This is a genomic window from Nocardia sp. 852002-51101_SCH5132738 (assembly GCF_001665695.1).
In the GTDB taxonomy this organism is placed as follows: Bacteria; Actinomycetota; Actinomycetes; order Mycobacteriales; family Mycobacteriaceae; genus Nocardia; species Nocardia nova.
Genome location: NZ_LZML01000105.1, coordinates 1 through 218,361, shown reverse-complemented (window position 1 = coordinate 218,361; position 218,361 = coordinate 1). Strand labels below are relative to the sequence as shown.

At 68.6% G+C, this 218,361-nt stretch carries 194 protein-coding genes, 1 tRNA gene and 7 pseudogenes; 89 read left to right on the top strand and 113 right to left on the bottom strand.

Going from position 1 to position 218,361, the window contains the following annotated elements; genetic code table 11:
* A pseudogene (locus A5789_RS15885) lies at positions 1-473 on the top strand (FtsW/RodA/SpoVE family cell cycle protein); the annotation flags it as partial.
* A gap of 597 nt (positions 474-1,070) precedes the next feature.
* Here the strand turns inward: A5789_RS15885 and A5789_RS15880 are convergent.
* The 6 genes from A5789_RS15880 to A5789_RS15855 form a co-directional block, all read right to left on the bottom strand.
* Positions 1,071-1,994, bottom strand: a complete 924-nt coding sequence (locus tag A5789_RS15880; protein WP_064907013.1) for an SDR family oxidoreductase — start codon at positions 1,992-1,994, stop codon at positions 1,071-1,073.
* A gap of 265 nt (positions 1,995-2,259) precedes the next feature.
* Positions 2,260-3,588 (bottom strand): pyridoxal-phosphate dependent enzyme, encoded by a 1,329-nt coding sequence (locus A5789_RS15875; protein ID WP_064907014.1) that lies wholly within the window; start codon positions 3,586-3,588, stop codon positions 2,260-2,262.
* Positions 3,588-5,036 (bottom strand): decarboxylase, encoded by a 1,449-nt coding sequence (locus A5789_RS15870; RefSeq protein WP_064907015.1) that lies wholly within the window; start codon positions 5,034-5,036, stop codon positions 3,588-3,590. Before A5789_RS15870 ends, A5789_RS15875 begins: the two co-directional genes overlap by 1 nt.
* Entirely contained in the window at positions 5,033-6,334 is a 1,302-nt protein-coding gene (locus A5789_RS15865) for a heavy-metal-associated domain-containing protein (RefSeq protein WP_227462931.1), read from the bottom strand. The genes A5789_RS15870 and A5789_RS15865 overlap by 4 nt, the downstream gene beginning before the upstream one ends.
* Positions 6,331-7,710 (bottom strand): aminotransferase class V-fold PLP-dependent enzyme, encoded by a 1,380-nt coding sequence (locus A5789_RS15860; RefSeq protein ID WP_227462930.1) that lies wholly within the window; start codon positions 7,708-7,710, stop codon positions 6,331-6,333. The genes A5789_RS15865 and A5789_RS15860 overlap by 4 nt, the downstream gene beginning before the upstream one ends.
* A 147-nt stretch (positions 7,711-7,857) precedes the next feature.
* On the bottom strand, positions 7,858-8,313 hold the full coding sequence (locus A5789_RS15855) for a DUF2599 domain-containing protein (RefSeq protein ID WP_227462929.1): 456 nt from the start codon (positions 8,311-8,313) through the stop codon (positions 7,858-7,860).
* A gap of 206 nt (positions 8,314-8,519) precedes the next feature.
* On the opposite strand from A5789_RS15855, the gene A5789_RS15850 reads away from it, so the two are divergent.
* Positions 8,520-9,608, top strand: coding sequence for a TerD family protein (locus A5789_RS15850; RefSeq protein ID WP_082940743.1), 1,089 nt, complete (start codon positions 8,520-8,522; stop codon positions 9,606-9,608).
* 197 nt (positions 9,609-9,805) lie between these two features.
* Positions 9,806-10,285, top strand: a complete 480-nt coding sequence (locus A5789_RS15845; protein ID WP_030514463.1) for an HAD-IIIC family phosphatase — start codon at positions 9,806-9,808, stop codon at positions 10,283-10,285.
* A 55-nt stretch (positions 10,286-10,340) separates the two neighbouring features.
* Here A5789_RS15845 and A5789_RS15840 read toward each other — a convergent pair whose 3' ends face one another.
* Positions 10,341-12,056, bottom strand: coding sequence for a GMC oxidoreductase (locus A5789_RS15840; protein WP_063028139.1), 1,716 nt, complete (start codon positions 12,054-12,056; stop codon positions 10,341-10,343).
* A 449-nt stretch (positions 12,057-12,505) separates the two neighbouring features.
* Here A5789_RS15840 and A5789_RS15830 point away from each other — a divergent pair, with 449 nt between their 5' ends.
* The 4 genes from A5789_RS15830 (at position 12,506) to A5789_RS15815 (ending at position 17,209) form a co-directional block, all read left to right on the top strand.
* Positions 12,506-13,213 (top strand): TetR/AcrR family transcriptional regulator, encoded by a 708-nt coding sequence (locus A5789_RS15830; protein WP_064907017.1) that lies wholly within the window; start codon positions 12,506-12,508, stop codon positions 13,211-13,213.
* 264 nt (positions 13,214-13,477) lie between these two features.
* Positions 13,478-15,310, top strand: a complete 1,833-nt coding sequence (locus A5789_RS15825) for an LCP family protein (protein ID WP_082940747.1) — start codon at positions 13,478-13,480, stop codon at positions 15,308-15,310.
* Between the two features lie 33 nt (positions 15,311-15,343).
* Positions 15,344-16,000 carry a transcriptional repressor LexA gene (gene lexA, locus A5789_RS15820; RefSeq protein WP_064907018.1) on the top strand — a complete coding sequence of 219 codons (657 nt, stop codon included), beginning with the start codon at positions 15,344-15,346 and terminating at the stop codon, positions 15,998-16,000.
* Between the two features lie 216 nt (positions 16,001-16,216).
* Positions 16,217-17,209, top strand: a complete 993-nt coding sequence (locus tag A5789_RS15815; RefSeq protein WP_064907064.1) for an alpha/beta hydrolase family protein — start codon at positions 16,217-16,219, stop codon at positions 17,207-17,209.
* Between the two features lie 34 nt (positions 17,210-17,243).
* Here A5789_RS15815 and A5789_RS15810 read toward each other — a convergent pair whose 3' ends face one another.
* Positions 17,244-18,071 carry an SDR family NAD(P)-dependent oxidoreductase gene (locus A5789_RS15810; protein WP_227462849.1) on the bottom strand — a complete coding sequence of 276 codons (828 nt, stop codon included), beginning with the start codon at positions 18,069-18,071 and terminating at the stop codon, positions 17,244-17,246.
* Between the two features lie 197 nt (positions 18,072-18,268).
* Here A5789_RS15810 and A5789_RS15805 point away from each other — a divergent pair, with 197 nt between their 5' ends.
* Positions 18,269-19,129 carry a helix-turn-helix transcriptional regulator gene (locus tag A5789_RS15805; RefSeq protein ID WP_063018158.1) on the top strand — a complete coding sequence of 287 codons (861 nt, stop codon included), beginning with the start codon at positions 18,269-18,271 and terminating at the stop codon, positions 19,127-19,129.
* Between the two features lie 95 nt (positions 19,130-19,224).
* On the opposite strand, the gene A5789_RS15800 is transcribed toward A5789_RS15805, so the two are convergent.
* The 3 genes and pseudogenes from A5789_RS15800 to A5789_RS15790 all read right to left on the bottom strand — a co-directional run bounded on the left by A5789_RS15800 (position 19,225) and on the right by A5789_RS15790 (position 24,003).
* Complete coding sequence (locus tag A5789_RS15800) at positions 19,225-20,583, bottom strand: family 1 glycosylhydrolase (RefSeq protein WP_064907020.1); 1,359 nt, start codon at positions 20,581-20,583, stop codon at positions 19,225-19,227.
* An 83-nt stretch (positions 20,584-20,666) separates the two neighbouring features.
* On the bottom strand, positions 20,667-22,703 hold the full coding sequence (locus A5789_RS15795; RefSeq protein ID WP_064907021.1) for a glycosyltransferase family 39 protein: 2,037 nt from the start codon (positions 22,701-22,703) through the stop codon (positions 20,667-20,669).
* Between the two features lie 104 nt (positions 22,704-22,807).
* Positions 22,808-24,003: pseudogene (locus A5789_RS15790) on the bottom strand (KasA/KasB family beta-ketoacyl-ACP synthase).
* 413 nt (positions 24,004-24,416) lie between these two features.
* Between A5789_RS15790 and A5789_RS36600 the strand changes: the two are divergent.
* Both A5789_RS36600 and A5789_RS15780 read left to right on the top strand, forming a co-directional pair.
* Positions 24,417-24,611 (top strand): hypothetical protein, encoded by a 195-nt coding sequence (locus A5789_RS36600; RefSeq protein WP_064910036.1) that lies wholly within the window; start codon positions 24,417-24,419, stop codon positions 24,609-24,611.
* Positions 24,612-24,719: 108 nt separating this feature from the next.
* Complete coding sequence (locus tag A5789_RS15780; protein ID WP_063018129.1) at positions 24,720-26,219, top strand: NAD(P)/FAD-dependent oxidoreductase; 1,500 nt, start codon at positions 24,720-24,722, stop codon at positions 26,217-26,219.
* A 65-nt stretch (positions 26,220-26,284) separates the two neighbouring features.
* On the opposite strand, the gene A5789_RS15775 is transcribed toward A5789_RS15780, so the two are convergent.
* Both A5789_RS15775 and A5789_RS15770 read right to left on the bottom strand, forming a co-directional pair.
* Positions 26,285-27,979 (bottom strand): hydrogenase maturation protein, encoded by a 1,695-nt coding sequence (locus A5789_RS15775; RefSeq protein ID WP_063018131.1) that lies wholly within the window; start codon positions 27,977-27,979, stop codon positions 26,285-26,287.
* A 106-nt stretch (positions 27,980-28,085) separates the two neighbouring features.
* Positions 28,086-29,420, bottom strand: a pseudogene (locus A5789_RS15770) (family 1 glycosylhydrolase).
* A 165-nt stretch (positions 29,421-29,585) separates the two neighbouring features.
* Here A5789_RS15770 and A5789_RS15765 point away from each other — a divergent pair.
* A complete protein-coding gene (locus A5789_RS15765; protein ID WP_064907023.1) occupies positions 29,586-31,892 on the top strand; it encodes a molybdopterin-dependent oxidoreductase in 2,307 nt (768 codons plus the stop codon).
* 61 nt (positions 31,893-31,953) lie between these two features.
* Here the strand turns inward: A5789_RS15765 and A5789_RS15760 are convergent, their stop codons facing one another.
* The 5 genes from A5789_RS15760 to A5789_RS15740 form a co-directional block, all read right to left on the bottom strand.
* Complete coding sequence (locus A5789_RS15760; RefSeq protein WP_064907024.1) at positions 31,954-32,598, bottom strand: LysE family translocator; 645 nt, start codon at positions 32,596-32,598, stop codon at positions 31,954-31,956.
* A 9-nt stretch (positions 32,599-32,607) separates the two neighbouring features.
* Positions 32,608-33,243 (bottom strand): metallophosphoesterase, encoded by a 636-nt coding sequence (locus tag A5789_RS15755; RefSeq protein ID WP_063910917.1) that lies wholly within the window; start codon positions 33,241-33,243, stop codon positions 32,608-32,610.
* Positions 33,243-33,917, bottom strand: a complete 675-nt coding sequence (locus A5789_RS15750) for a DNA polymerase beta superfamily protein (RefSeq protein ID WP_197516617.1) — start codon at positions 33,915-33,917, stop codon at positions 33,243-33,245. The genes A5789_RS15755 and A5789_RS15750 overlap by 1 nt, the downstream gene beginning before the upstream one ends.
* 285 nt (positions 33,918-34,202) lie before the next feature.
* Positions 34,203-35,651, bottom strand: coding sequence for an amidase (locus A5789_RS15745; protein ID WP_064907026.1), 1,449 nt, complete (start codon positions 35,649-35,651; stop codon positions 34,203-34,205).
* Between the two features lie 241 nt (positions 35,652-35,892).
* Entirely contained in the window at positions 35,893-37,107 is a 1,215-nt protein-coding gene (locus tag A5789_RS15740; RefSeq protein WP_064907027.1) for a site-specific integrase, read from the bottom strand.
* A 65-nt stretch (positions 37,108-37,172) separates the two neighbouring features.
* On the opposite strand from A5789_RS15740, the gene A5789_RS15735 reads away from it, so the two are divergent.
* Positions 37,173-37,637, top strand: coding sequence for a GNAT family N-acetyltransferase (locus A5789_RS15735; RefSeq protein ID WP_197516616.1), 465 nt, complete (start codon positions 37,173-37,175; stop codon positions 37,635-37,637).
* A 211-nt stretch (positions 37,638-37,848) separates the two neighbouring features.
* Positions 37,849-39,267, top strand: a complete 1,419-nt coding sequence (gene rox, locus A5789_RS15730; protein ID WP_064907069.1) for a rifampin monooxygenase — start codon at positions 37,849-37,851, stop codon at positions 39,265-39,267.
* Positions 39,268-39,280: 13 nt separating this feature from the next.
* Here the strand turns inward: rox and A5789_RS15725 are convergent, their stop codons facing one another.
* Positions 39,281-40,063 (bottom strand): PaaI family thioesterase, encoded by a 783-nt coding sequence (locus tag A5789_RS15725; protein ID WP_064907028.1) that lies wholly within the window; start codon positions 40,061-40,063, stop codon positions 39,281-39,283.
* An 85-nt stretch (positions 40,064-40,148) separates the two neighbouring features.
* The gene (locus A5789_RS15720; protein WP_064907029.1) at positions 40,149-40,910 is read right to left on the bottom strand and encodes an enoyl-CoA hydratase; all 762 of its coding nucleotides are present in this window, start codon (positions 40,908-40,910) and stop codon (positions 40,149-40,151) included.
* A gap of 75 nt (positions 40,911-40,985) precedes the next feature.
* On the opposite strand from A5789_RS15720, the gene A5789_RS15715 reads away from it, so the two are divergent.
* Positions 40,986-41,459: a flavodoxin family protein gene (locus A5789_RS15715; RefSeq protein WP_064907030.1), complete on the top strand. Its 474-nt coding sequence runs from the start codon at positions 40,986-40,988 to the stop codon at positions 41,457-41,459.
* Positions 41,460-41,523: 64 nt separating this feature from the next.
* Here the strand turns inward: A5789_RS15715 and A5789_RS15710 are convergent, their stop codons facing one another.
* From A5789_RS15710 to A5789_RS15700, 3 genes are read right to left on the bottom strand one after another with little or no spacing between them, the layout of a single operon-like run.
* A complete protein-coding gene (locus tag A5789_RS15710; protein ID WP_063018152.1) occupies positions 41,524-42,102 on the bottom strand; it encodes a DinB family protein in 579 nt (192 codons plus the stop codon).
* Between the two features lie 50 nt (positions 42,103-42,152).
* Positions 42,153-42,905, bottom strand: a complete 753-nt coding sequence (locus A5789_RS15705) for a DUF2071 domain-containing protein (RefSeq protein ID WP_227462850.1) — start codon at positions 42,903-42,905, stop codon at positions 42,153-42,155.
* 14 nt (positions 42,906-42,919) lie between these two features.
* A complete protein-coding gene (locus A5789_RS15700; RefSeq protein WP_064907031.1) occupies positions 42,920-43,255 on the bottom strand; it encodes a metalloregulator ArsR/SmtB family transcription factor in 336 nt (111 codons plus the stop codon).
* 558 nt (positions 43,256-43,813) lie between these two features.
* On the opposite strand from A5789_RS15700, the gene A5789_RS15695 reads away from it, so the two are divergent.
* Both A5789_RS15695 and A5789_RS15690 read left to right on the top strand, forming a co-directional pair.
* Positions 43,814-44,788, top strand: a complete 975-nt coding sequence (locus A5789_RS15695; RefSeq protein ID WP_064907032.1) for a hypothetical protein — start codon at positions 43,814-43,816, stop codon at positions 44,786-44,788.
* 151 nt (positions 44,789-44,939) lie between these two features.
* Positions 44,940-45,752 carry an SAM-dependent methyltransferase gene (locus A5789_RS15690; RefSeq protein WP_197516615.1) on the top strand — a complete coding sequence of 271 codons (813 nt, stop codon included), beginning with the start codon at positions 44,940-44,942 and terminating at the stop codon, positions 45,750-45,752.
* 26 nt (positions 45,753-45,778) lie between these two features.
* Here A5789_RS15690 and A5789_RS15685 read toward each other — a convergent pair whose 3' ends face one another.
* Positions 45,779-48,952 carry a carboxyl transferase domain-containing protein gene (locus tag A5789_RS15685; protein ID WP_064907033.1) on the bottom strand — a complete coding sequence of 1,058 codons (3,174 nt, stop codon included), beginning with the start codon at positions 48,950-48,952 and terminating at the stop codon, positions 45,779-45,781.
* A 48-nt stretch (positions 48,953-49,000) separates the two neighbouring features.
* Between A5789_RS15685 and A5789_RS15680 the strand changes: the two genes are divergently transcribed.
* Positions 49,001-49,630 (top strand): TetR/AcrR family transcriptional regulator, encoded by a 630-nt coding sequence (locus A5789_RS15680; protein WP_063910942.1) that lies wholly within the window; start codon positions 49,001-49,003, stop codon positions 49,628-49,630.
* 74 nt (positions 49,631-49,704) lie between these two features.
* Positions 49,705-50,463 (top strand): MerR family transcriptional regulator, encoded by a 759-nt coding sequence (locus A5789_RS15675; RefSeq protein WP_064907074.1) that lies wholly within the window; start codon positions 49,705-49,707, stop codon positions 50,461-50,463.
* On the opposite strand, the gene A5789_RS15670 is transcribed toward A5789_RS15675, so the two are convergent.
* Genes A5789_RS15670 through A5789_RS37865 form a run of 3 tightly spaced genes read right to left on the bottom strand, consistent with a single transcriptional unit; the run spans position 50,453 to position 52,116 of the window.
* The gene (locus tag A5789_RS15670; protein WP_063019002.1) at positions 50,453-51,406 is read right to left on the bottom strand and encodes a DMT family transporter; all 954 of its coding nucleotides are present in this window, start codon (positions 51,404-51,406) and stop codon (positions 50,453-50,455) included. The two genes, A5789_RS15675 and A5789_RS15670, sit on opposite strands and share 11 nt — an antisense overlap.
* Before the next feature lie 33 nt (positions 51,407-51,439).
* Positions 51,440-51,973: an NAD(P)H-binding protein gene (locus A5789_RS15665; protein ID WP_227462851.1), complete on the bottom strand. Its 534-nt coding sequence runs from the start codon at positions 51,971-51,973 to the stop codon at positions 51,440-51,442.
* Positions 51,970-52,116 carry an SDR family oxidoreductase gene (locus A5789_RS37865; protein ID WP_227462852.1) on the bottom strand — a complete coding sequence of 49 codons (147 nt, stop codon included), beginning with the start codon at positions 52,114-52,116 and terminating at the stop codon, positions 51,970-51,972. The genes A5789_RS15665 and A5789_RS37865 overlap by 4 nt, the downstream gene beginning before the upstream one ends.
* 248 nt (positions 52,117-52,364) lie before the next feature.
* On the opposite strand from A5789_RS37865, the gene A5789_RS15660 reads away from it, so the two are divergent.
* Genes A5789_RS15660 through narI form a run of 4 tightly spaced genes read left to right on the top strand, consistent with a single transcriptional unit; the run spans position 52,365 to position 59,078 of the window.
* A complete protein-coding gene (locus tag A5789_RS15660) occupies positions 52,365-56,060 on the top strand; it encodes a nitrate reductase subunit alpha (RefSeq protein ID WP_193615507.1) in 3,696 nt (1,231 codons plus the stop codon).
* Positions 56,057-57,715 (top strand): nitrate reductase subunit beta, encoded by a 1,659-nt coding sequence (narH, locus tag A5789_RS15655; RefSeq protein ID WP_064907034.1) that lies wholly within the window; start codon positions 56,057-56,059, stop codon positions 57,713-57,715. Before A5789_RS15660 ends, narH begins: the two co-directional genes overlap by 4 nt.
* Positions 57,712-58,347, top strand: a complete 636-nt coding sequence (gene narJ / locus A5789_RS15650) for a nitrate reductase molybdenum cofactor assembly chaperone (RefSeq protein ID WP_064907035.1) — start codon at positions 57,712-57,714, stop codon at positions 58,345-58,347. Before narH ends, narJ begins: the two co-directional genes overlap by 4 nt.
* Positions 58,344-59,078 carry a respiratory nitrate reductase subunit gamma gene (gene narI, locus A5789_RS15645; RefSeq protein ID WP_064907036.1) on the top strand — a complete coding sequence of 245 codons (735 nt, stop codon included), beginning with the start codon at positions 58,344-58,346 and terminating at the stop codon, positions 59,076-59,078. The genes narJ and narI overlap by 4 nt, the downstream gene beginning before the upstream one ends.
* A gap of 47 nt (positions 59,079-59,125) precedes the next feature.
* On the opposite strand, the gene A5789_RS15640 is transcribed toward narI, so the two are convergent.
* On the bottom strand, positions 59,126-60,439 hold the full coding sequence (locus A5789_RS15640; protein ID WP_064907037.1) for a cytochrome P450: 1,314 nt from the start codon (positions 60,437-60,439) through the stop codon (positions 59,126-59,128).
* A gap of 183 nt (positions 60,440-60,622) precedes the next feature.
* Between A5789_RS15640 and A5789_RS15635 the strand changes: the two genes are divergently transcribed.
* The 3 genes from A5789_RS15635 (at position 60,623) to A5789_RS37860 (ending at position 62,119) form a co-directional block, all read left to right on the top strand.
* The gene (locus A5789_RS15635; protein ID WP_063019012.1) at positions 60,623-61,249 is read left to right on the top strand and encodes a DUF308 domain-containing protein; all 627 of its coding nucleotides are present in this window, start codon (positions 60,623-60,625) and stop codon (positions 61,247-61,249) included.
* Between the two features lie 74 nt (positions 61,250-61,323).
* Positions 61,324-61,479: a hypothetical protein gene (locus A5789_RS37335; protein ID WP_197516614.1), complete on the top strand. Its 156-nt coding sequence runs from the start codon at positions 61,324-61,326 to the stop codon at positions 61,477-61,479.
* A 31-nt stretch (positions 61,480-61,510) separates the two neighbouring features.
* On the top strand, positions 61,511-62,119 hold the full coding sequence (locus A5789_RS37860; protein WP_227462853.1) for a DUF4232 domain-containing protein: 609 nt from the start codon (positions 61,511-61,513) through the stop codon (positions 62,117-62,119).
* Between the two features lie 29 nt (positions 62,120-62,148).
* Here the strand turns inward: A5789_RS37860 and A5789_RS15625 are convergent, their stop codons facing one another.
* The 16 genes from A5789_RS15625 to A5789_RS15550 all read right to left on the bottom strand — a co-directional run bounded on the left by A5789_RS15625 (position 62,149) and on the right by A5789_RS15550 (position 80,654).
* A complete protein-coding gene (locus tag A5789_RS15625) occupies positions 62,149-62,973 on the bottom strand; it encodes a cyclase family protein (RefSeq protein ID WP_064907038.1) in 825 nt (274 codons plus the stop codon).
* 37 nt (positions 62,974-63,010) lie between these two features.
* A complete protein-coding gene (locus tag A5789_RS15620; RefSeq protein ID WP_063014732.1) occupies positions 63,011-63,832 on the bottom strand; it encodes an SAM-dependent methyltransferase in 822 nt (273 codons plus the stop codon).
* Between the two features lie 111 nt (positions 63,833-63,943).
* A complete protein-coding gene (gene nuoN / locus A5789_RS15615; RefSeq protein ID WP_064907039.1) occupies positions 63,944-65,569 on the bottom strand; it encodes an NADH-quinone oxidoreductase subunit NuoN in 1,626 nt (541 codons plus the stop codon).
* Entirely contained in the window at positions 65,566-67,215 is a 1,650-nt protein-coding gene (locus A5789_RS15610; RefSeq protein WP_063014736.1) for an NADH-quinone oxidoreductase subunit M, read from the bottom strand. Before A5789_RS15610 ends, nuoN begins: the two co-directional genes overlap by 4 nt.
* Positions 67,212-69,116: an NADH-quinone oxidoreductase subunit L gene (gene nuoL / locus A5789_RS15605; protein ID WP_064907040.1), complete on the bottom strand. Its 1,905-nt coding sequence runs from the start codon at positions 69,114-69,116 to the stop codon at positions 67,212-67,214. Before nuoL ends, A5789_RS15610 begins: the two co-directional genes overlap by 4 nt.
* 1 nt (position 69,117) lies before the next feature.
* Positions 69,118-69,417, bottom strand: coding sequence for an NADH-quinone oxidoreductase subunit NuoK (gene nuoK / locus A5789_RS15600; protein WP_025350204.1), 300 nt, complete (start codon positions 69,415-69,417; stop codon positions 69,118-69,120).
* Entirely contained in the window at positions 69,414-70,313 is a 900-nt protein-coding gene (locus A5789_RS15595) for an NADH-quinone oxidoreductase subunit J (protein ID WP_082940741.1), read from the bottom strand. Before A5789_RS15595 ends, nuoK begins: the two co-directional genes overlap by 4 nt.
* The gene (nuoH, locus tag A5789_RS15590) at positions 70,310-72,163 is read right to left on the bottom strand and encodes an NADH-quinone oxidoreductase subunit NuoH (protein WP_064907041.1); all 1,854 of its coding nucleotides are present in this window, start codon (positions 72,161-72,163) and stop codon (positions 70,310-70,312) included. Before nuoH ends, A5789_RS15595 begins: the two co-directional genes overlap by 4 nt.
* Position 72,164: 1 nt before the next feature.
* Positions 72,165-74,633, bottom strand: a complete 2,469-nt coding sequence (locus tag A5789_RS15585; protein WP_064907078.1) for an NADH-quinone oxidoreductase subunit G — start codon at positions 74,631-74,633, stop codon at positions 72,165-72,167.
* On the bottom strand, positions 74,630-75,979 hold the full coding sequence (nuoF, locus tag A5789_RS15580) for an NADH-quinone oxidoreductase subunit NuoF (RefSeq protein WP_064907042.1): 1,350 nt from the start codon (positions 75,977-75,979) through the stop codon (positions 74,630-74,632). The genes A5789_RS15585 and nuoF overlap by 4 nt, the downstream gene beginning before the upstream one ends.
* Positions 75,979-76,740, bottom strand: a complete 762-nt coding sequence (gene nuoE, locus A5789_RS15575; protein ID WP_063014743.1) for an NADH-quinone oxidoreductase subunit NuoE — start codon at positions 76,738-76,740, stop codon at positions 75,979-75,981. The genes nuoF and nuoE overlap by 1 nt, the downstream gene beginning before the upstream one ends.
* Positions 76,737-78,068: an NADH dehydrogenase (quinone) subunit D gene (gene nuoD, locus A5789_RS15570; protein ID WP_030514410.1), complete on the bottom strand. Its 1,332-nt coding sequence runs from the start codon at positions 78,066-78,068 to the stop codon at positions 76,737-76,739. The genes nuoE and nuoD overlap by 4 nt, the downstream gene beginning before the upstream one ends.
* Positions 78,068-78,694, bottom strand: a complete 627-nt coding sequence (locus tag A5789_RS15565) for an NADH-quinone oxidoreductase subunit C (RefSeq protein ID WP_064907080.1) — start codon at positions 78,692-78,694, stop codon at positions 78,068-78,070. The genes nuoD and A5789_RS15565 overlap by 1 nt, the downstream gene beginning before the upstream one ends.
* Positions 78,695-78,864: 170 nt before the next feature.
* Positions 78,865-79,419 (bottom strand): NADH-quinone oxidoreductase subunit B family protein, encoded by a 555-nt coding sequence (locus tag A5789_RS15560; RefSeq protein WP_063014745.1) that lies wholly within the window; start codon positions 79,417-79,419, stop codon positions 78,865-78,867.
* Between the two features lie 102 nt (positions 79,420-79,521).
* Complete coding sequence (locus A5789_RS15555) at positions 79,522-79,902, bottom strand: NADH-quinone oxidoreductase subunit A (protein ID WP_030514407.1); 381 nt, start codon at positions 79,900-79,902, stop codon at positions 79,522-79,524.
* A 344-nt stretch (positions 79,903-80,246) separates the two neighbouring features.
* Positions 80,247-80,654: a response regulator transcription factor gene (locus A5789_RS15550; protein ID WP_193615508.1), complete on the bottom strand. Its 408-nt coding sequence runs from the start codon at positions 80,652-80,654 to the stop codon at positions 80,247-80,249.
* Between the two features lie 230 nt (positions 80,655-80,884).
* Between A5789_RS15550 and A5789_RS15545 the strand changes: the two genes are divergently transcribed.
* Complete coding sequence (locus tag A5789_RS15545) at positions 80,885-81,313, top strand: CBS domain-containing protein (protein WP_063014747.1); 429 nt, start codon at positions 80,885-80,887, stop codon at positions 81,311-81,313.
* Between the two features lie 90 nt (positions 81,314-81,403).
* Here the strand turns inward: A5789_RS15545 and A5789_RS38275 are convergent, their stop codons facing one another.
* Positions 81,404-81,535 carry a hypothetical protein gene (locus A5789_RS38275; protein WP_255401990.1) on the bottom strand — a complete coding sequence of 44 codons (132 nt, stop codon included), beginning with the start codon at positions 81,533-81,535 and terminating at the stop codon, positions 81,404-81,406.
* A gap of 317 nt (positions 81,536-81,852) precedes the next feature.
* On the opposite strand from A5789_RS38275, the gene A5789_RS15540 reads away from it, so the two are divergent.
* Complete coding sequence (locus A5789_RS15540; protein ID WP_030514403.1) at positions 81,853-82,245, top strand: PASTA domain-containing protein; 393 nt, start codon at positions 81,853-81,855, stop codon at positions 82,243-82,245.
* 3 nt (positions 82,246-82,248) lie between these two features.
* Here the strand turns inward: A5789_RS15540 and A5789_RS15535 are convergent, their stop codons facing one another.
* Complete coding sequence (locus A5789_RS15535; protein WP_063014749.1) at positions 82,249-83,232, bottom strand: aldo/keto reductase; 984 nt, start codon at positions 83,230-83,232, stop codon at positions 82,249-82,251.
* Between the two features lie 98 nt (positions 83,233-83,330).
* Positions 83,331-83,789, bottom strand: coding sequence for a MarR family winged helix-turn-helix transcriptional regulator (locus A5789_RS15530; protein WP_030514401.1), 459 nt, complete (start codon positions 83,787-83,789; stop codon positions 83,331-83,333).
* Positions 83,790-84,710: 921 nt separating this feature from the next.
* Between A5789_RS15530 and A5789_RS15525 the strand changes: the two genes are divergently transcribed.
* Positions 84,711-86,768, top strand: coding sequence for a TcpD family membrane protein (locus A5789_RS15525; protein ID WP_155525676.1), 2,058 nt, complete (start codon positions 84,711-84,713; stop codon positions 86,766-86,768).
* Between the two features lie 2 nt (positions 86,769-86,770).
* Here A5789_RS15525 and A5789_RS15520 read toward each other — a convergent pair whose 3' ends face one another.
* The gene (locus A5789_RS15520) at positions 86,771-87,766 is read right to left on the bottom strand and encodes a LysR family transcriptional regulator (RefSeq protein WP_228793406.1); all 996 of its coding nucleotides are present in this window, start codon (positions 87,764-87,766) and stop codon (positions 86,771-86,773) included.
* Between the two features lie 192 nt (positions 87,767-87,958).
* On the opposite strand from A5789_RS15520, the gene A5789_RS15515 reads away from it, so the two are divergent.
* The 6 genes from A5789_RS15515 (at position 87,959) to A5789_RS15490 (ending at position 93,796) form a co-directional block, all read left to right on the top strand.
* Positions 87,959-89,401: a form I ribulose bisphosphate carboxylase large subunit gene (locus A5789_RS15515; protein ID WP_062964442.1), complete on the top strand. Its 1,443-nt coding sequence runs from the start codon at positions 87,959-87,961 to the stop codon at positions 89,399-89,401.
* Positions 89,402-89,442: 41 nt separating this feature from the next.
* Positions 89,443-89,865 carry a ribulose bisphosphate carboxylase small subunit gene (locus A5789_RS15510; protein WP_063014759.1) on the top strand — a complete coding sequence of 141 codons (423 nt, stop codon included), beginning with the start codon at positions 89,443-89,445 and terminating at the stop codon, positions 89,863-89,865.
* Between the two features lie 25 nt (positions 89,866-89,890).
* Positions 89,891-90,919 (top strand): AAA family ATPase, encoded by a 1,029-nt coding sequence (locus A5789_RS15505; protein WP_082857043.1) that lies wholly within the window; start codon positions 89,891-89,893, stop codon positions 90,917-90,919.
* Entirely contained in the window at positions 90,904-91,980 is a 1,077-nt protein-coding gene (locus tag A5789_RS15500; protein WP_063014761.1) for a class 1 fructose-bisphosphatase, read from the top strand. Before A5789_RS15505 ends, A5789_RS15500 begins: the two co-directional genes overlap by 16 nt.
* Positions 91,981-92,006: 26 nt before the next feature.
* On the top strand, positions 92,007-92,885 hold the full coding sequence (locus tag A5789_RS15495) for a phosphoribulokinase (RefSeq protein ID WP_064907045.1): 879 nt from the start codon (positions 92,007-92,009) through the stop codon (positions 92,883-92,885).
* Between the two features lie 74 nt (positions 92,886-92,959).
* Positions 92,960-93,796 carry a hypothetical protein gene (locus tag A5789_RS15490; protein ID WP_156773012.1) on the top strand — a complete coding sequence of 279 codons (837 nt, stop codon included), beginning with the start codon at positions 92,960-92,962 and terminating at the stop codon, positions 93,794-93,796.
* Positions 93,797-93,799: 3 nt separating this feature from the next.
* Here A5789_RS15490 and A5789_RS15485 read toward each other — a convergent pair whose 3' ends face one another.
* From A5789_RS15485 to A5789_RS15470, 4 genes are all read right to left on the bottom strand, one after another.
* Positions 93,800-94,333 carry an OmpA family protein gene (locus A5789_RS15485; protein WP_063910788.1) on the bottom strand — a complete coding sequence of 178 codons (534 nt, stop codon included), beginning with the start codon at positions 94,331-94,333 and terminating at the stop codon, positions 93,800-93,802.
* A 38-nt stretch (positions 94,334-94,371) separates the two neighbouring features.
* Complete coding sequence (locus A5789_RS15480; protein ID WP_063014769.1) at positions 94,372-94,638, bottom strand: SHOCT domain-containing protein; 267 nt, start codon at positions 94,636-94,638, stop codon at positions 94,372-94,374.
* A gap of 11 nt (positions 94,639-94,649) precedes the next feature.
* Positions 94,650-95,114 (bottom strand): DUF6325 family protein, encoded by a 465-nt coding sequence (locus A5789_RS15475; protein WP_063014771.1) that lies wholly within the window; start codon positions 95,112-95,114, stop codon positions 94,650-94,652.
* A gap of 177 nt (positions 95,115-95,291) precedes the next feature.
* A complete protein-coding gene (locus tag A5789_RS15470; protein WP_082857036.1) occupies positions 95,292-96,002 on the bottom strand; it encodes a YoaK family protein in 711 nt (236 codons plus the stop codon).
* A 138-nt stretch (positions 96,003-96,140) separates the two neighbouring features.
* Between A5789_RS15470 and A5789_RS15465 the strand changes: the two genes are divergently transcribed.
* Entirely contained in the window at positions 96,141-97,244 is a 1,104-nt protein-coding gene (locus tag A5789_RS15465) for a winged helix DNA-binding domain-containing protein (protein WP_064907084.1), read from the top strand.
* 660 nt (positions 97,245-97,904) lie between these two features.
* Here A5789_RS15465 and A5789_RS15460 read toward each other — a convergent pair.
* A complete protein-coding gene (locus A5789_RS15460; protein ID WP_064907047.1) occupies positions 97,905-98,309 on the bottom strand; it encodes a VOC family protein in 405 nt (134 codons plus the stop codon).
* Positions 98,309-99,070: an ArsR family transcriptional regulator gene (locus tag A5789_RS15455; protein WP_064907048.1), complete on the bottom strand. Its 762-nt coding sequence runs from the start codon at positions 99,068-99,070 to the stop codon at positions 98,309-98,311. Before A5789_RS15455 ends, A5789_RS15460 begins: the two co-directional genes overlap by 1 nt.
* Positions 99,071-99,138: 68 nt before the next feature.
* On the opposite strand from A5789_RS15455, the gene A5789_RS15450 reads away from it, so the two are divergent.
* Positions 99,139-100,410 carry an APC family permease gene (locus tag A5789_RS15450; protein ID WP_195063800.1) on the top strand — a complete coding sequence of 424 codons (1,272 nt, stop codon included), beginning with the start codon at positions 99,139-99,141 and terminating at the stop codon, positions 100,408-100,410.
* Here the strand turns inward: A5789_RS15450 and A5789_RS15445 are convergent.
* Both A5789_RS15445 and A5789_RS15440 read right to left on the bottom strand, forming a co-directional pair.
* A pseudogene (locus A5789_RS15445) lies at positions 100,394-100,841 on the bottom strand (DUF4158 domain-containing protein); the annotation flags it as partial. The gene A5789_RS15450 and the pseudogene A5789_RS15445 sit on opposite strands and share 17 nt — an antisense overlap.
* 245 nt (positions 100,842-101,086) lie before the next feature.
* Positions 101,087-102,046, bottom strand: a complete 960-nt coding sequence (locus A5789_RS15440) for a patatin family protein (protein WP_064907053.1) — start codon at positions 102,044-102,046, stop codon at positions 101,087-101,089.
* 105 nt (positions 102,047-102,151) lie between these two features.
* On the opposite strand from A5789_RS15440, the gene A5789_RS15435 reads away from it, so the two are divergent.
* Positions 102,152-102,571 carry an NUDIX domain-containing protein gene (locus tag A5789_RS15435; protein ID WP_030514386.1) on the top strand — a complete coding sequence of 140 codons (420 nt, stop codon included), beginning with the start codon at positions 102,152-102,154 and terminating at the stop codon, positions 102,569-102,571.
* Between the two features lie 16 nt (positions 102,572-102,587).
* Here A5789_RS15435 and dinB read toward each other — a convergent pair whose 3' ends face one another.
* A complete protein-coding gene (gene dinB, locus A5789_RS15430; protein ID WP_063014777.1) occupies positions 102,588-103,814 on the bottom strand; it encodes a DNA polymerase IV in 1,227 nt (408 codons plus the stop codon).
* Between the two features lie 230 nt (positions 103,815-104,044).
* On the opposite strand from dinB, the gene A5789_RS15425 reads away from it, so the two are divergent.
* The 3 genes and pseudogenes from A5789_RS15425 to A5789_RS15415 all read left to right on the top strand — a co-directional run bounded on the left by A5789_RS15425 (position 104,045) and on the right by A5789_RS15415 (position 106,080).
* The gene (locus tag A5789_RS15425; RefSeq protein WP_063014779.1) at positions 104,045-104,542 is read left to right on the top strand and encodes a pyridoxamine 5'-phosphate oxidase family protein; all 498 of its coding nucleotides are present in this window, start codon (positions 104,045-104,047) and stop codon (positions 104,540-104,542) included.
* Between the two features lie 43 nt (positions 104,543-104,585).
* Positions 104,586-104,804: pseudogene (locus A5789_RS35640) on the top strand (hypothetical protein); the annotation flags it as partial.
* A gap of 235 nt (positions 104,805-105,039) precedes the next feature.
* Positions 105,040-106,080 carry a fused (3R)-hydroxyacyl-ACP dehydratase subunits HadA/HadB gene (locus tag A5789_RS15415; RefSeq protein ID WP_063014784.1) on the top strand — a complete coding sequence of 347 codons (1,041 nt, stop codon included), beginning with the start codon at positions 105,040-105,042 and terminating at the stop codon, positions 106,078-106,080.
* Positions 106,081-106,087: 7 nt separating this feature from the next.
* On the opposite strand, the gene A5789_RS15410 is transcribed toward A5789_RS15415, so the two are convergent.
* Both A5789_RS15410 and A5789_RS15405 read right to left on the bottom strand, forming a co-directional pair.
* Positions 106,088-106,549, bottom strand: coding sequence for a hypothetical protein (locus tag A5789_RS15410; protein ID WP_030514381.1), 462 nt, complete (start codon positions 106,547-106,549; stop codon positions 106,088-106,090).
* A 71-nt stretch (positions 106,550-106,620) separates the two neighbouring features.
* Positions 106,621-107,235, bottom strand: a complete 615-nt coding sequence (locus tag A5789_RS15405) for a bifunctional 2-polyprenyl-6-hydroxyphenol methylase/3-demethylubiquinol 3-O-methyltransferase UbiG (protein ID WP_064903492.1) — start codon at positions 107,233-107,235, stop codon at positions 106,621-106,623.
* A gap of 91 nt (positions 107,236-107,326) precedes the next feature.
* On the opposite strand from A5789_RS15405, the gene A5789_RS15400 reads away from it, so the two are divergent.
* The 4 genes and pseudogenes from A5789_RS15400 (at position 107,327) to A5789_RS38560 (ending at position 111,112) form a co-directional block, all read left to right on the top strand.
* The gene (locus A5789_RS15400; protein WP_104363867.1) at positions 107,327-108,004 is read left to right on the top strand and encodes a HEAT repeat domain-containing protein; all 678 of its coding nucleotides are present in this window, start codon (positions 107,327-107,329) and stop codon (positions 108,002-108,004) included.
* Positions 107,998-109,041 carry a MerR family transcriptional regulator gene (locus tag A5789_RS15395; RefSeq protein ID WP_064903495.1) on the top strand — a complete coding sequence of 348 codons (1,044 nt, stop codon included), beginning with the start codon at positions 107,998-108,000 and terminating at the stop codon, positions 109,039-109,041. Before A5789_RS15400 ends, A5789_RS15395 begins: the two co-directional genes overlap by 7 nt.
* The gene (locus A5789_RS38565; protein ID WP_064903497.1) at positions 109,038-109,259 is read left to right on the top strand and encodes a hypothetical protein; all 222 of its coding nucleotides are present in this window, start codon (positions 109,038-109,040) and stop codon (positions 109,257-109,259) included. The genes A5789_RS15395 and A5789_RS38565 overlap by 4 nt, the downstream gene beginning before the upstream one ends.
* A gap of 111 nt (positions 109,260-109,370) precedes the next feature.
* A pseudogene (locus tag A5789_RS38560) lies at positions 109,371-111,112 on the top strand (aldehyde dehydrogenase family protein).
* Positions 111,113-111,146: 34 nt separating this feature from the next.
* Here the strand turns inward: A5789_RS38560 and A5789_RS15380 are convergent.
* A complete protein-coding gene (locus tag A5789_RS15380) occupies positions 111,147-111,596 on the bottom strand; it encodes an SRPBCC domain-containing protein (RefSeq protein WP_036523855.1) in 450 nt (149 codons plus the stop codon).
* A gap of 336 nt (positions 111,597-111,932) precedes the next feature.
* On the opposite strand from A5789_RS15380, the gene A5789_RS15375 reads away from it, so the two are divergent.
* The 3 genes from A5789_RS15375 to A5789_RS15365 all read left to right on the top strand — a co-directional run bounded on the left by A5789_RS15375 (position 111,933) and on the right by A5789_RS15365 (position 114,382).
* The gene (locus A5789_RS15375) at positions 111,933-113,051 is read left to right on the top strand and encodes a nitronate monooxygenase family protein (protein ID WP_030514376.1); all 1,119 of its coding nucleotides are present in this window, start codon (positions 111,933-111,935) and stop codon (positions 113,049-113,051) included.
* 315 nt (positions 113,052-113,366) lie between these two features.
* The gene (locus tag A5789_RS15370) at positions 113,367-114,122 is read left to right on the top strand and encodes an HNH endonuclease family protein (RefSeq protein WP_064903500.1); all 756 of its coding nucleotides are present in this window, start codon (positions 113,367-113,369) and stop codon (positions 114,120-114,122) included.
* Between the two features lie 35 nt (positions 114,123-114,157).
* Positions 114,158-114,382, top strand: a complete 225-nt coding sequence (locus A5789_RS15365; protein ID WP_082857040.1) for a hypothetical protein — start codon at positions 114,158-114,160, stop codon at positions 114,380-114,382.
* Positions 114,383-114,431: 49 nt separating this feature from the next.
* Here A5789_RS15365 and A5789_RS15360 read toward each other — a convergent pair whose 3' ends face one another.
* Positions 114,432-114,872, bottom strand: a complete 441-nt coding sequence (locus A5789_RS15360; RefSeq protein ID WP_030514373.1) for an SRPBCC domain-containing protein — start codon at positions 114,870-114,872, stop codon at positions 114,432-114,434.
* 49 nt (positions 114,873-114,921) lie between these two features.
* Positions 114,922-115,506, bottom strand: a complete 585-nt coding sequence (locus A5789_RS15355) for a TetR/AcrR family transcriptional regulator (protein ID WP_063014853.1) — start codon at positions 115,504-115,506, stop codon at positions 114,922-114,924.
* Positions 115,507-115,545: 39 nt separating this feature from the next.
* Between A5789_RS15355 and A5789_RS15350 the strand changes: the two genes are divergently transcribed.
* The 4 genes from A5789_RS15350 (at position 115,546) to mtnC (ending at position 120,434) form a co-directional block, all read left to right on the top strand.
* Positions 115,546-116,790 carry a KasA/KasB family beta-ketoacyl-ACP synthase gene (locus A5789_RS15350; protein WP_064903502.1) on the top strand — a complete coding sequence of 415 codons (1,245 nt, stop codon included), beginning with the start codon at positions 115,546-115,548 and terminating at the stop codon, positions 116,788-116,790.
* 634 nt (positions 116,791-117,424) lie between these two features.
* The gene (locus A5789_RS15345; RefSeq protein WP_064903504.1) at positions 117,425-119,137 is read left to right on the top strand and encodes a bifunctional S-methyl-5-thioribose-1-phosphate isomerase/methylthioribulose 1-phosphate dehydratase; all 1,713 of its coding nucleotides are present in this window, start codon (positions 117,425-117,427) and stop codon (positions 119,135-119,137) included.
* The gene (locus A5789_RS15340) at positions 119,134-119,706 is read left to right on the top strand and encodes an acireductone dioxygenase (RefSeq protein ID WP_063014800.1); all 573 of its coding nucleotides are present in this window, start codon (positions 119,134-119,136) and stop codon (positions 119,704-119,706) included. Before A5789_RS15345 ends, A5789_RS15340 begins: the two co-directional genes overlap by 4 nt.
* The gene (gene mtnC, locus A5789_RS15335; protein ID WP_064903505.1) at positions 119,703-120,434 is read left to right on the top strand and encodes an acireductone synthase; all 732 of its coding nucleotides are present in this window, start codon (positions 119,703-119,705) and stop codon (positions 120,432-120,434) included. The genes A5789_RS15340 and mtnC overlap by 4 nt, the downstream gene beginning before the upstream one ends.
* Positions 120,435-120,464: 30 nt before the next feature.
* Here mtnC and A5789_RS15330 read toward each other — a convergent pair whose 3' ends face one another.
* The 5 genes from A5789_RS15330 to A5789_RS15310 all read right to left on the bottom strand — a co-directional run bounded on the left by A5789_RS15330 (position 120,465) and on the right by A5789_RS15310 (position 125,722).
* Positions 120,465-121,046 (bottom strand): ATP/GTP-binding protein, encoded by a 582-nt coding sequence (locus A5789_RS15330; protein ID WP_030514367.1) that lies wholly within the window; start codon positions 121,044-121,046, stop codon positions 120,465-120,467.
* A 6-nt stretch (positions 121,047-121,052) separates the two neighbouring features.
* Complete coding sequence (locus A5789_RS15325) at positions 121,053-121,436, bottom strand: DUF742 domain-containing protein (protein ID WP_030514366.1); 384 nt, start codon at positions 121,434-121,436, stop codon at positions 121,053-121,055.
* Entirely contained in the window at positions 121,433-121,858 is a 426-nt protein-coding gene (locus tag A5789_RS15320) for a roadblock/LC7 domain-containing protein (RefSeq protein ID WP_030514365.1), read from the bottom strand. The genes A5789_RS15325 and A5789_RS15320 overlap by 4 nt, the downstream gene beginning before the upstream one ends.
* Positions 121,836-124,280, bottom strand: coding sequence for a sensor histidine kinase (locus tag A5789_RS15315; RefSeq protein WP_064903507.1), 2,445 nt, complete (start codon positions 124,278-124,280; stop codon positions 121,836-121,838). Before A5789_RS15315 ends, A5789_RS15320 begins: the two co-directional genes overlap by 23 nt.
* 215 nt (positions 124,281-124,495) lie before the next feature.
* Positions 124,496-125,722 carry an MFS transporter gene (locus A5789_RS15310; protein ID WP_064903509.1) on the bottom strand — a complete coding sequence of 409 codons (1,227 nt, stop codon included), beginning with the start codon at positions 125,720-125,722 and terminating at the stop codon, positions 124,496-124,498.
* 243 nt (positions 125,723-125,965) lie between these two features.
* Here A5789_RS15310 and A5789_RS15305 point away from each other — a divergent pair, with 243 nt between their 5' ends.
* A complete protein-coding gene (locus A5789_RS15305) occupies positions 125,966-127,519 on the top strand; it encodes a succinic semialdehyde dehydrogenase (RefSeq protein WP_064903510.1) in 1,554 nt (517 codons plus the stop codon).
* A gap of 50 nt (positions 127,520-127,569) precedes the next feature.
* Here the strand turns inward: A5789_RS15305 and A5789_RS15300 are convergent, their stop codons facing one another.
* Positions 127,570-127,905: a hypothetical protein gene (locus A5789_RS15300; protein ID WP_051755615.1), complete on the bottom strand. Its 336-nt coding sequence runs from the start codon at positions 127,903-127,905 to the stop codon at positions 127,570-127,572.
* Positions 127,906-128,028: 123 nt separating this feature from the next.
* On the opposite strand from A5789_RS15300, the gene A5789_RS15295 reads away from it, so the two are divergent.
* Positions 128,029-128,757 (top strand): M50 family metallopeptidase, encoded by a 729-nt coding sequence (locus A5789_RS15295; protein ID WP_197516613.1) that lies wholly within the window; start codon positions 128,029-128,031, stop codon positions 128,755-128,757.
* Here the strand turns inward: A5789_RS15295 and A5789_RS15290 are convergent.
* From A5789_RS15290 to A5789_RS15275, 4 genes are all read right to left on the bottom strand, one after another.
* A complete protein-coding gene (locus A5789_RS15290; RefSeq protein WP_064903512.1) occupies positions 128,745-129,536 on the bottom strand; it encodes a tetratricopeptide repeat protein in 792 nt (263 codons plus the stop codon). The two genes, A5789_RS15295 and A5789_RS15290, sit on opposite strands and share 13 nt — an antisense overlap.
* 94 nt (positions 129,537-129,630) lie before the next feature.
* Positions 129,631-129,837, bottom strand: a complete 207-nt coding sequence (locus A5789_RS15285; protein ID WP_227463150.1) for a hypothetical protein — start codon at positions 129,835-129,837, stop codon at positions 129,631-129,633.
* A 25-nt stretch (positions 129,838-129,862) separates the two neighbouring features.
* Positions 129,863-130,780: a DAPG hydrolase family protein gene (locus A5789_RS15280; protein ID WP_227463151.1), complete on the bottom strand. Its 918-nt coding sequence runs from the start codon at positions 130,778-130,780 to the stop codon at positions 129,863-129,865.
* A gap of 209 nt (positions 130,781-130,989) precedes the next feature.
* Complete coding sequence (locus A5789_RS15275) at positions 130,990-131,532, bottom strand: hypothetical protein (RefSeq protein ID WP_063014862.1); 543 nt, start codon at positions 131,530-131,532, stop codon at positions 130,990-130,992.
* Between the two features lie 449 nt (positions 131,533-131,981).
* On the opposite strand from A5789_RS15275, the gene A5789_RS15270 reads away from it, so the two are divergent.
* Both A5789_RS15270 and A5789_RS15265 read left to right on the top strand, forming a co-directional pair.
* Entirely contained in the window at positions 131,982-133,145 is a 1,164-nt protein-coding gene (locus tag A5789_RS15270; RefSeq protein WP_155525907.1) for a CdaR family transcriptional regulator, read from the top strand.
* Positions 133,146-133,292: 147 nt separating this feature from the next.
* Positions 133,293-134,273: a hypothetical protein gene (locus A5789_RS15265; protein WP_064903516.1), complete on the top strand. Its 981-nt coding sequence runs from the start codon at positions 133,293-133,295 to the stop codon at positions 134,271-134,273.
* Between the two features lie 11 nt (positions 134,274-134,284).
* Here the strand turns inward: A5789_RS15265 and A5789_RS15260 are convergent, their stop codons facing one another.
* From A5789_RS15260 to A5789_RS15240, 5 genes are all read right to left on the bottom strand, one after another.
* Entirely contained in the window at positions 134,285-135,325 is a 1,041-nt protein-coding gene (locus tag A5789_RS15260; RefSeq protein ID WP_064903517.1) for a phosphotransferase family protein, read from the bottom strand.
* Positions 135,322-136,092, bottom strand: coding sequence for an SDR family oxidoreductase (locus tag A5789_RS15255; protein ID WP_064903519.1), 771 nt, complete (start codon positions 136,090-136,092; stop codon positions 135,322-135,324). Before A5789_RS15255 ends, A5789_RS15260 begins: the two co-directional genes overlap by 4 nt.
* A gap of 1 nt (position 136,093) precedes the next feature.
* Complete coding sequence (locus A5789_RS15250) at positions 136,094-137,317, bottom strand: acyl-CoA dehydrogenase family protein (RefSeq protein ID WP_063014823.1); 1,224 nt, start codon at positions 137,315-137,317, stop codon at positions 136,094-136,096.
* A gap of 37 nt (positions 137,318-137,354) precedes the next feature.
* Positions 137,355-138,173, bottom strand: a complete 819-nt coding sequence (locus tag A5789_RS15245; RefSeq protein ID WP_064903521.1) for an SDR family oxidoreductase — start codon at positions 138,171-138,173, stop codon at positions 137,355-137,357.
* 137 nt (positions 138,174-138,310) lie between these two features.
* A complete protein-coding gene (locus A5789_RS15240) occupies positions 138,311-138,997 on the bottom strand; it encodes a TetR/AcrR family transcriptional regulator (protein WP_051755614.1) in 687 nt (228 codons plus the stop codon).
* Positions 138,998-139,072: 75 nt separating this feature from the next.
* On the opposite strand from A5789_RS15240, the gene A5789_RS15235 reads away from it, so the two are divergent.
* Positions 139,073-140,986: a VWA domain-containing protein gene (locus tag A5789_RS15235; protein ID WP_227463152.1), complete on the top strand. Its 1,914-nt coding sequence runs from the start codon at positions 139,073-139,075 to the stop codon at positions 140,984-140,986.
* Between the two features lie 72 nt (positions 140,987-141,058).
* Here A5789_RS15235 and A5789_RS15230 read toward each other — a convergent pair whose 3' ends face one another.
* From A5789_RS15230 to A5789_RS15200, 7 genes are all read right to left on the bottom strand, one after another.
* Positions 141,059-142,192, bottom strand: a complete 1,134-nt coding sequence (locus tag A5789_RS15230) for a polyprenyl synthetase family protein (protein ID WP_082940738.1) — start codon at positions 142,190-142,192, stop codon at positions 141,059-141,061.
* A 149-nt stretch (positions 142,193-142,341) separates the two neighbouring features.
* Positions 142,342-143,322: a terpene synthase family protein gene (locus A5789_RS15225; RefSeq protein ID WP_146098559.1), complete on the bottom strand. Its 981-nt coding sequence runs from the start codon at positions 143,320-143,322 to the stop codon at positions 142,342-142,344.
* A gap of 580 nt (positions 143,323-143,902) precedes the next feature.
* Positions 143,903-144,505, bottom strand: a complete 603-nt coding sequence (locus A5789_RS15220; protein ID WP_064903523.1) for a TetR/AcrR family transcriptional regulator — start codon at positions 144,503-144,505, stop codon at positions 143,903-143,905.
* A gap of 9 nt (positions 144,506-144,514) precedes the next feature.
* Complete coding sequence (locus tag A5789_RS15215; protein WP_064903525.1) at positions 144,515-145,378, bottom strand: alpha/beta fold hydrolase; 864 nt, start codon at positions 145,376-145,378, stop codon at positions 144,515-144,517.
* 93 nt (positions 145,379-145,471) lie between these two features.
* Complete coding sequence (locus tag A5789_RS15210) at positions 145,472-146,605, bottom strand: LLM class flavin-dependent oxidoreductase (protein WP_064903526.1); 1,134 nt, start codon at positions 146,603-146,605, stop codon at positions 145,472-145,474.
* Entirely contained in the window at positions 146,602-147,966 is a 1,365-nt protein-coding gene (locus tag A5789_RS15205) for an NtaA/DmoA family FMN-dependent monooxygenase (RefSeq protein ID WP_064903528.1), read from the bottom strand. The genes A5789_RS15210 and A5789_RS15205 overlap by 4 nt, the downstream gene beginning before the upstream one ends.
* Positions 147,967-147,968: 2 nt before the next feature.
* Entirely contained in the window at positions 147,969-149,051 is a 1,083-nt protein-coding gene (locus tag A5789_RS15200; protein ID WP_155525908.1) for an LLM class flavin-dependent oxidoreductase, read from the bottom strand.
* Between the two features lie 256 nt (positions 149,052-149,307).
* On the opposite strand from A5789_RS15200, the gene A5789_RS15195 reads away from it, so the two are divergent.
* A complete protein-coding gene (locus A5789_RS15195; protein ID WP_064903530.1) occupies positions 149,308-150,387 on the top strand; it encodes a hypothetical protein in 1,080 nt (359 codons plus the stop codon).
* A gap of 8 nt (positions 150,388-150,395) precedes the next feature.
* On the opposite strand, the gene A5789_RS15190 is transcribed toward A5789_RS15195, so the two are convergent.
* The 5 genes from A5789_RS15190 to A5789_RS15170 all read right to left on the bottom strand — a co-directional run bounded on the left by A5789_RS15190 (position 150,396) and on the right by A5789_RS15170 (position 156,428).
* Positions 150,396-152,000 carry an ABC transporter ATP-binding protein gene (locus A5789_RS15190; RefSeq protein WP_064903531.1) on the bottom strand — a complete coding sequence of 535 codons (1,605 nt, stop codon included), beginning with the start codon at positions 151,998-152,000 and terminating at the stop codon, positions 150,396-150,398.
* 68 nt (positions 152,001-152,068) lie between these two features.
* On the bottom strand, positions 152,069-152,944 hold the full coding sequence (locus tag A5789_RS15185) for an ABC transporter permease (RefSeq protein ID WP_082940737.1): 876 nt from the start codon (positions 152,942-152,944) through the stop codon (positions 152,069-152,071).
* Positions 152,937-153,893 carry an ABC transporter permease gene (locus A5789_RS15180; RefSeq protein ID WP_064903586.1) on the bottom strand — a complete coding sequence of 319 codons (957 nt, stop codon included), beginning with the start codon at positions 153,891-153,893 and terminating at the stop codon, positions 152,937-152,939. The genes A5789_RS15185 and A5789_RS15180 overlap by 8 nt, the downstream gene beginning before the upstream one ends.
* Positions 153,894-153,898: 5 nt before the next feature.
* Positions 153,899-155,506 (bottom strand): ABC transporter substrate-binding protein, encoded by a 1,608-nt coding sequence (locus A5789_RS15175; protein ID WP_064903533.1) that lies wholly within the window; start codon positions 155,504-155,506, stop codon positions 153,899-153,901.
* A gap of 235 nt (positions 155,507-155,741) precedes the next feature.
* On the bottom strand, positions 155,742-156,428 hold the full coding sequence (locus A5789_RS15170; protein ID WP_030514341.1) for a rhomboid-like protein: 687 nt from the start codon (positions 156,426-156,428) through the stop codon (positions 155,742-155,744).
* Between the two features lie 275 nt (positions 156,429-156,703).
* On the opposite strand from A5789_RS15170, the gene A5789_RS15165 reads away from it, so the two are divergent.
* The 4 genes from A5789_RS15165 (at position 156,704) to A5789_RS15150 (ending at position 159,597) form a co-directional block, all read left to right on the top strand.
* Entirely contained in the window at positions 156,704-157,900 is a 1,197-nt protein-coding gene (locus A5789_RS15165; RefSeq protein ID WP_063017725.1) for an Ig-like domain-containing protein, read from the top strand.
* Positions 157,901-157,930: 30 nt separating this feature from the next.
* Positions 157,931-158,368 carry an META domain-containing protein gene (locus tag A5789_RS15160; protein ID WP_063017727.1) on the top strand — a complete coding sequence of 146 codons (438 nt, stop codon included), beginning with the start codon at positions 157,931-157,933 and terminating at the stop codon, positions 158,366-158,368.
* Between the two features lie 231 nt (positions 158,369-158,599).
* Entirely contained in the window at positions 158,600-159,106 is a 507-nt protein-coding gene (locus tag A5789_RS15155) for a hypothetical protein (protein ID WP_063017729.1), read from the top strand.
* Positions 159,107-159,183: 77 nt separating this feature from the next.
* The gene (locus A5789_RS15150; protein WP_064903535.1) at positions 159,184-159,597 is read left to right on the top strand and encodes a VOC family protein; all 414 of its coding nucleotides are present in this window, start codon (positions 159,184-159,186) and stop codon (positions 159,595-159,597) included.
* 123 nt (positions 159,598-159,720) lie between these two features.
* Here A5789_RS15150 and A5789_RS15145 read toward each other — a convergent pair whose 3' ends face one another.
* Positions 159,721-160,488, bottom strand: coding sequence for a dienelactone hydrolase family protein (locus A5789_RS15145; RefSeq protein ID WP_193615607.1), 768 nt, complete (start codon positions 160,486-160,488; stop codon positions 159,721-159,723).
* Positions 160,489-160,811: 323 nt separating this feature from the next.
* On the opposite strand from A5789_RS15145, the gene A5789_RS15140 reads away from it, so the two are divergent.
* The 4 genes from A5789_RS15140 to hrpB all read left to right on the top strand — a co-directional run bounded on the left by A5789_RS15140 (position 160,812) and on the right by hrpB (position 167,385).
* On the top strand, positions 160,812-162,236 hold the full coding sequence (locus A5789_RS15140; RefSeq protein WP_064903537.1) for an amidase: 1,425 nt from the start codon (positions 160,812-160,814) through the stop codon (positions 162,234-162,236).
* Between the two features lie 81 nt (positions 162,237-162,317).
* Positions 162,318-163,244, top strand: coding sequence for a cyclase family protein (locus A5789_RS15135; protein ID WP_064903539.1), 927 nt, complete (start codon positions 162,318-162,320; stop codon positions 163,242-163,244).
* Positions 163,245-163,321: 77 nt separating this feature from the next.
* A complete protein-coding gene (locus A5789_RS15130) occupies positions 163,322-164,947 on the top strand; it encodes a class I adenylate-forming enzyme family protein (RefSeq protein WP_064903589.1) in 1,626 nt (541 codons plus the stop codon).
* Positions 164,944-167,385, top strand: coding sequence for an ATP-dependent helicase HrpB (hrpB, locus tag A5789_RS15125; RefSeq protein WP_155525909.1), 2,442 nt, complete (start codon positions 164,944-164,946; stop codon positions 167,383-167,385). Before A5789_RS15130 ends, hrpB begins: the two co-directional genes overlap by 4 nt.
* Here the strand turns inward: hrpB and A5789_RS15120 are convergent.
* Complete coding sequence (locus tag A5789_RS15120; protein ID WP_064903540.1) at positions 167,382-167,861, bottom strand: nuclear transport factor 2 family protein; 480 nt, start codon at positions 167,859-167,861, stop codon at positions 167,382-167,384. The two genes, hrpB and A5789_RS15120, sit on opposite strands and share 4 nt — an antisense overlap.
* A gap of 149 nt (positions 167,862-168,010) precedes the next feature.
* Here A5789_RS15120 and A5789_RS15115 point away from each other — a divergent pair, with 149 nt between their 5' ends.
* The 8 genes and pseudogenes from A5789_RS15115 (at position 168,011) to A5789_RS15085 (ending at position 174,823) form a co-directional block, all read left to right on the top strand.
* Positions 168,011-168,676: a PaaI family thioesterase gene (locus tag A5789_RS15115; protein WP_064903592.1), complete on the top strand. Its 666-nt coding sequence runs from the start codon at positions 168,011-168,013 to the stop codon at positions 168,674-168,676.
* Positions 168,677-168,735: 59 nt separating this feature from the next.
* Positions 168,736-169,647 (top strand): NAD(P)-dependent oxidoreductase, encoded by a 912-nt coding sequence (locus tag A5789_RS15110; protein WP_064903542.1) that lies wholly within the window; start codon positions 168,736-168,738, stop codon positions 169,645-169,647.
* Positions 169,648-169,712: 65 nt separating this feature from the next.
* Positions 169,713-171,017, top strand: coding sequence for a S8 family serine peptidase (locus A5789_RS15105; RefSeq protein ID WP_064903544.1), 1,305 nt, complete (start codon positions 169,713-169,715; stop codon positions 171,015-171,017).
* A gap of 9 nt (positions 171,018-171,026) precedes the next feature.
* Complete coding sequence (locus A5789_RS15100; protein ID WP_063910908.1) at positions 171,027-171,311, top strand: hypothetical protein; 285 nt, start codon at positions 171,027-171,029, stop codon at positions 171,309-171,311.
* Between the two features lie 85 nt (positions 171,312-171,396).
* A complete protein-coding gene (locus A5789_RS15095) occupies positions 171,397-172,209 on the top strand; it encodes an SAM-dependent methyltransferase (protein WP_227463153.1) in 813 nt (270 codons plus the stop codon).
* Between the two features lie 126 nt (positions 172,210-172,335).
* Positions 172,336-173,818 (top strand): annotated as a pseudogene (locus A5789_RS15090) (SulP family inorganic anion transporter).
* A 103-nt stretch (positions 173,819-173,921) separates the two neighbouring features.
* On the top strand, positions 173,922-174,176 hold the full coding sequence (locus A5789_RS36595; RefSeq protein ID WP_146098560.1) for a hypothetical protein: 255 nt from the start codon (positions 173,922-173,924) through the stop codon (positions 174,174-174,176).
* Positions 174,173-174,823: a hypothetical protein gene (locus A5789_RS15085; protein WP_146098561.1), complete on the top strand. Its 651-nt coding sequence runs from the start codon at positions 174,173-174,175 to the stop codon at positions 174,821-174,823. The genes A5789_RS36595 and A5789_RS15085 overlap by 4 nt, the downstream gene beginning before the upstream one ends.
* Positions 174,824-175,174: 351 nt before the next feature.
* On the opposite strand, the gene A5789_RS15080 is transcribed toward A5789_RS15085, so the two are convergent.
* From A5789_RS15080 to A5789_RS15065, 4 genes are all read right to left on the bottom strand, one after another.
* Positions 175,175-175,260 (bottom strand) — tRNA-Leu (locus A5789_RS15080).
* Positions 175,261-175,367: 107 nt separating this feature from the next.
* Positions 175,368-175,682, bottom strand: a complete 315-nt coding sequence (gene mihF / locus A5789_RS15075; RefSeq protein WP_030516894.1) for an integration host factor, actinobacterial type — start codon at positions 175,680-175,682, stop codon at positions 175,368-175,370.
* 186 nt (positions 175,683-175,868) lie between these two features.
* On the bottom strand, positions 175,869-176,525 hold the full coding sequence (locus A5789_RS15070) for a response regulator transcription factor (RefSeq protein WP_082857365.1): 657 nt from the start codon (positions 176,523-176,525) through the stop codon (positions 175,869-175,871).
* A complete protein-coding gene (locus A5789_RS15065) occupies positions 176,522-177,982 on the bottom strand; it encodes a sensor histidine kinase (protein ID WP_227463154.1) in 1,461 nt (486 codons plus the stop codon). Before A5789_RS15065 ends, A5789_RS15070 begins: the two co-directional genes overlap by 4 nt.
* A 176-nt stretch (positions 177,983-178,158) precedes the next feature.
* On the opposite strand from A5789_RS15065, the gene A5789_RS15060 reads away from it, so the two are divergent.
* Positions 178,159-179,064 carry a sterol desaturase family protein gene (locus A5789_RS15060; RefSeq protein ID WP_063017754.1) on the top strand — a complete coding sequence of 302 codons (906 nt, stop codon included), beginning with the start codon at positions 178,159-178,161 and terminating at the stop codon, positions 179,062-179,064.
* Between the two features lie 30 nt (positions 179,065-179,094).
* On the opposite strand, the gene A5789_RS15055 is transcribed toward A5789_RS15060, so the two are convergent.
* Both A5789_RS15055 and A5789_RS15050 read right to left on the bottom strand, forming a co-directional pair.
* Positions 179,095-179,463, bottom strand: a complete 369-nt coding sequence (locus A5789_RS15055) for a hypothetical protein (protein ID WP_064903549.1) — start codon at positions 179,461-179,463, stop codon at positions 179,095-179,097.
* A 3-nt stretch (positions 179,464-179,466) separates the two neighbouring features.
* The gene (locus A5789_RS15050; RefSeq protein ID WP_155525910.1) at positions 179,467-180,120 is read right to left on the bottom strand and encodes a hypothetical protein; all 654 of its coding nucleotides are present in this window, start codon (positions 180,118-180,120) and stop codon (positions 179,467-179,469) included.
* Positions 180,121-180,396: 276 nt separating this feature from the next.
* Here A5789_RS15050 and A5789_RS15045 point away from each other — a divergent pair, with 276 nt between their 5' ends.
* A complete protein-coding gene (locus tag A5789_RS15045) occupies positions 180,397-181,746 on the top strand; it encodes a M20/M25/M40 family metallo-hydrolase (RefSeq protein ID WP_064903553.1) in 1,350 nt (449 codons plus the stop codon).
* Positions 181,747-181,779: 33 nt separating this feature from the next.
* A complete protein-coding gene (locus A5789_RS15040) occupies positions 181,780-182,331 on the top strand; it encodes a YbhB/YbcL family Raf kinase inhibitor-like protein (protein WP_063017762.1) in 552 nt (183 codons plus the stop codon).
* 79 nt (positions 182,332-182,410) lie between these two features.
* Here the strand turns inward: A5789_RS15040 and A5789_RS15035 are convergent, their stop codons facing one another.
* The 4 genes from A5789_RS15035 to A5789_RS15020 all read right to left on the bottom strand — a co-directional run bounded on the left by A5789_RS15035 (position 182,411) and on the right by A5789_RS15020 (position 186,827).
* Entirely contained in the window at positions 182,411-184,243 is a 1,833-nt protein-coding gene (locus A5789_RS15035; protein ID WP_063017777.1) for a long-chain fatty acid--CoA ligase, read from the bottom strand.
* Between the two features lie 173 nt (positions 184,244-184,416).
* Positions 184,417-185,511 carry a quinone-dependent dihydroorotate dehydrogenase gene (locus A5789_RS15030; protein ID WP_064903555.1) on the bottom strand — a complete coding sequence of 365 codons (1,095 nt, stop codon included), beginning with the start codon at positions 185,509-185,511 and terminating at the stop codon, positions 184,417-184,419.
* 3 nt (positions 185,512-185,514) lie between these two features.
* Positions 185,515-185,805 (bottom strand): DUF5703 family protein, encoded by a 291-nt coding sequence (locus A5789_RS15025; RefSeq protein WP_051024622.1) that lies wholly within the window; start codon positions 185,803-185,805, stop codon positions 185,515-185,517.
* A complete protein-coding gene (locus tag A5789_RS15020; protein ID WP_064903556.1) occupies positions 185,805-186,827 on the bottom strand; it encodes a YncE family protein in 1,023 nt (340 codons plus the stop codon). The genes A5789_RS15025 and A5789_RS15020 overlap by 1 nt, the downstream gene beginning before the upstream one ends.
* A gap of 259 nt (positions 186,828-187,086) precedes the next feature.
* On the opposite strand from A5789_RS15020, the gene A5789_RS15015 reads away from it, so the two are divergent.
* The 3 genes from A5789_RS15015 to A5789_RS15005 are packed head-to-tail and all read left to right on the top strand — an operon-like array spanning position 187,087 to position 190,024.
* Positions 187,087-187,332 (top strand): hypothetical protein, encoded by a 246-nt coding sequence (locus tag A5789_RS15015; protein WP_227463155.1) that lies wholly within the window; start codon positions 187,087-187,089, stop codon positions 187,330-187,332.
* A 56-nt stretch (positions 187,333-187,388) separates the two neighbouring features.
* Positions 187,389-187,922 carry a hypothetical protein gene (locus A5789_RS15010; RefSeq protein WP_030516907.1) on the top strand — a complete coding sequence of 178 codons (534 nt, stop codon included), beginning with the start codon at positions 187,389-187,391 and terminating at the stop codon, positions 187,920-187,922.
* The gene (locus A5789_RS15005) at positions 187,874-190,024 is read left to right on the top strand and encodes an MMPL family transporter (protein ID WP_227463156.1); all 2,151 of its coding nucleotides are present in this window, start codon (positions 187,874-187,876) and stop codon (positions 190,022-190,024) included. The genes A5789_RS15010 and A5789_RS15005 overlap by 49 nt, the downstream gene beginning before the upstream one ends.
* A gap of 41 nt (positions 190,025-190,065) precedes the next feature.
* Here A5789_RS15005 and A5789_RS15000 read toward each other — a convergent pair whose 3' ends face one another.
* Positions 190,066-190,503 carry a MarR family winged helix-turn-helix transcriptional regulator gene (locus A5789_RS15000; protein WP_063016793.1) on the bottom strand — a complete coding sequence of 146 codons (438 nt, stop codon included), beginning with the start codon at positions 190,501-190,503 and terminating at the stop codon, positions 190,066-190,068.
* A gap of 85 nt (positions 190,504-190,588) precedes the next feature.
* Between A5789_RS15000 and A5789_RS14995 the strand changes: the two genes are divergently transcribed.
* The 3 genes from A5789_RS14995 to A5789_RS14985 all read left to right on the top strand — a co-directional run bounded on the left by A5789_RS14995 (position 190,589) and on the right by A5789_RS14985 (position 194,011).
* On the top strand, positions 190,589-191,830 hold the full coding sequence (locus A5789_RS14995) for an epoxide hydrolase family protein (protein ID WP_064903558.1): 1,242 nt from the start codon (positions 190,589-190,591) through the stop codon (positions 191,828-191,830).
* A 175-nt stretch (positions 191,831-192,005) separates the two neighbouring features.
* Positions 192,006-192,998 carry a zinc-binding dehydrogenase gene (locus tag A5789_RS14990; RefSeq protein WP_064903560.1) on the top strand — a complete coding sequence of 331 codons (993 nt, stop codon included), beginning with the start codon at positions 192,006-192,008 and terminating at the stop codon, positions 192,996-192,998.
* Positions 192,999-193,021: 23 nt separating this feature from the next.
* Positions 193,022-194,011, top strand: a complete 990-nt coding sequence (locus A5789_RS14985) for an RNA polymerase subunit sigma-70 (RefSeq protein ID WP_064903561.1) — start codon at positions 193,022-193,024, stop codon at positions 194,009-194,011.
* An 8-nt stretch (positions 194,012-194,019) separates the two neighbouring features.
* On the opposite strand, the gene A5789_RS14980 is transcribed toward A5789_RS14985, so the two are convergent.
* From A5789_RS14980 to A5789_RS14965, 4 genes are all read right to left on the bottom strand, one after another.
* Entirely contained in the window at positions 194,020-194,877 is an 858-nt protein-coding gene (locus tag A5789_RS14980; protein ID WP_064903563.1) for a heme ABC transporter ATP-binding protein, read from the bottom strand.
* Entirely contained in the window at positions 194,874-195,878 is a 1,005-nt protein-coding gene (locus tag A5789_RS14975) for an iron ABC transporter permease (protein ID WP_082857269.1), read from the bottom strand. Before A5789_RS14975 ends, A5789_RS14980 begins: the two co-directional genes overlap by 4 nt.
* Positions 195,879-196,255: 377 nt before the next feature.
* Positions 196,256-197,416: a hemin ABC transporter substrate-binding protein gene (locus tag A5789_RS14970; protein ID WP_082940734.1), complete on the bottom strand. Its 1,161-nt coding sequence runs from the start codon at positions 197,414-197,416 to the stop codon at positions 196,256-196,258.
* A 73-nt stretch (positions 197,417-197,489) separates the two neighbouring features.
* Entirely contained in the window at positions 197,490-198,452 is a 963-nt protein-coding gene (locus A5789_RS14965; RefSeq protein WP_063016805.1) for an aldo/keto reductase, read from the bottom strand.
* A 269-nt stretch (positions 198,453-198,721) separates the two neighbouring features.
* On the opposite strand from A5789_RS14965, the gene A5789_RS14960 reads away from it, so the two are divergent.
* The 4 genes from A5789_RS14960 to mshC all read left to right on the top strand — a co-directional run bounded on the left by A5789_RS14960 (position 198,722) and on the right by mshC (position 202,354).
* Positions 198,722-199,471 carry a histidine phosphatase family protein gene (locus A5789_RS14960; RefSeq protein WP_063016787.1) on the top strand — a complete coding sequence of 250 codons (750 nt, stop codon included), beginning with the start codon at positions 198,722-198,724 and terminating at the stop codon, positions 199,469-199,471.
* 24 nt (positions 199,472-199,495) lie between these two features.
* The gene (locus tag A5789_RS14955) at positions 199,496-200,080 is read left to right on the top strand and encodes a DUF3090 domain-containing protein (protein WP_062964358.1); all 585 of its coding nucleotides are present in this window, start codon (positions 199,496-199,498) and stop codon (positions 200,078-200,080) included.
* A gap of 6 nt (positions 200,081-200,086) precedes the next feature.
* Positions 200,087-200,926 carry an SCO1664 family protein gene (locus tag A5789_RS14950; RefSeq protein WP_063016777.1) on the top strand — a complete coding sequence of 280 codons (840 nt, stop codon included), beginning with the start codon at positions 200,087-200,089 and terminating at the stop codon, positions 200,924-200,926.
* Positions 200,927-201,115: 189 nt separating this feature from the next.
* A complete protein-coding gene (gene mshC / locus A5789_RS14945) occupies positions 201,116-202,354 on the top strand; it encodes a cysteine--1-D-myo-inosityl 2-amino-2-deoxy-alpha-D-glucopyranoside ligase (protein ID WP_063016775.1) in 1,239 nt (412 codons plus the stop codon).
* A gap of 180 nt (positions 202,355-202,534) precedes the next feature.
* On the opposite strand, the gene A5789_RS14940 is transcribed toward mshC, so the two are convergent.
* The gene (locus A5789_RS14940) at positions 202,535-203,020 is read right to left on the bottom strand and encodes an SRPBCC family protein (protein WP_064903565.1); all 486 of its coding nucleotides are present in this window, start codon (positions 203,018-203,020) and stop codon (positions 202,535-202,537) included.
* Entirely contained in the window at positions 203,017-203,379 is a 363-nt protein-coding gene (locus tag A5789_RS14935; RefSeq protein WP_051756663.1) for a helix-turn-helix transcriptional regulator, read from the bottom strand. The genes A5789_RS14940 and A5789_RS14935 overlap by 4 nt, the downstream gene beginning before the upstream one ends.
* A gap of 99 nt (positions 203,380-203,478) precedes the next feature.
* Between A5789_RS14935 and A5789_RS14930 the strand changes: the two genes are divergently transcribed.
* The gene (locus A5789_RS14930) at positions 203,479-206,454 is read left to right on the top strand and encodes a crotonase/enoyl-CoA hydratase family protein (RefSeq protein ID WP_064903566.1); all 2,976 of its coding nucleotides are present in this window, start codon (positions 203,479-203,481) and stop codon (positions 206,452-206,454) included.
* 9 nt (positions 206,455-206,463) lie between these two features.
* Here the strand turns inward: A5789_RS14930 and A5789_RS14925 are convergent, their stop codons facing one another.
* Positions 206,464-207,117: an enoyl-CoA hydratase-related protein gene (locus A5789_RS14925; protein ID WP_064903568.1), complete on the bottom strand. Its 654-nt coding sequence runs from the start codon at positions 207,115-207,117 to the stop codon at positions 206,464-206,466.
* Between the two features lie 47 nt (positions 207,118-207,164).
* The gene (locus A5789_RS14920) at positions 207,165-207,785 is read right to left on the bottom strand and encodes a helix-turn-helix domain-containing protein (RefSeq protein ID WP_064903569.1); all 621 of its coding nucleotides are present in this window, start codon (positions 207,783-207,785) and stop codon (positions 207,165-207,167) included.
* A gap of 153 nt (positions 207,786-207,938) precedes the next feature.
* Between A5789_RS14920 and A5789_RS14915 the strand changes: the two genes are divergently transcribed.
* Complete coding sequence (locus A5789_RS14915) at positions 207,939-208,778, top strand: patatin-like phospholipase family protein (RefSeq protein ID WP_063016765.1); 840 nt, start codon at positions 207,939-207,941, stop codon at positions 208,776-208,778.
* A gap of 1 nt (position 208,779) precedes the next feature.
* Here A5789_RS14915 and A5789_RS14910 read toward each other — a convergent pair whose 3' ends face one another.
* From A5789_RS14910 to A5789_RS14900, 3 genes are all read right to left on the bottom strand, one after another.
* The gene (locus A5789_RS14910; RefSeq protein ID WP_064903571.1) at positions 208,780-210,138 is read right to left on the bottom strand and encodes a M1 family metallopeptidase; all 1,359 of its coding nucleotides are present in this window, start codon (positions 210,136-210,138) and stop codon (positions 208,780-208,782) included.
* 13 nt (positions 210,139-210,151) lie between these two features.
* A complete protein-coding gene (locus tag A5789_RS14905; RefSeq protein WP_082940731.1) occupies positions 210,152-214,228 on the bottom strand; it encodes a Pls/PosA family non-ribosomal peptide synthetase in 4,077 nt (1,358 codons plus the stop codon).
* Between the two features lie 405 nt (positions 214,229-214,633).
* Positions 214,634-216,505, bottom strand: a complete 1,872-nt coding sequence (locus A5789_RS14900) for an amino acid transporter (RefSeq protein ID WP_227463157.1) — start codon at positions 216,503-216,505, stop codon at positions 214,634-214,636.
* 520 nt (positions 216,506-217,025) lie between these two features.
* On the opposite strand from A5789_RS14900, the gene A5789_RS14895 reads away from it, so the two are divergent.
* Complete coding sequence (locus tag A5789_RS14895) at positions 217,026-218,288, top strand: MFS transporter (protein WP_063016801.1); 1,263 nt, start codon at positions 217,026-217,028, stop codon at positions 218,286-218,288.
* Positions 218,289-218,361: the final 73 nt, after the last annotated feature.

The following is a 218,361-nucleotide window of genomic DNA, read 5'->3' as shown; positions in this document are numbered from 1 at the left end:
CTGTTCGGGCTCGCGACCGGCGGCCTGGCCGGGACCGGGCTCGGGGCGGGCCGGCCGCGGAGGTGCCGTTCGCCAAAACCGACTTCATCATCTCCACCATCGGTGAGGAGTTGGGGTTGTTCGGGCTGACGGCGGTGATTCTGCTGTTCGGGGTGATCACCGTGCGCGGCTTCGCGGCGGCTCTGGCCACGCGGGACGCGTTCGGGAAACTGCTGGGCGGCGGGCTCGCGTTCTCGGTGGGCTGGCAGTTGTTCGTCGTCGTGGGCGGTGTGACGAAGCTGATTCCACTGACCGGACTGACCACGCCGTTCATGTCCTACGGCGGATCGTCGCTGCTGGCCAATTACGTGATCGTGGCACTGCTGATCCGCATATCCCACGACGGGCGCACCCAGGCCGCACCGGCCGCGCCCCCACCGGCGCCGATCGCCGAGGCCATGACCGAACACATCCGCCGACCGCGCTCACGCTGACAACCGTTGCGCCGCAACGACTCGCGGCGCACGCTCACCGTGCTCGGCGGACGAGATTGTCCGGAAGCCGGCCGGTGAGGAACCGCTCGATCTGGGTGGCGGCCACCGCGTAGGCGCGGATCGTGCTGTGGCTGCCGGTGCCCGCGACATGCGGCGGTTGTTGCCGCGCATGCTGGCCGGCCGCAAGAGCGGTCCGCTGTTCCTCACCGACCGAAAGGCCCGTCCCTCGGTGGCCACCAACGACATCGACACGGTGACCGGGCGGGCGAGGCTGTCCTACCGTCGGTGCGAAGCCTCGCGAAGTACGCCAGGGTGTCCGACGAGGGGCTGCGCCGGTATCAAGCCGACAGCGACCCGGCCGCGCGTCGGCGGCCGGGTCGCTGATCAACCTCCGACGAGGTCGGGGCCCGCTACTCCAGGGAATCTGCCGCAATGTCGGCCACCTCGCCATAACGGCGAGGTGCGTTCACATCGAAGGGGTGCGACCCGAATACGCCAGATAGGGGCAATGGCCGTATAGGGTCGTGACCTGGGAACAAACCGGTGCAGCTCTGACCAGGGGCATTCGCGTTCCCGTTAAGCGGGAAATCTTCGCATCTAACGGGAACCCATCACCGGATCGTGGTGTTGGGCGTGGGAGTAGGCGCCGGTGTCGAGGTCGTGCAGCAGGGTAGGGCCGGTGGGTGTCCAGCCGAGGAGCTCCTGAGTGCGGGCGCTGGAAGCGGGGAGGTCCATACCGAAGAAGCCGCCGAGCCAGCCGAAGTGAGCGGGCACGTCCTGGGCTGCGACCGACGTGACGGGGACGTCGAGGGCCCGGCCGATCGCCTCGGCGATCTGTCGTGTGGGGACACCTTCCTCTCCGACGGCGTGCAGGATCGCGCCCGCCGACGCCTTCTCCAGTCCGAGACGGACGAGTCGTGCGGCGTCGGAGCGGTACACCGCCGGCCAGCGGTTCGTCCCCTCGCCCACGTAACCCGCGACGCCTTTCTCGCGGGCGATCGCGACGAGTCTGCTCATGAGCCCGTTGTCACCGACGCCGTGCGTGGTCGGGGCGAACCGCACCGCGACCACGTGCACATCGCGGCTGAGATAGCCCAGCGCAAGGTTCTCGCCACCGCCGCGGGGTGTATCGACACCGTGGAACGGTGAGGCGTCGTCCTCTGTGAGAGTGCGGCCGCCGATGGGCATGATGCCGGAAGCGAACAGGAACGGTCGGCCCGAATCGGCGAGCGTCTCTCCGATCGCCTCGATCGCGGCTCGCTCGGCGCGGTTGGACACCGCGGGGTTGTCGAAGTCATGTTTGTTCGCCAGATGGATCACCGCCTCAGCATCTGCGGCACCTGCGCGGATACCGGTGAGGTCGTCGAGGTCACCGCGCCGGACCTGGGCGCCCTTGGCCGCGAGCGCGGCGGCGGTGGCGTCGGAGCGGGCGAGGCCGGTCACTTCGTGACCAGCGGCGAGTAGTTCGTCGACCGTGGGGGAGCCGATCCAGCCGGATGCTCCGGTAACGAAGACGCGCACGAGCAGTCTCTTTCTCGATGGGAGATGTGGCGGATGACGGTCATCGAAACGGTTCGGTGATGTCAGCTACTGCCATCAGCCTAACGCGCTATGACAGTGACTGTCGTCGTATGCTGTCGAACATGGGCACGGGCGAAGACCGGGAAGTCGCGGCACAGCGTGATCAACGCTCCCAGAACCCATTCGGCCACCCCGGCGTCGTGCGCGCCGCGCGCATACGACAGCAGCACCCCCTCGGGCAATGCGCCCGCCCAGCCGTCGGCGCTCAGATCGCCGGTGGCGCTGCCCTTTCCAGCTCGAACCCGGCATCGCGCCAGGCGACGATGCCGCCCGCGAGGCTTGCCGCCTCGTAGCCCGCACGAGCGGCCGTGGCGGCGAAGCGGCGCGACAGATCACCCACCGGGCAGACGAAAACCACCGGGCGCGAACGGGAGAACGGCACCCCGTGGGCGAACATGTCGTCGAGCTGGTCGTCGCGAATATTGATCGCGCCCGGGATGTGCCCGATCCGGTAGGCCATCGCGCCGCGGGTGTCGACGATCGTCGGGCGGCTGGTGGCGTCGAGTTCGCGCAACTGGTCCGCCGACAGTTCGCGGACGGTGTGCAGTTCCGCGTCGGTGGGCGCCGCCACAGCCGAACCCGTGCGGCCGAACAGGTCCGGGCGGCGTTTCTTGATGTAGGACAGATACGGTTCGATGCGGTCGCACACGATCAGCACCGCCACGATCGGCGTCGGCCGCGGCGGCAGCTCGCGCAACACCTCCAGCGCGGCGGCGTATCCGGCGCCGCTGGTGGGGCCGGCGAGAATGCCGTAGCCGGTGGCCAATTCGAGGGTGGCCTCGATCGCCCGGGTTGCGTCGATCGTCACGATCCGGTCGTAGAACTCCGGCTGGAACAGCCCCACATCCCACATCTCGGTTTCCGACCGGATGCCGGGAATGAAGTCACCGCGCTGCGACACGACCGCGATCGTGCGCAGGTCCGGATGGTGTTTGCGCAGATAGGTGGCGGTGCCGCGGGTGGAACCGGTGGTGCCGAGTCCGCCGATGAGATAGTCGGCGCCCAGTCCGGCGGCCGCCAGGTCCTCGTGGATCTCGCGCCCGGTGCCGTGATAGTGGGCGTCGATGTTCTTCTCGTTGGTGTACTGCGACGGATGATGGTAGGCGCCGGGACTTTTCGCCATCGTCGTCTCGATCACCGAATACACGTCGTTGGGTGTGGTCGGATCCGGGCATTCCGACAGTCCCGGCAGCTCCTCGATCCGCGTGCCGAACAGCTGCAGCAGATCGCGCACCTCGCCGACCTTGATCCGGTTGGTCACCGCGTGCAGGCCCACACCGCGGCGGGCACCCAGCAGCCGCAACGCCTTGGCGGTGTTGCCGCTGGAGGCCTCGATGAGTGTCTGCCCGCGCCCGGTGATCTCGTCGAGCTCGTCGCGGATCATGCCCCAGGCGACGCGGTCCTTCACCGAACCGAACGGGTTGTAGAACTCGAGTTTGGCATACAGTTGCACCCCGGGCAGCCGGTGCACGGCCGGGTCCAGGCGCAGCAGGGGCGTGTCACCGATCAGATCGGTGATGTCGTCGTAGCGCATCACGGCCTCCCGGGGCGGTATTCGGCGTCGGGCACCACGTGGAAGCCGTCGTCGCGGTAGTCGACGGCCAATTTCGGCGGCAGGGGATGCATCGATGTGCGCGCTGCCGACAAATCCATGTGATAGGCGCCGGTATTCGGGAAGACCAGCAGATCACCGGGCTGCGGCAGCCGCGGCAACCACACCTTGTGATTGCTGATCAGATCGCGTTCCAGGCACAGATGCCCGCCGATGTACACCCCGACCGGCCCGCCGGGATCCTTGACAGGGCGGTCGCCGGATTCGGGTCCGGGCAGCAGCAGCGGATCCACCATCACCTCCTGGTCGGCGGGCGTGATCGTGTCACGCCCGATATCGACGGTCACCACCGTGCTGCCGTTGGCCGTGCGCTTGACGAATTCCACTCCCGCCACCGTGATCCCGGCATGATCGGCCAGCGCCTTCCCCGGTTCGCACCACAGTTCCAGCAGGTTGTCGGCGAGTACCCGGGCCAGCGGTTGCCCGCCGTGGGCGGCCAGAGGCGCGCCGAGCAGGTCGTCGAGCATCCGTGGCCCCGGCATCGTGTTGGCATATTTGTGGAAGATCGGGATGCCGTGCGCGCCGGTGTCGTCGATCGTGTATCCGAAGGTGTTGCCGGCCCAGCTCATCGGCTCCCCGCGCCCGACGAGCGAATCCCGCAGCGCCAGCGCGTAGCGGTCGAACCGGTCGGCGTCGGCGGTGAACACCTGCCGGAACCCGCCGCCGATATCGAGCACCGTGGGGGCCAGGCCGTGGGCATAGGCGCGTTCGATCCAGTCCAGGCACGCCTCCACCGCCCGCACCCGTTCACCGATATCTCCGGAATCGAGGTGAAAGGCGAAGCCGCGCAACGTGATCCGGTCTCGGCTCGCGGCCAGTAACGCCAGTTGTTCGGCCACCTCGTCGGGGCCGATGCCGAATCGGCTCACCGCCGGCTGTCCGCCGGGGGCGGGGAAGCCGCTCAGCCGCAACAGCACCGGGATCGGCGCGGACGAGGTGGCCAGGCCGGCCAGCTCGCGCAATTCCCACGGATTGTCCACGTTCACCGTCACACCGGAACCGGCGAGTGCGGTGAGCAATCGCCTGCCCTTCGGTCCGGTCACCTCGATATCGTCGGGCGCGAAGCCCACCTCGCGGGCCGCGGCGAGTTCCTGCGCCGAGGCGACGTCGACGCCGATACCGGCTCGGTGCGCGGTCGCCAGTAACGCTCTCGAATGATTCACCTTGTGCGCGTAGCAGATCCGATGCCGTAGCCGATGCCGCACCGGTACGGCCCGCAGTCGTCGCAGATTGTCGAGATAGACCTGCGGGAACAGCAGATGCGCGGGTGTGCCGAACCGGGCGACGGCCGCGGTGAGGGCGTGCGGGCAGTCGAGGTAGGCGCGGACCAGGGGATGCAGCAGCGCCGGTAACGCGGGCGGTGCGCTCATCCTGCCGGGTCCGGGGCCGCGAGGGTCGGATTGTAACCGCTGTCGCGCAACGCTTCGAAGGCTCGGTGCCGGTTGCGGGCGCTGCGGAATTCGGCGCGCACCCGCTTGCTGATCAGATCGATCTCGTGCACCGCGATCTGCATCGATTCCAGCACGCCGCCGATGGTGCGCACACAATGTTTGCAGTTCATATCCGGCACATAGAACAGATGCTCGGCCGTTCCCGCGAGATCGCCTGTGGCATCGGCTGTTTCGACGATGTCGAGTCCGGCCACGGTGTGGGTGAACAGGTCCACGAACCGATCGACCACCTCGGGCAGCAGACTGTAGTGTTCGCCGTCGATGCGATGCGGCATCGCCGCCAGGCACGACGGGCGCACGCCCGCCGGCAGCAGTGCGTATTGGCGTGAGATGAGGTCGAGTTCGTCGTGATACCTGCCGATGGCCGCCTCCACCGACAGGTTTTCCTCGGTCGTGGCGCGCCGCATCACGATGTGCGCGTCGTGGATGGTGGCGTCCTTCATCGCGCGCAGGGTGGCGATGGTGTCGGCGGTGTAGCGGACGGTGCCGTCGGGCTGGGTGTCGAAGGCGGCCGCGATCATGCCGCGCCGATAGGTGGAGGCCTGCTGCTCCCAGTACCAGCGGGTGGCGACCGCGGCGAAAATGCCGGAATCGCGCAGCCCGCGGGCGAATTCGGTAGCGGTCCGGTACGGAGTCGCGGCGGCGAGCAGCGCGTGCTGTGCCAGTGCCCGGCCGGTGGCTTCGATACCGACGCGGAAGATGTCGATCGGATCCTGATCGGTGGTGGTCGCGCCCAGCACCGCGCGATCGTGCGGGGTGAGCGCGGCGATCCGTTCGGCCAGTGCGGTATCGGCCTCGAGGCTGTGCCACAGGGCCAGCACGGTTTCGCGGACCGCGACCGGCACGATCGGCCCGAGACCACCGGCGCGAACGTGGCCGGTATTGGGTATGCCGTCGCTGTCGGTCCACACCACCCGATGGGTGGCGCTGGTGACCTGATCGGCACGGCACGGGCGCATGAACGATTCCAGATACATCCGCTGCGACAGCGTCAGGTGGCTGCCCGGCTCGGGTCGCACCGGCGTGCGGGTCACCGCGATGGTGCGCGCCGCCGTGGGTGCGGCGGTGGTGAACAGGCCGGGACGGGCCAGTTCGGCGAGAATCCGGGACGCGCTGCGGCGGTCGTAATCCGCTGCGTTGTTTTCGGGTGCGCTGCCGGCGTCGGACCCGGGGCCGGCGGTGGAGACGGCTGCGGCGGTTTCGCGGCGTGTGGTCATCGGACCTCCGTGGCGATGGTGGTGAGGCAACCGAGGAAACGGTCGATCTCCTCGGCCGTGGTGTAGACGTGAGTACTCACACGCACCGAATCAGTCTCGGCCGCAACCATTTCGGCGTCGTCGCTCGCGGTGCCGGTGGGGACGCAGTGCGCGCCGGTGCGCACCAGGAAACCCAGTTCCGCGAGCACGAAGCCGAGATCGGTGGCGGTGATCCCGTCGAGGGTGAACGACACGATGCCGTACCCGGTGTCGCAGGGGGCGTGGCCGGGGCCGGGCAGCAGGCGCAGCCCGGGTAGTGCGCGCATGCCGTCGAGGAGGCGGCGGGTCAGCATCCGGTTGTGCCGTTCGACGGTGTCGATGCCGATCGAGTCGAGTACCCGCAGGGCGGCGCCGAGAGCGAGGATGCCCGGGATGTTGTGGGTTCCGCCTTCGAGTCGATGCGGCATCCGAGCCGGCAGCAGCGCCGAATCGCGCACGCTGACACCGGAGTTGCCGCCCGGCAGGAACGGGCTCAGCTGGTCGTGGATGCGGCGGTGGCAGAACAGCACCCCCGTGCCGGGCGCGGCGAACATCTTGTGCGCCGACAGCACCGCGAAATCCGCGCCCAGCTCACGCACATCGATCGGGATGTGCCCGGCGCTCTGGCTGCAGTCGAAACACACGGCCACCCGTGGGTCGATGCGGCCGCGCAGCTCCTCGAGAGTGGTGCGCGCGCCGTAGACGTGGTGCAGATGGCTGAGGGTCAGCAGCCGGGTGCGCGGCCCGAGTTTGGCGGCGATGTCGTCGATATCGGCCTCGCCCAGTGCGGTGGTCCGATAGGGGACCAGCCGCACCCGGCGGCCGAAGTGGGCGAGTGTGGCCCGCAGCTGCAGCCACGGATACACGTTGGAGGCGTGATCGCGTGGGCTGTATAGGATTTCGTCGCCGTCGGCGAGGGTGGTCAGCCCCCAGGCGAGGGCGACCGCGTTGAGGCCGGCCGTGGCGCCCGCGGTGAACACCACCTCGTCCGGCTCGGCGTGCAGGAAGCGGGCGGTATCGGCGCGGACCTGTTCGATCGCGCGCGTCAGCGTCGTCGCCCACGGGTAGGTGCCACGGCCGGAATTGGCGGTGTGGCGGCGGTGATAGCCCTCGATCGCCTCGATCACCGGCAGCGGTTTCTGCGTGGTCGCGGCGCTGTCCAGATAGACCGGTCCGTCGCCGGTGAGCGCGGGGAAGAGAGGGCGGACGGCCGCCGGGGCGGTGGCCTCGCCGACCGGGCGGCAAGGCGAACACGCAGGGGGTGAGGAGATCCGGGCGATGGAGTGCGCGGGAGTGGGTGCGGAGGCCGGGGCGCTCGCCGGGTGGGCGTGCGCGGGCCGAGGGATCGGCGACCGCAACGTGACGCTCCCTTCGGCTCGTACGCTGGCGACCACATCCACGATACCTATCGCCGCGGTCTCCTTCGAAGCCGGTCGCGGACAACGCTTTTCACCGGTCGATCGTCCAGAACCGCGAATCGTGGCCGGAGCAGGCCGGTTTCGCGATCAGTTGCCGGCCGGGTCGGGACCGCCGGGATTGCACATCGCCTGGACGGTGGCCTGGTAGCCGACGGCCGGGCGCCACGGTTCCAGATTCCAGCTCGGCTTGTTCGGTGCGACCATTCGCGCCCACACCCAATGGCATTGGAACTGGTCGTACATGCCGGGCGAATCGGCGTCGGGGGAGTCGGCGAGCACCTCCGACCAGGCGCGGTCCAGGGCGGTGGGGAATTGGTCGGCGCGACCGGCGGCGGTCGGATAGACGTGCAGGCGGCGGCCGTCGGGGTCGTCGGTCCATTCGGTGTGATCGATCAACGGGCTGCCGGCGAACGGATCGGTGGTGGGTTCGGCGGGCGGCGCGCTCGTCGGTGCCTCGGAGGTGCGCACGGCAGTGGTCGTGGTTGCGGGCGCGGGGGATTCGGTGCTCGCCGAGTCGTCACCGCATCCGGCGACCGCGAACACGGCCGACACCACCAACGCTGCCGCCGCGGCCCCTCGCGGCCCGCGACCGGGTGCTCGTCGTGCCCCCGACCTCATCCGCGTCCCTTTCGACGTCGCGATCCACCGTCGCCGCTCACGCTACCCGCCACGCCCGGGTGCACCGGAACCGGCGGGGCCGCCCGCCCGTGTTGCCCGAATACCGCCGGGAGTCGACGTAGAGTGGGAGGGTGGCCGCTCAGTTGACCAAGGGACAGGTGGATCGTCTGACCCACGACGAGGTCGTCGTATCCGTCCGGCACAGCGAACCCGTCGATGTCTCGGCGCTGCTGCTGAATTCGGCCGGCAGGGTCCGTGACGAGACCGATCTGATCTTCTACAACCAGCCCGCAGCGCACGGGGTGCGCCTGGCCTCCGGCCGCCCGGAGTTGTCGATCGGATTGCGTTCGCTCCCACCGGAAATCGAGCATGTGCGCATCGTGGCCTCGCTCGAGGATCAGCAGGATCGCTTCGGCGATTACGCGCCGCCGCAGCTGATCGTGGCCGATACGAGCGGAAATGCGATGTACGAGTACACCGTCGACGGCCTGGGTGAGGAACCGGCGGTGATCGTCGCCGATCTGGACCGTGTCGGCAGCACCTGGCAGGTGCGCCCGCTCGGGCACGGATTCCCGGCCGGGTTCGCGGCGCTGGTGACCGCGCACGGTGTCGCGGTGGGCGGCGGGGCCGACGAGTTGCCTTATCGCGGACCGGCGGTGCTGGCGCCCGGTCAGGAGGTGGCGCTCAGCCAGATCCGCAAGGGTGAGCTGTCGATGGTGAAGATGGGTGTCGGATGGGATCCGATGAAGGTGCACGGCCCGCGCGGGCTGCGCGCCCTCGAGATCGACCTGGACGCCTCGGCGCTGCTGTTCGTCGGGCAGACACTCGTGGATGTGGCGTTCTACCAGCAGCTTTCCTCCCGTGACGGTGCGGTGCGCCACTCCGGGGACAACCTGACCGGCGACGGTAAGGGCGACGACGAGGTCATCACCGTGGACCTGGCCCGGCTGCCGGCGCAGGTGACGTCGGTGGTCTTCGTGGTCACCTCCTATGCGGGGCATACCTTCGAACGCATCCGAAACGGCTACTGGCGTATGATCGACGGCTCCTCGACCGCCGAGCTGGCGCGGGGCAATCTGCGCGGCGGCGGGCCGCACACCGGCATGGTGGTGGCGAAGGTGTATCGCGACGGCGGCGTGTGGCGGGTGGCCTCGATCGGCGCCCCCATCCAGGCCGGGCATCCGGTGGAGGCCGTCCCGCTGGTGACACCGACGCTGTGAGCCGTGCCGCGAGCCAGTGATTTGCCAGGGCTGGTGTGCGCGGCCCCGCATCCCTACTATGACCTCTCGCGGGACCGGCCCAGGAAAGATGGGGCTTGTCCGGCACAATCGGTACCTGGATGGTGGCGGTACCCATCGGCTGTGCCCCGCGGGTGTGGCCGATGTGGGTGTTGAGGAGAGTGGACCGTAGGGGCGAGATGACAGCACCGGCAGTGAAATGTCTTGTCTGGGAACTGGACAACACCATGTGGGACGGTGTGGTCTGCGATTCGACCAGTGGTGCACTGCGCCCGGACGCGGTGCGGGCGCTGCATACGCTGACCGGCCGGGGCGTGATGCACGCCGTGGCCAGCCGCGGCGAATGGTCCTGGACGACCGACAAATTGGAGCGTCACGGCCTGCACGGGCTGTTCGCCGCCGTCGAGGTCGGGTGGGGTCGCAAATCGGCGGCGATCACGCGGATCGCGGCACAGTTGCGGATCGAACTCGACGCGATCGGCTACATCGACGCCGAGGCCATGGAACGCAGCGAGGTCGCCCACGCGCTACCGCAGGTGCGCTGCTATGCCGGACGTCACGTCGATGTGCTCACCGCGCTGCAGGAATTCCGGGCGCCGCTGACCTCGGCGCCGCCGCCGACCTCGCCGATGGGCTTCGCCCACATCTCCGCGAACTGAACCGGCCGCCGCGGCGAGAGATCGCCACGGCGGCCGGATCGCGGGTGCGGGTGAATCAGGCGCTGTCGCGCTTGATTTCGACGATCGGCAGCACCAGCGCCGCCGGCGCCGAGGCCGGAACCACCGGCTGCCGCGGCGCGACCGGGGAAATGCGCTGGTAGGGGCTGTCCTGCGGCGGGCGGGTGTCCTGTTCGCCCTTGTTCGGCCACAGTGCGGCCGCCCGTTCGGCCTGCGCGGTGATCGTCAGCGACGGGTTCACACCGAGGTTCGCCGACACCGCCGCGCCGTCGACCACACTCAGCGTCGGATAGCCGTAGACGCGGTGGTAGGGGTCGATGACACCGTGATCGGCGTCGGCGCCGATCACCGCGCCGCCCAGGAAGTGGGCGGTCAGCGGGATGTTGAACACCTCGCCCCAGGTGCCGCCCGCGGTGCCGCCGATCTTCTCCGCCACGCGGCGGGTCACATCGTTGCCGGCCGGGATCCAGGTCGGATTCGGTTCGCCGTGGCCCTGTTTGGAGGTCAGCTTGCGGCCGAACACACCGCGCTTGGTGTAGGTGGTGATGGAGTTGTCCAGATGCTGCATCACCAGCGAGATGACCGTGCGCTCGCTCCAGTTGCGCACGCTGAGCATCCGCAGCAGGGTCAGCGGATGACGCAGCACTTCCAGCAGGAACCGCAGCCAGCGCGGGATCCGGCCGCCGCCGTCGACCATCAGCGTCTGCAGCAGCCCCATCGAATTGGATCCCTTGCCGTAGCGGACCGGTTCGATGTGGGTGTCGGGGGTGGGGTGGATGGAGGAGGTGATGGCCACACCGCGGGTGAAGTCGCGCTCGGGGTCCACCGTCGGGGTCGCCGCGCCCAGAATGGATTCGGAGTTGGTACGGGTCAGCTCGCCCAGCCGCGGCGACAGCTGCGGCAGAATTCCCTTGTCGCGCATGTCGAACAGCAGCTTCTGGGTGCCGCGGGTGCCGGCGGCCAGGACGACGTGTCCGGCCGTGTAGGAGGCCGGTGATCTGCGGATCTTCGCGCCGGTGCGGCGGGTGTCCACCTGCCAGCTGCCGTCGGGCAGCGGCCGCACCGCGGTGACCGTGGTCAGCGGCAGCACCTGCGCACCGGCCTGCTCGGCCAGATACAGGTAGTTCTTCACCAGCGTGTTCTTGGCGCCGTGGCGGCAGCCGGTCATACATTCGCCGCATTCCAGGCAGCCGGTGCGCTGCGGGCCGACACCGCCGAAATACGGGTCGTCCACGGTTTTTCCGGGCTCGCCGAAGAACACGCCCACCGGGGTCTGCACGAAGGTGTCACCGACGCCCATGTCGTCGGCGACCTGCTTGAACACCTCGTCGGCGGGGGTGATGTGCGGATTGCGCACCACGCCCAGCATCTTGGTGGCCTGCTCGTAGTAGGGCGTCAGTTCGGCGCGCCAATCGGTGATGTCGCGCCACTGGTTGTCCTGGAAGAACGGTTCCGGCGGCACATAGAGGGTGTTGGCGTAGTTGAGCGAGCCGCCACCGACGCCCGCGCCGCCGAGGATCAGCACATCGCGCAGCAGGTGGATGCGCTGGATGCCGTAGCAGCCCAGGGCGGGAGCCCACAGGAATTTGCGGAGGTCCCAGCTGGTTTCGGGCAGTTCGTCGTCGGCGAAGCGGCGACCGGCCTCGAGAATGCCGACCCGGTAACCCTTCTCGACCAGCCGCAGCGCGGTGACGCTGCCGCCGAATCCGGAGCCGACGATCAGGACGTCGAAATCGGTGTCGCGCGCGGTCATGGCCGCTCCTGCCGGGTGCGGGCAACCCGCAACCGGTCGGCCCCGTGAACGGGCTGCGCATGGTGTCTCATCGGGCCTCCGTGAGTGTGTGTCGCCGGTGACGAATATCAACGCTACTACCGAGTAGTTTAGGTGTGTCCCTCGGTATCCCTAAACAATGTCGCGCCTGCTCATGGCGCGGATCAAGGGAAAATTGCGCGTGACCGCAGGGCCGGCGCGGCAGGTCGGGCCGAGTTGCGGTGCGGGTCGGCGGCGACGGCGGGGCGAGCGGCGATCTCGAATCGATCAGGTGTCGATCTCCTCGCTTTTGTTCGCCGGTCGGTGGCCGGGCATGCTCATTACCGGCGGGTAACAGTAATCTGCGTCACGATTTGTGACAAGTACGACTCGCATCGCCAGATCGCCGATCACTCTGGTAAGCACCGCTCTCTGTATGGCAGGGTGGGGGTATGAGCACTCCCCGATCCCGCGCCCGCGCCCGCACGATGGACGAGATCGTGCGCATCGGCCGTGACCATCTGGCGGTACACGGCGCCGCGGCGCTGTCGCTGCGCGCTGTCGCCCGCGACCTCGGCGTGGTCTCCTCGGCGGTGTACCGCTACGTGCGCAGCCGTGACGAACTGCTGACCATGCTCGTCGTCGACGGCTACACCGAACTGGCCGACGCCGTCGACGCCGCCCTGGCCGGCGCACCCGCCGACGGCGCCGCCCGGCTGCGGGTGCTGGCCCACGCCGTGCGCGACTGGGCGCTGGCCGAACCGGCCCGCTACGGCCTGCTGTTCGGGACCCCCGTCCCCGGCTACGACGCACCCGCCCAGGAGACGACCGCCCCCGGCACCCGGGTGATCGGATCACTGCTCGCCATCGTCGAAAACGCCTGTCGCGCAGGAGAGCTCACGACGCCGGACCCCCTCCCGGCGACCCCGGCCGAACTGGCCGCCGACATCGAGCGCATCCGGGCCGAATTCGGGCTGGAGCTGCCGGACTGGGCGATGGTGCGCACGCTGACGGTGTGGACCGGCCTGTTCGGCGCGGTGAGCTTCGACGTGTTCGACATGTACGGCGCGCAGACCTTCACCGACCGCACCCAGGTTTTCGACGTCCACCTGGACAATCTGTGCGCGATCCTCGGATTCCGCGCTGCCCCAGCGGACTAGCCTGCGCGGCGGGTATGCATTCGTGACTGCCATCGTGCAGGATGTCACAACCCGATAAAGCTCATTCTCAGCTTTCCCATATCCGGGAATGAAAGACTGAACGGCGAAATGAACGACGAAACCGAACCGATCCCGGTGGTGGATCCCCGCGGCGGCAGCGGCCGATCGCGGCACGCGCGACCCGACGACGAGTCGCCGCAAGATCGGTCCGGTCGACATAGCCCCCGCACGGTCCGGGCGGCCACCCCGCCCTGGAGTCGCGGGATGGCCGCACCCGCCGACCAGCGTGACAGCGAACGCACGCGCCGAGCAGCCCCGCCGCCACATCGTCCGGGACGACGGGAACAACCCGACGCCGCCGCCGAACCGAGCCCCCGGCGTCGTCCCGCACCCGCGCAGGCCCTCGCACCCGAACGCGGCGACACCGAACCGCGGCGCCGAGCCACCCGCGCCGCACCGACCGCTGCCGGCGCCGCGACAGAGACCGTGGCCGCCGCCGAAGGCACCGCGCCGCCGCCGAATCGGCGGGCCCGCCGCGCCCGCACCGCACCGCCGCCGCGCCCGAATCGCGGGGGTAAGGCCGTGCGGGTCGGTGGTCGTGTGCTGGCCGCGGTCACGGCCGTGGTCGTGGTCAGCGGCACCGGCCTGGCCTACTACACCGAACGCAGCGTCGATCAGGGTTTCACCCGGTCCAATGCGATCAGCGAGGCCGATGCCGCCGCCCTCGACGGCGATCTGAACATCCTGTTGATCGGCCTGGACACCCGCAAGGACCAGAACGGCAACGACCTGCCCAAGAACATCCTCGACCAATTGCACGCCGGTGACGGCAGCGAAGGCGGCTACAACGCGAATTCGCTGATCCTGGTGCACATTCCGAAGGATCTGAAGAAGGTCACCGCCTTCTCCATCCCGCGCGACGACTACGTCGCGGTCTCGGGCATCCCCGGCTACGACCACGCCAAGATCAAGGAGGCCTACGGGCTGAAAAAGGCCTCGGTGGAACAGAAGCTGGAGAATCAGGGCGTCAAGGACAAGGTCGAACTCGAACGCCAGGGCCGCGAGGCCGGGCGCGAATCGATCGTGCAGACGGTCAAACAGCTCACCGGAGTGCCTATCAACCGGTTCGCCGAGATCTCGCTGGTCGGCTTCTACGATCTGGCCAATATCCTCGGCGGCGTCGACGTATGTCTCAACCACGCCGTCGACGACGAGTACTACTCGGGCGCGGTGTTTCCCGCGGGCCGCCAGCATCTCGACGCCGCCAACGCGCTGTCGTTCGTGCGTCAGCGGCACGGCCTCGACAACGGCGACCTCGACCGCACCCACCGCCAGCAGGCATTCCTGACCTCGGTCGCCAAACAGCTCAAGGATTCGGGCACGCTCACCAATATCGGCAAACTGCAGGACCTGATCAGCGCGGCGCAGAACGACATCGTGCTGTCGCAGGGCTGGAACCTGCTCGACTTCGCCCAGACCCTCGGCCGCGCCGGATCCATCCCGATCGAATTCCAGACCCTGCCGGTGAAGGCGTACGACACCGTCGACGGCCAGGACGTCAACATCGTCGACCCGGCCGCGATCAAGAAGACCGTGCGCACCGCCTTCGGCGTGGCCGAAACACAATCGAGCGCCCCGACCACCACCCCCACCAGCACCATCGACGTCGTCAACGCCGGCGGCGCGAGCGGCATGGCGGCCAAGGTGTCCACCGCGCTGGTGGACAAGGGCTTCCGCAAGGGCAATGTCGGGAACGCCACCTACAGCGACGGATCCAGTTCGGTCGTGTACTTCGGCTCCGGCGCCGACACCGACGCCACCCAGGCCGCCGACATGCTGGGCGGATTGCCCACGGCCGCATCGAAATCCCTCGATCCGGGGACGGTGAAGATCGTGATCGGCAGCGACTTCAGCATGCCCGACAGCCTCACCGCGTCCTCGGCGTCCTCAGTGACGACCACCGACCCCACCACCGGGCTCACCACGACCACCAGCGGCGGCAGTTCGGCGTCGACCACCGCCACCACCGACGATCGTCCCGACTCCGGTAAACCGGTCACCACCAGCATCGGATCCGACATACCCTGCGTGAACTGAGGCGCCGCGGCGGCGGCCGTCTACGATTCCCCGGTGACCGGATACGACGACGCATACGACCATCTCGACACCTCCCGGCTGCCCGAGCGGCAGCGCCGCATCCTCGGCGTGATCCGGGATGCGGTGCAGCGCAACGGGTATGCGCCGTCGTCTCGGGAGATCGCGGCCGCCGTCGGACTGAAATCGGGCTCGTCGGTGTCGAAACACCTGAAGGATCTCGAGGACAAGGGATTCCTGCGCCGCAGTGCCAGTGTCTCCCGGCCCATCGACGTGCGCCTGTTCCTCGCCCCCGCCGAAAGCCGTGGCGGCGAACAGGATTCGGTGATCGTGCCGGTGGTCGGCGATATCGCCGCCGGCGCCCCGATCCTCGCCGAGGAACACGCCGACGACCAGCTCACCCTGTCGCGGCAACTGGTCGGGCGCGGAACCGTATTCGGGCTGCGAGTGCGCGGTGATTCGATGATCGACGCCGCGATCTGCGACGGCGACATCGTGGTCGTGCGCCGCCAGCACGAAGCGCATTCCGGGGACATCGTGGCCGCGATGATCGACGACGAGGCCACCGTGAAGGTCTATCGCCGGCGCAACGGCCATGTCTACCTCGAACCCCGCAACCCCGCCTACGACGTCATCGACGGCGACCGTGCGGTCGTGCTCGGCAAAGTCGTGTCCGTGATGCGACGAATGTGACGACCTGCTCGACGCGCCCGCCGAACCGATCGCCAAACGGTTGCCGCTGAATTAGTCTGCCCAAGCAGGGGAACGCGCAAGACCGAACGGGATTCGGAGGTGCACGTGGCGAGCAGTACTCGGGCAGGCAGATCGGCGGTGCGAGAGCGGGTACGCGGGGGCACCCGGATCGCGACGGTCGCGGCCGCGGCGGTGCTGGCCGCGGTATCGGCGACCATGGCGGCGGGACCCGCCGCCGCGGGCGATCGGGTCGTCGATTCCGGTGCCCCGCTGGCACATCCGGTATCCGCCGACGGATCCAAGATCGTCGACTTCTCGGTCGTCGACGGCCGCAACGTCACCTTCAAGGTGTACTCCGCGGCCATGGACAAACCGATCACGATCAACGTGCAGCGGCCCGCCGACGCCTCCACACCGCGCCCGGTGCTGTATCTGCTCAACGGCGCCGGCGGTGGTGAGGACAGCGCCACCTGGGACAACAAGGCCCCCGACGCGCTGAAGTTCCTCGCCGACAAGGACGTCAACGTAGTCCAGCCCGTCGGCGGCGCCTGGAGCTACTACACCGATTGGCGCGCACCGGATCCGAAGCTGGGCGTCAACAAGTGGCGGACGTTCTTCACCGAGGAACTGCCGCCCATCATCGACGGCGCCCTGGGCACCAACGGCCTCAACGCCATCGCCGGGCTGTCCACCTCCGGCACCTCGGTGCTGCAGTTGCCGATCGCCAAACCCGGCCTGTACAAATCCGTTGCCGCCTACAGCGGTTGCGCCCAGATCAGCGACCCCGTGGGCTACACCGCGGTCAATCTCGCGGTCAACGTGTGGGGCGGCGGCAACACCGTGAACATGTACGGGCCGCAGAACGATCCGATGTGGGCCGCCAACGATCCCTACGTGCACGCCGACCAGCTGCGCGGGCTCAACCTGTTCATCTCCAGTGGATCCGGACTGCCCGGGCAGTGGGACACGCTCAACGGGCCCTACACGCTGCCCGGGCCGGGCGGCCTGGCCAATCAAGTGATCATCGGCGGCGTGATCGAGGCCGCGGTCAACTACTGCAGCCACAACCTGCAGGCCAAGCTCAACGGTCTCGGCATTCCGGCGACCTACGACTTCACTCCGACCGGAACCCATTCCTGGGGTTACTGGCACGACGCGCTGATCCAGTCGTGGCCGGTCCTCGCGGCCGGGCTGCAACTTCCCGCCTGAGCGGCGAACGCCTGGTTCGGGGCTGCCCGACAGCTCATCGATCCACTGCCGCGAGAAGTTCGGCGGTCGCGTTCCACAGCCGTGCGGCCAGCTCCTCGTCGAGACCGGCCTTGCCTTGCCGGCCGACCGCCGGATAGCCACGCAGGCCTCCCGGCCCGTCCGGCCCGACGTACGCATTGCCGGGAACGTCCTGAGTCGCGGCGTACAGCACCGAGAGCGCACCACGCTCAGGCGAATTGGTCAGGAATGTGAACCGGTTGACGAGGTTCGCCCGGGAGTGCGCGGCCAGACCGGTACGAGCGATACCCGGACTGGCGAGCACCGAGCGGACCCGGCTGCCGTCAGCGGTCAGCCGGCGTTGCAGTTCCAGCGAGAACAACACGACACCGAGCTTCGATGCCCGGTAGGCCGCCATCGCGTCGTATTTGCGCGTGCGCCAGTCCACATCGGCCAGGTCGATCTTGCCCTGCCGGTGCAGCTGACTGGTCACATGCACCACACGATCGGTGATGTGGTCGAGCAACATGGTGGTCAGCAGGAAGGGACCGATGTAGTTGGTGGCGGTCTGCTGGTCGAGGCCGTCCCGGGTACGCGCGGCGGGGATGTCCATCGCACCCGCATTGTTGATCAGGATGTCGAGGTCGCCGGACCACGCCTCGGCGAAGGCGCGCACCGAGCCGAGTTCCGCGACATCGAGCGGTCGGACGTCGAAGATGCCGGGGAGGTCCGCGACGGCGCGGCGGGCCCGCTGCGGGTCACGCACACCCAGCACGACGTGTGCTCCGGCACCGGCGAGTTCCCGCGCGGTGATCAGGCCCAGCCCGCGGCCGGCGCCGGTGATCACCACCGTCCGTCCTGTCATGTCGGGAAGTTCGTTTCTGCTCCATGTGGCCATACGTCCGCCCTCCGTTGTTCGCTGTTCGAATGCCGTGCTCGTCGGAAGCGACCGGTGATCGCTGTGACCAGTGAATGCGCCGCCGTCCGGCCGCGGAAGGACACACACAACCACTGAACGAGAGGTCGCGGCTGAGCGGCGCCGGACGGATCAGAATGCACATCATGGATCGTGGGTTCGACCGCTCATCGCTGGGCGCGTTCTTGCGGGCTCGGCGAGCGTCTCTGCAACCGGAAGACGTCGGGCTGCGCCGGGGGCCGCGGCGGCGCGCACCCGGGCTGCGACGCGAAGAGGTGGCCGAGCTGTGCGCCATGTCCGCGGACTACTTCGCACGGCTGGAACGCGGCGACGGGCCGCAACCATCACAGAGCATGCTCGCGGCCATCGCGCGCGGTCTGCGGCTCACCCCGGACGAACGCGATCACCTGTTCCTGCTCACGGGGTACCGCACAGTTCGCCGCGACCTGCAGGTTCAGCATGTGAGTCCCGGATTGATGCGCGTGATGGACGGCCTCCGCGACATGCCGGCGCAGGTGATGGGCCCGTTGGGGGAAACGTTGCTGCAGACCCCGTCCGCGGTGGCCCTGCTGGGCACACAGACGGGGTACACCGGCCGCGCGCGTAGCGCGGCGTTCCGCTGGTTCACCGATCCGGCCGCGCGTGCGCGCTACCACCCCGACGATCACGACATGACCAGCCGGGCCAACGTGGCGCAGCTCCGCGCGGCGCTCACCCGGGACGGGCCCGGCTCGCCGGCGGCAGATCTCGTCGAATTTCTGCGTGAGACCAACAACGAGTTCGCCCGATTGTGGGACCGTCACGAGGTGGGCCTGCGTTCCAGCGACACCAAGCGATTCGTCCACCCCGAGATCGGGCGGCTGGACCTTTACTGCCAGCTTCTGCTCGAGCCGGATCAGGGACAGGCGCTTCTCATTTTCACCGCTACCCCAGGTACCGAGGACCAGCAGAAGCTCGCCTTGCTGAAGGTGCTGGGCGTCGAAAAATTCACGGTCTCCCTCGAGTGAGAGGGCAGGGTCCCGCAGACCGGTAAGCCGCCCGCCCTGGCCGCGGTATCTCCGTATGCGGAATCGATCGTGTGGCGCATCCCCGAGGCGGGTGGTTACGGGCTCGCTGTGGCGGCCGGATCCGCGCCCGGCAACATCACCGGCTCGTCGCAACTGGCCGGCGGATCGACCTGGGAACAGGCGACGGGGGCGCGGGTGGGCCGGTAATCGGCGGGCACCCCGCCCGCGCGCACGAGCGAGGCGAACACCTCCACCGCGTCGGTGGGCCGGCGCACCAGATCCGGATCGGAGATGACATCGACGGTGAAGAGGCCGAAACGGGGTGTGTAGCTGCCCCATTCGTAGTTGTCGGTGAGGCTCCAATAGTTGTAGCCGCGCACATCGATACCGTCGGCCTTGGCGCGCTGGATCCAGTACACGGTGTCGCGCAACTGGTCGGCGCGAGTGTAGCCGTCCGGGCGGGGTTTACCGTTCTCGGTCGGCATCCCGTTCTCCACCACGTACAGCGGTTTGCCGGGGAACTGGCGGGCATAGCGGCGCAGCGCGTAGTAGACGCCCTCGGTCTGCAGCGGCAACTCCCACATAGCGGGCGCACCGGCCGAGGTCGCCGACGAGCCGTCCGCGGCCGGGGTGGGGCCGAAGTAGTAGTCGACGCCGACGAAGTCGAGTTTGTCGCGCACCTTGTCGATATACGGCTGATTCACCTCGGTGTCGGCGCCGGGCACATAGCCGATGTTGCTGGTGACCATCGCCTTCGGATAGGCGGCGTGAATGTCGTCGTAGATTTGACTGTGGGCCTGCGCCAGCCGGTCCATCGCCGCCGGCCACTCCTCGTGCGAGAGGGCGCCGATGCGGATCTCGGTGCCGAGATAGGCGGCCGGTTCGTTGATCGTGACCCAGATCGGATCGTGAGAACCGTAGCGCTGCACCACTTTCCGCGCATTGGCCAGCCAGTCGTCGACCATGCCCTGGTTGCGCCAGCCGCCGCGGTCGGCGGCCCAGCCCGGATACACCCAGTGGTCCAGGGTCAGCATCGGGGTCATACCCGCGGCGTAGACGGCGTCGACGATCCGGTCGTAGCGGGCGAATGCCTGCTCGTCCCATTCGTCGGGATGGGGCTGCACCCGGGCCCATTCGATACTCATGCGGAAGCTCTTGGCGCCCAGCTGCGCGGCGCGCTCGATATCGTCGGCGTAGGTGTCGAGGAAGCGCACCGAATCCCGATACGGTTCGGCCGCCCCGGTCGCGATGTAGCGGGTCCAGTTGCTGTCGGGGGCGTGGCCTTCGGTCTGGAATCCGGATGTGGCCACCCCCCACACGAATTCGGGGCCCAGGGGAGCGAGAGCCGACGCCGCCCGGCGGACGGGGTCGGCGCCCGCGCGGACCGGCAGCAGCAGCGCGGCGGCTGCGGCCAGTCCGGTGGCCAGCACCTGGCGGCGGTTCGGCTCTCGCATCCAGCAATCGTAGCTGTGGGATTGCTGAATTCCGGTGTGCGCAAGGGCGTGTCGAGCGGGCGATCGGCCGCTCGACGCCGGGGTCAGTGCGGCGGTGCGGTGAGGTCGAAGACCTCGAGACCGCCGAGGTGTTGCGGCGTGTAGTGCGCCGACACCCAGGCGTAGATGTCGGTGTTGCCGACCGGATGCCACATCTGCGGCTCCGCGTCGGTGGCCGGCGGGTTCGGTGCGGTCGCCGGAGTGTGCGCGCCGCCGGGGGATGGGTGCTGGGCATGCGTTCGCCACGAGTCCGGCAGCTTCATCTCGGGCGCCAGATAGTAGGTGATCCGGTGGTCGCGGACCAGGTCCTGCAATCCCGCCACGGTGGGGACCGGATCTTCGGAAGTGAATCCGCCGATGGCGATCACCGGTGTCCGGCTGGCCAGTTCGAGTCCGGCCGCCGGTCCCGAGCGGTCGATGGCCGCCGACCACGTCGTCTGCGTTGCCCGCAACATCTCCACCAGCTTCGGATCGGTGTCGGTGCCGCCCATCAGCATGCCGATCTGGCGGCGGAACGGATTCAGCGCCTGCGGCAGGTCCGGATGCGCCGGCCCGACGACCGGGCTGCCGCCGGTATGCGACTGCGGCAGCGTCGCCACCGCATACGCGCTCGACCCGGCCGTCGCGGCCAGCACACCGGCGCCCACGGCGACAGCGACCGCGCGGGCGGGCACACGTCGCGACAGCACCGGCAGCGCCGTCAGCACGAGAGCGGCGGCGGACACGACGGTCACCGCGAGAATCGTCCACCGCAGCCACGGCTGCCAGTCCGCATTGCGATCGAGCAGGACGAAGCCCCACACGCCGCCGGCCACAACGAGTCCCGCCGCCCCGGCCCGGCCCCACATCCGATCCCGGCAACGCCACACCTCGGCCAGGCCGAGGACGAAACTGCCGACCACCGCGGGCGCGATGGCCAGGGTGTAGTAGGCGTGCATGCCGCCCTTCATCGCCGAGAACGCCACCCCGTCGATCAGCAGCCACAGCCCGAAAACCAATGCCGCCCCGCGCACGAGGTCGGTGCGCGGATACTTCCGGCGCGTGATCAGCACGACGACGAACCCCAGCACGGCCGCCGGCAGCAGCCACGAGATCTCGAATCCGATCTCGCCGGTGAACAACCGCTGCGGGCCGGACCCGAAACCGTTGAAGCCGCCGCCGCCACCCATATGCGGCAACTCGTATCCCGGCGGCAGTTCGAAGGGTTTGCGCCCGGCGTGGTTGTGTCCGAGGTAGCGGGCGAAACCGTTGTAACCCAGCACCAGATCCATGAACGTGTTGTCCTTGGAACCGGCCAGATAGGGGCGCGAATCGGCGGGCCACAGAATCGTCAGCAGCACATACCACCCCGACGAGACCACCAGCGCCACCGCCGCGGCCAGCAGATGCGCGATCCGTTTACCGAAACCCGCCGGCGCCGCCACCAGGTACGCCACACCGAGTGCGGGCAGCACCATCAGGCCCTCGAGCATTTTCGCCAGGAACGCGAAACCCAATGCGACACCGGCCGATACGAGCCAGCGCGGGCTCGCGTGGCGCAACGCGCGCACGGTGCAGTAGGCGGCGGCTGTCATCAGCAGCACCATCACCGCATCCGGATTGTTGAACCGGAACATCAACGCCACCACCGGTGTCAGCGCCAGCAGCAGACCGGCCAGCAGACCCGCGCCGCGGCTGCCGGTGGCGCGGGTGATCGCGCCGTACATCAGCGCGACCGCCGCCACCGCCATCAACGCCTGCGGAACCAGCATGGAGGCACTGGAGAAACCGAACAACTGCCCGGACAACCCCATCACCCACTGCGAGACCGGCGGCTTGTCGACGGTGATGAAGTTGGCCGGATCCAGCGACCCGAACAGCAGCGCCTTCCAGTCCCGCGACCCCGACCACGCCGCCGCCGCGTAGAACCCGTTGCCCATCCCGTTGACGGTGATGTTCCACAGATACGCGGCCGCGGTGGCGGCCAGCAGTGCTACCAGCGCGAGCCGGTCCCGGCGCCGCGGCGGTGGCAGATCCGGATCCGGCGGACGCGCCGATTCGGGCGATACGGGCACGGCGGTGTCGGCAGTCGTCACTGTCACCGCGGGAGCGTCTCAGCCCATCCGGTGACCACCCTGTCCGAACCCTTGGAGATTGCTGTGAGTTCGGCGCCATCCGGCCAATCGGGCGCCGAAATCCAGGGCGGTCAGTAGCGGCCGAACAGTACCGCCGCGTTGTGGCCGCCGAATCCGAAGGAGTTGTTCATCGCGAACTCGACGTCGGTGTGCCGCGGTTTGTCGTGCACGATGTCGAGCTCGATCTCCGGGTCCTGATTGTCGAGGTTGAGCGTCGGCGGGATGACCTGATCACGCAGTGTCAGCACCGAGATCGCGGCCTCGAGCGCGCCGACCGCGCCCACCGAATGCCCGAGTGCCGACTTCGGCGCGTAGACCGCCGGATGGGTGCCGATGGCGGCGGCGATGCCCTTGGCCTCGGCCAGATCGCCGATCGTGGTGCCGGTGGTGTGAGCGTTGACGTGATCGACATCGGCGGCGCTCACCCCCGCGGTCTCGATGGCCCGGCGCATCGCCCGGGCACAGCCGAGGCCCTCCGGATCGGGGGCGACCATGTGGTACCCGTCCGCGGTCAATCCGGCGCCGAGCAGCCGGGCCAGCGGTGTCGCCCCGCGCGCCAGCGCATGCTCCTCCGATTCGAGCAGCAGCAGCGCGGCGGCCTCACCGAAGACGAAACCGTCCCGGTCGCGATCGAAGGGCCGCGACGCTCGTTCGGGTTCGTCGACGCGGGAGCTGAGCGCGCGGGCCATGGTGAATCCGGCGATCGCCATCGGGTTGATGTAGCCCTCCACGCCGCCCGCGACGACCATGTCGGCATCGCCAGCACGATCGAGCGCTACGCGTGCACCAGCGCCTCGTTGCCCGAGGCGCACGCCGACACCGGCGTCACGAGGCTCGCGCGCGCCCCGATGTCCAGGCCGACCACGCCCGAGACGCCGTTGGGCATGCTCATCGGCACCGCGAACTTGGACACCTTGCGGTAGCCGTGTTCGCGCATGGTGTCGTGGGCTTCGACGATGACGTCGGCGCCGCCCAGGCCGGTGCCGATGCAGACGCCGAGGCGGTCCTTGTCGACCTCGGGTGTCCCCGCGGACTCCCACAGCCGCTGACCCATCGCGTACGACATCTGCTGGACGTAGCACATGCGGCGCTTGCGCACCCGGTCCAGGTCGGTGGTGGGGTCGTGGATCAGTTTGCCGCCGATCGCATTGGGCAGATCCTGGCGGATGATGTCCTCGTCGGTGAGGACCTTGATCCCGCTGGCGCCGGAAAGTAGCGCCTGCCAAGTACTTTCGGTATCGGCGCCGATGGAGGTGGTGATCTCCATCGCGGTGACGACTACCTCGCGGAAGCCGCCGTTGCGGGTGTTGAAATTGGTATCGAGCGTACGCACGGTCGTCGATTCCTCACTGTCGGTCCCTCATTTCCCCGGACACGAAACTCGGCGGCACCGGTGACCGCCGACGACCTCGCCGTCATCGGCCGGCCGACCCCGCCGCGGGGGCGGTGGTGCGCCTCGGTCAGCGTAGCCTCCGACCGCTCACGAAGGACCCGAAATGGGGATGCCAGAAATTTGCCGCGGGGGTACCGTTGAGGGTCACGGATGGGTGCGTCCGCAGCGGTGCGCCCGACCGGACGGGCGAGGGGAAGGGCGTGCCCGCGATGACTGTCAACGCTGTTCAAGACATTTTTACGGCTCAGTTGGACAACGTGGGGCCGCAGGCGCCCCCGGGCGCGGGGGTGACGACGGTACTGCTTCGAAATCTCATCTGGTTGCATTTGCTGGCAACGGCGATCGCGGTCGGTTGCTGGGTCCATCTGGCGAGTCGGCGCGGGGTCGCGCGGGCCACGGTGTCGCGGGTGGCCGTCGGCGTCGTCGCGATCGGGCTGACCACCGCGGGAGCGGGGGAGATCCTCGGCGCGGCCATGCACTGATCGCCCGTCCGCCGCTGCCGCGACTAGACGTAACCAGAAATAACACGTAACCTTCGGGTATCCGGACGGCGAGGTCCGGGCTGACATTCGGACGAAACGGATACCTCAATGACGCGGCATGTCGACGTGTTGATCATCGGTGCGGGCCTGTCCGGCATCGGGATGGCCTGCCATCTCAGCCGGGAGAACACCGGACGCAGCTACGCGATCCTCGAACGGCGCAGCGCGATCGGGGGCACCTGGGACCTGTTCCGCTACCCGGGCATCCGCTCGGACTCCGACATGCTCACCTTCGGCTACGGCTTCCGCCCCTGGATCGGCACCAAGGTGCTCGCCGACGGACCGCACATCCGCCAGTACATCGCCGACACCGCCGAGGAATACGGCGTCACCCGCCACATCCGCTTCGGCCGCAAGGTCGTGAAGTCGAGCTGGTCCAGCACCGAACAGCTGTGGACCACCGAGGCGCTCGACGAACAGACCGGCGACACCGAGACCTACACCAGCAACTTCCTGGTCGGCTGCACCGGCTACTACGACTACGACCAGGGCTTTCGCCCGCAGTTCCCCGGTGAGGAGAACTTCGGCGGGCAGATCGTGCACCCCCAGCACTGGCCCGAGGACCTGGACTACCGCGGCAAGCGGGTCGTCGTCATCGGCTCCGGCGCCACTGCGATCACGCTGGTCCCGGCCATGAGCGAGGACGCCGCGCACGTGACCATGCTGCAGCGTTCGCCCACCTACATCGCGCCGCTGCCGGCCGAGGACCCCGTCGCGGTCGGCATGAAGAAGGCCAAACTGCCCGCCGCGCTGGCCTACAAGACCGGCCGCGCCCGCAATATCGCCCTGCAGCGCGCCAGTTTCGCCCTCTCCCGCAGCAACCCCGCCCTGTCGCGGAAACTGCTCCTGCAGGCCGTGCGGGTCGCCGTCGGGCCGAACGTGGACATGCGCCACTTCAGCCCCAGCTACAACCCGTGGGATCAGCGGCTGTGCATCGTTCCCAACGGGGATCTGTTCAAGGTGCTGCGCAACGGACGCGCCTCCATCGTCACCGACCGGATCGCGACCTTCACCGAAACCGGCATCCGCCTGGAATCCGGCGAGGAACTGCCGGCCGACATCGTGATCAGCGCGACCGGCCTCAACATCCAGATGCTCGGCGGCGCGGCGATCGATGTGGACGGCACCCCGATCGCCACCCGCGATCTGGTCGCCTACAAGGGTGCGCTGATGAGCGGGCTGCCCAACGCCATGATGATCATCGGCTACACCAACGCCTCCTGGACGCTGAAGGCCGATCTCGCCGCCGAATACTTCTGCCGCCTGCTCAATCACATGAAGGCCGAGGGGTATTCGACGTTCGTCGCCGAAGCCGAGGAAGCCGACCGGGCGCCGGAATCGATGATGGGCGGCGCGCTGACCTCCGGCTACATCGCCCGCGGCGACGCGGTCATGCCGCGCCAGGGCCGCCGCGGCCCGTGGAAGGTGATCAACAACTACTACCGCGACCGCGCGCTGCTGCGCAAAGCCGACCTCGAAGACGGCATCCTGCGCTTCGGCACCCGTTCGGCGGCCGCTCGCCCGGTCGTCGAATCCCGTTCCGCCTGAACATCTTCGCGCGGAACACCGTCCGGTCGCGGCAGCGCACGGCCACGACCGGACGGCCCGGGACCTCAGCCCAGCAGATGCGCGGGCGTCGCCAGCGGTTTGGTGTTGGCGACGAATTCACGCCGCAACCGGTGATAGGACTCGCCGTCGCCGAAGAAGTTGCGATGCATATGCGCCAGCTCCTCGGCCCGATACCGCGCCAACGGCCGCACCGCCTCGTCGGCCGCGCGGCGCTGCTTCTTCGCCAGCAGTAGATTCTGCAGTTCCGGTGCGGCCGCGAGGTTTTCGGCCTCGCGCCGAACCTGTGCCCGGAACTGCTCGGTGGAGCCTTCGAACACCTTGTCCACCAAACCCACTCGCGCCGCGGCCCGCGCGCCGACCGGCAGGGTCCGGCTGGTCAGCTGCTCCGCCATCTCCGTGCCCACCCGTTGCGGCAAGGTGTAGGTCCAATACTCCGAACCGTGCAGGCCCATCAGCCGGTAGTGCGGATTGAGCACCACCGATTCCCGGCACCACACGTGGTCGGCGGCCAGGGCCAGCATCACCCCACCGGCGGCGGCATTGCCCGACAGCGCCGCGATCACCAGTTTGTCGGTGGTGGTGAGAATCGCCTCCACCACATCGTCGATCGCGTTGATGTTGCGCCACGACTCCTCGGCCGGATCGGCGGCCGCCTCGATCACGTTGAGATGGATGCCATTGGAGAAGAAGTCGCGCCGCGGCCCCAGCACCAGCACATCCACCGGTCGATCGCAGGCCTCGCGATACGCGGTCAGCAGCCGCCGGCACTGCCGGGTGTCCATCGCCCCACCGGGATAGGCGAATTCGAGATATCCCACGCCGGCGTCCTCGTGGTAGCGCAGCTCCGACCAGGTGTCGCGCACCGCCGCCTCGGCGGGCGAGACCGGCACCTCGGGGACTCCGGCGGGCAGATCGGCGCCCAGCGCGTCGGTGGCCGGCATCTTGAACGTCACCGGTCCGCCCGGCACGCGGCGCGGGCGCAGCTGCGGCAACCACACCGCACCGTCGACGGTGGCCCGGCAGATCGCACCGTCGCGGGTGGCGATCACCGCGCCCGGTTCGCCACGCAGCCGGTCCTCGTAGTGGCCACCGTGGACGAAGTATTCGCGGCCGAACAGTTCGTCCAGCACACCCGGCTGGGAATCGGCCGCGCGCAGGGTGCGGATCACCGTGGCGGTATCGGCGCTGGCCCAATCGATGCGGCGTACCTGCTGGGTGAGGAACGGCCGCAGCCGGCCGGTGACGTCGGGGCGGTCGTAATCCAGTGGTTCGGGCACGTAGTCGCCGGATGCGAAGCGGCGCACCGCCGTCAGCACCGCCTCGACCGCCGCGTCGGACACCTCGTTGCGATACAGCTCGCTCTTACCGCACGGCGCCACATCGAAACCCACCGACGCCCAGATCGGACCGGCGTCCATCTCCGCCACCGCCTGCAGCACCGTCACACCCCAGCGGGCCGCACCCTCGGTGATGGCCCAGTCCAGCGACGACGGCCCCCGATCACCCATCGGTCCCGGATGCACGATGAACACCGGATGTTCGGTCCACACATCCTCGGGAATCGCCGTGGTGAGCATCGGCGCCAGAATCAGATCCGGCCGGAAGCGGGCGACCCGGGCACGGAGTAGATCGTCGCCGAGAGCCAACTCGACGCCGACCTCGTGATCGCGTTCCCGCAATTCGGCATGCACTCGCTGGGTGAGACTGTTGAATGCGCTGGCGACCAACAGGATGCGCACGAGCTGTCCTCCATCAGGGTGTTTCGTCGGTCCGTGACCGGACCGCAACATTTGCCCCTCTGAAACTAGCCCCAGTGCCGCGCGCCCGCATACCGGGTGGGTGCGATCAGTGCGGCACGGTCACCGGATCGGCACAGCTGCCCGGAATGTCGACCAGCGAACAGGCCACCGGCCCGCGCGTGGGACGGTAGTCCACGGAAACACCCCCGGCCCGAGTGATCGCGCGGTAGGCATCCACGGCGTCGGTGGGGCGGCGGGTCAGAGCGGGGTCGGTCAGCACGTCGACGGTGTACAAGCCGAAGCGTGGTGTGTAGCTGCCCCACTCGTAGTTGTCGGTGATCGACCAGTAGTTGTAGCCCATCACGTCGATGCCGTCGGCTTCGGCGCGCTGGAGCCAGTACACGGTGTCGCGCAGATCGTCGCCGCGGGTGTAACCGTCGGGGCGGGGCGCGCCGTTCTCGGTCGGCATGCCGTTCTCCACCACGTACAGCGGCTTACCGGGGAATCGACGCGAATAGTATTCCAGCGCATAGTAGATTCCCTCGGGTTGCAGTGGCATCTTCCACAGCTGCTCGAGGTCGCCCGGCGACAGCCGGGCGAGGTCCTGCGGGGTGTGCCCGTAGTAGTAATCGATGCCGACATAGTCGAGTTTCGCGGCGATGGCATCGATCATCGGACCGTTGACCACCGGTTCCGCGGTGCCGACGATGTAGGCGAGGTTGCTGGTCACCATGGCGCCCGGCTGCATCCGGTGGATGTCGTCGTAGATGGTGTTGTGCGCCTGGATCAGTCGCTGCTGCATCGCCGGGACGTCCGCCGGCGACAATCCGCCGTTGCGGGTTTCGTTGACGATGTACATTGCCGGCTCGTTGAACGTGACCCACAGCGGATTGCGAGAGGCTTAGCGCTGCACCACCGTTCGCGCGTTGGCCAGCCAGTCGTCGAGCATCGCCGGATGCGCCCAGCCGCCGCGGTCGGCGGCCCAGCCGGGATACACCCAGTGGTCCAGGGTCAGCATCGGGCGGATGCCGTGTGCGGCCATCGTGTCGAGAACGCTGTCGTAGAAGGCGAATCCGGCCGCGTCCCATTCGCCGGGCCGCGGCTGTACCCGTGCCCATTCGACGCTGATGCGGTAGACGCCGACGCCGAGGCCGGCGGCCAGTCCGATATCGGAGCGATAGCCGGTGAAGAAATCGACCGCATCGTGGTAACGGTCGAAGTCGGGATGCGAGGCCACGTACCGGAGCCAGTTGCTGTCGGGCGCATGGCCTTCGCACTGGAATCCGGCGCTGGCCACACCCCACAGGAAGTCACCGCCCAGATTCGGCACGGTGGCCGGCGCGGCGGGACGGGCCCGGGCGAAGGCGGCGGGACCGGCCACGGCGGCGGCGGTCCCGGCGGCGAGCAGACCGAAAGCCTGGCGGCGACTGACGTTGCGCATCGAACTCCTCGGTATCCGGTGGGGCACGCTCCGGCAACGGTAACCCGGTCACCACTCGCGTACGGCCGGTTGCGGCGCAGTCATTCTCACCCGCAATTGGGCAAGTGTCCAGATGTTGCGTAATTCGGTCGAACACTGTCGGTGCGCGCGGCTAGGGTGGCGGCCATGGCCACGCACATGACGCATTGGGGAGCGTTCGACGCCGTCAGCGACGGCGAACGGCTGACCGACGTACGGCCCTGGCCCGGCGATCCCGAGCCCACCCCGCTGATCGGCAATGTGGCTTCGGCGCAGCATCACCCAACCCGCATAGACCGGCCCTACGTCCGGAAATCATGGCTCGAACACGGACCGGGAGCCTCCGGCCGCGGCAGCGATTCCTATGTCCCGGTGAGCTGGGACCGCGCGCTGGATCTGCTCAGCGGCGAATTGCGCCGGGTCTACAGCGAATTCGGCCCCGAAGCCGTCTACGGCGGTTCCTACGGCTGGGCCAGCGCGGGACGATTCCATCACGCCCAGAGCCAGTTGCACCGGTTCCTGAACTGCCTGGGTGGCTACGTCCGTCACGTCAACAGTTACAGCCTGGGCACCTCCACGGTATTGCTGCCCTATGTGCTGGGTCCGCTGTTCGCGCTGCTGGGACGCTTCACCGCCAAATCGGTGATCGCCGAGAACACTGAACTGGTGGTCGCGTTCGGAGGTATCTCGCCGAAGAACGCCGCGGTCAATCCGGGCGGTGTCTCGCGCCACCACACCCGCGACTGGATCGAGCGAGCCCGGCGGCGTGGCTGCCGGTTCGTCACCGTCGCCCCGCTGCGCGACGACACCGCCGAGGTCGCGGAGGCGGAGTGGATCGCCCCGCGCCCGGGCACCGACGCCGCGCTGATGCTCGCGCTGGCTCAGGTTCTCGACGCCGACGGCCTGGCCGACACCGCATTCCTGAACTCCCACACCGTCGGCTACGAACAGTTCGCGCACTATCTACGCGGCACGGCCGACGGGGTGGTGAAGGATCCCGTCTGGGCGGCCGCGATCACCGGGGTGCCGGCCGAACGCATCCGGGCGCTGGCACACGAGATGGCCGCGGCGCGCACGCTCGTCACGGTGAGCTGGTCGCTGCAGCGGGCGCAGTACGGGGAGCAACCGACGTGGCTGGGCGTGGTGCTGGCCGCCATGCTGGGCCAGATCGGATTGCCCGGCGGCGGTTTCGGACACGGCTACGGATCCTCGGCGAGCGTCGGCGAACCCACCCGCACCCTGCCGCTGCCGCGACTTCCCCAGGGCGCCAACCCGATCGACCGATTCATCCCCGTCGCGCGGATCGCCGATATGCTGCTCGCACCCGGCACGCCGTTCCGATACGACGGACGTGAGCTGCGCTATCCCGATATCCGCCTGGTCTATTGGGCCGGTGGCAACCCCTTCCATCACCATCAGGACCTGGCGCGCCTGCGCCGCGCGTTCGATCGGCCCGACACCATCGTCGTCCACGACTCGTTCTGGACCGCCACCGCCCGCCACGCCGATATCGTGCTGCCGGCCACCATGACCATCGAACGCGACGACTACGGCACCGGCGACAACGACGGCGTCCTGTTCCCGATGCCGGCCCTCACCCGCCCATACGGACAGGCCCGCGACGACTACGACATCCTCGCCGAATTGTCCGAAAGACTCGGCACCGGCAAGGAATTCACCGAGGGACGCACAACAGGCGAATGGCTGCGGCACCTGTACGAGCAATGGTTGTCCGACCTCGGCGAACGCGGACGCGGCTTCCCGGACTTCGACCGATTCTGGGCCGGTTCCGGTCTCGACCTGCCCCTCGCCGACCCACCGCAGGTGGTGTTCGCGGATTTCCGCGCCGACCCCGGCACGCATCCGCTACCGACACCCTCCGGTCGCATCGAGATCTTCTCCGAAACCATCGCCGGGTACGGCTACCCCGACTGCCCCGGCCACCCGGTATGGCTCGAACCGGATGAATGGCTGGGCAGCCCTGCGGCACAACGCTTTCCGCTTCAACTGGTCGCCAACCAGCCGCGCACCAAACTGCACAGCCAGCTCGACGTCGGCGCCCACAGCCGATCGGTGAAGATCCGCGACCGCGAACCGGTGCGCCTGCATCCATCGGAGGCCCACTCCCGTGGTCTGGCCGACGGCGATATCGTGCGCCTGTACAACGACCGGGGCTCCTGCCTGGCCGGACTCGTCGTCGACGACGCGGTCGCGCCGGGTATCGCGCAACTGTCCACCGGCGCCTGGTACGACCCGGATCCCGCGGATCCGTCGTTCTGCCGGCACGGCAACCCGAACGTGCTCACCGCCGACCGCCCCTCCTCCACACTGAGCCAGGGCAGTACGGGACAACTGGCGCTCGTGCAGATCGAGGCCTATCACGGCGCGGTCCCGGACCTGACGGTACTCACCCCACCGCGGATCGTTTCGGCCTCATCGGACGTTCGCTCGTAATCGCCTGCCGGACAACGACATCCGGTGGGCGCGGTGCACGCCCATGTGCCGGGCTCCGGCCTCAGTCTTTTCGGCCGGTCAGCGCCAAGCTGGTACCGAGTCCGATCATCATGAGTCCACCGGCACCTCCGACGGCGGCCAGTCGTCGGGGCGAGCGCGCGAACCAGGCGCGCGCTGTCCCGGCGGTCAGTGCCCACGCGGAGTCGAAGATCAACCCGAACACCGGGATACACATGCCGAGTATCAGCATCTGCACCGGAACCCAGCCGTTTTCCGGGGTGACGAATTGCGGCAGCAGCGCGGCGAGGAAGACCAGGGACTTCGGGTTGGCGAATCCGACGATCAGCCCGTCGCGCAGCATGGTGAGCGGACCACGCCGGAGTGCGGTCACCTCAGCGGTGAAGGTGTCGGCCAGCCGAGCTCGATGGCGAATCGCCTGGAGCCCTAGATAGATCAGGTAGGTCGCGCCCAGGACTTTGACGGCGGTGAAAACGGTGGCCGACGCCGCGACCACGGTCCCGAGCCCGAACGCGACCGCGGCGACCTGCAGGTACACACCGACCGCGTTGCCGGCCACGGTGAACAGTGCTTCCCGCCGCCCGACTGTGATCGCACGGGTGATCGCGAACAGGACGCTCGGCCCGGGAATGACGACGAGCAGTGCGGCCAATCCGGCGAATTCGAGCAGATGATCACGCGCCACCACAGGACGACCCTAACGATCGGCGAACCGGCCCGGCCACCGGATTTCCGACTCCTTCTCCGTACCCGCGATGACTCGGCGCACCCACTCCAACGGCACCGGCGCCAGCTCATGGGCGTCGAGACCGACGTGAATCATCCGGCCGCGGATCCGCACCGAACTGTGCGTGTGGCCGTGCAGCAGCCAACGCCCGGCATTGTCACCGGTCGCGGGCAGCCGCCACTCCTCGAACCGGTTCTCGGCGGTATGGTCCCCGTCCGCGGCGCCGTGAAAGGGAAAGTGCGACAACAGCACCCGGTGACCGTCGATCTTGCGCACCGCGGACTGCTGCACCGAGGCGAACACCTCCAGATAGATCCGCTGCCAGTGATGCGCCCGGCTGCGCATCGGATGGCAGCCGTCGTGGTTGCCGGCCACCAGATGCTTCACCCCCGGCCGCCGCGACATCCACTCGAGTGCGGTCATCTGGGCCTTCGTGCCACCGACCGAGATGTCGCCGAGCACCCAGACCTGATCCTCGACGCCGACCCTGCCGTCCCACCGCTCGGCGAGCTCGGCATCGTGCGCCTCGGGTGTGTCGAACCCGCGCAGGCCCGACACCAGCCGATGCCCCACGTGCGGATCGGCGAGGAACCACACCTCGCTCATTAAGACTCCTCGTTCAGATAGGCACGCCGGATCCGTTGCAGCAGTGACTCGATCGGCGTTTCGTCGGGCTCCTTCCGCAGGGCCGAGGTCGCCTCGGCGAATGCCGCCTCGTACTCGGCGAACACCGCCCGCACCGGAGTCGCCCCCTCGGCCGCGGCCCGCTGCCCGAACTCGAGGTAGCGCTCCGGATCCGGCACCCGGATCGGCAGGAAGCCGGTGGTGTAGAGCTGATGTCCCTGCCACAGCAGCCGCAACGTGTGGCGGGCTTGTTTGGCGCGCCGGTCCGGCGACGGATGCGGGCGCTGTTCCAGATCACGCAGCTGCGCGGCGGCATACCCGACATACGCCCGCCGGACCCGCCTCGCCGACGCGAAACACCCACGCAGCGAGACGAGTTCCCGCCCGAAAGCCGTTGTGACCGTGTAGGTGTCGAGCCACAGCAATTCGTAGGCCGTCGGATTGCACGACAGCATCAGGGCCATCGCCTTACCGATTTCGTGGTAGACGGCGTCGTCGCCACCGCGGCCGGTGCGGCTGGCTCGCGCCGGCGGATGCAAACCCAGCAACGCACTCGTCGGTTCCGCGTAGACCCCGGCATAGTCGGTATCGCTCATCGCCGTTGCCAAGCCGTACGCCTGCGACCCGACGACGCCCTCCAACAGCAGATTCTCCACCTGCCCACCCCCGTCCGTACGCCCTGTCGCCCGCTGCGACCAAGCCACGCCCCGAAGCGCACCGGCACCATCACCGGAGAGGCAACGATAGTGCGGGCGAACGGCCACGCGCACATCAATTTCCGGCCGCGCAGCCACTCAGACCCGCGCACCGCACAAACGCGACCGGTGGCGCAGCGGTATCGACATCGTGCGGATTCCGGCCCCACTCGATGGGAGAGTCTCGAGTGCGCAGCGCCGGCCGGGGCATCGGCGCCGACGCACTGGTCCGACTCAGCGCCCGCACTACGGTGCCCGGAAGCCGCCGATCTTCTGCTCGAGCAGTTCGGCCAGCCGCAGCGGGGTGCGGTCCTCGAACATCGGGCCGATGAGCTGCACTCCCACCGGCAGGCCCTCGGGTGAGCGGCCCGCCGGTATGGCGGTGGCGGGCAGGCCGGGCATGGTGGCCATGCCGGCCCACACGAGCTGGTCGAAGTACGGGTACTCGACGCCGTCGATGTCGATGTGCCGGTCCTCCAGATCTCCGTTGTGGTCGTGCGGATAGGCGGGAGTGGGTGTGATGGGGCACACCACCGCATCGAACTCGGAGAACAGTCGCCGCCAACCGTGGCGGTGGAGTTCGCGACCGTTGTTCGCCGCGACCCAGTCGCGGTGACTGAGCACCATGCCGCGCAATCGCGCCGCGTCGAGACCCCGATCGTCCGCGCTGAGGGCGGCGGCTCGGGTCTGCAGCTGCCGGTACACGTCGAAGGGAAGACCTGCTGCGGCGTTCGACAGCATCAGCTGCATATACAGTGTCGCCCCTTCGGTCGGGTCGGGCAGCAGCGGGCTGTGCCGTTCCACGCGGGCACCCTCGTCCACGAGCGCCTCGGCGACCCGGTTGACGCCCGCCCGCACCGCCGCCCCGGTCGGAATGAGCGGATGGTCCTCGACGACCAGCACACGGAAGTCGGCCAGCCGTTCGTGGCGCGCGGGCGGCAATACGACGTCGTAGGCGACGCCGTGGGTCAGCGGGTCCGGTCCGGCCATCACGTCGAGCAGGAGTGTGAGATCGCGGGCGGTGCGCGCCATCGGACCGACAACGGCGAGATCGAGGTCCACCGGCAGTGCCGGCGCGGGCGGCGCGACCATCCCGCGGGTCGGCGCCAGACCGAGTGTCGGCTTGTGCGCGTAGATGCCGCAGAAATGCGCAGGGGTGCGCAACGAACCGGCAAGGTCGGAGCCGATGGACAGCGCACCGAATCCGCACGCCAGGGCCGCCGCCGAACCGCCGGACGACCCACCCGACGTGCGGCCGTGATCCCACGGATTGTTGGTGGTGCCGTAGATCTCGTTGAAGCTCTGGATATCGCGCAGCATCAGCGGCACATTGGTTTTGCCGAGGATCACCGCACCGGCGGCCTTCAGCCGCGATACCTGTACCGCGTCCTCGGTCGGTACATAGTCGGCGTGCTGCGGTATGCCCCAGGTCGTGGGCAGCCCGGCCATATCGTAGGACTCCTTGACCGTCACCGGAATACCGAGCAGCGGGCGGTCCTCGCCGCGGGCGCGCGCCCGGTCGGCAGCGCGCGCGGCGGCCCGCGCATTGTCGAAGTCCGGCACACAGATCGCGTTGATCGCCTTGTCGTCGCGCTCGATCCGGGCGATCGCCGCGTCGGTCAGCTCGACCGAGGTCACCACACCGGCACGCAAGGCAGCCGCAATTTCTTCTGCCGACTGAAAGTTCCACTCCATGAATCGAAAGGTATTGGCCCGCGGCAGGGGGCATAAAATACCTCTTCGCGCAAAGAGGAAATTCGAACGATGCCACTTGCAGTGCAAATCAACGCATTCGTTCTGTCATATCCCCAGGTCATGACGCTGACAGCGCCCCGACCTTGCCAGCGCAAGCCATGAAATGCCGTTTCAGACAACGGGATAGATGTCACAATGGCTGCCGTATTTCCACTTCTGCCGCAGACCGTTCGACTCGGCCTCACAACCCGAGTTTCGTTACCGCGTTGTCCTCCAACGGGTTCGCGGTGCGGATGTAGCCGTGCACGGTGCGCGGATTGGACCAGCGGCCCTGGCGCATGATTTCGCGGTCGCTCGCGCCGCCCAATGCGGCCTGGGTGGCGAATCCGGCGCGCAGCGAATGTCCGGAGAACAGGGCCGGATCGAGTCCCGCCCGTGCGGCATAGCGTTTCACCAGTTCCGCCACCGCCCGCCCGGAAATCGGCTGCGCGCCGATGCCGCCGTGCCGCGACACCGGCGGGAACAGCGGGGCCTGCGGATCGACCCGGGTGGCGCCGGTGAAGCCGTGGCAGCGGTGGATGTCGGTGGCGGCGGTAGTGCGCTCAGTCCAGGACCGCAGATCGTCGGCGCCGCCCTCGGAATGGATGTCGCGCAGGTCGATCCACTCCGCGAAGGCGCACACCGGACACGTCGAGGGTCGTGCCCCACGCGGCAGGGCCACCGATTGGGCGCCCGCGCCGGTCGGATCGGTTTTTGTCGCCGGCAGCCGCACCAGCAGCACGGGCTCGCCCGTGCGGTGATCGACGGTGACCGTCACATCGCCGACGCGTAGTCCGGCGAGTTCGCTACGGCGCAGTGCCCCGGCGAAGCCGACGAGCAGCATCAGCCGGTCTCGGCGGCGGGCCGGCTCGGTGGGCCAGCCCGGGGCCGGCAATCCGTCCAGCAGTTGTTCGAGCGTGTGCAGCAGCACGGGACGCTTACGGTTGGGCACGCTGCGACGGGTGCGGCGAATGCCACGCAGGGTCAGCCGCACCACATCGGATCGGGTCGGGGAGGGCAGGCCGTTGGCGGCATGGACCGCGGCGATGGCGGCGCTCTTGCGTTCCAGTGTGGCCGGCCCGAATGCCCACTCGCCGGACGGTTTTCGCGCATCGGCGGCCGCGGCCAGATATACCGCGACGTCCAGGGCGTCCGCGGGAAGTGCGCACCGCGCCTCGGCCGCACACCACGCCGACCATCCGATCCAGTCGGATCGGTAGGCGCGCACCGTGTTCGGCGACTGTGAAGCCTCCAGATAACGGCCCAGTGCCCCGGCTTGCTCGGTGTCGAAGCGCTCCCGCACCATCCGCAGGGCGACCGTGTCGACGAGCACACTGCGCACACCCCGCCGTAATTCGGTGCGAACCGCCTCCGGCACGGCGATATCGACGACCACGGGATCCGGTGAGACGCTCATCGCGAGACAGGCTACCGGGCAACGACGTTCGCCGCGCCCGCCCGCGCCGGGAAGAATGATCGACCGTGCCGTCCGTGACAGTCGCCGCCGACGATCCCGTCCGAGCCGACGTGCGGGCTCTGGCCGCCCGCCATCTCGCCTTCGCGCGGGCCCATACCCCCGCCGAGGCCGTCTTCGCGCTCGACCAGGGCGGATGGGCCGATCCATTACTCACGCTGGTCACCGCTCGGCGCGACGGTCTGCTGCTGGGTATGGGCGCGGTGCGTGATCTCGGTGGCGGGCACGGGGAACTGAAATCGATGCACACCGTCGACGCGGCGCGCGGGCACGGCGTCGGCGCCGCGATCGTCACGCATCTGCTCGAGCTGGCACGCGCCCGCGGCTGGGCGCGCGTGAGTCTGGAAACCGGTGCGGGCGAAGCGTTTCGGCCTGCGCGGACGCTGTACGAACGGTGCGGGTTCGTGCGGTGCGGCGCGTTCGGCGACTACCTCGACAACGGGACGAGTGTCTTCATGACGCGCGCGGTGTGAGCTGCGGGCGAAGCGGAAGCGCGGGAACAGAAGTAGCCCGGAATCGGATTGCGCGGAGTTCCCCCGAACTCCCTTCCACTATCAATGTATATCGCACAGGGGGTCTTGCGGCAAGGCCGGGGGTGTGCTGCACAATCGTCGAGCCAACGCCATGACCTGCGAAAATCGGCTGTTTCGCGGGCTCGGCCACCACCGTGTCGAATGGGGTTTCATGATTGACGTGATCGTTGCCGGTGCCGGGCCTACCGGTCTGATGCTGGCGTGCGAATTGCGGTTGCACGGCCTGAACCCGGTCGTGCTGGAGAAGGAGACCGAGCCGACGAAGGTTGTCCGCGCGCTGGGCCTGCACGCGCGCAGTATCGAGGTGATGGATCAGCGGGGGCTGCTGGAGCGTTTCCTCGAGCTGGGCACGAAATATCCGGTCGGCGGGTTCTTCGCCGGTATCACGGCACCGCAGCCGGAGCTGGACTCGGCGCACGCGTATGTGCTCGGCATTCCGCAGACGGTCACCGATCGGCTGCTCGCCGAACATGCGGCCGAGATGGGCGTCGACATCCGGCGCGGCTGCGAAGTGGTCGGCGCCACCCAGGATGCGGAGGGTGTGACCGTCGACCTGGCCGACGGCAGCCGGCTGCGCGCACGGTATCTCGTCGGCTGCGACGGCGGACGCAGCACCGTGCGCAAACTCGTGGGGATCGATTTCCCCGGTGAACCGACGCGGGTGGAGACGCTGCTGGGGGAGGTCGAGCTGGACGCGCCGCTGGAGACCGTGACCGCGGTGGTGACCGAGGTCCGCAAGACCCAGCGGCGTTTCGGGGTCGGGCCGTCGGGCAACGGGACGTTCCGCTTCGTGGTGCCGGCCGAGGGGTTGTCCGAGGACCGTACGGTGCCACCGACGATGGAGGAGGTGAAGCGACAGTTGGTGGCCACCGCCGGCACCGACTTCGGCGTGCATTCACCGCGCTGGCTCTCGCGTTTCGGAGACGCGACCCGGCTGGCCGCGCGGTATCGGTCCGGGCAGGTGCTGCTGGCCGGGGATGCCGCGCACGTCCATCCGCCGGTCGGCGGCCAGGGTCTCAACCTCGGCATCCAGGACGCGTTCAATCTGGGGTGGAAGCTCGCCGCCGAAGTCGCCGGCTGGGCGCCCGCCGGGCTGCTGGACAGCTACGAGGCCGAGCGGCACCCGGTCGCCGCCGACGTGCTTGACAACACGCGCGCGCAGATGGAGCTGATATCGCTCGAGCCGGGGCCCCGTGCGGTGCGGCGGCTGCTCACCGAGCTCATCGATATCGAGGAGGTCAACCGGCGGCTGACCGAGAAGATCACCGGCACCGCGATCCGCTACGACTTCGGTGACGGGCACGAACTGCTCGGCCGGCGCCTGCGGGACGTGCGGTTGAAGGACGGACGCCTCTACGAGTTGATGCACGCGGGCCGCGGACTGCTGCTGGATCAGACCGGCCGGCTGTCGGTGGCGGGGTGGGCCGACCGGGTGGATCACGTCGCCGATGTCAGCGACGAATTGGATGTTCCCGCAGTTCTTTTACGGCCGGACGGGCATGTGGCATGGGTCGGCGACGACCAGGACGATCTGCTCGCCCATCTCCCGACCTGGTTCGGCGCGGCCTGATCGGCCGCCGGATCTACGGTCGCGCCGCGACACCGAAGATGCGGGCGGTGGCGATGGTGGCCAGGCGGTCGTCGGCGCCGGTGTCGCGCAGATCGACCCGGCCGACACCGCCCCGCAGCGTCGCGGTGGCCGTCACCGGGCCCACCTTGGCCGGTTGCAGATAACGCAGGCCGAGGAAGCTGAGGCTGTCACCGGGAGCCAGGGACAGCACGGCTTCCTCGGCCGCGACGGCGATGAGGCCGCCGTTGACGCTGCCGGCGGCGTTGAGCACCTCGTCGGTGCGCGGGAGAACGGCCACGCCGGGGCGCGCCCGTTCGCAGCGCAGGCGTTCGGCCAGGGGAGTGGTGAGCCGATCGCGGCCGGCCGGCATGTCGATGCTGAGCGCGCGGGGAAGTTGCAGGTCCGGGTCGGGGGCGACCATGAAGGAGGCGCCGGCCAAGGCCAGCGGTTCGCCGTCGACGGCGAAGTCGATCTCGGCCACGAAGACCGACCGGCCCACCTTCACGGTGCGGCCGATCGCCTCGAGCTGCCCGGCCGCGGGCGCGGGCCGGTAGAGGTTGACGTCGAGTTCCAGGGTCACCGGGACCCGCGGATGCATCACCAGCGACGCCAGCAACCCGGCCACGGTATCGGCCCAGGTGGCGAGAATGGAGGTGCGCAGATGCGCGGTTCCCGGCGCGTGCAGTTCCGGCACGATGGTCGCGGAACCGTGCACCTCGTCACCGGCGCGCCGGGTAGCGAAGCCGAGTTCGAGCAGCACGTGGCGGCGCGGGGACAGTCTGCTTTCGACACTCACGGCATCTCCTCCGGTCCGGTGCGTCCCGGCCGGGCCACACATGAGCGATTTGATTCTACTTCAGCGAGAATCACATTCTCGTCGGCTATCGCGGGGCGCTGATGCGCGCCTTCATCGCGGCGAGCCGGGCGGCGAACTCCTCGGAATCCAGCGAAGCCACCTGGGGCACGATCTCCGCGTCGACGGCCTCGGCATGCGCGTCCAGGGTGCGTGTGTGGCGCATGGTGCGTTTGGTGGTGATCAGCAGATCGCGCGGCGCCTCGGCCGCACCGGCCGCCAATTCGACCGCGGCGGAGAGCAAGTCGTCGTGGTCGCCGAGTACGACACGATGCACCAGGCCCGCACTGTGGGCCGCGTCGGCATCGAGGATCTCGCCGAGCAGCGTCATGGCCGCGGCCTGCTGCGACCCGACGGCGCGCTGCAACATCCAGGTCATGCCGCCGCCCGGATGGATACCCAGCCGCAGGAATCGCGCATCGAACCGAGCGCGCGGTCCGGCGAGGCGCACATCGGCGGCTAGCGCCAGATTCAGGCCCGCGCCGACCGCGGCCCCACCGACGGCCGCGACCGTGGGCAGCGAGCATTCGGCCACAGCGAGGAATCCCGCGTAGATGGCCCGCAAGCCTTCCTCCGCCGCCTCGCCGAGTGCGCTGAGATCGGCGCCCGCGCAGAATGCCGGCGGAGCCCCGGTGATCACCACCGCGTGCACCCCGGCATCGGCTTCCGCCTCCGCGATCGCCGCCGCCAGCTGCTCGGACAGCCCGAGTGTCAACGCATTTCGGCGCTGCGGGTCCGATACCGTCACCACCGCGACCGCATCGCGCTGCTCCACCGTGATCTCCGCCATGGCGTCATCGTAAGGGAGGGCGCGGTCGATACGATCCGGGAATCCGAGTCGAACCGGACGAGCAAGGGAGCCCGCATGAAGGCCGTCATCGTATGTGTCTCGGTATCGCACGGCAAAACTCGGCGGATCGCCGAGGCCATGGGCGAAGTGCTCGGCGCCCGCGTCGTCGGGCCCGAGGAACTCGACACCGCCGAACTCGCCTCCTGCGACCTCGTGGGATTCGGGTCCGGCATCTTCACCATGAACTTCCATCCCCGCTTGCGCGAGCTGATTCGCGCGCTGCCGGCACAGTCCGGTACCAAGGCGTTCGTCTACGCCACCAGCGGTATGCCGGAAACACCCCTGCGCCGCTATACCCGTTCGCTCGCAACGCTTCTCACCCAGCGCGGCTTCACGGTGCTCGACACCTTCACCTGCCGCGGCCTCGATACCTGGCTGCCGATGCGAATCGTCGGCGGAATCAGCAAGGGACATCCCGACGCCGCCGACCTCCACGCTGCACGCACCTTCGCCGAAGGGCTGCGCGACCGCGTCACCGCCGGGCGCTGAAAGCGCCACCTTCGCCCGGGCCCACGCGGCGGCCGGTATGCACCCGCCGCGTGGGGTCCGGGCGTCAGCCCGCGGTCCGGCCGTCCAGTGACTCGCGGATGATGTCGGCGTGCCCGGCGTGCTGCGCGGTCTCGTGAATCAGATGCATCAGCACCCGGCGCACGCTGCGCGCCGCACCCGTCTCGTGCCACGGCGCGTCGGGGAGCGGATGCGTGGCCGCGAGATCGGGCACGGCGGCGATGATCTCCTCCGTGCGCGCGGCGATCTGCTCGTAGCGGGTCAGGATGCCGGCGAGCGTTTCACCGGGCAGCATGACGAAGGTGTTGCGGTGGTCGATGGCCCACTGCGGATACTCCCGCGCGGTGCCGGCGGCGAAGTCCGCCCAGGTGACCCCCTCGGGCAGCTCGTAGGTCATGGCCGAGGGGCCCTCCACGACGAACCGCAGCCAGTTGTCCTCCATCGCCGCGACATGTTTGACCAGCCCGCCCAGCGACAGGGCGCTGACGGTGGGATGCGCGCCGGCCTGCTCGTCGGTCAGCCCGTCGACGGTCCCGCGCAGGGCGCTGCGTGCGGCGGCGAGCTGGGCGAGCAGATCGGCGCGTTCGCCGTCGAGTGCGGACGCCGGGGTGTTCTCGGTGGTCATCGTTGTCCTTTCGGGTCGTTGTCGATTCCGATACCAACGATCGCAGCGAACTAGGTCGGGTTGTGTCCGCTTGTCGCGGGCGGAAGAGATTCGTGGCGTGGCCGCAGGGGCGGAAGAGGGCGCCAGGACACCGGCACCTGGCGCATGAGCAAGGCGCAGTCGAGCACTGCGGTGCCGGGCGGGAACCGGTCCCGGTCGTCGAAGACCGTGGACCGAACCGAGCAGACCTCGACCGGCTCGACGTGCCACGAGTTCGTCTGGAGCTCGAGCCCATCGAGGCATCGACCGCCACGCGTGGCCGAGAATCCGGCAGAGCCATGCCGAAAGAAGTCCGATGCCTGCGCCAGATCGGCGAACAGTTCGCTTCCCTGGAACCGCTCGGCGGTCCGGACATCCACGCTGACGGACAGGGACCCGTCATGACTGGCGAAAGCCACATGCAGGTCCTGCGTCGTCTCCCGCACGTCGAACCGCGCCAGACTGTGCTCACCCGGAAACAGTCGGCCACCGGCAAGGACATTGATCACCGAGCCGCTGTCGCGACGCGAGATGTACACACCGGTCGAGCGTCCCTGCGGACCATCCCACTCAACCGCGACGCGATGTGCCGCGTTCTCGCTGCGCAGCCCGATCCAGCCGGGTAGCCGACTGGGTCGCAACTGCCCGAGGCGGATCAGGCAGATTCCGGCAACCGCCCAGCCGCCGACCAATTGAGGCCGCATCGGCGGCGGCACCAAGCTCGCGGCAGCCTCAGGGGCGACGCGGTAGTTCACCAGAAGGCGTCGCTCGACGACGCTGGACATCTGCGGTGGTCTCATCAGGTTCCCCTGTTCTCGGTGGTTCGGGGTCTGCGCTGTCTGACGATGACCTGCTCCGGGCAGATCGCGCTCAGGAACCTGCCGACACATAAAGCCAGTCGTTCCTCGACAAGCGAGTAGAAGATTCGATTGCCGGCTCGTCGCTCTCGGACGAGCCCGGCTGCCTTGAGTACGCCCAGATGCCGGGAGATCGACGGACCGCTGATCGGAAACTTGGCGGCGATTTCCCCTGCGGTCAACTCGCCGGAGCGCAAGTCCTCGAGGATCTGTCGGCGAGTGGGGTCGGCCAGCGCGCGGAACACCCCGGCTTCCTCTTCAGGCCCGATCTCGGTCATATTTTGACTTTAGCACTATAGCTAAATAGCGAATAACGACAGGATTCCAACCGTCAGATCACATCGTGGTCAGGGTGTTCGGTGAACTGTTTGTTCGCGAGTTCTACCGGGACCCCGCGTGTTTCAGGCGCCGAGTGCAAGCTCTGGGTCAATTGGTACGGCCGTACCACCGAGCGCAGTTTTTGGTGTGTTGCGTTGTAGTTACGTTTAGTTGGATGCGACCAAACGTAAACGTAATAGCCAGAGGAGATTTCAGAGCGAAGTACAGGGCTGACCTCCGATAAGGTTCACTTATCGGAGGTCAGGCAGAACGGAATCCGCTGGCGTTTCCCAGCTTTCGTTTTCGCACCATTCCGTTGGTAATGACGAAACAAACGCTACGATTCCCAGGTGTCGAGCATCTGTAACTACCCGGGCTGTACACGCACCATCACTCGCGGCGGGACTCCGGGACGTCCGTCGGAATATTGCGACCATCCCGAACACACGCGGTGGCGGGCATGGCGGGAGCGTCAGCGTCGTCAGCAGGAGGGTGAGGGGACGAAGACGAACGTCACTGTGACGCAACCGGGTCCGGTGACCGCGGCCCGGTTGCGGGCCGACGAGATGCTCACTCAGTTCCGGACTCTGGCGGACCAGCTGAGCAATACGCTGTCGGTCGCCGTGGCCGAATTGTCGACCCTGGCCGACCCCTCGGTGGCCGAGGCGCAGGTCCAGGCCGTGCAGGCCGATGCCGCGCGGCGCATCGCGGAGGCCGAGGTCGCCACCGTCGCGGCGGAGAAGGCGCGGCGCGAGGCCGAAGACGCCCGCGACGCAGCGGAATCGGCGGCCGAAGACGCCGCCGCGGCCGCCGAGACGGCCGAAGCGCGTATCGCGGAGGCACTCACCGCACGCGACGACGCACTGCGGGAAGTGCAGCGCGTCAGCAAACAGGCGGCCGACGACGTATTCGCCGCACGCACCGAGGCCGACGCCGAGATCCGCGCGGTTCGCGCACAGTGCGCGCACGACGTCGACGAGGCGCGGCGGCAGGCCGCCGAGCAAATCGAATTGGCGCGCACCACGTTCACCGCGGAACTCGAACAGGTGCGTCGCGACAGTGCCCAGCGCATCACCGCCGCCGGCGCCGAACGCGACCTGGCCGTCCAGCGCGCCGCCGACGCCGAACGCGCCATCGAACGCGCCGAATCGGCCGTCGCGGAACGAAACCGGACCCTGGAGGAGACCAAGGCGGAACTGGCCCGCGCCCGCGGCGAGATCGACCGGATGCGAGCGGAGGCGAACGCGGCACGACAGCGTGCCGCCGACGATATCGCCGCCGTGCGCGCCGAAGCCGCCGCGGCCGCAGAACACGTCGCGCAGCAGACCGCGGCCCGGCTCGCGGCGGTCGAGGACGCGCGCCGCCAGACCCTGGCCCGGGCCGAACGGGCCGAGGCGCAACTCGACGCCGAACTGTCGCGGCGGACCGGCACGCGCACCGCGCGGGAGAGCGAATCAGGCACTGGCGCACCAGAAATGGCCGATCCCCGCTGACGTGGTGATCAATCACGCAATCAACCGGCGACAGGCTTGGAAACCACGCCGAGACCGAGTCGATCGTCGGCTTCGGTGGGGGCCGACCGCTATGCTCGACAACTAATCAGCCACGGCTGCGACGGACGTCGTGGGAATCGAGAGGTGACAAGTGAACGACGACGCCATGCGAGCGCGGCAAGCAAGGCCGAGCGTGGCACGGGTATACGACTACATCCTCGGCGGACGGGACAACTACGGAGTCGACCAGAACCTCGCGGACTACTTCATCGACTTCCTGCCCGGTTCCGAACAGGTCGCGATCACCGCTCGCGCGGCCACGCTGCGCGCCGTACGCAGCATGTGCGCCAATGGAATTCGCCAATACATCGATCTGGGATGCGGACTGCCCACCACCGAGAACGTGCACGACGTGGTGCGCCGCCAGCATCCCGACGCGCCGATCGTCTACGTCGACAACGATCCCTTCGTCGTCGCCCACGGCCGCGCGCTGCTGTCGGTCGACGATCGGATCGCGGTGCTGGGTCGCGACCTGTGCCAGGTCTCCGACATCGCCGACCATGCCGATGTCCAGCGGCTGATCAACTTCGACGAACCGGTGGGCCTGCTGTTCGGGGTCGTGCTGGCTTTCGTGGAGGACAACGAGAATCCCGCCGGTGTGGTCGGCGACTGGGCCGCCCGTGTTCCGGCCGGCAGTCAGGTCTACATCTCCCATTTCCGCTCCGGGCACAACCGCGAGACCAACACCACCGAGCGGAAGGTGCTCGACGCCTTCGGGCGCGGTCGCTGGCGCAACGACGACGAGATCGAGGCGCTGTTCGGCGAGCTGGAACTGATCGATCCGGGCCTGCAGCCGTGCGCGCGCTGGTGGCCGCGCTCGGCCGCCGAGGATTCCGGCAGTGGCCGCGAACTCAGCGTGTGGGAGCAACTGATCGTCGCCGGACTGGCCCGCAAATCCGCCTGAGCCGCAACAGGATCGGCACCCGCGCGTCAGCGCAGGGTGCCGATCCAGCGGCGCGTCTGCGCCGGATCGATGACGTCGTCGAGTTCGAGCACCGTCGCGGCGGTGAGTGCCTTCCCGCTCTCGTAGGCGGCGCCGACCAGATTGTCGAATGCGGTGGCCCGCTGCACCGGATCCTCGATCGCCGCGAGTTCCTTCGCGAACCCCAGCCGTACGGCTCCCTCCAGACCCATTCCGCCGATTTCCCCGGTGGGCCACGCGATGACGAACCGCGGGGCGCGAAACGATCCGGCCGCCATCGCCTGCGCACCCAATCCGTAGCCCTTGCGCAGAATGACGGTGCCCCACGGCACCGACATGGCGGCCGCGTCGATGAACAGGCGGCTGAACTTCGTGACGGTGGCATGGGTTTCGGCCTCCGGCCCGACCATGAAACCCGGTGTGTCACACAGCGATACGATGGGCAGTCCGTGTGCGTCGCACAGTCGCAGGAAGGCGCTGAGCTTGTCGGCCGCCGGGGCGTCGATGGCGCCGCCCAGGTGATGGCAGTCGTTGGCGATGAGCCCGAAAGCCCTGCCCTCCACGCGGATCAGCGCGGTGACCACGCCCGCGCCCCAATCGCGGCGTAATTCCAAGACCGAACCGGTGTCGGCGACCGCGGCGACGGCCGCGCGGATGTCGTAGGCGCGCAGCCGGTCCTGCGGCACCACATGGCGGGCCAGCCGCGGGTCCGGCTCCTCCCACGTGTCGAGGGCCCCTTGGAAATATCCGAGGTAGTCACGCGCGATCGCCACCGCCTCGGCCTCGTCGCCCGCGACGATGTGCACCACACCGTTGCGGCGCTGCACCCGCACGGGCCCGATCTCTTCCGGTGCGTAGACCCCCAGGCCACCGCCTTCGATCATCGCGGGCCCGCCCATGCCGATATTGGCGTCCGGCGTGGCGATGACGACATCGCACATGCCGAGCAGCGCGGCATTTCCGGCGAAGCAGCGCCCGGACACGATGCCGATCAGCGGGACCGTGCCCGAGAGGGCGGCCATCGCACGGAAAGTCGTCACGTCCAGGCCCGAGATACCCGAGTGATCGGTGTCGCCGGGCCGTCCGCCGCCGCCCTCGGTGAAAAACACCACCGGAAGTCGTTGTTCGCGGGCCAGTTCCAGCATGCGGTCGGTCTTGGCGTGATTGCGCATGCCCTGGGTACCGGCCAGCACCGTGTAGTCGTAGGACATCACCACCGCCCGGGCGCGGTCGTGACCGAATCGTCCGGCGTTGACGGTCGCCACGCCCGCGACGAGCCCGTCGGCCGGCGTATTCGCGATGAGATCCTCGATACTGCGCCGGGAACGCTGCGCCGCCACCGCCAGCGCCCCGTATTCGACGAAACTGTCGTCGTCGACCAGATCGGCGATGTTCTCGCGGGCGGTGCGACGCCCCAGCCGGTGTCGCTTGGCCACCGCCTCCGGGCGTGCGTCGTCGAGTCCGGCACGGTGGCGGGCCCGCACCTCCGCGAGATCCTCGCGTTCGGCGTCGAGGTCCACGGCGGTGAGGTCGGCGTGTTCGCCGTCGTGGTCCGCGTCGTCCCACACCAGCAGTGCCGCATGCGGATCCACCACCGTCGCGGGTTCGGCCAGCACCCGCACCACTCGCAACGACTGTCCGGCGCGGACCACGTGATGCATCTTCATCGCCTCCACGACGGCGACCTCGGCGCCCGCGGCCACCACCGTGCCCGGTTCGACCACGCTGATCACCGTGCCACCCAGGGGTGAGCGCAAGACTTGCTCGCCGTCGTCGAACTGCTCCGCCGGGGCCGGGGCACCGGCCGCGGGCGGTGTCGGCGGGGGAGCCGATTCCTCGGCCCGGCGCGCCAATTCGGCGCTGTGGCGTTCGAACCACAGCGTGTCGACCGTGGTGTCGCCGGGCAAGGCGTCGAGGATGGCGCGCTGCAGGGCGACCGTAGTGTCGACGCCGTCGATCGTGGTTTCGGCCAGCGCGTCGGCGGCGCGCCGCAGCGCCGCCGGACAGGTCGGTCCGCGGGCGATGATCTTGGCCAGCAGTGAATCGAAGCCGGCGCCCTGACGCATCCCGCTGTAGGCGGCGGTGTCGACGCGCACACCGGATCCGGTCGGGGGAGTGAACCGGGTGAGCACGCCGGTGCTGGGCAGCACATCGCCTGTCGCGCTGAGAATTTCGGCATTGACACGCACCTGCACCGCATATCCGCGGGAGGCGTGCGACAGCGCGAGATCGTCCAGTGTGTGGCCCTGAGCGAGGTCGAACTGTACGGCCACCAGATCCAGGCCCGTCACCTCCTCGGTGACGGTGTGCTCGACCTGCAGCCGCGGATTGACCTCGAGGAACCACGCGGTGTCGCCGCGCACCAGGAATTCGACCGTGATCACGCCACGACAACCGACCGTCTCGGCCAGCCGTACCGCCTCGGCATGCAGGCGCTCGCGCATATCCGGCGCGAGCGAGGGCGCGGGCGCGATCTCGATCAATTTCTGGCGGCGCCGCTGCACGCTGCAATCGCGATCGCCGACCGCGACCCCGCGCGAACCGTCGGCGACGATCTGCACCTCGATGTGGCGGGCGTGTTCGACCAACGCCTCGGCGTAGACGGTGTCGTCACCGAAACCCGCGCGAGCCTCGGCGCGGCAGTGTGCGTAGGCCTGCGCCAGTTCCTCGCGACGGCGCACCACGCGCATCCCGCGTCCGCCGCCACCGGCCGTCGCCTTGATCATCACACCCTCGGGGTGAGCGAGGAGCAGGGCCTCGATCTGCTCGGGTCCGGCGGCGCCGGCGGTCGCGGGCAGCACTGCGACACCGGCCTGTTCCGCGGCACGCCGGGCCGCCACCTTGTCGCCGAAGGTCCGCAGCACCTCCGGAGCCGGCCCGGCGAACACCAGTCCCGCTGCCGCGCATGCGGCGGCGAAATCGGCGCTCTCGCTGAGGAATCCGTAGCCCGGATGTACCAGCGCGCCCGGCCCCGCACTGCCGGCGGCCGCGACGACGGCGTCGATGTCGAGGTAGGCCGCGGCGCCCGAGCCCGGCAACCGGACCGCCTCGTCGGCCAGCCACACCGGCATCGCGTCCGGCTCGTCCGCCGTCGACAACGCCCACGTGCCGTAGCCGCGCTCTCGCGCTGTACGCAACACACGGACCGCCACTTCACCTCGGTTCGCCACCACCACCTGCATGCCGCCAGTCTGATTGACATTGACGTCAACGTCAATATGCTGGACGGTATGACCTCGTCGTGGAGTGTGCGAGCGGCCCGGGAGCGCTCGGATACCGACCGGCATCGGGCCCTGCTCGATGCCGCGGCCGACGTTTTCATCGAACGCGGCTACGCGGCGACGACGGTGGCCGCGATCACCGCCCGGGCCGGTGTCTCCCGCGCGACGCTGTATGTCTACTTCGCCTCGAAGGACGAGATCTTCCACGCGCTCGCCACCCGGGTTCGCGACGAATTCCTCGCCGCCCAGGAACCCGAACTGGCCGATTCCGATCCGCGAGAGATGTTGCGCGCCACCATAGAATCGTTCGCCGAGGCGGTCCTGCACGCCGGCCCGCTGCTGCGGTTGATCGAAGAGCGCGGCGCCGTCGACCCCGAGATCGGCGAGCTGGCCGCCGAAATCTCCGAACGTCCGATCCGCCGCTTCGCCCGCTACCTGGACCGGGAACACCGTGCCGGGACCGTCACCCCCGCGGCGCCGGTTCGCGTGGTCGCCGAAACAGTCGGCTATGCGCTGACCAGCGGCATGCTCGCCCGCCGGGCCGATCCGGCGCCCGAACGCGCCCGGTATCTCGCCGAGATGCGGCAGATCGCCGAAACCCTGCTCGGGCTGCGCCCGGCCGCCGAATTTTCGGCTTGACCTTCACGTTACGGCAACTTCTACCGTCGAAGACGAGGCCGGAGCGACCGGCCTCAGGACAGATGGGAAGCACCATGAGCTGGTCGATCGCGGAGGTGGCGAAGATGTCGGGAGTCACCGCCCGCACCTTGCGCCACTACGACGACATCGGTCTGCTCACCCCGGCTCATGTGGGCAGCAACGGCTATCGCTACTACGACGAGCAGAGTCTGTTGCGGCTGCAGCAAATCCTCGTGCTGTGCGAGCTGGGGCTCGGTCTCGCCGAGATCGCCGAGGCGGTCGACTCCGAACCGGACACGCTGGCGGCGCTCAAACGCCAGTACGCCCGGCTGCTCGCCGAACGCGACCGGCTGGGACGGATGGCCGAGACCGTGGCGCGCACCATCGCCGAACTCGAAGGGAACAAGGAGATGTCAGTGCAGATCAACCGCCCGGAAAATCTGTTCGCGGGCTTCGATCACACGCAGTACGACGACGAGGCCAGGGAGCGCTGGCCCGAACAGTTCGAGCAGTCGCGGCAGGCGACCGCCGATATGACCGCCGAGGACGTCGAGCGCATGCAGCGGGAACTGACCGCCGCGATGATCCGGATGGCCGAATTCATGGCCGCCGGAACACCGGTCGAGGATGCGGCGATACAGGCCGAAATCCACGCTCAGTACGAGGGGATCCGCCGTTTCTGGACCCCGAACCGGAGCGCGTACACCTGCCTCGGCCAGATGTATGTCGACGACGAACGGTTCAAGGCGAACTACGAGCGGATCGCGTCCGGATTGGCCGAATACCAGCGCGACGCCATGGCTGTCTACGCCGAGCAGCGGCTTACCGACTGATCGGTGTAGATACGGCCGCCTCGCCGCGGCGCACGATGAGCACGCCGGTGAGGACCAGCACGCCGCCGAGCAACTGGGCGGGGTGCGGGGCCTCACCGAGCAGTGCCCACGCGACGATCAGGGCCGCCACCACTTCGAGCAGCCCCGTGAACGCCGCCGCCCGGGAGCCGAGCAGGCGGGTGGCGGCGATGCCGGCGACGTAGGCGAGGGCAGCGGTCACGGTGCCGAGGATCGCGATCGGCAGCCACCACGGCATCGTGACACCCTGATACACAACGGGATTCGCGGTGGCTCGCAGCGGAAGGACGCCCGTCGCTCCGGCGGCGAGCAGTCCGAGTCCGCCGACGAGCAGCCCACCGGTGGCCAGGACGGTTCCCGGCAAGGTGCCGTGGCCGTGCGCCGAGAGCAGGAAGTACACCACCCCGCAGGCCATGGCCAGCAGCGCCCAGCAGATGCCGATCCAGTCGGTGGCCGCGCCCGACCGCAGATCGATCACGAAGAACAACCCGGTGAGGCCGAGGAAAGCCCCGGCCACCGTCGGCCCGGCCGGACGTTGCCGGCGACGCAGCCACAACCAACCGACCACCGCGATCGGCGAGGTGTACTGGATCAGCAACGCCATCCCCACCGCCAGACGCGATACGGCGGTGAAATACGCCAGCTGCACTCCGGCGATCGCCACCAGCCCGTAGCCGAGGATCAGAGCCGCGTTGCCGCGCACCGACTTCCAGTTGTTGCGCAGTTCGACGGCCGCGATCGGTACGAGTGCCGCGGCGCCGACCAGGACGCGCACGATCACCACCGCCGCGGAACTCCAGCCGGCGTTCATCAGGCCGCGCGCCAAGGGGCCCGAGAGTGCGAACGACACCGCCGACACCACCGCGCACCCCGTGCCCGAACCCAGCCGGTCCCCGGCGGTGACCTCGGGCGCGATCCTCGACATGCCCGAGAACGCTAGGCCGGGCGGCGTCGGCTGTCACATGGTTTTGCGCGGGGTGGTCGCGGCCACCAATTCGGCCACCGCGTCGGCGACAGGAGTGCTGCCGCCGGTGAGCTCGACGATGACCCGGTTCAGTGCCGGCTCGTGCAGAGCCGCGTCGATGAAGGCGGCGACGTCGTCGCGGGAGACCGAACCGTATTCGATGGCCAGGCCGGCGGTGACGGTGCCGGACCCCGGATCGTCGAGCAGCGTTCCCGGACGCACGATGAGCCAGTCCAGCGCGGTGTGGGTCAGATGGACGTCCGCGGACTTCTTCACCCGCATGTAGTGCTCGAACCCTTCCGAGGTTTCGCGGTCGCGCCCGGCATCGGGGAATACCGACACCAGCACGAAGCGCGATACGCCCGCCTGCGCGGCGGCCGCGGCGGCCTTCTCCAGTCCGGCGCCGTCGATGGCGGTGGTCTTGTCGGGGCCGGTGCCGTGCGAGCCCGCGGAGAACACCACCGCGTCGTGCCCGGCGATCTCGGCCGCCAATTCCTCCACCGTGTCGTGGATCAGATCGCCGGTCACCGGCGTCGCCCCGGTCGCCGCGACGGTCTCGGCCCCTGTTCGGGATTGCGATGCATACCGGTGACCTGGTCACCGCGGTCCGCGAGCCGTTGCGCGAGGCGGCGGCCCACGCCGCCCGCCGCGCCGATCTGGAATACCTTCACGAGCGATCACCTCTCTGTCGGCGAGTGCGGTCCACTGCCGATTGTGGACTCCGCGCCGAAACGTCCCGCGCCCGGGTGCGCGATGGCGCGGCATGCTGGGTGATCGCTGCTCGTCACCGATTTCGACTCCGTATCCGTTGTCGCCGAAATACGACGATTGCCAATGATTCGCGATTACGGTGCCAGTGTTCGTGTGACGGGGTGAGGCGATCGCGCGGGACGCCGCGATCCGGGCGAGAGGCGGGCAGATGGCACGTACCGCACGCGGGGACGGCGCGGCCCTGGATTCCGAAGTGACGGCGGCGCTGATTCGCAGTAGGCGGTTCTTCACCCGCGCCACCGTCTCCGCGGATCTGCGTACCGAATACGTGCGCGGCGGCCGCCAGGCCGACGAGTTCTATCGCGAACGCTGGGCCCACGACAAGGTGGTGCGCTCCACGCACGGCGTCAACTGCACCGGATCCTGTTCGTGGAAGGTGTATGTCAAGGACGGCATCATCACCTGGGAAACCCAGGCCACCGACTATCCGTCCGTCGGTCCCGACCGCCCCGAGTACGAGCCCCGCGGCTGCCCGCGCGGTGCGGCGTTCTCCTGGTACACCTATTCACCCACCCGCATCCGCTACCCGTACATCCGCGGTGTGCTGCTCGAAATGTATCGAGAAGCCAAGGCGCGCACCGGCGATCCGGTCACCGCCTGGGAATCGATCGTCTCCGACCCGGAGGCGGCGCGGCGCTACAAGAGCGCCCGCGGTCGCGGCGGACTGGTCCGCGCCGGCTGGGAGGAGGCGGTCGAGTTGGTGGCCGCCGCCCATGTGCACACCATCAAAAGCTTCGGACCCGACCGGGTCGCGGGATTTTCGCCGATTCCCGCGATGTCGATGGTGTCGTTCGCGGCCGGTTCGCGGTTCATCTCGCTGATCGGCGGGTCGATGCTGTCGTTCTACGACTTCTACGCCGATCTGCCCGTCGCCTCCCCGCAGGTCTTCGGCGACCAGACCGATGTGCCCGAGTCCGGAGACTGGTGGGACGCGGGCTACCTCATGATGTGGGGTTCGAACGTCCCGGTGACCCGCACCCCGGATGCGCACTGGATGACCGAGGCGCGCTATCGCGGCCAGAAGGTGATCGCGATCGCGCCCGACTACGCCGACAACGTCAAATTCGCCGACGAATGGCTCGCCCCGCATCCGGGCACCGACGCCGCGCTGGCCATGGCGATGGGCCATGTGATCCTGCGGGAGTTCTTCGTCGACCGGCAGGTGCCGTATTTCGAGGACTACGTGCGCCGGTTCACCGATCTGCCGTTCCTGGTGCGACTGGAGGAACGCGACGGCGTGCACCGCCCCGGCAAATTCCTCACCGCCGCCGATCTCGACGACTTCGCCCGCACCGAACACGCCGAATTCAAGACCGTCCTGCTGGACCGGCAGGGAAATCCGGTGGTGCCCAACGGATCTCTCGGATTCCGCTACGGCGCCGAAGGTGCCGGACGCTGGAATCTGGAGTTGGGCGGTGTGGAGCCGGCGCTGTCGGCCGCCGGCGACAGGGCGGTGGTGGTGGAACTGCCTCGCTTCGACACCGCCGACGGCGCCGCCGCCGTCGTGCGACGAGGCGTTCCGGTGCGCGCGGTCGGCGGCCATCTCGTCACCACGGTGTTCGATCTGATGCTGGCCCGCTACGGCGTGCGGCGCGAGGGCCTGCCCGGGGAGTGGCCCACCGGCTACGACGACGCCGCCCATCCCGGAACACCGGCGTGGCAGGAGACGATCACCGGGGTGCCGGCCGACGCCGCGGCTCGCATCGGCCGCGAATTCGCCGCGAATGCCGAACAGACCCAGGGCCGTTCGATGATCATCCTCGGCGCCGGCACCAACCACTGGTTCCACTCCGACACCATGTATCGCACCTTCCTGGCGCTCACCACACTGACCGGCTGCCAGGGGCGCAACGGGGGCGGCTGGGCGCACTACGTGGGCCAGGAGAAGTGCCGGCCCGTCACGGGCTGGGCGACGGTGGCCAACGCGACCGACTGGACTCGCCCGCCGCGGCACATGAACCAGACCGTCTACTGGTACCTGCACACCGATCAGTTCCGCTACGACCCGTTCGCCGCCGACACCCTCACCACGACCACCGGTCCGGGCGATCTGTCCGGGCGTAGCACCGCCGACCTCATCGCGCAGGCGGCCCGCATGGGCTGGACACCGTCCTATCCGACCTTCGACCGCAACCCCCTCGATCTGGCCGACGAGGCCGAACGAGCGGGCCGCGCACCCGCGGACCATATCGTCGACCAATTGACCTCGGGCAAACTGCGATTCGCCTGCGAGGATCCCGACGCTCCGGCGAACTTCCCGCGCGTGCTGTCGATCTGGCGATCCAATCTGCTCGGCTCCTCCGCCAAGGGCAACGAATATTTTCTGCGTCATCTGCTCGGTGCGGACGCCTCGCTGCGCGCCGCGCAAGCCCCGCCGGAGGCGCGCCCGCGCGACGTGGTGTGGCACGAGCAGGCACCGGCCGGGAAACTGGATCTGCTGCTGACCCTTGATTTCCGGATGACCAGCACCACCATGTACTCCGATGTGGTGCTGCCGGCCGCGACCTGGTACGAGAAATACGATCTGTCCTCCACCGATATGCACCCGTTCGTGCATTCGTTCAGCCCGGCGATCGCACCGCCGTGGCAGACCCGCACCGACTGGGACGCCTTCCTGAGCATCGGCGCCGAATTCAGCCGCCTGGCGCGGCGCCACCTCGGGGTGCGCACCGATATCGTCGCGACACCCCTGCTGCACGACACCCCCGACGAACTCGCCACCCCGCGCGGTGCGGTGCGGGACTGGAAAACCGGTGCGTGCCAACCCGTTCCGGGTCTGACGATGCCGCGACTGACCGTCGTCGAACGCGACTACGGGGCGGTGCGCGCGAAAATGGGCGCGCTGGGGCCGCTGGTCGACCGGCTCGGCGCGGCCACCAAAGGCGTCACCTTCGACGTGGGCCAGGAGGTGTCGGACCTGGCGGCGCGCAACGGCATCGTGCGCGGCGGACCGGCCGCCGGGCGCCCCAGCCTCGAACGCGATATCGACGCCTGCGAGGCGATCCTGGCGTTGTCCGGCACCACCAACGGACGGCTCGCGGTGCAGGGCTTTCACACCCTCGAGCAGCGCACCGGGACCCCGCTGGCCGATCTGGCCGCCGAACACGCGGGCAAGCGCATCACCTTCGCCGACACCCAGGTCGCGCCGGTGCCGGTGATCACCTCACCGGAATGGTCGGGATCCGAAAGCGGCGGGCGGCGATATTCGCCGTTCACCGTCAATGTCGAACGCGCGAAACCGTGGCACACCCTCACCGGACGCCAGCATTTCTATCTCGATCACGACTGGATGGCCGAGGTCGGCGAGCAAATGCCGGTCTTCCGGCCGCCGCTGGACATGTCGGCCCTGTTCGATGAACCCGGACTGGGGGAGCAGGGAGAGCGCGGATTGTCGCTGCGTTATCTGACTCCCCATTCGAAGTGGTCCATTCACTCCGAATATCAGGACAACCTGTTGATGCTGAGCCTGTCGCGCGGCGGTCCGACGATCTGGATCTCCGATCGCGACGCGGCGAAACTCGGTGTGCGCGACAACGAATGGATCGAGGCGGTCAACCGCAACGGCGTCGTGGTGGCCCGCGCCGTCGTCTCGCATCGCATGCCGGAAGGCACGGTCTACATGCATCACGCGCAGGACCGATTGATCGATGTACCGCTGGCCGAAACTTCCGGCAAGCGTGGCGGCATCCACAATTCGCTCACCCGGCTGCTGATCAAGCCCACCCATCTCATCGGCGGCTATGCGCAATTGTCCTTCGCGTTCAACTATCTCGGCCCGACCGGCAATCAACGCGACGAGGTGACCGTGATCCGCCGCCGCGGCCAGGAGGTGACCTACCGATGAGGCCCATGGCGCAACTGGCGATGGTGATGAATCTCGACAAATGCATCGGCTGCCACACCTGCTCGGTGACCTGCAAACAAACCTGGACCAACCGTGCCGGAGTCGAATACGTCTGGTTCAACAACGTGGAAACCCGCCCGGGACAGGGGTATCCGCGCGCCTACGAGAATCAGAGCCGCTGGAAGGGAGGCTGGGTTCTCGACCGCAAGGGCCGGTTGCGGCTGCGGCGCGGCGGCCGCATGCGGACACTGTTCACGATCTTCGACAATCCGACCCTGCCCGAACTGTCCGACTACTACGAGCCGTGGACCTACGACTACGACACGCTGACCACCGCTCCGTTGCAACGCCATCCGCCGGTGGCGCGGCCGCGTTCGCTGATCACCGGCCGCGATACCGCCATCACCTGGTCGGCCAACTGGGACGACAATCTGGCCGGCGCCCCCGAACTCGCGGCGGCCGACCCGCTGCTGGAAAAGGTCGGCGACAAGGTCAGATTCGAGTTCGAGCAGACCTTCATGTTCTATCTGCCGCGCATCTGCGAACACTGCCTCAACCCGGCTTGTATGGCGGCCTGTCCGTCGGGGGCGATCTACAAGCGCGCCGAGGACGGCATCGTGCTGGTCGATCAGGACCGCTGCCGCGGCTGGCGCATGTGCGTGTCGGGATGCCCGTACAAGAAGGTGTATTTCAACCACCGCACCGGCAAGGCGGAGAAGTGCACCTTCTGTTTCCCGCGGCTCGAGGTCGGCCTGCCGACGGTGTGCGCGGAAACCTGTGTGGGGCGGCTGCGCTATATCGGCGTGCTGCTCTACGACGCCGATACCGTCACCGATATCGCGGCCACCCCCGACGAACGCGACCTGTACGCCGCACAACGCGACGCCTTTCTCGATCCGTTCGATCCGCAGGTGATCGCGGCATGTGAACGCGCCGGAATTCCGCGCGACTGGGTGCAGGCCGCGCAACGTTCCCCGGTGTATGCGCTGATCCGCGCCTATCGGGTCGCGCTGCCGCTGCATCCGGAATACCGCACGGTGCCGATGGTCTGGTACATCCCGCCGCTGTCGCCGGTGGTGGACGCGCTGCGCGATACCGGCCACGACGCCGAGGACCACGGCAACCTCTTCGCGGCGATCGAGGCCTTGCGCATCCCGGTCGACTATCTGGCGCAGCTGTTCACCGCGGGCGACACCGCGCCGGTCGAGGCGGTCCTGCGGCGCATGGCCGCGATGCGCAGCTATATGCGCGATATCAACCTCGGCCGTCCGCCGCGCCCGGAGATCGCCGCCGCCGTCGACATGTCCGAGGAACAGCTCTACGACATGTATCGGCTGCTGGCGCTCGCGAAATACGAGCAGCGCTACGTCATTCCCACGGCGCATGCCGAACAGGCACACGGCCTCGAGGAACTGGCCACCGAATGCGATCTGGACCGCGACGGCGGCCCGGGAATGGGCGGCTGGGGTCCCTTCGGCGAGAGCTCCGGCGGCCCGACACCCGTTGCGGTGGAGAACTTCCGCATGTTGCAGGACCGCCAGACCGCCGACGCGCCCACCTCCGAACCGACCCGGGTCAACCTGCTCAACTGGGACGGACGCGGGCGGCCGGAAGGCCTGTTACCGCGGCGCCGAGGCGGGAGGCACCGCACATGACCCGCACGACGACACGCTGCGCGGCGTGGCAGATCCAATCGCTGCTGCTCGGCTATCCCGATGCGGCGCTGCTGGATTCGCTGCCGCTGCTCACCCGGGCCACGGCGGCGCTGCCGGTGGCAGTCGGCGCACCCGTGCGTCCGCTGCTGTCCCACCTCGCGAGTACTCCGCCGATGTTGCTGGGCGGCGAATACGTCGACACCTTCGACCACCGCAAACGGTTCAGTCCCTATCTCACCTATTTCTCCCACGGCGACACCCGTAAACGGGGGATGGCGTTGCTGCGCCTCAAGCAGCTCTACCGCCGCGCCGGGTGGCAACTCGACGACGCGGAACTTCCCGACCATCTGGCGGTCGTACTCGAATTCGCCGCCACCGAACCGGAAGCCGGCCTGCGGGTACTCACCGACCATCGCGCCGGTGTGGAGGTGATGCGAGCAGCCCTGCGCGAGTACGGATCCCCCTGGGCCGGGGTCCTGGATTCGGTCTCGGCCACCCTGCCGCCGCTGCGTGGCAGCGACAGCGAGGTCGTCGCCCGGCTCATCGCCGCCGGCCCGCCCGGTGAGGAGGTCGGCACCGAACCGTTCGCACCGCCCACCTACATGCCGACGCCGATCGGAGGCCGCCGATGACCGTGAGCGCGACCGATGTGCTGCTGTGGGTGGCGGTGCCGTACGCGGCGCTGGCGATCTGCGTGGTGGGGCTGATCTGGCGCTACCGCTACGACAAATTCGGCTGGACCACCCGCTCCTCGCAGCTGTACGAGAACCGGCTGCTGCGGCTGGGCAGCCCGCTGTTCCACTACGGCATCGTGTTCGTCTTTCTCGGTCACGTCCTGGGTCTGGTGATCCCGCAGTCGTGGACCGAGGCGGTCGGTATCGGCGAAAACGCCTATCACATCGTGTCGTTCAGCCTCGGCTCCGTCGCCGGCATCGCGACCGTGGCCGGGCTGGCCATCCTGATCTACCGTCGCCGCACCGTCGGTTCGGTGTTCTCCGCGACCACCCGCAACGACAAGATCATGTACGTGCTGCTGGGCCTGACTCTGGTGCTCGGGCTCGCCGCCACCGTCTACGGCAATGCGACCGGCGATCCGCACAACTACCGCACCGACGTCTCGCCGTGGTTCCGGTCGCTGTTCTACCTCGATCCGCACCCCGAACTGATGGCCGCGGCGCCGCTGGGCTTCCAGCTGCACGCCCTCTCGGCCTGTGCGTTGTTCGCGTTCTGGCCGTTCAGCCGGCTCGTCCACGTGTTCTCGGCGCCCGTCGGCTATCTGACGCGGCCCTATCTGGTGTATCGCAGTCGGGACGTGTCGCTCGGGGCGCACCGGCCGCCGCGCGGCTGGGAACGAGTGCAGTAGCGTGCCGGAGTGCCGCGGGATCGGCGCTGTGGGATCGGTCGCGTGGATCAGAGCGTGCCCGGATGCGGTCGCAGCAGCACCGGCGCACCGTGGGCGGGCACATTGGTGATGTTGCGGATGCGGCCGCGTTCATGGGTGCGCACCGGCGCCAGGGCGAATCGGCCCAGCACTTCCGACAGCACCGCCGCGCCCTCCATGAGTGAGAATCCGGCGCCGATACAGCGACGCACACCACCACCGAACGGCAGCCAGGTGTTGGCGGCCACACTGCCGTCGAGAAAGCGCTCGGGACGGAAACTTTCGGGTTCGGGATGATTGTCCGGATTCGCATGCGCCAGCACGATCGAGGTCTGCACGACGGTGCCGCGGGGCAGGGTGTACCCGCCGATCGTCGTCTCGCGCGTGAGCCGGCGCAGTGTGCCGCCGATGACCGGATGGCGGCGCATCGCCTCCTTGAGCACCGCTTCCAGATATTTGTCGTCGCCCTCGGCGGCCGCGCGGCGCGCCCGCTGCTGCACCTCGGGATGGGCGGCCAATTCGAACATCGCCCACGACAGCGCCGACGCGGTGGTTTCGTGCCCGGCCAACAGCAGGGTCACCAACTGATCGCGCAGTTCGGCATCCGAGAGCGGCTCGTCGCCGGCCTCCGCGCCCACCGCGAGCAACCGGGCCAGCACGTCGGCGCGCTCACCGGGATCCGCCTCGTCGCGCCGGCGCGCGATCTCCTCGTACAGCAGCGCGTCGATCGCATTCTTGTTGTCGGCGAATCGCTTCCACGGGCCGAAACGCTGCAGCCGATGCCATTTCCAGCCCAGGAAGATCAGCGGGCCGACATCGACCAGGTACCGCAGCCGCGGCGCGAGCTCGGCACGTCCGCGCTGCTCGCTGATGCCGAACACCACCTGCATGATCACATCGAGTGTCAGTTCGTTCATCCGTGGCAGCGTCACCAGCGTGGTATCCGGCTGCCACTGGTCGATGTGGTGTTTGGCGATAGCCTCGACCAGGTCGCGGTAGCCGCGCAGCGCCGAGCCGGTGAACGCCGGCATCAGCAGCCGGCGGGCTCGCGCGTGCTCGTCCTCGTCGGTGAGCAACAGCGAATGCTGTCCCATCACCGGCTCCAGCACCCGATTGCCTTCGCCGGCATGCAGATCCGCCGGGGCGCCGGCGAAGATCTCGCGGATGTGTTCCGGACGCGAGAACACCACCAGATTCTCGGCATACGGTGCGATCATGCGCATCGTGTAGACATCGCCGTAGCGGCGCGAGGCCACCCCGGCGAACCAGCCCCGCCACTTCGCGTGCAACAGCGTCTGCGCCACCCGCGGCAGCCGGGGACCCGGCGGGAACACAGTGGTCATGGGGCTACCTCCCGACGGTCCGCGGCGGTGCGAGATCCGATATCCACCCCACGGTAGCCCGGTAACCGTTACCGGACCACACATGTTCCATGAGCAGTGGGCGGCTGTCCGATAGCTGGATCGGCCGGGCCGAACCCGGGAAATTGCGCAGGGTGCACCGTCCGGGGCCATATCATCGGGGCCATGCCCACCTTCCGAGCGGCCGGACGCAGGGATGTCTTCGCTGGTGATGCCTGGCACCTGGCGTGCGCGATCGGCTGTGCGTCGATCACCGTCGGGGTGATTCTGCTCGTTTGGCCCGATAAGTCCGTTCCGGTAGCGGAACTATTGCTCGGAACGACCCTGCTGCTGACCGCCGCCTGGCAGTTCACGGTCGCCTTCCGCGCGCGCATCCGGGGCGGGCTCAAGGCGCTGGAATTCGGGACCGGGGCCCTGTCGGTGCTGCTGGCGCTGTGGTGCATGCGCAGCGGTGACTGGGTGGCGTTGCTGGCGATGTGGGTCGGCATGGGATGGATGATCCGCGGCATCGTGCAGGCGATCGTCGCGGCCTGGTCGGAGGACCTGCCGAAGCCGGGCCGGCGCGAGGGCTACGGCCTGGCCACACTGCTGGCCGGACTCCTCGTGCTGGTGTGGCCGATCGACACCGTCGCGGCCCTGTCGGTTCTGGTCGGCGTCTGCCTGATCCTGCTCGGCGCGATGGAGATCCGCATGGCCGTCCGCGTCCGCCGTCCCGAACGCGGCGGCGACCAGGTGGGGGTGCGCGGTCTGCTCGGACCGCGCGCGCAGACCCCCGTCCGGGCCGCGGATTAGGGTCGGGACATGGTTGTCGTTCACCGCACCACCCTCGCGCCCGGCAAACTAGAACTGCTCACCGCACCGTCGAGGTGTCCGCCGCCGATCCGGAAACGCCGAACGCGGTGCGCGTCAATCGGGTTCCCTCGCAGTCGGCCGTCTCCGCGCCCGGGTGGGTCCGGGTGAGCTGGACCGATGCGGAGGGCGCGCCGGCGGCGGGGGTAGTGCTGGAGGTAGCGGTGAACTGAGCGCGCATGCGTGCGGTCGGAAGGAGTCGAGGTGAGATTCGGCAGATACGGATATCGGACGGCTGCGGTGGTGGTGCTCGGCGCGACCGCCGCCACCACCCTCGCCGGTTGTGCGCAACGCGACTCCGGGACCGCACCCTCCGCGCGACCGGCCACCGAAACGCCTGCCGCGCAGTCGCCTTCGCCGCAGCCCACCTCCACACCGGGGCCCACCACCACGGCGGCCGTCGCGGCGTGCCGGCCACGCCAGCTGGACATCACCGCCCACACCCTCTCGCCGGGGATGATGCATCGCGGCGTCGAACTGAGCTTCGCCCTCGCCGCCGACACCCCGCCCTGCACGATCGGCGGCTATCCCGGCGTCGACACCGACGAGGGCGGCCCGGTGCTGCACGCCCGACGCACCCCGCGCGGATACATGGGTGGCCTTCCCCGCGACGACGACACTCCACCCGTCGTCACGGTGCTGCCCGGTCGCCCCGCCCGCGCGGTCGTGGAAGGCTCCGCGATGGGCCCGGCCGGCGAGGACTGCCCGCTGTACACGAGTCTCGATGTGACAGCGCCCGATTCGACCGACACACGCACAGTGCACACCACCATCGACACGTGCGCCCTGGAGGTGCATCCGGTCACCGGCTGAGGCGATTCGAGCAGGCGGGATGCAGAGCCTCAGGTGTAGGCGAGCATTCGGCACGGTCGGCCCGTACCGCCGATGTGTTCGGGCGCGCCGACCACGACGGTGGCACCGGTCGGCGGGACCGAGCCGAGATTGGCCACCATCTCCACGCCGTAGCGACCGCCGCCGAGGAAGGCGGTGTGTGCGCCGTAGTCGGGATCGGCCGCGTGGTCGAGGCTGAGTGTATCCACCCCCGCGCCGACGATATCGCGCTGGCGCACAAGGTAATCCGCGGCCTCGGCGCAGAAGCCGGGCGCATGCGGGGTGCCCTGGACGTCGAGGTTGACGAAGGCCGCCGGATGGGCGAGGCGGCGTTCCCACCCGGAGAACATGGCGACGAAGGCCCGGGGCGGAATGCGGCCGTAGATTCGCTCGAACGCATCGATGTCGTCGATCGTGACCGTCGCGTCGACGTCGAACGCCGCCTTCGCGCTGATGTCGATCACGATGAGTGGAGCCACCAGATCACGCACCGAGAAGGTGCCGGCCGACACCCCGCCGGAGGCGCGGCGCAGCGGCGCATCGACATGGGTTCCGGTGTGCTCCCACAGCGCGATCGTGTTCTGGTCGAAACCGCCCAGCGCATGCCATGCCACCGGAACCATCGCGAACGGCGGATTACCCGGCCACATCGGCGTATTCGGGCCCACCGGATGGGTGAGATCGACGACGGCTCCGGCGCGCGGGCGTGCGACGGGTGCGGTGGCCGCCACCGCCAGCGCCGCGAGGCCGGCCGCGCCCGCCAAGGCGCGCCGCGACGGGACCGTCGCGAAATCGGCACCGTCGTGGGCGATCCGGACGATCCGAGGTGCGCACATGGTGCCCGGAAGCTTAGTGCCCCGCGACGTGTGACCGCTACGACTTACGGGCAAGGGCGCATGCGATCAGTTGTTCCCACAGCGTGGGTTCGCGCTCGGCGGGGCCGATGCGCGAGACCGAGGCGTCGGTTTCGGCGGGCCGCCACCGGGCGCAGATCTCCAGCCCCGGCTCGAGCACCTCGAGATCGCCGAACAGATCGAGGATCTCCTCGTCCGAACGCCAGCGGCCGCGCCCGAAGGTCGCCTGGAGCTTCTCCTCCGCGGCCTGCGTCTCCTCGTTGAAGCCGGAGCGGAAATGCGAGATATAGATCTGCGAGCCCACCGGGATCCGGTCGGTCCACCACTTCACCAAGTCGGCCGGGTTCTCGTCGTTGTTGAGGTGGTGCAGGATCGCGCTGAAGATCACCGCCACCGGCTCGTCGAAATCGATCAGCCGCCGCAGGTCCGGATGGGAGTAGATGGCCTCCGGATCGCGCAGATCCGCGTGGATGACCGTGGTGTTGTCGTCGGCGGACAGCAGGGCGCGACCATGGGCCAGCACGATCGGATCGTTGTCCACGTACACCACGCGCGCGGTGTCGAGGTGACGCTGGGCGACCTGATGCACATTGTCTACGGTCGGCAACCCGCTGCCCATATCGATGAACTGGCGCACACCGGATTCGGCGATATCGGCGACCGCGCGAATCATGGCCTGCCGATTGGCATAGGCGATGGCGACCGAACCAGGTAGATCGTTGATGAAGTAGTCACCGACCTTGCGGTCGACGGCGTAATTGTCGCGCCCGCCCAGCAGATAGTCGTACACGCGGGCGATGCTCGGCTTCGATTGATCCACCTGTGCGGCGCTGTCGGTCATGACACCAGTTTCTGTGCGCGGAGGTCGTCGTCGGACTCGATCCTAGAGCCACCGTTGACGTTTCGGTGCGGCCTCGACGAGAACCGTTGTCCCCGACGAAGTCTCCGGGCATCATCCGCTGACGAACCCGACCGCGCGGTTCGCCAGGTCGAGCAGCGGTTGCGGCACGATACCCAGCGCCAGGGTGGCGGCGCCGGTGACGATGACGACCATCGTGGTCACCGGCGCGGTGACCACGGCGGGCGGCGCCTCCGGGGGATCGGTGAAAAACATCTGCACGATGACGCGAATGTAGAAGAACACGGCGATCGCACTCGAGATCACACCGACGATCACCAGATACGCCGCATGTCCGGAGGCGGCCGCCGAGAACACCGCGAATTTCCCGACGAAGCCACTGGTCAGCGGAATGCCGGCGAACGACAGCAGAAACAACGCGAAAACCGTTGCCAGCCACGGCGAACGGCGACCGAGCCCGGCCCATGCCGACAATGCGGTGGCCTCGTCTCCCACGCGGTCGCGCACCAGCGTGACCACCGCGAACGCGCCGACCGTGCTCACGCCGTAGACGGCCAGATAGAACAGCACCGACGAGACCCCGTCGGAATTGGCCGCCACCAGCGCGGTGAGGATGAAGCCGGCGTGCGCGATGGAGGAGTAGGCGAGCATGCGCTTCACATCGGTCTGAGTGACGGCGAGAATCGCGCCCAGCACCATCGTGGCCACCGCCACGGCGCCCAGGATCGGACGCCAGTCCGCACTCAGTCCCGGCACCGCGACCTGCAGGATGCGCAGTAGAGCTCCCACCGCCGCGATCTTGGTCGCCGCGGCCATGAACGCGGTCACCGCGGTCGGCGCCCCCTGATACACATCGGGCACCCACGACTGGAACGGCACGGCGCCGATCTTGAACAGCAACCCCACCGCCAGCATCGCCACACCCAGCACCGCAAGGGTTTTCGAGCCGGAATCGCGCGCCACGGCGTCGGCGATCCCGGAGAAGCGAATCGTGCCGGCGTAGCCGTACAGCAGCGCCATCCCGTACAGGAAGAACGCCGAGGCGAACGCGCCCAGCAGGAAGTACTTCAGCGCCGCCTCCTGCGACAGCAGCCGACGCCGCCGCGCCAGCCCGCACAGCAGATACAGCGGCAGCGACAGCACCTCGAGCGCGACGAACATCGACAGCAGATCGTTGGACGCGGGAAACAGCAGCATGCCACCGACCGCGAACAGGGTCAGCGGAAACACCTCGGTGGTGGTGATGCCCGCCCGCGCCGCCGCGATCTCGTCCGAACTGCCCGGCACCGCCGCGGCCTGCGGAGTGAAGGCGTCGACGACGACCGCACCGGAAGCCGCCGCGGCCGCCCGGCTCCAGGTCCCGGGGCCCTCCCGGCTTTCGCGCGCCAGCCGCGGTTCGATACCGCGTTCGGCCATCAGCGCGACCGCGAGAATCGCCACCACCAGGATGGTGCCCTGCAGCATCAGCGTCACGTTGTCGACGGCGACCGCGCCGACTGCCACCGTGGCATGAGTCCCGGCGAGCGCGATCACGGCCACCAATGCCGCCACCAAACCGCCCAGCGCGAGCACCAGATGGACCGGATAGCGCCACGACCGGGGCAGGAACGCCTCGGCGATCACCCCGGCGACGGCCACACCGAAGACGACGAGCATCGGTCCCAAAGCGTGATATTCGATCGAAGGAGCCGGAACCGTCGCGGCCAGAAGCTGATTCACCGGTGGTTACCTCCGCTCGGAGTGGTCGCGGCCGGTACGGTCGCGGCATCCGGCGCGACCGTAGGCGCCGGATCGTGTTTGCCGATGGTGGTGAGCGTGCCGGCCACCGCCGGATTGATCCGGTCGAGAACCGGTTTCGGATACGCGCCGAGGACCAGCAACGCCGCCAGCAGCGGCACCACGACCAGCAGTTCGCGCGGCAGCAGATCCTGCAATCGCTCATTGCCCTTGCGGACCGGTCCGGTCATCATGCGCTGGTACATCCACAGCACGTACAGCGCCGCCAGCACCAGTGCGCCGCTGGCGAACACGGCCGCCACCGGATAGCGGGTGAACGTGCCGGCCAGGACGAGGAATTCGCTCACGAACGGCGCGAGGCCGGGCAGTGAGAGCGTCGCCAGGCCCGCGATCAGGAAGGTGCCAGCCAGTACCGGCGCCACCTTCTGTACCCCGCCGAATTCCGCGATCACCCGAGTTCCGCGGCGCGACACCAGGAATCCCGCGATGAGGAACAGCGCCGCGGTCGAGATGCCGTGGTTGACCATGTACAGCGTCGCACCCGACCCGCCTTGATTGGTCATCGCGAAGATGCCGAGGATGATGAAGCCGAAATGCGAGATCGAGGTGTAGGCGATCAGGCGCATCACATCGGTCTGCCCGATGGCCAGCAGCGCGCCGTAGAGGATGCCGATCACCGCCAGCACGCTGATCATCGGCGCGTAGGTGGTCGAGGCGGCCGGGAACAGCAGCAGGCAGTAGCGCAGCATGCCGAAGGTGCCGACCTTGTCGACCACCGCCATCATCAGTACCGCGCTCGCCGGTGTGGCCGACACCGCCGCGCCGGGCAGCCAGGTGTGCAGCGGCCACAGCGGCGCCTTCACCGCGAAGGCGAACATGAAGCCGAGGAACAGCGCGTTGAGCACGGCCGGACCGGCGCCGAGCTGCCCGGAATTCGCCGCCGCCGTGACCGCCCGGAAATCGAAGGTGCCACCCGCACCGCCGAGATGTGCCCGTGCGGTGAGTACGTAGAGCCCGATCACGGCGGCCAGCATGATCAGGCCGCCGAACAGGTTGTACAGCAGGAATTTCACCGCCGCGCGCGAACGCTGCTGCCGCAGTGCCAGTTCCGCGGCCGCCGATTCACCGCCGCTGGTGCGGGGCCCGAATCCGCCGATGAGGAAATACATCGGGATCAGCATGACCTCGAAGAACACGTAGAACAGCAGGATGTCGAGCGAGACGAACGAGATCAGCACCATCGACTCGACGATCAGGGTGAGCGCGACGTAGATGTGCGCGACCCGCCGCCCGCCGCCCGCTTCGCGGTCGTCCTTCCATCCGGCGAGGATCAGCAGCGGCACCAGTGCGGCGGTCAACAGCAGCAGCACCAGCGCGATGCCGTCGACGCCGAGGGTGTAGCCGGCGCCGAAAGCCGGTATCCAGCGGTGTGATTCGACGAGTTGGTATTGCGGGCCGCCGGGATCGAACCGCACCGCGACCACGATCGCGACGGCCAAGGTGGCCAGCGACAACACGAGTCCGGTCACCCGGGCCACCGTGCGCCGGCCGGCCGGAACGGCCAGCACGACGACGGCGCCGGCCAGAGGCAGCACCCACAGTGTGGTCAGCCAGGGATACTCCGTCACAGCAACCTCACCGCCAGCAGGGCCGCGACCACCAGGGCCGCGCCGGTGAACATGGACAGGGCGTACGAGCGCACGAAACCCGTTTGCACGCGCCGGATTCGCGCCGACAGGCCGCCGATCACCGCGGCCGTGGTGTTGACGATGCCGTCGATACCGCGGTTGTCGAGGAAGACCAGCGAGCGGGTCAGGTGGGTGCCCGGACGCATGAACGCGGCTTCGTTGAACGCGTCGCCGTACAGATCGCGGCGAGCCGCGACGGTCAATGGTGTGACCTCCTGCGGGGCGGTGCGCGGCACCGGCCGTCGCGCGTACTGGCGGTAGGCGACCGCGACACCGATCGCGACCACGACCAGCGCGGCCACGGTGACCGCCCACGCCGGCACGGCGCTTTCGGCGTGTTCGGTGCCGACCACCGGTGCCAGCCAGTTCTGCAGCGACGATCCGAAGACGAACACTCCGCCGGAGAACACCGAGCCGATCGCCAGCACGATCATCGGGCCGGTCATCACCGCGGGGGCTTCGTGCGGATGCGGCTGCGGCTCGGAATCGTCCGCAGTCCAACGCTTTTCGCCGAAGAACGTCAACAACATCACGCGCGTCATATAGAAGGCGGTGATCCCGGCGCCGAGCAGCGCGGCGGCGCCGAGGGTGATGCCGTTCGCGCCGCCGTAGCCGAACGCGGCCTCGATGATCCGATCCTTGGAGAAGAACCCCGCGAACGGCGGCACCCCGATGATCGCCAGATAGCCGAGCCCGAAGGTGACGAACGTGATGGGCAGGTACTTTCGCAGCCCGCCGTAACGGCGCATATCCGTCTCGTCGTTCATCGCGTGCATGACCGATCCGGCGCCGAGGAACAATCCGGCCTTGAAGAAGCCGTGGGTGAGCAGATGCATGATCGCCACGGCATATCCGGCGGGGCCCAGTCCGGCGGCCAGCACCATATAGCCGATCTGACTCATCGTGGACGCCGCCAGCGCCTTCTTGATGTCGTCCTTCGCACAGCCGATCACGGCGCCGAACAGCAGCGTCACCGCGCCCACCACCAGCACGCCCGCGCGCGCCGCCGGGGCCGCGTCGAAGATCGCGTTCGACCGCGCGATCAGATACACACCCGCGGTCACCATGGTGGCGGCGTGGATGAGGGCCGACACCGGAGTCGGGCCTTCCATCGCGTCGCCGAGCCAGGACTGCAGCGGCACCTGCGCGGATTTACCGCACGCGCCGAGCAGCAACAGCAGGCCCAGAGCGGTGAGGGTGCCTTCGCTCGCCTGCGGGACACCGGCGAACACGTGCCCGAAATCCACCGAACCGAAGGTGGCGAACATCAGGAACAGCGCGATCGCCAGCCCCATGTCGCCGACGCGGTTGACCACGAAGGCCTTCTTCGCCGCCGCGGCCGCGGACGGCTTCTCGTGCCAGAACCCGATCAGCAGATACGAGGCCAGGCCCACGCCCTCCCAGCCGAGATAGAGCACCAGATAGTTGTCGGCCATGACGAGGATCAGCATCGCGGCCAGGAACAGATTGAGGTAGGCGAAGAACCGCCGCCGCGCCGGATCGTGGCTCATATAGCCGACCGAGTAGATGTGGATCAGCGAGCCGACGCCGGTGATCAGCAGGACGAAACACATCGTCAGCTGATCGAGTTGCAGCGAGAACTCCGCCTGCAGTCCGGCCACCGGTATCCAGCTGAAGAAGTTGTGTGACACCGCTCGATCGGCGCCGGCGCGGCCGAGCATCTCGGCGAACGCCCACACCGCCACGCCGAACGAGGCGACCGCGGTCGCGCAGCCCAGCCAATGCCCCCAGCGGTCGCTCAGGTGTCCTGCCAGCAGCAGGATCAGCGCGCCGGCGGCGGGGAGGGCCGGCAGCAGCCAGAGCAGATTCCCGGTACCCACGTCAGTACTTCAACAGGTTGGCGTCGTCGACCGAGGTCGAGCGGCGGGTGCGGAAGATGGTCATGATGATCGCCAGGCCCACGACGACTTCGGCCGCGGCGACGACCATCGTGAAGAACGCGAACACCTGCCCATCGAGGTTGTGGTGCTGCCGGGCGAAGGTGACGAAGGCGAGATTGACCGCGTTGAGCATCAATTCGATGCACATGAACACCACGATCGCGTTGCGCCGCACCAGCACCCCGGCCGCGCCGATGGTGAACAGCAGGGCGGACAGATACAGGTAGTTGTCCGGATTCACCGCGGAGCCTTCCTCTCGTTGTCGCCGGTCGCATGGGCGCCGTTGCTGTCGCTGCGTCCGTTCTCGCCACCGCCGTTCGATTCACTGCCGTTCGATCCGGTGCCGTTGCCGCCGTTGCCTTCTCCCATACCGATCACCGCGTCCTCGGTGTGGGCGCGGCGGCGGCGATGGCGCAGGATGGTGCTCACCGACAGTTCGGCGAACGAGCCGTCGGGCAGCCGGGCCGGCACGTCGACGGCGTTGTGGCGGGCATAGACACCGGGGGTGGGCAGGGGCGTGATGCGGTGGCCTTCGCGCAGGCGCCGCTGCGATTGTTCGCGCTGCCCGGTGCGCGGACCGAACCGTTCCCGATGCGCGAGGATCATCGCGCCGATGGTGGCGGTGATCAGCAGCGCGCCGGTGAGTTCGAAGGCCCACACGTAACGCACGAAGATCAGCTCGGCCAGCGCGCCGATCGGGTCGGCGCCGAATCCGGGACCGGTGGCCGCGACCGAATCGTCGCGCACGCCCCGGGCGATCGCCCCGATCAGCAGCAGCCCGAATCCGACACCCACCACGACGACGGCGATGCGGTGCCCGCGCAACGTCTCCCGCAGCGATTCGGCCGAATCGACGCCGACGAGCATCAGGACGAACAGGAACAACATCATGACCGCGCCCGTGTACACCACGATCTGCACGACGCCCAGGAACAAAGCGTCCTGGGCGATGTAGAACACCGACAGGGTGATCATGGTGGCCGCCAGGCACAGCGCGGAGTGCACGGCCTTGCGGGCACACACCATGCCGAGACCACCCGCCACCGCGACCACGGCCAGGACCCAGAACAGCACCGCCTCCCCGGTCGAGGTACGGGTGGCAGCTTCGGCGGCAAGCACATTCGCGGCCGGGGTCATTGCGCACCTCCTTGGGCACCGGTGGCGGCCGGTTCGAGACCGGTGTCCGCGGCGGTGGTGCCGGTGGGACGGAGCCCGGTATCGCGGTCGGTGCCGGGGGCGGCGGGGACGGCGCCCAGGTAGTAGTCCTCCTCGGTGGCGCCCGGATAGGCGGCGTGCGGCGGGGCGATCATCCCGTCGCCCAGCGGGGCGAGCAGCCGGTCCTTCTCGTAGATCAGATCGGCGCGATTGTCGTCGGCCATCTCGTATTCGTTGGTCATCGTCAATGCCCGCGTGGGGCACGCCTCGATGCACAGTCCGCAGCCGATGCAGCGCAGATAGTTGATCTGGTAGACGCGGCCGTAGCGCTCGCCGGGGGAGTAGCGCTCGCTGTCGGTGTTGTCGGCGCCCTCGACGTAGATCGCGTCCGCCGGGCAGGCCCACGCGCACAGTTCGCAGCCGATGCACTTCTCCAGGCCGTCGGGATGGCGGTTGAGCTGGTGGCGGCCGTGGTAGCGCGGCGCGGTCGGCACCTTCTCCTCGGGGTAGAACTCGGTGTTCTTCTTCTTGAACATCGTGACGAAGGTGACCCAGAATCCGCCGATGGGTTCCAGCAGACCGGCTTTGGTGGCAGGCGGCGCGGTCTCGGGCATCGGCGGCACCGGGAAGTCCGAGAACTGTTGCGTCCCAGTGGTTTCCGGTGCGATATTGTCACCGGCACGCCCGGCGCGCAGCATTGTCGCCAGCAGGCCCACCGAGATGATCACGCCGGCGATCACGAGGCCCGTGGTCTGCACGTCGTGGCCGTTGTCCTGCACCACCTTCAGCGTCGCCACGATCATCACCCACAGCAGCGACACCGGAATGAGCAACTTCCAGCCGAGATTCATGAACTGGTCGTAGCGCAGCCGCGGCAGCGTCCCGCGCAACCAGATGAAGACGAACAGGAACGTCCAGACCTTCAGCGTGAACCACAGCAGCGGCCACCAGCCCGAATTCGCGCCGTCCCACAGGTTCAGCGGGAAGGGTGCGTGCCAGCCGCCGAAGAACAGTGTGGTGGCCAGCGCCGAGACGGTGCCCATGTTGATGTATTCGGCCATCATGAACATCGCGAATTTCAGCGACGAGTATTCGGTGTGGAAACCGCCGACGAGTTCACCCTCGGCTTCGGGGAGATCGAAGGGGGCGCGGTTGGTTTCGCCGACCATCGCCACCGCGTAGATGACGAACGACGGCAGCAGCAGCCAAATGTTCCAGGTGCCCCACTGCCGATCCACGATGCCGGAGGTGGACATGGTCCCGGCCAGCAGGAACACCGCCGCGAAACAGGCCGCCATCGCGATCTCGTAGGAAATCACCTGCGCGGTCGACCGCAGACCACCGAGCAGCGGATACGTCGATCCCGACGACCATCCCGCCAGCACGATGCCGTAGACCCCGATCGAGGTCATCGCGAGGATATAGAGCACCCCCACCGGCATATCGGTCAACTGCAGCGGTGTGCGGGTGCCGAAGATCGACACCTCCGGTCCGAGCGGTATCACCGCGAACGCCATCACCGCCGGAATCAACGCGACGATCGGCGCCAGAATGTAGATGGGCTTGTCGACCATCGCCGGGACGATGTCCTCTTTGAGGAGCATCTTCACCCCGTCGGCGATGGATTGCAGCGAACCGCGCGGCCCGACCCGATTGGGTCCGACCCGCATCTGCATCCAGGCCACCACCTTGCGCTCGATCACCACCGCGAGCAGCGGGATGAGCAGCAGGAAGATGAAGATACCGATGGATTTGACCACGACCAGCCACCACGGGTCGTGGCCGAACGCGGACAGATCGGCCGGGGCCGAGACCAGCACAGCCGGTGACATCTCACTCATGGGGGTCCTCCCGTTGGATGCGCACGCGGTGACCGAGGGCGGTGGTGAGCCGGTCGTTGACCGTCGACTCCGCCGAATTCCACGGCAGCCAGGCGACGCGATCGGGCATCTCGGTGATCTCGAGCGGCAGCACGATGCGACCGTGCCCGGTGCTGATCCGCACCGAATCGCCGGTGGCCGAGCCGATTTCGGCGGCGGTGGCCGGCGACAGCCGCAGCACCGCGGGCCGTGCCGTGCCGGCGAGATTCGGTTCACCGTCCTGCATGCGGCCGTTGTCGAGCAGCATGCGCCAGCCGGCGAGGATGGCGGTGCCGGTTTCGGTATCCGGTAGTGCGGCCGACGGATGCGCCGGGGGCTGCGGCCGCGGCCCGTCCCAGACACCCAGGGCGTCCAATTCCGCGCGGGCGGCCTCCACCGTCGGCAAGCCCAGTCGCACACCCATCTCGTCGGCCAGCGAATGCAGCACGCGATGATCGGCCAGCGGAGCAGCCTGCCGCCGCACCGTCGCATCACCGAGAGCGGCGCCGAACGGCCGCGGCCGGCCCTCCCAGGTCAGGTATGTTCCCGCCTTCTCCATGGCCGAGGCGACGGGGAACACCACATCGGCCCGCTCGGTGACCTCGCTGTGCCGCAATTCCAGGCTGACCACGAAGGCGGCGGCCTCGAGGGCGGCCCGGGCGGCGCGGGGATCGGGCAGATCGGCGATCTCCACACCGCCGATCAGCAGCGCGCCGGGGTGACGGCCGGCGTCGAGGATCGCGGCGGTATCGCGACCGGGTGTGGTCGGCAGTTCGTCGACCTGCCAGATCCGCTGAACCTGTTGGCGCGCACGCGCATTCGCGATCGGGCGACCGCCCGGCAGCAGACCGGGCAGCGCTCCCGCCTCGAGCGCGCCACGTTCCCCGGCGCGGCGCGGCACCCATGCGAGCGCGGCGCCGGTGGTCTCGGCCAATGCCGCCACCGCCGACAGCGCACCGGGGAGTGCGGCCAGCCGTTCGCCGGCCAGGATCACCGCACCGCGACGGCGCAGCGCGCGGGCGAGTTCGTCCAGCCCCGACGGATCGGGCGGACATTCGTATCCGGCGCCCGAGACCGCCAGCGCCTGCAAGAGCCGCGCTTCGTCGCCGGGCACGGTAGGAATCAACCGCCCCGATATCCGGTTCAGGCCCCGGCTCGCATAAGCGGCCATCGAATAGATCGCAGTCGCCGAGGTGCGGGCGGCCTTGCGCAGCCGCAGATGCAGGATCGGGCATTCCTCTTCGGGTTCGAGTCCGGCGAGCAGGGCGACCGGCGCCGAATCCAGCGCCCCGTAGTCCACCCGCACCCCTTGTCCGGCGATCGCCGCGGCCAGGAATTCGGCTTCCTCGGCGGAATGGGCGCGAGCACGGAAATCAATGTCGTTGGTGCCCAGTGCGATACGCGCGAATTTGGCGTACGCGTAGGCGTCCTCGACGGTGGCCCGGCCGCCCACCAGCACTCCGGCGTTCCCGCGGGCGGCGGCCAGTCCCGCACCCGCTCGCGCGAGCGCCTCCGACCACGAGGCCGGAACGAGGACGCCGCTGTCGTCGCGGATCAGGGGAGTGGTGATCCGGTCGGGTTCGGTCGCGTAGGTGAAGGCCCACCGGCCCTTGTCGCAATTCCATTCCTCGTTGACCTGCGGATCATCACCGGCCAAGCGGCGCAGCACTTTTCCGCGGCGGTGGTCGGTGCGCTGGGCGCACCCGGCGGCGCAGTGCTCACACACCGCCGGACTCGAGACCAGGTCGAAGGGGCGGGCGCGGAAGCGGTAGGTGGTGCCGGTGAGGGCGCCGACCGGGCAGATCTGGACGGTGTTGCCGGAGAAGTAGGAGTCCATCGGCTCGCCGTCGGCGATCCCGACCTGCTGCAGTGCGCCGCGGTCCATCAACTCGATGAACGGATCACCGGCGATCTGCTGTGAGAACCGGGTGCAGCGGGCGCACAGCACGCACCGCTCCCGATCCAGCAGCACCGCGGGTGAGAGCGGAATCGGTTTGGGGTAGGTGCGTTTCACCCCTTCGAAGCGTGATTCGGGCCGGCCGCTGGACATCGCCTGGTTCTGCAGCGGGCATTCCCCGCCCTTGTCGCAGACCGGGCAATCCAGCGGATGGTTGATCAGCAGCAGCTCCATCACCCCGGCCTGCGCCTTCTGCGCGGCCGGCGAACTGATCTGGGTGTGGGCGATCATCCCGTCGGTGACGGCCATCGTGCAGGAGGCGACGGGCTTGCGCTGCCCCTCCACCTCGACCAGGCACTGCCGGCACGCCCCGACCGGATCGAGCAGCGGATGATCGCAGAACCGGGGGATCTGGATTCCGACGAGTTCGGCCGCCCGGATGAGCAACGTTCCGGTGGGCACCGCGATCGTCGTGCCGTCGATGGTGACGGTGACCATGTCCTGGGGGATGACGCCACTGCTGTCGTGGCTCACTGTCGCGGTCATCGCACTCCTTCGGCAGGCGTCGCTGCGGTCGCGGCCGTGGCGCCGGCCCAGGCGGTCGAGCGAGCGGGATCGAACGGGCACCGGCCCAGCCGGATGTGCTCGGCGTATTCGTCGCGGAAGTATCTGAGCGAGGACACGATCGGGCTGGCCGCACCATCCCCGAGCGCACAGAACGATTTGCCGTTGATGTTGTCGGCTATATCGAGCAGGGTGTCCAGATCGGCGGCGGTACCGCCGCCGGACTCCAGCCGTTGCAGCAGCTGCACCAGCCAGTAGGTGCCCTCCCGGCAGGGGGTGCATTTTCCGCAGGATTCGTGGGCGTAGAACTCGGTCCAGCGCAGGACCGCGCGTACCACGCAGGTGGTGTCGTCGAAGATCTGTAATGCCTTGGTGCCCAACATGGATCCGGCCGCACCCACGTTCTCGTAGTCCAGCGGCACATCGAGGTGTTCGGCGGTGAACAAGGGCGTGGAGGAGCCGCCGGGAGTCCAGAACTTCAGGGTGTGCCCGGCGCGCACGCCGCCGGCGTAACCGAGAAGTTCGCGCAGCGTCACACCCAGCGGCGCCTCGTACTGTCCCGGCCGGGTGACGTGTCCGGACAGTGAGTACAGGGTGAAGCCCGGCGATTTCTCCGACCCCATCGAACGGAACCATTCGACGCCGTTGTGCAGGATGGCCGGCACACTCGCGATCGACTCCACATTGTTGACCACGGTCGGGCACGCGTACAGGCCGGCGACGGCGGGGAAGGGCGGGCGCAGGCGAGGCTGGCCGCGGCGGCCCTCGAGCGAATCCAGCAGGGCGGTTTCCTCACCGCAGATGTAGGCGCCGGCACCGGCGTGCACGATCAGGTCGAGATCGAAGCCCGAACCGAGAATGTCGCGGCCCAGATAGCCTGCGGCATAAGCCTCTTCGACAGCGGCTTGGAGCCGGCGCAGCACCGGCACGACCTCGCCGCGCAGATAGATGAACGCATGGGCGGCGCGGATCGCGTAGGCGGCGATGATGGCGCCCTCGACCAGCACATGCGGGGTCGCCATCATCAACGGGATGTCCTTGCAGGTGCCGGGCTCGGATTCGTCGGCGTTGACCACCAGGTAGTGCGGCTTACCGGCCGCCGGCGAGCCCTCGGGATCCTGCGGGATGAAACCCCATTTCATGCCGGTGGGAAATCCGGCGCCGCCGCGGCCGCGCAGCCCGGCGTCCTTCACCGTGGCGATGACCTCGTCGGGATGCATGCCCAGCGCCCGGGACAGGGCGCGATAGCCGTCGTGTGCCCGGTAGGTGTCGAGGGTCCACGATTGCGGCTGATCCCAGTAGCGGGTGAGTACGGGCGCGAGCGTCATCACCGTTCCCCCTGTTCGCTATCCGAATCACCCTGCGGTGCAGCAGGTGTCGACTGCTCGGCCGCCACGCGCAGACCGGCGAGCGTGGCTTCTCCGGGGGTGCCCTCGTTGGCGTCGGGCCGCCGATCCGGGAATCCGGCGAGGATGCGGGCCGTTTCGCGGAAGCTGCACAACGGTGCGGCGCTGCGCGTGCCGGTGACCTCGCGTCCGGCTCGCAGCGCGTCGGCGAGCGCGCGGGCCGACTCCGGGGTCTGGTTGTCGAAAAATTCCCAGTTCACCATGACGACCGGGGCGTAATCGCAGGCGGCGTTGCACTCCAGATGTTCCAGCGTGATGGACCCGTCCGCGGTCGTTTCCCCGGGGGTGATCTCCAGATGTCGGGTGAGCGCGGCCAGGATCTCGTCGCCGCCCATGACCGCGCACAGCGTATTGGTGCAGACTCCGACGTGATAGTCCCCGGTCGGGGTGCGGCGATACATCGAGTAGAAGGTGGCGACCGCGGTCACTTCGGCGTCGGTGAGCCCGAGTTGTTCGGCGCAGAACGCGATCCCGGTGCCGCTGACATATCCTTCGACGCTCTGCACCAGATGCAACAGCGGCAGCAGCGCCGAGCGCGAGTGCGGATAGCGATCGATGATCTCCCGTGCCTCCGCCCGCAGATTCTCCTGTACCTGCGGCGGGTAGGGGACGGGCCGCTGCGACAACTGCAGCAGGATCGGGTCGCGACCGGTCGCGGTCGCGGGAATCGGTTCGGCTGTCATCGGTCGACACCACCCATCACCGGGTCGATGCTGGCCACCGAGGCGATCACGTCGGCGACCATGCCGCCTTCGCACATCGCCGCCACGGCCTGCAGATTCGTGAACGAGGGATCGCGGAAATGCACGCGGTAGGGCCGGGTTCCGCCGTCGGAGACCATGTGGACGCCGAGTTCGCCGCGCGGGGATTCCACCGATGTGTACACCTGGCCGGGCGGCACCCGCATACCCTCGGTGACGAGCTTGAAGTGGTGGATCAGCGCCTCCATCGACGTGCCCATGATGGTGCCGATATGTTCGGCGGAATTGCCGAGGCCGTCGGGCCCCAGCTTCAGATCGGCCGGCCACGCGATCTTCTTGTCCGACACCATGACCGGGCCCGGGCGGAGTTTGTCGAGGCACTGCTCGACGATCTTCAGCGACTCCTTCATCTCCTTGATGCGGATCAGGTAGCGGCCGTAGCAGTCGCATCCGGTGTCGGTCATGACGTCGAACTCGTAGTCCTCGTAGCCGCAGTACGGCTGCGACTTGCGCAGATCGTGCGGCAGTCCGGTCGAGCGCAGGACCGGGCCCGTCACTCCCAGAGCCATACACGAGGCCAGGTCGAGATATCCGATGCCGCGCGTGCGCGCCTTGAAGATCGGGTTCTCGTTGAGCAGCAACTCCATATCGCGCAACCGTTTCGGCATGAGCGCCAGCAGATCCCGGATCTTGCCCACCGCGTCGGGCGGCAGATCCTGTGCCAGTCCGCCCGGACGGATGTAGGCGTGGTTCATCCGCAGTCCGGTGACCGTTTCGAAGATGTCGAGGATCAGCTCGCGCTCGCGGAAGCCGAACAGCATCGGCGTCAGCGCGCCGAGTTCCATACCTCCGGTGGCCAGCGCGACCAGATGCGAGGAGATGCGGTTGAGTTCCATCAGCATGACGCGGACGATGTTCACCCGCTCGGGAATATCGTCGGTGATGCCGAGCAGCCGCTCCACGGCCAGGCAGTAGGCCGTCTCGTTGAACAGCGGGGACAGGTAGTCCATCCGGGTCACGAACGTGACGCCCTGCACCCAGTTGCGGAACTCGAGATTCTTCTCGATGCCGGTGTGCAGGTAGCCGATTCCGCAGCGCGCCTCGGTGACCGTTTCGCCCTCGATCTCGAGGATCAGCCGCAGCACGCCGTGCGTGGACGGATGCTGTGGCCCCATATTGACGACGATGCGCTCTTCCGCGGCGCCGTCGAGGGCCTCGCGCACATCGTCCCAGTCCTGTCCGACGACCGTGACCGCCGGGCTCTCGGCGACCGGATCCGTTGCGGCGCCGGTGATTTCGGTGTGGTTCATCAGCTGTAGGTCCTCCGCTGGTCCGGCGGCGGAATACGCGCGCCCTTGTACTCGACCGGGATCCCGCCGAGCGGGTAGTCCTTGCGCTGCGGATGTCCACGCCAGTCGTCGGGCATCATGATCCGCGTCAGCGACGGGTGCCCGTCGAAGACGATGCCGAAGAAGTCGTAGGTTTCGCGCTCGTGCCAGTCGGTGGTCGGATACACCGCGAACAGCGAGGGCATATGCGGATCCGAATCCGGTACCGACACCTCGACCCGCACCCGGCGGTTGTGCGTGATCGACAGCAGGTGATAGGCGGCGTGCAGTTCGCGTCCCGTGTCGTCCGGATAGTGCACGCCGTTCACGCCGAGGCACAGTTCGAAGCGCAACGCCGCGTCGTCGCGCAGCGCGCGCGCCACCTCCACCACCCGTTCCCGCCGCACGTGCAGGGTCAGTTCCCCGGCGAAGACCACGATCTTCTCGATCGCGGCGCGAAATACCTCGTCTCCCACCGACTGTGCCAGGGCGGCGACCACCTCGTCGAAATAGGAACCGTAGGGCGCGGGGGTACTGCCGGGCAGCGCGACGGTCCGCACCAGCCGTCCGTACCCGGAGGTGTCACCGGTGCCCCGGACGCCGAACATGCCGCGGCGCACGCCGATGACCTCGTCGTCGGGACGGTCGGGGGAGGGGCCGCGCGATTCGGGTTCGATCGCCGGTTCGCCGGCCGGGCCGGAACCGCCCGCGCCGGGGGAGGATTCGGTGTCCGCGGGGCTGTCGTGCGGATCGCCGGCGCTGCGCGGTGCGTCCAGGCTCATCGCAGCAATCCCTCCATCCGGATCGTGGGGGTGGAGGCGAGCGCGGCGGCCTCGGCCGCGCGCACGGCCTCGGCGCGGTCGACACCCAGCGGCATCTGCTGGATCTTCTCGTGCAGTGTCAAGATGGCGTGCAGCAGCATCTCCGGACGCGGTGGGCAACCGGGTAGGTAGATGTCCACGGGCACAACATGATCGACACCCTGCACGATGGCGTAGTTGTTGAACATGCCGCCGGAGGAGGCGCAGACCCCCATCGCCAGCACCCATTTGGGTTCGGTCATCTGGTCGTAGACCTGGCGCAGCACCGGCGCCATCTTCTGGCTGACCCGGCCGGCGACGATCATCAGGTCCGCCTGCCGGGGGGAGGCGCGGAAGACCTCCATCCCGAAGCGGGCGCTGTCGAAGCGACCGGCTCCCGTGGCCATCATCTCGATCGCGCAGCAGGCCAGCCCGAACGTCGCGGGCCACAGCGAGCCCTTACGCAGGTATCCGGCGAACTGTTCGACCGTGCTCAGCAGGAAGCCGCTGGGCAATTTCTCCTCGAGCCCCATCTCGGATCAACTCTCACTTCCGTGTGCGAATCCTCGGTCCCGGCGGACGCCGGACGACGGGTTGGGTATGCGGTGCCGACGGGCCGAGCGGCCCGCCCGCGTTCAGTCCCAGCTCAGGCCGCCGCGCCTCCACTCGTAGGCGTAGGCAACCGAGACGTTGAGAATGAACAGCGCCATGGCCGCCAACCCGAAGACGCCGAGGGCATCGAAGTGCACCGCCCACGGATAGAGGAATACGATCTCGATGTCGAAGATGATGAACAGCATCGCGGTGAGGTAGTACTTCACCGGAAAGCGTTGTCCCGCAGCATTTCCCGGCCCGCCGGCGATGGCGTGCGGGGTGGGTTCGATACCGCATTCGTAGGCTTCGAGTTTGGCGCGGTTGTAGCGTTTGGGGCCGATCACGGCCGCCAGCAACACCGATCCCAGCGCGAACGCGGCAGCGATCGCACCGAGCACAAGAGTCGGCACCTGGGTATTCACAACGGCACAACCCCTCTCCCTCGCCGGCAACTGCCGAGGCGGGGCTGACATCGTCGTCTGCCGGGCCAGTCTCACCCCGAAGCGCAGCTCGAGCGCGAGCGCGGGACGACAGGGCAGGCAGGGCGCCATTCATATCAACAGCCACGCTCGTGTGAGCTACAGCACAGCCTACAACTGCTCTTTCTGAATACTCACGGTTCCGCCCCGGTGTTTGATCGAATTCGGAACTGTCACTTATGACCGAACCAGCGCAATGGCCTCCCCGCAGCCGGGCGCGCCGCGACCCTCGGCGCGCACGAAAACGGTCGGCCGACGAGATTGTCGGCCGACCGGGAAAGCGCTGATCAGGCGGCGGGGCGAGCGTTCAGAGCCGTGGTGACCGCCGAGGTGAGCTGGAACGGGTCCAGCGGATGCGCGACCGCCGCCTCGGCCCGGGACCACGCGGCGAGCCAGGCATCGTCGGCCCTGCCGGTCAGCACCACGATGGGCGGGCAGTCGGCGATTTCGTCCTTGAGCTGTTTGGCCAGCCCCATTCCGCCGGTGGGTGTGGCCTCACCGTCGAGAATCGCCAGGTCGATCCCGCCGTCGTCGAGCTGTTCGATCACCACCGGCGCGGTGGCGGTCTCGTGGTAGTCGAACGGCGGCAGGTCGGGATGCGGATGCTTGCCCAGCGCCAGCATCACCTGGCGACGGGTGTCGGCATCGCTGCTGTAGACGAGAACCCGCAGCGCGGGACGGTTCGCATCGGCCACGCTTGGGATGCTACGTCCATCGGATCGGCCGCGGTGGCAGCTTGGGCGGCAACGGTCCCCGCGCCGGGCGTGGCGCTCGCAGCCCGCTTCACCGCCAGGTTGATCGTGCCGATCGGAATCGTTGCTGGTCACCGCGAAGAAAACGCGCGATCCTTATAACCGGCGGCAGTTCGGTGGCAGAACTGTCCCGGCAGGGCGTAACAACGACAGGCTCGACAGGGCGGTGGACGATGCGAATTTCGGAGGTTTTGCGCAACAAGGGGGCCGATGTGGTGACGATCGCGCCGGAGGCGACGGTCGACAGATTGCTGGCGGTGCTGGCCGAACACAATGTCGGCGCGGTGGTGGTGTGTGGTGCCGGCGGCGCGTTGGACGGGATCGTCTCGGAGCGGGATGTGGTCCGCTGCCTGCACAGACAGGGTGCGCAGCTGTTGACCCGGCCGGTATCCGACATCATGACCGCGATCGTGCACACCTGCTCGCCCGAGGATCGGGTGGAGAGTTTGCGCGCGACGATGACCGAACATCGGATCCGGCATCTGCCGGTCGTCGATCACGGGCGAATGGTCGGGATCGTCAGTATCGGAGACGTGGTCAAGAGCGCGATCTCGGAGTTGCAGGACGAGCGCGAGCACCTCGAGCAATATCTGCAGGGTTGAGTGTCCGGTCCGGATCCGGCCGCACGTGCGGCCGCGACAGCACCGTGCCCGGGCCCGCCGGGACGCGGGCACGGTCGGTGCCGGTGACAATCAGGCCAGGCCCCACGCCTGCGGCAGGCTGACGATGTTCGCCGCGATCGACGTGAGGGTGTCGAGCCTCGCCACCGCATCGTGACGGCGGCCGCCGAATCCGTCATTGCCGCACGGTGATTGGATATTCACCGGTTCGTAACCACGAAAGGTTATCTGCGCGCGCCGTTTCGGAGCAGAATTCCCTCGGGCGGTTCGTTCGGAACCACGTGGTCGCCGATGCCGGCATCGGGTGTATCGGGTGGGGTTCGAGACGTGCGCTGTCCCTCGGAGCTCACCGCCCGGCGTCTGCGTTGTGGAGCGTTCCGAACGGCCGCCGACCACGTCGCATATCCGGGCGGTGATCCGGCCGATTCGATCGGTGACCGATCGCGTATTAGGGTGCGTTGCACGCGCGTCCGTTCGCTGGTCGGCGGCGCCGAACACGCCGTTCGATCCGAAGGACATTCATGCGCCGCATCGCATTCGCCGCGTCCCTGCTCGCTGTCGCCTGTACCGTCGGGGCCTGCGGCGGCTCCTCCGGCGACCAGGCGAGCGGCGCCACCGCGACATCCGCTGCGGCGCAATCGAGTTCCGTCGCAGCGGCGGCTGGCCAGGACTGCGGCGCGCAACCGTGGCCTCGTCCGCTACCCGACTTCCGCGGGAAGCCACTGGGACAGACCGTGGTCGGTGCGGCGCTGTGCTTCGACGTCACCGGTATCACCACCGCGGACGGCCGCGACGTGATGCATGATCCGGGCGCTGCGACGACCCCCTGGACGGTCACCGCACAGCAGCCGGAGGCGGGGACGCCGGTCGCCGCGGACACCCCGGTCACGCTGACGGTCGACGTCCCGCACTGATCGCTACTTGCCGGCGGCGCGGGCCAGGTGCTCGGGATACCGGGCTCCGGCGAAGGCGTCGGCCGGGGCGGCGGCCTCGATCCGCGCCAGATCCTCGGCGCTGAGCTCGATCTCGGTGGCCGCCACATTCTGCTCGAGATAGGTGCGGCGCTTGGTGCCCGGAATCGGGACCACGTCGTCACCGCGGGACTGGACCCAGGCCAGCGCCAATTGTCCTGCGGTCACGCCCTTTTCCTCCGCCATCGCACGCAGTTCGGCGACGACGGCCAGGTTGCGGTCGATGTTGTCGTCGGCGAATCGGGGCAGCGCGCGGCGCAGGTCGTCGGCGGGCAGATCGGCGGTGGAGGTGATCGAGCCGGTGAGGAAGCCGCGCCCGAGCGGGGAGAACGGCACGATTCCGATGCCGAGTTCACGGCAGGTGGGCAGAACCTCCGCTTCGATACCGCGCGTCCACAGCGACCATTCGCTCTGCAGTGCGGTCACCGGATGTACGGCGTGCGCGCGGCGGATGGTCTGCGCGGAAGCCTCGGAGATGCCGAGGTAGCGGACCTTACCCGCGGTGACCAGCTCCGACAGCGCGCCCCAGGTCTCCTCGACCGGCACATTCGGGTCGACGCGGTGCTGGTAGTACAGGTCGATGTGGTCCACGCCGAGGCGCTTCAGCGATTCGTCGCAGGACTGCGCGACGTAGGCGGCGTCGCCCCGGGCGCCCATGCTCCCGCCCTCGCCCCACACGATGCCGAATTTGGTCGCGAGGACCACCTGGTCGCGCCGACCGGCGATGGCCCGGCCCACCAACTCCTCGTTGGCGCCGGCGCCGTAGACGTTCGCGGTGTCGAGCAGGGTCACCCCGAGGTCGAGGGCGCGATGGATGGTGGCGATCGACTCCTCGTCGTTGTCGCGCACACCGTAGGCCTGGCTCATGCCCATGCAGCCGAGTCCCTGTGCGCCGACGGTCAATTCGCCGAGTTTCCTGGTCGCGATCATGCGAGCGGTCCTCCTGAGGTGCCATCGGATTGGATGGTGAGTCCCAGCGAACTCACGAGGCCGACGCTACGACTTGGAGTGCGCTCCAAGTCAAGCCGTTACCGGGAGCCGTCGTCGTCGAGCCGTGCGACGAGCACGGCCAGTGCGTCGCCGAGCGTGCGGCGCTGCTGCGGATCGATATCGTCGAGGGCGGCGGCGAAGCGCTGGATCCGGGCCGATGTGAGTCCGTTGACCAGTGATTTCGCCTGTTCGGTGACGGTCAGCAACTGAGCTCTGCCGTCGGCCGGGTCGGCGGTGCGTTCGAGGTATCCGTACTTCTCCAGACCCGACACGATGCGCGACATCGTGGGGGCGGTGACGTGTTCGGCGGCGGCCAGATCACCCAGTCGCATCGGACCGCTGCGCACCAGCGTGCCCAGTGCCGCCGCCGAACCGGGGCTCAGCGAACCCAGGTCGCCGGAGCGCCGCAGGAGCCGGGTGATCCTGCCGAGCGCGAAATACAGATCCGCCGCCTCGGCAAGTTCCTCCGCGCTGCGTGCGCGCTCCTGCTGGATCATGGGCGTTGTCGCTCCTACGCGTGTGCTGGGACCGTCGGCAGCCGCACCGTCGGCGATATCCGATTCAGTAAGTATGCCCTCCCGCTCGATCCCGACGCGTTCGGCCTGCTCATCGACGGCGCCGCGTGTTTCTTCGGCCGACCCGGCCGCGTTCCGCGCGGCGGTTGCGCACTGTTCCCGCGCGACACGCTGCCGGCCGGATCGACGGCGGACGTTCCGGGCCCGGCGTCCCAGGCCTGGAGAGTCGAAAATGCCTCGGGCACAGGGTATCTTGGACTTGAATAATGGGTTAACGGACTCAGGACGGCGATGAACACAGCGGCAAACGAACTCCGCGCGCAACACAGCGCTTCGACCACTCGAAACCCCGAGTGGGACGCCCGCGCTCGAGCTGAGCTCGCGATGTAACGTCGATCGCCGTTTCACCGCCCGGAGACGCGGTCGCCGTCGCTTGCGATGACGACGCGACTCGGGTGATCACGCCTTTCCGTCTGCGTTGCACTGGTTGTCGGCATCGCAGTCTGCAACAGCACTGATATCGAAGCCGGAACGCTGGGCTCCGTAGCCGAATTCTGTCTGCGGCGGCTCGGGTTCCGGCCGCGCGTCACCTGTGTGAACCCCCTCGACAATGCGAGCGGCGGGTAGTCCGAGCATGTAAAAAACGCCCCGAGTCGAAGGGCGGCTTTCGGCACGGCTACAACGCTGCTCTCTTACCGGAAGTTGGCACGACCGATGAGAATCGATCGCATTACCGCAGCTTCACAGCCGATGGCGAGTCCGTCGAAGCCCGGCATTTCGCCGATACGCCGCCGGCTCTTTCTTTTCCTGTTTCTCTCGGTGCTGGCCGTCCTCGCACCGCCTGGCATGATCGGAATGGCGCGGGCGCAACCCGGTACCGATACCGGAGACGACAGTTCGTCCGTGGATGCCGTCAGTTGGATGCAGATACACGATTCCACCGGGGCCCCGCTGGCGAACTATCAATTCGCCACGAAAGACCCCGGAATACTGCATCCCGGCACCACGGTGTTGTGGGCGGCTCTCGGGTTCGAACTGATCCTGTACGTCGTCATCATGACGACCGCCATATGGCTCATCGGCATGGCCCTCAGCTTCAAATGGCTGGATATGCTGGCAAACCCGCTGCGCGGGCTGGCCTCCGCACTCACCGAACAGCTGGCGACTCCGATGATGCTCGTCACCGCGGCAACCATCGGCGCACTCGTCGTGGCCTGGTTCGTCGTGCGCGGATTCCATTCCAAAGCCACGTCACAAGCGGTAACGATGATTCTCATCGGCATAGCCGGACCGTTCTTCCTGGCGAACCCGCTGGCCGATGTCCTCTCCTCCGACGGACTGATGGCCCAGGGCCGCGACCTCGGCATTGCCGTGGTAGCAGGCCTGCAAGGCCGATCCATGCCCGCGGCCGGTGAATTTGTGAAGAACATCCAGAGCGGCCTGGCGGACAACTTGGTACGCAAGCCGGTGCAGGTATGGAATTTCGGACATGTCATCGACGGCAATTCCGCGTGCCGGAACGCGTGGACCGCCGGAATCACGGCCGGCAGCAAGAATCTGCTGCACTCGGGCCTGGAGAACTGTCATGACATGGATGCGATCCACCGCATCGATCATCCGACGATGTCGCAGGTCGGTACCGGCCTGGTGCTGATCCTCTGCGGCTTGATAACAATCCTGTTCGGCGTCTACATGGCCCTCAAAATCATGCGCACGGCGTTCGACGCCATTTACTACGCGTTCATGACGATATTCGGGTTCGCCGCGGGCGGATTCATATACGGACCCACCCAGACGCACCTGGTGCGAAGTCTCGTGCATTCCTTCGTGTCCGGATTCAAAATGGTGGCCTTCATTATATTTCTCGGGATATACCTCGTCCTTCTCGGCGGCCTGTTCGACCAGGCGCAGGGCCAGGTGTTCGCGGTTCTGATAATCGTCGTGTGTGTCGAGATCATCGCGATCACGCAGCTGCGCCGCCTCGATTTCAACCTGGACAGAGGAAACGACTGGATCGCCAACCGATTCGCACTCGCGACCCAGGGTGGCTTCGCCACGGGGGCCGGGGGAAAGACCGCCCTCGGCATGCCCGGTGGCGGATCCGGCGGGCATTCTCCGACGAAGCTTTTGACCACCGTGGCGGCCCTGAACACCTTGAACTCGTCACCGATCGCCGCCTGGGCCGCCGGGCGCACCATGGGACCGCTGAATCCGTTCGCGCTACGGCGCAAGCGCGCGGATCTGGCGAATATGGACAGCGCGCCCCTGAACCGCGAGGGTGCGCAATGGCTCCAGCTGAACCGGCTGAACTGGCGCGAGAAGGCGCTCGCGCGCGCCGGCGGCGACGGTTTGGAGTCGACCCTCGGCGTGGCCAACGCGCTGGACGGGTTGACCGACAGCCGGGTGCCGGATCTGTACCTCGCTCCCACCCTTTTGGCGACCGGAGCCACCGATCAGGGAGTCATCGACGCGCTGCGGGCATTGGCCGTGCAGAAGGCGAGTCTCCGGGACGCGTCGCCGTACGGGTTCGCCCCGCTGCAAAAGGCGCTCGCCGCGTCGATGGCCGTCGACAACCACGTCGGCGATCGCGCGCACGAGGCCTTCTCCGCGCAGGCGGTGGTGGCCGCGGCCAACTTCAGGCGCCACGCCAACGCTCCCGAGGACGGCGCCGCGATCGATCACAATTTCGTGCGGCTGGTCGAGCGATCCTGGGACTCCGAGACGGCGATACGCCGGATCACTCCGGACCAGTGGAACAATGCCGGTCGCGACACCCGCTACTACATCGGCAACCGACTGGCCGAGAACCACCTGGCGATCGCGGAGAGATATCACCGGTCGGTGGTGACCAACGACCCCGCGTTGGAGCAGCACAGGCGCCAGTTGCGGGAATCCGCACGCCGGATCACCAATCTGCACCATCTCAAGCCCGAGATGGGCGCCGATCCCTGGCAGCCGTGACGCTACGGCTCCGGCCGTGGAGACACTTCCGGTCCGGTGCCGGGGCGTCGCGTGGCCGGATGACGCTTCGGGGCCGGTTCGGGGGCGGCGGAGGTGGTCGGCAAGGGGCCGGCGGGGTGGTCGGTGGTCGGGTGGAAGGCGTGGTCACCCACCCGGGCGGGATCGACCATATGCGCGACGAACAGGCGCGCCGCCGGAGTCGGGGTGCCGGTCGTCACCGCATGCCACGGCCGGTCCAGCGGTGTTCCCTCGACCGGCACGACGACCAGATTGCCTTGCGCCACATCGGCTTCCACCGCGTCGCTGTGAATCAGCGTGATCCCCAGCCCTTCCCGGGCGGCGGCGAGGACGGCGCCGTGGGTGCCGAGGGTGAGGGCGGGTGGGCGGATCTGCAGCCGATCCAGCAGGGCCAATGTGGTGTCCCTGGTGCCCGAGCCGGGGCCGCGCAACAGCCAGGTCGTGGTGCGCGGATCGTGGGATCGTCCCGGCGCTCCCACCACGACCAGGCGGCTGGGCCGGCGCGCCCGCACCACCAGTCCGGTGTCGCGCGGCGGACGCCCGGCGATCACGAGATCGGTTTCGTGGTGCTGTAATTCGATGAACAGCAGATCGCGCGGGTGGATCGACAGACCCAGTTCGATCTCGGGGTAGCGGTCGCGAAACGACACCAGCAGCCGCAGCAGTACGTATTCCCCGGCGGTCGCCACCACCCCGATACGCAACCGCCCCGTTTCGGCGCGGCGGACCGCGGCATGCGCCTCTTTCATCAAACCCAGGATGCTGCGGCAGTATTCGGCATAGACCCGCCCCGCCTCGGTGAGTGCGATACCGCGTCCGGATTTCGCGATCAGTTTCGCGCCGAGCTGCTTTTCGATATGTGCCACCGCCGCCGATGCGGCCGCCTCGGTGATGTGCAGTTGCGCAGCGGCGCGCCGAATGCTGTTGTGCCGGGCCACAGCCAGGAACGTTTCCATTCGGACCGCACTCACCGTTCCCATCTACAGACGGTAGCAAACTCAACGATTCGGTTGAGCGAGACCGGAAACAATCGAATTGTCCTCGCCGGGCGGTGCCCGCATCCTGAATCTGCGCACTCGCCGCAGCATCCCAAGAGGTGTCGCAGGTGAGATTCGCGCAGCGGCTCGCGACGCCGACCGGGTGCGGGTGTCCCGCAAAATACAGGAGGACCGATGACCGACGAATCGACTCGTGACCGCTGGGATCCGGGCGTGCACTCGTATGCGTCGATGGGCTATTACGACGCGGACTATCAACCGTGCGATACCGATGTGCTGGCGGTGTTCCGGGTGACGCCGCAACCGGGGGTGGACCCGATCGAGGCGGCAGCTGCCGTGGCCGGCGAATCCTCCACTGCCACATGGACTGTCGTGTGGACCGACCGGCTCACCGCGCACGACCGCTACCGGGCCAAATGCTATCGGGTCGAGGAGGTACCGGGGCGGCCGGGAGAGTATTTCGCCTATATCGCCTATGATCTGGACCTTTTCGAAGAGGGCTCGATCACCAATCTCACGTCCTCGGTGATCGGCAATGTCTTCGGTTTCAAACCGCTCCAGGCATTGCGGCTCGAGGACATGCGTATTCCGGTGGCCTATGTCAAGACCTTTCAGGGACCGCCGCACGGAATCGTTATGGAACGGGAATATCTGAACAAGTACGGCCGGCCGTTGCTGGGGGCGACCGTGAAGCCGAAACTCGGCCTCTCGGCGCGCAACTACGGACGGGTGGTGTACGAGGCATGTAAGGGCGGCCTCGATTTCACCAAGGACGACGAGAACATCAACTCGCAGCCGTTCATGCGATGGCGCGATCGCTATCTGTTCGCCATGGAGGGCGTGAACCGTGCGACTGCGGAAACGGGAGAATTGAAGGGTCATTATCTCAATATCACGGCCGCCACGATGGAGGATATGTACGAGCGCGCGGAGTTCGCGAAATCGCTCGGCAGCGTGATCGTGATGATGGACCTCACCGTCGGCTACACGGCGATGCAGTCGATGTCGAAGTGGGCGCGGCGCAACGGCATGCTGTTGCATCTGCACCGGGCCGGGCATTCGACGTTCACCCGGCAGAAGACCCACGGTGTCAGCTTCCGGGTGCTGGCGAAATGGTGCCGCCTCATCGGCGTGGATCACCTGCACGCCGGCACCGTCATCGGCAAGCTCGAGGGGGACCCGCACACGGTGAAGGGTTTCTACGATACGTTGCGCGACAACCACATTCCGGCCAATCCACGCAACGGCATCTTCTTCGACCAGGACTGGGCGAGTCTGCCCGGAGTGATGCCGGTGGCATCGGGCGGAATCCACGCGGGACAGATGCATCAACTGCTGGATCTGTTCGGCGACGACGCGATCCTGCAGTTCGGCGGCGGCACCATCGGCCACCCGATGGGTATCGCCGCGGGCGCGGAGGCCAACCGGGTCGCCCTGGAGGCAATGGTCAAGGCGCGCAACGAAGGTCGCGATCTGCTGAAGGAGGGGCCCGACGCCCTGCGCGCCGCCGCGAGGATCTGTCCGTCACTGGACGTCGCGCTCGCGACCTGGGGCGATGTCACCTTCGACTACACCTCCACCGACGCCCCCGACGCGGTACCGACGGTCACCGCCTGACCGCCCGGCCCGATCGACCCGACGACACACAAGGAGACGCAATGCATCTGCGTCAAGGGACGTTCTCCCATCTGCCCGACCTGACCGATACCGAAATCGGCGCTCAGATCCGCTATGCGCTGCTCAACAACTGGCCCGTCTCGATCGAGTACACCGACGATCCGCATCCACGCAACGTCTACTGGGAGATGTGGGGGTTGCCGCTGTTCGACCTCGACGAACCCGACGGTGTGCTCGCCGAGGTGAACGCCTGCCGTTCGACGTTCCCGCACCACTACATCCGCGTCAACGCCTACGACGCGAGTTACGGCAGGCAGACGACCGCACTGAGTTTCCTGGTGCAGCGGCCCGCCGACGAACCGGGCTTCCTGGTGGTACGCACCGAGACCGAGGATCGCCGGCAGCACTACGGCCTGCGGTCCTACGCCACCGACGTGCCCGCGGGCGCGCGCTACCGGGACTGAGGCGATGGTGGACGGGAGGCCGGCGATGTCCGGCGGCACACCGGGCAGCGGATCGGGATTCCGGATGTACCGGCCCGGGGCGAGCGGTGCGGGTGCGAATCACATCGAGCCGCCCGCGGATCCCGACCCGTCGGAAATCACGCTGGCCGACGACGCGACCGTCGATCTGTCGACGGATCTGGCCGGTAAGAACGTCGAGGACACCCTGGCCCGCCTCGATGCGGAACTGATCGGGCTGGCCACGGTCAAGCAGCGGGTGCGCGAGATCGCGGCGTTGCTGCTGATCGACCGGGCCCGGCAGCGGTTCGGATTGCAGGCCGACCGTCCCACCATGCATATGAGTTTCACCGGCGGTCCCGGCACCGGGAAGACGACGGTCGCCCTGCGGATGGCGGAGATGCTGCACGCCCTCGGCTACATCCGGAAACCGAAGGTGCACACGGTGACCCGCGACGACCTGGTGGGCCAGTTCATCGGCCACACCGCCCCCAAGACCAAGGAAGCACTGGCCAAAGCGGCGGGGGGAGTGCTGTTCATCGACGAGGCCTACTACCTGTTCCGGCCGGAGAACGAACGGGACTACGGACAGGAGGTCATCGAGATCCTGCTGCAGGAGATGGAGACCGAACGTTCCAGCCTGGTGGTGATCTTCGCCGGATATCCGGACCGGATGGAGACGTTCTTCTCCGCGAATCCCGGTCTGTCCTCGCGCGTGGCCCACCACATCGAATTCCCGGACTACACGCGCGAGGAACTGCTGGCGATCGCGGAAGTGATGGTGGCACAGCAGAATTTCCGGTTCGGCGATTCGGCGGCAGCGGCCTTCGACGACTACCTGGATGCGCGGATGGCGCGGCCGCGGTTCGCGAATGCGCGCAGTGTCCGCAACGCCGTGGACCGGTGCCGGCTGCGCCAGGCCAATCGGCTCGTGCAGGAGCATCGCCCGCTCGGCAAGGCCGATCTGATGACGTTGACGGCCGAAGACATCTACGGCAGCAGCGTTTTCGGCGATGGTGCGCGTGCCGCGGAGGAGGTGGCATGCCCGACGGAATGAAAACCCTCACCCGCTACACGATCGAACAGGAACATCGGCATCCCGGTTCTTCCGGGGAATTCTCCGCGCTGCTCAATGTGGTGTCCACCGCGGCGAAGATCATCGCCAATCAGGTGACCCGCGGTCGCATCGTGGGCGCGCTCGGCGCAACCGACGGCACGGATCCGCCGGTGAGCCTGCATCGGCGCATGGACGCCATCGCCAACGACATCATGGTGGAGCAATCCGAATCGAGCGGGCCGTTGTCGGCGCTGCTGTCGGAACAGATGAACGGATTCCATCCGGTGCCGGGGGAGGTGCGCCGAGGCAAATACATGCTGGCCTTCGATCCCCTGGACGGCTCCTCGAATATCGACGTGAACCTGCCGGTCGGCACGATATTCAGTGTGCTGCGCGCACCGGAGGACGGGCGGGCGCCGCAGGCGGCGGATTTTCTGCAACCGGGCGTACGGCAGGTGTGCGCGGGATTCACGCTGTACGGCCCGGCGACGATGCTGGTTCTCACCACCGGCAGCGGAGTCGACGGATTCACTCTCGATCGGGAGATCGGCGCCTTCGTCCTCACTCATCCCCGCATGCGCATTCCGGAGGACACCTCGGGATTCGCGATCAATGCCGCCAACGAGCGGTTCTGGCAGCGCCCGGTGCGGCGTTATGTGCACGAATGTCTCGACGGGGTGGAGGGGCCGCGGTCGCGCGACTTCAATATGCGCTGGGTGGCGTCGCTGGTCGCCGACGCCTTCCATATCCTCACCCGCGGCGGGGTCTACCTGTATCCGTACGACACCCGCGATCCCGGCCGGCCGGGGCGGGTCTCGCTGCTCTACGGCGCCAATCCCATCGCCTTTGTCATCGAACAGGCCGGCGGTGCCGCGACCACCGGCCACGAGCGGGTGCTCGAGGTGATTCCCGAGCACCTGCATCAGCAGATCCCGCTGGTTTTCGGATCGCTCAACGAGGTGCGCCGGATCGAGCGCTATCACCGTGAACCCGATGCCGGGCCACCGTTCGACGCGTCGTTGTTCGGCACCCGCACCCTGTTCCGACCGGCGCGCCATTGAACGCCGGCTGATCGAATCGAGACGTCATGTCGCGCAAGCATCCCGTGGTCGCCATTACCGGTTCCTCCGGCGCTGGAACGACCAGTGTCACCCGGACCTTCCAGGAGATCTTCCGGCGGGAGGGCATCAATGCCGCGATCGTGGAGGGGGATTCGTTCCATCGCTACGATCGCGGCCAAATGCAGGCGGCGATGGCCGAGGCCGAAGCCGATCTGAACCTGCATTTCTCGCATTTCGGCCCGGAGGCCAATCTGCTCACCGAACTGGAAAGCCTCTTTCGCGATTACGGCCAGTCCGGCGTCGGCCTGGTACGCAAATATCTGCACGACGAGACCGAGGCCAAACCCTTCGGACTGGAACCGGGCACGTTCACGCCGTGGGAGGAACTCGCCCCCGGCAGCGACCTGCTGTTCTACGAGGGGTTGCACGGCGCCGCGGTCACCGGCACCGTCGATGTGGCGCGTTACGCGGATCTGCTGGTGGGTGTGGTGCCCATCGTGAACCTGGAATGGATTCAGAAGGTCATTCGTGATAAGACCGAGCGAGGCTATTCCAGCGAGGCGGTGATCGATACGATCCTGCGGCGCATGCCCGACTACGTGAAGTACATCTGCCCGCAGTTCTCGCGCACGTACGTCAATTTTCAACGGGTGCCGACCGTGGACACCTCGAATCCGTTCACCGCCCGCAGCATTCCGACCGCCGACGAGAGTTTCGTCGTGATCCGTTTCGCCGATCCGAAGGTGATCGATTTCCCGTATCTGCTGTCGATGCTGCACGATTCGTTCATGTCGCGCCCGAACTGCATCGTGGTGCCGGGCGGCAAGATGGATCTGGCGATGCAGCTGATCTTCACCCCGCTCATTCTGCGGTTGATGGACAAGCGACCCGGCCCGCGCGCATAACCCGGCCACGAATATCGTTGTTTCGGCGCTCGCGCACACGCATCGGCCGGAGTTGAATCGACGCTATGTGGTCGATGAATCTGAGCGCCACGACGGCCGTGGCGCGCCGGGGTTCACCGGGTTCCTGGTCCGGGCCGCTCCGGCAGGTGATCGGCGAATTCGCCGATATCGAAATCGTGGATCGATCGATGACGCTGGCGGCCAAGATCTTCACCTGCGTGCTGCCCGTGATCATCGCCGGGTCCGTCTTCTCCCAGCTGGATCTCGCGACCCGCGCGATCGACGACCAGCTGGGCCTGGACCGGGCGACGTTCCGGTCCGCCTTCGGTGTCGTCGCGGCAAGCGATCCGACATTCGCCGCGTTCGGGGTCGTCGGGTTGCTGATGGTCGTGATCAGCGGCGCCTCGTTCGCCAAAACCCTCGCCCGGATCTACGGCAAGCTGTGGGATGTGCCGGCGATCGGTTTGCGCGATGCCTGGCGTTGGCCGGTGGTCCTGCTCGTCGTCGCATTCTCGGCGGCGACCATCGGGGCCGTGCGCGAACTCGCCGGACTGCGCTACTTCGGGCTGCCTCTCACCGTCGGCGGCGAGTTGCTGGTGTGGATGATCGTGTGGACGCTCTGCGCGTACCTGCTCACGCTGGGCAAGCTGCGCGGGCCGGCACTGTGGACGACCGGGGCCCTGACAGCTGTCGGACTGACGGCGGTCCGGGCGGCGGGACGTCTGGTACTGCCGAAGATCACGGCGTCCGCGCAGGCCAAGTTCGGGCTGCTGGGCCCGGTGTTCACCGCCATCAGTTGGCTTTTCGTGCTGTCGTTGGTGGTGGTCGGGGCGGCGACGATCACCAAGGTGCTGATGCCCGGCCCGACGCGCACGGAGGCGGAGGGCGGCGAGCCGGACGCCGAACGGTGACCGCTATTTCATGGTGACGGAGATCGTCGCCTGATCGATCTGCACGTTCGACTCGATCGGATTGCCCTCCGCGTGGACGGAGATGCGCCCCTTGTCGATCCCCTCGTTCTGCAGGGCCGTGGCGACGTTGTTGCCCCGCGCCTCGGCGAGCGAGTCGGCCGCCCCGGAGTTCGAGTCGACGGCGTAGGTTTCGATCTTCACCGCGGTGTCGTTGCCTTTGAGCGGAAGCGCCACCGCTTTGATCGTGGCGACGTCGGTCGGGCTCAGATCGGAGCTGCCCTTGTCGAAGGTGATCGGCGCCGCGGACAGGACGCTGTTGATCGCGTTCTGCACCGCCTGCTGCGCGGAGTTGAGGGCCGAGCCGACCACCGACGAGGCCGTGGTGGCGAGACTGCTTCGCATATCGGTGTGCTCGCCGTGCTCCGTGGTCGTGGTGACCGTGGCCGGACTGCTGTTGTTGTCCGAGGAACATGCGGCGATCGGAATCAGCGCTGCCGCACCGGTCGCCAGCACTGCTACCGCCTTGACGAGTTTCATGCTGCTTCTCCTGATCTCCGTGTGGTGGCGCCCGGTGGTCACGACGCGAGAATGCGCGCCTTCTCCGATTCGAATTCCTGCTCGGTGAGCACCCCCTGGGCTTTCAACTCGCCCAATTGCTTCAGGGCGGCGATGCGGTCGGTGCCCCCGCCGCTCGGTGCGGGCGGCGGCGGTTGTTGCTGGTACTGATACTCCTCCTGTGCGGCCCAGCGCTGGCCCTGACGGCGCGACACGCGATTGGATACGGCCGTGGCCGTTCCGGCGACCACCGCGGTGCGGGCGACGCCACGAAGTAGTCCGGGCATGCTGCTTCTCCTTAGGTATCAGCCTCGAGTTTGTCGAGGGTCGAGAGGATGGCCTGCACCGGAATGCGACCGGACGCGACGAGTTCGGCGCCGTTGCGCCGCAACGCGACCGCCAGTGGGGCCGCCCACGCGTTCTCGTAGAGGAGGACCGCGGCCGAATGGCCGGGCTCCAAGGCGTTACCGGCTTCGCGCAGATCACCCTCGTCGAGCAACCCGGTCGCCGCCTCGGCGAACAGGGTCACATCCAGGTCTCCGGTCAACCCGACATCGGCGATGTCGATCCCGGTCAGCGAACCGTCGGCATCCTTGTGCACGAAGGCCAGATCCAGGACTCGGATGACACCGCGGTCCACCAGATCTCGCAGCAGCGGCAACGCCGATCCGTCCGGTTGCCGGTCGGCGGGAAACTCGATGACGAGATAGTCGATCGGACCCATCTCGTCGATATCGGCAGCAGTGTTCACCGGATACCTCATTTCTCCGACGCCTGACCCTCTGATACGAACCCTCTGAGACCTACCTCCACCGCAACCCAGGTCCGGGCGGGTCGGCGACAGCGCGAACGCGGCCGGCGAGACGACCTGACATCTATGATTCGGTGCCGCCGGTCGCGCAGATACCACGGCCGCGCCCGTTACTCGCAGGAGCGCGCGTCAGTCCGACGAGGGATGGCGCTGCACCCAGCTGAGGTCCGCGCGCCAGGTGTAGGCGGCCACGATCGCGGAGGCGATGACGGCGGTGTAGAGCATGTCGCCGCCCTCGACGACCAGCGAGACCAGACCGCCGATCAAGGCGCCGGCGGCGAACGACAGCCACTGCACCGCGTAGCCCAGCCATTCACGATGGGTGCCGCCGGCCATATGCCGCTCCACGCCCTGAGCGAATTTCACCAGGGTTCCGGTGACGTAGGTGACCGGGATCGACACCTCGCCCTTCTTGACGAACGAGGTGTTCAGCGACCCCATCGCGAACGAGACGAGCAGGATCGGCACCAGTCCGAGATCGGAGTCGTGCCGGTAGAGAATCGTGTCGAGGACGGCGGCCGCGGTGAGGGCGGCGGTGGCGAGCATGGTCGCGCCGTGCGGATGATTGCGCCACCAGTGCCGGCGGCAGATCGAGGCCACCAGGACGCCGGCGAGAAAGAACACGATCAGGGCGAAGGCGCCGGCCGCGAGGGTGTAGTCGCCGAGAAATCCGCCGATGACGGCACGCTCGGTGTTGCCGGTCATGAACGTGACGAAATAGCCCTCGGAGTGGGTGTAGGCGGCCGCGCCCACGAATCCGGCCAGGATCAGCAGTGCCGAGGCGAGCCGGGTCTCCAGCGTCCAGAACGGCTCGGGGGAGTCTTCGGATTTAGGAGTCACGGCAACAGACTAGCAATACATGCACAAACACGCATGAATTGCCCTCGAGGTGTGCGAGGCGTCACGCCTCCGTGGTTGTCGGTGGCGAGCCGTAAGGTGAGCGCGCGGATCGGCGGGTGTGCGGACGTGGGAGGTGCGGTGAAGGTCACATGGGGTCAGGTGTTCGCGTGGCGATTGCGGCGAGGCTTCGTCGAAGCGCGTGACGGCGGGGATGCGGTCGCGGTGGCGCGGCGACTGGCCGGGGTGCAGGCGCAGGTGACGTCCGCCGCGGAGACCGCGGTGGCCGTGCGGCGCGGGGGAGCACCCGGAGAGCTCGTCCGTGCTCTCGACGCCGGCGAGCTGCTGAAGACGTGGGCGATGCGCGGCACGCTGCACGCGATGACACCCGAGACCGCGGCCGCCGCACTGGCTCTGATCGCCTCGGCGCGCACCTGGGAGAAGCCCGCGTGGCAACGCAATTTCGGCGCCGACCCCGGGGAAGTGAAGGCGCTGACCGACGCGGTCGCCGAACTGCTCGACGGCGGCGCCGTGCTGAGCCGGACGGAACTGGTCGACGAACTGGTACGTGACCGCCGCTTCGCGGCGATGGGTGAGCAGTTGCGGTCCGGCTGGGGCGCGCTGTTGAAACCGCTGGCCTGGCAGGGGGTGCTATGTTACGGGCCCGCTCGCGGATCATCGGTGACCTTCACCGCCCCGGCGCATGCGGTGAGCGATTGGAGCGGCCTGCCGCCCACCGACATCGCGGCGTCACGCCTGATCCACGCCTATCTCGGCGCCTACGGTCCGGGCACGCCGGAGGCGTTCAACGCCTGGCTCATCCGCGGCGTGTTGCGCAAAACCACTGTGCGCCAATGGTTCTCCGATCTGGGATCCGAACTCACCGAATTCGATGTCGAGGGCCGCCGGACCTGGATCCGCACCGAGGACGCCGCCGATCTGGCCGCCACCACTCCCACCGACAGCGTCCGCCTGCTCGGTCCCTTCGACCAATACGTTCTCGGCCCCGGCACCACGGATCCGGTCCTCCTCCCTCCGGCCCATCGCACGAAGGTCAGCCGGACCGCCGGCTGGATCTCGCCCCTGGTCCTCGTCGGTGGCCGGATCGCCGGAACGTGGGAAACCATCGACAACACCCTCACCGTGAGCATGTTCGACGACGAACATGTCGACTCGGAGCTACTCCGGGCCGAAGCCGTCCATCTCGCCCGCGCCACCGGCCGCGACCAACTGAACCTGGGCTGAGCTCTTCGAGAGCTGCTCCCGCTGCCGGTCGGCCAGCGCTGCATCGGCACGACTTGGGGTCCCAGTAGCAATCGCCGAAAAAACAACGGATATGGAAAAGACGCAGCTCAGCGTCGGCGGTCGGTTGTGGTGGGCGGCGGCGGGTGCGGGGTTCGGCGCCTTTGGACTTCACCGGGGCGTGTCGGCCCGTCTGGTCCAGGTCTTCGATGTTGAGCTGGAGTAGTTCCTCTGCGCGAGCGCACCAGTGCAGCCATTTGCCGACCGCGGCGCGCCGGGAGTTCCAGGGCGCGTGAGCGCCCGATCGGGCCGGGCTCGTCGAGGGCGTCGACGGTCTTGACGATCGCGATGGCGTAGGCGCGACGGGTGTTGGGCGATCCGATTGTGTCCAGGAACGCCTCGGCCGCGCAGAGTCCGTGCCGGCGGGTTCGCAGCCGGGTCACCTTCGCCGCCATCACCCCGCCTTCGCCTGGGTTGCCCCGGATAACAGCCCGTTATCCGGGGTATAGCATGCATTCGGGCGACGCTGTTGAAGCCGCAGGCATGAGCAGATATCCGTCGAAGGTGCGACCGAGTTGACCGGGACAGCACACGTCTTGCCACCAAGTAGTGCACTGGGTGCGCGATCACAGGAAGGTAATACGGCGTCGCCTGCCGGACCGATCACCTCGGCGTGCTGCTGACCGCGGTGGCCGGTTGGAACAGTTCGATCAGGTTGCCGGCGGGGTCGGCGAGCAGAATTTGGCGGCCGCCTGGGCCGCTGACCAGGTCGCTGCGGAATTCGATGTCGCTTGCGCGGAGGCGTTCGATCTCGGCGTCGAGGTCGGCGACGACGAGGTGGATGCGATTGGCGCCTGGTCCGGCGGCGTCAGCGGGGGTGGCGCGTGCGCCGGAACTGGCTGGGCCCGAAAGCAATAGGCGCAGTGGGCCTCGGACGACGTCGGCGAAAGCGGGGATGGCGTAGGTGTGCAGGGTGAAACCGAGGTGGCCGGTGTAGAAGTCGGCCGCTGCCTGGACGTCATCGACGAGGTAGCGGACGCTGGCGTATTCGGTGGTGGATGATGTCATCAGGCAGTCCTTTTCGTGAGAGTCGGCAGCAGATAGCGGATGCGGGTGTCGATTTCGGCGGCCGTGGCTTGAAACCTCGGGTACGTGTCGTCGTCGCTGCCGTGTGAGGCCGCCGGGTCGGGGATGCTCCAGTGGATCCATCGAGGGTCGTCACCGAAGTCCGGACAGACCTCCCGGGCCTTGTCGCATAGGGTGATCACCGCATCGAAGCGATGATCGGCGAGGGTGTCGAGGCGGCGGGGAAGGCGGCCGGCCAGGTCGATGCCGTACTCTTGCCGCAGCACTCGCACCGTGTCGGTATGCATGACCGGCTTCGGATTGCTTCCGGCGCTGAACACCTCGACTCGGGCGCCCGTGCGCAAGCGCAACAGCTCTTCGGCGATCGCGGAGCGGGCGCTGTTGCCGGTGCAGACGAACAGCACCGCGAACGGCGTCGAGGGTTCGAATGCGGTGGGCGCGGGCGTCATTCGCAAGGCCGGGTGCAGTACTGTCCCGGCTCCGGCGAGCAGCTCGGCGCTGTGGTCCAGGTCCAGGTGGTAGTAGCTGTCTCGGCCGTCGTGACTGCTGCGCGTGGCGGTGACGAGGCCACCGTCGCGTAGTAGTCGCAGGTGGTAGGAGATCAGATTCTGTGGCTCGCCCACGCGGGCCACCAGCTCTCGCACGCGATAGTCGCTGTCCGACAGCTCGGTCAGCAACTGCCAGCGCAGCGGGTGCGCGGCGAGATGAACAAACGGTGGGACCGCTTGACGGGTCGACGTCATAGGCCGAGGATAGCAGCGATTACATCAACTGCATTTGATGTATTTACGAATCGGTCTGCGTCAGGAGCATGGTGTCCAGGAAATCGGGGTCGGTCGCGACGGAGGAGCTGCGTCGCAGCTTGGGGCTGAGCGATGCTGTCGTGATCGGGCTCGGCGCCATGATCGGGGCGGGGATCTTCGCCGCCCTGGCTCCGGCGGCGCGGGCAGCGGGCTCGGGCCTGTTGCTCGGGCTCGCGGTCGCGGCGGTGGTGGCGTACTGCAATGCGACCTCTTCGGCGCGGTTGGCCGCACGTTATCCGGCCTCGGGTGGCACGTATGTGTATGGCCGCGAACGGCTCGGCGCGTTCTGGGGATATCTGGCCGGATGGTGTTTCGTGGTCGGCAAGACCGCGTCATGTGCGGCGATGGCCTTGACTGTCGGCGCGTACGCGTGGCCGCAGCAGGCCCACGCCGTCGCCGCCGCGGCGGTCATCGCGCTGACCGCGGTCAACTATCGCGGTGTACAGAAGTCGGCCCTGCTGACCCGGGTGATCGTGTCGATCGTGCTGGCCGTGCTCGCCGCGGTGGTGGTCGCGTCCTCCACCTGCGGCACCGCCGATGCCGCACGGCTGCAATGGGGTTCGGACATCACCGTTGTCGGGGTGTTGCAGGCAGCGGGACTGCTGTTCTTCGCCTTTGCCGGATACGCGCGGATCGCCACCCTCGGTGAGGAGGTCCGCGACCCCGCTCGCACGATTCCCCGCGCGATTCCGCTCGCCTTGGGAATCACTTTGCTCGTGTACGCGGTTGTGCTTGTCGCGGCACTGAGCGTGCTCGGGCCGCAAGGATTGTCGGAAACGATCGCTCCGCTGTCGAGCGTGGTGGCGGCTGCCGGTGTCGGCTGGCTCGAGCCGGTGGTGCGCATCGGAGCCGTGATCGCCGCGCTCGGTTCGCTGCTCGCCCTGATCCTCGGAGTCTCGCGCACGACGCTGGCGATGGCCCGCGACCGGCATCTACCGCACGCCCTGGCAGCGGTCCATCCCCGATTCGGCGTGCCGCATCACGCCGAACTGGCAGTCGGCGCGATCGTCGCCATCGCCGCCGCAACCACCGATGTCCGTGCCGCGATCGGGTTCTCGTCCTTCGGCGTACTGCTCTACTACGCGATCGCCAACGCGGCCGCCTGGACACTGACCCCATCCGAGGGCCGACCAGCGCGGCTGATCCCCGTGGTCGGGTTGGTCGGCTGCCTGGTCCTTGCCTGCACGCTGCCAGCGCTGTCGGTGCTCACCGGCAGCGCGGTCGTTGTGCTCGGCGCCGCGATCTATCTCGCTCGCCGCAGGTCCACCGCGGCGGCGTGACCCCCAGCGACACATCGGTGACCAGCAGCGCGTCCAGCTCGACGCAGCGGGCCGGAGTGAACTCGTGGGCCAGACGGTCGTAGGTCTCGCACTGGGCCTGCGCACGGGCGTGGGCGATGCGTTCGACCATGCTCACCGGGCCGGCCGGATCACCCGACTCGGTGGGCTGGACCTTCAACTGCTCGGCCAGCCGCGCCACCGCCACCGGCGGGGCGGTCACCACGCGATCGGGCCCGAACCCCAACCACGGCAGCGTGCACAACGCGATCGCAATCCCGAGCCGATCGGCCGGACCGCGACCACGCCCTGGATCGATGAACGCGGGCATCGGCCGGCGACACGGTGAAGTACCGAAACAGCTCCTCGCGGCTGATCTCCGGGAACTCCCGCAGCCGCGCCAAATCCCCATCCGCGAACACCCGCGTTGCCACGAATCCTGAGCTCCGGCACCAACCAATAACGTTGGGAGCCAACCCAACCAGCAACCAGCGATCACCGCAGACCGAACCCGTGATTCAGCCTCGGCCCACCGCGGCTACGCCATATCCGCTGTTTTTTCGGCAGTTGCTACCGGAACCCCGACTTGGCCCCGGAACAGGTAAGCCGGCTCGATCCGCAAGGGGAGTTGCCGCAGGTCGTTGCCGGGATTCGGGTGGATTCGACAGTTGCAGCCGACTCAGATTGCCACGTCTCCCGCGGATTCGAGCGCGCCGCCGAGCGCCGCCAAGGTTGCCGCGTGCCCCAGGTCCAAGGCGCGCAACAGAACCGCGGAATCGCGGGCGACCCGGCCGATCGTTGGCGCGCCCAGGGGTGGGCGGATCTGCAGAATCGACGGGTCGGCCGTCATGCGGTGCTCGTCGGCTGCGAATTGCGCGGCGCGGGCGAACCAGCTCTCGGCCACTTTCGGGCCCGAAGCGCCGAGCACCCGCGCGACCACGCGCCGTTCGAAATCCGAAGGGACGCTGGGCTTCTCATCGGCCCGCCGGGTGCGCAGCACCACGATGTGGGTGGCGCCCTGGGCGCGGGCGGTGGTGATCGGCACCGATTCGGACAGTCCGGCGTCGACGTAGCGCCCGTCGCCCACCGCCACGGGACGTCCGGCCAGAACCGGCATGCAGGTGCTGGCGCGCAGCGCGCGCTGCAGGGTGGGGATATCGCTGATGTGTGGGCGCAGATCGACGGCGCTGCCGTCGGCGATATCGGTGCCGATCGGGTGGAAGGTGACCGCATTGCCGAGGATCGCCGCGAAATCCATCGGGACGACGCGCTCGTACACGGTGTGCACCAGATATCGGGTGTCCACGACCCGACCGCCGCGCAACGCCCGGGCCGGGGAGATCACCCGCCGCACCACATCGGAATGCCAGGCGCGCCGTGCCCGCGCCGCTCGCCCGCACAGCAGCCACGCCCCGTTCAGCGCGCCGGCCGAGGCGCCGTAGACCGCGTCGAAACACCGCAGCACCCCGAGTTCTTCCAGACCGGTCACCATGCCGTGCGAATAGACACCGCGGGCCGAGCCACCCTCGATGACCAGGGCCAGGCGGGCCCCATCGCGATGCTCGCCGGCGGCGCTGCCGCGGCGGAAGCGTTGCGCGATCAGCTCCACCGGACCCGTCGGCTGCGTACTGTCCGGCATCGCACCACACCTTCCGATCACTGCGTTCAGCTCTGTCTATCACGCGGCCGCGGAGGCGTCGCCCGAGGCTCGGGCGGTCGGGGTACACCCGGGTAGGCTGCGCGGATGCGGATCGAATCGTCACGACGCCTCATCGATACCGTGGCATGGGTGCTGATCGAGGACGGCCGGATCCTGTGCGCCCGCCCGGACGGCAAGGACGAGTTCTACATTCCCGGCGGCAAGCGCGAGGGGGAGGAGACCGATCGGCAGACGCTGATCCGGGAGATCTCCGAGGAGCTCACCGTGGTGCTGATTCCGGAATCGGTGGCCCACGTCGGCACCTACGAGGCCGAATTGCCCGGCGCCACCGAGGTTTCGGTGCGAATGAGCTGTTACACCGCGGACTACGCCGGCACCATCGAGCCGAGCAGTGAAATCGCCGAAATCGCCTGGTTCACCTACGCCGACCGGGCCGCGGTGCCGCCTGTCGACCAGGTGCTGTTCGATGATCTGGTGGCACGCGGACTGCTACCGGCGCAGTGACTCTGGGCCCGGCGAATCAGTCGGGGAGCAGCGGCACCGACAAGCCCTCACCGCGCCCGAGCAGTGCGGCCCGGGTGACGGTTCCGGCGCCGAAGCGGTCGCGCACCGCATCCAGTGCCGCGTCGAGCGTGGTGTCCGGGCGGGCGTCCAACGGCAGCATCAGCTGCCGCGGATCCGTATTCTGCAGGTTCGTCAGCGCCAGGCCGATGAGGGTGATGCCGCGCTCCTCGATCAGGGGGCGAGCGGCGCCGAGCAGAGTGCGGGCGGCCTGCAGGATCGTCGCCCCGTCGTCGGTGGCGGTCGGCAGGGTGTGCGAACGGGTCGCGCGACCGAAATCGGCGAACCGTAAGCGCAGCACCACGGTTCGGCAGATCCGTCGTGCCGCCCGCAACCGGTGCCCGAGCCGATCCGCCAGGCCGTGCAGGTAGGCCTCGATCTCGGCATCGGTGCGAGGCCGGTTCCCCAGCGCGCGTTGCGCACCGATCGATCGGCGCCGGCGACCGGTGTCGACCCGGCGCGGATCGCGTGCCCAGGCCAGGGCGTGCAGATGCCGACCGGCGGCGCGACCGAGCAGACCGCACAACTCCATCGGGTCGGTATCGGCCAGTTGCCCGATCCGGGTGATGCCGTGTTCGTGCAATGTCCGGGCGGTCACCTCGCCCACTCCCCAGAGCCGTTCGACCGGCAGCGGATGCAGGAATTCGAGTTCGGCCTCGGGACGCACCAGCAGCAGGCCGTCGGGTTTGCAGACCGCACTGGCCACTTTGGCGAGGAATTTGCTTCGCGCCACGCCGACCGAGATGGGCAGTCCGACCTCGGCCCGCACCCGCGCCCGCAATCCGGCCGCGATATCGATCGGGGCGCCCGAAATGCGATGCAGCCCAGCGACATCGAGAAAGGCCTCGTCGATGGAGATGCCCTCGACCTCCGGCGTGGTGTCGCGGAAGATCTCGAATACGGCCCGGCTCGCCTGCGCATAGGCGGACATCCGCGGCGGCACCACCACCGCATGCGGACACAGCCGCAACGCCTGCCGCGCATTCATCGGCGTCCGCACCCCGTACGCCTTCGCCTCGTAACTGGCCGCCAGCACCACCCCGCCCCCGACGATCACCGGCTTTCCCCGCAACTCCGGTGCGTCCCGCTGCTCGACCGACGCATAGAACGAATCCAGGTCGGCATGCAAAATCGCCGCCCGCCCCTGACGGCCCCCTTCCTCCGCCCCCTCATCCGATGCGAACACATGTTCGATACTAGACCACTCTCGTGGCGCCGCCGACGGTCTCGGGCGGCGCCGTCCCAGGGGTGCGAGCATCGGAACGCACGGGATCGACCGACTCGGATGGAACGGACGCCTCGAAAAGATTTCGTCAAACATTCGCCACCGATGTCGAGAACGCCGAACCGGCTCCGTCCCAGAGATACGAGCAACCGAGAACGGCCCGCTCGACCACCGACACAGGAGCGACAGTCATGGAACAGCACGAGATCACCGAAATCCTCGACCGCCCGATCAGCCGGGAGTTGCTGGCCCGCGACCTGCTGCGTCTGGCGTACGTCGCCAAGGACGGCACCCCGCGCAACGTCCCGATCGCGTTCACCTGGAACGGCTCGCAGATCGTGCTCTGCACGACGAAGAACGCCCCGAAACTGCACTCGCTGCGGCACAATCCTCAGGTCGCGCTGACGATCGACACCGAGGTTCATCCGCCGAAGATCCTTCTTCTGCGCGGACATGCCGAACTCGACGTCGTCGACGGCATCCCCGAGGAATACCTGCAGATGAACGGCAGCTACGAGATGACCCCCGAACAGCGCGTGGAGTGGGAGGCGGAAGTCCGCTCGCTCTACGACGGCATGGTCCGGATCGTCATCACCCCGACCTGGGTGAAGCTCATCGACTTCGACAACACTCTGCCCAGTGCGGTCGAGGAACTGGTCCGGCAGCGGGCCGAACGTCAGCGGGCCTGATCATCACGGCCGGTTCCGTGCCGTGCCCACCGAGGAGACGATGATGCCCGAATACCTACTGCTCGGGCACTATCGGGGTGCGCCCGCGGCGGTCAACGACGTACCGATGGATCAGTGGGCCCCGGAGGAGATCACCGCCCACGTGCAATACATGGAAGACTTCGCCGCACGAGTGCAGACCCCGGCGAGTACGTCGATCATCGAGTGGGCGCTCGAACTGGCCGGTGAGTTGTCCGCGGCGCCCGGTGCGGGCGGGCAGCCGACCTGTACGCCGCGGCATCGGCCGCCGCCACCAGCGTGCCGGAGCGTGACCACCTCACCCGCGAGGCCGCACGGGTGCGGACCTTGCTGCGCCGTCGACCGACCGCCCGACGACATCTACCGAGTCAGCTTCGCGCCGCGCGCCGAAGCCGGTGTCGTGTGAGAAGGTGATGTCTCACTCGTGAATCCGGTGCTGCCGGTGCGAGTGTCGACGTGATCCGAATGGAGGAGAGGCCTTGGTGGAGGCGACGTTCGATGTGACCGGGCTGGTGGGGCATCGCTATCGCACGGACGACTTCTACGAGGTGGGGCGGGAGAAGATCCGCGAGTACGCGCGAGCGGTACAGGACTTCCACCCGGCACACTGGAGCGAGGACGCCGCCCGTGAGCTCGGATACGCCGGGCTCATCGCGCCGACCACCTTTATCTCCACCGTCGCGATGCTGGCCAATCGCCGGCTGCTGGAGGACGTCATGAACGGCTACGACGTGGTCGTGCAGACGGACCAGGTATTCGAGATGTACAAGCCGGTGCTCACCGGCGACCGCTTGGTCAGCGATGTGGAATTGTCCTCGGTGCGTCGTATCGGGGGCAGGGATCTGCTCACCATCACCAACACCTTCACCGACGGATCCGGTGACATCGCGCAGATCATGCACACGACCGTCCTCGGCCTCACCGGTGCGGACGTCGGCGCCGAGATCAGCGAGACGATCGAACGCGTCGTCATGAGCGGTCTCGACACCATTCCCCGGATCACGACCGCTACCGCGGAGGTGAACGTGCCGCCGGCAGACTCGGATTCCGGTGCCGCGGTGCGCCTTTCGCCTGTCTCACGCACGCGCACCCCGCATACCGCGCCTCGATTCGAGGACATCGCCGTCGGTGCCGAACTTCCCGCGCGGTCGGTGAACCTGACGCGCGGTGATCTGGTGAATTACGCCGGGGTCTCCGGGGATGCGAATCCCATCCATTGGCATGCCGAGATCGCCGCGCTCGCGGGACTTCCCGACGTGATCGCGCACGGCATGCTCACGATGGGTTTGGGGGCCGGCTTCGTCACCGGATGGCTCGGTGACCCGGGCGCGGTGATCAGATACGGTGTCCGGCTGTCGAATTACACCGTTATCGAGGCCGACGCCGCCGGCACGGTGGAGTTCACGGGCCGCATCAAGTCGATCGATCCCGAGACCAGGACGGCGGTCGTCGTCATCGTCGCGAAGTCGGCGGGCCGCAAGGTTTTCGGCCTTGCCACGGCGGATGTCCGCCTGGCCTGACCGCGAATCAGTACTGGTTCTTGATGACGAAGTAGGAGCCGCGGATCGTGCCCGCCAGCTTCGACTTCTGCCTCGCGAACTTGAAAGACGAGAGTTCCGTGGGGATTTCCATCCCGTCGGACAGCTTGAAACCCACCGCTCGCTTACCGGAATCGTCGATCGAATACATGACGTTGATCGACAGGCCGCTTTCGTAGAAGACGTAGGCGAAGCGGATGCCGTCCGCTTCGAAGGCCGTGGCCTCGAGCGGACGGGAGGCGATGACGATGCCGCGTTCGTCCTCGAGGATCCGGCTGACCCAGTCGACGGTCGACTGGGCCTCCTTGGCCGGCTCCACGGTGAAGACGTGGTCGTACTTGTTCTTGAAGTATCGGGCCTCGTTGGCGCGCAGGCCGGCCAATGCGTCCGCGACCGGGGACGATTCGAGGCCTTCGGTCGATACCGTCGTGAAGTCCACTGTGTAGGTCATGGCGAACTCCTCCGCGAGTGTGTCGGTCGAACTCTACAGCGTCGCGCGTCGCGAACCGGGCAGGCGCGGTCTCACTGCGCGCGCGAGAACACCGCCACCAGAAAGCCGGAGTCGTCGGTGAACGGGCGCAGATCCCATGTCGAAAGCCGCAGATCCACTCGCAGTCCGGCGTCTTCGGCGTCGGCCAGGAATTGCGGGAAATCGTAACCGCGGTCGGCGCCGAATCCGACCACCACTCGCCCGGCCGGCGCCAGATGGCGAGCGAAACCGGACAGCACCGCGCCTCGGGTGGAGGGCGCCAGGAACGTCATGACGTTGCCCGCGCACACGATCACATCGAAGCCGGCTTCGATCCCGCGACGGGGCAGATCCAATTCGGCGAGGTCACCGACCAGCCAGGTCGGACCGGGATGGTCCTGTTCCGCCGCGGCGATCAACACCGGGTCTACGTCGACGCCGACCACGACATGTCCGGCGCGATACAGGTAGCCGCCCAGCCGCCCCGGCCCGCATCCGGCGTCCAGAATCCGGCTACCGCGCCCGACCATCGCATCGATCAGGCGCGCTTCGCCCACGATGTCCGCGCCCTCGGCCGCCATCGCCCGGAAGCGCTCCACGTACCACGTCGAATGTGCCGGATCGGCCGCAGTGATCTCTTCCCACTGGCTGGGCGTGCGTCCGCTCATGGTCTGTTGCCTCTTCTTCTCTCGGTCCGGTGCGTGTACTTGACCTTGCCATCGTGACAAGGTCTTCACTTGACTGCCGGAGGTGGTCCCGATGACTTCGACACACAGGAACCCACAGAACATGCGACTACTCGACGCGCTGGCGGCGGACAACTCGTCGACACGGCTCGAGGCGGCGCTCGCGCTCGGCACCCGTCCCGCGGCCGACGCCGTCGATGCGCTGGTCGAGCGGTGCGCGATCGAGCCGGACTTCTTCGTGCGCGACATGCTCACCTGGGCGCTCACCCGGTTTCCGGCTGCGGTGACGGTTCCGAAGCTGCGTGCGCAACTGGGTTCGGACCGTCCCCAGGCGCGCAGCCAGGCGCTGCACACCCTGTCCAAGATCGGGGACCGCAGCGCCTGGCCCGCGATCACGCGGTCGTTGTTGCAGGACGCCGACGACGACGTCGCGCGCAGTGCGTGGCGGGCCGCCGTCGTCCTGGTGCCCGACGCCGACAAGGACGTACTGGCGCAGACGTTGGCGACCCAGTTCGGCCGCGGTGACCGCGAGGTGCGGCTGAGTCTGAGCCGCGCCCTGGTCGCCTTGGGCGAGGTCGTCGAGCCGGTCCTGCGGTCGGCGATGACGAACCCGGATCCGGTGGTGCGGGCACACGCGCGCGCCACCGAAGTCCTGCTGCACGATCCGGACGCCGGTTTCGACCTCGCGATCGACCAGGCGAGACGGGTTCGTGCGCTCGGACCGGACCGGGAGGAGTCGACCGCGTGCTGATCGGCGAGGTGGCCCGTTACTCGGGAGTGAGCGCCCGCATGCTCCGGCACTACGACTCCCTGGGGCTGGTGCGGCCGACCGGCCGCACCGTCGGCGGCTATCGCGAATATTCCGTCGAGGACATCCGTCGGATCTTCCATGTCGAGGGTCTGCGGTCGCTGGGCTTGTCCCTGACTCAGATCGGGCGGGCCCTCGACGACCCCGGCTTCACACCGTCCGCACTGGTCGGCGACCTCGTGCGGGCGACCGAAGAACGGCTGAGCCGGGACCGGGAGCTGCTCGAACGGCTGCGTGCGGTCGAGGCGGCCGAACCCTCCGGCTGGCAGGACGCGCTGCGCATCGTCGAGCTCCTGCGTGGACTGGGGTCGTCTGATGCCGCCCGGCGGCAGCAGGCCGTCCTCGCCCCGGCCGAGGAGATGCCGGCCGAACTGCTCGCCGAGGCGGTGCTCACCGAATCCGATCCCTATGTCGCCGGAGCGCTGCGGTGGGCGCTCGCCCGGGCCGGAGCGGAAGGTGTGCTGCACGTGGCCTCCGGCCTGGACTCCGCCGATGTCGAGGTCCGGCGGCGGGCGGCCTCGGCACTGGCCGAGATACCCGAGGAGGAGGCCGGCGCGGTGCTACTGGACGCGCTCACCGACGCGGACCCGACCGTCCGCAGGATCTCCGCCCTCGCCCTCGGCGCGCGCGGGGAGACCCGAGCGGTTCCGGAACTCGTCGCCACCGTGATCGAAGGCCCGAACGATGTCGAGGCGCCCGAACTCCTGGGATCGCTGGCCCGGGACGCGAAATGGGCCGATCACATTCTGAATGCACTGGCCGGCGAGCTGGCCGCGCACCCGCCGGGTTCACCGGTGCGGCTCCGGCTCACCCAGGCGCTGGCCGAGCTGCCCGGCTCCCTCGCACTGAATACGTTGCGGCCCTTGATGAACGACGACGATCGGACGGTCGCTCTGCTCGCCGCGGCTCTCGTCCGCACGCTCGAACAAGAGCTACCGGCGCCCCGCGGCGGCGACCGCGGTTCCACCGAACTCGCATGATCGCGTCCCGCGCGGGTATCGCGCGATGCGCGGGACGAGAGGAGTGTCGTGATGCGGTTGCGGCGCAGCACGCCCTACGGTGCGGAATACGCCGGGTCCGGCGGGGCAAGGGCTTCGCCTGCGTCGACGAGAACGGCGTCGCGGTCACCGATCCCGAAGCGACGCAACGCATCGACGACCCGGTGATCCCGCCGGCCTGGCGGAAGGTGTGGATCTGACCGCACGCCCACGGGCACATTCAAGCGGTCGGGGTGGACGCGGCGGGGCGGCGGCAGTACCTGTATCACGAACAGTGGCGGCGAGAATGCGACGAGGAGAAGTTCGACCGCATGCTCGAGGTGGCGGCACAGCTACCGAGCCTGCGCGAGCAGGTCGGCGCCGATCTGCGGCGTTCCGGCTCGGATCGGCGCCGCGTGGAGGCCGTCGTGATCGGCCTGCTCGACCGCGGCGTCTTCCGCATCGGCAGTGAGGAATACGCCGAGGAGAACGGCACCCGCGGCGTGGCCACGCTGTTGCGCGAACAGGTCCGGGTCTCGGGGAAGGAGATGCGATTCGACTATGTGGCCAAAGGCGGAATCCGCCGCCGGTTTGGCGGCCACCGAATGCCCGAATTCGCAGCGTCGTCGCAACAGCGCCGTGCGGCAGGTGATGACCGAGGTGGCCGAGGCATTGGGCAACGCCCCGGTGCCGGAGAAGTTTGCCGGAGAACGCCGGGGTACTCCACGCCCATGACCGAGATCGACAACGCGACCCGCATCGAGGCCGAGTCGGTGACGGGAAACCTGGACCTGATGACCATCGTGGACGCCGCGCACACCGCACAGTCGAGCTGGGCCCGCACGCCCGCGGCGAGCCGAGCCGAGGCGCTGCGCGCCGGGGCTGCCGCGTTGCGCGAGCACGCGGACGAGCTCGCCGCCACCCTCGAAGCCGAGACCGGCCGCCCGGCGGCCTCGGGCCGGGAGGGGGTGCTGGCCGGCGCCGGCACGCTCGACCAGTACGCCGAGCTGGGGCCCGTCCATCGCGGCCACACTCTGCAGGGCAGTTGGGACGCAACGGATTTCATGATCGCGCAGCCGCGCGGCGTGGTGGTCGCCCTGACACCGTGGAACGATCCGGTCGCTATCGCGGCGGGGCTGGTCGGTGCCGCGCTCGCCACCGGAAACGCGGTGGTGCACAAGCCCAGTGAACGGTGCCCCCGAACCGGTGAGCTGTTCGGGCGACTGCTCGAGACTCACTGCCCCGACGGCGTATTGCAGACCGTGCGCGGCGACGGACGGGTGGGCGCGGCACTGGCCGGGCTGCCCGGCGTGGATGTGGTGGCCCACGTCGGCGGCACCGCCACCGGGCGCACCATCGCCACGGCCGGTGCGCGCACGGGCGCGAAAGTGCTGTTGGAGAACGGTGGAAACGATCCGCTGATCGTCGACGCCGATGTGGACCCGGTATGGGCCGCCGAGCAGGCCGCACTGGGCGCCTTCGCCAACGCCGGGCAGATCTGCGTCTCCGTGGAGCGGATCTACGTGCATCGCGATGTCGCCGAGCAGTTCGTTTCGGCGCTGTGCGAACAGGCGCGGCGGTGGAATCTCGATCCGCAACCGCTGGTCGACGAGCGGTTGCGTACGCAGGTGCACGCGCACGTGCGGGAAGCGCTCTCAGCGGGCGCGAAAGCGCTGGTCGGCGGACACATTCCCGAGGGGCCCGGCACGGTATTCCGGCGACGGTGCTCACCGACTGCCGCCCCGGAATGCGCGTCGTCCGCGAGGAGACCTTCGGGCCGATCGCACCCGTCCAGGTGGTCGCGGATTTCGCGACGGGCCTCGATGCGGCATGCCGCGACGACTACGGCTTGGCGGCGACGGTCCTGACCGACTCGATGGAACATATGCAACAGGCCTGGCGCACACTGCCGGTGGGCACGGTGAAGATCAACTCGGTCTTCGGTGGCGCACCCGGCGGCGCGGCACAACCGCGCGGCACGTCCGGCACCGGATTCGGTTACGGCCCCGAACTTCTCGACGAGATGACCACCACCAAGGTGGTGCACATGGAGCCCGCGCCGCCGCGGCGCTGAGCGTTCACCCGGCAGAGCACACAATTCGACCGGGTCAGGATTCGACCTCGTCGAGCACCTCGTGCAGCCGGTTCAAGGTGCCCCGCCATCCCCGCTCCATCGCGTTGCGGGCCATCTTCTGCCGCCGATCGCCGATGTCGAAACCGGTCTGCGTCAACAACACTCGCGTCCCGCGCCCCTGCGCCTCGAGCACCCAGTCGACCACCCACCGGGCGGGAAACTTCGCCCGCAGGTCGATCCAGGTGTAGGTCAGTTGCTCACCCGCGCGGGCCGCCAGCACCTCACACGCGATCTCCGCGCTCGGCTCGGTCGGGACGGCGAAGATGAAATGTGTGCCCACCACCGGTTCGAGCCCGATCGACCGCATCAGCCAGCGTTCGACCAGATCCGGTTCGGTCAGCGCCCGCCACAGCAGTGCCGGAGGGTGCGGGAAGAACCCGCCGATCTCCACCGCGGCCGGATCCAATTCCGATTCGTAGGTCACCGGCAGACCCCCGGCCCGATCACATCCATGGCACGAGCATTCCACGTCTCCGGGCGGCGCAGGCGGAACCGGCCGGTCGGCAAAGGTTGCCGCGCGTCCGGATGGCGCAGACTCGACATAGCGGTCGATCAACCACCAACTAGAACATGTTGCCCACACTGAATGACGAAAACGGGTCGATGACCCCCTCCTCGACAACGGCGTGTAACCGCCGTCGACCGGCATTTTCGGCTCAGCTCTCGATTCCTGACCGATGAGTCACTAGTCTGAATATGAAACGTGTTCTAGTGTTGTGGCGAAGTTCCAGCGCCGGAAGACCAGAGGAGTCACCCCGCCATGCATACCGAGATCTGCGAACGACTGGGCATCGATGTCCCCATCTTCGCTTTCACCCATTGCCGCGACGTGGCCGCCGCGGTGAGCAACGCCGGCGGGCTCGGCGTCCTGGGGGCGGTCGGTTTCACCGCCGAGGAGCTGGAGGTCGAACTGGCCTGGCTCGATGAACATGTGCACGGCGTGTACGGCGTCGACCTCGTCATCCCGTCCAAGTACGAGGGCAAGGGCATCGACGGGCTGAGCCCCGCGCAGCTGGAAGCCGAACTGGCCAAACTGGTTCCGCAGGGCCACCGGGATTTCGCCGAGAAGATCCTCGCCGACCACGGCGTCCCGAAGCTGCCCGAGGACGAACATCACGAGCAGCTGCTGGGCTGGACCGCCACCACGGCCGGTCCGCAGGTCGACGTCATCCTGAAACACCCCAAGGCGAAGCTGGTCGCCAACGCGCTAGGCACCCCGCCCGACGACATCATCAAGAAGGTCCAGGACTCCGGCCGTTTGATCGGCGCACTGTGCGGCTCGGTCAAGCATGCGCTCAACCACAAGCGCGCCGGCCTGGACTTCGTGGTCTGCCAGGGCACCGAGGGCGGCGGCCACTGCGGTGAGATCTCCTCTCTCGTGCTGTGGCCGCAGGTGATCGACGCCGTCGGCGATCTGCCGGTGCTCGCCGCCGGTGGTATCGGCAACGGCCGCCAGGTCGCCGCCGCCATGGCGATGGGCGCCGCGGGTGCGTGGACCGGTTCGATCTGGCTGACCGTCGAGGAGGCCAATGTGCCGCCCGCGCAGATGCAGACCTACATCGATGCCACCAGCCACGACACCGTCCGGTCGCGGGCGTGGACGGGTAAGCCGGCCCGCATGCTGCGCAACGACTGGACCGAGGCGTGGGAGCGGTCGGACACCCCGGATCCGCTGGGCATGCCGCTGCAGATGATGGTCGCCCTCGACGGCGTCAAGCGCGGCCACCGCTATCCCGAGGCGGCCAAGGACGTCAACTTCAACCCCGTCGGCCAGGTCGTCGGCATGATGAACAAGGTCGAGCGGACCTCCGACGTCATGCAGCGCCTGATGGAGGAATACCTCGAGGCCTGCGAGCGGCTGAACAAGCTCAACAGCTGAACACGCCTGTCCGGCAGGGCCCGCCGCGCCCTGCCGGACAGTTCTCTCCGGCCTGGACTCCATATCGAAGCGGCTACGGAAGCAACTGGTGCACTTGCGGTTTGCCGGTGCCGGTTGACACTCTGTATGCGCGATGAGAAGTACATATGGTGAACGGCACGAATGCGGCCGGCAAGTTGATCAGAACCCCACCGTCCGGAAGTTTGCTCGGATTGCGCTCGAAGGCACCGCTTTCCGGCCCCGGGCATTCCGCGGCCCCCGGTGCGCGACCGGCGACACGATCGGGGCGCGGTGGTGAAGATATCCTCTCCCGGTATGCGCCGGTTGGCCGCGATCGTGGCGCCCGTCCTCCTCGCCGTCGTGCTGGCCGTGGTGTACAGCTTCATCGACGACACCGGCAAGAAGAACGATCCGAAACCCGATTCCGCTGCCGCCGCGACCTTTTCCGGTAAAGAAGTCAACGCCCTGCTGGGCAAACTCGTGGTCGCACCGGAAGCGCCGATGACCGGGTACAGCCGCGAACAATTCCCGCATTGGGATCAGAACACTCCCGAACACGGATTCGGCGACAAATACGCCCAGTACGCCAAATGCACCACCCGCGATGTGATGATGCTGCGCGATGCCACCGGATCGGTGACCCTCGACGCCGCGACCTGCAAACTGACTCTCGGCAAGGACGGCGGCTGGCGCGACCGCTACGGCGTACTCGACGCCAAGACCGGAAAACTCAAGCCCTACAAATGGATCACCGACCCCGCCGGAGTCGACGCCGAACATATCGTCCCGCTGGCCGAGGCCTGGCGTTCCGGCGCGCAATCCGCCGATACCGATACGCGCCGCAATATCGCCAACGACGCGATCAATCTGGTCGCCTCCGACCCGTCGGCCAACCGGTCCAAGGGTGACCAGGATGCGGCGAATTATCTGCCACCCGGCGTGTTCCGGTGCGAGTACGTTCAGCGCTACATTCGCATCAAGGTAAAATACGGTTTGACCATCGACACGGCGGAACAGACCGCATTGCGCACCGCGGTCGACGACTGCCTCCACCGAGGAGAGTTCACATAGGCGACATCATCGAAATCACCGGGAAGGCCGCCGTCATGACCGACGAGGAAGGGACGGTGTCCGGCGAACTCGATGTCACCGTCGACGAGCAGGGCAGGGGACTGGTTCGCTATCGGGATACCGAAACCTGGTATCACATCGGCAATCTCGATGGCGAACCCGCCCGCACCTGGACCGACGTCGCCGAACTCGTCAGCGCGATCGACGCCGGTCGCGGCAACCGTGACGCCGCGGGCAACACGATCCCGTTCGAGGCCTGAGCGCCCGGCCCCAGAAGTCGACCGTCCGCGACGCTGCGCGCATCGATGCTCAGCGCAGCGATTCCGCGCGCTGCTTGACCGCCGCGGTCATGCCGCCGAATCCGGAATGCAGCGCCTTGCCGAGCGCCAGCGTCACAACCGGCCCCAGCAAGCCGCCCAGTTCGAAATGCGACCGGTACCGGGTACGCCCGTTGTCGAGCGGCGTCACGGTGTGCGAGCGCAGGCTGTGCAGGATGCCCAGCGGTACCGGCTTCATGCTGTAGCTGAATTCGGTTCCGGGGGTGTGGGTTCGGACGTATTCGACCTGCTTGCGCGGCTTCGGCGAACCCAGCCGCACATGCATCTCGATCGGGTCGCCGGGTTCGAGCGTGCTGCGGCATTCGGCGACGAACGGATTCCATTCACCGTAGCTGCCCAGGTCGGTCAGCACCTTCCACACCACCTCGGCGGGTGCGTCGATCTCCACGGTGTCATCGATCACGAAAGCCATGGCGGCAACAATACTGAAACTTGTTCCATCAGCGATACCGCGGGCCCGCTCATCGACCGGCACCGGGTTCGGGCAATGTGAGCGATTGGGTGATCAGCAACCGCGCCGCGCGTGACACGCGGGCGGTGTCACCGGTGACGAACCGATCCTGCAGCAACCCGCGCACACCCGAAACGAGCAGAGTGGCGGTCGATTCCGGATCGGCGACGGTGGGGTCGAAGCTTCTCAGCACATCGGTGAGCGCGGTAACCAGCACGTGCACGGCGTCCTCACCGTAGGAACGGAACGGGCTGCCGGGCACCGCGGCCACCCCCATCACCTGCAACAGCACGCGCGTGCTGGACACCCATTCGGTCGTGATGTTGACGCTGAACGATTCGATGAGGCGGCGGCGCAGGGCCGGCAGATCGGGAACGTCGGCGAACATGCCCGCGATATCGGGGCGCTGGGTCTCGAGCGCCGCGATCAGCATCTGCTCCTTGGTCCCGAAATAGTGGATCAACATGCGCGAGCTGGTTCCGAGATATTCCGCCAGCGGACGCAGCGACAGTTCGGTCAACCCGTATTCGCCGATATAGGCGATCACCCCGGCGAGCAGCTCCGCGCGCCGGGCCTGGTCGAGTGGTCGAGGCACATGTTGACTGTAGCGGTCGCTACGGGTATTCATATCCGCATGAGTGTAACGACTGCTACACAAACGTCGCGGAACGTCGTCGTCACCGCCATGGCCGCCACCACCTGCCTCGGCCCCGACCTCGACAGCACCTGGTCGGCACTGCTGGCAGGCAAGAGCGGGATCGGCCCGCTCACCGACGAGTTCGTGACGCGGTACGACCTGCCCGTGCGGATCGGCGGGCGGCTGACCGAACATCCGGGCGCTCACCTGACCCGCATCGAACAGCGCCGGCACTCCTATGTGCAGCAGCTGGCGCTGGTACTGGGCCGCCAGGTCTGGTCGGAGGCGGGGACACCGGAGGTCGACGCCGAACGCCTGGCGGTGTCCGTCGGCACCGGACTCGGCGGCGGCGATGCCTTTCTCACGGCGGTCGACGCGATGCGCGAGGGCGGATATCGCAAGGTGCCGCCGCTGACGGTTCCGATGGTGATGCCGAACGGGCCGGCCGCCCGGGTGGGGCTCGAATTCGGCGCGAAGGCAGGCGTTTACGCGCCGACCTCGGCGTGTTCGTCGGGTGCCGAAGCGATCGCGCACGCGTGGCGGCTGATTCGCACGGGGGAGGCCGACGTGGTGATCGCCGGTGGCGTGGAGGGATATATCGAAGCGATCCCGATCGCCAGCTTCGCCATGATGCGGGCGATGAGTACCCGCAACGACGAACCCGGCCTGGCCTCACGGCCGTTCGACCGCGATCGCGACGGGTTCGTCTTCGGAGAGGCGGGGGCGCTGCTGGTTCTGGAATCGGAGGAGTTCGCCCGGGCCCGCGGGGCCACCGTGCACGGCCGAATTCTCGGCGCGGGAATCACTTCCGACGGCTACCACATCACCGGCACCGACCCCGACGGCGCCGGCGCGGCCCGGGCGATGCGCAAGGCCATCGCCACCGCGGAGCTGACCGCTGCCGATATCGACCACATCGACGCGCACGCCACCTCGACACCGATCGGTGACGCCTCGGAGGCCAATGCCATTGCGGCCGTGGCCGAGCACGCCTCGGTGTACGCGCCGAAATCCGCGCTCGGCCATTCCATCGGTGCGGTGGGTGCGCTCGAGGCCATCCTCACCCTGTGCACACTGCGCGACCAGACCGTGCCTCCCACACTGAATTTCGACAATCCGGACCCCGGCGTGGAACTCGACATCGTGCACGGGATCGCTCGTCCACAGCGAATCTCACAGGCGTTGAGCAATTCCTTCGGCTTCGGAGGACACAACGTCACACTCGCATTCGGACGCGCTTGAGGTCTTGGAACCGCGGCAGCTCCGGCGATGTGGAACAACCGCTGTTCACGCTTGTCCACCGATTGTTGTGGATGACACGCCGACTGTGGAAAACTGCTCCGGAACTGCGGTAACGGCACGACATTTCGCCCATACAGCGACGGAAAACCCTGACCGGCAGTGTCTTCGAGCGAGTTCGGCGAACGGATGGTTCGGGCCCGGTCGGCCGTGATGCCGCCGACTGCTTCACCATGGGCCGACGAGTGCGCCCGGCGAGATCGGCGTGCCGACAGCACTGGGTCGCAACGCCGGCGCGTACCGCCGAGGTGTCCCGCAGACGTCGTCACTGCGGTCCGCGCCGGGCGGTTGCCGACGCCGTCACTGCGGTGCGCACCGACGGGTACAGACGGCCACTCGCTGCACGCACATGCCGGATCGCGACGGTTCGCGACGAGCGCCACAGCGGAGTCGGACCTCCTGCCGCCGTGCACGCGGTGCACGTTTGCACACACTGCCGTTGTCGGGAGTGCTCACGACCGCCGCCGGCAGCCAGGGGATCGGATCCGGGCGAGGGTAAACCTGGTGCGGGCCGATGGCCTCTGATTCGCTACCGTTTGAGGGGTAGCAGGGTCGAGTGGTGAGGGTTGTGCGCGGAATGGGTGAAAGTTCGATCACGTGGGTCGACGGTGCCGTGGTGACGATCGATCAGCGCGCGCTGCCGCACGAGGTGCGCACGCTGCGGCTGACGACGGTCGACCAGGTGATCGACGCGATCGCGACCCTGGCCGTGCGCGGCGCCCCCGCGATCGGCGTGACCGGCGCCTTCGGAGTCGCCCTCGCCGCGCTCGCCCATCCCGGCGATCCCGAACAGGTCCGAGCCGAGGCCGTCCGGATCGAGGCCGCCCGGCCCACCGCGGTGAATCTGTCCTGGGGCGTGCGACGAGCCCTGGCGAAATTCGACGACGGCGGCGCGGCGGAAGTGCTCGCCGAGGCGCAAGCACTGCTCGCCGAAGACGGCCGGGTCAACCGGGCCGCCGCCGAACACGCCGCCGACCTGGTGCAACGGCTGTGCCCGGACCGTCCCCTGCGGATGCTCACCCACTGCAACACCGGCCGCCTGGCCACCACCGCGTTCGGCACGGCGATCGGGGCGCTGCGGGTGCTGCACGCGCGCGGCGTGATCGACAGCGTCCTGGTCGACGAAACCCGCCCGCTGCTGCAGGGCGCGCGCCTGACCACCTGGGAACTGGCCGAGGCCGGCATTCCGCATCGGCTCACGGTCGACTCCGCCGCCGCTTGGGCGATGGCGACCGGGCAGGTGGACTGCGTGATCGTCGGAGCGGACCGCATCACCGCCGACGGCTCGGTGGCCAACAAGATCGGCACATACGGACTGGCACTGGCCGCTCGCCATCATGGCATCCCGTTCATCGTGGTGGCCCCCGAATCCACGCGCGACGCGGCGACCGCGACCGGCGCCGGCATCGTCGTCGAACAGCGCGGGTCGGCCGAGATCACCCACGTCGGTGACTACGCGGCCGCCCCCGAGGGCACCGCGGTCTTCAACCCGGCCTTCGACGTCACACCGCCCGAACTGGTGACGGCCGTGGTCACCGAGAACGGCCTGATCGACGAGGCGAATCCGCTTGCGGCGCAGGCGATCGTGCCCCCCGATCCCCGCGCCGCCGATTCCGGTGCCCAGGACCCCGCCGATTCGCCGAACGCCGCCGCGATCGCGACCCTGGCGCGCGACCTCTACGCCCGCGGCTGGATGCCGGGCACCGCCGGCAACATCTCCGTCCGTGACGGCGCTTCCGGCGTGGCATCGAATACGGCCCCGGATTCCACCGCGGTTGTCACCGGCAGCGGCCTGTCCAAAGGCGAGTTGACCGCCGCGGATATGGTCCGGGTGCGGATCGAGAACTCCGAACCGATCGCCGGAGACCGCCGTCCCTCCGCGGAGACCGCGATCCACACCGCGATCTACCGCACGACCGAGGCCGCGGCGGTGGTGCACGTACATTCACCGCGGGCGACCGCGGCCTCCGTCGGCGCCCCGAACCCGATGCGGTTCACCGGTTTCGAACTGATCAAGGGTCTGCGCTCCGGCGACACCATCGACATTCCGGTATTTCCCAACCACGCCGACGTGTCGCTGATCGGCGCGGAGATCGACCGGTATTTGCGCGCACATCCGGCGGCCCCGCCGGTGCTGTTCATCGCCGGGCACGGCATCACCGCTTGGGGCGCCGATCTCGCGCAGGCCCGCGACCGCGCGGAATGCCTGGAAGCCCTGTGCGAACTGGTGTCGCTCACCGGGCGCCGCGACATCTCCACCGACCGCATTCTCGAGGAGCAACCGCAATGACCCTGTTGCATATCGCGGCCGACACCGATCCGGCCGACGTGCGCCTGCACACCACCGACCCGGACCGCATCGCGGCCGAGCTCGCCACGCGCGGAATCGTTTTCGACCGCTGGCCCGCTCAGGCCGTGACCGCCGACATCGCGTCCGAGGAGATCCTCGGCCACTACCGGGATCGGATCGGCGATCTCAACGCCGACGGCCGCTACCGCCACATCGATCTGGCCCGGTTGCATCCCGACGACAGCGATCCGCAGTGGCCCGAGCAGGCCCGCGCGGCGCGGCAGAAGTTCCTGTCCGAGCATCGCCACGCCGAGGACGAGGTGCGCTTCTTCGTCTCCGGTCGCGGCTGCTTCTATCTGCACCTGGAACCGGAGGTGGTCGCGGTGGTCTGCGAGGGCGGTGATCTGGTGTCGGTGCCCGCGGGGACGCGACACTGGTTCGATATGGGAACCCGGCCGGACTTCGTGGCGATCCGGTTCTTCGAAGAGGCCGACGGCTGGATCGGCGATTTCACCGGCGATCCCATCGCACAGGGCTTTCCGACGCTGGACGAGCTCGTCGCCGCATGAGCGACGAGCATCGAGACGACAACCGGGCACGGCCGATCCGGGCGGTCGTCGTGGATATCGAGGGCACCACCAGCCCCACCAGCTCGGTCCGCGAAGATCTGTACGGCTACACCCGCCGCCGACTGCCGCAGTGGCTGGCGGAGGACTCCGACGGCACCGCGAAGACCGTGATCGAGCAGACCCGTGACCTGGCCGGGCGGCCCGACGCCCGTCTCGACGAGATCGCCGGCATCTTGTGCGGCTGGCTCGATTCCGACGTCAAGGCGGCGCCGCTGAAGACCGCGCAGGGGGTGATCTGCGCACGGGGATTCCGGGAGGGCGCCCTGTTCGGCGAGTTCTTCCCCGACGCACCCGTGGCGCTGCGTGCCTGGCACGGCGCCGGACTCACCCTGTGGGTGTATTCGTCGGGTTCGGTACGCAATCAACAGGATTGGTTCGCGTATGCGCGCGGGGGCGAGCTGGCGTCGCTGATCAGCGGCTGGTTCGACCTGGCCAATGCCGGGCCGAAGCGCGAGGAGCAGTCCTATCGCCGCATCGCGGCGGCGATCGGCGTGCCGGCGGGGGAGATCTTGTTCCTGTCCGACCATCCCGACGAGTTGGATGCCGCGGTGGCCGCGGGCTGGCAAGCGGTCGGCGTCACCCGTGCCGGGGAGCCGAATGCGCCGCGGCCGCCGCATCGGTGGATCGGCAGCTTCGCCGAGCTGGATCCGGTCGCGGCCGCCCGCTGAGCGGCCGCGCCGATCCGACGCTCGGAACGCTCAGGCCACCGAGCTGGTGGCTCGCGCGATGAGATGTTCGACCAGCGTCATCAGCACCGTCTTGCAGGAGCTGCGGTCGCGCGCATCGCAGAGCACCACGGGAATGTGGGCGTCGAGATCGAGCGCGTCGCGCACCTCCTCGGTGGTGTAGACCGGGGCGTTGTCGAAGCAGTTCACCGCGACCGCGAACGAGAGTCCGCGCCGTTCGAAGAAATCGATGGCGGCGAAGGAGTTCTCGAGCCGGCGGGTATCGGCGATGACCACCGCGCCGAGAGCGCCGCGCGCCAATTCGTCCCACAGGAACCAGAATCTGTCCTGGCCGGGCGTACCGAACAGGTACAGCACCAGGTTCTGGTCGATGGTGATGCGACCGAAGTCCAGCGCCACGGTGGTGGTGGTCTTGCCCTCCACGCCCGACAGATCGTCGATGCCGGTGGACAATTCGGTGATCAATTCCTCGGTGCGCAGCGGAGTGATCTCGCTGATCGAGGACACCATGGTGGTCTTCCCGACGCCGAAACCGCCGGCTACGAGGATTTTGACCGAGGCAGCCAGGTCGGCCGAGGACGAAATATCAGGCACGGTGTTCTACAGCTTTCGGATTCCATCGAGTACTGCTCGCAAAATGTTCAGTTCGCCGGTCCCGCCGGTATCGGTGTCGGTCCGGGCGGGGGCCCGGAAATTCAGCAAACCCTCGCCGATGAGATCACCGACGAGGATCTTGGTCACCGCCAACGGTAGCTTGAGTCTCGCCGAGACTTCGGCCACCGATTGCGGAGTCCGGCACAGCCGAACGATTTCCGCGTATTCGGGTTCGACGCGCCGCAGCGGCGGACCCGGTGACACGGTCACCACCAGGGTGAGCATGTCCAGATCGTGTCCCGCCCCCATGGTGCGGCCCCGCGTCACGGCGTACGGTCGGACCAGAGGGCCGGCCGCATCGTCGAACCACGGTTGACCGAAGCGCGTCATGACAATCTATGCTCCACGTGCTCGGCCAGACCGTTACGCGGATCGGTGGACAGGTAACCACCGACTCGCTGCACGGTCAGATTCATTTCGTAGGCCACCATACCCAGATTCGCGTTCTCGTTGGCCTGCAATGCGATACATGCGTTGTCACCGGCCGCGGTGACGAACAGTACCGCACGGTCGAGTTCGATGACGGCCTGGCGTACGCCGCCCCCGTCGAACCGGTTTCCGGCGCTGCGCGCCAGCCCGTACAGCGTGGCCGACATGGCGCCGAAGTGTTCGGCGTCCTCGCGGCTCATCGACGTGGATCGGCCCAGCAGCAGCCCGTCGGTGGAATGCACCACCGCGTAGCGCACCCCGGCCAGGCGATCGACCAGATCGTCGAGCAGCCAGTTCAGATCACCTGCGTTGGAAGAAGTCACCTTCGCCTTCCTGTTCGTCCGGGGTGGGGCCGGGCTGCGATCGCCGCCCCTGCCTGGTTCCGTTCTCGATGGCGGACATCAGGTCTCGTGCCTGTTCCGCCGAGCGCGGCCGCTGCGGGGACGCAGCGTCGGGTTGGGGGTCGTGCGCCAATTCCGGTGCCAGACTGGCCTGTCGGCGACGGCGGGGCAACGGTGGGCGAGCATCGCTGCCAGTGTAGGACGGGCGCTGCGGACTGCGACGGGCCGGTTGGTCGGTGGGCGTCGCGGGCAGCTCGTGGCGCGGCGGAGCCTCGCGCCGGGCCGGGGTGTCGGCCCAGCTCCGGTCGTCGGTGCGTGGCGCGCTGTCGGTGCGCGGGTAATCGGACCAGGCCTGCGGTTGCGGCGGCGACAGGGTCGCCAGCGACGTTGCGGCCGAGGTCGTTTCGGCCGCGGGGATGGCCGGCATCTCACCGGTCATCGCGGGCTCGGGACGGCGGCCGGCGAAGCGTTCGGGCAGATGGTCGGCCAGCGGCGCATCGGCGGCGACGACGGCGGTCGGCACCAGCACGATGGCACGGATGCCGCCGTAGTCGGATTCCGACAGCCGCACCGTGATGCCGTGGCGAGCACCCAGCTGGGCGACCACGAACAGGCCCAGGCGCGAATTGGCCGACAGTGTGGCCACACCGAAATCCGGTGGGTTGCGCAGCATCTCGTTGGCGCGTTCGAGTTCGTCGGCGGGCATGCCCATGCCCTGATCGCTGATCTCGATCGCCACGCCCTTGCCGACCACGTTGCTGCTCACCTCGACCCGCGATTGCGGCGGGGAGAAGGAGGTGGCGTTGTCGACCAGCTCGGCGAGCAGGTGGATGAGGTCGGCGACCACGTCGCCGACGATGAACACCTGCGGCATCCGATGCGCGCGAACCCGCGCGTAGTCGAGGGTTTCACCGATCGCACTGCGTACCAGCTCGACCAGCGGCACCGGGCGCCGCCACTGCCTGCCGGGTTCACCGCCGCCGAGGATGATCAGATTCTCGGCGTTGCGGCGTTCGCGAGTGGCCAGGTGGTCGAGCCGGAAGAAGGTCTCGAGCAGCGCCGGATCCTCCTGGCGCTGTTCGGCTTCGTCGAGAATCTCGAGCTGGCGGTGCACCACGATCTGGCTGCGGTGCGCGATGTTGAGGAATACCGCGCGCACGCCCTCACGAGTGCGCGCCTCGGTGACCGCGGCGGCGACGGCCGCGGTGTGGGCGCGGTTGAACGCGTTGGCCACCGAACCGATCTCGTCGTGACCGAAGTCCAGCCGGGCCGCCTCGATCTCGGGATCGACGTTCTCGCCCTCGCTCAGGCGGCGCATCGTTTCGGGCAGGCGAACCTCGGCCAGCGCGAGGGTTTCGGTGCGCAGCCGCTTGAGCCGCCCGATCAACCGGTTGGCCAGCCACAGCGAGAGCAGGAAGGCGATGATCGCGATCGCCAGCACGCCGGCGCCGGCCCACAGCGAGTTGGTCGCGGTGCGGTCGCCGTCGTCGACGGCGGTCTGGTTGGCATGGTCGTTCTGATACTGCCAGGCGGCGAGCAGCTGGTCGCCGAGTTGTTCGGCCGAGGTGCGCCAATCGGCGAAACTCATCGGCGGCGGCGGTAATTCGCCGTTCTTGCTGGGCGTCGGCGGATGGATGAGGTAGTCCTCCATCGCGGCCAGCTGCTGCCAGGCCGGGGAGGCGATGACGGTCTTGATCTTGTCCGCCGGGGGCCCGGTGAGATCCGCGGCGAGCTGGGGGAGTTCGGTGCGGTAGTAGCCGACCAGGTTGCGGTAGTCGTCGCGCATCTGCCCGGCCAGGATCTGGCCGTTGAGTTCGGCCGCGGTCAGGGCGGCGCTGCGCGACATGCCCTCCATCGCGTGCAGCGTGCGCAGACCGCCGGCGAGCTGCTGGGCGACCGCGGCGTCGGGCGCGGTCGGGATGGTGAGATTGGTGCCGACGACGACGGCATCCAGAATGCGGTTGTAGATGGCGTAGGTTTCGGGAATCGGCAGCGCGCCCGCGTCGATCCCGCCGCGAATGGCCGGAAGTTGCTTCTTGAGGGTTTCGAATCCGCCGGTGTCGTCACCCATCGGATTCGAACCGCTGGTCATCAGTTTGTTCTCGGTGGCGGCCAGGGCCTGTAGGGCGTTGTCCACTCGCGTGCGCGCCGCGCCGAGAGCGGCGGGGTCGCCGTGCTCACCGGCCAGATGCCACAGCGACAGCATCCGTTCCTGTTCGACCGCGGCGATCATCTCGCGAGTGTGCACATTGGCATTGCCCAGGATCGATGCCCAGTCCTTGGCGTGTTGCCCCTCCCGTACCAGATAACCCGCTGTGCCCACACCGATTCCGAGCAATGTCAAGCTCGGAATCACGGCGATGGCCAGGATGCGGGTTCGGATACCGAGCCTCGCTCTCAACATCGGCACAACATAACGGGCGATGTTTCAAACTTCAGGGCGGATGCCACTGAGCGAGACCTATATTGACTTTTGCGGCCCGGTATGAGTTTGCAGTTCAGGGGCGGATTATCAAGTGTGGCGAAGATGACCGCCGTCGAGACATTGTGGCAAGTCACACGTTTGAACAGTGTTAGGTATATCTGCGCTCGAATACCGCTGTGAGTCAGCGCGTTCTGTCACCGGCCCGCCGCTGGGCGGCGGCGGGCGGCGAGGGCGGACAGGACGACCACGGCCGCGCACTCGACCACGACGACGGTGGCGATCAATGCCGAATACGATGTGTCGGAGAGGAATCCGGTGATCGCGCCGCCGGCGGCGGTGGCGGCGCCGAGGACGGCGGCGTAGATGCCGTAGGCGGTGGCGCGGCGATCGGCCGGAACCAGATCGGCCACCACGGCGCGCAGCGTGGATTCCTGTACACCGACCGTCGCACCCCACAGCAGTGCACCCGCCAGCACAGCGCCCATGTCACCCGCGAAACCGAAGACCGGCACCAGCGCCGTCGAAACCGGCAGGACGAGTAGCGTTTTCGCGCCCACGCGGTCGTACAGCCAGCCGGAGGCCAGCGCGGCCACGGCGTCGGCTCCCATGGCCGCGGCATAGACCACCGGCACCGTGGCCGCCGTGAACACCCCGGCCGCCACCATGTGCAGTGACAGCACGCCGTAGGTGGTGGCGCCGAGCATCGAGACGGCGGTGAACAGGCAATACAGCCAGAACCGGCGCGGTAGCGGAACTCTCGAGCTTCCGGGCCGAGGCGCCGCGGCGGCGGGTTCGTATCGTGCCGGATCGGGAACACGGATTCGGATGCGTACCAACAACAGCAGCGTCGCCGCACCGGGGATCGCCAGCATGGTGAGGGCGGGAGTGAAATCGTCGCCGGTCGCGGCCAGAACCGCCGCGACGGTCAGCGGCCCGGCGACCGCGCCGACCTGATCGAGCGCCTCGTGCACCGCGAAGCCGCGACCGCGGCCGGTGACCGTGGTGGCATGCGAGAGCAACGTGTCCTTGGCCGGACTTCGCACCGCCTTGCCGACCCGTTCGGCGATCACCAACGCGGCCGCCACCCACAGCACCCCCGCGAGGCCCAGGAGCGGGACGCTGACCACGGTGAGCACATAGCCGGAGATGGTCCACGCCCAGAACCGCCGCGTCCGGTCGGTCAGCGGGCCCGAGACCAGGCGCAGCACCAGCGCGGCCGCCTCACCCACTCCGGTCACCACGCCCACGACGAATCCGGAGGCACCCAACGAGCCCAGGAGCGGCCCGGTGATCGACCGCGCCCCTTCGTACACGAAATCCGCCAGCAAGCTGACAATTCCGAACCGGACCACGAAACCCCAGGCCCCCAGCGGCGGGGCCGGGTCCCGCCTGGGCCGCGCATCGGCTCGCCGAGCCGCCATGATCCGCCTCCGGTCGTCGCCGATCCGCCCGCCGCCCCGATCGGATCCATGATCGCATCGGTATGCGGCCGGGGCAGGGAAAACGCCCCGCCGGAGCGCCCCGGTGTGACGCATGTGCCGCGCGGTGGCCCACCCCGCCGAAAGTCCGGGACAATATCCGTCCCAGGGCGGAGATATGCCCGAGCAGCGCGCGGTAGATTATGTGTATCGGAGGGTTACATTACTCACAAGTAGGAGGCGACGATGCCCGTGCCGGAAGCTGCGGTGTTCGAGCGTCTGCGGGCGTTCGCGTCCGTCGACGGTTCCCGTGAACACGCGAACAAGACCATCGCCGAGACGTTCACCGGGCAGCCGCTGGGCGAGGTGCCGGTGGGTACCGCCGATGATGTGAGCGCCGCGTTCACCCGCGCCCGCGCCGCGCAGGCGGAATGGGCGAAACGCACGCCCAAGGAACGGGCGGCGGTGCTGGAACGCTTCCGCGAACTGATCATCAGCGAGCGCGAATACCTGATGGACGTGATCCAGGCCGAAACCGGCAAGGCCCGGTGGGCGGCGCAGGAAGAAATTCTGGGCATGATGTTCGCGGCCCGCTACTTCTCGCGCGTCGCGCCGAAATTGCTGGCACCGCATTCGGTGCCCGGTGCGTTCCCGGTGCTCAACCGCGCGCAGGTACGCACCCAGCCCAAGGGTGTGGTCGGCGTCATCGCGCCGTGGAACTATCCGATGGTGCTGTCGATCGGCGATTCGATCCCGGCGTTACTGGCCGGCAACGCGGTCGTGGTCAAACCAGACAGCCAGACACCGTACTCGTCGCTGGCCAGCGTGGAGTTGCTGCTGCGCGCGGGTCTGCCCCGCGATGTGCTGCAGGTGATTCCGGGCCCGGGCGGCGTGGTCGGCACCGCGATCGTCGACCGGTGCGACTACCTGATGTTCACCGGCTCCTCGGCCACCGGGCGCGAACTGGCCCAGCAGTGCGGCAAGCGGCTGATCGGATTCTCCGCCGAGCTCGGCGGTAAGAACCCGATGATCGTGGCCCGCGGCGCGAATCTGGACAAGGTCGCCAAGGCGGCCGTGCGTGCCTGCTTCTCCAACGCCGGCCAGCTGTGCATCTCGATCGAGCGGATCTACGTCGAGGAGTCGATCGCGGCGCAGTTCAGCGAGAAGTTCGTCAAGGCGGTCGGCGCCGCGAAACTCGGTGCGGCCTACGACTTCTCGACCGATATCGGCAGCCTGATCTCACCGGCGCAGCTCGAGACCGTCACCAAGCATGTCGCCGATGCCACGTCCAAGGGCGCCGAAATTCTCGCCGGCGGCAACGCGCGCCCCGATCTGGGGCCGCTGTTCTTCGAGCCGACCGTCCTGAGCAAGGTCACCGACGAGATGGAATGCGGCCGCAACGAGACCTTCGGCCCGCTGGTCTCGATCTATCCGGTCGCCGATGTCGAGGAGGCGATCGCCCGCGCCAACGACACCGAATACGGGCTCAACGCCAGCGTATGGGCGAGCAGCGCGTCCGCGGGGCAGGCCATCGCGGCCCGGCTGCGCACCGGAACCGTCTGTGTCGACGAAGGTTACGCACCGGCGTGGGGGAGCACCGGCGCACCGATGGGAGGTATGGGCATCTCCGGTGTCGGTCGGCGCCACGGCCCCGACGGCTTGCTGAAGTTCACCGAACCGCAGACGGTGGTCGTCACCCGCGGAATGAATCTGGATGCGCCGCTGGGGATTCCGCAGTCGAAGTGGCAGGCGTTGCTGATGACGCTCGCGCGCAGCTTCCGCTACCTGCCGGGACGCTGAGCGACACCGGGTCGGTCACCGGGGGCTCCGGTGACCGACCCGGCGCGCACCTACTGGTTGAAGAAGATTCCGGTCAGATTCGCGTTCTTGATCGGTGTGTCGGCGTTGCGCTGGTTGGCGCACAGGAAGTCCACCGCCGCCATGGTGGCGTCGACCTGGGTGCCGGCGGGCTCGTGATCGTTGTTCGTCTGCTGTTTCACGAATTTGGTGATCGTGACCCGCTTGGTGTCGGCGTCCTGTTTGACGTAGTCGCTGCACGGGGTGTCGCCACCCTTGTTGATCGCGCGCTGCACGTCCGAGCATCCACTCAGCAGGCCCGCGGTCACCGCGGCCGCTGCGATGGTGCCGAACAGCGCGGCGATGCTGCGATGGGCCCTGGGTGTCATCTGGTCTCCTCGTCGAGGCCGCGTGCCGGGCCGATCCCGGCAATTCGACCGCAAGCCTAAGCGTTCACCGGCCGAATACCCCGTCGTATCCGGCCGAATCGGACGGACCGCTACCCTACGGCGGTGCAGCTGTCTCGAACGGCCGATGCGGTGTCGTCGGTAACCGATAAATTGACGACGATCTCTCCGCAGCCGCCGGTATGGGTGGTGCTGGCGACGGCAGCGGCGGCGCTGGTGGTTGTGCTCTACCGGCCGGTGTGGCGAGTGCTGCGGACCTGTGTGACGATCGCCCACGAGATCGGCCACGCGGTGGTGGCGATCTGCACGGGCCGCACCCTCAGCGGTATCCGGCTGCATTCGGACACCTCGGGGGTGACCGTATCTCGCGGCAAGCCACGAGGTTTCGGGATGGTGCTGACCACTCTGGCCGGTTATCCGGCCCCTTCGGCGGTGGGGCTGGGATTCGCGATCCTGCTCGGCACCGGACGCCAGACGATGATGCTGTGGATCCTCATCGCGGCGCTGGTGGTGCTGATCGTGGTGATCCGCAACCTGTTCGGCTTCCTCGCCGTGATCTGCGTGGGCGGGGCCGCCTTCGCGGTGTCCTGGTACGGAACCGCGGTGTGGCAGGGTGTCTTCGGTTATGTGGTCACGTGGTTCCTGCTGTTCGGCGGCGTGCGCGCGGTGATCGAACTGTGGCAGGTGTCGGTGCGCGGCGACGGATCCGATGCCGATCAGCTGGCCTGGCTCACCCGCATTCCCGCGCGGCTGTGGGTCCTCGTGTTCGGCCTGCTGACTTTCGCGGCGCTGGTGCTGGGTGCGGGGCAGCTACTGGGGATTCAGCCGTCCTGAGCCTGTGCACGCCACCGGCGGGCCGCATCCGAATCACCCCGGCGTTCGAGCACTTCCGCGAGACCGGCCATCGCGCGCGGGTCGCCCTGCTCGGCCGCGACACGCCACCAGCGTTGCGCCTCGTCGAATTCGCGTGTGCGATAACCGAGTACGCCGAGATCGTAGGCCGCTCCGGTATGCCCGAGATCGGCCGCCTGCCGCCACAGCCGCCGGGCCTGGTCGAGGTCGCCGCGAGTGTGCGCCTCCACGCCGAGGTGGTAGAGCGCGGACCGGAACCGGTCCTGATCGCCGGCGGCGTCGACGGTGGCGGTCACCGCCACCACCAATTCGCCGAAATCGGGTTCGCCGACGCCGGTACTGCAGCGCAGCACCATGGTCGCACCCGAGCCGCGTTCGATGACGAGTCCGTAGTTGCCCGTCCATGATTCGACCGCGCCCGCGGCCGTCATCCACACCGGGGTGAGGGTGTAGGCGGCCGCCGGGCCGGTTCCCGACAGGCGTAGATCGATCCCCTCGGCGAGGGCATCGCTCCACACATCGACTCCCGCCAGCCTGCTTCCGCGCACCATCACAGAGCCGTCGATCACCGACAACCCGATGCCCAGGCCCAGCAATCCCGACGGGGGCGCCGCGGCGCGCAGCGACAACCGCACCACCGTCGGTTCCGCTCCCAGGCGCTGCGAGTACATCGGATGGACCGTGAGACCGCGCCAATCGACCGGCTCGGTGCCCGGATATCGCTCGGCCAGGGGGCGATTCGCCTCACCGGTACCGGCCATCGCGCCGCCTTTCGCCGCAGCTGTAGGGGGAATCGATGCGCTGCCGCGCACACCGTAGTCCCTGCGGCCGGAAAATGGCGCCGAACCGGCGGGTTCAGTCCTCGCTGCTGCCGCGCTGCCCGATGAACGCCCGCAGGGCCGGGTCCGCGGAGACGATGCGGTCCACCTCGTCTCCGCCGGTGCATTCGAACAATCCGATGGTCACGTGCGTGCCGCGCCTGCCCAGCACGCGCCAGACGCCACCGCTGTCCTGCCAGCGGATCAGCGCGGCGACGGCGGGGGAGATCTGCGAATCCGGCACTCCACCATTGTGACTGCCGAATCCGTCAAGCGAATTCGTGGTACAGCTCGGGCAGGAAGCGAGCCAGATGGTTCATCTCCTGCCCGCAGTGCAACAGCAGATCACGAGCGAGGCCGAGTCCCGGTACGAGGTCGTCGACGTCGGCGGCGGCACCGCGCTGCACCGCACGCGCGGTGTGCACCGGATCCAGGGTGTGGACTCCGTAGATGCGCAGATAGAAGCGGCTGCGCATCTCGCATCCACCGGCGACGGGGCGGACCTGGTGGGCCAGCCAGCCCAGGTCGACGGGCGCGACGCTGCTGCCGACCCGTCCGAGCACCACGGTGTGGTCGTCGGGGACGGTGAACCCGTAGGCGACCGGATCGTGGAAGGCGATGGCGAGCTGCTGCAACTTCGGGCCGATGTATTCATCGACGTAGGAGATGTTGCCGACATACCGCTGCCGGTCCGGCATCGCCCCTCCCGTCCGGTCGGCCGCGACCTCCGCGTACATGTGCGCGTCCGGATGCCACAGCTTGTACCGGGCGGATTCGGCCAGATGCCACCCGAACCACCAATCCCACATGGCGGCGGTCACGCGCGGCATCTCCGTGCGTACCGCCACCCAGACAATTCCGGAATCGGTGTGCCCGTATCCGGTTTCGATCGGCGCGTAGCCGGACGGGCCCAGTTCCGCGGTCAGCGCGGCGAAGGGCGGAATGCGTTCCGCCGGGGTGGGTGGCCCCGCGTACGCGGCGGCGACCGCCGGTTGCGGTGGGGCGGTGTGCTCGGTCATGAAGTGGGCATAGGGCTGGGCGCGGTCCTGCGCGGAATACCCGCCGTAGCGGACGTTGTCGGGCCCGTCGGCGTGAGCCGGTGACGACCGGACCACGGCGAACGCCCCCGCGCCGACGGCCGCCAGCGCCAATGCCCTGCGCCGCGAGAGAGCCGACGATTTCACCATGCGACGAGGCTACTGCCGCGCGCGCCGCGCAGGCGCGCCGATCATGGCGGCTCCCAACAGGATTCGTGAATGCCGGTGGGTTCACCGGCCCGGCGGCGACACGATCATGACATGTCCCAGTGTGGCCGCCGCATATGGTGATCGGGCGGCCCGTCGCGGGCCGTGCGGGTTCGCCGGGCGAGGGACCGCACGGCCGCGCGAGGTGCAGGCTACGGCGTGGAGTAGCCGATCAGGGCTCCGATCCCGGCGCCGATCGGAATGGTGACCAGGGCGCCGACACCACCGAGGAAGAAGCCCAGCACCGCACCGATTCCGGCGCCGACCAGGGCGCCGACGCCCGCGTTGTACTGCTTGCGAGCGAGCGTGTCGGAGGCCTCGTCGATGGCCTGTGCGGTCCGATCGGTGGCCGACTGCGGCGTCAGTGTGAGGGTCCGGCCGGCATTGTCGATGCGCGGTGTGAGGCCGACCGTTCCGGACGCCGTGCGCAGACCGAGCGGCACCGACGCGACGGCACGGCCGGCGGCATCGGTGAGGGTGACCGCATCACCGGTGACGGTGAAGGATCCGGCGTCCACGGTGGTCGTCAGACCGGTGTGGTCGGCCGTCGGCGCGGTGACGAAGCCGACGCCCTGTTCGACCCCGCGCACAGCGATCTCGGAGGCCGTGGCCGGTGCGGCCTGCGCGACGCCGGCGGCCGCGGTGGTGGCACCGACGGCCAGTAGCGCGGTAGCGGCGAATTTCTTGGCTCTCATGATCTTTCCCCACATTCCGTCGGCCCGGCCGGGCCGACATGTCCCCTGTGGCCGGATCTCGGCCGTTCTCATTCTTACCCAGATAGCGCGCCGGTGTTCGGTTTCCGATTCGCGGTTCCCGAAATCGCTTCGCGCACAGTGGGTTTGCCTGTTGTTCGCGAGGAATGTGAATCGTCGCGACCGGCCTGGAAGCAGACGGCCGCCGGAAGCGCAGCCGGGCGAACGCCGTGGCCGGTCCGAACCGCGCATTCCGGCGATGCTCCCGGCTCCCGCGGCGTACCCGACCGCTCCGGAATCCGCGCCACGCCCACACCCATACCGGATCGACTCGGCGCCACCGATTCGATGCCGCGAAGGCCGGGGTACTGCGACAACGGATTCCTTCCGACTCGGCGGCCCGACCGCGAACACCTTCGGTCCCGCACCCGCGCGCCGTATTGTCGATCGATGTGAGCGACGACGACGGTTCGACGCCCCTGCGATTGCCCCCCTCCGCGATCGGCGATTCCGTCGAGCTGGCCGACCACATCTGTACCCGGCTGCAGCGGGAGATTCCGGCGTACCGGGGGATTGCCGCCGCCAGCCTGACGCCGTCGATCGCCTCCGTAATCGATCGTCTGATCACCGCCACCGCGGCCGATCGGCCACTGGACGAGCAGGAGCTCGCGGAATTCCGAGCCTACGGCGCGTTGCGGGCCGAACTCGGTGTGCCTCTCGACGCGATGCTGCGCGGATGGCAGATCGTGGTGGGAGAGGTGATCGAACGCATCAGTACCTCCGAACACTGGGCGACCCGGCGCGGCTCGGCGCTGCTGTCGGTCCTCGGTTCCCTGCTGCGTGCCTCGGACGCGGCCACCGTCGCATTCACCTCCGCCCACCGCGAAGCCGAAGCGCAGATCACCCGCCGCCTCGATACCCGGCGCGACGATATGGTGCGGGCGCTGACCGAGGGCGTTTTGCCCGCCGCTGAGCTGCGCCGCCGTGCCCAACACATAGGACTCCGCCTGGACGCGACGTATTCGGCCTTCCGCGCGATCACCGCGGAGCCGGAACAGACGGAGTGGGAGCTGCGGCAACGGCCGGGATTCCGGCCGCCGGGTGGTGTGGTGGCGATCCTGGAACGCGATGTGGTCGGCATCTGCGATCCGCGCGACGATTCCGCACCCTCGGCCGGAGTGTTCCTCGGGGTGGGCCCGGCCTGTCCGCTCGAGCGGGTTCCCCATTCGCTGCATATCGCCGGCCGGGTCGCCGAGACCGCGCGCCTGTTCGGGCGTCCGGGGCGCCACACGCTCACCGACCTCGGCCTCCTACCGGCCGTCGTCGGCGACAGCGATGTCGGGGCCGCGATGGTCCGCCGCTACATCGACCCGCTCGTCGACGTCGACGCCGACGCGATCCTCGAGACCGTCGATGCCTATCTGGCGGCCGGCTGCAATGCCAGCGAGACCGGTCATCGGCTGTATCTGCATCACAACACGGTCCGCTATCGGCTGTCCCGGTTCGAGGAGCTCACGGGTGCGTCACTGAAGGATCCGCACGTGATGCAGCAGGTGTGGTGGGCATTGCGCTATCGGGAACTGTGTTCCGGTCACCCGGGCTCGTGCGTCGATTAATAAGGAGAATCGTCCACATTTTGTCAACTATTACGAAACTCCGCGCCCGGGCCGGCGGTTGATCGATACATGGGAACGACGCGGGCCCGAGATCCGGGCACCGCGCCCAGATGTCCGTGCGACGCTCGAAAGGAAAGGACCGGCACCATGACATTCGCCGATCCGGTCACCGCGGTATTCGCCGACGCTGTCGATATGGCCGTGCGCGCACCCTCGGTGCACAACACCCAACCGTGGCGGTGGTCGCTGCGCGAGGACGCCGCCCACCTGTACGCCGACCGGTCGCGGCAGTTGGTCGTGACCGATCCGGCCCAGCGCGCACTGCTCCTGAGCTGCGGGGCGGCACTGCATCACATGCGGGTGGCGCTGGCCGTGCGCGGCTGGTCCGCGCGGGTCACCTACCTTCCCGACGACGCCGATCCCGATCACCTCGCGGCCATCACCGTGCGCCCGTACCGGCCGTCGCCGCGCGATATCGAACTCGCCGCGGCGATCGGCCACCGGCAGTCGGATCGCCGCCGCTACAGCGCGCGACCGGTGCCGCAGGCGTTCGTGCGGGAGGTGTCCGCCGCCGCCCGGTCCTACGGCGCCGCCGCCCGGCAGGTGCCGCGGGAGCTGCGCCCGGAATTGGCCGAAGCCGCCCGGGTCGCCTCGCTGCGCCACGCCGCCGATCCCGCATATCTGCACGAGCTGGCGGTCTGGAGCGGTCGGCACGGGACCTCGGACGGTGTCCCGGCCGCGAATACGCCGGCCCCGCGTGCCGATGACGAGATCGCCAGGCGCCGGTTCGAGTCACCGGAACTGGCCGATCCGGCCACCGAACCCGAGGCCGCCGAATGGCTGGTGATGTGCACGGCCGGCGATGACCCGCTCTCTCGGCTGCGGGCGGGGGAAGCGCTCAGCGCGCTGCTGTTGTCGGCGACCACGCTGGGCCTGTCATCCAGTCTGCAGTCCGAACCGCTGGCCATGCCCGACCTGCGCTCCCACATTCGCCGAAGCGTGCTGTTGGAGTGCGCCTACCCGCAGACGATAGTGCGACTGGGCTGGTTGCCCGCCGGCGCGGCGTCGCTGCCGCAGACGCCGCGGCGACCCGTCACCGAGGTACTCGCGACCCCTGTGGCGATCTGAGCGATCCGCGGCTAGAGCCCCGCGGCCGCCGCGATCTCGCGGGCGTGGGCGACGATCGCGTCGATGCGTTCGACGGTCGGCGTCCCCGCGGCGGCCTTGTTGCTCGGCGTATCGGCTGCGCGCCGCATCACGCCCTCGGCGATGATCGCGAGCTTCCACAAGCCCAGCACATGCCAGAAGGTGAGGGCGTCGCGGTCACGGCCGGTTTCGTCGAGGTAGGCGCGCGCCATCTCGGCTCGGTTCGGGAAACCCGGCAGTGCCGACGCCGGGAAGTCACCGCCGAGGTCCTCGCCGGGCTGGACCCAGTAGGCGAGCAGACTCCCCATATCCGCGAGGGGATCGCCGAGGGTGGACAATTCCCAGTCCAGCGCGGCCACCACCGCGCCGGTCTCCCGCGAGGTGATCACGTTGCGCAGGTGGAAGTCACCGTGCACCAATGTCGTTTCCCGTTGCGGCGGAATCGATCCGGCTAGCCGGCGGGTGAGATCGTCGAGTTCGGGCACCTCGCGGGTGCGTGACTGCTCCCACTGCCGCGACCATCGATTCAGCTGCCGCTGCGCATACGGTTTGTGACTGGCCAGATCCGCCAGCCCCACCGCCTCGAGATCGACCGCGTGAATACGCGCCAGCGTGTGGGTCAGGGACCGGGCGATGGCCAGGCGCCGTTGCGGAGTCAGCGACTCCGCGACCTCCATGGTGTCCACGACTTGTCCGTCGACGTATTCCATCAGCACCACCGGTGCGTCGCAGACCTCGGAATCCGTTGTGACGGAAAGGATTTCCGGAACCGGAACATCGGTTCCGGCCAGCGCGGACATGATCCGCGACTCGCGCACCACATCGTGCGCGGAGGCCAGCAGCCGGCCGAGGGGTGGCCGCCGCAGCACCCAGCGGTGTCCGGCGTCGTCGCGCACCAGATAGGTGAGATTGGACTGGCCGAGACCGATCCGGGTGAAGGTCGGGGCGCCGGTCAGCCCGAACCCCAGACCGTCGATCCACCGGGTGACGGCGGCGGTGTCGATGCCCCCGGCCTGCTCCGGCGTGGCGGTCACGGTGCCGCCCGGAATGCCGCCGGGTGGCCGAGTCGCTGCCCACCGTCGACGACCATCACCTCACCGGTGATCCAGCGCGCGGCGTCGGATACCAGGAACGCGATCGCCGACCCGATATCGTCGGGTTCGCCGATCCGGTCCAGTGCGGTTGCGTCGGCCACCAGATTCTCGTGCTCGCGCCACAGAGCCTCGGCGAGCTTGGTCCGCACCACGCCGGGCGCGACGGCGTTGACCCGGACTCGCGGCGACAGTTCCAGCGCCATCTGCTTGGTGAGGTGGATGAGCGCCGCCTTGGAGGCGTTGTAGAGACCGAGGTTCGCCTCGAAACCCATACCGCCGATCGAGGCGGTGTTCACGATCGCGCCGCCGTGTTCACCCATCCAGGCCTTGGTCGCCAGCGACGTCCACAGGATCGGCGCCCACAGGTTGACGTCGAAGATCTTGGCGAACCGGCCGTGGTCCTGATCGATCACCGGGCCGAACGCCGGATTGGTGCCCGCGTTGTTGACCAGGATGTCGACGCTGCCGAACCGCTCGAGGGTGCGGTCGATGCAGCTGCGCGCGGCCTCCTCGTCGACGGCGTGCGCGGCGATGCCGAGCGCGTTGCCCTCCACCTGTGCGGCCGCCGCGTCTGCCGATTCCTGATCCCGTGAGGTCAGCACCACGTTGGCCCCGGCCGCGGCGAGGGCCTGCGCGGTCGCGAGGCCGATGCCGCGCGAGGCGCCGGTGACGATCGCGGTGCGGCCGGTCAGATCCGCGTTCGGCATATCAGTTGTCCGCCTTCACATCTCGATACTTGCGCAGTTCCTGCCGGGCCAGTGTGCGCTTGTGCACCTCGTCGGGGCCGTCGGCCAGCCGCAGCGTGCGCAGATGCGCCCACGCCATGGCGAGCGGGAAGTCGTCGGTGACACCGGCGCCACCGTGGACCTGAATGGCCCGGTCGACGATCTTCAGGGCGATATTCGGCGCGGCCACCTTGATCGCGGCGATCTCGGTGCGCGCCTCCTTGTTGCCGACGGTGTCCATCAGATAGGCGGCCTTCAGGGTCAGCAGCCGGATCATCTCGATATCGATGCGCGCCTCGGCGATCCAGTCCTGGATATTGGCGTTGGCGGCGATCGGCTTGCCGAAGGTGATGCGCGTACTCGCGCGCCGGCACATCAGCTCCAGGGCGCGCTCGGCCATTCCGATGGCCCGCATGCAGTGGTGAATGCGGCCGGGGCCGAGCCGGGCCTGGCTGATCGCGAAGCCCTCGCCCTCGCCCTTCAGCACATCTTTCAGCGGTACGCGCACATTCTCGAAATCGATCTCGGCATGACCCTCGCGGTCCTGATAGCCGAAGACCGGCAGGCCGCGCATGACGGTCACGCCCGGTGCGTCGATGGGGACCACCATCATCGACTGCTGGCGGTGCGGCGCGGCGTCGGGATCGGTCTTGCCCATCACGATCAGCACGGTGCAGTTCGGATGCAAGGCGTTGGAGGCGAACCACTTACGGCCGTTGAGCACGTACTCGTCGCCGTCACGCACCATCGACAGTTCCACATTGGTGGCGTCGGAACTGGCGACCGCGGGCTCGGTCATCGCGAACGCCGAGCGGATCGTGCCCGCCAGCAACGGCTTCAGGTACTTCTCCTTGTGCTCGTCGGTGCCGAAGAGCGTGAAGACTTCCATATTTCCCGTATCCGGGGCATTGCAGTTGCACGCCTCCGGCGCCAGGTGGCTGCGGCCCATGATCTCGGCCAGCGGCGCGTACTCGAGGTTGGTCAGACCCGGACCCCATTCCGGGTAGGGGTGGAACAGATTCCACAGGCCCCGCCGCTGCGCCTCGGCCTTGAGCTCTTCCAGGATCGGCGGCTGGAAATGCGGATCGCCGGCGGCGCGCATCTGCTCGTCGTAGACGGCCTCGGCGGGGTAGACGTGCGAATCCATGAACTCCAGCAGCTGGGCCCGATACTTCTCGGCCCGCTCGGAGATGTCGAACATCGACATGTGATCTCCTGATCGTTGTGAAATCTGTTGTGACGCTTCAGTTCTCGTCGAGCAAGCTGCGCTGGTACCGGCGCATGCCGGCCAGCCAGCGGTCGTAGTCGGCCCCCTTGCGCCGATACATCTCGAGCACGCTCGCATGCGGCAGGATCAAGAACTGCTCGGCGTCGATCGCGGCGAGTACGGCGTCGGCGACCTGCGCGGGTTCGAGCACCTCCCCGGCGGCGGTCACCGCCCGGGTGGAGGCCGCGCCGAGCCGGTCGCCGGAGTCGCGCCCGGCATACAGCAGGGGCGTGTCGACCCCCATGGGGCACAGGCAGCTGACCCGAATCCCCTGGTCGCCGTAGGTGACCGACAACCATTCGGCGAAGCCGACAGCGGCGTGCTTGGTGACCGAGTAGGTGGCCGACCCGATCTGGGTGAGAAGTCCGGCCGCGGACGCGGTGCTGACGAAATATCCTTCGCCGCGCTCGAGCCATCGGGGTACGAGCTGGGTGGCGGCGCGGATGTGCGCGCGCACGTTCACGTCGAAGGACCGGTCCCAGTCGGCCTCGGCGACGTCGAGCCCGGCCGCACCGGCGATGCCGGCGTTCGCGAAGTACAGGTCCACCGGGCCGAACGTGTTCTCCGCCAGCGTGATCAGACCGGCGATCGCCTCGGGATCGCTGACGTCGGCTCCCGCGCTCACGCAGGCACCGGGATGGTCGGCGGCCACGGCGTCGGCGACGCTCTTCGCGGCGGCCTCGTCGAGATCGGCGACGACGACTCGCGCGCCCGCTTCGGCGAGGCGGGCGGCGAGAGCGCCGCCGATGCCCCCTCCGCCGCCGGTCACGATGGCCACCTTCTGCGCAACCTGCACTGCCGTACCCCTGTCCGTGTCCGTGATGTCACCCCACCGTAGTTGAGGTTGACGTCAAGTTCAATTTCGGGTGTGCGCGGGCGCCGCACTCCGCTGTTGTAGCAGGTCTGCGCCGCGCCGGAGGGCGAAATGGCGAGTCAGGACTTGGCCGGAATACGCAGCGCGTTGACCCACAAGCGGGTCGCGGTATAGGTGAGCTCGTCCAGGTCGACCGGGCGATCGGTGTCGTCACCGGCCACGAAATGCCCGAAGGCCAGGCGGCTGACCATCCCGGAGAGCGCCCGCGAGGCGAGAAGTGGATCCAGCTCGGGATCGGCCAGCCCGCGACGTTGCAGCGATTCGATACTGCGAGCGTTGCGATCGATGAATGCCTCGGCGCGGCGCTGGCGCAGCACCCGGAATTCGGGGTCGATATTGGCCACCTGTTCCAGCAGGCCCATCAGTTTGGCGTTGCGCTGATAGGCCTCGAAGTAGGCGCGGTTGCTCGCGGCCACCACGGCGGCCGGATCGTCGGCCTCGGGAACATGCGGCATCCCCGGGTGCATCATGTCCTCCTGGGCGACCTCCAGGACCGCCGCGAAAATCTCCTCCTTGCTGGAGAAGTAGGTGTAGAAGGTGCCGGAGGAGCAGTGCGCCTCGGTCGTGATGTCGACCAGCCGGGTGTCGAGATAGCCGCTGGTCTCGAAGACGCGGCGCGCGGCGGCGATCAGCGTCGAGCGGGTACGCAATCCGCGCTCGGTGGTCGGCAATTCCCTCAGCAGGGAAGTCCGGGCCATCGACGGCGCCGCGTCCGTGCTGCGACCATCCTCGCCGAACTTTCCCATGCAGCAGTTATAGCCGACGAGGCCGATGGCGGCACGTAGGGTCTGTTGATCTTGGAAGTCATCGGAGTGGAGAGTATGTCGATATTGAGGAAGCTGTTGACGCTCGGGGCGGCAGCAGCGGCGGTTGCGCTCACCGCGGTTCCGGCGCACGCGCAACAGCAACCCGAGTACGCCCCCACCATGCTGGTGCTGGACGCCTCGGGATCCATGCGGGCTCCGGATCCCGCCGGCGGCACGAAACTGGATGCGGCCAAGGCCGCCGTGCACAGTTTCGTCGCCGCGGCCCCGGCCCGGTCGAAGGTGGGGCTGACCGTGTACGGGACCGGAACGGGATCCTCGGATGCGGAAAAGACCGCCGGATGCGCGGACGTGCGCACGCTGCACGGCGCCGACATCATCGACAGAGCGGCTCTGAATACCGCCGTCGACGGTGTCGAGGCCAGTGGATATACGCCGATCGGCGCCGCGCTGCGCACGGCCGCCGACGCGCTTCCGAAGCAGGGCCCGCGGTCGGTCGTCCTCGTCTCCGACGGCGAAGACACCTGCGCGCCACCGGATCCGTGTGAAGTCGCCCGGGAACTCGAGCGTCAGGGCGCCACGATCGTGGTGCATGCCATCGGATTCGGTGTGGACGGGCCCGCGCGCAAACAGCTCACGTGCATCGCACAGCAGACCGGCGGTACGTACACCGACGCCGCCGACGGCGCATCCCTCGAACGTGTCCTGCCCCGGGTGAGTCAGGCGGCGTTGCGCACGTACACGCCGGTCGGCGCGCCGATTTCCGGCACCACGACCTATCGGGACGCGCCGGTCGCCGGGCCGGGCCGATATCTGGACACGATCGCCCAGCACGAGACGAAGTACTACGCCCTGGACGTGCCGCAGGGCGCGATGGCCTACTTCAGTGCGACGCTGGCCTTCCCGCACGTCCGGCAGAAACCGGCCGGCAACGACAACAGCGTTCTGTACCTGCGCGTCTACGGCGAGGATGGCAAGGACTGCAACGTATTCGAGTTCGAGCAGGTGGTGAACACCAGTGACGGCGTGGCACTGACCGTCACGAAGGCGTGGGACGGCGCGACGAAGACCGACTCCGGATCCGACAGCGCCGCGAACGCGTGCCGCGGCGGCGGTCGCTACTACTTCGCACCCGAGTGGCACGGCGTCGCCGACACCAGCCCGCAGCAGATGCCGATGGAGTTGCTGTTCGGAATCGAGCCCGCGGCCGGCGACCCCGGTCCGCCCGCCTCGGCCACACCGACGGCCTTTACGCCACCGGCCGGTAGTGCCGTCGCGGTCTCGGGAAGTGGATCGTTCAATGCCGCAACGACATTGGAAGGTTCCGGTAGCTATTCCGACACCTTGCAGCGCGGCGAGTTCGTCTTCTATCGGGTCGCGCTCGGATGGGGCCAGGGCCTCGCATACCGGGTGAATTTCCTCGATTCCGACAAGCGCGGACTCGACGGTCTGTCGCGGGTCACGACCACGCTGTACTCGCCGATTCGCACCGAGATCGACCACGACTTCGGCAGCTACAACGGAGAATCGGCGACGATGCCGGCCGGTGGTCCGCTGGCGACGTTGCCGGTGCGCTACAGCAATCGCACGGCCGGGGACGCCAAGAGCGCCGAACAGAGCCTGGCCGGTTGGTACTACATCGCCGTCTCGGTCAGCGCCTCGAATGTCGAAGGACTCGGTGCGCCCGTCCCGATTCGCCTGGATGTGACCGTCGGCGGGGCTGCCGAGCCCGGACCGCGGTACGAATCCGCCACGCCGGCCGGCATATTCGGTGAGCATGCCACGCAGACACCGGAGGCTTCGTCCTCGTCGAACAACGGCGGGCAATCGCGGTCGTCGGCCGCCTCGGAATCCGGCGACGGGGTGTCGCCGACGGTCGTCGCGGCCGTCATCGCCGGCGTGGTCCTCCTCGGACTGCTGCTCGGCACGCTGGTGGTGATACGAAGCCGCCGCAATGACACCCGTCCCTAGGGCACCACTACCGAGGAGCCGGCGGAAATCGAGGGCCGGTCCGTGATCGCTTGCGAGTGATCACGGACCGGCTCACCTGTTCCGCCGGACCACCACGTGAGCCAGGGTTTCGAGATCGCCCCAGGCGACGCCTGACGGCAGCCCGGCGAGCGCGGAACGCAATGCCCGGTCGGCGTATTCGCGGGTGAGTTCACGCCCACCGGCGGCGGCGACCAGTTCGGCGGCGCGCGCAACGTCGGCCGTGGTCATCGGACGTGGCTCGCGGTACAGCCGGGCCAATTCGCGGCCCGCGTCGGTGTCGGAGGCCAACGCGCACACCACCGGAAACGACCGCTTCCGGCCGGCCAGATCGCTGAGCGCGGGTTTACCGGTCACCGCCGGATCGCCCCAGATGTCGATGGCGTCGTCGACCAGTTGGAACGCCAGGCCGAGATTGCGGCCGAAGGTGTTGAACGCGGCCACCGTTCGCGAATCCGCACCCGCGCACAACGCGCCCAGGGCGCAGGAACAGCCGAGCAGCACAGCGGTTTTGGAGGCCGCCATGGCCAGGTAGTCCTCGACGCTCACATCCGGGCGGGTTTCGAAATCGCAGTCTTGATATTGGCCGTGGCACAGGGTCGCGGCGGTGCGGGCCAGCCGGATCACCGCGGCGGCGCCGGCCTCCTCCGGCACTCCGCCGTCGGAGAGCACCGCGAATGCCAAGGCCTGCAACGCGTCACCGAGCAAGGTGGCATTGGTGGTGCCCCACACCCGCCAGACCGTGGGCCGGCCGTGGCGCAGTGGATCGGCGTCCATCACGTCGTCGTGGACGAGGGAGAAGTTGTGCAGCAGTTCGACCGCGGCGCCCGCGTGTACGGCATCGGCGGCCGGTGCGCCGCAGGCGGCCGCGGCGGCCAGAGTCAGTGCCGGGCGCAGCCCCTTGCCGTGGGAGCCGGCGCGCAGGTTGCCCTCGGCGTCGCACCAGCCGAAGTGGTAACCGGCCATCCGGTCGAGGGGGTGGCCGAGGGTGGCGACGGCGGCCCGCAGGACCGGCGCGATCGCCGTGCGGGCATCGGCGAGCAGGGTCGCCGCGGTGCGCGCGCCCGGGGCGGCATCGGTGGTGGCGCGTGGACGGCGCCCGGGTTCACGGGCGACCGCGCAGTCCTTGCGGTCCGCTGTGGGAAGATGTTGCGCCGGAGAGTAAGTGGTGGGTTTGGATGCTCGCATTACCGGCCCCGCTCGCTAGGGCACAGCCGCCGCGCCCGCTCCGCGTCGCGGTCGGCGGTGCGTGAAGTATTCATCGTCGCACCGGAACCCGCGGGCCGGGCGATGGCCCGGGTTGCGTTTGCGCAACGCCTGCGCCCGCGGATTCGTCGTCAGGCCAGGGGAGCGCCGTGCTCGAGTGCCTCGCGCGGCGCGCTGGTGTAGCGCGCGGCCTGATAGTGGTAGTCGAAGTTGGCTCGGACGTATCGGGTGTAGCAGGTCGCGATGGTGAGGATATCGGTGCGGTCGCGGCCGGACAGTCCCGCCGCGTCGAGTTCGGCCGGCAGCGCGTCGATGCCCGCGAGCATGCGGCGCACGCATGCGGTGAGCATGCGGTCGACCACATCGACCGCACGATCCCGGTCGAGACCGAGCTGACGTTCGGCCAGCAGCACCGAGTTGTACAGATAATCCGACGCCTCGTCGGAATCGATGGACAGAATGTCGTTGAACAGGCCCATATGTTCGACGGATGCCTCCCGGATCGCGCGCAATGCCGGCAGCGCCCGCGCGCCCGCGCACAGGTCGACGCCCTCGGCGATCTCGCTGATATCGAGAAAGACGTACAGCGCCACCGAGTCCCGCCGGTGGGCGCGGTAGTCGTCCAGATCGGGATAGCGATCGGTGAGCCGCCCGATGCTCTCCGTGTAGTAGGTCCACAGCCATGCCGAGAGTTCGGTGCGCACCGCGTGACGCCACCGACTCGAGCGTCCCGCGCACAGTTCGCGCCACAGTTCGGCGAAGGCCACCGCGAGGACCCCTGTCGGTCGGGCGCCGGGTTCGAACACCTCCTCCAGTGCGGTGATGGTCGCCAATGTCCGTGCCGGGTCGGGAATTTCGATGTCGAACTGATCGTCGACGATGAATGCCCATGCGGTGAATCTGCTCAGCAATCCCAGCGCGTCCGCCTCGGCATACGGGCACCACAGCGCGTACATGCGAGCCGGCCGGGTCCGGCGCATGCGCCGGCGGGTCGGCTCCGAGGGAACCAGATCACAACGTTCGAGCCAGGCCCACATGGCCTGCTCGGCCTCCGATTCGGCGGGATTGGCCCCCTCCGAATCGAACGGCATGAAGAACTCAGTTACATGCATCGAAACCGCCTATCTCCCAAGCAGTTTAACGCGAGTACCCGCAATCCGGGCATTCGGTTTGCGATATCGGGTCGATCCCGGGTGACGACAAGACGAAGTGCCACAACGGATTCGGATCGCAACCCCTCATGCACCCCGGCTCCCGACGGATTCGACCGAACAGTGGACAGCTCGCCCGAAGTCGAGCGGCGGATACGCCACCTGCCCGAGAGCTTTCACCCGGCGATCGTCGACGGCCGGCACGGAAGTCTGCCCGTGCCGCCCGGCCGGGGTCGGCGCGGCGCCGTACCCCACGGGAGGACTCGGCGGGCATTCGACGGCCGCATACGTGCGTGCGTTTCGTGCTCGGCGTGCAGCCGACGAGCGATGGCGGACACCGACCTCAGCACGATCGTGGCAATCGGGCACAGCATGCCGATCGGGTCGTCGCCCTCGATACTGCGAACAACTCATGGCCCCCTCGTTTCGCCACCCTTCGCGGGCGCCGCCAAGCTTACGGCAGGCTACCCGCCCGGCGCAGCGCGAACCGGGCCGGCGAATGTCTCGGAACCTCCGGGAGGCAGCCCGAAAACCTTGCAGTTCAGCAGGTTTCGTCGGCGGTTCGCAGGGCGTCGATTCCGGTGTCGAGGGCGGCCTCCAGGAAACCGATGTCACCGGTCGCCAGCAGGATGCCGACACCACCCTGGATTCCGGCTAGCAGGGCGGCCGCGGCGCGGCCCGCGTCGAGTCGCACCGCGATCTCGCCCTGGCTCTGCATGCCGCGGATGCCGCGCTCGATGTCGCCGTGCCATCGGCGCAGCAGGGCGGCGCTCACCTGCTGGGCGCCGGGAGAGGTGCGACCCAGCTCCGACATCAGCACCGACAGGGGACAGAACCGGCCCTGCTCCCGGTACCGTTCGACCACCACGTCGCGCCAGCGCTGCCACGCCGCCCAGGAGTCCAGCGCGCCGAGATAGGGCTGCTGGTCGGCGAGCACCGCATCGGCCTCGTGCTGCGCGACCGCCAGCAGCAATTCCTCTTTGCCGTCGGGAAAGTAGTGGAAGAGCTGGCTTTTCGATGTACGGGTGCGGGCCCGGATGTCGTCGAGGGTGGCGACGGTGACTCCGCGGTCACGGATTTCGGCGGCGGCGCCCTCGATGATGCGTTGCCGGGTGGCCGCCCCCTTGGCCGTCAATGGACTCACGAGTCCATTCTATGTGTCCTCGAGTGCCAGCATGGCGATGAGCAGTTGATCCCATGTGGACGCCGGCAGCTCGTGCCCGATGCCGGGCAGGGGAAGCAGATCGGCGCCCGGGATCTCCCGGGCCATGGCCTGGCCGTTGCCGTACGGGAAGAACGGGTCGTCGGTGCCGTGCACGACGAGGGTCGGCACGGTGAGCTCGCCCAGCCGCTCCCGCCAGCGCTCGCCCGCATCGACGAAGGCCAGGTTGAGCACGCTGGAGCCCATATCGGTGGTGCGATCGACCGTGCGCCGCGCCTGCCGTCGCGCTTGCTGTTCGTCGAAACCGTATGCGCCCGAGAGCATCCGGGCTTGTTCGACGCGGTAGTCGATCACCGCGGCCCGGTCGGACCAGTCCGGAGGCGGTGTCGCGGCGAAGAAGCCCATGATCCGGTCGGAGTGGTCGGGCAGATCGGGGTCCGCGGGGCCGGGAGACGTCGGCCTGGTGTTGATCAACGTCAGGGCCGACACCCGGTCGTGGTGATCGAGCGCGGCGAGCTGACAGATCCATCCGGCCACCGAGAACCCCACCAGATGGGCTCGCCGAAGTTCGAAAAGATCCATCAGCCCCACCAGGTCGGAAGCCAAATCACGCAGGGTGTAGCCGGGAGAGCCGGTCGGGTAGGCGGTCGACCGGCCGGTGTCACGGATGTCGTAGCGCAGGACATAGCGGCCGGCGGCGGCCAGCCGGTCGCAGAACTCGTCCTCCCAGAAGAGCCCCGACGTGGACGGCAGCACCGCCGCGGGCCGTCGCCGGTCTCCGAAGGTGGACACACACAGGTCGATGTCACCGACGGCGACCAGATGCTCGGACGAGCGTTGACCATGACGCGACATGGCGACTCCTCTGCGGTTGCGTCTGTTGAGGAGACTCGTCCCGCGGCCGAAACTCATCGGTCCGGGAGTCGGTTCACCAGCGGCGGCGCCGCCCTAGGCCGCGCGGAGCTGCGGTAGACCCCATTCGGAGGCGAGCAGTTCGTGCGAGCGCAGCCTGTCCTCGTGCCGGTAGGTGACGCTGGTGACCACGAGTTCGTCGGCGCCGGTCAGCTGCTGCAGCGCCGAGAGTCGTTCGGCCACCACATTCGGCGCGCCGACGAACTGAGTGGTGACGCGATCGTGCACCAGGCGCTGCTGCTGTTCGGTCAGCGGGGGAGCGGTATCGGGATCGAGGTATTCGGCTGCGCCGGCGCCGCTGCGGATGCTGTAGACCCAATGGCCGTAGGTCGAGGCCAGATGGGTGGCGGTCGCGTCGTCGTCGGCGACCACCACGTCCGCCGACACCACCAGATACGGCCGGTCGAGAACCGCCGAGGGCCGGAAGGCGGCGCGATACGCCTCCACCGTCTCCACGATCGTGCCGGGGGAGACGTGGTAGTTCGCCGCGAACGGCAGTCCGAGCCGGCCCGCGAGCTGGGCGCTCTCACCGCCGGAACTTCCGAACAGCCACAGCTGAACCTCGGCGCCCTCGCCCGGAACGGCATGCAGGGCAACACCTTCGGAGCTGCGGTAGTTCCCGGAGAGCAGGTCGCGGATCTCGCGGACCTGACGGCCGTAGTCCAGTGGCTTCGTCCCGGGCAGTTGCAGCGCCTCGAAACTCGCCGCCAGCCGGGTCGTATCCAGCAGCCGCCCGGGGCTGAACGGCGGCGGGATCACCACACCATCGCGCACCCGGGTCGGGCGGTCGGGCGCGGGTACGGGTTTCACCCCCGCCGAGCGCACCTCCGCGATCCGATGCGCCGAGCGCCCGAGGCCCAGATCCAGCCGTCCCGGATACAGCGCGTCGATGGTGCCGAACGCCTCGACCACCGCCGCGGAGGTGTATTGACCGGCCTGCACGGCGGCCGAGCCGACGCGGATGCTGTCGGTGGCGGCCGCGATCAACGCGATGAGGGTGGTCGGCGCCGAGGAGGCCACCGCGACGAAATGATGTTCGGCGACCCAGAATCGGCGATACCCCCACGCCTCGGCGTGACGGGCCAGATCGATGGTGTTGCGCAGCGCCTGCCGCGGTGTGGATCCGGCGCTGACGGGGGAGAGATCCAGAATCGACAACGGCACGGTCATGACGCTCGCACTCCTTCGCTGCCGCGATGCGGATGGCGCAGACCCAGATGTTCGCGCAGGGTCACACCGGTGTACTCGGTTCGGAAACTGCCCAGCTCCTGAAGTTCGGGAACGACCTTGTCGACGAATTCGTCGAGGCCGGCGGGCGTGAGATGCGGGACAAGCACGAATCCGTCGGCGGCGTCGGACTGCACGTACCGATCGATCTCCGCGGCGACCCGAGCGGGCGTGCCGACGAACTGCTGGCGCGCGGTCACCTCGATGATCAATTCGCGGATGCTCAGCTTCTCCGCGGCGGCCTTGGCACGCCAGTCCTCGGCGATCGCGCGCGGATCCTTGGCGTGCCGGACGCGTCCGCGGGTGATGTTCGCGTTGTCGACCGGATCGATCTCGGGCAGCGGCCCGTCGGGGTCGTAGCCGGAAAGGTCACGGCCCCAGACCTGTTCGAGGAAGGCGATCGCGGTCTGCGGCCCCACCTGCTGCAGGCGGATCTCCCGGGCCCGCTCCTGCGCGTCGGCGTCGCTGTCACCGAGCACGAAAGTGGCGGCGGGAAGGATCTTCAGATCGTCGCGGCGGCGGCCGTACTTCGCGAGCCGGGTTTTGATGTCGGTGTAGAACCGGCGCCCGTCCTCGAGTTCGCCGTGGCGGCTGAAGATCGCATCGGCCTTCGCGGCGGCGAAGTCCCGGCCTTCCTCGGAATCACCGGCCTGAATCTGCACCGGATATCCCTGCGGGCTCGCCGGCAACCCGTAGACGCCTTCGATATCGAATTGCGTTCCGCGATAGGCGAATCGAGACGCCGGGCCGCCGAATACCCCGCGTTCGCGGTCGACGACCGGCGCCCCGCCGGCGCGACTGTCCCAGATCGCGCGGGTCGCGTCAACCACCTCCGCCGCGCGCACGTAGCGCTGCGAGTGGTCCAGATAGCCGCCGCGGCGGAAATTCTCGCCGGTGAACGCGTCGGAGGAGGTGACCGCGTTCCAGGCGGCCCGTCCGCCCGAGAGGTGGTCCAGGCTGCCGAATTGCCGCGCGAGTTCGTAGGGTTCGTTGAACGTGGTGTTGATCGTGCCGGCCAGGCCGAGGCGGGTCGTGACCCTGGCGAGCGCGTTGAGCACGGTGAAGGTGTCGGGACGACCGACCACGTCGAGGTCGAAGATGCGGCCGCGGTGTTCGCGCAGGCGCAGCCCCTCGGCGAGGAAGAAGAAGTCGAACAGGCCGCGCTCAGCGGTGCGCGCCAGGTGCACGAAGGAGTCGAACTCGATCTGGCTGCCCGATTCCGGCACGCTCCACACCGTGGTGTTGTTCACCCCGGGGAAGTGGGCGGCCAGGTGAATCTGCTTGCGTACCTGTTGTTTCGGCATCCTCATCCTCGGGCGAGTGCGTAGCGGTTGGCGGGGCGCGTCAGGCCGAGGCGGCCGCGCAGGCTGCGTGCCGGACGGACGAGTGCGGCGCTGAACGCGGGTATCGCCAGTGGCCGCAACACCAGACCGTCGGCGGCGCATTCGCGCCGAGTCCGGTCGAGCAGCGCGCGCAGTCCGTCGGCGGTGCCGAGGTGGCGCACGGTCGCGGCCGGGGCCGCAGGCCCCCAGGCGTCGAGCTGGTCGAGCTCCGCGTGGGCCCGGCCCTCCGTCGCGGCGAGATGCACCTCGACGTCGAGCAGGATCCGCACCTCGTCGGGCGTCCGGCCGGCCTCGGCGGCCGCGGAGCGCAGCCGAGTGCGCAGGGCGGCGGCCTCGTCGAGGCCGGCGGCGCTGATCCGGATCAGATCGGCACGGTTGACCGCGAGGCGGGTGCTCGCCGCCGACGCGGCGCGCACCGCGATCGGCGGCCGGCCCTGCGGCGGCCGGGGTGTGATCGAGGGGCCCTTGACGGAAAAGTTCTCGCCCTCGAAATCGATGTAGTGCAACCGGTCGCGGTCGATGAACCGGCCGGTCGCGAGATCGCGGATCTCGGCGTCGTCCTCCCAGCTGTCCCACAGCCGGGTCACCACCTCGATCGCCTCGTCGGCCTCCCGCCACAGCGAGGTGTCGTCCTGCGGCTGCTTGCGGCCGAACAGCGTCGTCTGCTCGGCCTCGGCCGAGACGGCGACCTCCCACCCCGCCCGGCCGTAGGTGGCGTAGTCGAGGGAGGCGATCGCCTTGGACACGTGGAACGGTTCGGTGTGGGTGACCGTGGCCTGCGGGATCAGGCCGATGGTCCGGGTCGCGGCGGCGGCACGGGCCGCGAGCGCGAGCGCGTCGAACGGCCCGTAACCGCCGGCGCCCACACCGAAGGAGTCCGGGAGGAAGACGAAGTCGAATCCGGCCCGGTCGGCGGTGGTGATCGCGTCGAGCCAGTAGCCGGGTGTGAACAGCTCTTCGGCGCGGGAGTCGGCCCGCCGCCACGACGCCGGGTGGGTACCCGTGCCGGACAATTCCACCCCGAGCAGGGGCGGCAACGACGACATGCGAAGGCGTCCTTTCGATCGACACCAGACAACACGGCCGCATCGCGGTAGGAGGGAAGCGGAGATGTCCCGCGATCGCCGGATGGGCAGAAGCTCAAACTAGGAGAAATCACCTGCGGCGTCAGCACTCTCGATCGCGCTGAATTCTATTCTTGCGGCGGCGGCATCGGCGCGGACTCGAAGCGGCCTTCCTGCGGGGGCCGCCGTTCCCACCGGCTTCCCGGATTCGGGTGCCGGGGGCTCCTAAGGTGGCGGCATGTCCGACCACGAGCGGAATACCGCGGCCGTGGTGCCGGTGGCCCCGAGCGGATGGCGCGGCCGCTGGCATCGCTTCCGGCACTCGCCGTATCTGCCGGCAACGGTGCTGGTGTTCATCCTGGCGATCGCGGCCGGACTGTTCGCCGGCTCCTACACCTATATCCTCGCCAATCCGACACCGCACCGGATCCCGGTCGCCGTCGTCGACGCGGGGACCGCGGTACCGGAGCCCGACCAGCGCTTCCTCGACACCATGGACCGAGAACTGAACGGCTCGCTGCATCCGCTGCACTACGACACCCCGGAGGCGGCGCGTGAGGCCGTCGAATCGCAGCGGGTGTTCGCCATCCTGGACGTGCGCACCGCCGCGCGGATCCCCGTCGATGTGTCGGGTGCGTCCGGTTCGTCGGTAGCCCAGGTGGTCACCACCGCGGCCGCCGAGGCGAGCCGCCGGACCGGGATACCGATCGTGGTGACCGATATCAACCCACTCCAGCCGGGCGATCCGCGCGGATTGGCGATCTTCTACATCACGCTGGCGGCGGTGATCATCGGCTTCGTCGGCGCCATCCAGCTCAGCGTGCACGCCGGGGCGTTGACCGCGGTGCAGCGGATCGGGTTCACCGTCGCCTACTCCCTGCTGGGCGGGTTCGCGATCGCCGCCCTGGTGGACTGGTGGCTGGGCGCGCTGACGCTGCCGTTCGTGCAGTCGTGGGGAATCCTGGCGTTCACGATGTTCACCTCGGGCATGATCTTCTCGATGTTCAGCGCGCTGTTCGGGCGCTGGGCGATGATCCCGACCTGGGGTGTGATGGTGCTGCTGGGCAACCCGTCCTCCGGGGGCGCGGTGTCATGGCCGCTGCTGCCGTCGGTACTCGGGGCGATCGGCCGCTGGCTACCGCCGGGCGCGTCGGTGAACGCCCAGCACACCGCGGTGTACTTCTCCGGCCACCAGCACCTCTTCCCGTATCTGGTGCTCGCCGGGTGGGCGCTGGTCGCCTCAGCGGTGTTCTGGGTGTGGCGGGACCGGCAGACCGATGCGAACGACCCCGACGAGCCGGCCGGCCACGACGAATAGTTCCCGTCTCAGGCGGACCGTTCGATCGCGGGCCGGACGAACCCGCCCGGTACCGCGGCCAGCAACTCGCGCGTGTATTCGTGCCTCGGATCGTCGAACAGCGTTGCGGTGTCGGCTGTTTCGACGATCGTGCCCTGCCGCATCACCGCGACGCGGTCGCTGATGCGACGCACCACGGCCAGATCGTGGGAGATGAACAGATAGCTCAGGTCCAGCTCGGACTGCAATCGCTCCAGCAACGCCAGAATCTGTGCCTGCACTCCGACATCGAGCGCCGACACCGGTTCGTCCAGCACCAGCACATCTGGCCGCAGTGCCAGCGCCCGCGCGATCGCGACGCGCTGCCGCTGCCCGCCCGACAGCCGCTCCGGGCGCCGGTCGGCGACTTCTCCGGGCAAGGCCACCTGCTCGAGCAGTTCTGCGACCCGGGCGCGGCGATCGCCGATCCCGAAGGCTTGCAACGGTTCTCCCACGATCTTCGCCACACTCAGGGTGGGATTCAGCGATGTGTAGGGATTTTGATACACCACCTGGACGCGCCGGCGAAATTCCCGCAGCGCGGCGCCGCGCAGACCGGCGACATCGCGCCCGTCGAAGCGGATGCTGCCCGCATCGGGCGCGGACAGCCGTGCGAGGATGCGAGCAGTGGTGGTCTTGCCGGAGCCGGATTCGCCGACCAGGGCGAGTGTCTCGCCGCGATCGAGATCCAGTGAGACGTCGTCGACCGCATCCGTGCGCACGCCCCGCGCGATCCGGTAACTCTTGCGCAAACCGGTCGCCACCAGCAAGGATCGTTCGGCACGCGGGCGCGCTCGGCGCACCGGTGACTCCGCGCTCGGCGCGGCGGCGAGCAGTTCGGCAGTGTATTCGTGCTGCGGATCGGCGAGAACGGCTGCGGTGGTTCCGGTTTCGACGATCCGGCCGTGCCGCATGACCACGATCCGATCGGTGCGGTCGGCGGCCACCGCCAGGTCGTGGGTGATGAGCAGTACGGCCGTGCCGAGCTGCGTGGTGCGGTCGGCGAGGTGATCGAGGATGCGGCGCTGCACGGTGACGTCCAGGGCGCTGGTCGGTTCGTCGGCGATCACCAGCTCCGGTTCGCAGGCCAGCGCGATCGCGATCAGTACCCGCTGGCGCTGCCCTCCGGACAGATCCTGCGGATATTGCCTGGCCCGCACCTCCGGCCGGTCCAGGCCCGCCTCGGTGAGCAACCGCACCGCCTCCAGCCGTGCCGTGCGGCGATCGGCCCGCCGATGGATGCGCAACACCTCGGCCACCTGATCGCCGATGCGCTGCACCGGATTCAGCGACGTCCCGGGATCCTGCGGGACGAGTCCGATGCGCGCACCCCGCAGGCCGCGCAGGGTGCGGTCGGACGCGGTGTCGAGCCGGTGACCGTCGAAAACGATTCCGCCGCCGGAGACTTCCGCGGAATCGGGCAACAGGCCGATGACCGCATGGGCGAGTGTGGATTTGCCCGAACCGGATTCGCCGACCAGCGCGACGGTCTCTCCGCGAGCGATCTCCAGCGTCGCACCGGACACCGCCTCCACCGATGCGCCGCCGTAGCGGACGCGCAGGTCGTCGACCCGCAACAATGTATCGTCGCTCATCGGTCCTCCTGTATTTTCGCGGGACACCCGCACCCGGTCGGACCGATCAGAAGCCGCGCGAGTATGTCTCATCGGTCGTCCGTGCTCCCGATCGAGCGGCCGATGCGCTGGGCGGCGAGCACCACCGCGACGATCACCAGGCCGGGCAGGGTGGTCATCCACCAGGCGAGCACGAGGTAGTTGCGGCCTTCCGAGATCAGCGAACCCCATTCCGGGGTGGGTGGCGCGGCGCCGTAGCCGAGGAAACTGAGCGACGAGATCGCCAGCACCGCAACACCGAATTCGACCGCGGCCAGGGCGGCGACCGGCGCGTAGGCCGTCCGCAGGATGTGACGCAGCAGCACGGTGTGCCAGCGCACTCCGGACGCGAACGCCGCCTCCACGTAGGGCGCGCGGCGCACTCGCAGCACTTCCGCACGCATCACCCGCGCGAACCGGGCGATCAGCGCCACTCCCACCGCGATGGCCACGTTCCGGGTGCCCAGCCCGAGCACCGTGATGAGTACCAGCGCCGACAACAGTTCGGGAATCGCGAGCAGCACATCGACTCCGCGCATGACGAAGGCATCGACGGTGCCGCCGAGGGTGCCGGAGACGAGACCGATCGCCGACCCGACCACCAGCCCCAGCAGCACGGCACAGACGGTCGCCGACAGCGTCAGCGCCGCCCCGTGCGCCACTCTGGTGTACAGATCGCGGCCGAGATTGTCGGTACCGAACCAGTGCTGCAGGCTCGGGCCACGGAATTTCTGCTCCGGCACGCCCGCGCGTGGATCGTCGCCGGCGAGAAGCGAGGGCGCGACCGCCCAGCCGAGAACCACGATCAGCACGAGGATCGACACCGCGAGTCCTGCGGTGGCACGCAGCCGTTTCGGCGCCAACGCGCGCCGCAGTTCCGCCGTCCGGACGGACGGGGGGTCGGCGATGAGCAGTGTGTCAGACATGAGCGCGCACCTTCTCGCGAGCGACGGCGACGCGGGGATCGAGCACCGGATAGATCAGATCCACCGCCAGGTTCACCACCACGAATGCCAGGGCGGCGATCAACACGATGCCCTGCACCACCGGAATGTCTTGATGCAGCACCGCGTTCTGGGTGAGCCGGCCCAGTCCGCCACGGGAGAACACGGTTTCGACCACCACGGAACCTGCCAGTACCGTACCGACCCACAGTCCGGCGACGGTGAGCGCCGGCCCGGCCGCGGCGCGCAGCACGTGCCGCCACTGCACCCACAGCCGCGAGGCGCCCTTGGCGAAGGCCACCTCGACGAACGGCTGCCGCCAGGTGGTGGCCAGACCGCTGTGGAGCACCTGCGCTATGACGGCGCCGACCGGCACGGCCAGGGTGATCGCGGGCAGGATCGTGCCGCTGAAACCCGTCCCGCCGAATGCGGGCACGAGACGAAGCCGGAACGAGAACAGTTGCAGCAGAAGCAGTCCCACCCAGAAGGTGGGCATCGCCGCGCCGATCGGCGGGAGCGCGGTGAGCAGATTCCGCAACCACGGCCGCCGGGTGTAGGACGCGGCCACGGCCAGCGCGGCGCCGAAGACGATCGCCAGCAGCAGCGCGAGACCGGCCAGCGCGAGAGTCGGGGGAATCGACTGCGCCAGGGCGCCGGTGACGGTTTGCCCGGTGTTCAGCGAGCGCCCGAGATCGCCCCGGACGGCATGGGTGAGCGCGGTCCAATATTGTTCCGGCACCGAGCGATCCAGGCCGTATCTGGCCCGCAGTTCCGCGATGGCGGCGGGATCGGGAGGCACGCCCGGATCCGCGTCGACGGCCATCTGCACCGGATCCGATGGCAGCAGGAACAGTACGGCGAAGGAGATGGTGAACGCCGCCCAGAGCACGCCGATCGCCTGCAGCACCCGCACGATCACATACCGGGTCATCGGATTCATCGCTTGCTCAACCAGGTGTCGTAGAACTGCAGACGGGCCGAGGCCTCGAACTTCAGATCGTGCACCGCGCCCGACACACCGATCGCCTGCGACAATTCTATGGTCGGCAACCACAGTCCGTTCTCGATCACCGATCGCTGTGCCTGCCCGATGATCCCCGCCCGCGCCGCCGGGTCGGTGGTCGAGAGCTGGTCGGCGAGCGCCTGGTCCAGCGCCGGAATCGGTCCGCGCTGGTTGAGGTTTCGCTGTCCGCGGCCGAAGGTGGTGCGCAGGATGTCGCCGTCGGCGCGGGTGGTGTTGAAGTAGGTGGCGTCGAAGTCACCGGAGTTCTGCCGCGCGGTGTACTCGGCGACGGGCGTCAACTCCAGCCGGATGTCCACCCCGACCTTGCGTAGTTGCTGCTGCACCAGTTCCAAGGTCGCCTGATTCGCGGCGAACTGCGCACCGAACAGCACACCGAACGACAGTCGCCGCCCGTCCTTGACGCGGATTCCGTCGCCGCCGGGCACCCACCCGGCCTGGTCCAGAATGCGGCGCGCCTGCTCGGGGTCGAAGGTTATCGACTTCGAAAGATCGACGTACCCAGGCGTTTTCGAGGCCAGCGGGCCGGTGGCGGGCAGAAACTGCGGTCCCAGCACCGTATCCACCAGCTGTTTGCGGTCGATGGCGTGCAACAGGGCCTGGCGCACGGCGGAATCCGACAGCGGCGCACGGCTCACATTCGGCTGCAGTCCGAAGGGAACGCCCGGATTCGAGTCGAACTGCACCTTGGCGCCGGCGGCCTCGAGTTGCGGGACATCCTGTGGCAGTGCGTCACTGACGGCGTCGAGCTGATTCGACGACAGGCTGCCGGTCCGCACACCTGCCTCGGGGACGACCGTGAATTCGATGCGATCCAGATACGCCTCGCCGGAGTGGGCGAACACCGCCGAACCCCACCGGTATCCGGGGCGCTTGACCAGTGTGGCGGAGGCGTCCTGGCGATAGCCGGCATAGACGAACGGACCGCTGCCGATGTTGTCACCGAGGCAGCGCTGCTCGGCCGGTTTCGCGGTGGTCGCGTCGGCGAGGATGCCCAGCTGCGGTGTCGAGGAGGCCTGCAGGAACTGCGCGTTGGGCGTGTCGAATCGCACCTCGGCGGTGAGTGGATCGATCGCCGTGGTGCCCGCGTAGCCGGACAGATAGCTCGCGCCCAGCGGCGCTTTCGCCGCGGTGAGGGTGTGCACGACGGCGTCGAAGTTCTTCTGCACCGACGCGGCGGTCAGCGGTGTGCCGTCGCTGAACGTGACGTCGGGCCGCAGATGGAAGGTGAAGGTCTTCGCGTCCGGGCTCACCTGCCAGAAGGTCGCCAGCCACGGCTTGATTTCCCCGCTCGCGGGATCCTGGTCGGTGAGCGAATCCACGATCTGGCGTGCCACGTAGAGGGTTTGGTTGGTGCCGGCCTGGGCCGGATCCGAGCAGGTCGGCGCCTGCGACAGGCCGTAGCGCAGGGTTCCGCCCGACTGCGGCGGACCGGCGTCGCCGCCAGCATCGGTGATGTTCGCGCAGGCGGCGATCGCCAGCGTCGCGGTGAGTGCGATCGCCGGCGAGAGAATTCGTTTCATTCGGTGACTCCGGGTGGATCGATGCGGTAGGTGCCGGGTGGACGGCTGGAAGTGGTCGGCCGGTCCCGGCGGTAGCACCCACACCCGGTCGGCGGGTTGCTGCGATGTCGTGGAGCCGGGTCTCTCGATCGCTCTGGATGGGCGAAACGTCACGCTAGGGGAATTCCGATGCGGGGTCAGCACTCTGGATCGCGCTGAATCCAATCCTTGTCGCGACGACGGCCCGGCGGTGTGATTACCGGTGTCGCACGGACCCGGCGAGCCCACGCACCGCCACCTCCGGATCCCACACACCCGGACGCCCGAGGGTCAGCGGGTAGCAGGCAAGGCCGAGGACCATCGCACTGAAATGTCCTATGTCGGTGAAGGTTCGGTTCGCGAAGACCGGAATCGCGTAGAAGACCACCACTCCGAGCAGGTACACGTACCGCCACGGTTTCGCGATCCGATACACCAGCACGGCGATCACACCCGCCAAGGCGTAGCTCACGCCGTAATCGAGGGTGTTCACCGCGGATTCGGGTGCGTAACCGTGATGAATAGCCCAATACAGCACGCCCTCGCTGATATAGGTCGCGCCGACGTGCGCGATCACCACCACCGCCAGCCAGCGCAGCGTTCCCAGCCAACGTTCGGCCTGGGCGTGGAAGAGGGTGTAGCTGACCGCGTAGCCGAACCAGCCACCGCCCGCGAGCCAGAACGCGCTGGAGATCAGCACGTGCACCGGATCCTCGCGCAGATGATGCAGATTGGTCGAGCGGTTGCCCAGCAGGATCTCGGCCTGATCGGGAGACAGGTGCCGGACCACGAGTGTGGACACCAGCAGGATGGCCAGCCAGATGTAGGTGCCGGGCGCGTGCCGGATGTAGTCGCCGACCGCGCCCGCGGCGGTCCGCCACCGGAAGCGCTCTCGCCTGGGCATCGGTCACCTTCCTCGACGAATCGCGAAGATCGCTCCACTATGCGGCCGCACCGTCCGCGCGCAATCACCCGTAGCGGGTGAGCCCGCATCATCCGTCGCCGAATGCCACGAATGCGGCAAAACGCCTGGTCCGACCATGCCGGACGCGCGCCGGGCGGCGACGACACGTACTCTGCTGCTGCGGTGCGACACCGGATTGATGGTGTGGACTGGAGGGTGCTGTGTCCCGGGTGGGCGCTGTGCATGCGAGGGTGCGAGACAGAGGCGGTGAGGACGTGCGCAGGCGTCGATCTCTACTGGTGGTGTCGGCGGTGCTGACGGCGATCGTCGTGCTCGTCGGCGGATGTGGCGGCTCGCATGGCGGCACGTCGTCGGCGCCGGTGTCCAAGGGGCCCGATATCACCGCGCCCGCGACGATCGATGTGCCCGCGGCCGACCACGGACCGCTCAATCCGGCGACGCCCCTCGTGGTGAACTCCGCCGACGGCATGCTGACCAAGGTCACCGTCACCGATGGGGACGGTAAAGCGGTCGCCGGCGATTTCGGTGCCGACCATCGCAGTTGGACCTCGAAGGATCCGTTGAGCTACGGGACCACCTACCGCGTCGACGCCCAAGCGGTGAACCTCGCCCAGGTCGCCACGAACAAGACATTCACCGTGGCCACGATCGACGCCGGTCACAAGGCGTATGCGAATGTGGTGCCCGCGCCCGATCTGGTCGCCCAGACCGGGATCGGGGTCGGGCAGCCGATGGTGTTCCAGTTCACCGCGCCGGTGGCGAACAAGGCCGAGGTGCAGAAGCATCTGAAGGTCACCGTCACGCCGCCGCAGCCGGGCGCCTGGTACTGGGTCGACGACAAGGATGTGCACTACCGCGCCGCGCAGTACTGGCAGCCGGGCACCAAGATCCATATCGAAGCCGACGTCTTCGGTCTCGACCTCGGCGACGGGGTGTTCGGCGCCGAGAACAACAGCGCCGACTACACGGTGCACGACTCCTGGATCGCGCAGGCCGACGGCAACACCGAACAGCTGACGATCCTGCACAACGGCGCGCAGGTGAACCAGATGCCGATGAGTCTCGGCTCGCCCGGGTTCCCGTCGCACGAAGGGCCGCATGTCATTTCGGAGAAATCGCCGTCGATCATCATGGACTCCTGCAGTTACGGGGTCTGCGCCGGCCAGCCCGGGTACTACCGCGAGAAGGTGGACCTGGACGAAAGGATCTCCAACGACGGCGAATTCGTCCATTCGGCGCCCTGGTCGGTGGGGCAGCAGGGGGCCAGCAACGTGTCGCACGGCTGTGTGAACCTCTCACCCGACAACGCCCAGTGGTTCTTCGACCACTTCGGCGTCGGCGACGTCGTGGAGATCACCAACTCGGGCGGGCAGCCGCTGCCCGTATGGGACACCTACGGCGACTGGGAGGTCCCGTGGACCACGTGGCAGGCCGGTAACGCGAACAGCTGATCCGCCCCACCCGGCGGCTACCATCGGAGCATGTCGGCGAATATCCTGCGAATCGCTCCGATCCTGGCCGTGCTGGCGGCAGGCGCCGCCTGCTCCTCCGGAAACGTTTCCGCCCCAACGGATTCCGCACAAGCCACTCCCGTCGGCCACACCTACGTCTCCACCGGCGTCCAAGGCCCGCGAATCCCCGGCGACGGCCCGCTCCGCCTGACCTTCACCGCGGGTCACCTCAGCGCCACCGCCGGCTGCAACACCCTCATGGGCTCCGCCGACCTGACCGGCAACACCCTCCACACCGGCCCCCTCGCCGCAACTCGCATGGCGTGCGGAGGCGACCGCGCCGGAGCCGACGAATGGGCGATCTCACTCCTGCAAGCGAGCCCGACATGGAGTCTCGACGGCGCGACATTGACGTTGAAAACCGTCGACCGCACCGTGACTCTGCGCGAGTCCGAACCCGCGGGGTAGCTCCGCAGTCCGAGCAGCACATCGTGGATGCCGGTTTCCGCCCAGCCGGTCCGGCAGTCCGCCGAATCTCCCTCGAGCCGTAGGTCGAGTGCTATTCGCTTCCTGGCCCAGGCGTGACCGCCGCATGCTCGCCGCGATCACGCTCGGCGAACAGAGTCGCCACCGGTCGGCATGCACCTATGAGACAAGCGCAGGTTGAATTACGCAGGCGAATGCCTGCATAATTTCTCCATGTTGGACACCACCGCGTTGAGCGACGCCTACCGCACGCTTCTGGAAGCCGCCGGCGCCGTAGCCGATTCGACCCCGACGATCGTCCCCGCACCAGGCGAATGGAATGCCGACCGGATCCTCGGACACGTCTGCCTGATCACCGCCGCCACCATCGCTGCCGCGTCGGCCGTCGCCGCGGGCGAGCACACCACCTACGACAACCGCATTGCCCTCGACATCTGGACCATCGACCGTGTCGTAGAGCTTGCCGGCGGCAGCACCGGCCTGCGGGACCGCCTGCGCCGGCAAGCCGAGGTCCTCTGCGGCCTCTCCGGCCCGGCCCTCAGCGAAACCGAACTCGACACCGTGGTTCCCACTCGTCTGCTCTCCAACGACACCGTGCTGGTCGATCAGCCACTACCTCTGCGGGATCTGATCACCGGCCTGACCGACGTGGAGCTACCAGGCCACACCGAACAACTGCAGGCCCTGCTGCACGGTCGGCCCACCGAAGCCCCGGTCTGACCACGTTCGAGGCGCGCGGCCGGTAGTTAACGGCCGGGAACCTGCGGGTAGGGAGGCGGCGTGCGAGCATGATCGTTATGGCGATTGCTACGGGATCTGTTGCTCACGTCCGTCTCACGGTGTGCGATATCGGCCGGTCGCGGGCCTTCTATGAGCAGGTATTCGGCTGGCCTGTGGCGCTGGAGGTTCCGGACGATGCGGATGAGGAGACGCGTGAGCGTCTCGGTTTTCTCTTCGGCGGGGTGATCTACCGGATGGAACACGGTTTGATCGGGCTGCGGCCGGTCGGTTCCGACCGTTTCGACGAGAATCGTGTCGGTCTCGACCATCTCGCTTTCACTGTCGCGTCGCTCGCCGAATTGGAAGCCGCCGCAGCGCATCTGGACGCTTGCGGGATAGCGCATGAGGACATCAAGGACATCGGTGTCAGTTACATACTCGAGTTTCGGGATCCGGACAACATCGCGCTGGAACTGGTCGCGCCCAAGTAGTCGCCGGGTGAGGGGACTGCGGCGTCGGTAGGGCGATATCCGGGCTCGGCGTTGCCGCCGAGCCCGGACGCTCGGCTCCCAGCGATCCGGCGTCGCACCCAGTCACGGGTCCGTGCTCTCGACCTACCGGCGCAGTTTGCGGTCGAACAGGGCCAGGAGTTCGCGATAGTGGCGTTCGGCGGCTTCGGCGTCGTAGGCGGAGGTGTCGGCCTGGGTGAACCCGTGGTGGGCTCCTTCGTAGACCTCGGTGCGGTGGCGGACGCCGGCGTCGGCGAGTGCCTTGTCGAAGGCACTGATGTGTTCGGGGGTCATGTGGTCGTCCTCGCCGGCGTGGGCGAAATACAGTTCGCCCGTGATGTTTCCGGCGCTGCGATGCGGACTGTCGGCGGCGTCGGTGACGAGCGGTCCGCCGTGGAATCCGGCCACCGCCGCGATCCGGTCGGGGAACATGCCGGCGGTCAACACCGCCAGGCGGGCGCCCATGCAATAGCCGGTGACGCCGGCCTTACCCGCGGCGACCTTCGGCGAGGCCGCGAGCCAGTCGAGGTAGGCGGCGGCATCGGAGCGCCAGAACTCCGCTGTGAGGTCGCGGATCATCGGGAAGACCTGCTGGAAGATCTCGGGTCGCCGCACCGGGTCGATGTAGTCCGGCAGCTCGATCACCGGTGCACGCCCGTGACGGTAGTAGGCGTTGGGAAGCAGGACGGTATAGCCGTGGGCGGCGATCCGGTCGGCCAGCGCCCGCAGGCTGGGGCGTAGCCCGAAACCGTCCTGGACCACCAGCACTCCCGGATGGGCGGCGCCGTCGGCAGGGGAGGTGAGGTAGGCGTCGGCGACACCGTCGGGCGTCCGCACGTCTACCGAGATGCCGTGTGTTTCGGTCACGGTCATTGTCGAATCCTTCTGTCGTCGTCGAGGTTTGTGATCGACACGACGAAGGCGGAGCCCGCGCGATACCGCAGGAGTCGATATGCGAGCCCGTATCGGCTCGCAGGGCGCTCAGCAGAGCACCGGGTAACCCATCCGTGTGTGGCGTGAAGCCGTCCCGGTAGTCATCGCCTCACACCGTAGCTCACCGCGCCGCGCCGCCGTCAAATCCTCGACGCGCGGGAAGCGGCAGATCCCGGTAGGCGGAATACCGGTCCGTCCAGGACCCGACGGTTGGTAGGACGAGACTCGCGATTCTCGGGACGGCACGACTGATAGGGACTTCGATGCGGGATCTGTTCGACACCACCGACATGACAGGACTGGCCGCGGCGATCGAGGCCGGCGACGTGTCGGCCGAGGAGGTGCTCGAATTCAGCCTGAGCCGGCTCGCGGAGCGCAATCCCGCGATCAACGCGGTGGTGAGCGAGCGCGGTGACGAGGCGCGTCGTGAGGTGGCCGCGGGGCTACCCGACGGTCCACTGCGCGGGATCCCGTTCGTGATCAAGGAACTGCACATGGACGTCGCGGGGCTGCCCACGACCAACGGTTCCCGGCTGTTCGCCGACGCTGTCGCCGCCGCGGATTCCGAACTGGTGCAACGGTATCGGCGCGCCGGCATGGTGATCATCGGCAAGACGAATTCACCGGAATTCGGGCTGAACGCAAGCACGGAACCGCTGCTGTTCGGGCCGACGCGCAATCCGCACCGCCTCGATCACTCCGCCGGGGGCTCCTCGGGCGGCTCGGCGGCGGCGGTGGCCGCCGGAATCGTGCCCGCGGGTCAGGCCAGTGACGGCGGCGGTTCCATCCGTATCCCGGCATCGTCGTGTGGGCTGGTGGGTCTCAAACCCAGCCGCGGCCGGGTGCCCGCGTATCCGGCACGGAATCTGCTGGCCGCGCCGATGAGCGTCAACCACGCCGTCACCCGCAGTGTGCGCGATACGGCGATGTTGCTCGATATCGGCGCCGGCGCCGTCCCCGGCGATCCGTACGTCATCGCCGCGCCGTCGATGCGCTACGTCGACGCCATGCGCATCGATCCGGGGCACCTGCGCATCGGGATCGCGACGACGCTGCCTTCGGGCGCCGCCATACATCCCGATTGTGTTGCGGCGACGCGAGATATCGCCGGCGTCCTCACCGATCTCGGCCACGACGTCGTGGATGAGGCGCCCGACTTTCCCTTCGAGGAAATCATGAGCGGGTTGCAGTATCTGATGGCAGTGCCGGTCGCGGTGGATGTGAAGGCGCGGCTGGCAGCGCTCGGCCGCGACGTGCGCGACGAAGACCTCGAACCGATGACCCGGATGATGTACGACGCCGCGAATCAGGACAGCGCGGGCGATTACGTCCGCGCACTGCGCGACCTCGAGACGGCGGCCATCACGCTGGGCGGCTATTTCGCGGACCACGACCTGCTGCTCACGCCGACGCTGGGGACGGTCGTCGCGCCGCTCGGCCTGCTCGACACCACGGATCCGGCGTCGCTGTGGGAGCACGCGCTGTCGTTCAGCGGCATGACGAGCCCGTTCAATGTGACCGGGCAGCCGGCGATCTCGCTCCCGCTGGGCACCGACAGTGCCGGAATGCCGGTCGGCATTCAACTGGTCGCCGCCTTCGGCCGCGAAGATCTGCTGCTGCAGGTCGCGGCACAACTCGAGCAGGCACGCCCGTGGCGCACCGCCCCCGTCCGGCCGCCCGTCGGCTGACCGTCGGACGCCCCGAACGGTCGTTTCGCTCAGTGGGAGTGAAGGATTGGCAACCTACGGGACCGCCGGTACCGTGCGCACATGCCGGACATGTCTGTCTTTCGTGAGATTGCGGCGCGCGTGAACAACTGGGGACGCTGGGGCGCCGACGACGACATCGGCACCCTGAACTTCGTCACCGACGAAGTGGTCCGGGCCGCCGCGGCGACCGTGCGCACGGGACGGCGAGTGGGGCTGGCACTGCCGCTGCATCAGCGTGGCGTGCAGACCGGACTCGTGCCGGGACGAGTGAATCCGCTGCACACCATGGTGGCCCTGAACTGGGAGATGTTCGGGCCCAGCACGATTGCGACCAGCGACGATTCGATCACCATGGGGTTGCAGGCGGGCACGCACTGGGACGGCCTCGGACATGTCTCCTATGCCGGGCGTCTCTACAACGGCCGTCCCGCCGACTCGATCACCGCTCACCGCGGTGCCCGATTCAGCGGTATCGAGAAGGTGCCGCATCTGGTGTCGCGCGGGGTGCTGCTCGACGTCGCCCGCGCCCGCGGGGTCGACCGGCTGGCCGGCGATCACGCCGTTTCACCGGAGGATCTCGACGCCGCCGCGGCGATGGCGCAGGTGCGGGTGCGGGCCGGGGATGTGGTGCTGGTGCGCACCGGGCAGATGCGGCTCTATCTGGCGGGCGACCGCGAGGGCTACGGGACGCCGTCACCGGGGTTGTCGGTGCGCTGCCCGGAATGGTTCCATGCCCGCGACGTCGCCGCCGTCGCCACCGACACCCTCACCTTCGAGATCTGCCCGCCCGAAGCCGACGGCCCTTGGCTGGCGGTGCATGCCCTGCACCTGGTCGAGATGGGCATGCTGCAGGGCCAGAACTGGAATCTCGAGGACCTCTCCCGGGTGTGTGCCGAGGACGGCCGCTACGACTTCCTGCTGTCGGCGATGCCGGAACCGTTCGTCGGTGCCACCGGCAGTCCGGTCGCCCCGGTCGCGATCTTCTGACCGCTGCGCAGCGCACCGGGGCGCGGTGGCTACGGTTGAGGATGCGACATCGGTGGCGGTAGGTGAGTGAGGTGATCATGACGAACCGCGCTGCGGAGTCGATCGTTCCGGGCAGTTTCGCGACCACGCCGGAGTCGTATACGGACCACGCGATCAGCGACATCGTTCGCATCTGGGCGCAGCGGATTCCGCACCGGGCCGCATTCGTCACTACCGGTGGGCCGACCGGTTGGAGCGAATACGACCGGTCGGCGGACGCGATCTGTGCGGCGTTGCGTTCTACTTCCGGCGGTCCCCGTTCGCGGGTCGCGCTGCTGCTCCCGGATACCGCGGCCGTTCACGCGGCGCTGTGCGGGTGCTACCGCGCGGGACGCATCGCCGCGGCCGTCGGGATGCGATCCGGCGTGCGCGAGATCGCGCACGTGATGCGCCGGACCGAGGCGTCGACGCTGGTCACCGTGCCCGAAATCCGGGGCAGATCCTGGCAGGCGCTGGTCCGCGAACTCGAGGCCGAGGGTGTGATGCCCGGCGACGTTCTCGTCGTCGACGAGCAGTCCGGAGCCGTCGCGCGCCACCGTTCCGGCACGACGCCGACGACCGAAACATATTCCGCCACAGTGCCTTTCACACCATCGCAGGTGACCATCCTCAACTCGACGTCGGGGACGACCGGGACACCGAAGATCGTCGCGCACACCGAGCGACGATGGACGGCGTTCGCGCGCGAGGCGATGCTGGGCGCTCGGATCGGATCGCGGGACATCGTCTGCTCGGTGGTCCCGGCGCCGTACGGATTCGGCCTGTGGTCGGCGCATTTCCTGCCCGCCCTGCTGGGCATACCGGTCGTCGTCGGCGCGCGCTTCGACGCCGAGGAGACCGCGATGCTCATCGAGCGCGAGCGGGTCACCGTATTATGCTGCGTCAGTACGCAATTCAAGATGCTGTTGCGTTCCGGGGCGCTGGAACGCCATGACCTGTCCAGCCTGCGGGTGCTGTACACCGGCGGTGAGCCCGTTCCCTATCGCGATGCCCGCGCGTTCGAGGAACGGACCGGCGCGAAGGTCCTGCAGTTCTACGGCTCCAACGAGAGCGGCGCGGTGAGCCGGACCACCCTCGACGACGACATCGACACCAGACTGCGCACCTGCGGCCGGACTCTCGCCGCGATGAACGTGCGCGTGCTCGACGATGCCGGCGCCGACGTGGTCGGTGCGGTCCGCCGCGGCCGGCCGGCGGTGCGCGGGCCACTGGTGTCGGCCGGGTACTGGGACGACCCGGCCGCCGACGCCGAGCTCTACACATCCGACGGGTGGACATTGCTCGGCGATATCGTCGAGATCGACGAGACCGGCCGGGTGCGGGTGGTCGGGCGGACATCGGATTTCGTCATCCGGGGCGGAAAGAACGTCTCGATCACCGAAATCGAGGAGCTGGTGCGCGAGCACGAGTCGGTCACCGATGTCGCTGTCGTCGGTGTTCCCGACGACGTCTACGGCGAACGCGTCTGCGCCGTGGTCGTGCTCGCCGACGGCGCGACCCTGGACGCGCCCGGGCTGTCGAACCGGCTCGCATCGCGCGGGGTGACCAGGGAATACACGCCCGAATATGTCGTTGTGGTGGACCGGCTCGACCTCGGCCCGGGCGGCAAGACCGACCGCGCGGCCGCACGCGACACCGCGATGCGCATGCTGGGGCTGCGGTGATCGCACTCGAACTTCCCGATCTGCCCGTCCGGGCAGTTCTCGATCATCTCGTCGCGACGTTGGCCGACCGCGAGACCGCCGTACTGGTCGCGCCGCCGGGCACCGGAAAGACCACGTTGGTGCCGTTGGCGCTGGCGGCGAACAACTCCGGCCGGGTGCTCGTAGCCGAGCCGCGGCGGCTGGCGGCACGGGCCGCGGCCGCGCGGATGGCTACGCTGCTCGGCGAGCAGGTGGGCGAAACCGTCGGCTACTCGGTCCGCGGGGATCGACGGGTCGGGCGGCGTACCCGCATCGAGGTCGTGACCTCCGGCTTGCTGGTGCGCCGCCTGCAGGACGATCCGGAGCTGGCGGGGGTCGACGTGATCGTCCTCGATGAATGTCACGAGCGCCATCTGGACGCGGATCTGCTGCTGGCGCTGCTGCTGGACGCCCGGGCCGGATTGCGGCCGGACCTGCGGGTCCTCGCCACCTCGGCCACCGTTGCCGCCGAACGCCTTTCGACGCTGCTGGGCGAGGACGACGCGGCGCCGGTGGTGCGGGTCGAGGCGCAGACCTTTCCCGTGGCCACAACCTACGTCCCGCCCTTGCCCCGGGAGCGAATCGACGCACAGGTCGCACGCGCCACCCGCACCGCACTGGCCGAAATCGACGGCGACGTGCTGGTCTTCCTTCCCGGTGCGGCCGAAATCCGAAGAGTCGCCGCACTTCTGGACGGCCACGACGGCGTGGATATCGTTCCGCTGCACGGCAGATTATCCGCGGCGAGCCAGGACACGGCCTTGCGTCCCGGACCTCGGCGGCGCGTGGTGCTCGCCACGGCGGTGGCGGAGTCGAGCCTGACGGTGCCGGGCGTGCGTGCCGTGGTGGATTCGGGCCTTGCGCGCGTGCCACGCATCGATCGGGCGCGGGGGCTGTCCGGACTCGCCACGGTTCGCGTCTCGGCGGCCGTCGCCGACCAGCGTGCCGGGCGGGCCGGGCGCGAGGCGCCGGGCCGGGTGTGGCGATGCTGGCCGGAGCACGAGCACGCCACCCTGCCCGCCTATCCCGAGCCGGAGATCCGCACCGCCGACCTGACCCGGCTCGCACTGGAACTGGCCTGCTGGGGCACGGCGGACGGTCACGGTCTCAGCTGGTGGGATCCGCCGCCCGCCGGTGGGCTGACCGCCGGCCGGAATGTGCTGCACGCCTTGGGAGCCGTGGACTCCGGCGGTGCGGTGACCGACCGCGGGCGGCGCATGGCCCGCATCGGGCTGCATCCGCGGCTGGCCCGCGCGTTACTCGACGGAGCGGCCGAGGTGGGGCCGCGACCGGCCGCGGAAGTCGTCGCCGTCCTCGACGACGACACCCTCATCTCGGGTGCCGATCTCACCGCCGGCCTGCACCGGCTCCGGCGGGAGCAGCCGGTGCGCTGGCGACGCGAGGCCGAGCGGCTGGCCCGAACGGTCGACGGGCCGGAGGGGGCCGACGATCCCGCTTATATTGTGGCGCTGGCATATCCGGAACGGTTGGCGCGCCGACGCGCCCCCGGCTCGGCGAGCTATCTCATGGCCGGCGGAACCGCGGTCACGCTTGCGCCCGGCTCGGGAACCGGTGATCCGGAATGGCTGGCGGTCGGTGTCGCCACCCGCGACCCCGGGCGTTCCGAGGGTTACATCCGGCTGGCCGCGGTCGCGGACGAGCGCCTGGCCCGCCGCGCAGCCTCGGAACTGCTGACGACCACCGACGAGGTCGAGTGGGTCGACGGCGATGTGGTGGCGCGGCGGGTCGAACGACTGGGTGCGATCACCTTGTCGGAGAAGCCCATTCGCGATCCGGATCCGGATTTGGTCGGCGCCGCCGTGCGCCGCGGGCTGACCTCGTCGGGGCTCGGCCTGCTGACCTGGCCCGCCGAGGCGACCGCCCTGCGTCAGCGCCTCGACTTCCTGCACCGAACCCTGGGCGACCCGTGGCCGGCGGTCGACGACGAAGCGCTGCTCGCCGCCGCCGACACCTGGATCGGACCCGAACTCGCCGCCGCACGCCGCCGCGCCGATCTCGAACGCATCGATACCGCACAGGCCCTGCGCCGCTTGCTGCCCTGGCCGGACGCGGCGCGCATCGACGAACTGGCACCGGAACGCGTGCAGGTTCCCTCCGGCAGCCGCGCCCGCATCGACTATTCCGCCGATCCGCCGGTGCTCGCGATCAAGGTCCAGGAGATCTTCGGCTGGACCGACGCACCGCGCCTCGCCGACGGCCGCGTCCCGATCGTGCTGCATCTGCTCTCACCCGCTCAGCGCCCGGTCGCGGTCACCGCGGATCTCGCCTCGTTCTGGCGCACCGGCTGGCCTCGCGTGCGCGCGGAACTGCGCGGCCGCTATCCCAAACACGCCTGGCCGGAAGACCCCACCACCGTGCCCGCCCACCGCGGCTCGGCCCGCAACGCCGGCCGCGGCTAGGCCGGACCCGCGTTCTCTGCGCTGGAAACGTCCGGAACGCGAACCGCGACGTCCTCGATGAAGTCGACCACCAGTTCCCGACGGGAGAACAACCAGCTCTCGCCGATGCGGGCGAAGGTGTCCTGATAGCGGATGGCGACCCGCCGGTCCCGGTAGCCGTCCGCGCGCCGCGAGATGTGGTGTGCCGTGCAGTAGACCTCACCGTGCACGCGATCGCGTGAAACCGGCTCGAGCACGTGCTGTTCCACGACGTGGCGGGTGAGCACGAACCGTGACACCGCGTCCACCACCGAGGCAACCACGCGCTGCCTTCCCATCACCTCCACGGCTTGCTCCGTCCCGTTCAGCACGGGTGGTAATACGAGGACCGCATCCGGAGTGAACAGCGCTGTGAGCGCCGCACTGTCCCGTCGGTCGGCGGCGCGCGCATATCTCGCCGCGAGTGTGGTGATGGCAAGTCGGTCCGCGGGTTCCACGGTCCCATCCTCGCCGCTCGGCCCTACGCCGGAACAGAGCTTTCCGGTGGGTGGGACCTCGCCGGACATCCGACCGGTCGACAACGCTAACGTGCGGTTGACGTATCGCGACAACCGCGAACGGCAGAGGAGAAACCACGATGGATGCGATGACGTCGGCCGATCCGGAACCGGAAAGCGTTCCCACAGTGAGCAATTCACCTGCCGATATCGTCCTGACCTCGCAACTGCAGGACGTCCCGGTCGACCGCGCGACAGCCGCGGCGCGGCGGGTGATCGACGCCCTGCTGCGCACCGACCGGACCAACGCGAATCTGGACCGGGTGGCCGAGGAACTCGACAACATCGCCGACCACCTCGAGCAGCATGCCCCGGTGGTCGCGGAACGGCTGATCGACATGTGGCGTGGTGAAGGCGTGACCCGGCACGATCCGGTCACCGGTCCGGAGAACGCGATCGCAGCGCCCCTCGCACTCACCGGCCGTGCGGACGGGTCGGTGGACGGTGTCGTGACCCTGACGCTTCCATATCAGGGACCGCCGGGACATGTGCACGGGGGAGTGGCCGCGCTGCTGCTCGACCACACGCTCGGGGTGGCGAACGCCTGGTCGGGCCGCAGCGGCGCGACGGCGCAACTGAATGTGCGGTATCACCGTCCGACCACCTTGTTCGAGCCGCTCACGGTCAGCGGCCGGATGGTGTCCGAGGACGGCCGCAAGATCAACTCGGCCGGCGCGATCCACAGCGCCGACGGCACCCTCTGCGTGTCGGCGGAGGGTCTGTTCATCGACAAACGGGTTCCCCGGCCGCGCTGACGAGCGACCGGAACCGACCGGCCACGCCCCTGTTCCCACTCAGCGAGAGATGTCCGCAGATGAAGATTCTGATCGTCGGTGGCACCGGCATGATCGGCGTGCACGCCGCGCTGCACCTGCGCGAGCACGGTGACGAGGTCACCGTCGCGGGCCGCGGCCCGATATCGGCCGATTCACCGGTTGCCGATTTTCCGCTGCTGCTGGGCGATTACACGGTGCCCACCTTCACCCCGGCACAACTGGAACGCTTCGACGGCATCGTGTTCGCCGCAGGGCAGGACGTGCGGCACATGACTCCCGAGGACGACACCCGGCGATTCTGGGAGACCACCCAGAGCGTCGGCGTACCCCGTTTCGCGGCCCTGGCCAAGCAGGCCGGCGTGCCGCGCTTCGTGCAGGTCGGCAGCTACTACCACCAGCTACGCCCCGACCTCGCTGAGCGCAACCCGTATATCGCGGCGCGCAAAGCCGCCGACGAGGGCGCCCGCGCGCTCGCCGACGATTCGTTCGCCGCGTGCACCCTCAATCCACCGTCGATCATCGGTGCGGTGCCGGGAACGTCGGCTCGCCGCTATCGGCGGATGATCTCCTGGGCGGCGGGGAACGAACCCGACATCCCCGACTTCGCACCCGCCGGCGGCACCAACTACATGTCCGCTGCCTCACTCGCACAGGCGATTCGGGGCGCACTGGTGCGGGGTGAGCCCGGTGCGGCCTACCTCGTCGGCGACCAGAACCTGTCGTATCGGGAGTTCTTCCAGATGCTCGTCGACGCCGCGGGCGGCGGGCGGGTCATCACCGAGCGCGACGAGCCGCACCGATTGCAGCCGGATGCCTCGATCATCCAGGGCCGCGGCAACACCCTGGCCTACGAACCGGATCCCGACGAAGTGCGCCTGCTGGGCTACAGCCGCGACGACTGCCGGCGCGCAGTCCGAGCCGTCGTGGACGTGGTGTCGGCCGCGCGCTGACCGGGTGAGCACTCCGTTCGCGCAATAGGGGGAAATTCGCGGCAATTGGCGGCAGGATGGCAGATATGCGCGCACTCATCCAACTCCGTCCCTCCGCCGATCTGATTGCCGCAGTTGCCGATCCGGCCGTCTCGGTGGCCCCGGCGGATGTCGCCGGCGATTTGCCCGGGTTCGACCTCGACCACGACTTCGCCCCACTGTCCGTCCCGGATACTATCGCCGCCGACCGAGCGGGCGCGGGTTCGGTGGTGGTGCGCGGGCAGATCCCCGACGACGACCTCGACGCCACGGTGGCGCGACTGACCGGAACCCGCGGCGTGGCAGGCGTTTTCGCCGACCCGCGGATCGAGACGAACCTCACCTGCGGCGGCGATCCAGCGGTCGGCACCTGGCACGACGTGCAAACCCTGTTGCACACCGGCGATCTGGCCGCCGGTGGGATGGACGGAAAATCGGTCGCGGTCGCGATCGTCGACACCGGCGTCAATGCCGCCCGCGTCGAGCAGGCCCGCGGCGGCCCGGTGACCGTCGACGCCGCGCGCAGCTGGAATCCGCCGGGGGTGAGCGGCACGGCCGGACAGTTCCCGGTCGACCACGGATCGATGTGCGCGTTCGACACCCTGATCGGTGCGCCGAACGCCACGCTGCTCGATATTCCGGTGCTGCAGAGCAAGACTCGCGGCGGCTCCACGATGGACGGGCTGCTGTCGGACGCGCTGGCCGCCTACGCCCATCTGCGCACCGTGCTCACCGACCAGCCGGAGGCCACCCGCACGCTGGTGATCAGCAACAGCTGGGGCGCCTTCTCACCGGACTGGGACTTCCCGGTGGGGCAGCCCGGCAACTACTCCGACAACCCGTCGCATCCGTTCAACGTGATCGTCGGTTCGCTGGAAGCGGCCGGCGCCGACATCCTGTTCGCCGCGGGCAATTGCGGTCGCGACTGTCCCGATTCGCGGTGCGCGTACCAGGATCGGCCGATCGGCGGCGCCAATTCGCATCCGAGCGTGCTGAGCATCGGCGGAGTCGACAGCAAGGGACAGCGCGTCGGCTACTCCTCGCAGGGGCCGGGCCGGTTGTCCGACCGCAAACCCGACATCTGCAGCTACACCCACTTCCTCGGGTCGACGGTATTCGGCGCGAAAGAGCCCGATACGGGAACGTCGGCGGCCTGCCCGGTCGCCGCCGGACTGGTCGCGGCGATCCGCACGGTCTATCCGGCGAGCAAGCTGGCACCGGCCCAGCTGCGAGACCTGTTGCGGCGCACCGCAACCGCGCAGCCCGGCGGGTTCGACTACGACTACGGATTCGGTGTGGTGAACGCCGCCGCGCTGCTGGCGGAGCTGAAGAACACCGAGATCCGCGCGTAGCGTGGAACCATGCCGCTGCTCACCGTCCGGCTCTCCAGCGACGCCACCCTGGCGGCGGCGCTGCGTGAATTGCACCTCACCGAGGCCGAGGTCGACCTCGATTACGGCCTCGTCGCGGTGGACCCGGACCAACACCTGTATGCCCTGCGGGTGAGCGATGCGGCCGCGACGCGGGCGGCGGCGGTCTCGGATGCGGCCGAGATCTTCGCCGATCCGCGTATCGGCCCCGCGCACGACGCCGATCCCGATCCCCGGTCGCCCCGGCACCCGCCAGACAACTCCGCCCCGGCCTGATCGCGAATTACGCCGTCCCCCTGCCGAATTGGATCGTATGCGCTTTATATCGGCGATACATTCCCGACCCGCGAGGAGCCTTCCCGTGTCCGATCATCCGGTCGACCTGCGCACCGATGTGGCACACCCAGCCCGCATGTACGACTACTTTCTCGGCGGCAAGGACCACTACGAGGCCGACCGCCGCGCCGCCGAGACCGCTCTCGCGAACTTTCCCGCGGTCCGCCTGACCGCGCGCACCAACCGTGAATTCATGCGCACCGCGACGCGCTATCTCGCCGAGCAGGGCGTGCGCCAGTTCCTCGACATCGGCACCGGGATTCCGACCGAACCCAATCTGCACCAGGTCGCGCAGGAACACGCATGCGAGTCGCGGGTGGTGTACGTCGACAACGATCCGATCGTGCTCGCGCACGCACGGGCGTTGCTGGTGAGCGCCCCCGAAGGCCGTACCACCTATGTGCAGGCCGACGCCGCGGATCCCGAGGCGATCCTCGCTTCTCGCGAGCTGCGCGACACGCTGGATCTGTCGCAGCCGGTGGCGATTTCGCTGATGGCGGTGGTCCACTTCGTGCCCGGTGACGTCTACGCCATGGTGAACACGCTGATGGATGCGCTGGCCCCCGGTTCGTATCTCGCGATGAGCCATGTCACCACGGATTTCGACAACGGTGCCAACGATCCCGACGGGATGGGCCGCCTGCTGCAGGTGTATTCGGATCAGGGCATTCCGGTGCGCCCGCGCAGCCGTGACGAGGTCGCCCGCTTCTTCGACGGCCTCGAACTCGTCGAGCCGGGTGTGGAGGTCATTCACCGGTGGCGGCAGGAGGGCATCGAACATCCCGCCGACCACGACAAGAAGGTCTCGCTCTACGGCGCGGTCGGCAAGAAGGTGTAAGCGCCGACCACGAATTCACCCGCAACGTGTGACGCGCGCCCGCCGCCACCGCCGTTAGCGTCGCTGCCGAGCGGCAACGACGGTCGGTGATCGAGAAGACCGGTCCCGCGGACGTGTGGAGGACAGGTGGCGGCACGCTGGGTGATACTCGAGTCCTTGGCGGGATATCGCCCGCAGTGGTTGCGCGCCGATGTCGTCGCCGGACTTACCGTGTGGGCGGTGCTGGTGCCCGAGGCACTGGCCTACGCCACGATCGCGGGTGTGCCGCCGGTCGTGGGCCTCTACGCGGCCGTACCGTCGCTCGTGCTCTACGCGCTGGCGGGCAGTTCCCGCCATCTGGTCGTGGGACCCATGTCGGCGACCGCGGCACTGTCGGCGGCGATCGTGACACCGATGGCGGGTGCCGATGGCGGCCGCTACATCGCGCTTTCGGCGGGGCTGGCCATCGCCACCGGAATCGTGGGCCTGATCGCGGGAGCGATCCGGCTCGGCTTCGTCGCGGCGTTCATCTCCGAACCGGTCCTGAAGGGTCGCGGTGTTCGATCTGGACGAGCGCGGAGTCGCCATCGTCGGCCATATCGATTCCGGTCTGCCGGCGCTGGGACTTCCGGACGGCCTCGATGTCAGCGACTACATCGATCTGCTGGGCCCCGCGGTCGGCGTCCTGCTGATCGGCTTCGCCGAGGGCCTCGGTGCGGCGAAAACCTATGCGGCCGAAGCGGGTTACCAGATCGACGCCAACCGCGAACTGCTCGGCCTGGGAGCGGCGAATCTGGGCGCCGGGCTGGCGTCGGGCATGGTCGTGAACGGAAGCCTGTCCAAAACCGCCGTCAACGGCTCGGCAGGGGCCAAATCACAGGGCAGCGGATTGGTGGTGGCGGCGCTGACGGTGCTGACCCTGCTGTTCCTCACCGGCCTGTTCGAGAACCTGCCCGAGGCGACGCTGGCGGGTGTGGTGATCGCGGCGGTGATCGAGCTGGTCGACTTCGCGGCGCTGCGGCGGCTGTATCGGGTGTGGACGCAGCGGCTGGGCGGAATCTACGGCAAGGCCGCCCGTGCCGACTTCACCGCCGCCGTCGCGGCGATGATCGGCGTCCTGCTGTTCGATACGCTGCCCGGCCTGCTGATCGGCATCGGCATCTCCATGCTGCTGCTGGTGTACCGCTCGTCGCGCCCGCATGTGGCGCCGGTGGTGCGGTCGGGCACGCTGTGGCTGGACGCGGACCGGCATCCCGAGTTGACCCAGCGGCCGGACCTGGTGGTCGTGCGCGTCGAATCGGGCCTGTTCTTCGCCAACGCCGACTATGTGCGCGGTCGTATCGAGCAGCTGTGCACCGACGCCACCCGGCTGGTGGTGCTCGATGCCGAGACCTCGCCGAGTATCGACGTCACCGCCGCGGCGATGCTGGCGGATCTGCGCGACGATCTGGGCCGGCGCCACATCGATTTCCGGATCGCCCGCTCGATCGGCCAGTTCGGTGACGCGTTGGGCACCGCCGAAGCGGGCTCGACGCCGGTCGGGCTGTACCCGACCGTGACAGCGGCAGTCGCGGATCTGCCCGATGTGGGCGAACACTCGGACTCCGACGGCGCCGAATCGCCGCGATAGAGGCCGTCGCGGACAGTTCCACGTTCTGTGGCGTAACCGCTGATGTCAGGGACGCCGTGGATGTAATGGCTGGCGCGAGAGCCGGTGTCGGTGTGGTCGGTCGGTGACCGAACTCGAATCCGGAGCTGACAACAACCAGTTGCAGCATCTCCCCGCGCGCGACAACGACTGTGCGGGGCAGTTGTTCCTCCGAACCGGCCTGTCACCGATCACCCGCGAGGCTGTGCGCGATGGCCACGGCGAATTTGGTTGTATTACAGACAAACTCGACAGGAGTGACGGCGCAGCGGCAACCTTTCATCGGCGGCGACACACCGACACCCACGATCGCGGCCAGGAGCCTAGGCTCCTGCCGTGAGTACGGCCCCGACCAAGAAAAGCACACCATGGAACCGACGACACCGGTCACTGCTTCGCAGGCTTCTTCTGCTCGTCTGCACTGTCGTGGCCTGCCTTGGGATACTCGTCCCGGCGAGCGAGCCGGCCGGCACCGAGATCATGTCGTTGTCCCCGTCGGAGATCCTCGGCGGGGCATTCGTGGCGGTTGTGGTGTGGACCGTGGTCATCACCTACCCGATCCTGGCAATCCGATCCCGGCGGCTTCGGGTACCTGAGCTCGGCCCCCTGGCTGCTCCCGTACTGATAATCGCGCTCACGGCCATTTCATGGAGCGCACACCTGCCAATGGCTGCACGCTGGTACCTCTCGGCGCACGCCTTCGACGATGCGGCACAGCAGGTGACTGCTGGGGTCGATCCACGGACGTTCGAAGGTGGCCGCCTCGGCCTTTATCGCATACGCGGTGTGGAACGCCGCGACGACGGCATCTACTTCAGGACTGGCCCTATGGCGAACTATTGCTCGATGGGGAGTGGCTTTGCCGATCATTCCGGCCACCGGCCCGCGGCAGGCGCATCCCGTCACCTCGGTGGCGACTGGTATTGGTTCTGTTTCAACAGCGCGGGGGTTACAGTGCCCGATTACCCCATCGGAGAACTGCACTAGCCGGTGACAAACCGCTAGCCTCGAGAGTCGCGGACGAACGTCGCGCACTCGGCGCAGTTGTATCGGTGGCGTCACGCCGCTTTCCGGCCGCGCGTGATGGTCGGCCCGCATAGGCGCGGGACCGCAGGCTACTCCGAGACCACGACCGGGCCACATCGGGAGCCGGCTGAGCCCGCCCAAATCAGCAGCTGCGACCAGCGGAAACTGAACTCACAGCAGGTTCGTGCCATATTCGGGGGAGCCCATGTGGGCGAACACTCCGACGGCGCGGAGCCGACGCGATAGAATTTCGGGAAACAGATAACCCCCGGCCGAAGCCGGGGGTTATCTGTAACTCCGAGTTACACACAGTGTCCGGAGGGGGACTTGAACCCCCACGCCCGTTAATAGGGCACTAGCACCTCAAGCTAGCGCGTCTGCCATTCCGCCACCCGGACCGGTGGTGCTCAGCAAGGTTAACGGATCTCTCCGCGAGGTCCAAATCACGGGTGTCCGTGCAGGTCCCGGACTCGCGGGTGACTGCTGAGCGCCGCCTTCGGGAGGGCTAGTTCGTCAACGCCTCGAGCAGTGCGGCACGCTGACGGGACCCCAGGCCGCCGATACGGCGGTCGACCGGAATATCGGCTTCGTCCATCAGCTTTGCCGCCTTGACCGGCCCGATGCCGGGCAGAGCCTTGATGACCGCGGCGACCTTCGTCTTCTTGACCAGGTCCTCTTTGTCGGCACGCTCGAGCACCTGGGCCAACGAGACCGAGCCCTTGCGAATCTGCTCGATCAGTTCCGACCGCGCCTTACGGACCGCGGCCGCCTTGGCCAGCGCTTCGGAGCGTTGCTCGGCGGTCATGGTGGGAAGTGCCATGTCTCTAACCTTTCACTCGTTCGCTGGAACCTCAACGGCACCGATTGAACATCACCGGCAGCCCGGTGATGGGTCGACACACCGCGAGGATAATCCCGGTTCGGCGGTGGTGGCGGGGGTTCGGATACCCGAGATGCGGGAAATTTGCCACGATTCGCCCACGTCGTCGGGGTGCCCGGCGGACGGCTAGCGGCCGGGCGATCGCACCAGGCCGTGCCGGTAGGCGTACACGACGGCCTGAATGCGGTCGCGCACTTGCAGTTTCGCCAGAATCCGGGAGACGTGGGTCTTCACGGTCTCCTCGCCGACCCCCAGGGCGGCGGCGATTTCGCTGTTGCTGCGGGCGTCGGCGAGCAGGAGGAGAACCTGCTGTTCCCGGGCGGTCAGGGCGTGATCCGGCGGTGGCGCCGGGGCCAGCGTGTCGGCCAGCCGAGTGGCCAGCCGGCGGGTCATCGACGGGTCGATGATCGCGTCACCGCGCACCGCCACGCGGATCGCCGCGATCAGCTCCTCCGGTGGCAGCGTCTTGAGCAGGAAGCCGCTGGCACCGGCCTGCAGGGCGCGCGCGAGGCTCGCCTCGCTGTCGTAGGTGGTCAGGACCAGCACCCGGGTACCGCCGGCGGCCACGATGGCCTCCGTGGCTGCCAGACCGTCGAGTTTCGGCATCCGGATGTCGAGGATCGCCACATCGGGCCGCAGCCGTGCGGTGTCGGCGACGGCGGTGCGACCGTCGCCCGCCTCGCCGACGCATTCGAGGTCCGGGGCCGCATCGAGGACGGCCCGCAGTCCGGATCGGAACATCGCGTGGTCGTCGGCGATGAGGACCCGGACCGTGCCCGTCACGACCGCCCGCCCGGGAGCCGGACGAGAACCCGCCAGTGACCGTCGGCGACGTCGTGGTCCACGCTGCCGCCGAACAACTCCGCGCGCCGGCGGATGCCGTCGAGTCCCCGGTGCACGCCCGTGGTCGCGTCCGGCGCGGCACCACCCGGCCGGGCGACGGTCGCGCGTTCTCGCGCCGGCGTTCGCCGGCCGGAACGGAACCTGGCCCCGGCCGGTGCGGTGGCGCGGACGGTCGCACGCTCAGCGGCCGGGAAGCGGACCGCATCGGGCCCGTGCGGAGTCGCTGCCGAACCGAGCGGTCGCGCCGGTGCGCAAGGTGCGGACACGTTCGAATCCTCTTCGCCGGCAAGCGGATTGGACTGCTCGATCTCGACCCCGGTACCGTCGTTGCGGACCGTCAGCCGCGCGCTGCCGGCGCCGTGGCGCAGGGCGTTGGTGAGCAGTTCCTGGACGATCCGGTAGACGGTGATGTCGAGCGAACGGGGTAGTTCGGCGCCGGTGGTGGTGACGGTCAGGTCCAGCCCGGCGCCGCGCACGCGGTCGGCCAGATCGTCGATATCGGCCATACCGGGCTGGCGGGCGGCGTCCTCGCGGCCGTGCAGCAGATCCAGCTGACGGCGCAGATCCACCATCGCGGCGCGGCTCTCCGATTCCACCGCCGACAGCGAGCGCGTCGCCGCGGCGGCGGCGCCGCTTCCGTGCAGCGCCAGACGCGCCGCGCCCGCATGGATGCCGATCGCGCTCACGTGATGGGAGATGACGTCGTGCAGGTCGCGGGCGATCGCTTCGCGTTCGTCGGTCAGCGCCCGTTCCAGCGCGGTCCGCTGCTGCTGGCGGGCGAGCCGTTCGCGCTGCTCCAGTTCCGCGATGTAGGCGCCGCGACCTGCGGTGTAGCGGCCGACCAGCCACGGCACGACGCCACCGGAGATCGATGATGTGAGCAGCAGCCGCCAGTCCGCCGCAGGCGCCCCGCCGGCGATCAGCGGCGCACCGCACGCCCCCAGCACCAGGACGGGCACCGTGACCAGTGAGGCCCGGCCCGACAACCAGGCACCCGCCCGATAGCCGGCCACGAGGAAGCCGACGTCGGCCACCCGGACGGGCAGCCCGTGCCGATGCAACAACACGGTGACCGCCAGCCGGATCCCGACCTGGACGACCGCGACGACCGCAGCCGTCGCCGGTGGCGCCGCGAAGGCCAGATCGGCCGCCACGATGGCCACCAGGACCGCGGCGGCCGGGCCGGGCGCTACGGCGAAGATGCCGGAGAGCGTGAAGACGACCGCGTCCACCACAGCCGCCACCACCGCGACCGCCACCGACTGCCTGGTCAGCGACCGGCGAACCGCATGCAGTTCACCGCCCGGCGGCTCCGCCGCGCTCTCTGCCCCCGGCCGCCGTGGAGTGCGCCGCAGCAGCGCCCACGGGCTCGGCGACACCGCTCGCTCCCACAACACACCGCGACGATACCGGCGCGGACCGTGACGGCGAGTCCCTCGGCCGGGGGATCGGCAATCCCTCTCGGGCCCGATGTTCCGGCTGGTCGGCGGCATTACCGTCGCTGTGGCACGCCGCGCGCGACGACACCTCGGTTCCAGCGTGCGGCCGGATCACGGATCGGACAGGAGTTCGGATGAACAATGCGGACCTGGCGCTGTACGCGGTGCCCGCCTTCATCGCCATGATGGCCGTGGAGTGGTGGGACGCGCGCCGCGATCCCGACCGCGCACCCAGCGGGCGATACGGACGCGAGGCGGCCACCAACTGGGCCACCTATGCGATCGGCCAGCTCACCAAGCCGCTGCTGCAATACGTGCTGCCGTTCTCCACCATCGTGCTGGCGGCCTCGTGGACACCCCTGCACCTGTCACCGCGCGACTGGTGGGTGTGGCTGCTGGGACTGGTGGTCACCGATTTCTGCTACTACTGGGCGCATCGGGCCGATCATCGAATCCGGTTGCTGTGGACGGCTCATTCGGTGCACCACTCCAGCACCCACTTCAATCTCACGACCGCGATCCGGTTGCCCTGGCTGAACCCGATCGCCTCGATGACGCGCAGCCTGGCATGGGTGCCGGCCGCACTGCTGGGCTTCCCCGCGTGGATGATCTTCCTGCTCAACACCCTCGGGCTGCTCTATCAATTCCCGATCCACACCCAGCGCGTCCGAACCCTGTGGCGGCCGGTCGAATTCGTCTTCAACACCCCGGCCCATCACCGCGTGCACCACGGTTCCAACCAGCCCTACCTCGATACCAACTACGGCGGTGTGTTCATCGTGTGGGATCGCATGTTCGGCAGTTTCGCCGCCGAATCCGAACCCATCCGCTACGGGCTCACCCACGACATCGGTACCGGGAATCCGCTGAAGGTCAACTACCACGAATTCGCGGCGCTTCTGCGCGACGTGCGCCACGCCCGAACCTGGCGGGGGCGACTGGGCTATGTCTTCGGCCCGCCGGGCTGGCGGGAGAACGCGACGGGGACACCGATCGGACAGCTGCCCGAACCGGCCGGCGCCGCCGTTACGACGGGTTAGCGCATCGGCGTGGACCGCGCCGCTGGGGCGTCACAGCTCCACGGCGCCGGTCGCCGCCGGAGTGTCCGCCGATGAGTTGGGCGTCCACAGCACCGCCACCAGGACGACGACGGTGACCAGGACGATATGCGCCGCGAACAGCGTGAGGAACGGCAGCGCGAAACCTTCGTCGGTCAGAGCGCCGCGCTCGCTCACGCAGTAGAGCGTGTAGTTCACCGACGTGCCCTCGGAATCCTGGACGGTGTCCGACACCACCATCGGATCCAGGTAGGGAGACCGGCAGAACAGCGGCGCCGTGAGCCGGGCCTCCCCGGGCCAGATCGCCAGTGGCAGGACGAAGCTGACGAGACTCCCGGCGCTGACGGCGGCGCCGAGTGCGGAAACGATCGGTCCGGCCACTGTTCACACCTGCCGGATACGGAGAAACGAACCGGCGGAATCGAATTCGGCGATCATGTCCGACCGCGCGGAGGTCACGTCGGCAACGATACGGATGTCGCGCCCGAATCGGCTCACGACGATCACGGGAACGACACCGTCGGCGAGGCCACTGCGGGCGCGGGCGGTCTCGACGATCGACTCGAGCCGGGTGAGGCCGGGTACGTCGCCGAGGGAGAAGCATTCGCCGTCCAGGTCGTCGAAGGCCGAGACGCGCACCGGCCGCGGTGCGCTCACGGCGCCGAGGCGATAGGAGTAGTCGTCGAGTTCGCGTGGGCGCTGCGGACTTCGGACGCGCAGGTGGACGACCGGTTCACGGGTGCTCAGATCGTCGTGGTCGGCAAGAAATCGGGTCACCTGCTCGGGCTGATCGGCCAGGACCAGGCGGAACTGCGTCGACTCGGGAGCGACGAACATCACGACGCCGGCCTGAATGTCGCCGGTGCCCAGCCGGTTTCGCACCGCCTCGAATGCCGCGGCCGGCAGGCCGTCCACCAGGCCACCCCCGCGAGCGCGGATCCGCTGCTCGAAGGCGTCGCGTTCCACTGCGCCGACGCAGCCACAGGCGATCAACACGATCGAGCACACCGCGGCCCGAAGCCACCTACGACGGCGCATGCCGGAATGATAAGTGTCACTACCGGAATCCGCGCGCCCGATATGCGAAGAATCTCGCCGAGCCGACGGCACCGTCGGGGCACGCCGCCGATCTCCGGCGACGCCCCGGCCGGACAATTCGATCAGCGAGATCACAACGCGGTCGACATTGCCCGAGCAGGCGCGGGGAGCCCGCTGCGATGTGAGCGTGCCGAGACGCACGTCGATGCGGGGTTCCACGGGCCCGGCCGGGTCGGGCGTCATTCGCCCCGGCGCGACGCGTGGTAGGAAAGGGGCGTGACAGGTGTACAGCGCGAGTCCCGCTCCCGGGCGGAAGCCGAAGTGGTCGAATTGGTCAGCACGCTGATTCGCTTCGACACCTCCAATACCGGGGTGCTGGAAACCACCAAGGGTGAACGCGAATGTGCGCAGTGGGTGGCCGACCAGTTGCAGCAGGCCGGTTACACCACCGAATACGTGGAGTCGGGAGCCCCCGGACGCGGAAATGTGTTCGCGCGCTTGCCCGGAGCCGATCCCGGTCGTGGCGCGCTGATGGTCCACGGCCATCTGGACGTGGTGCCGGCCGAGGCCGCGGACTGGAGTGTGCATCCGTTCTCGGGCGCGATCCGCGACGGCTACGTGTGGGGCCGCGGCGCGATCGACATGAAGGATATGGTCGGCATGATGCTGGCGGTGGCCCGCCAGTTCAAGATCGAGGGCACGGTGCCGCCGCGCGATCTGGTGTTCGCGTTCCTCGCCGACGAGGAGAACGGCGGCAAGTGGGGTTCGCAGTGGCTGGCCGACAACCGGCCGGATCTGTTCGAAGGGGTCACCGAGGCGGTCGGCGAGGTCGGCGGCTTCTCGCTGACCGTGCCGCGCCGTGACGGCACCGAGCGGCGACTGTATCTGGTGGAGACCGCCGAAAAGGGCCTGGGCTGGATGCGATTGCGCGCCAAGGCCCGCGCGGGCCACGGCTCGTTCCTGCACGACGACAACGCGGTCACGATTCTGGCCGAGGCGGTGGCGCGGCTGGGTAAGCACACGTTCCCGCTGGTGCTGTCGGATTCGGTGGCCGAATTCCTGGCCGCGGTCAGCGAGGAGACCGGCATCGACTTCGATCCGGACAGCCCGGATATCGAGGGTCAGCTCGCGAAACTGGGCACCATCTCGCGCATCATCGGCGCGACCTTGCGCGATACCGCCAACCCGACCATGCTGCGCGCCGGGTACAAGGCGAATGTGATTCCGCAGACCGCCGAGGCGACGGTGGACTGCCGGGTGGTGCCGGGCCGGCAGGCGGCCTTCGAACGGGAGGTCGACGAGCTGATCGGCCCGGACGTGGAGCGCGAGTGGATCACCAGACTCGACTCCTACGAGACAACGTTCGACGGGCATCTGGTCGACGCCATGAACGACGCGATCTTGGCCCACGACCCGAACGGCCGCACCGTGCCCTACATGCTGTCCGGCGGCACGGACGCGAAAGCGTTCGCGCGCTTGGGAATTCGGTGTTTCGGCTTCGCGCCGCTGCAATTGCCGCCGGAGCTGGATTTCTCCGCGCTGTTCCACGGCGTGGACGAACGGGTGCCGGTCTCGGCGCTGGAATTCGGCGCTCGCGTCATGGAGCATTTCCTGTTGCACAGCTGACGATCCGCTCGACTAGCAGAAAGGACGGTCCTCGTGCCCGACTATTCCTACAATCCCTATGCGGCGTTGCCGCAGCTGCCCGAGTTCACCCTCACCTCCACCGATGTCACCGACGGACAGCCGCTGGGTAACGAACAGGTCAGCGGGGTGTTCGGGGCGGGCGGCAGAGATATCTCGCCGCAGTTGTCGTGGAGCGGATTCCCGGCCGAGACCAAGAGTTTCGCGGTCACCATGTACGACCCGGACGCACCGACCGGCTCCGGCTTCTGGCACTGGGCCGTCGCCGACATCCCGGCGTCGGTGACCTCGCTGGAATCGGGTGCGGGCAGCGCCGGAGAGGGCAGCGAAGGCGGCGCCCTGCCGAGCGGGGCGATCCAGTTGCGCAACGACGGCGGCTTCGCCGGATTCGTCGGCGCCGGTCCGCCGCCCGGACACGGCTACCACCGCTACTTCATCGTGGTGCACGCCGTGGACGTCGAATCGCTGGGCGTCGGCGCGGACGCGACCCCGGCCTATCTGGGTTTCAATCTGTTCTCCCACGCCATCGCGCGTGCGACGCTCGTCGGCACCTACGAACAGAAGTAGTCCCGACGCGTCGGCGGGATCTTCGGTAACTGCCGAAGACCCCGCCGACGCGAAACAGACTGTGTCCGAACCGATTCGACTAGAGGTTGTGCACTCCCTCGGGGACCGGATCGGTGTAGAGCTCGGCGATGTCGGCCGCGTACTCGGCGGCGATCGGCGAGCGCTTCAACTTCAGCGTGGGAGTGAGTTCCACGCCGCCGGGTTCCCAGGCCCGCGCCAGGATGCGGAAACGCTTGATCTGCTCCACCCGCGACAGCTTGGCGTTACCGGCGACGATCGCGGCGCGCACCTCCTCGAGGATCTGCGGATGGGCGGCGAGGGCGTCGAGATCGGCGTCGGGGATGCCCAGCGCCTTCGCGCGCACGGCGGCGGTGTCGGGGTCGAGCACGACCAGCGCGGCGATGTACGGGCGGGAGTCGCCGATGGCGACGATCTGGCCGATCAGCGACGAGGCGGCCTTCACCGAATTCTCGATGTTGGTGGGGGAGATGTTCTTTCCCGCCTCGGTGATGATCAATTCCTTCTTGCGGTCCACGATGGTGACATAGCCGTCGCCGTCGATGGTCGCGATATCGCCGGTGTGCAGCCAGCCGTCGGAATCGATGGCCTCACTGGTCTTCTCGGGCATCTTGCGGTAGCCGTGGCTGACGATGCCGCCGCGGATGAGCAGTTCGCCGTCGCTGTCGAGGCGGATCTCCACCCCGTCGACGGCCCGGCCCACCGAACCGGGTCGCGGCTTCTCGAGTTCGGTGAAGGTGCCGACGCCGGTGGTCTCCGACATGCCCCACACCTCGCTGACCGTGAAGCCCAGCCCGAGCAGGAATTCCAGCGTCTCGGGCGGGATCGCGGCCGCGCCCGAGGAGGCGACCTTCAACTCGTCCAGGCCGAGGGTGGCGCGCAACTTCGACAACACCAGCGCATCGGCGAGTTTGTGCTGGACGGCCAGCAGCGGGCCGCCGTTGCCGCCGGCCAATCGCGCCCGGGCGGTGGCCACGCCGACGCCGATCGCCCACTGCGCCAGCGCCTTCTTGACCGCGCTGGATTCGGTGGCGATCGCCGCGTCGACACCGGCCTTGATCTTCTGCCACACCCGCGGCACGCCGAAGAAGAAGGTCGGCCGGGCATCGGGCAGGGCGGCGGCGATCTCGCGCGGATCCGGCACGCAGGTGATGGTGACGCCGGTGAACAGGTTCAGGCAGTGTCCGGAGATGCGGTCGGCGACATGGGCGGCCGGCAGGTACGACACCGCCCGCGCTTCGATATCGGCGACGAGCGCGCCGTTGGTGAGCGCGACGATCTGGGCGACGACATTGGCGTGGGTGATCTCCACGCCCTTCGACGGCCCGGTGGTGCCGGAGGTGTAGATCAGGGTGGCCAGATCGTCGGGCCGCACCGCCTGCCAGGCGGCGTCGAAATCGAAATCCTCGGCCGGATCGTTCTCGACCTGATCGAGGGTCAGCCCGCCCTCGGGTTCGGCGCCGTCGACGACGATCACGTGCTCGAGTTTCACCCCGGAGGCGGTAATCGGCGCCAGGAACGCCTGTTCGGTGACGACCACGCCGTTCTCGGCGTTGCCGAACACGTGCGCGATCTGTTCGGGAGAGCTGGTGTTGTACACCGAGAACGGGGTGGCGCCCAGATGCAGGATCGCGGTGTCGACCAGATTGAACTCCGGCCGGTTGGTGAGCATGATCCCGACCGTGTCACCGTGCGCGACACCGAGTTTCGCCAGCCCGGCCGCGATCGCGCGCACCCGCCGCGCGTAGTCGGCCCAGGTGATCTGCTGGGTACCGCCGACGGTCCGCAACGCGACCTGATTCGGGCGTAGTGTCGCCGTCTGCTGGAAGGCCTCGGGCACGGTGCGGACCGTGGCGCCGGTGTGGTGGGTGTAGCCGATCTCTGCTGTGGTCATATCCCTTGTTCCCGGTCGGTGCACGAACATCACGTCGGGGACGTGATGCGGATCACCCATCCTAAACGTGAAATCGGACATTCGGGGGGCTGTTCCGGCCGGTAGCAACCGGCTCCGCGCACCGGAAACCGGCCGCAGCAGAGGGATCGGCGAGCGGGAGGGGCCGGCCGCGCTCAGGCGCGGGCGGTGTGGGCGGCGCCCACGGCCTCTGCGAGGCTGCGGTATCCGTCCGCGCGCAGGCGCGCGGCGATGCCGCGGTGCACCGAGCGTGTCCAGAACAGCCCCCCGTAGATGAATCCGGTGTAGCCCTGCAGCAACGACGCTCCCGCGAGAATGCGCTCGTAGGCCTGGTCGGCGTTCTCGATGCCGCCGACCGAGATCAGTACCAGCCGGTCTCCGACGCGGGCGTAGAGGCGGCGCAGCACCTCGAGCGAGCGGTCGGCGACCGGCGGTCCGGACAACCCACCCGCGCCCATCGCGGCGACCTCGGCGGCCGGAGTGGCCAGTCCGTCGCGGCGAATGGTGGTGTTGGTGGCCACGATTCCGGCGAGCCCGAGTTCGACGGCCAGGTCGGCGACCGCGTCGATGTCCTCGTCGGACAGGTCGGGGGCGATCTTGACCAGGACCGGTTTGGGTTCGGCGCCGGCCGCGACGCTGTCGAGCACCGCGCGCAGCAGCGGGCGCAGTGATTCCACGGCCTGCAGATCGCGCAGCCCCGGGGTGTTGGGTGAGCTGACGTTGACCACGACGAAGTCCGCGAGCGGGCCCAGCAGCCGCGCGCTGAGCGCGTAGTCCTCGGCGGCGTGTTCGGGCTCCACGACCTTGGTCTTGCCGATGTTGGCGCCGATCGGCACGCCACCGCTCCGGCGTGCGGCCAGCCGTCCCGCGGCTGCGGCGGCCCCGTGATTGTTGAAGCCCATCCGGTTGATCAGCGCGTGGTCGGCAGGCAACCGGAACAGTCGCGGCGCCGGATTACCCGGCTGCGCCTGCGCGGTGACGGTGCCGATCTCGGCGAACCCGAAACCCAGTGCACCCCAAGCGTTCACACCGGCGGCGTTCTTGTCGAACCCGGCCGCCAACCCGAGCGGCGCCGGGAAGTGGACGCCGAAGACGGTGGTGGAGAGGATCGGATCGCCGGCCGCGGTGAGTTTTCGGGCCAGCCATCGTGTGGGCGGGAAAGCGGTCGTGAGCCGGATGACGGTGAACACGAGGTGATGGATACGCTCGGGCGGCACCAGGAACAGCAACCGCAGGAATAAGGAATACATCCCTCACATCCCCGTTTCGGTCACGGGGAAGCTGGTTTTGCGCCGCCGCAACAACACTCGCCGGCTGCCGTCGGTGTAGGCGCGCACTCGCGAGAGTTCCCAGCCGCCGAATTCGGCCTGGATGGCCAGGCGCATGGACGCGGTGACCCGATTCACGTCCGGGGGTAGTCGTAGCGGCACGTACTCGTATTCTCCTTCTTCGCTGGTCTCCTCCCATCCCGCGGGAATCGACCGTCTGCGCCGGTCGTGGTGTGCGGCGCCGGACGCCGACTCGTATCGAGGCGCTCGAGCCATCACTGACCTCTCTTCCTCTGGTCCGCGCCGATGCGTTGCAGACCGTCTCCGGTTGCCGACCCGACGAACATGTCGCCGGTGCGGCTGTCGATCGTCAGCGAATTGGGCTGGCGCACCGTTGCGAAGCGACCCACTTCTTCCGGTATACCGGTCGACAGATCGAAACCGACCACCTCGTTGCTTCCGCTGAGCGTGAGCCACACGGTGTCGGACCGTTCATCGTAGGCCAGGGCGTAGGGGGAGGGCCCGACCGGGAAGCGCTGGCGCAGCAGCAGCGGATCGGTCGTGTAGACCAGCAGGGCTCCGCCGGAGGTATCGGTGGCCAGCAGGCGGCCGTAATGGTCGCTGATCACATGGGTGGCGCCCAGGCCCGCGCGCAGGGCCAGCCCCGCGCGGTCGCGATCGAGGTCGAGTTCGGTGAGAGTGGTCTGGTCCAGATCCAGCGTGGCGACCGCGTTCGCCGTGGCGGCCACCGCGTCGACGGTGCCCAAGCCGCTGATGGTCTTGTTCGGATGTCCGTCCGCGTCGAGGATCTGCACGCGGCCACCGTCGAGTCCGGCCACCAGACGGCCGTCCCCGCGCCGCGCGATCGCGCGCACGTCGCCGTCGACGGGCACCGGGCGGATCGCGGCGGTGGCGATATCGACGCGCAACACCTCCCGCCCGGCCGCGACGAGCACCTCGCCCGGGGCGCCGAGGGCGAGGCCGGTGGCCTGCGCGGGCAGGGTGAGCGCCCGCGCGGCCGCGGGATTCGCGGGGTCGACCAGGCGTAACCCGAGGCCGTTGGGGTCGAGGGCGACCACCCGGCCGGTGGCGGGTTCGGCGAGCAGTGTCGCGACCGGCCCGAAGGCGGTGACGGCTCCGGCGGGCGTGGCGGTCGCCGCCGGCGCGGCGGCGGCGCGTCCGGGAGCACCGGCCGCGGGGGCAGTGGTGTCGTCGCTGTGGGAGGAACAGCCCGCGACGAGCACGACGGCGCCGGCGGCCGCGAGGACGGCACCCAGTGCCGACCGATAACCCCGCATGCTCCGAACTCCTTCGTGTGACTCATGCGTACTGTTTCATCTGACCATGATCGGACACGCGGCCCGGTCACCGGGGTGGTTCCGGCGTGGCACGCGCCTCACCCGTTACCGTGGATACCTCATATCGGACGTCGAACCAGGGGAGTCTCGGTTGGAAACAGACCGCACGTCTGAATTCACACTTGAAGATTTAACCGTTGGTCCGTTCGCCCACGGGTTCGGCCGAACGGCCGAGGGGCAGCCGTTCGCCTTCCGCACGGTGCGTTCCACCCTCACCCTCGAGATCTACCGCGCCGACACCCCCACCGACGTGCCCGGCCCCGAGGATGTGGTGGCCGTGGTCGAGGCCGCCGTCACCGATATCGACCTCGACGACGCCCGCAGCGTGCGCGCCCTGGTGCGTGATCTGGTGCCGACCGCCGTGCCGGTCCCGGCGCAGCGCGGGGCGACCACGACGGTGCGCGCGTTGCTGAACCGGTTGAGCGCGGTCATCGAGGGCCGCTGATCACACGTGCCAGACTGTAGGAACCACCGGTTACTTTCGACACATTCGAGGACGTAATGGCATTGCGACGCACGGTCCACGGCGCATTCGGAATCACGATGCTCGCGCTGGTGATCGCCGCCTGCGACAGCGGTCCCGACGAGGCTTCGGTGGCGGCGGCGCGCTCGTCGGCCTACGCCGCGCTCACCTCCTCCTCGGAGGCGGCCGCCGTCAGCAGCGCCAACCGGCCGCCGTTGCCGACCGCCGCACAGCTGGATTCACAGATCAAACGCGCACTGGATCCCTCGCTGCCCGACAGTGAACGCACCGACCTGATCGAGGACGGCGCCGCGTTCAAGGACGCCATCCCCGACATGTACAAGGCGCTGCACGACAATCCGCGCGCCGTCTACGGCGTGGTCGATCCGGTATTCGACAACCACGACGGCACCCTCACCGCCACGATGCGGCTGGACAAGGACGGCAGCGGCGAGAACGTGCGCACCACCATCGTGCATTTCGTCGATATCGACGGGAAGTGGAAGATCTCGCGCAACGATCTGTGCGGGATCCTGCGTTCGGCCGACTACCGCACCGCGGCCTGCGGCTGACCCCCGGCATGCTCGAGGGGTTTCTGCTGCGCTGGGGTCGATTCGTTCATCGCCATCGCTACCTGGTGTTCGCGATCTTCGTGCTGATCGTGGCCGTCTCGGGGTTCTACGGCCGTGATCTGGGCTCCCGGCTGACCCAGGGCGGGTGGTTCGACGAACACAGCGAATCGGTGGTCGCCTCCAAACTCGCCGACCAGACCTTCGGCCGCGACACCGATGCCGACGTGATCGTGCTCTACACCGCACCACCCGGCCACACCGTCGACGATCCGCCGATCCGCACGGCGATCGCCTCGGCCCTGAAGGATCTGCACGACCGGTATCCGGACCGGATCAAGAAGATCGACAGCTACTTCGACGGCTCGATGATGGGGCAGTTCGCCGACGCCTCCCGCACCCACGCCTTCGCCAGCATCGGCCTGCACGGCTCCGACACCGCCACGGTCGACAACTACCTCGCCATCCAAAAGGATTTGGGCGCAGGCGGTTCCGGGCGCGGACCGGGCGGCACGACGGTACAGCTGGCGGGTCTGCAACCGGTGGTCGAGGGCATAAACATCGGGATGCAGGACGATATCCACCGCGCCGAGCTGATCGCGCTGCCGGTGGTGGCCGTGCTGCTGTATTTCGTGTTCGGCGGCGTGGTCGGCGCGCTGCTGCCGGTACTCATCGGCGGGATGACGATCCTGGGCAGTCAGGGCATGATGCGCCTGCTCACCGACCACATCGACGTCAACGTCTTCGCCAGCGCCGTGGTCACCCTGGTGAGCCTGGGGCTGGCGATCGACTACGGCCTGTTCGCGGTGACGCGGTTCCGGGAGGAGCTGGCGGCCGGGCGCAGTGTGGAGGAGGCGACCGCGCGCACGGTCGCCACGGCCGGGCGCACGGTGCTGTTCTCCGCCGCGATCATCGCGGTGAGCCTGGCGGCGCTGTTCATCTACCCGAACGGGGTGCTGCGCTCGGTGCCCTACGGCGGCATCAGTTCGGTACTGCTGGCGGCGCTGCTGTCGGTGACCGCGCTGCCGGCGGCGCTGAGTATCGTCGGGCGGCGCATCGATCTGTGGGGCTGGCACCGGTTCGCCGGGATCCGCAGCGCCCAGGAGATCGACAACGGGTTCTTCTCCAAGCTGGCCCTGTTCGCGATGCGTCATCCCGCGCGGGTGATCGTGCCGGTGGTGGCCGGACTGCTCTTCCTGCTGATCCCGTTCCGCAACATCGAATTCGGCGGCCTGTCGGAGCGATACCTGGCCGCCGACAACCCGGCCCGCGTGGCACAGGAGAAATTCGACGCGCTGTTTCCCGAATTCCGCACGGAGCCACTGAAATTGGTGGTCGTGGGGGCGGATCCGCAGCAGTTGTCCGATATCCGGTTCCAAGCCAATTTCGCACCGGGGCTGACGGGACCGTTCGAGGCGGCGGCGCCGACGACCAACGGGATCAATGTGCTGTCCACCGGTCTGGTGCACAAGACCGACGCCGACGCCGCCATCGCGGCGCTGCGTGCGATTCCGCATCCGTCCGGGGTGCAGGTGATGGTGGCCGGGGTGCCGGCCCTGGAACGCGACGCCATTCACGGCCTCATCGACGGATTACCCTTGCTGGCAACGATTCTGGCGACCGCGGCCCTGGTGCTGATGTACATCGCCTTCCGCTCGATCGTGCTGGCGTTGAAGGCCGTGCTGATGAGCGCGCTGAGTCTCGGTGCCGCACTGGGCATTCTGACGTGGTTGTTCGTCGAAGGGCACGGCGCGGGCCTGCTCGGCTTCACCCCGGGGCCGCTGATGTTCGCGGTGCTGGTGCTGATCGTGACGGTGCTGTTCGGATTGTCCACCGACTATGAAGTGTTCCTGCAATCGCGCATGGCCGAGGCACGGGCGGGCGGGGCGCCGCCGGCGGAGGCGATCCGCTACGGCATCGCCCACACCGGCGGGGTGATCACCTCGGCGGCGGCGATTCTGATCGTGGTGACCGGTGCGTTCGGCTTCTCCGATCTGGTGCTGATGAAATACATCGCCTACGGCATGATCGCGGCCCTGATCCTGGATGCCACGGTGATCCGCATGCTGCTGACCCCCGCGGTGCTGAAATTGGTGTGGCGGTGAGCCTTCCGCAGGCAACAGCGGGCCGGGACGGATGCGCGGTGTCAGCGCTCCCGTTCCAGCTGCGCCAGCCGGGTGAGCGCGGGTAGGGCGGCCGCCAAGGCCCGGCGCTGCGCGAGGCTCAGTTCGCCGATCAGCGGAACCAGATAGCGCACCCGGTCGTCGTGGCGGCTGCGCCGGATCTGCCGGCCGGCCTCGGTGAGGTGCACGAGCACGGCCCGCCCGTCACCGGGGTCGCGGCGACGCAGCACCAGGCCGTCGCGCTCCAGGCGCGCGACGAGTTGCGTGATGCCCGGCTGGGTCATCTGTTCGGTATCGGTCAGCTCCGTCAGTCGCATCGGGCCCCGCTGCGCCAGGGTGTCGAGCACCGACAGCGTGGTGAACGGCAGCTTCTCCCGGACCGGTATGCGGATGTAGACGCGGTTGAAGTCCTCGATCACCGCAGCGAACCCGTCCACGTCGAAATCATCGATGTCGTCCACACGAGCAACTATATCCGGAACTTATACAAGTTGCTTAAATAAGTTGCTTATGTAATTGTGGCGTTCACACGGCGCAGGAGGCCATATGAACGACACCACCGACGATGCCCGACCGTTCCCCTTGACTCCCACGACGATTCACGTCCCCGACAGTGTGCTCGCCGACCTGCGGCAGCGCCTGGAGCGGACCCGCCTGCCCGACGACGTGGGCAACGACGACGGGTATTACGGCGTGGCCGCCGGTTATCTGCGGGAGCTCGTCGACTACTGGCGCAGCGGATACGACTGGCGCGCAGCCGAAGCCGAGATCAACACCTTTCAGCATTACAAGGTCGACATCGACGGGGTGCCGATCCATATCATGCGCAAACCCGGAGTCGGCCCGAATCCGACACCGCTGATCCTGACGCACGGCTGGCCCTGGACGTTCTGGCACTGGTCCAAGGTCGCCGGCCCCTTGGCCGATCCGGGTGCGCACGGCGGCGACCCGGCCGAGGCGTTCGACGTGATCGTGCCGTCGTTTCCGGGCTTCGGATTCTCCAGTCCGCTGCTCGACCGCCCCGATCTGAACTTCTGGAAGGTCGCCGACCTCTGGCACACACTGATGACCGAGGTGCTGGGGTACGAGAAGTACGCCGCCGCGGGTTGCGACGTCGGCGCGCTGGTCACCGCGCAGCTCGGCCACAAGTACGCCGAGGAGTTGTATGCCATCCACATCGGATCCGGGCTGAAACTGACCCTGTTCAACGGCGATCGAGCCTGGGACTTCAGCGGTGGACGGCCGATTCCCGACGACCTGCCCGCGGCGGTGCACGCACGATTCGTGGAGCTGGACAGACGTTTCGCCGTCCACCTGGCCGCGCACCTGCTCGCCCCCAGCACCCTCGCCCAAGCCCTGTCGGATTCTCCGGCGGGCATGCTGGCGTGGATCCTGGAGCGGTGGAGCAAGTGGAGCGACAACGGCGGTGACGTCGAAACCGTGTTCAGCAGAGACGATCTGCTCACCCACGCCACGATCTATTGGGCCACCAACACCATCGGCACCTCGATCCGCCTCTACGCCAACAACAATCGCTATCCCTGGACGCCTTCACACGACCGCCTTCCGGTCGTGCAGGCACCCACCGGCATCACCTTCGTCGGCTACGAGAACCCGCCCGGTGTCGACACCGAGGGCCGCGTCGAGAACTTCCGCACCGGCGACCGCGCCCAGTGGTACAACCACGTCGAGCTCACCGTCCACGACCGCGGCGGCCACTTCATCCCGTGGGAGATCCCGGATCTGTGGATCGACGACCTGCGCCGCACCTTCCGCGGGCGGCGCTGACCCGGTAGCGGCGGGTCACCGGGGCGAGAACCAGAGACCGGGCGGGCTCGTCAAGGTCGTTCGCTCCGCGAACTCGCGCCGGCCCACCGATTCCTTTTCGCGGCACCCGAGGTCTACATGGTCGGCGGCGCCGAACCGGTGGGCCGCGACGAGCCGAGAAAGAGAGTTGAGTGCCGTGAGCGTTCCCGCGACCATGCGAGCCCTGCACCAGACGTCCCTGCGGGGCCCGCAGGACACGTGCCTGATCACCGACGCGTCGGTGCCGCACCCGGGCCGCGGCGAGATCCTGATCCGGGTGACCGCGGCCGGGGTCAACTTCGCCGACATCTCGAAAAGCCGGGGGACGTTCCTCGGCGGCCCGCAGCCGCCGTACCCGGCCGGTTTCGAAGCCGCCGGCGAGGTCGTGGCAACGGGCGAGGGCGTATCCGAACCGCGGCCGGGAGCGCGCGTGGCCGGCGTGGGGGAAGGCGCGTTCGCCGAATACCTGGTCCTCCCGGCCGCGGCGGCCGTGCCGGTGCCGGAGGGCTGGACCGCCGAACAAGCCCTCGGCCTGACCGTCAACCTCCCTACCGCGCTCGCCGCGCTGAAACCACTGGGCCGCCTCGTGGCCGGTGAGACCGTGCTGATCCAGGCCGCGGCGGGCGCGACCGGACAGGCCGCGGTGACTCTCGCCGAACACTTCGGGGCGACCGTCATCGCCGCCGCGGCGCCCGGCAAACACGACCTCGTGCGCGAGCTGGGCGCCGACCACGTTCTGGACTCGCGCGGCGAGAGCCTGGCCGCCGAGGTGCGGGAGCTGACCGGCGGCGCCGGCGCCGATCTCGTGCTCGAATCCGCGGGCGGTTCGGGTTTCGCGGACACCCTCGCCGCGACCAGACGAGTCACCGGCCGGGTGGTCGTCTTCGGCGCGGCCGGTGGCGATGCCACGATCAGCAATCGGCAGCTGATCTACGACCACCAGATTCAGCTCATCGGCCTCAACATCGGCGTGCTGATCCATGCGGCGCCCGAAATCTTCGGCGCGGTCATGGCGGAGTTGTTCGCCCTCGTCGCCGCCGGCGTGGTCGAACCGGCCCGGCCCACGGTCTACGACTTGGCCGAGGGCCCGAAGGTGCTGGCCGAACTGGAGGCTCGCGCAACCGTCGGCAAACTGGCGCTGCGGCCGTGATCACGGCTCCTACACTCGGCGATATGACCGCGCATGCGCGCACGGCCGACCGGGACCGGTTCGCCGCCGACTCCGGGCGCTACCGCCGGGAGTTGCTGGCGCACTGCTATCGCATGGCCGGTTCGGCACAGGATGCCGAGGATCTGGTGCAGGAGACCTACCTTCGGGCCTGGCGTTCCTACGCCGGGTTCGAGGGCCGGGCGTCAATGCGGTCGTGGCTGTACACGATCGCTACCAATGTCTGCCTCACCGCGAGGACCTCGCATCACACGCGGGTACTGCCCTCGGGACTCGGCGGTCCGGACAACGAGGCGGGCAGCCCGCCGAGATATGTTGCGGCAGGCGAGGTTTCATGGCTGGAACCGCTTCCGGACGGCTGGATCGCGACGGCCGACGATCCGGAAGCGGTGGTGGTCGCGCGCGAATCGCTGCGGCTGGCGCTGGTCGCGAGTCTGCAGCACCTGCCCGCACGCCAGCGTGCCATCCTCCTGCTGCGCGAGGTGCTGGCTTTTTCCGCGGCCGAGACCGCGGAGATTCTCGGGACCACGACGGCGGCGGTGAAAAGCGGACTGCAACGCGCCCGCGCCCGCCTCGACGAACTGGACCCGGCACCCGAGAAACTACTGGAACCCACCGACCGGCGCGCACGGGCGCTGCTCGACGGCTACATCGCGGCCTTCGAGCGGTCCGACGCCGCGCTGCTGGAACAGGTGCTGCGCACCGATGCCACGCTGGAGGCGACCCCGTTCCGCGACTGGCAGGCCGGGCGGGCGCACTGCCTCCGCATGCTCGACACCTACGTGCTGGGTGTGCCCGGCCAGTGGCGGATGGTCGCCACCACCGCCAACGGACAGCCCGCCGCCGTCGTCTATCACCGGGCCGCGGACGGCCTGCTGCGTGCGGACGGAATCGTGGTGCTGGCGGCGACCCCCAGCGGAGTATCGCGGGTGGTGAAGTTCCACGATCCGGCGCTGGTCGCACTGTTCGGCCACCCGGACGTGCTCGCGGACTGAACGGGGGTTCAGCGTCGCACGGGCAGGACCAGCTGGGCGCCGGTGACGGGGTGGTCGATGACCTCGACGGGGTGACGGTAGACGCGGGTCAGCAGGTCGGTGGTGAGGATCTCGCGCGGGTGGCCGACAGCGGCGAGGCGGCCCGCGTCGAGCACGGCGACGCGGTCGGCGTAGGCGGCGGCCAGGCCCAGATCGTGCAGTACGACCACGACCGCCGCGCCCTCGCCGGCGCGGGCCGCGGCCAGACGCAGCACCTGTTCCTGATGGCCGAGATCCAATGCGGCGGTGGGCTCGTCGAGCAGCAACGTCTCGGTGTCCTGAGCCAGCACCCGGGCGAGTGCCGCGCGGGCACGCTCACCACCGGAAAGCGCCGGGAACGGCCGTGCGGCGAGATGTTCCATATCGGTGGCGGCCAGCGCGGCGGCGATTACCCGGTCGTCGAATTCCTGGCGCGGGGTTCGCGCCCAGGGAGAGCGGCCCATGGCGACGACCTCGCGCACCGTGAACGGGAATCCGACGGTGTGGTTCTGCGGCAGCACCGCGCGGCGGCGCGCCATATCGGTGGGAGTCCAATCGGTGACCGGTCGGCCGTCGAGTTCGACTGTGCCGCTTGCCGGTTCGAGTTCGCCCGACAGCGCGGCCAGCAGCGTCGACTTGCCCGCGCCGTTGGGACCCACCAGTGCCAGGATCTGCCCGGCGACGACGTCGATGTCGACCGATTCGAGCACCGGCCGCCCGCCGCGCGCGATATCGATGCCGCGCGCTCGCAGGGTCACCGCACCGCGCGGTGTCGGTTGCGGAAGACCGTGGGCAGGGCGAAGTGTGCGGATCAGTGCGCGCACGCGTGCCGTTCCGGCGCCGCTCATGCCCAGCCTCCCGATCGGGCGCGAGTGCGCCGCAGCAGCCAGAAGAAGAACGGCCCGCCGACCAGCGAGGTCAGCATGCCCAGGGGTAGATCGGCGTTGTGGACCAGGGTCCGGGCCCCGATGTCGGCGGCCAGCAGCACCACCGCGCCGAGGATCGCTGATAGCGGGATCAGCACCCGGTGCGCGGGACCGACGAGCATGCGCACCACGTGCGGGACGACCAATCCGACGAACAGGATGATGCCGGTGAAGGCCACCCCGGCGGTGGCGAGGATCGCGACGACGACGATCACGTTGCGCCGCAAGCGTTCCACGTCGACACCGAGGTGCCGCGCCGCCGATTCGCCGAGGGCGAGCAGATCCAGGCGCGGCGCCATCGCGACCGCCGCCGCCACGCCCAGCGCGGCCAGCGGCGCCACCACGGCCACCGCCTGCCAGGTGGCGCCGTTCAGGCTGCCCATCTGCCAGAAGACGATCTGATCGCGCGCCGCGGGGGAGGCGGTGAACAGCAGAAACGACATCAGACCGCCGGCGAAGGCGTTGACCGCGACACCGGTCAGCACCAGCGTGACGGTTTCGGTGCGCCCGCCCGAACGCGACAGCAGATACACCGCGAGTGTGGTCCCCAGTCCGGCGACGAACGCGCCTCCGGCGACCGACCAGGCCGCCACGAACGCGCCACCGACCACGATCACCACACCCGCCCCGACGGCCGCGCCCGCGGACACACCGATCACGCCGGGTTCGGCCAGAGGATTGGCGAACACACCCTGCAGCAGCGCTCCGGCGGTCGCCAGCGCAGCCCCGACCAGCATCGCCAGCACCACCCGCGGGAACCGGACCTCCCACAGCGTGACCTCACCGGCGGGGTGGTGCGGCATCGGCCCCCAGTCGAGCCCGATCCGGTGCAGCACACTGCCGGCCACCTCGAGCGGGGTCGTGGGGACCTGCCCGACAGCGGCCGAGATCAGCGCCAGGATCACCAGCAGTGCGATCGACATCGCGAAGACGACGGTGATGCGGGACCAGCGGCGCGGTGTGCGCGGACCGACGACGGCGTCGCCCGGAGCGGAAGGGGCCGAGTTGGACCTCGGATGCGGTTCTGCCCGCTGCGTGCCGGAAGCCGCACCGCCGCCGGTCCCGGCCGAAGGTGCGACCGTCGACCGTTCGGCGCTCCGGCCGCTGAGCGCATCGGGCCCGGAAGTGCCTGCGCCCGCACCGTTCTCCGGCTCGGATGCGCCGTTCGCGCTCGACTCGGCACCCGACAGGCCCGAGATATGTTGCGCAGCAACGGATCCAGCAGAAGGCACCACATTCGGTCCGGACGGTCGCGGACCGGGATCGGCGGCCGAGTCCTCACCGGGCGAATCGCCGGGACTCATGCGGGCTGGGTGCCGTAGACGGCCTTCGACAGCGCTTCGAGCACATGCCCGGTTTCGGGTCCGAAGCTGAGCAGCACCGCATCGGACATGTCGACGACGCGGTGATCGCGCCCGGCCGGCGTCTGGGCGACCCCGGGCACCTTCTCCAGGCCGTCGACGCCGCCGACCGATTTCAGCCCGTCCGACATCACCAGCAGCACGTCCGGTGCGGCGCTGATCATCGCCTCGCTGGTGATGGTGGTGAACGGTTCGGTCAGTCCCGCCGCGGTTCCGGCGTCGACGCCGCCCAGTGCCGCCACCAGCGAATCGGCGCCCGAGCCGGGCCCGGCGAGCATGGTGATCGCGGTGCTGCGCAGGTAGACGAATCCGATCTTCAACGGCGGCTGGCGTTTCGGCATCGCGGCGGTGGCCGCGGCGATCTCGGCGTGCGTGCGCTCGGCCAGCTTCACTCCTTGATCGTGGACGCCCAAGGCGTCGGCGACCGACCGGATCTGCGGGCCGACACCGTCGATGGTGCGCTGCGGGTCGAAGTACACGACCGTGATGCCGAGCGCGCGCAGCTGATCACGCATGGTGGGGGTGGCGCTGGTGGTGTCGCTGAGAAACACCGTGGGCCGTTGCGCGGCAACGGCTTCGATGTTGATGCTGCCGGTGCCGCCCGCCACGTTGGGCACGTCGCGCACCGCGGGGAAGGCCGCCGAGGTCGAGCGGCCCACCAGTTTGGAGCCCAGGCCCAGCGCCCACACGGTCTGGGCCAGGGTGCCGTAGCGGTCCACGGCCACGATCCGGTCCGCGGAGGTGACGGTGACCTCGGCGCCGTCGAACGAGCGCACGGTGACCGGTAGCGCGGGCACCGGCTCGGGGCCGATCGGCGTCGGATCCGGATTCGCCAGCGTCGCGGTGGTCGCGCCCTGCTGCTCGCCCGAGGCGCCGCTGCCCCCGCACGCGGTGGTGACTCCGGCGAGCAGCACGACCGCGAGCACCGTGAGCAGCCACCGGGTGCCGCCCCGGGCCGGCCGCTGCCGTCCACCCGGCTCGGTCGATGCCGAACGGTTCCGTGCGGTCGTCGCGAACCTCAGCGCCGGCGCGCCCGGCTCGGTGGGCCCCGCCGGTGCGGCGGAGGCGATGCGGGCCGATCGGACGTCGAGACACCTCATGTAGGCAAGCCTAAGTGGTCGCGCGGACCGGTTGTCACCGCCCTGTGCGCGCACGTCCCGCCGGCCCGGCCGCTCAGATACCGCTGACGTCGTCGAGAGCGGCCGCGATCGCCCGCGGAAGTTCCAGCGTTTCCGCGGCGAGAACGCCGGTGAGCTGACCGATATCGCGAGCGCCGACGATCATCGACGCGACGCCCGGCCGGTCGCGCAGCCAGGCCGCCGCCACTGCCAGGGGCGAAGTGCCCAGCCCGTCGGCCGCGGTGACCACCGCGTCCACCACCCGGGTGGCGTGTTCGTCGAGACGTTCGCGGATTTCGGCGGCGGTCGCCTCGTCGGCGCCACGCGAGTCGGCGGGCACACCGTCGCGATATTTGCCGGTGAGGATGCCACCGGCCAGCGGTGAGGCCGCGATCAACCCGACCCCGTGGTGCCCGGCCGCCGGTAGCAGTTCGGCTTCGGCACCGCGTGCCAGCAGCGAATAGGGCGACTGCGCGGCCACGATCGGGGCCGCCGAGGCCAGGGTGGCCAGCTGCCAGGCGCTCAGGCCGCGCGCCCCCGCGTAGCGCACCTTGCCCGAGCGCACGGCGTGGTCGAGGGTGGCCGCGATCTCGTCGAGCGGGGTGTGCCGGTCCCAGGCCGCCACACTCCAGATGTCGAGATAGTCGGTGCCCAGTTCGGCGAGGGTGCGGTCGAGTTGACGCATCAGGGTGCGCCGCGACGCGTCCACACTCCAGTGGATGCCGGCCGCGGGTCCGCCGTCGGGATCGGTGACCCCGGGCACCGGCACCAGGCCCGCACACCCGCTGATCACCAGATCGTCGCGCGGCACCAGCTCACCCACGAGCTCGCCGAGCATGCGTTGCGCGGCGCCGCCCTGATACACCGGCGAGGTGTCGACCAGCGTTCCGCCGGCCTCCACGAAGGCCACCAGCTGCGCCGCCGCGTCCTCGGCATCGGTTTCCCGGCCCCAGGTGTGGGTGGCCAGCCCCATCCGCGATACCCGCAGGCCACTGCGGCCCACCGCCCGCTGTTCCATCACCACACCGCCCCAGCTCTCGTCACAGTGTCCGAGCCTAGGGCCACAACCGGTCCCGGAAACGGATACCACTCGCGAACCGCCGGAAGATGCGAGGTGCACCACAGCGCCCCCGGTGCGGGGAGGCCGGGTCACAGGCCCGGTCGCCGATTCCTCCGACAGCGAAACAGGTTGCATACCAGCGGGTTCCGCATCGCCGGGGCGGGCGGCCGAGGTCGCGGGCCGGTGACGGCGCGAGCCCGCCGGTGGTGATCGCCTAGTCTGGTCCCATGACGGTGATCCTGCTGCGGCACGGGGTGTCGACCTCCAACACCGCGCGCACGCTGGCCGGCCGCAGTCCCGGGGTCGAGCTCACCGAGCGCGGCACCGAGCAGGCACTGGCGGTGGCAGAACGTTTGGCACCGTTACCGATCGAGCACATCGCACATTCCCCGCTGCTGCGCTGCACGCGCACGGTTTCGCCACTGGCCGACAAACTCGGCCTCGAACCCGAACCCGACGAGCGCCTGCTCGAGGTGGATTACGGCGAATGGACCGGCCGGCTGCTCTCGGAGCTGGTGAAGGAACCGCTGTGGAAGGTCGTGCAGCAGCACGCCTCGGGGGCGGTGTTCCCCGGTGGTGAGGGCCTGGCCCAGGTGCAGTACCGGGCGGTGGCCGCGGTGCGCGCGATCGACACCGAACTCGCCGAACGCCACGGCCGCGATGTGCTGTGGGTGGCCTGCACACACGGTGACGTGATCAAGTCGCTGCTGGCCGACGCGTTCGGCATCCATCTCGACGGGTTCCAGCGCATCGTGGTGGAACCGGCCTCCATCAGCGTCGTCCGCTACACCCCGGCCGCCCCCTACGTGTGGCGGGTCAACGACACCGGCTCCGACCTGTCGGCGCTGGCCGCGGTCGCACAACCGTCCGAGCAGCGGGCCGGGCCCGTCCCCGGCGGTGAGGTGGGCGCCGCGCCGCGGGCGGATAATGGGAATATTGCGGATCCCCCCGATTCGGGGAACGAGCGTAATCAGTGATGCAGTCGGTTTCAGGAGGTGCAGATGGCCCGAGCAATCCATGTGTTTCGCACCCCCGACCGTTTCGTCGCCGGAACCGTCGGTGAACCAGGGGATCGCGCCTTCTATCTACAGGCCGTGCAGGAACCTCGCGTGGTGAGCGTGCTGCTGGAGAAGCAGCAGGTGAAGGTGCTCGCCGACCGGATGGGTCTGCTGCTGGACGAGGTGGCGCGGCGGTTCGGCGCCACGGTGCCGCCGCAGGCCGAGGACGTCTCCGACACGGCTCCGCTCCAGATGCCGATCGACACCGAATTCCGGGTCGGGACAATGGGTTTGGGCTGGGACGCCGATGCCGGCGCGGTGGTGGTGGAACTGCTGGCCATCACCGAGACCGAGGTCGACGAATCGGTGGTCCTCGACGACACCGAGGAGGGCCCCGACGCGGTGCGGGTGTTCTTGACCCCGGAGCAGGCCCGCGAATTCGCGTTGCGGTCGGCGAAGGTGATCGCGGCCGGACGGCCGCCGTGCCCGCTGTGCGGGGAACCGCTCTCGCCCAAGGGGCACATGTGTGTGCGCACCAATGGTTACAAGCGCGGCGACATCTTCGGCGCGACCGATCTGGAGGACTGAGGACCGGTGACCACGCGCGCGGCGACCGCAGACGAGGGCGCGGCCCGCGACGGCCTCTACAGCGGTGAGTTGTCGATCATCGGGCGGGTGACCACCGCCAGCAACCTGACCCTGGTCTGTGAGATCGACCCGCCGGTCGGCGGTGGCGCGGAGCCGCTGCGAGTGGTGTACAAGCCGGTGCGCGGGGAGCGTCCGCTGTGGGATTTCCCCGACGGCACGCTGGCCGGGCGCGAGGTGGCCTCGTATCTGGTGTCGGCGGCGCTGGGGTGGTCGGTGATTCCGGAGACGATTCTGCGGGAGGGTCCGCTGGGGCCCGGCATGGTGCAGCGCTGGATCGAGACCGTCGACCCGGGTGAGGCGGCGCCGGAGCGCCTGGATCTGGTGGATCTGGTGCCCGCCGGTGCGGTGCCCGCCGGGTTCCGGGAAGTGCTGCGGGCGGTGGACGGCACGGGTGCGCGCGTGTCACTCGTCCATGCCGACGATCCGCGACTGCGCCGGATGGCGGTGCTGGACGTATTGCTCAACAACGCCGACCGCAAGGGCGGGCACGCCCTCGAAGGCGTCGACGGCGGTGTCTACGGGGTCGACCACGGGATCTGCCTGCACAGCGAACCGAAATTGCGCACGGTGCTGTGGGGCTGGGCGGGTGAGCCGGTGGGGGAGGAACTGCTCGGTGACATCGCCGTGTTCGCCGACCGGATTTCGGGTCCGATCGGTTCGGCGCTGGCCGAGCACATCACCGACGACGAGATCGAGGCCCTGGAGGCGCGGGCCCGCGAGCTGCTGAACGATCCGGTGCTGCCGCAACCGATCAGCTCTCGCCCCATTCCCTGGCCCGCGTTCTGAGCCGGTGCGAATCCGGTCGCGCCGATCCGCCGACGTGCGTGCCGCATTCGGTGCGCGCGGCGTACAACGGTTGACTTCGCCACACCGCTGACCCCGGCCGAGGTCGGATGTGGTGGCGAACACCCCGCGACGGGCCCGGTAGCCGGGGGCGGCGGGCGAGGTGCCCGCCCGGACCCTTACCCTCGAATCATGCAGTCCTGGTCCGAAATCTCCGTTCCCGCCGTCCCCGGATCCGGACCGCCGTTGCGGTTGTTCGATACCGCCGACCGGCAGGTGCGCCCGGTGTCGCCCGGCGCGACCGCCACCATGTATGTCTGCGGCATCACACCCTACGACGCCACGCATCTGGGGCACGCGGCGACCTATCTGGCCTTCGATCTGGTCAACCGGATCCTGCGCGACGGCGGCCACGAGGTGCACTACGTACAGAACATCACCGACGTCGACGATCCGCTGTTCGAGCGGGCCGAGCGCGACGGGGTGGACTGGCGCGAACTCGGCACCGGCGAGATCGAGTTGTTCCGCGAGGATATGGCGCAGCTGCGGGTGCTGCCGCCGCGCGACTACATCGGCGCGATCGAATCGGTCGGCGAGGTCGTCGAACTGGTGGACAAACTGCTGGCCGCCGGGGCGGCGTATGTGGTCGACGACGCCGAATACCGCGACATCTACTTCCGCCACGACGCCACCGAGCAGTTCGGCTACGAATCCGGCTACGACCGGGCCACGATGGATCGGCTGTTCGCCGAGCGCGGTGGCGATCCGGAGCGCCCGGGTAAGCGCGACCCGATCGACGCGCTGCTGTGGCGGGCGGCGCGGCCGGGTGAGCCGTCGTGGCCGGCGCCGTTCGGCGAGGGCCGCCCGGGCTGGCATATCGAGTGTGCGGCGATCGCGTTGAACCGGCTCGGCCCCGAATTCGACATTCAGGGTGGCGGCAGCGATCTGATCTATCCGCATCACGAGTATTCGGCCGCGCACGCCGAGGCGCTGGTGTCGCATCGGCGCTTCGCCCGGCACTACGTGCATGCCGGGTTGATCGGCTTGGACGGCGAGAAGATGTCCAAGTCGAGGGGCAATCTGGTGTTCGTGTCGAAGTTGCGGCGCGCGGGCGTGGATCCGTCGGCGATCCGGCTGGGCCTGTTCGCCGACCACTACCGCACCGATCGGCAGTGGTCGGATGCGGTGCTCGAGCAGGCGCAGCAGCGGCTCGCGCGCTGGCGGCAGGCGGCGGCGCTGGAGTCGGGTCCGGGGGCCGAGGAGACGGTCGCGCGGTTGCGTCAGCATCTGGCCGATGATCTGGACACCCCGAAAGCCCTTGCCGCCGTGGACAGCTGGGTGCAGCAGGCCCTGACATACGGCGGGCCGGACACCGCGGCGCCGGGCCTGGTTCGCACGGCCGTCGATGCCCTGCTGGGCGTCACTCTCTGAACAGAGGGTGCGCGGTGCACTGGCTGCACATGCGCAACGACTGCAGGCAGTAGGCCGCCGCGGCTCGAGGCCGGACAGCTGATCCGCAGGTGTCGCACCCGCGGATCAGCTGTGATCGTTTACCTCAGCGCTGAACCGATTCACCACTGCCGCCGCCTCGCGATGGGGGCGCGCAGCAGTTCAGGCAGCGGCCGCGGCGGCGCGTGCGTAGGTGTCCGCCAGTCCGGGCCAGCCGCCCGGCGAACCGACCGCGTCGCGCATGGATTCCCACCCCTCGCCGTGGTTGGCGAAGTCACCGTGCACGAGAGTGACGGCGGTGTGGGTGGAATCGACAGGGGTGAAGGTGACGTCGACGCGGCTGGTCAGGGCCGGGTCGGGCTGGTATTTCCAGTCCAGGGAGATGTCCCAGGAGAACGCGAAGTGGCCGGGACGGTCCCACACGAGGACGCGACCCCACGGGCATTCGGTGCCGTCGGCCTCGCGGCCGAACAACCGTCCGCCGACGCGGGGTTCGATCACCACTTCGGCCAGCGGCCCCGCGCCGATGTGGTGTTCGCGGGGCCACCAGCTGTCCATGCCGGTGGTGAAGACGTCGAAGGCGGTGTCGATGGGCGCCTCGACGGTGAGTTCGACGCGCACCTGGGTCTCGCTGGTTTGCTGTGTCATGACTGCTCCTCGAATATGGTTGTCCCGCTACTTGTTTCGATCGATTGAGCGCGTGCGGCGGCCTCGGCCCGGTCGCGAAACGACGACATCGCCGTCGTCCAGAACCGGGTGAAGTAGCCGCGCAGGGCGTCGATGCCGTTCGGATCGAGCCGGTAGATCCGGCGGGTGCCGATCGCCTCGTCGACCACCAGCCCCGCCTGTTTGAGCACCTTCAGGTGTTGGGAGACCGCCGGACGGCTGACCGGGAGTTCGGCAGCCAGCTCACCGACGGCGCAGGGTCCGCGCCCGAGTCGTTCGAAGATCGCTCGCCGGGTCGGATCCCCGAGAGCGTCGAGCGCACCATCTTGGTAAGTCCCCACGAACCGTAAGTCTATACTTACGTAACGCAGGTCACAAGTCTTTGACGCCCCGAAAGAGCGGGTGATTAATTGTCTCGGGACGCAACAAGGAGGTTGTCGGTGTCGCCATTGCCGGGATCGGATCGAATCCGCGCCGCACGCACCAAGCTCGAGGCGGGAAATGCCCTGTTCGCGGCGGTGCGCAAGGATCCGCGCATCGCGCGTGACCTGATCACCGGCCTGATCGGCGCCGCTCGATCGCACTCCGCCCCGGCGGCCACACCGGCCGAAGAGGCAGACGGTTATCTCACGCCCGCCGGTGTGAGCGACTACGCCCGGTCCGCACATGCCCGCCGCGGCATTCGGGTGGCACCCGATGCCGTGGCAGCCTATCTCTCGGATCTGAACCGGCTGGCCGACTGGTTCACCCTGCACGCCGGCTGGCGGGGCGAGGCACCCGGCGCTGTGCGCGAGGGCCTGACGTTCACGCAGCAGGCGCTGGTGATGGGCATCCCCGCCGAGTTGCGCTGGACGGTCGTCGAGGCCGGCGAGCGCGGTTTCGCGCTGCGCGGCGAGGGTCCGCAGGGAGTGCGGCTGGGGTATTGGCTGACCGTCGCCGGTGCCGGCGACGAGGCGACGGTGTACTTCGATGCCGGGCTCGGCGGCCCGCCCGTCGAGGGCCCGCTGGGCGCGTCGGTGGCCCGCAGCCTCGGTGAGGCGATGGAGCAGTCCCTGGCCCGGCTACCCGACGCGATCGCCGCGGCCGGACCGGTGAAAAAGCGTGCGGCACAGCCCATTCGACATCGCGCCTCGGGCACCGAGATCGATCCCCGGACCCCCGTGCTGGTGGGCGTCGGGCAGATCACCCAGCGCACACCGGATTCCGGTTACGGCGATCCGGCCGCGCTCGCGGTGACCGCGTTGCGGCGCGCCGCGGCCGATACCGGCGCCGGAGAGGACCTGCTGCACCGCGCGGACGCGGTGTTCGCGGTGGCGTGCACGTCGTGGCAGTACCGGGATATGGGGGCGGTGATCGCGCAGCGCCTGGGTGTGGGCGATGTCGACACCGCGCAGTCGAGTCCCTTCGGCGGCGACGGCGGTCAGCTGGTGATCAACGAGGCCGCGGCGGCGATCGCGGCCGGTGAGTACGACATGGTGCTGGTCACCGGCGCGGAGGCCGGAGCCACGCAGGCCGCCGCGCAGCGCGCCGGTGTCGAGCTGTCGTGGCCGCAGCAGGGTTCCGAGGGCGCGCCGACCCGCTCGATCGGCATCGACAAACCGGCCAACAATCCGGCCGAGACCGCGGCGGGCCTGATCGCGCCGATCAACATGTACGCCCTGCTGGAGTCGGCGAACCGGCATCGGCTGGGCCGCAGCCCCGGCGATCACGCCGAGGCCGTGGCCGAACTCTGGTCGCGGCTGTCGGCGGTGGCGGCGCGCAACGAATACGCCTGGCAGCCCGAGGAATTCGACGCCGACCGGATCGCCACCCCCGGTCCGGACAATCGCATGGTGTCCACGCCCTACACCAAACTGGAATGCGCGAATCTGACCGTCGATATGGCCAGCGGCATCGTGGTGTGCAGTGCCGCGGCCGCGCAGGAGGCCGGAATCGCGCAGGACAAGTGGATCTTCATCCACGCCGGCGCGTCCGGGCACGACGAGTGGTTCACCAGTGAACGCGCCGAACTGGCGGCCTCACCGGCGATCGCGACGCTGGGCCGGGCGGTGCTCGAGCACAGCGGCATCGGCGTCGAGGCGCTGACCCACGTGGATCTCTACGCCTGCTTCCCGGTGGCGGTGCAGATCGCCGCGCGCGAATTGGGGCTGGCGATCGACGATCCGGCCCGTCCGCTGTCGGTGACCGGCGGGCTGACCTTCGGCGGCGGTCCGGGTAACAACTACGGCGGCCACGCGGTGGCGACGATGGTGGCGCGGTTGCGCGCGGAACCGGGCACCTTCGGCCTGGCGAGTTCGCTGGGCTGGTACGTCACCAAACACGCTCTGGGCGTGTACTCGTCGCTGCCGCCCGCCCGGCCGTACCGGCATCTGCGCCCGATCATCGAGAATCCGCCGGCGCGCCCGGCCCGCAGCACCCACGACGGTCCCGCGGTGGTGGAGGCCTACACCGTCGCCTACGCGCGCGACGGGCAGCCGGAAGCGGCGATTGTGAGCCTGATCGAACCCGCGGGCGGCCGGATTCTGCTGCGCAACACCGATTCCGAGCTGATCGCGCAATTGGTCGACGGCGATCTGCTGGGTTTGCCGGTGACGGTGTCCGGGCACGATATCAGCGTCGAGGGTCGCGAGCGGGTGGAATTGCCGGCCCCGCCCGCCCCGCCGGTGCTGGTGGAGCGCCGCGGCCCGGTCACGATCATCACCTTGAACCGCCCGCAGGTGCGCAATGCCGTCAATCTGGCCACCGCCCTCGGGCTGGAACGGGCCCTGGACGCCTACGAGGCCGATCCGTCGGCGCAGGTCGCGATCATCACCGGCGCGGGTGGATACTTTTGCGCCGGAATGGATCTCAAGGCCGCCTCGCGCGGCGAGACGCCGATGACCGAGAAGCGCGGCCCGCTCGGTATCACCGCGAAACCACCGGTGAAGCCGTTGATCGCGGCGGTCGAGGGACCGGCCCTGGCCGGTGGCTGCGAACTGGCGCTGGCCGCCGATCTCGTGGTGGCAGCACAGGATTCGACGTTCGGGATCCCCGAGGTCAAACGCGGACTGGTGGCCGTCGGCGGTGGCGTCTTGCGGCTGGCGCAGCGGTTACCGCGGGCGGTGGCGATGGAGCTGGCGCTGACCGGTGATCCCATCTCCGCCGAACGCGCGGCGGCACTGGGACTGGTCAATCAGGTCACCGAATCCGGGAAGGCCCTCGACGCCGCACTGGAGCTGGCGCAGCGGATCGCGGTGAACGCGCCGCTGAGTCTGGCGGCGAGTAAACGCATCATCGACGAATCACCGGACTGGTCCACCGATATCGCGTTCACGCGCCAGCTCGAGGTGTCGGGCAGTGCGCTGTCGTCGGAGGATGCGGCCGAGGGTGTGCTGGCGTTCGCGCAGAAGCGCACACCCGAGTGGAAGGGCCGCTGAGCAGCGCGATCAGGCGGTCAACGCGGTGTAGGCGCCGGCGTAGAACACCGATTTGATCGATCCCAATGTGCCTTGGTCCTTGGCGCCGAGCGGGGCCAGCAGCGCGGTGGCGATCTCGACCTCCGTGCCCGCGGCGGCGGTGGCGTCGACCAGGCCGTATTCGTGGGCTTCGGCCCCGCCGAACCGTCGTCCGGTGAGCACCGCGGCGGTGATGGCTTCGGCCGACAGCTTGGCCTGCACGAGCGCGGCCAGCGCCGGGGTGAACGGCACGCGGATGCCGACCTCGGGGAAGCAGAAGTAGCCACGATCGGCGCGCATGACGCGCTGGTCGTGCGCGAGGGCGAGCATCGCGCCGGCGCCGAAGGCATGACCGGGCAGGGCCGCCACACTCGGCACCGGCAGCGTGAGCACCCGCGCCAGCAGCCCCTGCACCTGTTCGACGTACCACGGGGCGCGCTCGCCGTGGGCGCCCAGCCACTCCAGGTCGAGTCCGTTGGAGTAGAACTTGCCGCTCGCGGTGGTGATCAATCCGGTGGCGCCATCGGCGAGCACGGTGTCGAGGTGAGCGTTCACGGCGGCGAGGAACTCGGGTGAGAAGCGGTTCTCGCCGGCGCCGAGGTCGAGGACGGCGACGGTGTCACGGTAGGTGAGAGCGGGGGACATCGGATCTCCTTCGGTGCTTCGTTGGTAGCCGGTTTGTGGTGTGGGGGTCAGTGTTTCGGTGGTGGTCCGGCGCTGACGGCGGCACGGACGGCGGCCCGCAACCGCATCCGGGTGTCGGGGTCGGCGAGGCGGTCACGCGACAGCAGCAGCGCGGTGGGCAGATCGACGATGCAGACGGTGATCACCTCGACCGCGCGCCGGTCCTCGCGCTGCCACAGGTGCGCCGACAACCGGCGCATCACCGCGACGAGCCCGCGGTGCTGGGCGCGCACCTCGGCGGCCACACTCTCGGGCAGCTCCGCGGCGAGCACCTCGTCGTGCCGCAGCATCGTCACCAGGCGGGACGAGGCCGGATACCGTGCGGCGAACTCCGCGGGCGCCTCGGCCGCGCGCACGACCGCCTGCACGGCGGCCTCGCTGCCGGATCCGTCCGCCAGCGCCTCGTCGACGAGTTCGTTCTGCACGTCCAGGAACCGGTGCGCGGCGCGAATCCACATGCGCGCCACCAGTTGCGCGCGCGAGCCGAAACTGTGGTAGATCGCCCCGTTCGACATGCCGCTGGCAGCCGCGACCGCGCGAATCGTCACGGCGGGCACACCCGCGGCCACGGCGAGCGCTTCGGCATGGTCGAGAACGACATCGAGGTCGTGGATGCGGGGGCGGGGCACGACCTCACCATAACAGAGCAATTGCTCTATTACTCGGTGGTGTGCGCCACACGCTCGCGACCGGCACAGCACACCGACAGCGCGCGATCGAGGCGCTCCGTGAGGTCCGAGGCGCTGCGCGGCGGCGGAGAGCGCGCCGGTAGTGTCGCGCTCATGTGTGCCGCACTCTCGCCCGACCGATTCCGCACCGCATTGGTACTGGGCGGCGGCGGTCCCGTCGGGATCGCGTGGATGGCGGGGGTGATGGTCGGATTGCGTGCCGCCGGGATCGATCCCGCGCGCGCGGACCGGATCGTGGGCACGTCGGCAGGGTCGGTGGTCGGTGCGGTGCTCGCGGCGGGCGGGGATCTGGAACACCTGGGGGCCACCCGGTCGCCGGGCGGCGAATCGTTCGCACCGGATCCGCGCCGACTCGCCGAGATCTTCTCATTGCGAACCACCCCCGGCGACGCGCGCGAAATCCGCCGCCGCATGGGCGAATTGGCGCTGGCCACCGAGGCCGGAGATCCCGACGCCCACGTCGAACGGATCGCCCGGCTGGCCGGTGTCACCGAATGGCCGGAGGCCGACCTGCGCGTCACCACGGTCGATATCGGCACCGGCGAACTGCAGGTGTGGACCCGCGACACCGCGGCGACGTTGCCGCAGGCACTGGCCGCGAGTACCTCGGTCCCGGGCGTCTTCCCGCCGATCCCGATCGGTGAATCCCGCTATTTCGACGGCGGTGTGCGCTCGGCCCTCAATGCCGACCTGGCCGCCGGCGCGCAGATCGTGGTGATCATGGAACCGCTGGCGCACATGTTCCCCCGCACCCGCACCGATCGCGCGCACGGCGCGGAGACCGAGATCTCCATCGCCCCCGATGCCGAGGCGGTGGCCGTCTTCGGCATCGACGTGTTCAACCCGGCCGCGCTGACCCCTGCCTACGAAGCCGGGTTGCGCCAATCCGCCGATGCGGCACGGCAATTGGCCGACGTCGGATTCGACGCCTGAGTCAGCTGCCGACCGCGCCCAGCCCGTGCTGCGGCAACTCGGGCAACGCCGCGCGGTAGAGCCAGCTGTCCCACAACTCGCGCAGCGGGGCGGGGCTGTAGTGGCCGGCGAGGTCGGTGAAGTCCTCGGCGGCGACGGTGCCGTAGCGGTGCCGGGCGGTCCAGTCGCGCAGCAGGGAGAAGAAGGCGTCGTCGCCGAGGCGCAGGCGCAGCGCATGCAGGGTGAGGGCGCCGCGTTTGTACACCCGGTCGTCGAACATCGACGCCGGCCCGGGATCGCCGATCACGAGATCCTGCGCGGACCGGGCGAGGTTCTGGCGGGCGGCGCGGGCCAGCTGGTCGGCGCTGGGTCCGCCGCCGGCCTGGGACCAGATCCATTCGGCGTAGCAGGCGAAGCCCTCGTGCAGCCAGATGTCGCGCCACTGCCGCACGGTGAGGCTGTTGCCGAACCACTGGTGGGCCAGTTCGTGCGCGATGAGCCGTTCCGCGCCGCGCTGCCCGTCGCAGTGGTTGGCGCCGAAGATCGACAATCCCTGTGCCTCGATGGGGATTTCGAGCTCGTCGTCGGTGACGACGACGGTGTAGCCGGGAAACGGATAGGGCCCGAACCGGCGCTCGAATTCGGCCATCATCTGTGGTTGCCGAGCGAAGTCGTGGTCGAAGGCGATGCGCAGCCGCGGCGGTAGCACCGCGGTCATCGGCACCTTCGTGAGGCGTCCGGCGTCGATGCGGTGGGCGCGATAGGGACCGATCTGGATGGTGGCCAGATAGGAGGCCATCGGCTCGGACTGCTCGTACACCCAGGTGGTCTGGCTGGATTTGGTGGTGCGAGCGGTCAGCACGCCGTTGGCGAGCGCGTGATACGGGGAGTCGGTGGTGATCGATATCCGGTAGCTCGCCTTGGAGCTGGGGTGGTCGTCGCACGGGAACCAGGACGCCGCGCCGTTGGGCTGGCTCGCCACGAGCACACCGTCGGTGAGTTCCTCCCAGCCGACCTCACCCCACGGCCCGCGCACGGGTTTCGGGGTGCCGCCGTAGTGCACGACGATCGACAAGGCCGCGCCCGGCGGGACCTGGCGCGCGGGTGTGATCGTCAGCTTCCCACGGGTGTGGGTGTATTTGGCGGGTTTGGCGCCGTTGACGAAAACCTTTGCCACACTCAGTGTTTGCGACAGATCCAGCGCGAACCGCGGCTGCACCGCGGTGGTCACCGCCGTGATGGTGGCCCGCCCGGTCAGCCGGTTGGCGGCGACCTTGTACATCAGGTCCAGTTCGTAACGCGAGACCCGATAGCCGCGGTTGCCGTTCTGCGGCAGATAGTCGTCGATCGGCGCCTCGGCGCCACCTTTGCCCAGCTTCACCGACGACCTGCCTTCACTTACCGCGCCGGGTATCCGGCCACGGCGCAATCGGATTGCCCTGCCACCGGGTCGACGCGGGGACGGTGTCCCCGCGCATCACCAGCGACGCCGGGCCCACGGTCGCACCGGCGCCGATGCGGGCCGCGGGCAGTGCCACGCAGTGCGGGCCGAGGGTGGCTCCGGCCTCGAGGGTCACGCTGTCCATGGACATGATCCGATCATGGAACAGATGTGTTTGCACGACACAGCCGCGTTCCACCGTCGCTCCGTCGCCGAGGCTCACCAGATCGGCCTCGGGCAGCCAGTACGATTCGCACCACACTCCGCGCCCGATGCGCGCGCCGAGCCCGCGCAGCCAGATGTTCATCACCGCGGTGCCGGTGGCCGCGCGCGCGAACCACGGCGCGGCAACGGTTTCCACGAACGCGTCGCACACCTCGTTGCGCCACACGAACGAACTCCAGAGCGGATGTTCCACCTTCCGGATACGTCCGACGATCAACCATTTCGCCGCCACCGCGCACGCACCGGCCGCGGCGCCGGCGATCAGCAGCACCACACCGGAACAGAGTGCGGCCAGCCAGTATCCGGGCCCGGAGGCCAGCCAGGCCAAGGCGAACAACACACCGAGCCCGATGCCGAAGCTGAGGATCACCGGGATCAGCCGGCAGGTCTCCACCAGCGCGCGCGCCAGTTTCAACCGCAGCGGCGGATCGAAGGTGCGCGCGGTGTCGGAATCGCCGGCGGTGCGGCGCAACCGCACCGGCGGGCTGCCCAGCCACGACGAACCCGCCTTCGCCTTCTCCGGAGCCGCCGACAACACCGCCACCAAACCGTTCTTGGGCACCCGCCGTCCGGGCGCGGTCATACCGGAGTTACCCAGAAAGGCCCGCTTTCCCACCTTGGCGCCGCCGATGTGCATCCAGCCGCCGCCGAGTTCGTAGCCGGCGATCATGGTGTCGTCGGCGAGGAAGGCCCCGTCGGCGACCTTGGTGAATTTCGGCAGCAGCAGCACCGTCGACGCCTCGACGCCCTTGCCCACGTCGGCGCCGAGCAGTCGCAGCCACAGCGGAGTGAGCAGGCTGGCATACAGCGGGAACAGGAAGGTCCGCGCGGAGTCGGTGAGCCGTTCGGTGGCCCAGGCCTGCCAGCCGACACGACTACGCACGGGGTGGTAGCCCTCGGTCAATCCGATCGCGAGCACGCGGATCGCGACGACGGTCACCACAGCGAAGACCGCGAGCACGATCAGCGCGGCCACCGGCAGCACCAGCATCGCGTGTGCCAGCGCCCCGGTCAGCGTTGTTTCGTCGCGGATCCACCAGGCCAGCAGCAGTCCGCCCGCGGCCAGGGCGAACACCGGCAGCGCCGACAGCAGCATCGAGGTGACGCCGAAGACGAGCACCCAGTGCAGTGCGCGCGGCGGTGTGCCGGCGGGCCAGCGATGTTCGGCGGGACCGACTTTCACCGCGGGCGATCCGGCCCAGCTCTGGCCCGCTTTCACCTTCCCGAATACCGCCGAGCCCGGTTCCACGACGGCGTTCTTGCCGATCACCGCGCCGGGCATCACCGTGGAGCGGGAACCGACCACCGCGCCGGGCCCGATGCGGATTTCCCCGATGTGCACGAGGTCGCCGTCGATCCAGTATCCGGCCAGGTCCACTTCGGGTTCGACGCTGCAGCCGTCGCCGAGTTCGAGCATCCCGGTGACCGGCGGCAGCGTGTGCAGGTCGACGCCGCGCCCGATGCGTGCCCCGAGCGCGCGGGCGAACGGCACCATCCACGGTGCGCCGGAGAGGTTTTCCGCGCCCGCGGCCTCGGCCATCCGCACCGCCGTCCACAGGCGCAGATGGACCGAGCCGCCGCGTGGGTAGCCGCCGGCGCGCACGCCGCGCAGCAGGATGCGGGCGCCGGCCACGCAGATCGCCATCCGGCCGGGCGGTGAGATGAACAGCACGAATCCGGCCAGCGCCCACCACCACGACAGTCCCGGCATCCACGGCAGCGCACCGAAGCGGGAGGCGATGTTGGTGACCACGCCGAGCCAGGTGAGCCATTGCAGGCCGGTGAGGGTGGTCAGCGGCACCGAGGCCAGCACCTGGAACCATTGCGCGCGCCGCGGTGTCGGGGTGACGTGGCGGGTGGGTGCCTGTTCGGTGGGGGCGGCGGCGTCGATGAATTCGGCCAGCGCGCCGAGGCGCGGATGATCGTAGAGGTCGGCGACGGTGATCTGCGGCAGCCGTTCGCGCAGCGCGGTGACCAGCTGCGCCGCCGACAGCGAACTGCCGCCGAGGTCGAAGAAGTCCGAGTCCAAGTCGTCGACATCGGCGCCGAGCACCGAATGCCACAGTCCCGCAAGCCAATACGCGGTGCCGTCCAAACCCGCGCCGGGTTCGCCGTCGGCGCCGGGCAGCGGCCACGGCAGCGCGTCACGGTCGACCTTTCCCGATGTGCGCGTGGGTAATTCGTCCAGCACGGCCAGCCGGGGCACGAGGGCCGCGGGCAGTCGTTCGGCGAGCAGTTCCCGCGCGTGCGACAGGTCGATGCCGTCGTCGCCGGTGGACAGGTAGCCCACGAGGATCGGGGTGCCGGTGGCGGTGGTGCGCACGGCGGCCGCGGCGGCGGTGACGCCGGGCAGATGTTGCAGCGCGGCGTCGAGTTCGCCGAGTTCGATCCGCCGTCCCCCGACTTTGACCTGGTCGTCGGCGCGGCCGAGGAAGATCAGCCCCGCGGGGTCGTTGCGCACCATATCGCCGGAGCGGTAGGCGCGCTGCCATCCGAGGGTCGGCATCGGCGCGTACTTCTCGGCGTCCTTGGCCGGGTCGAGGTAGCGGGCCAGCCCGACGCCGCCGATCACCAGTTCACCGGCTTCCCCTTCGGCGACCGGTGTGCCCTCGGCGTCGACGACGGCCAGATCCCAGCCGTCCAGCGGTAATCCGATGCGCACCGGCGGCGCGCCGGTGAGCTGTGCCGCGCACGCCACCACGGTGGCCTCGGTGGGGCCGTAGGTGTTCCACACCTCGCGGTCGTCGCTGCCGGCGAGCCGCTCGGCCAGTTCCGGGGGCACCGCCTCGCCGCCGAAGATCAGCAGCCGCACCGCGTCGAGCGCTTCCGGCGGCCACATGGCGGCCAGGGTGGGCACCGTGGACACGATGCTGATCTCGCGGCGCACCAGCCACGGCCCCAGATCCATCCCGCTACGTACCAGCGCACGCGGCGCCGGCACCAGGCACGCGCCGTGCCGCCACGCCAGCCACATCTCCTCGCAGGACGCGTCGAAGGCCACCGACAGTCCGGCCAGCACCCGGTCGCCGGGCCCGATCGGGTCCTGCCGCAAAAACATTCGCGCTTCGGCGTCGACGAATGCGGCGGCGTTGCGGTGGGTGACCGCCACCCCCTTGGGGGTTCCCGTGGACCCGGAGGTGAAGATGATCCACGCGTCGTCGTCGATCGTGGGGCCGGGCGCGTCGGGATCGGCCGGCGCGCGGTTGCCGTCTCCACGCGGGTCGGTGCCGTCTCGGCCCACGGCGGTGTCGTCCGCGCGCATGGCGGTGTCGTCTCGGCGCACGGCGGTGTCGTCTCGGCGCATGGCGGTGATGCCGTCGGCAGTGACGACGGCGGCGACCGCGGCCTCGCCGAAGACCAGTTCGGCGCGTTCCTCCGGGTCGTCGGCGTCGACGGGGACGTAGGCGGCCCCGGCGCGCAGGACGGCGAGGATGGTCACATACAGCCGTGCGGTTCCCGAGGGAATCCGCACTCCGACCCGGTCGCCGCGCCGGATGCCCGCCGCCCGCAACTCGGTTACCGTCGCGTCGATCGCCGCGAGCAACTCCCGATAGGTCAGTACCTCCGTGCCGTCGTCGACGGCATCGGCGTCGGGGTGCGCGTGTGCTGTTTCGGCGAGGATGTCGACCAGTGTGCGAGGCTGCGCCGCGGCGGCGCCGCGCAGCAGCGGCGAGGCGGGAGCCTGCGCGGTACGCCGGCCGGAGTCCGGGTCGGCGACCTCGGTCCCGTCGGTTTCGGTCACCGCCGAGCCGGAGGGGCCGGCATCTGCGCGGGTTCGGGAATCCGTAGCGGTCTCGGAGCTCATCGGAGCTTCGGGGTCCGTCGCGGTCTGGGAGTCCGTCGAGACCGGGGAGTCCGCAGAGGCTGTGGGTTCAGGGGGCTCACCATTCGTGTCGCTGCCCGAGGGCGCGGTGAGTGGCGCGTCGGTAGCGCCCGCGCCCGACTGCGAACCGACGATCACGTTGCTGCCTACCTCTCCCGTTCCCGGCTATCGGACGTCCGGTTCTCTCACATTGGGGTTACCGTTGCGCAAACACCAGCTGTCCGGTTCACGCGCGTCCGGGCCGCCACAGCCCCCGACGATCGCACCGTCGGCCCGCCCTATTGTCCCAACACAACCGCACGTGGGCTCTCGCGGGGGCGACGGGCGCGTTCGCCCGCGATATGCCGAGGTCTCGCCGACCACGCACTGCCTCCTGCGAGCGCCCGGTCAGCTGTCGACGTGTACGTGCGGGCGCTGATTCGGATCGGTGACAGCGCGCCGCAGAATCTCCCGGGTCACCGGCGCGACCTCGCCCTCACCGACGAACAGGAATTTCAGCAGGTTGAGCAGCGGATTGCCCTCGGTCCATTCGAAATACACGTGCGGATTCATGCCGGTGCGATCGCGTATCGCGAGCAGGATCGCGGCGATCGAGTTGGGCACCGCGGCGGCTTCGACGGAGAGGATTTTGTAGCAGTCGATCTCGACCGCGCCGACGTTGAGGTCGGTGGAGAATTCCGAGGCGTCCTTGACGATCACCTCGAGGAACAGGATCGGCTCCTTGGCGGGGATGTGGCTTTCGATCCGCTGTTCGGCTTCCTTCTGCCGGTAGTCGTCGGGCCGGCGGGCGTCGACGTCGTCGAGGTCGTGGGTGACGATGCGGATGGTGCCCGAGGCGGCGATCTTGTCGATGAGCCAGGCCGCCTTGTCGTCGAAGTCGACCTCGATGGCCCGCAGCTCGAACGCGCGCCGCGCCCGCGACACGAACGACACCACGATGATGGCGATGATGAACAGCGAGGCCAGCTGCACGCCCTCGGGGCGTTCCACGATATTGGCGATGGTGGTGTAGACGAATACGGCCGCCACGGCACCGAATCCGAAAACCTTGCCGCGCTGGCGTTTTCGTGCCGCGGACAGGGTGACGGCGACGGCGGCGGAGGTGATCAGCACGAGCACACCGGTGGCGTAGGCGCCGCCCTGGGCGTCGACGTCGGCGTCGAAGTACCAGGTGATGCCGAAAGCGATCACCGCGAACACCAGCACCAGCGGACGGGTGGCGCGCGCCCATTCCGGCGCCATGCCGTAGCGGGGCAGGTACCGCGGCACCAGGTTGAGCAGTCCGGCCATGGCCGAGGCGCCGGCGAACCACAGGATGGCGATGGTGGAGATGTCGTAGACGGTGCCGAATCCGTTGCCCAGATACTCGTGGGCGAGATAGGCCAGCGCGCGGCCGTTGGCGGATCCGCCGGATTCGAATTCGCGTTCCGGGATCAGCACCACGGTGATGAAGCTGGTGACGATGAGGAATGCGCTCATGATCAGCGCGGCCGTGGTCAGCAGTTTGCGCGCGCCGACGATCCGCCGCTCCGGATGCTCCTCGGTGTCGCCGGGGCCGCCTTTGATCTGCGGCATCACCGCCACACCCGTTTCGAAACCCGAGAGTCCGAGCGCGAGTTTGGGGAAGACGAGCAGCGAGATGCCCACCATCGCGAAGACGCTGCCGTGCTGGGCGGTCATGGCGTGGCCCCAGTCGACGACCAGGTGCGAGGCGGTGGCGACCTTCCACACCCCGACGACAGCGACCACCAGGTTCAGCGCCAGGTAGACCCCGACCAGCCCGATCGCGATTCGGATCGCCTCGGCGAATCCTTTGAGAAAGATCGCGGCCAGCAGTGCCAGCAGGGTGAGGGTGATCGCGAGCCCGTGCCCGTGCAGCGCCTGCGGCACGAACGGATTCTCGACGATGTGGGCGGCGCCGTCGGCCGCCGACAGCGTCATGGTGATCACGAAGTCGGTGGCGGCGAATCCGAGCAGGACCAGGATGAACAGTTTGCCGGTCCAGCGGGGAAGGATATCGGCGAACATGGCCAGCGATCCGCCGCCGTGTGGAGATTCGCGGGCCACTCGCCGATACACCGGCAGCGCGCCCAGCAACGTCAGCGCGACCAGCACCAGCGTCGCCAGCGGGGACAGCACGCCGGCGGCCAGCGCGGCGATGCCGGGCTGATAGCCGAGGGTGGAGAAGTAGTCGACCCCGGTCAGGCACATCACCTGCCACCACGACCGTTGATGCTGCTCTTCGGCCTGCTTCACCATCGGGCCGGGATGGCGGGAGTAGCGGTCCTCGTCGGCGCCCTGCAGCAACCAGTCCGTCAAAGCCGAACGCGGTCGTCCGGTGGCGGTGGCGGTCACGTGATCCCCCTCGGGAGCATCTGTCCGGGCATCCCGGAGTCCAGCGATATCCGCGTCAATGTACGTGGGCCGCCACCGCAGCCACGCAGACCGGATGTCGTGCACGACAGCACAAAACGGCAAATCAGACACGCAATCCGGCAAATCCGGCGCAGGACCGGCCGATGACTCCCGTTCACCGGCCGCGTCGCGCTGTGAGGGGAGTCACCCACCCCGATATCATCGCAGGTGGATCCCACCGACCGAGCCGGCCGCGCTGCCCGCGTCCGGTTTGCCGGACCACCCACCGGGTACCCGAGTGTTTCGTGTCCCACGTCGCGGCATCGCGGCCGGGCGCGCAGCAACCGAAAACAGGTGAGGAGGAGCGCGCGTGAGCACCAGCCTGCCGCACGCCCAGCAACGACGTTCGGTGGCCGCCGCGGCCATGGGCAACGCCACCGAGTGGTACGACTACGGCGTCTACGCGGCCACCGCCTCCTATCTGACCGACGCGTTCTTCCCCGGCTCGCTGGGCACGCTGGGCACGCTGCTCGGTTTCGCCATCTCCTTCGTGCTGCGCCCGATCGGCGGCATGGTGTGGGGCCCGCTCGGCGACCGAGTCGGCCGCAAACTGGTGCTGGCCACCACGATCCTGCTGATGGCCGCGGCCACGGGCTGCATCGGCATCCTGCCCACCCATTCGGCGGTGGGTATCGCCGCGCCGATCCTGCTGATCCTGCTGCGCGTCGTGCAGGGATTCTCGACCGGCGGTGAATACGGTGGCGCGGCCACCTACATCGCGGAATCGACCGATGAGCGCCGCCGCGGATTCCTCGGCAGCTTCCTCGAATTCGGCACCCTGTCCGGATTCGTCGGTGGCTCCACGGTGGTACTGATCCTGCAGGTTCTGCTCTCCGACGACGCGATGCAATCGTGGGGCTGGCGCATTCCGTTCCTGCTGGCGGTGCCGCTGGGCCTGATCGGCTGGTATCTGCGTAGCAAGCTCGACGAATCGCCGGTGTTCACCGAGGTCGCCGAGCATCAGAAGGCCCAGGGCGGGCTGCGGGTGCTGCTGCGCGACTACCGCCGCGAACTGCTGACCATCGCCGGACTGGTGGTCGCACTCAACGTCGTCAACTACACGCTGCTGGCGTATCAGCCGACCTATCTGCACAACACACTGGGCATGGGCGATTCCGAGACCACGGCGATGGTGCTGGTCGGCCAGATCGTGATGGCGCTGGTGCTGCCGGTGTCGGGTGCGGTCTCCGACCGGGTGGGTCGGCGGCCGATGTGGCTGGTGTCGCTGGTGGGGCTGGCGATCCTGGCCATCCCCATGTACTGGCTGATGGCTCAGGGCGCGGTGTGGGCGATCGTCGGCTTCGTCGTGCTGGGCCTGCTCTACGTTCCCCAGCTGTCCACGATCTCGGCGACCTTCCCGGCGATCTTCCCGACGCAGGTGCGGTACGCGGGATTCGCGTTGGGCTACAACATCTCCACCGCCGCGTTCGGCGGTACCGCACCGCTGATCAACGAGTCGGTCATCGACGCCACCGGCTGGCATCTGTTCCCCGCCTACTACATGGTGGGCGCGTGCCTGGTCGGCCTGGTGGCCTGGTTCTTCCTGCGCGAGACCGCGGGCGTCTCGCTGGCCGGCACCGAGGTTCCCGACGCGGCCGACGAGGAACCGGTTCCGCAGCCCAGCTAGTGTTCTGCGCCTGAAATCCGTTGTGTAATTGTAGGATTCGTCGGTGGCAAGGACGGGGCGGCCGAGGTCGGGG

Excerpts from the sequence above, each read along its gene's own strand:
- A5789_RS15145 (WP_193615607.1), bottom strand. The coding sequence starts at position 160,488 with ATGACCGTGACCGAAACACACGGCATCTCGGTAGACGTGCGGACGCCC.
- A5789_RS15510 (WP_063014759.1), top strand. The coding sequence starts at position 89,443 with ATGCATCTGCGTCAAGGGACGTTCTCCCATCTGCCCGACCTGACCGAT.
- A5789_RS15225 (WP_146098559.1), bottom strand. The coding sequence starts at position 143,322 with ATGCATGTAACTGAGTTCTTCATGCCGTTCGATTCGGAGGGGGCCAAT.
- A5789_RS15625 (WP_064907038.1), bottom strand. The coding sequence starts at position 62,973 with ATGTGCGCACCTCGGATCGTCCGGATCGCCCACGACGGTGCCGATTTC.
- A5789_RS15830 (WP_064907017.1), top strand. The coding sequence starts at position 12,506 with ATGAGCACTCCCCGATCCCGCGCCCGCGCCCGCACGATGGACGAGATC.
- A5789_RS15310 (WP_064903509.1), bottom strand. The coding sequence starts at position 125,722 with ATGGCGGCTCGGCGAGCCGATGCGCGGCCCAGGCGGGACCCGGCCCCG.
- A5789_RS15105 (WP_064903544.1), top strand. The coding sequence starts at position 169,713 with ATGCGCGCACTCATCCAACTCCGTCCCTCCGCCGATCTGATTGCCGCA.
- A5789_RS15440 (WP_064907053.1), bottom strand. The coding sequence starts at position 102,046 with ATGCCGGACAGTACGCAGCCGACGGGTCCGGTGGAGCTGATCGCGCAA.
- A5789_RS15800 (WP_064907020.1), bottom strand. The coding sequence starts at position 20,583 with ATGCGAGAGCCGAACCGCCGCCAGGTGCTGGCCACCGGACTGGCCGCA.
- A5789_RS15400 (WP_104363867.1), top strand. The coding sequence starts at position 107,327 with ATGACTTCGACACACAGGAACCCACAGAACATGCGACTACTCGACGCG.
- A5789_RS15025 (WP_051024622.1), bottom strand. The coding sequence starts at position 185,805 with ATGGCTCGAGCGCCTCGATACGAGTCGGCGTCCGGCGCCGCACACCAC.
- narI (WP_064907036.1), top strand. The coding sequence starts at position 58,344 with ATGACCGTGAGCGCGACCGATGTGCTGCTGTGGGTGGCGGTGCCGTAC.
- A5789_RS14915 (WP_063016765.1), top strand. The coding sequence starts at position 207,939 with ATGTGTGCCGCACTCTCGCCCGACCGATTCCGCACCGCATTGGTACTG.
- A5789_RS15350 (WP_064903502.1), top strand. The coding sequence starts at position 115,546 with ATGAGTGTAACGACTGCTACACAAACGTCGCGGAACGTCGTCGTCACC.
- A5789_RS14925 (WP_064903568.1), bottom strand. The coding sequence starts at position 207,117 with ATGTCCCCCGCTCTCACCTACCGTGACACCGTCGCCGTCCTCGACCTC.
- A5789_RS15680 (WP_063910942.1), top strand. The coding sequence starts at position 49,001 with ATGACCTCGTCGTGGAGTGTGCGAGCGGCCCGGGAGCGCTCGGATACC.
- A5789_RS15640 (WP_064907037.1), bottom strand. The coding sequence starts at position 60,439 with ATGACCACTGTGTTCCCGCCGGGTCCCCGGCTGCCGCGGGTGGCGCAG.
- A5789_RS15160 (WP_063017727.1), top strand. The coding sequence starts at position 157,931 with ATGTCGGCGAATATCCTGCGAATCGCTCCGATCCTGGCCGTGCTGGCG.
- A5789_RS15825 (WP_082940747.1), top strand. The coding sequence starts at position 13,478 with ATGGCCGCACCCGCCGACCAGCGTGACAGCGAACGCACGCGCCGAGCA.
- A5789_RS15710 (WP_063018152.1), bottom strand. The coding sequence starts at position 42,102 with ATGACCACCGAGAACACCCCGGCGTCCGCACTCGACGGCGAACGCGCC.
- A5789_RS15480 (WP_063014769.1), bottom strand. The coding sequence starts at position 94,638 with ATGCCCGGACTACTTCGTGGCGTCGCCCGCACCGCGGTGGTCGCCGGA.
- A5789_RS15475 (WP_063014771.1), bottom strand. The coding sequence starts at position 95,114 with ATGAGGTATCCGGTGAACACTGCTGCCGATATCGACGAGATGGGTCCG.
- A5789_RS15810 (WP_227462849.1), bottom strand. The coding sequence starts at position 18,071 with ATGACAGGACGGACGGTGGTGATCACCGGCGCCGGCCGCGGGCTGGGC.
- A5789_RS15740 (WP_064907027.1), bottom strand. The coding sequence starts at position 37,107 with ATGAGCGTCTCACCGGATCCCGTGGTCGTCGATATCGCCGTGCCGGAG.
- A5789_RS15100 (WP_063910908.1), top strand. The coding sequence starts at position 171,027 with ATGCCGCTGCTCACCGTCCGGCTCTCCAGCGACGCCACCCTGGCGGCG.
- nuoH (WP_064907041.1), bottom strand. The coding sequence starts at position 72,163 with ATGTCACCGGCTGTGCTGGTCTCGGCCCCGGCCGATCTGTCCGCGTTC.
- A5789_RS15595 (WP_082940741.1), bottom strand. The coding sequence starts at position 70,313 with ATGACCCCGGCCGCGAATGTGCTTGCCGCCGAAGCTGCCACCCGTACC.
- A5789_RS15375 (WP_030514376.1), top strand. The coding sequence starts at position 111,933 with ATGCATACCGAGATCTGCGAACGACTGGGCATCGATGTCCCCATCTTC.
- A5789_RS15315 (WP_064903507.1), bottom strand. The coding sequence starts at position 124,280 with ATGTTGAGAGCGAGGCTCGGTATCCGAACCCGCATCCTGGCCATCGCC.
- A5789_RS15585 (WP_064907078.1), bottom strand. The coding sequence starts at position 74,633 with ATGACCGCGACAGTGAGCCACGACAGCAGTGGCGTCATCCCCCAGGAC.
- A5789_RS15235 (WP_227463152.1), top strand. The coding sequence starts at position 139,073 with ATGTCGATATTGAGGAAGCTGTTGACGCTCGGGGCGGCAGCAGCGGCG.
- A5789_RS15755 (WP_063910917.1), bottom strand. The coding sequence starts at position 33,243 with ATGAGCGAGGTGTGGTTCCTCGCCGATCCGCACGTGGGGCATCGGCTG.
- A5789_RS15845 (WP_030514463.1), top strand. The coding sequence starts at position 9,806 with ATGACAGCACCGGCAGTGAAATGTCTTGTCTGGGAACTGGACAACACC.
- nuoE (WP_063014743.1), bottom strand. The coding sequence starts at position 76,740 with ATGACAGCCGAACCGATTCCCGCGACCGCGACCGGTCGCGACCCGATC.
- A5789_RS14980 (WP_064903563.1), bottom strand. The coding sequence starts at position 194,877 with ATGAGCGGCGCCGGAACGGCACGCGTGCGCGCACTGATCCGCACACTT.
- A5789_RS15195 (WP_064903530.1), top strand. The coding sequence starts at position 149,308 with ATGTCCGACCACGAGCGGAATACCGCGGCCGTGGTGCCGGTGGCCCCG.
- A5789_RS15265 (WP_064903516.1), top strand. The coding sequence starts at position 133,293 with ATGACATTCGCCGATCCGGTCACCGCGGTATTCGCCGACGCTGTCGAT.
- A5789_RS14905 (WP_082940731.1), bottom strand. The coding sequence starts at position 214,228 with ATGAGCTCCGAGACCGCTACGGATTCCCGAACCCGCGCAGATGCCGGC.
- A5789_RS15530 (WP_030514401.1), bottom strand. The coding sequence starts at position 83,789 with ATGATCCAGCAGGAGCGCGCACGCAGCGCGGAGGAACTTGCCGAGGCG.
- A5789_RS15135 (WP_064903539.1), top strand. The coding sequence starts at position 162,318 with ATGCCGGACATGTCTGTCTTTCGTGAGATTGCGGCGCGCGTGAACAAC.
- A5789_RS15490 (WP_156773012.1), top strand. The coding sequence starts at position 92,960 with ATGAATCTGAGCGCCACGACGGCCGTGGCGCGCCGGGGTTCACCGGGT.
- A5789_RS14970 (WP_082940734.1), bottom strand. The coding sequence starts at position 197,416 with ATGAGGTGTCTCGACGTCCGATCGGCCCGCATCGCCTCCGCCGCACCG.
- A5789_RS15565 (WP_064907080.1), bottom strand. The coding sequence starts at position 78,694 with ATGTTCGGCGTCCGGGGCACCGGTGACACCTCCGGGTACGGACGGCTG.
- A5789_RS15410 (WP_030514381.1), bottom strand. The coding sequence starts at position 106,549 with ATGACCTACACAGTGGACTTCACGACGGTATCGACCGAAGGCCTCGAA.
- A5789_RS15280 (WP_227463151.1), bottom strand. The coding sequence starts at position 130,780 with ATGGTGAAATCGTCGGCTCTCTCGCGGCGCAGGGCATTGGCGCTGGCG.
- A5789_RS14965 (WP_063016805.1), bottom strand. The coding sequence starts at position 198,452 with ATGGAACAGCGGGCGGTGGGCCGCAGTGGCCTGCGGGTATCGCGGATG.
- A5789_RS15675 (WP_064907074.1), top strand. The coding sequence starts at position 49,705 with ATGAGCTGGTCGATCGCGGAGGTGGCGAAGATGTCGGGAGTCACCGCC.
- A5789_RS15805 (WP_063018158.1), top strand. The coding sequence starts at position 18,269 with ATGGATCGTGGGTTCGACCGCTCATCGCTGGGCGCGTTCTTGCGGGCT.
- A5789_RS15545 (WP_063014747.1), top strand. The coding sequence starts at position 80,885 with ATGCGAATTTCGGAGGTTTTGCGCAACAAGGGGGCCGATGTGGTGACG.
- A5789_RS15240 (WP_051755614.1), bottom strand. The coding sequence starts at position 138,997 with ATGGGAAAGTTCGGCGAGGATGGTCGCAGCACGGACGCGGCGCCGTCG.
- A5789_RS15780 (WP_063018129.1), top strand. The coding sequence starts at position 24,720 with ATGACGCGGCATGTCGACGTGTTGATCATCGGTGCGGGCCTGTCCGGC.
- A5789_RS15670 (WP_063019002.1), bottom strand. The coding sequence starts at position 51,406 with ATGTCGAGGATCGCGCCCGAGGTCACCGCCGGGGACCGGCTGGGTTCG.
- A5789_RS15365 (WP_082857040.1), top strand. The coding sequence starts at position 114,158 with ATGACCGACGAGGAAGGGACGGTGTCCGGCGAACTCGATGTCACCGTC.
- A5789_RS14900 (WP_227463157.1), bottom strand. The coding sequence starts at position 216,505 with ATGGTGAAGCAGGCCGAAGAGCAGCATCAACGGTCGTGGTGGCAGGTG.
- A5789_RS15275 (WP_063014862.1), bottom strand. The coding sequence starts at position 131,532 with ATGAGAGCCAAGAAATTCGCCGCTACCGCGCTACTGGCCGTCGGTGCC.
- nuoF (WP_064907042.1), bottom strand. The coding sequence starts at position 75,979 with ATGACGCTCGCGCCCGTACTCACCCGCTACTGGGATCAGCCGCAATCG.
- A5789_RS15035 (WP_063017777.1), bottom strand. The coding sequence starts at position 184,243 with ATGACCACAGCAGAGATCGGCTACACCCACCACACCGGCGCCACGGTC.
- A5789_RS15450 (WP_195063800.1), top strand. The coding sequence starts at position 99,139 with ATGGTGTCCAGGAAATCGGGGTCGGTCGCGACGGAGGAGCTGCGTCGC.
- A5789_RS15870 (WP_064907015.1), bottom strand. The coding sequence starts at position 5,036 with ATGAGCGCACCGCCCGCGTTACCGGCGCTGCTGCATCCCCTGGTCCGC.
- A5789_RS15520 (WP_228793406.1), bottom strand. The coding sequence starts at position 87,766 with ATGGGAACGGTGAGTGCGGTCCGAATGGAAACGTTCCTGGCTGTGGCC.
- A5789_RS15205 (WP_064903528.1), bottom strand. The coding sequence starts at position 147,966 with ATGCCGAAACAACAGGTACGCAAGCAGATTCACCTGGCCGCCCACTTC.
- A5789_RS14985 (WP_064903561.1), top strand. The coding sequence starts at position 193,022 with ATGACCGCGCATGCGCGCACGGCCGACCGGGACCGGTTCGCCGCCGAC.
- A5789_RS15250 (WP_063014823.1), bottom strand. The coding sequence starts at position 137,317 with ATGTCGATGTTCGACATCTCCGAGCGGGCCGAGAAGTATCGGGCCCAG.
- A5789_RS15360 (WP_030514373.1), bottom strand. The coding sequence starts at position 114,872 with ATGGCTTTCGTGATCGATGACACCGTGGAGATCGACGCACCCGCCGAG.
- A5789_RS15745 (WP_064907026.1), bottom strand. The coding sequence starts at position 35,651 with ATGGAGTGGAACTTTCAGTCGGCAGAAGAAATTGCGGCTGCCTTGCGT.
- A5789_RS15765 (WP_064907023.1), top strand. The coding sequence starts at position 29,586 with ATGGCCACGCACATGACGCATTGGGGAGCGTTCGACGCCGTCAGCGAC.
- narJ (WP_064907035.1), top strand. The coding sequence starts at position 57,712 with ATGACCCGCACGACGACACGCTGCGCGGCGTGGCAGATCCAATCGCTG.
- A5789_RS15300 (WP_051755615.1), bottom strand. The coding sequence starts at position 127,905 with ATGACACCCAGGGCCCATCGCAGCATCGCCGCGCTGTTCGGCACCATC.
- A5789_RS15865 (WP_227462931.1), bottom strand. The coding sequence starts at position 6,334 with ATGACCACACGCCGCGAAACCGCCGCAGCCGTCTCCACCGCCGGCCCC.
- A5789_RS15505 (WP_082857043.1), top strand. The coding sequence starts at position 89,891 with ATGTCCGGCGGCACACCGGGCAGCGGATCGGGATTCCGGATGTACCGG.
- A5789_RS15060 (WP_063017754.1), top strand. The coding sequence starts at position 178,159 with ATGAACAATGCGGACCTGGCGCTGTACGCGGTGCCCGCCTTCATCGCC.
- A5789_RS15140 (WP_064903537.1), top strand. The coding sequence starts at position 160,812 with ATGCGGGATCTGTTCGACACCACCGACATGACAGGACTGGCCGCGGCG.
- mtnC (WP_064903505.1), top strand. The coding sequence starts at position 119,703 with ATGAGCGACGAGCATCGAGACGACAACCGGGCACGGCCGATCCGGGCG.
- A5789_RS14995 (WP_064903558.1), top strand. The coding sequence starts at position 190,589 with ATGAACGACACCACCGACGATGCCCGACCGTTCCCCTTGACTCCCACG.
- A5789_RS15110 (WP_064903542.1), top strand. The coding sequence starts at position 168,736 with ATGAAGATTCTGATCGTCGGTGGCACCGGCATGATCGGCGTGCACGCC.
- A5789_RS15875 (WP_064907014.1), bottom strand. The coding sequence starts at position 3,588 with ATGCGCTACGACGACATCACCGATCTGATCGGTGACACGCCCCTGCTG.
- A5789_RS15495 (WP_064907045.1), top strand. The coding sequence starts at position 92,007 with ATGTCGCGCAAGCATCCCGTGGTCGCCATTACCGGTTCCTCCGGCGCT.
- A5789_RS15460 (WP_064907047.1), bottom strand. The coding sequence starts at position 98,309 with ATGACATCATCCACCACCGAATACGCCAGCGTCCGCTACCTCGTCGAT.
- A5789_RS15255 (WP_064903519.1), bottom strand. The coding sequence starts at position 136,092 with ATGCCGAACGCGGATCTGACCGGCCGCACCGCGATCGTCACCGGCGCC.
- A5789_RS15180 (WP_064903586.1), bottom strand. The coding sequence starts at position 153,893 with ATGACCCGGTATGTGATCGTGCGGGTGCTGCAGGCGATCGGCGTGCTC.
- A5789_RS15155 (WP_063017729.1), top strand. The coding sequence starts at position 158,600 with ATGTTGGACACCACCGCGTTGAGCGACGCCTACCGCACGCTTCTGGAA.
- A5789_RS15010 (WP_030516907.1), top strand. The coding sequence starts at position 187,389 with ATGGCATTGCGACGCACGGTCCACGGCGCATTCGGAATCACGATGCTC.
- nuoD (WP_030514410.1), bottom strand. The coding sequence starts at position 78,068 with ATGAACCACACCGAAATCACCGGCGCCGCAACGGATCCGGTCGCCGAG.
- A5789_RS15345 (WP_064903504.1), top strand. The coding sequence starts at position 117,425 with ATGGGTGAAAGTTCGATCACGTGGGTCGACGGTGCCGTGGTGACGATC.
- A5789_RS15230 (WP_082940738.1), bottom strand. The coding sequence starts at position 142,192 with ATGCGAGCATCCAAACCCACCACTTACTCTCCGGCGCAACATCTTCCC.
- A5789_RS15190 (WP_064903531.1), bottom strand. The coding sequence starts at position 152,000 with ATGAGCGACGATACATTGTTGCGGGTCGACGACCTGCGCGTCCGCTAC.
- A5789_RS15290 (WP_064903512.1), bottom strand. The coding sequence starts at position 129,536 with ATGGCCGGTACCGGTGAGGCGAATCGCCCCCTGGCCGAGCGATATCCG.
- mshC (WP_063016775.1), top strand. The coding sequence starts at position 201,116 with ATGCAGTCCTGGTCCGAAATCTCCGTTCCCGCCGTCCCCGGATCCGGA.
- A5789_RS14895 (WP_063016801.1), top strand. The coding sequence starts at position 217,026 with ATGGGCAACGCCACCGAGTGGTACGACTACGGCGTCTACGCGGCCACC.
- A5789_RS15215 (WP_064903525.1), bottom strand. The coding sequence starts at position 145,378 with ATGTCGCGTCATGGTCAACGCTCGTCCGAGCATCTGGTCGCCGTCGGT.
- A5789_RS15200 (WP_155525908.1), bottom strand. The coding sequence starts at position 149,051 with ATGTCGTCGTTGCCGCCCCTGCTCGGGGTGGAATTGTCCGGCACGGGT.
- A5789_RS15660 (WP_193615507.1), top strand. The coding sequence starts at position 52,365 with ATGGCACGTACCGCACGCGGGGACGGCGCGGCCCTGGATTCCGAAGTG.
- A5789_RS15175 (WP_064903533.1), bottom strand. The coding sequence starts at position 155,506 with ATGAAACGAATTCTCTCGCCGGCGATCGCACTCACCGCGACGCTGGCG.
- A5789_RS15515 (WP_062964442.1), top strand. The coding sequence starts at position 87,959 with ATGACCGACGAATCGACTCGTGACCGCTGGGATCCGGGCGTGCACTCG.
- A5789_RS14975 (WP_082857269.1), bottom strand. The coding sequence starts at position 195,878 with ATGTCGATCGCACTGCTGGTGATCCTGGCGCTGATCTCGGCCGCTGTC.
- A5789_RS15840 (WP_063028139.1), bottom strand. The coding sequence starts at position 12,056 with ATGACCGCGCGCGACACCGATTTCGACGTCCTGATCGTCGGCTCCGGA.
- A5789_RS15185 (WP_082940737.1), bottom strand. The coding sequence starts at position 152,944 with ATGTCTGACACACTGCTCATCGCCGACCCCCCGTCCGTCCGGACGGCG.
- A5789_RS15150 (WP_064903535.1), top strand. The coding sequence starts at position 159,184 with ATGGCGATTGCTACGGGATCTGTTGCTCACGTCCGTCTCACGGTGTGC.
- A5789_RS15210 (WP_064903526.1), bottom strand. The coding sequence starts at position 146,605 with ATGACCGTGCCGTTGTCGATTCTGGATCTCTCCCCCGTCAGCGCCGGA.
- A5789_RS15715 (WP_064907030.1), top strand. The coding sequence starts at position 40,986 with ATGAAGGCCGTCATCGTATGTGTCTCGGTATCGCACGGCAAAACTCGG.
- A5789_RS15340 (WP_063014800.1), top strand. The coding sequence starts at position 119,134 with ATGACCCTGTTGCATATCGCGGCCGACACCGATCCGGCCGACGTGCGC.
- A5789_RS15435 (WP_030514386.1), top strand. The coding sequence starts at position 102,152 with ATGCGGATCGAATCGTCACGACGCCTCATCGATACCGTGGCATGGGTG.
- A5789_RS38565 (WP_064903497.1), top strand. The coding sequence starts at position 109,038 with ATGATCGCGTCCCGCGCGGGTATCGCGCGATGCGCGGGACGAGAGGAG.
- A5789_RS15635 (WP_063019012.1), top strand. The coding sequence starts at position 60,623 with ATGCCCACCTTCCGAGCGGCCGGACGCAGGGATGTCTTCGCTGGTGAT.
- A5789_RS15700 (WP_064907031.1), bottom strand. The coding sequence starts at position 43,255 with ATGACCGAGATCGGGCCTGAAGAGGAAGCCGGGGTGTTCCGCGCGCTG.
- A5789_RS15050 (WP_155525910.1), bottom strand. The coding sequence starts at position 180,120 with ATGCGCCGTCGTAGGTGGCTTCGGGCCGCGGTGTGCTCGATCGTGTTG.
- A5789_RS14940 (WP_064903565.1), bottom strand. The coding sequence starts at position 203,020 with ATGACACAGCAAACCAGCGAGACCCAGGTGCGCGTCGAACTCACCGTC.
- A5789_RS15370 (WP_064903500.1), top strand. The coding sequence starts at position 113,367 with ATGCGCCGGTTGGCCGCGATCGTGGCGCCCGTCCTCCTCGCCGTCGTG.
- A5789_RS15030 (WP_064903555.1), bottom strand. The coding sequence starts at position 185,511 with ATGTATTCCTTATTCCTGCGGTTGCTGTTCCTGGTGCCGCCCGAGCGT.
- A5789_RS15815 (WP_064907064.1), top strand. The coding sequence starts at position 16,217 with ATGGCGGCGGGACCCGCCGCCGCGGGCGATCGGGTCGTCGATTCCGGT.
- A5789_RS15620 (WP_063014732.1), bottom strand. The coding sequence starts at position 63,832 with ATGACCGACAGCGCCGCACAGGTGGATCAATCGAAGCCGAGCATCGCC.
- A5789_RS15535 (WP_063014749.1), bottom strand. The coding sequence starts at position 83,232 with ATGATCGCGACCAGGAAACTCGGCGAATTGACCGTCGGCGCACAGGGA.
- A5789_RS15115 (WP_064903592.1), top strand. The coding sequence starts at position 168,011 with ATGACGTCGGCCGATCCGGAACCGGAAAGCGTTCCCACAGTGAGCAAT.
- A5789_RS15685 (WP_064907033.1), bottom strand. The coding sequence starts at position 48,952 with ATGCAGGTGGTGGTGGCGAACCGAGGTGAAGTGGCGGTCCGTGTGTTG.
- narH (WP_064907034.1), top strand. The coding sequence starts at position 56,057 with ATGAGGCCCATGGCGCAACTGGCGATGGTGATGAATCTCGACAAATGC.
- A5789_RS15130 (WP_064903589.1), top strand. The coding sequence starts at position 163,322 with ATGACGAACCGCGCTGCGGAGTCGATCGTTCCGGGCAGTTTCGCGACC.
- A5789_RS15705 (WP_227462850.1), bottom strand. The coding sequence starts at position 42,905 with ATGTCCAGCGTCGTCGAGCGACGCCTTCTGGTGAACTACCGCGTCGCC.
- A5789_RS15020 (WP_064903556.1), bottom strand. The coding sequence starts at position 186,827 with ATGCGGGGTTATCGGTCGGCACTGGGTGCCGTCCTCGCGGCCGCCGGC.
- A5789_RS14960 (WP_063016787.1), top strand. The coding sequence starts at position 198,722 with ATGACGGTGATCCTGCTGCGGCACGGGGTGTCGACCTCCAACACCGCG.
- A5789_RS15485 (WP_063910788.1), bottom strand. The coding sequence starts at position 94,333 with ATGAAACTCGTCAAGGCGGTAGCAGTGCTGGCGACCGGTGCGGCAGCG.
- A5789_RS15405 (WP_064903492.1), bottom strand. The coding sequence starts at position 107,235 with ATGAGCGGACGCACGCCCAGCCAGTGGGAAGAGATCACTGCGGCCGAT.
- A5789_RS15720 (WP_064907029.1), bottom strand. The coding sequence starts at position 40,910 with ATGGCGGAGATCACGGTGGAGCAGCGCGATGCGGTCGCGGTGGTGACG.
- A5789_RS15170 (WP_030514341.1), bottom strand. The coding sequence starts at position 156,428 with ATGCCCAGGCGAGAGCGCTTCCGGTGGCGGACCGCCGCGGGCGCGGTC.
- A5789_RS15500 (WP_063014761.1), top strand. The coding sequence starts at position 90,904 with ATGCCCGACGGAATGAAAACCCTCACCCGCTACACGATCGAACAGGAA.
- A5789_RS15560 (WP_063014745.1), bottom strand. The coding sequence starts at position 79,419 with ATGGGGCTCGAGGAGAAATTGCCCAGCGGCTTCCTGCTGAGCACGGTC.
- A5789_RS14955 (WP_062964358.1), top strand. The coding sequence starts at position 199,496 with ATGGCCCGAGCAATCCATGTGTTTCGCACCCCCGACCGTTTCGTCGCC.
- A5789_RS15325 (WP_030514366.1), bottom strand. The coding sequence starts at position 121,436 with ATGACGCGCTTCGGTCAACCGTGGTTCGACGATGCGGCCGGCCCTCTG.
- rox (WP_064907069.1), top strand. The coding sequence starts at position 37,849 with ATGATTGACGTGATCGTTGCCGGTGCCGGGCCTACCGGTCTGATGCTG.
- mihF (WP_030516894.1), bottom strand. The coding sequence starts at position 175,682 with ATGGCACTTCCCACCATGACCGCCGAGCAACGCTCCGAAGCGCTGGCC.
- A5789_RS15540 (WP_030514403.1), top strand. The coding sequence starts at position 81,853 with ATGCGCCGCATCGCATTCGCCGCGTCCCTGCTCGCTGTCGCCTGTACC.
- A5789_RS15425 (WP_063014779.1), top strand. The coding sequence starts at position 104,045 with ATGGAACAGCACGAGATCACCGAAATCCTCGACCGCCCGATCAGCCGG.
- A5789_RS15305 (WP_064903510.1), top strand. The coding sequence starts at position 125,966 with ATGCCCGTGCCGGAAGCTGCGGTGTTCGAGCGTCTGCGGGCGTTCGCG.
- A5789_RS15455 (WP_064907048.1), bottom strand. The coding sequence starts at position 99,070 with ATGACGTCGACCCGTCAAGCGGTCCCACCGTTTGTTCATCTCGCCGCG.